This window comes from Erwinia sp. MMLR14_017, from assembly GCF_033657285.1.
GTDB lineage: Bacteria > Pseudomonadota > Gammaproteobacteria > Enterobacterales > Enterobacteriaceae > Erwinia.
This window is the reverse complement of the sequence record NZ_JAWVWP010000001.1, coordinates 288358-519043: the sequence shown is the minus strand read 5'-3', so window position 1 is coordinate 519043 and position 230686 is coordinate 288358. Positions and strand designations below refer to the sequence as shown.

General features: G+C 53.3%; 206 protein-coding genes, 5 tRNA genes, 4 pseudogenes, 1 riboswitch and 1 other annotated feature (2 of these 217 running past the window's edge). Of the genes and pseudogenes, 95 read left to right on the top strand and 120 right to left on the bottom strand.

Going from position 1 to position 230686, the window contains the following annotated elements; all coding sequences use genetic code 11:
- The 3 genes in view from ppdD to hofC are tightly spaced (each overlapping or abutting the next) and all read left to right on the top strand, a layout consistent with a single transcriptional unit that may run on beyond the window.
- A protein-coding gene (gene ppdD, locus SD961_RS02440) for a prepilin peptidase-dependent pilin (protein ID WP_318788810.1) crosses the window boundary here: on the top strand, positions 1 to 229 show its 3' portion. 221 nt of this gene lie to the left of the window's left edge; only the last 229 of its 450 coding nucleotides appear in the window; its start codon lies off the left edge, out of view; its stop codon occupies positions 227 to 229.
- Positions 229 to 1623 (top strand): type II secretion system protein GspE, encoded by a 1395-nt coding sequence (gene gspE, locus SD961_RS02435; RefSeq protein ID WP_318788930.1) that lies wholly within the window; start codon positions 229 to 231, stop codon positions 1621 to 1623. Before ppdD ends, gspE begins: the two co-directional genes overlap by 1 nt.
- Positions 1620 to 2828, top strand: a complete 1209-nt coding sequence (gene hofC, locus SD961_RS02430; RefSeq protein ID WP_318788809.1) for a protein transport protein HofC — start codon at positions 1620 to 1622, stop codon at positions 2826 to 2828. Before gspE ends, hofC begins: the two co-directional genes overlap by 4 nt.
- A 170-nt stretch (positions 2829 to 2998) precedes the next feature.
- Here the strand turns inward: hofC and SD961_RS02425 are convergent, their stop codons facing one another.
- A complete protein-coding gene (locus tag SD961_RS02425; RefSeq protein WP_318788808.1) occupies positions 2999 to 4039 on the bottom strand; it encodes a GMP reductase in 1041 nt (346 codons plus the stop codon).
- Between the two features lie 230 nt (positions 4040 to 4269).
- On the opposite strand from SD961_RS02425, the gene coaE reads away from it, so the two are divergent.
- The 3 genes from coaE to yacG are packed head-to-tail and all read left to right on the top strand — an operon-like array spanning position 4270 to position 5847.
- Complete coding sequence (gene coaE / locus SD961_RS02420; protein ID WP_318788807.1) at positions 4270 to 4878, top strand: dephospho-CoA kinase; 609 nt, start codon at positions 4270 to 4272, stop codon at positions 4876 to 4878.
- Between the two features lie 4 nt (positions 4879 to 4882).
- A complete protein-coding gene (gene zapD, locus SD961_RS02415) occupies positions 4883 to 5626 on the top strand; it encodes a cell division protein ZapD (protein WP_318788806.1) in 744 nt (247 codons plus the stop codon).
- Between the two features lie 11 nt (positions 5627 to 5637).
- Complete coding sequence (gene yacG, locus SD961_RS02410) at positions 5638 to 5847, top strand: DNA gyrase inhibitor YacG (protein WP_318788805.1); 210 nt, start codon at positions 5638 to 5640, stop codon at positions 5845 to 5847.
- 31 nt (positions 5848 to 5878) lie between these two features.
- Here yacG and mutT read toward each other — a convergent pair whose 3' ends face one another.
- The 3 genes from mutT to secM all read right to left on the bottom strand — a co-directional run bounded on the left by mutT (position 5879) and on the right by secM (position 9667).
- Positions 5879 to 6274 (bottom strand): 8-oxo-dGTP diphosphatase MutT, encoded by a 396-nt coding sequence (mutT, locus tag SD961_RS02405; RefSeq protein WP_318788804.1) that lies wholly within the window; start codon positions 6272 to 6274, stop codon positions 5879 to 5881.
- A 110-nt stretch (positions 6275 to 6384) separates the two neighbouring features.
- The gene (secA, locus tag SD961_RS02400) at positions 6385 to 9090 is read right to left on the bottom strand and encodes a preprotein translocase subunit SecA (RefSeq protein WP_318788803.1); all 2706 of its coding nucleotides are present in this window, start codon (positions 9088 to 9090) and stop codon (positions 6385 to 6387) included.
- Positions 9091 to 9166: 76 nt separating this feature from the next.
- The gene (gene secM / locus SD961_RS02395) at positions 9167 to 9667 is read right to left on the bottom strand and encodes a secA translation cis-regulator SecM (RefSeq protein WP_318788802.1); all 501 of its coding nucleotides are present in this window, start codon (positions 9665 to 9667) and stop codon (positions 9167 to 9169) included.
- Positions 9668 to 9687: 20 nt separating this feature from the next.
- On the opposite strand from secM, the gene SD961_RS02390 reads away from it, so the two are divergent.
- A complete protein-coding gene (locus SD961_RS02390; RefSeq protein WP_318788801.1) occupies positions 9688 to 10203 on the top strand; it encodes a DUF721 domain-containing protein in 516 nt (171 codons plus the stop codon).
- Between the two features lie 7 nt (positions 10204 to 10210).
- On the opposite strand, the gene lpxC is transcribed toward SD961_RS02390, so the two are convergent.
- From lpxC to ilvI, 19 genes are all read right to left on the bottom strand, one after another.
- Entirely contained in the window at positions 10211 to 11128 is a 918-nt protein-coding gene (gene lpxC, locus SD961_RS02385) for a UDP-3-O-acyl-N-acetylglucosamine deacetylase (protein ID WP_318788800.1), read from the bottom strand.
- Between the two features lie 101 nt (positions 11129 to 11229).
- The gene (gene ftsZ, locus SD961_RS02380) at positions 11230 to 12387 is read right to left on the bottom strand and encodes a cell division protein FtsZ (RefSeq protein ID WP_318788799.1); all 1158 of its coding nucleotides are present in this window, start codon (positions 12385 to 12387) and stop codon (positions 11230 to 11232) included.
- Positions 12388 to 12458: 71 nt separating this feature from the next.
- A complete protein-coding gene (gene ftsA, locus SD961_RS02375; protein WP_013200760.1) occupies positions 12459 to 13715 on the bottom strand; it encodes a cell division protein FtsA in 1257 nt (418 codons plus the stop codon).
- On the bottom strand, positions 13715 to 14551 hold the full coding sequence (ftsQ, locus tag SD961_RS02370; RefSeq protein ID WP_318788798.1) for a cell division protein FtsQ: 837 nt from the start codon (positions 14549 to 14551) through the stop codon (positions 13715 to 13717). Before ftsQ ends, ftsA begins: the two co-directional genes overlap by 1 nt.
- A gap of 1 nt (position 14552) precedes the next feature.
- Positions 14553 to 15473, bottom strand: a complete 921-nt coding sequence (locus tag SD961_RS02365; RefSeq protein WP_318788797.1) for a D-alanine--D-alanine ligase — start codon at positions 15471 to 15473, stop codon at positions 14553 to 14555.
- Complete coding sequence (murC, locus tag SD961_RS02360; RefSeq protein WP_318788795.1) at positions 15466 to 16941, bottom strand: UDP-N-acetylmuramate--L-alanine ligase; 1476 nt, start codon at positions 16939 to 16941, stop codon at positions 15466 to 15468. The genes SD961_RS02365 and murC overlap by 8 nt, the downstream gene beginning before the upstream one ends.
- A gap of 69 nt (positions 16942 to 17010) precedes the next feature.
- Complete coding sequence (murG, locus tag SD961_RS02355) at positions 17011 to 18069, bottom strand: undecaprenyldiphospho-muramoylpentapeptide beta-N-acetylglucosaminyltransferase (RefSeq protein ID WP_318788794.1); 1059 nt, start codon at positions 18067 to 18069, stop codon at positions 17011 to 17013.
- Positions 18066 to 19280 (bottom strand): cell division protein FtsW, encoded by a 1215-nt coding sequence (gene ftsW / locus SD961_RS02350; protein ID WP_318788793.1) that lies wholly within the window; start codon positions 19278 to 19280, stop codon positions 18066 to 18068. The genes murG and ftsW overlap by 4 nt, the downstream gene beginning before the upstream one ends.
- Positions 19280 to 20596: a UDP-N-acetylmuramoyl-L-alanine--D-glutamate ligase gene (gene murD, locus SD961_RS02345; RefSeq protein WP_318788792.1), complete on the bottom strand. Its 1317-nt coding sequence runs from the start codon at positions 20594 to 20596 to the stop codon at positions 19280 to 19282. Before murD ends, ftsW begins: the two co-directional genes overlap by 1 nt.
- A gap of 2 nt (positions 20597 to 20598) precedes the next feature.
- Positions 20599 to 21681, bottom strand: a complete 1083-nt coding sequence (gene mraY, locus SD961_RS02340; RefSeq protein WP_318788791.1) for a phospho-N-acetylmuramoyl-pentapeptide-transferase — start codon at positions 21679 to 21681, stop codon at positions 20599 to 20601.
- Entirely contained in the window at positions 21675 to 23036 is a 1362-nt protein-coding gene (gene murF, locus SD961_RS02335; RefSeq protein ID WP_318788790.1) for a UDP-N-acetylmuramoyl-tripeptide--D-alanyl-D-alanine ligase, read from the bottom strand. The genes mraY and murF overlap by 7 nt, the downstream gene beginning before the upstream one ends.
- The gene (murE, locus tag SD961_RS02330; protein WP_318788789.1) at positions 23033 to 24520 is read right to left on the bottom strand and encodes a UDP-N-acetylmuramoyl-L-alanyl-D-glutamate--2,6-diaminopimelate ligase; all 1488 of its coding nucleotides are present in this window, start codon (positions 24518 to 24520) and stop codon (positions 23033 to 23035) included. The genes murF and murE overlap by 4 nt, the downstream gene beginning before the upstream one ends.
- Positions 24507 to 26273, bottom strand: a complete 1767-nt coding sequence (locus tag SD961_RS02325; RefSeq protein WP_318788788.1) for a peptidoglycan glycosyltransferase FtsI — start codon at positions 26271 to 26273, stop codon at positions 24507 to 24509. The genes murE and SD961_RS02325 overlap by 14 nt, the downstream gene beginning before the upstream one ends.
- An 8-nt stretch (positions 26274 to 26281) precedes the next feature.
- Positions 26282 to 26602, bottom strand: coding sequence for a cell division protein FtsL (gene ftsL, locus SD961_RS02320; protein WP_318788787.1), 321 nt, complete (start codon positions 26600 to 26602; stop codon positions 26282 to 26284).
- Positions 26599 to 27540 (bottom strand): 16S rRNA (cytosine(1402)-N(4))-methyltransferase RsmH, encoded by a 942-nt coding sequence (gene rsmH / locus SD961_RS02315; protein ID WP_318788786.1) that lies wholly within the window; start codon positions 27538 to 27540, stop codon positions 26599 to 26601. Before rsmH ends, ftsL begins: the two co-directional genes overlap by 4 nt.
- 2 nt (positions 27541 to 27542) lie before the next feature.
- The gene (mraZ, locus tag SD961_RS02310; protein ID WP_306208006.1) at positions 27543 to 28001 is read right to left on the bottom strand and encodes a division/cell wall cluster transcriptional repressor MraZ; all 459 of its coding nucleotides are present in this window, start codon (positions 27999 to 28001) and stop codon (positions 27543 to 27545) included.
- Positions 28002 to 28547: 546 nt separating this feature from the next.
- A complete protein-coding gene (gene cra, locus SD961_RS02305) occupies positions 28548 to 29558 on the bottom strand; it encodes a catabolite repressor/activator (RefSeq protein WP_318788785.1) in 1011 nt (336 codons plus the stop codon).
- 192 nt (positions 29559 to 29750) lie between these two features.
- Positions 29751 to 30242: an acetolactate synthase small subunit gene (ilvN, locus tag SD961_RS02300; protein WP_318788784.1), complete on the bottom strand. Its 492-nt coding sequence runs from the start codon at positions 30240 to 30242 to the stop codon at positions 29751 to 29753.
- A gap of 2 nt (positions 30243 to 30244) precedes the next feature.
- Positions 30245 to 31969: an acetolactate synthase 3 large subunit gene (gene ilvI / locus SD961_RS02295; RefSeq protein WP_318788783.1), complete on the bottom strand. Its 1725-nt coding sequence runs from the start codon at positions 31967 to 31969 to the stop codon at positions 30245 to 30247.
- Between the two features lie 711 nt (positions 31970 to 32680).
- Between ilvI and leuL the strand changes: the two genes are divergently transcribed.
- From leuL to leuD, 5 genes are all read left to right on the top strand, one after another.
- A complete protein-coding gene (leuL, locus tag SD961_RS21670) occupies positions 32681 to 32782 on the top strand; it encodes a leu operon leader peptide (protein WP_412916638.1) in 102 nt (33 codons plus the stop codon).
- A gap of 91 nt (positions 32783 to 32873) precedes the next feature.
- Positions 32874 to 34442: a 2-isopropylmalate synthase gene (gene leuA / locus SD961_RS02290; RefSeq protein ID WP_318788782.1), complete on the top strand. Its 1569-nt coding sequence runs from the start codon at positions 32874 to 32876 to the stop codon at positions 34440 to 34442.
- Positions 34443 to 34444: 2 nt separating this feature from the next.
- Positions 34445 to 35533, top strand: coding sequence for a 3-isopropylmalate dehydrogenase (gene leuB, locus SD961_RS02285; RefSeq protein WP_318788781.1), 1089 nt, complete (start codon positions 34445 to 34447; stop codon positions 35531 to 35533).
- A gap of 2 nt (positions 35534 to 35535) precedes the next feature.
- Positions 35536 to 36933 (top strand): 3-isopropylmalate dehydratase large subunit, encoded by a 1398-nt coding sequence (leuC, locus tag SD961_RS02280; protein WP_318788780.1) that lies wholly within the window; start codon positions 35536 to 35538, stop codon positions 36931 to 36933.
- A gap of 9 nt (positions 36934 to 36942) precedes the next feature.
- Positions 36943 to 37548, top strand: a complete 606-nt coding sequence (gene leuD, locus SD961_RS02275; protein WP_318788779.1) for a 3-isopropylmalate dehydratase small subunit — start codon at positions 36943 to 36945, stop codon at positions 37546 to 37548.
- 45 nt (positions 37549 to 37593) lie between these two features.
- On the opposite strand, the gene SD961_RS02270 is transcribed toward leuD, so the two are convergent.
- Positions 37594 to 38772, bottom strand: coding sequence for an MFS transporter (locus tag SD961_RS02270; RefSeq protein WP_318788778.1), 1179 nt, complete (start codon positions 38770 to 38772; stop codon positions 37594 to 37596).
- Positions 38773 to 39024: 252 nt separating this feature from the next.
- Here SD961_RS02270 and sgrR point away from each other — a divergent pair, with 252 nt between their 5' ends.
- The 4 genes from sgrR to thiQ all read left to right on the top strand — a co-directional run bounded on the left by sgrR (position 39025) and on the right by thiQ (position 44124).
- Positions 39025 to 40686, top strand: a complete 1662-nt coding sequence (sgrR, locus tag SD961_RS02265) for an HTH-type transcriptional regulator SgrR (protein WP_318788777.1) — start codon at positions 39025 to 39027, stop codon at positions 40684 to 40686.
- Positions 40687 to 40721: 35 nt separating this feature from the next.
- Positions 40722 to 40828, top strand: a riboswitch (TPP riboswitch).
- A gap of 41 nt (positions 40829 to 40869) precedes the next feature.
- On the top strand, positions 40870 to 41853 hold the full coding sequence (thiB, locus tag SD961_RS02260) for a thiamine ABC transporter substrate binding subunit (RefSeq protein ID WP_318788776.1): 984 nt from the start codon (positions 40870 to 40872) through the stop codon (positions 41851 to 41853).
- Positions 41829 to 43439 carry a thiamine/thiamine pyrophosphate ABC transporter permease ThiP gene (gene thiP / locus SD961_RS02255; RefSeq protein WP_318788775.1) on the top strand — a complete coding sequence of 537 codons (1611 nt, stop codon included), beginning with the start codon at positions 41829 to 41831 and terminating at the stop codon, positions 43437 to 43439. Before thiB ends, thiP begins: the two co-directional genes overlap by 25 nt.
- Positions 43423 to 44124, top strand: coding sequence for a thiamine ABC transporter ATP-binding protein ThiQ (gene thiQ / locus SD961_RS02250; RefSeq protein ID WP_318788774.1), 702 nt, complete (start codon positions 43423 to 43425; stop codon positions 44122 to 44124). The genes thiP and thiQ overlap by 17 nt, the downstream gene beginning before the upstream one ends.
- Before the next feature lie 88 nt (positions 44125 to 44212).
- On the opposite strand, the gene SD961_RS02245 is transcribed toward thiQ, so the two are convergent.
- Positions 44213 to 44980 (bottom strand): DedA family protein, encoded by a 768-nt coding sequence (locus SD961_RS02245; RefSeq protein WP_318788929.1) that lies wholly within the window; start codon positions 44978 to 44980, stop codon positions 44213 to 44215.
- A gap of 163 nt (positions 44981 to 45143) precedes the next feature.
- On the opposite strand from SD961_RS02245, the gene polB reads away from it, so the two are divergent.
- From polB to rluA, 3 genes are all read left to right on the top strand, one after another.
- Positions 45144 to 47504: a DNA polymerase II gene (gene polB, locus SD961_RS02240; protein ID WP_318788773.1), complete on the top strand. Its 2361-nt coding sequence runs from the start codon at positions 45144 to 45146 to the stop codon at positions 47502 to 47504.
- A gap of 133 nt (positions 47505 to 47637) precedes the next feature.
- A complete protein-coding gene (rapA, locus tag SD961_RS02235) occupies positions 47638 to 50544 on the top strand; it encodes an RNA polymerase-associated protein RapA (protein ID WP_318788772.1) in 2907 nt (968 codons plus the stop codon).
- Positions 50545 to 50587: 43 nt separating this feature from the next.
- Complete coding sequence (gene rluA, locus SD961_RS02230; protein WP_318788928.1) at positions 50588 to 51241, top strand: bifunctional tRNA pseudouridine(32) synthase/23S rRNA pseudouridine(746) synthase RluA; 654 nt, start codon at positions 50588 to 50590, stop codon at positions 51239 to 51241.
- A 15-nt stretch (positions 51242 to 51256) separates the two neighbouring features.
- On the opposite strand, the gene djlA is transcribed toward rluA, so the two are convergent.
- Positions 51257 to 52084, bottom strand: coding sequence for a co-chaperone DjlA (djlA, locus tag SD961_RS02225; RefSeq protein ID WP_318788771.1), 828 nt, complete (start codon positions 52082 to 52084; stop codon positions 51257 to 51259).
- A 146-nt stretch (positions 52085 to 52230) separates the two neighbouring features.
- On the opposite strand from djlA, the gene lptD reads away from it, so the two are divergent.
- The 6 genes from lptD to apaH all read left to right on the top strand — a co-directional run bounded on the left by lptD (position 52231) and on the right by apaH (position 59060).
- A complete protein-coding gene (gene lptD / locus SD961_RS02220) occupies positions 52231 to 54630 on the top strand; it encodes an LPS assembly protein LptD (RefSeq protein ID WP_318788770.1) in 2400 nt (799 codons plus the stop codon).
- Between the two features lie 54 nt (positions 54631 to 54684).
- Entirely contained in the window at positions 54685 to 55980 is a 1296-nt protein-coding gene (surA, locus tag SD961_RS02215; RefSeq protein ID WP_318788769.1) for a peptidylprolyl isomerase SurA, read from the top strand.
- Entirely contained in the window at positions 55970 to 56962 is a 993-nt protein-coding gene (gene pdxA, locus SD961_RS02210; protein WP_318788768.1) for a 4-hydroxythreonine-4-phosphate dehydrogenase PdxA, read from the top strand. The genes surA and pdxA overlap by 11 nt, the downstream gene beginning before the upstream one ends.
- The gene (rsmA, locus tag SD961_RS02205; RefSeq protein WP_318788767.1) at positions 56955 to 57776 is read left to right on the top strand and encodes a 16S rRNA (adenine(1518)-N(6)/adenine(1519)-N(6))-dimethyltransferase RsmA; all 822 of its coding nucleotides are present in this window, start codon (positions 56955 to 56957) and stop codon (positions 57774 to 57776) included. Before pdxA ends, rsmA begins: the two co-directional genes overlap by 8 nt.
- A gap of 4 nt (positions 57777 to 57780) precedes the next feature.
- Positions 57781 to 58158, top strand: coding sequence for a Co2+/Mg2+ efflux protein ApaG (gene apaG, locus SD961_RS02200; protein WP_318788766.1), 378 nt, complete (start codon positions 57781 to 57783; stop codon positions 58156 to 58158).
- Between the two features lie 71 nt (positions 58159 to 58229).
- Entirely contained in the window at positions 58230 to 59060 is an 831-nt protein-coding gene (gene apaH / locus SD961_RS02195; RefSeq protein ID WP_318788765.1) for a bis(5'-nucleosyl)-tetraphosphatase (symmetrical) ApaH, read from the top strand.
- 60 nt (positions 59061 to 59120) lie between these two features.
- On the opposite strand, the gene folA is transcribed toward apaH, so the two are convergent.
- A complete protein-coding gene (gene folA, locus SD961_RS02190; protein WP_318788764.1) occupies positions 59121 to 59600 on the bottom strand; it encodes a type 3 dihydrofolate reductase in 480 nt (159 codons plus the stop codon).
- 190 nt (positions 59601 to 59790) lie between these two features.
- On the opposite strand from folA, the gene SD961_RS02185 reads away from it, so the two are divergent.
- Positions 59791 to 60405: a LysE family translocator gene (locus SD961_RS02185; protein WP_318788763.1), complete on the top strand. Its 615-nt coding sequence runs from the start codon at positions 59791 to 59793 to the stop codon at positions 60403 to 60405.
- 72 nt (positions 60406 to 60477) lie between these two features.
- On the opposite strand, the gene SD961_RS02180 is transcribed toward SD961_RS02185, so the two are convergent.
- The 9 genes from SD961_RS02180 to ribF form a co-directional block, all read right to left on the bottom strand.
- A complete protein-coding gene (locus tag SD961_RS02180) occupies positions 60478 to 61221 on the bottom strand; it encodes a phosphatase PAP2 family protein (protein ID WP_318788762.1) in 744 nt (247 codons plus the stop codon).
- A 223-nt stretch (positions 61222 to 61444) separates the two neighbouring features.
- Positions 61445 to 64669 (bottom strand): carbamoyl-phosphate synthase large subunit, encoded by a 3225-nt coding sequence (carB, locus tag SD961_RS02175; RefSeq protein WP_318788761.1) that lies wholly within the window; start codon positions 64667 to 64669, stop codon positions 61445 to 61447.
- Positions 64670 to 64683: 14 nt separating this feature from the next.
- Positions 64684 to 65829, bottom strand: coding sequence for a glutamine-hydrolyzing carbamoyl-phosphate synthase small subunit (carA, locus tag SD961_RS02170; RefSeq protein ID WP_318788760.1), 1146 nt, complete (start codon positions 65827 to 65829; stop codon positions 64684 to 64686).
- A 467-nt stretch (positions 65830 to 66296) separates the two neighbouring features.
- Complete coding sequence (dapB, locus tag SD961_RS02165) at positions 66297 to 67118, bottom strand: 4-hydroxy-tetrahydrodipicolinate reductase (protein WP_318788759.1); 822 nt, start codon at positions 67116 to 67118, stop codon at positions 66297 to 66299.
- A gap of 610 nt (positions 67119 to 67728) precedes the next feature.
- The gene (ispH, locus tag SD961_RS02160; RefSeq protein ID WP_318788758.1) at positions 67729 to 68682 is read right to left on the bottom strand and encodes a 4-hydroxy-3-methylbut-2-enyl diphosphate reductase; all 954 of its coding nucleotides are present in this window, start codon (positions 68680 to 68682) and stop codon (positions 67729 to 67731) included.
- A complete protein-coding gene (fkpB, locus tag SD961_RS02155; RefSeq protein ID WP_318788757.1) occupies positions 68663 to 69133 on the bottom strand; it encodes an FKBP-type peptidyl-prolyl cis-trans isomerase in 471 nt (156 codons plus the stop codon). Before fkpB ends, ispH begins: the two co-directional genes overlap by 20 nt.
- 9 nt (positions 69134 to 69142) lie before the next feature.
- Positions 69143 to 69643: a signal peptidase II gene (gene lspA, locus SD961_RS02150; RefSeq protein ID WP_306208068.1), complete on the bottom strand. Its 501-nt coding sequence runs from the start codon at positions 69641 to 69643 to the stop codon at positions 69143 to 69145.
- Complete coding sequence (ileS, locus tag SD961_RS02145) at positions 69643 to 72459, bottom strand: isoleucine--tRNA ligase (RefSeq protein WP_318788756.1); 2817 nt, start codon at positions 72457 to 72459, stop codon at positions 69643 to 69645. Before ileS ends, lspA begins: the two co-directional genes overlap by 1 nt.
- A gap of 30 nt (positions 72460 to 72489) precedes the next feature.
- Positions 72490 to 73428 (bottom strand): bifunctional riboflavin kinase/FAD synthetase, encoded by a 939-nt coding sequence (ribF, locus tag SD961_RS02140; RefSeq protein ID WP_318788755.1) that lies wholly within the window; start codon positions 73426 to 73428, stop codon positions 72490 to 72492.
- Between the two features lie 315 nt (positions 73429 to 73743).
- On the opposite strand from ribF, the gene rpsT reads away from it, so the two are divergent.
- Complete coding sequence (gene rpsT, locus SD961_RS02135; RefSeq protein ID WP_025901190.1) at positions 73744 to 74007, top strand: 30S ribosomal protein S20; 264 nt, start codon at positions 73744 to 73746, stop codon at positions 74005 to 74007.
- Positions 74008 to 74071: 64 nt separating this feature from the next.
- Here the strand turns inward: rpsT and nhaR are convergent, their stop codons facing one another.
- The 5 genes from nhaR to SD961_RS02110 all read right to left on the bottom strand — a co-directional run bounded on the left by nhaR (position 74072) and on the right by SD961_RS02110 (position 79820).
- Entirely contained in the window at positions 74072 to 74959 is an 888-nt protein-coding gene (gene nhaR / locus SD961_RS02130; protein ID WP_318788754.1) for a transcriptional activator NhaR, read from the bottom strand.
- Between the two features lie 57 nt (positions 74960 to 75016).
- Positions 75017 to 76177: a Na+/H+ antiporter NhaA gene (gene nhaA, locus SD961_RS02125; protein WP_318788753.1), complete on the bottom strand. Its 1161-nt coding sequence runs from the start codon at positions 76175 to 76177 to the stop codon at positions 75017 to 75019.
- 207 nt (positions 76178 to 76384) lie between these two features.
- Positions 76385 to 77524 (bottom strand): molecular chaperone DnaJ, encoded by a 1140-nt coding sequence (dnaJ, locus tag SD961_RS02120; RefSeq protein WP_318788752.1) that lies wholly within the window; start codon positions 77522 to 77524, stop codon positions 76385 to 76387.
- 108 nt (positions 77525 to 77632) lie between these two features.
- Positions 77633 to 79549, bottom strand: a complete 1917-nt coding sequence (dnaK, locus tag SD961_RS02115; protein ID WP_318788751.1) for a molecular chaperone DnaK — start codon at positions 79547 to 79549, stop codon at positions 77633 to 77635.
- Positions 79550 to 79574: 25 nt separating this feature from the next.
- On the bottom strand, positions 79575 to 79820 hold the full coding sequence (locus SD961_RS02110; protein WP_318788750.1) for a hypothetical protein: 246 nt from the start codon (positions 79818 to 79820) through the stop codon (positions 79575 to 79577).
- A 45-nt stretch (positions 79821 to 79865) separates the two neighbouring features.
- Here SD961_RS02110 and satP point away from each other — a divergent pair, with 45 nt between their 5' ends.
- Positions 79866 to 80438: an acetate uptake transporter gene (gene satP, locus SD961_RS02105; protein WP_318788749.1), complete on the top strand. Its 573-nt coding sequence runs from the start codon at positions 79866 to 79868 to the stop codon at positions 80436 to 80438.
- Between the two features lie 120 nt (positions 80439 to 80558).
- On the opposite strand, the gene SD961_RS02100 is transcribed toward satP, so the two are convergent.
- The 3 genes from SD961_RS02100 to tal form a co-directional block, all read right to left on the bottom strand.
- Positions 80559 to 81863 (bottom strand): MFS transporter, encoded by a 1305-nt coding sequence (locus SD961_RS02100; protein WP_318788748.1) that lies wholly within the window; start codon positions 81861 to 81863, stop codon positions 80559 to 80561.
- Between the two features lie 127 nt (positions 81864 to 81990).
- Positions 81991 to 82578, bottom strand: a complete 588-nt coding sequence (mog, locus tag SD961_RS02095; RefSeq protein ID WP_318788747.1) for a molybdopterin adenylyltransferase — start codon at positions 82576 to 82578, stop codon at positions 81991 to 81993.
- A 140-nt stretch (positions 82579 to 82718) separates the two neighbouring features.
- Positions 82719 to 83672, bottom strand: coding sequence for a transaldolase (gene tal / locus SD961_RS02090; RefSeq protein ID WP_318788746.1), 954 nt, complete (start codon positions 83670 to 83672; stop codon positions 82719 to 82721).
- A gap of 234 nt (positions 83673 to 83906) precedes the next feature.
- Here tal and yaaA point away from each other — a divergent pair, with 234 nt between their 5' ends.
- The 3 genes from yaaA to SD961_RS02075 all read left to right on the top strand — a co-directional run bounded on the left by yaaA (position 83907) and on the right by SD961_RS02075 (position 87611).
- Positions 83907 to 84683, top strand: a complete 777-nt coding sequence (gene yaaA, locus SD961_RS02085) for a peroxide stress protein YaaA (protein ID WP_318788745.1) — start codon at positions 83907 to 83909, stop codon at positions 84681 to 84683.
- Positions 84684 to 84838: 155 nt separating this feature from the next.
- Positions 84839 to 85843 carry a type III secretion system chaperone gene (locus tag SD961_RS02080; RefSeq protein WP_318788744.1) on the top strand — a complete coding sequence of 335 codons (1005 nt, stop codon included), beginning with the start codon at positions 84839 to 84841 and terminating at the stop codon, positions 85841 to 85843.
- 16 nt (positions 85844 to 85859) lie between these two features.
- Positions 85860 to 87611 carry a hypothetical protein gene (locus SD961_RS02075; RefSeq protein ID WP_318788743.1) on the top strand — a complete coding sequence of 584 codons (1752 nt, stop codon included), beginning with the start codon at positions 85860 to 85862 and terminating at the stop codon, positions 87609 to 87611.
- Between the two features lie 57 nt (positions 87612 to 87668).
- On the opposite strand, the gene thrC is transcribed toward SD961_RS02075, so the two are convergent.
- The 5 genes from thrC to SD961_RS02055 form a co-directional block, all read right to left on the bottom strand.
- The gene (gene thrC, locus SD961_RS02070; protein WP_318788742.1) at positions 87669 to 88955 is read right to left on the bottom strand and encodes a threonine synthase; all 1287 of its coding nucleotides are present in this window, start codon (positions 88953 to 88955) and stop codon (positions 87669 to 87671) included.
- A 3-nt stretch (positions 88956 to 88958) separates the two neighbouring features.
- Positions 88959 to 89888, bottom strand: coding sequence for a homoserine kinase (thrB, locus tag SD961_RS02065; protein ID WP_318788741.1), 930 nt, complete (start codon positions 89886 to 89888; stop codon positions 88959 to 88961).
- A gap of 2 nt (positions 89889 to 89890) precedes the next feature.
- Positions 89891 to 92353, bottom strand: coding sequence for a bifunctional aspartate kinase/homoserine dehydrogenase I (thrA, locus tag SD961_RS02060; RefSeq protein ID WP_318788740.1), 2463 nt, complete (start codon positions 92351 to 92353; stop codon positions 89891 to 89893).
- A gap of 25 nt (positions 92354 to 92378) precedes the next feature.
- Positions 92379 to 92500, bottom strand: a sequence feature (Thr leader region).
- Positions 92436 to 92507 carry a thr operon leader peptide gene (thrL, locus tag SD961_RS21665; RefSeq protein WP_412916644.1) on the bottom strand — a complete coding sequence of 24 codons (72 nt, stop codon included), beginning with the start codon at positions 92505 to 92507 and terminating at the stop codon, positions 92436 to 92438. (Overlaps the previous feature by 65 nt.)
- A gap of 193 nt (positions 92508 to 92700) precedes the next feature.
- A complete protein-coding gene (locus SD961_RS02055) occupies positions 92701 to 93399 on the bottom strand; it encodes a tRNA/rRNA methyltransferase (RefSeq protein WP_318788739.1) in 699 nt (232 codons plus the stop codon).
- A gap of 601 nt (positions 93400 to 94000) precedes the next feature.
- On the opposite strand from SD961_RS02055, the gene arcA reads away from it, so the two are divergent.
- The gene (gene arcA, locus SD961_RS02050; protein ID WP_306208106.1) at positions 94001 to 94717 is read left to right on the top strand and encodes a two-component system response regulator ArcA; all 717 of its coding nucleotides are present in this window, start codon (positions 94001 to 94003) and stop codon (positions 94715 to 94717) included.
- A gap of 57 nt (positions 94718 to 94774) precedes the next feature.
- Here the strand turns inward: arcA and creA are convergent, their stop codons facing one another.
- The gene (creA, locus tag SD961_RS02045) at positions 94775 to 95245 is read right to left on the bottom strand and encodes a protein CreA (RefSeq protein ID WP_318788738.1); all 471 of its coding nucleotides are present in this window, start codon (positions 95243 to 95245) and stop codon (positions 94775 to 94777) included.
- 189 nt (positions 95246 to 95434) lie between these two features.
- Here creA and robA point away from each other — a divergent pair, with 189 nt between their 5' ends.
- Positions 95435 to 96325 carry an MDR efflux pump AcrAB transcriptional activator RobA gene (gene robA, locus SD961_RS02040; RefSeq protein WP_318788737.1) on the top strand — a complete coding sequence of 297 codons (891 nt, stop codon included), beginning with the start codon at positions 95435 to 95437 and terminating at the stop codon, positions 96323 to 96325.
- A 99-nt stretch (positions 96326 to 96424) separates the two neighbouring features.
- Here robA and gpmB read toward each other — a convergent pair whose 3' ends face one another.
- A complete protein-coding gene (gpmB, locus tag SD961_RS02035; protein ID WP_318788736.1) occupies positions 96425 to 97072 on the bottom strand; it encodes a 2,3-diphosphoglycerate-dependent phosphoglycerate mutase GpmB in 648 nt (215 codons plus the stop codon).
- A gap of 50 nt (positions 97073 to 97122) precedes the next feature.
- Between gpmB and yjjX the strand changes: the two genes are divergently transcribed.
- Positions 97123 to 97668, top strand: a complete 546-nt coding sequence (yjjX, locus tag SD961_RS02030) for an inosine/xanthosine triphosphatase (protein ID WP_318788735.1) — start codon at positions 97123 to 97125, stop codon at positions 97666 to 97668.
- Here the strand turns inward: yjjX and trpR are convergent.
- Entirely contained in the window at positions 97654 to 97983 is a 330-nt protein-coding gene (gene trpR, locus SD961_RS02025; RefSeq protein ID WP_306208116.1) for a trp operon repressor, read from the bottom strand. The genes yjjX and trpR overlap by 15 nt on opposite strands.
- Positions 97984 to 98036: 53 nt before the next feature.
- Complete coding sequence (gene sltY, locus SD961_RS02020; RefSeq protein ID WP_318788734.1) at positions 98037 to 99959, bottom strand: murein transglycosylase; 1923 nt, start codon at positions 99957 to 99959, stop codon at positions 98037 to 98039.
- 495 nt (positions 99960 to 100454) lie between these two features.
- On the opposite strand from sltY, the gene atzF reads away from it, so the two are divergent.
- The 8 genes from atzF (at position 100455) to urtE (ending at position 112151) form a co-directional block, all read left to right on the top strand.
- The gene (atzF, locus tag SD961_RS02015) at positions 100455 to 102257 is read left to right on the top strand and encodes an allophanate hydrolase (RefSeq protein WP_318788733.1); all 1803 of its coding nucleotides are present in this window, start codon (positions 100455 to 100457) and stop codon (positions 102255 to 102257) included.
- Positions 102250 to 105867: an urea carboxylase gene (gene uca / locus SD961_RS02010; protein WP_318788732.1), complete on the top strand. Its 3618-nt coding sequence runs from the start codon at positions 102250 to 102252 to the stop codon at positions 105865 to 105867. The genes atzF and uca overlap by 8 nt, the downstream gene beginning before the upstream one ends.
- A 10-nt stretch (positions 105868 to 105877) precedes the next feature.
- A complete protein-coding gene (locus SD961_RS02005; RefSeq protein ID WP_318788731.1) occupies positions 105878 to 106588 on the top strand; it encodes a GntR family transcriptional regulator in 711 nt (236 codons plus the stop codon).
- A 25-nt stretch (positions 106589 to 106613) separates the two neighbouring features.
- Entirely contained in the window at positions 106614 to 107882 is a 1269-nt protein-coding gene (gene urtA / locus SD961_RS02000; RefSeq protein ID WP_318788730.1) for an urea ABC transporter substrate-binding protein, read from the top strand.
- Between the two features lie 134 nt (positions 107883 to 108016).
- The gene (gene urtB, locus SD961_RS01995; protein ID WP_318788729.1) at positions 108017 to 109591 is read left to right on the top strand and encodes an urea ABC transporter permease subunit UrtB; all 1575 of its coding nucleotides are present in this window, start codon (positions 108017 to 108019) and stop codon (positions 109589 to 109591) included.
- Positions 109591 to 110667 (top strand): urea ABC transporter permease subunit UrtC, encoded by a 1077-nt coding sequence (urtC, locus tag SD961_RS01990; RefSeq protein WP_318788728.1) that lies wholly within the window; start codon positions 109591 to 109593, stop codon positions 110665 to 110667. Before urtB ends, urtC begins: the two co-directional genes overlap by 1 nt.
- Positions 110660 to 111451 (top strand): urea ABC transporter ATP-binding protein UrtD, encoded by a 792-nt coding sequence (gene urtD / locus SD961_RS01985; RefSeq protein ID WP_318788727.1) that lies wholly within the window; start codon positions 110660 to 110662, stop codon positions 111449 to 111451. The genes urtC and urtD overlap by 8 nt, the downstream gene beginning before the upstream one ends.
- A 1-nt stretch (position 111452) precedes the next feature.
- A complete protein-coding gene (urtE, locus tag SD961_RS01980) occupies positions 111453 to 112151 on the top strand; it encodes an urea ABC transporter ATP-binding subunit UrtE (protein ID WP_318788726.1) in 699 nt (232 codons plus the stop codon).
- 421 nt (positions 112152 to 112572) lie between these two features.
- Here urtE and SD961_RS01975 read toward each other — a convergent pair whose 3' ends face one another.
- From SD961_RS01975 to SD961_RS01965, 3 genes are all read right to left on the bottom strand, one after another.
- Positions 112573 to 113148 carry a PIN domain-containing protein gene (locus SD961_RS01975; protein WP_318788725.1) on the bottom strand — a complete coding sequence of 192 codons (576 nt, stop codon included), beginning with the start codon at positions 113146 to 113148 and terminating at the stop codon, positions 112573 to 112575.
- On the bottom strand, positions 113148 to 113609 hold the full coding sequence (locus SD961_RS01970; protein ID WP_318788724.1) for a helix-turn-helix domain-containing protein: 462 nt from the start codon (positions 113607 to 113609) through the stop codon (positions 113148 to 113150). The genes SD961_RS01975 and SD961_RS01970 overlap by 1 nt, the downstream gene beginning before the upstream one ends.
- A 494-nt stretch (positions 113610 to 114103) precedes the next feature.
- Complete coding sequence (locus tag SD961_RS01965) at positions 114104 to 116053, bottom strand: sigma-54-dependent Fis family transcriptional regulator (RefSeq protein ID WP_318788723.1); 1950 nt, start codon at positions 116051 to 116053, stop codon at positions 114104 to 114106.
- Positions 116054 to 116245: 192 nt separating this feature from the next.
- On the opposite strand from SD961_RS01965, the gene SD961_RS01960 reads away from it, so the two are divergent.
- Both SD961_RS01960 and SD961_RS01955 read left to right on the top strand, forming a co-directional pair.
- Complete coding sequence (locus SD961_RS01960) at positions 116246 to 117025, top strand: TIM barrel protein (RefSeq protein WP_318788722.1); 780 nt, start codon at positions 116246 to 116248, stop codon at positions 117023 to 117025.
- 55 nt (positions 117026 to 117080) lie between these two features.
- Entirely contained in the window at positions 117081 to 118004 is a 924-nt protein-coding gene (locus SD961_RS01955; protein WP_318788721.1) for a sugar ABC transporter substrate-binding protein, read from the top strand.
- 56 nt (positions 118005 to 118060) lie between these two features.
- On the opposite strand, the gene SD961_RS01950 is transcribed toward SD961_RS01955, so the two are convergent.
- The 3 genes from SD961_RS01950 to rbsK are packed head-to-tail and all read right to left on the bottom strand — an operon-like array spanning position 118061 to position 121333.
- Positions 118061 to 119080, bottom strand: a complete 1020-nt coding sequence (locus SD961_RS01950) for an aldose 1-epimerase family protein (RefSeq protein ID WP_318788720.1) — start codon at positions 119078 to 119080, stop codon at positions 118061 to 118063.
- Positions 119077 to 120405 carry an L-fucose:H+ symporter permease gene (gene fucP / locus SD961_RS01945; protein WP_318788719.1) on the bottom strand — a complete coding sequence of 443 codons (1329 nt, stop codon included), beginning with the start codon at positions 120403 to 120405 and terminating at the stop codon, positions 119077 to 119079. Before fucP ends, SD961_RS01950 begins: the two co-directional genes overlap by 4 nt.
- A 13-nt stretch (positions 120406 to 120418) precedes the next feature.
- Positions 120419 to 121333 carry a ribokinase gene (gene rbsK / locus SD961_RS01940; protein ID WP_318788718.1) on the bottom strand — a complete coding sequence of 305 codons (915 nt, stop codon included), beginning with the start codon at positions 121331 to 121333 and terminating at the stop codon, positions 120419 to 120421.
- 188 nt (positions 121334 to 121521) lie between these two features.
- Between rbsK and deoC (SD961_RS01935) the strand changes: the two genes are divergently transcribed.
- A complete protein-coding gene (deoC, locus tag SD961_RS01935; RefSeq protein ID WP_318788717.1) occupies positions 121522 to 122196 on the top strand; it encodes a deoxyribose-phosphate aldolase in 675 nt (224 codons plus the stop codon).
- Positions 122197 to 122220: 24 nt separating this feature from the next.
- Positions 122221 to 122991: a DNA-binding transcriptional repressor DeoR gene (deoR, locus tag SD961_RS01930; protein ID WP_318788716.1), complete on the top strand. Its 771-nt coding sequence runs from the start codon at positions 122221 to 122223 to the stop codon at positions 122989 to 122991.
- Between the two features lie 199 nt (positions 122992 to 123190).
- Here deoR and SD961_RS01925 read toward each other — a convergent pair whose 3' ends face one another.
- On the bottom strand, positions 123191 to 124138 hold the full coding sequence (locus tag SD961_RS01925; RefSeq protein WP_318788715.1) for a 2-hydroxyacid dehydrogenase: 948 nt from the start codon (positions 124136 to 124138) through the stop codon (positions 123191 to 123193).
- 324 nt (positions 124139 to 124462) lie between these two features.
- Here SD961_RS01925 and ettA point away from each other — a divergent pair, with 324 nt between their 5' ends.
- Positions 124463 to 126130 (top strand): energy-dependent translational throttle protein EttA, encoded by a 1668-nt coding sequence (gene ettA / locus SD961_RS01920; RefSeq protein WP_318788714.1) that lies wholly within the window; start codon positions 124463 to 124465, stop codon positions 126128 to 126130.
- A gap of 79 nt (positions 126131 to 126209) precedes the next feature.
- Here the strand turns inward: ettA and SD961_RS01915 are convergent, their stop codons facing one another.
- Entirely contained in the window at positions 126210 to 127106 is an 897-nt protein-coding gene (locus tag SD961_RS01915) for a LysR family transcriptional regulator (RefSeq protein ID WP_318788927.1), read from the bottom strand.
- 97 nt (positions 127107 to 127203) lie between these two features.
- Between SD961_RS01915 and SD961_RS01910 the strand changes: the two genes are divergently transcribed.
- Entirely contained in the window at positions 127204 to 128205 is a 1002-nt protein-coding gene (locus SD961_RS01910) for a zinc-binding alcohol dehydrogenase family protein (protein ID WP_318788713.1), read from the top strand.
- A 626-nt stretch (positions 128206 to 128831) separates the two neighbouring features.
- Here the strand turns inward: SD961_RS01910 and nadR are convergent.
- The 3 genes from nadR to serB form a co-directional block, all read right to left on the bottom strand.
- Positions 128832 to 130058 carry a multifunctional transcriptional regulator/nicotinamide-nucleotide adenylyltransferase/ribosylnicotinamide kinase NadR gene (gene nadR, locus SD961_RS01905; RefSeq protein ID WP_318788712.1) on the bottom strand — a complete coding sequence of 409 codons (1227 nt, stop codon included), beginning with the start codon at positions 130056 to 130058 and terminating at the stop codon, positions 128832 to 128834.
- A 111-nt stretch (positions 130059 to 130169) separates the two neighbouring features.
- A complete protein-coding gene (gene radA / locus SD961_RS01900) occupies positions 130170 to 131552 on the bottom strand; it encodes a DNA repair protein RadA (protein WP_318788711.1) in 1383 nt (460 codons plus the stop codon).
- Between the two features lie 9 nt (positions 131553 to 131561).
- The gene (serB, locus tag SD961_RS01895; protein WP_318788710.1) at positions 131562 to 132539 is read right to left on the bottom strand and encodes a phosphoserine phosphatase; all 978 of its coding nucleotides are present in this window, start codon (positions 132537 to 132539) and stop codon (positions 131562 to 131564) included.
- A gap of 110 nt (positions 132540 to 132649) precedes the next feature.
- Here serB and SD961_RS01890 point away from each other — a divergent pair, with 110 nt between their 5' ends.
- Positions 132650 to 133318 carry a YtjB family periplasmic protein gene (locus SD961_RS01890; protein WP_318788709.1) on the top strand — a complete coding sequence of 223 codons (669 nt, stop codon included), beginning with the start codon at positions 132650 to 132652 and terminating at the stop codon, positions 133316 to 133318.
- Between the two features lie 144 nt (positions 133319 to 133462).
- On the opposite strand, the gene deoD is transcribed toward SD961_RS01890, so the two are convergent.
- The 10 genes from deoD to SD961_RS01840 form a co-directional block, all read right to left on the bottom strand.
- Positions 133463 to 134182 (bottom strand): purine-nucleoside phosphorylase, encoded by a 720-nt coding sequence (gene deoD / locus SD961_RS01885; RefSeq protein ID WP_318788926.1) that lies wholly within the window; start codon positions 134180 to 134182, stop codon positions 133463 to 133465.
- 59 nt (positions 134183 to 134241) lie between these two features.
- The gene (gene deoB, locus SD961_RS01880) at positions 134242 to 135465 is read right to left on the bottom strand and encodes a phosphopentomutase (RefSeq protein ID WP_318788708.1); all 1224 of its coding nucleotides are present in this window, start codon (positions 135463 to 135465) and stop codon (positions 134242 to 134244) included.
- A gap of 62 nt (positions 135466 to 135527) precedes the next feature.
- Positions 135528 to 136850, bottom strand: a complete 1323-nt coding sequence (gene deoA / locus SD961_RS01875; RefSeq protein WP_318788707.1) for a thymidine phosphorylase — start codon at positions 136848 to 136850, stop codon at positions 135528 to 135530.
- An 85-nt stretch (positions 136851 to 136935) separates the two neighbouring features.
- Positions 136936 to 137715: a deoxyribose-phosphate aldolase gene (deoC, locus tag SD961_RS01870; RefSeq protein ID WP_318788706.1), complete on the bottom strand. Its 780-nt coding sequence runs from the start codon at positions 137713 to 137715 to the stop codon at positions 136936 to 136938.
- A 367-nt stretch (positions 137716 to 138082) separates the two neighbouring features.
- The gene (locus SD961_RS01865) at positions 138083 to 138859 is read right to left on the bottom strand and encodes a TatD family hydrolase (RefSeq protein WP_318788705.1); all 777 of its coding nucleotides are present in this window, start codon (positions 138857 to 138859) and stop codon (positions 138083 to 138085) included.
- Positions 138856 to 139908 (bottom strand): patatin family protein, encoded by a 1053-nt coding sequence (locus SD961_RS01860; RefSeq protein WP_318788704.1) that lies wholly within the window; start codon positions 139906 to 139908, stop codon positions 138856 to 138858. The genes SD961_RS01865 and SD961_RS01860 overlap by 4 nt, the downstream gene beginning before the upstream one ends.
- A gap of 150 nt (positions 139909 to 140058) precedes the next feature.
- Positions 140059 to 140220, bottom strand: coding sequence for a DUF1328 domain-containing protein (locus SD961_RS01855; RefSeq protein ID WP_013200641.1), 162 nt, complete (start codon positions 140218 to 140220; stop codon positions 140059 to 140061).
- A gap of 126 nt (positions 140221 to 140346) precedes the next feature.
- Positions 140347 to 140961, bottom strand: a complete 615-nt coding sequence (gene osmY / locus SD961_RS01850; RefSeq protein ID WP_318788703.1) for a molecular chaperone OsmY — start codon at positions 140959 to 140961, stop codon at positions 140347 to 140349.
- A gap of 304 nt (positions 140962 to 141265) precedes the next feature.
- A complete protein-coding gene (prfC, locus tag SD961_RS01845) occupies positions 141266 to 142855 on the bottom strand; it encodes a peptide chain release factor 3 (RefSeq protein ID WP_318788702.1) in 1590 nt (529 codons plus the stop codon).
- A gap of 262 nt (positions 142856 to 143117) precedes the next feature.
- The gene (locus SD961_RS01840; protein WP_318788701.1) at positions 143118 to 143765 is read right to left on the bottom strand and encodes a DNA-3-methyladenine glycosylase I; all 648 of its coding nucleotides are present in this window, start codon (positions 143763 to 143765) and stop codon (positions 143118 to 143120) included.
- Positions 143766 to 143965: 200 nt separating this feature from the next.
- Here SD961_RS01840 and yghU point away from each other — a divergent pair, with 200 nt between their 5' ends.
- Positions 143966 to 144832, top strand: a complete 867-nt coding sequence (gene yghU, locus SD961_RS01835) for a glutathione-dependent disulfide-bond oxidoreductase (RefSeq protein ID WP_318788700.1) — start codon at positions 143966 to 143968, stop codon at positions 144830 to 144832.
- A 90-nt stretch (positions 144833 to 144922) separates the two neighbouring features.
- Here yghU and yjjG read toward each other — a convergent pair whose 3' ends face one another.
- Genes yjjG through SD961_RS01820 form a run of 3 tightly spaced genes read right to left on the bottom strand, consistent with a single transcriptional unit; the run spans position 144923 to position 146440 of the window.
- On the bottom strand, positions 144923 to 145603 hold the full coding sequence (yjjG, locus tag SD961_RS01830) for a pyrimidine 5'-nucleotidase (protein WP_318788699.1): 681 nt from the start codon (positions 145601 to 145603) through the stop codon (positions 144923 to 144925).
- Positions 145604 to 145617: 14 nt separating this feature from the next.
- A complete protein-coding gene (rimI, locus tag SD961_RS01825) occupies positions 145618 to 146058 on the bottom strand; it encodes a ribosomal protein S18-alanine N-acetyltransferase (protein WP_318788698.1) in 441 nt (146 codons plus the stop codon).
- Positions 146021 to 146440 (bottom strand): DNA polymerase III subunit psi, encoded by a 420-nt coding sequence (locus tag SD961_RS01820; protein WP_318788697.1) that lies wholly within the window; start codon positions 146438 to 146440, stop codon positions 146021 to 146023. Before SD961_RS01820 ends, rimI begins: the two co-directional genes overlap by 38 nt.
- 180 nt (positions 146441 to 146620) lie before the next feature.
- On the opposite strand from SD961_RS01820, the gene rsmC reads away from it, so the two are divergent.
- The 4 genes from rsmC to SD961_RS01800 all read left to right on the top strand — a co-directional run bounded on the left by rsmC (position 146621) and on the right by SD961_RS01800 (position 148169).
- Complete coding sequence (gene rsmC, locus SD961_RS01815) at positions 146621 to 147655, top strand: 16S rRNA (guanine(1207)-N(2))-methyltransferase RsmC (protein ID WP_318788696.1); 1035 nt, start codon at positions 146621 to 146623, stop codon at positions 147653 to 147655.
- 185 nt (positions 147656 to 147840) lie between these two features.
- Positions 147841 to 147927 (top strand) — tRNA-Leu (locus SD961_RS01810).
- 33 nt (positions 147928 to 147960) lie between these two features.
- Positions 147961 to 148047: transfer RNA gene (locus tag SD961_RS01805), tRNA-Leu, on the top strand.
- Between the two features lie 35 nt (positions 148048 to 148082).
- A tRNA-Leu gene (locus SD961_RS01800) sits at positions 148083 to 148169 on the top strand.
- A gap of 130 nt (positions 148170 to 148299) precedes the next feature.
- Here the strand turns inward: SD961_RS01800 and SD961_RS01795 are convergent.
- Positions 148300 to 148584, bottom strand: coding sequence for a DUF1435 domain-containing protein (locus SD961_RS01795; protein ID WP_318788695.1), 285 nt, complete (start codon positions 148582 to 148584; stop codon positions 148300 to 148302).
- Positions 148585 to 148842: 258 nt separating this feature from the next.
- Between SD961_RS01795 and SD961_RS01790 the strand changes: the two genes are divergently transcribed.
- The 3 genes from SD961_RS01790 to SD961_RS01780 all read left to right on the top strand — a co-directional run bounded on the left by SD961_RS01790 (position 148843) and on the right by SD961_RS01780 (position 151719).
- On the top strand, positions 148843 to 149943 hold the full coding sequence (locus SD961_RS01790) for a GGDEF domain-containing protein (protein WP_318788694.1): 1101 nt from the start codon (positions 148843 to 148845) through the stop codon (positions 149941 to 149943).
- Positions 149944 to 150385: 442 nt separating this feature from the next.
- Positions 150386 to 151180 carry a siderophore-iron reductase FhuF gene (fhuF, locus tag SD961_RS01785; RefSeq protein WP_318788693.1) on the top strand — a complete coding sequence of 265 codons (795 nt, stop codon included), beginning with the start codon at positions 150386 to 150388 and terminating at the stop codon, positions 151178 to 151180.
- 71 nt (positions 151181 to 151251) lie between these two features.
- Positions 151252 to 151719 carry a YbaK/EbsC family protein gene (locus tag SD961_RS01780; RefSeq protein WP_318788692.1) on the top strand — a complete coding sequence of 156 codons (468 nt, stop codon included), beginning with the start codon at positions 151252 to 151254 and terminating at the stop codon, positions 151717 to 151719.
- 57 nt (positions 151720 to 151776) lie between these two features.
- On the opposite strand, the gene SD961_RS01775 is transcribed toward SD961_RS01780, so the two are convergent.
- Genes SD961_RS01775 through SD961_RS01760 form a run of 4 tightly spaced genes read right to left on the bottom strand, consistent with a single transcriptional unit; the run spans position 151777 to position 154636 of the window.
- Positions 151777 to 152526, bottom strand: a complete 750-nt coding sequence (locus tag SD961_RS01775) for an anti-sigma factor (RefSeq protein ID WP_318788691.1) — start codon at positions 152524 to 152526, stop codon at positions 151777 to 151779.
- The gene (locus SD961_RS01770) at positions 152523 to 153032 is read right to left on the bottom strand and encodes an RNA polymerase sigma factor (RefSeq protein ID WP_318788690.1); all 510 of its coding nucleotides are present in this window, start codon (positions 153030 to 153032) and stop codon (positions 152523 to 152525) included. Before SD961_RS01770 ends, SD961_RS01775 begins: the two co-directional genes overlap by 4 nt.
- Positions 153033 to 153038: 6 nt before the next feature.
- Positions 153039 to 153581 carry a cytochrome b gene (locus SD961_RS01765; protein WP_318788689.1) on the bottom strand — a complete coding sequence of 181 codons (543 nt, stop codon included), beginning with the start codon at positions 153579 to 153581 and terminating at the stop codon, positions 153039 to 153041.
- On the bottom strand, positions 153578 to 154636 hold the full coding sequence (locus SD961_RS01760; protein WP_318788688.1) for a catalase family peroxidase: 1059 nt from the start codon (positions 154634 to 154636) through the stop codon (positions 153578 to 153580). The genes SD961_RS01765 and SD961_RS01760 overlap by 4 nt, the downstream gene beginning before the upstream one ends.
- 126 nt (positions 154637 to 154762) lie before the next feature.
- Between SD961_RS01760 and SD961_RS01755 the strand changes: the two genes are divergently transcribed.
- Entirely contained in the window at positions 154763 to 155311 is a 549-nt protein-coding gene (locus SD961_RS01755) for a DUF2946 domain-containing protein (RefSeq protein ID WP_318788687.1), read from the top strand.
- 81 nt (positions 155312 to 155392) lie between these two features.
- Complete coding sequence (locus SD961_RS01750; RefSeq protein ID WP_318788686.1) at positions 155393 to 156940, top strand: PepSY domain-containing protein; 1548 nt, start codon at positions 155393 to 155395, stop codon at positions 156938 to 156940.
- 187 nt (positions 156941 to 157127) lie between these two features.
- On the opposite strand, the gene SD961_RS01745 is transcribed toward SD961_RS01750, so the two are convergent.
- From SD961_RS01745 to SD961_RS01735, 3 genes are read right to left on the bottom strand one after another with little or no spacing between them, the layout of a single operon-like run.
- On the bottom strand, positions 157128 to 158102 hold the full coding sequence (locus tag SD961_RS01745; protein WP_318788685.1) for a nucleoside hydrolase: 975 nt from the start codon (positions 158100 to 158102) through the stop codon (positions 157128 to 157130).
- A 7-nt stretch (positions 158103 to 158109) separates the two neighbouring features.
- Positions 158110 to 159147, bottom strand: a complete 1038-nt coding sequence (locus SD961_RS01740) for a LacI family DNA-binding transcriptional regulator (RefSeq protein ID WP_318788684.1) — start codon at positions 159145 to 159147, stop codon at positions 158110 to 158112.
- A 47-nt stretch (positions 159148 to 159194) separates the two neighbouring features.
- Complete coding sequence (locus tag SD961_RS01735; protein WP_318788683.1) at positions 159195 to 160583, bottom strand: MFS transporter; 1389 nt, start codon at positions 160581 to 160583, stop codon at positions 159195 to 159197.
- 585 nt (positions 160584 to 161168) lie between these two features.
- On the opposite strand from SD961_RS01735, the gene SD961_RS01730 reads away from it, so the two are divergent.
- Positions 161169 to 161738, top strand: coding sequence for a histidine phosphatase family protein (locus tag SD961_RS01730; protein ID WP_318788682.1), 570 nt, complete (start codon positions 161169 to 161171; stop codon positions 161736 to 161738).
- Here the strand turns inward: SD961_RS01730 and SD961_RS01725 are convergent.
- The gene (locus tag SD961_RS01725) at positions 161698 to 162630 is read right to left on the bottom strand and encodes a LysR family transcriptional regulator (protein WP_318788681.1); all 933 of its coding nucleotides are present in this window, start codon (positions 162628 to 162630) and stop codon (positions 161698 to 161700) included. The two genes, SD961_RS01730 and SD961_RS01725, sit on opposite strands and share 41 nt — an antisense overlap.
- 92 nt (positions 162631 to 162722) lie before the next feature.
- On the opposite strand from SD961_RS01725, the gene SD961_RS01720 reads away from it, so the two are divergent.
- Positions 162723 to 163535, top strand: a complete 813-nt coding sequence (locus SD961_RS01720) for an SDR family oxidoreductase (protein ID WP_318788680.1) — start codon at positions 162723 to 162725, stop codon at positions 163533 to 163535.
- A 144-nt stretch (positions 163536 to 163679) separates the two neighbouring features.
- Complete coding sequence (locus tag SD961_RS01715; RefSeq protein WP_318788679.1) at positions 163680 to 164414, top strand: SDR family oxidoreductase; 735 nt, start codon at positions 163680 to 163682, stop codon at positions 164412 to 164414.
- A gap of 34 nt (positions 164415 to 164448) precedes the next feature.
- On the opposite strand, the gene SD961_RS01710 is transcribed toward SD961_RS01715, so the two are convergent.
- Together SD961_RS01710 and SD961_RS01705 are read right to left on the bottom strand one after the other, a co-directional pair.
- A complete protein-coding gene (locus SD961_RS01710; protein ID WP_318788678.1) occupies positions 164449 to 165375 on the bottom strand; it encodes an AraC family transcriptional regulator in 927 nt (308 codons plus the stop codon).
- Positions 165376 to 165523: 148 nt separating this feature from the next.
- Positions 165524 to 166123: a TetR/AcrR family transcriptional regulator gene (locus SD961_RS01705; RefSeq protein WP_318788677.1), complete on the bottom strand. Its 600-nt coding sequence runs from the start codon at positions 166121 to 166123 to the stop codon at positions 165524 to 165526.
- A gap of 431 nt (positions 166124 to 166554) precedes the next feature.
- Between SD961_RS01705 and SD961_RS01700 the strand changes: the two genes are divergently transcribed.
- The 7 genes and pseudogenes from SD961_RS01700 to SD961_RS01670 all read left to right on the top strand — a co-directional run bounded on the left by SD961_RS01700 (position 166555) and on the right by SD961_RS01670 (position 172149).
- Positions 166555 to 167358, top strand: coding sequence for an SDR family oxidoreductase (locus tag SD961_RS01700; protein ID WP_318788676.1), 804 nt, complete (start codon positions 166555 to 166557; stop codon positions 167356 to 167358).
- A gap of 287 nt (positions 167359 to 167645) precedes the next feature.
- Positions 167646 to 167722, top strand: a tRNA-Ile gene (locus SD961_RS01695).
- 120 nt (positions 167723 to 167842) lie between these two features.
- Entirely contained in the window at positions 167843 to 168631 is a 789-nt protein-coding gene (locus SD961_RS01690) for a hypothetical protein (protein ID WP_318788675.1), read from the top strand.
- A gap of 119 nt (positions 168632 to 168750) precedes the next feature.
- On the top strand, positions 168751 to 168954 hold the full coding sequence (locus SD961_RS01685) for a helix-turn-helix transcriptional regulator (RefSeq protein WP_318788674.1): 204 nt from the start codon (positions 168751 to 168753) through the stop codon (positions 168952 to 168954).
- A gap of 218 nt (positions 168955 to 169172) precedes the next feature.
- Entirely contained in the window at positions 169173 to 170381 is a 1209-nt protein-coding gene (locus SD961_RS01680) for an inovirus-type Gp2 protein (protein WP_318788673.1), read from the top strand.
- Between the two features lie 463 nt (positions 170382 to 170844).
- A pseudogene (locus tag SD961_RS01675) lies at positions 170845 to 171174 on the top strand (IS3 family transposase); the annotation flags it as partial.
- Between the two features lie 645 nt (positions 171175 to 171819).
- Positions 171820 to 172149, top strand: a complete 330-nt coding sequence (locus SD961_RS01670; protein WP_318788672.1) for a hypothetical protein — start codon at positions 171820 to 171822, stop codon at positions 172147 to 172149.
- A gap of 811 nt (positions 172150 to 172960) precedes the next feature.
- Here SD961_RS01670 and SD961_RS01665 read toward each other — a convergent pair.
- The 6 genes from SD961_RS01665 to gfa form a co-directional block, all read right to left on the bottom strand.
- Positions 172961 to 173410: a hypothetical protein gene (locus SD961_RS01665; protein WP_318788671.1), complete on the bottom strand. Its 450-nt coding sequence runs from the start codon at positions 173408 to 173410 to the stop codon at positions 172961 to 172963.
- 277 nt (positions 173411 to 173687) lie between these two features.
- Positions 173688 to 174299, bottom strand: coding sequence for an alpha/beta hydrolase (locus SD961_RS01660; RefSeq protein WP_412916643.1), 612 nt, complete (start codon positions 174297 to 174299; stop codon positions 173688 to 173690).
- The gene (locus tag SD961_RS01655) at positions 174299 to 175267 is read right to left on the bottom strand and encodes a glutathione S-transferase family protein (protein WP_318788669.1); all 969 of its coding nucleotides are present in this window, start codon (positions 175265 to 175267) and stop codon (positions 174299 to 174301) included. Before SD961_RS01655 ends, SD961_RS01660 begins: the two co-directional genes overlap by 1 nt.
- 10 nt (positions 175268 to 175277) lie before the next feature.
- Entirely contained in the window at positions 175278 to 175685 is a 408-nt protein-coding gene (locus SD961_RS01650) for a DoxX family protein (protein ID WP_318788668.1), read from the bottom strand.
- A 97-nt stretch (positions 175686 to 175782) separates the two neighbouring features.
- Positions 175783 to 176697 carry a LysR family transcriptional regulator gene (locus SD961_RS01645; RefSeq protein WP_318788667.1) on the bottom strand — a complete coding sequence of 305 codons (915 nt, stop codon included), beginning with the start codon at positions 176695 to 176697 and terminating at the stop codon, positions 175783 to 175785.
- Between the two features lie 483 nt (positions 176698 to 177180).
- On the bottom strand, positions 177181 to 177756 hold the full coding sequence (gfa, locus tag SD961_RS01640; protein WP_318788666.1) for an S-(hydroxymethyl)glutathione synthase: 576 nt from the start codon (positions 177754 to 177756) through the stop codon (positions 177181 to 177183).
- Between the two features lie 122 nt (positions 177757 to 177878).
- On the opposite strand from gfa, the gene SD961_RS01635 reads away from it, so the two are divergent.
- From SD961_RS01635 to SD961_RS01625, 3 genes are read left to right on the top strand one after another with little or no spacing between them, the layout of a single operon-like run.
- Positions 177879 to 178814 (top strand): TIGR03571 family LLM class oxidoreductase, encoded by a 936-nt coding sequence (locus SD961_RS01635; RefSeq protein WP_412916642.1) that lies wholly within the window; start codon positions 177879 to 177881, stop codon positions 178812 to 178814.
- Positions 178814 to 179614, top strand: a complete 801-nt coding sequence (locus tag SD961_RS01630; protein WP_318788664.1) for a sugar phosphate isomerase/epimerase family protein — start codon at positions 178814 to 178816, stop codon at positions 179612 to 179614. Before SD961_RS01635 ends, SD961_RS01630 begins: the two co-directional genes overlap by 1 nt.
- A 16-nt stretch (positions 179615 to 179630) precedes the next feature.
- On the top strand, positions 179631 to 180437 hold the full coding sequence (locus SD961_RS01625; protein WP_318788663.1) for a sugar phosphate isomerase/epimerase family protein: 807 nt from the start codon (positions 179631 to 179633) through the stop codon (positions 180435 to 180437).
- A 57-nt stretch (positions 180438 to 180494) separates the two neighbouring features.
- On the opposite strand, the gene SD961_RS01620 is transcribed toward SD961_RS01625, so the two are convergent.
- Positions 180495 to 180899: a cupin domain-containing protein gene (locus SD961_RS01620; protein ID WP_318788662.1), complete on the bottom strand. Its 405-nt coding sequence runs from the start codon at positions 180897 to 180899 to the stop codon at positions 180495 to 180497.
- 107 nt (positions 180900 to 181006) lie between these two features.
- Positions 181007 to 182377, bottom strand: coding sequence for an MFS transporter (locus tag SD961_RS01615; RefSeq protein ID WP_318788661.1), 1371 nt, complete (start codon positions 182375 to 182377; stop codon positions 181007 to 181009).
- 102 nt (positions 182378 to 182479) lie between these two features.
- On the opposite strand from SD961_RS01615, the gene SD961_RS01610 reads away from it, so the two are divergent.
- A complete protein-coding gene (locus SD961_RS01610; protein ID WP_318788660.1) occupies positions 182480 to 183337 on the top strand; it encodes a LysR family transcriptional regulator in 858 nt (285 codons plus the stop codon).
- Between the two features lie 303 nt (positions 183338 to 183640).
- On the opposite strand, the gene SD961_RS01605 is transcribed toward SD961_RS01610, so the two are convergent.
- The gene (locus SD961_RS01605; protein ID WP_318788659.1) at positions 183641 to 184222 is read right to left on the bottom strand and encodes a TetR/AcrR family transcriptional regulator; all 582 of its coding nucleotides are present in this window, start codon (positions 184220 to 184222) and stop codon (positions 183641 to 183643) included.
- A gap of 178 nt (positions 184223 to 184400) precedes the next feature.
- Here SD961_RS01605 and SD961_RS01600 point away from each other — a divergent pair, with 178 nt between their 5' ends.
- The 3 genes and pseudogenes from SD961_RS01600 (at position 184401) to SD961_RS01590 (ending at position 186574) form a co-directional block, all read left to right on the top strand.
- Positions 184401 to 185147: an SDR family oxidoreductase gene (locus SD961_RS01600; protein ID WP_318788658.1), complete on the top strand. Its 747-nt coding sequence runs from the start codon at positions 184401 to 184403 to the stop codon at positions 185145 to 185147.
- Positions 185148 to 185354: 207 nt separating this feature from the next.
- On the top strand, positions 185355 to 185846 hold the full coding sequence (locus SD961_RS01595) for a nuclear transport factor 2 family protein (RefSeq protein ID WP_318788657.1): 492 nt from the start codon (positions 185355 to 185357) through the stop codon (positions 185844 to 185846).
- A gap of 5 nt (positions 185847 to 185851) precedes the next feature.
- Positions 185852 to 186574: pseudogene (locus tag SD961_RS01590) on the top strand (SDR family oxidoreductase).
- Positions 186575 to 186672: 98 nt separating this feature from the next.
- Here the strand turns inward: SD961_RS01590 and rarD are convergent.
- The 4 genes from rarD to SD961_RS01570 form a co-directional block, all read right to left on the bottom strand.
- Positions 186673 to 187572, bottom strand: a complete 900-nt coding sequence (rarD, locus tag SD961_RS01585) for an EamA family transporter RarD (protein WP_318788656.1) — start codon at positions 187570 to 187572, stop codon at positions 186673 to 186675.
- A gap of 91 nt (positions 187573 to 187663) precedes the next feature.
- Positions 187664 to 188647 carry a saccharopine dehydrogenase family protein gene (locus tag SD961_RS01580; protein WP_318788655.1) on the bottom strand — a complete coding sequence of 328 codons (984 nt, stop codon included), beginning with the start codon at positions 188645 to 188647 and terminating at the stop codon, positions 187664 to 187666.
- Positions 188644 to 189048 carry a VOC family protein gene (locus SD961_RS01575; protein WP_318788654.1) on the bottom strand — a complete coding sequence of 135 codons (405 nt, stop codon included), beginning with the start codon at positions 189046 to 189048 and terminating at the stop codon, positions 188644 to 188646. The genes SD961_RS01580 and SD961_RS01575 overlap by 4 nt, the downstream gene beginning before the upstream one ends.
- 17 nt (positions 189049 to 189065) lie before the next feature.
- Positions 189066 to 189809 (bottom strand): SDR family NAD(P)-dependent oxidoreductase, encoded by a 744-nt coding sequence (locus SD961_RS01570; RefSeq protein WP_318788653.1) that lies wholly within the window; start codon positions 189807 to 189809, stop codon positions 189066 to 189068.
- A gap of 96 nt (positions 189810 to 189905) precedes the next feature.
- On the opposite strand from SD961_RS01570, the gene SD961_RS01565 reads away from it, so the two are divergent.
- The gene (locus tag SD961_RS01565; RefSeq protein ID WP_318788925.1) at positions 189906 to 190856 is read left to right on the top strand and encodes an AraC family transcriptional regulator; all 951 of its coding nucleotides are present in this window, start codon (positions 189906 to 189908) and stop codon (positions 190854 to 190856) included.
- A 140-nt stretch (positions 190857 to 190996) separates the two neighbouring features.
- On the opposite strand, the gene SD961_RS01560 is transcribed toward SD961_RS01565, so the two are convergent.
- Both SD961_RS01560 and SD961_RS01555 read right to left on the bottom strand, forming a co-directional pair.
- Positions 190997 to 191389, bottom strand: a complete 393-nt coding sequence (locus SD961_RS01560) for a VOC family protein (RefSeq protein ID WP_318788652.1) — start codon at positions 191387 to 191389, stop codon at positions 190997 to 190999.
- A 25-nt stretch (positions 191390 to 191414) separates the two neighbouring features.
- A complete protein-coding gene (locus SD961_RS01555) occupies positions 191415 to 192005 on the bottom strand; it encodes a TetR/AcrR family transcriptional regulator (protein WP_318788651.1) in 591 nt (196 codons plus the stop codon).
- A gap of 138 nt (positions 192006 to 192143) precedes the next feature.
- Here SD961_RS01555 and SD961_RS01550 point away from each other — a divergent pair, with 138 nt between their 5' ends.
- Complete coding sequence (locus SD961_RS01550; protein WP_318788650.1) at positions 192144 to 192890, top strand: SDR family oxidoreductase; 747 nt, start codon at positions 192144 to 192146, stop codon at positions 192888 to 192890.
- 121 nt (positions 192891 to 193011) lie between these two features.
- Here SD961_RS01550 and SD961_RS01545 read toward each other — a convergent pair whose 3' ends face one another.
- Together SD961_RS01545 and vapB are read right to left on the bottom strand one after the other, a co-directional pair.
- On the bottom strand, positions 193012 to 193428 hold the full coding sequence (locus tag SD961_RS01545; RefSeq protein ID WP_318788649.1) for a PIN domain-containing protein: 417 nt from the start codon (positions 193426 to 193428) through the stop codon (positions 193012 to 193014).
- Positions 193425 to 193655: a type II toxin-antitoxin system VapB family antitoxin gene (vapB, locus tag SD961_RS01540; protein ID WP_318788648.1), complete on the bottom strand. Its 231-nt coding sequence runs from the start codon at positions 193653 to 193655 to the stop codon at positions 193425 to 193427. The genes SD961_RS01545 and vapB overlap by 4 nt, the downstream gene beginning before the upstream one ends.
- A gap of 841 nt (positions 193656 to 194496) precedes the next feature.
- Between vapB and SD961_RS01535 the strand changes: the two genes are divergently transcribed.
- Positions 194497 to 194955, top strand: coding sequence for a hypothetical protein (locus tag SD961_RS01535; protein ID WP_318788647.1), 459 nt, complete (start codon positions 194497 to 194499; stop codon positions 194953 to 194955).
- A gap of 61 nt (positions 194956 to 195016) precedes the next feature.
- Here SD961_RS01535 and SD961_RS01530 read toward each other — a convergent pair whose 3' ends face one another.
- The 4 genes from SD961_RS01530 to hhe all read right to left on the bottom strand — a co-directional run bounded on the left by SD961_RS01530 (position 195017) and on the right by hhe (position 203551).
- Positions 195017 to 195220, bottom strand: a complete 204-nt coding sequence (locus tag SD961_RS01530) for a hypothetical protein (protein WP_318788646.1) — start codon at positions 195218 to 195220, stop codon at positions 195017 to 195019.
- Positions 195221 to 195484: 264 nt separating this feature from the next.
- Positions 195485 to 196606: a hypothetical protein gene (locus SD961_RS01525; RefSeq protein WP_318788645.1), complete on the bottom strand. Its 1122-nt coding sequence runs from the start codon at positions 196604 to 196606 to the stop codon at positions 195485 to 195487.
- 66 nt (positions 196607 to 196672) lie between these two features.
- Positions 196673 to 197335: a hypothetical protein gene (locus tag SD961_RS01520; protein ID WP_318788644.1), complete on the bottom strand. Its 663-nt coding sequence runs from the start codon at positions 197333 to 197335 to the stop codon at positions 196673 to 196675.
- Positions 197336 to 197860: 525 nt separating this feature from the next.
- The gene (hhe, locus tag SD961_RS01515) at positions 197861 to 203551 is read right to left on the bottom strand and encodes a DUF4011 domain-containing anti-phage protein Hhe (RefSeq protein ID WP_318788643.1); all 5691 of its coding nucleotides are present in this window, start codon (positions 203549 to 203551) and stop codon (positions 197861 to 197863) included.
- Positions 203552 to 203872: 321 nt separating this feature from the next.
- Between hhe and hsdR the strand changes: the two genes are divergently transcribed.
- The 5 genes from hsdR to SD961_RS01490 all read left to right on the top strand — a co-directional run bounded on the left by hsdR (position 203873) and on the right by SD961_RS01490 (position 211356).
- Positions 203873 to 206302, top strand: coding sequence for an EcoAI/FtnUII family type I restriction enzme subunit R (gene hsdR, locus SD961_RS01510; protein ID WP_318788642.1), 2430 nt, complete (start codon positions 203873 to 203875; stop codon positions 206300 to 206302).
- A 73-nt stretch (positions 206303 to 206375) separates the two neighbouring features.
- A complete protein-coding gene (locus SD961_RS01505; protein ID WP_318788641.1) occupies positions 206376 to 207845 on the top strand; it encodes an N-6 DNA methylase in 1470 nt (489 codons plus the stop codon).
- Complete coding sequence (locus tag SD961_RS01500; protein ID WP_318788640.1) at positions 207845 to 209602, top strand: restriction endonuclease subunit S; 1758 nt, start codon at positions 207845 to 207847, stop codon at positions 209600 to 209602. The genes SD961_RS01505 and SD961_RS01500 overlap by 1 nt, the downstream gene beginning before the upstream one ends.
- 10 nt (positions 209603 to 209612) lie before the next feature.
- Entirely contained in the window at positions 209613 to 210716 is a 1104-nt protein-coding gene (locus SD961_RS01495) for a nuclease (RefSeq protein WP_318788924.1), read from the top strand.
- Between the two features lie 481 nt (positions 210717 to 211197).
- Positions 211198 to 211356, top strand: coding sequence for a hypothetical protein (locus SD961_RS01490; protein WP_318788639.1), 159 nt, complete (start codon positions 211198 to 211200; stop codon positions 211354 to 211356).
- Here SD961_RS01490 and SD961_RS01485 read toward each other — a convergent pair.
- Positions 211353 to 211967: pseudogene (locus SD961_RS01485) on the bottom strand (Fic/DOC family protein). The gene SD961_RS01490 and the pseudogene SD961_RS01485 sit on opposite strands and share 4 nt — an antisense overlap.
- Before the next feature lie 5 nt (positions 211968 to 211972).
- Complete coding sequence (locus tag SD961_RS01480) at positions 211973 to 213277, bottom strand: tyrosine-type recombinase/integrase (protein ID WP_318788638.1); 1305 nt, start codon at positions 213275 to 213277, stop codon at positions 211973 to 211975.
- Between the two features lie 147 nt (positions 213278 to 213424).
- Here SD961_RS01480 and SD961_RS01475 point away from each other — a divergent pair.
- Positions 213425 to 213509, top strand: a tRNA-Met gene (locus SD961_RS01475).
- 188 nt (positions 213510 to 213697) lie between these two features.
- Here the strand turns inward: SD961_RS01475 and SD961_RS01470 are convergent.
- Together SD961_RS01470 and SD961_RS01465 are read right to left on the bottom strand one after the other, a co-directional pair.
- A complete protein-coding gene (locus SD961_RS01470) occupies positions 213698 to 214807 on the bottom strand; it encodes an AI-2E family transporter (protein ID WP_318788637.1) in 1110 nt (369 codons plus the stop codon).
- 151 nt (positions 214808 to 214958) lie between these two features.
- Positions 214959 to 215536, bottom strand: a pseudogene (locus tag SD961_RS01465) (transposase); the annotation flags it as partial.
- A 198-nt stretch (positions 215537 to 215734) separates the two neighbouring features.
- On the opposite strand from SD961_RS01465, the gene SD961_RS01460 reads away from it, so the two are divergent.
- The 4 genes from SD961_RS01460 (at position 215735) to SD961_RS01445 (ending at position 219538) form a co-directional block, all read left to right on the top strand.
- A complete protein-coding gene (locus SD961_RS01460) occupies positions 215735 to 216361 on the top strand; it encodes a hypothetical protein (protein WP_318788636.1) in 627 nt (208 codons plus the stop codon).
- An 829-nt stretch (positions 216362 to 217190) separates the two neighbouring features.
- Entirely contained in the window at positions 217191 to 217823 is a 633-nt protein-coding gene (locus SD961_RS01455; RefSeq protein WP_318788635.1) for a hypothetical protein, read from the top strand.
- A gap of 72 nt (positions 217824 to 217895) precedes the next feature.
- Positions 217896 to 218768: a cytochrome b/b6 domain-containing protein gene (locus SD961_RS01450; protein WP_318788634.1), complete on the top strand. Its 873-nt coding sequence runs from the start codon at positions 217896 to 217898 to the stop codon at positions 218766 to 218768.
- Between the two features lie 98 nt (positions 218769 to 218866).
- Positions 218867 to 219538, top strand: a complete 672-nt coding sequence (locus tag SD961_RS01445) for a molybdopterin-dependent oxidoreductase (protein WP_318788633.1) — start codon at positions 218867 to 218869, stop codon at positions 219536 to 219538.
- A gap of 390 nt (positions 219539 to 219928) precedes the next feature.
- On the opposite strand, the gene SD961_RS01440 is transcribed toward SD961_RS01445, so the two are convergent.
- The gene (locus tag SD961_RS01440; protein ID WP_318788632.1) at positions 219929 to 220798 is read right to left on the bottom strand and encodes a LysR family transcriptional regulator; all 870 of its coding nucleotides are present in this window, start codon (positions 220796 to 220798) and stop codon (positions 219929 to 219931) included.
- 129 nt (positions 220799 to 220927) lie between these two features.
- Here SD961_RS01440 and SD961_RS01435 point away from each other — a divergent pair, with 129 nt between their 5' ends.
- From SD961_RS01435 to SD961_RS01425, 3 genes are all read left to right on the top strand, one after another.
- The gene (locus SD961_RS01435) at positions 220928 to 221674 is read left to right on the top strand and encodes a glucose 1-dehydrogenase (protein WP_318788631.1); all 747 of its coding nucleotides are present in this window, start codon (positions 220928 to 220930) and stop codon (positions 221672 to 221674) included.
- Between the two features lie 165 nt (positions 221675 to 221839).
- Positions 221840 to 222685: an NAD(P)-dependent oxidoreductase gene (locus tag SD961_RS01430; protein WP_318788630.1), complete on the top strand. Its 846-nt coding sequence runs from the start codon at positions 221840 to 221842 to the stop codon at positions 222683 to 222685.
- Positions 222686 to 222974: 289 nt separating this feature from the next.
- Entirely contained in the window at positions 222975 to 223277 is a 303-nt protein-coding gene (locus SD961_RS01425) for an EthD family reductase (protein WP_318788629.1), read from the top strand.
- 94 nt (positions 223278 to 223371) lie between these two features.
- On the opposite strand, the gene SD961_RS01420 is transcribed toward SD961_RS01425, so the two are convergent.
- Positions 223372 to 223665 (bottom strand): chorismate mutase, encoded by a 294-nt coding sequence (locus SD961_RS01420; RefSeq protein WP_318788628.1) that lies wholly within the window; start codon positions 223663 to 223665, stop codon positions 223372 to 223374.
- 365 nt (positions 223666 to 224030) lie between these two features.
- Between SD961_RS01420 and SD961_RS01415 the strand changes: the two genes are divergently transcribed.
- A complete protein-coding gene (locus tag SD961_RS01415) occupies positions 224031 to 224612 on the top strand; it encodes a TetR/AcrR family transcriptional regulator (protein ID WP_318788627.1) in 582 nt (193 codons plus the stop codon).
- A 15-nt stretch (positions 224613 to 224627) separates the two neighbouring features.
- Positions 224628 to 225320: an aspartate/glutamate racemase family protein gene (locus tag SD961_RS01410; RefSeq protein ID WP_318788626.1), complete on the top strand. Its 693-nt coding sequence runs from the start codon at positions 224628 to 224630 to the stop codon at positions 225318 to 225320.
- A gap of 195 nt (positions 225321 to 225515) precedes the next feature.
- Here SD961_RS01410 and SD961_RS01405 read toward each other — a convergent pair whose 3' ends face one another.
- The 3 genes from SD961_RS01405 to SD961_RS01395 all read right to left on the bottom strand — a co-directional run bounded on the left by SD961_RS01405 (position 225516) and on the right by SD961_RS01395 (position 228297).
- A complete protein-coding gene (locus SD961_RS01405; protein WP_318788625.1) occupies positions 225516 to 225812 on the bottom strand; it encodes a hypothetical protein in 297 nt (98 codons plus the stop codon).
- 330 nt (positions 225813 to 226142) lie between these two features.
- Positions 226143 to 226727, bottom strand: a complete 585-nt coding sequence (locus SD961_RS01400) for a DUF308 domain-containing protein (protein ID WP_318788624.1) — start codon at positions 226725 to 226727, stop codon at positions 226143 to 226145.
- A 370-nt stretch (positions 226728 to 227097) separates the two neighbouring features.
- Positions 227098 to 228297: an MFS transporter gene (locus SD961_RS01395; RefSeq protein ID WP_318788623.1), complete on the bottom strand. Its 1200-nt coding sequence runs from the start codon at positions 228295 to 228297 to the stop codon at positions 227098 to 227100.
- A gap of 152 nt (positions 228298 to 228449) precedes the next feature.
- Here SD961_RS01395 and SD961_RS01390 point away from each other — a divergent pair, with 152 nt between their 5' ends.
- Positions 228450 to 229061, top strand: a complete 612-nt coding sequence (locus SD961_RS01390) for a TetR/AcrR family transcriptional regulator (protein ID WP_318788622.1) — start codon at positions 228450 to 228452, stop codon at positions 229059 to 229061.
- Positions 229062 to 229178: 117 nt separating this feature from the next.
- Here SD961_RS01390 and SD961_RS01385 read toward each other — a convergent pair whose 3' ends face one another.
- Together SD961_RS01385 and SD961_RS01380 are read right to left on the bottom strand one after the other, a co-directional pair.
- Positions 229179 to 230069, bottom strand: coding sequence for an alpha/beta hydrolase (locus SD961_RS01385; RefSeq protein ID WP_318788621.1), 891 nt, complete (start codon positions 230067 to 230069; stop codon positions 229179 to 229181).
- Positions 230070 to 230562: 493 nt separating this feature from the next.
- Positions 230563 to 230686, bottom strand: the 3' end of a protein-coding gene (locus tag SD961_RS01380; protein WP_318788620.1) for an MFS transporter. Its footprint extends 1325 nt past the window's final position; only the last 124 of its 1449 coding nucleotides appear in the window; its start codon lies beyond the right edge, outside the window; it ends in the stop codon at positions 230563 to 230565.

The window sequence follows — 230686 nt, the reverse complement described above, 5'->3', positions numbered from 1 at the left end:
TGCGGGCAAAGGGTCACGCTATGTCAGCGCCATTAACGTCTCCGCAGGTGTGATTACCCTTACCGGCCAGGAGAGCCTGAACGGGCTAAGCGTAGCGATGAACCCAACCTGGGATGCTGCGCAGGGGCAAATCAGCTGGCAGCGAAGCTGCACCAGCGAGCAGGCCAGCCTGAAAGAAGCCTGCCAGAGCGTCTTTCGCTTTGAAGATGATACGGAGGTGGCAGAGTGATCCCGCAATCCACTCAGCGGGCGGTAGAGGCCCTCTGTTTACGTCATCAGGCGGTGATTCTGGCATTTACGCCTGAAAAGCTCCACCTCGCAATGGCAGAGACGCCGGATGATGCGCTGATTGAAGCGCTACGCTTTGCCACGCAGAGCACGCTGGAGGTTGAATGCTGGCCGCAGGCGCAGCTGGAACAGTTTCGCCAGGTTGAGGAACCTGCTAATAAATTCACGCCGGAAAATGAATCGGGGGAAACCGCACCGGAGAAGATCCAGGCTCTGCTGCAACTTGCCATCCAGCGGCGCGCTTCCGATATCCATATTGAACCACAGCGGGATGCGCTGCGCGTACGGTTTCGTATTGATGGCGTACTGCAAAGCGTTGCCGGTAGTGAACATCATAATGTTGCGGCACTGCTCGCCCGCCTGAAAATTCTGGCCAACCTGGATATTACCGAGCGCCGCATACCGCAGGATGGACAATTTACCACTGAGATTGAGGGTAAATCCGCCTCTTTCCGCCTCTCCACCCTGCCGACACAGTACGGCGAGAAAGCGGTAATACGCCTGCTGCAAAGCGAACCTCATGCCGTTGCGCTGGAAAAGCTGGGCATGCCTCCTGCCGCGCTGAAGCTCTATCGTCAGGCGCTGGCCCGTCCGCAGGGTCTGATCCTGGTAACCGGCCCAACTGGCAGTGGCAAGACGTTTACGCTCTATAGCGGATTAAGCTCGCTGAACTCCCCGGCGCGCAATCTGTGCAGTGTTGAAGATCCCATAGAAATCCCGCTGGCGGGGATCAATCAAACCCAGATCCACACCAAAGCTGGCCTGGATTTCAACCGGGTTCTGCGCGCCCTGCTTCGTCAGGATCCGGATGTCATCATGCTGGGTGAAATCCGCGATCGGGAAACGGCAGAAACAGCCATCAAGGCTGCGCAGACCGGGCATCTGGTCTTATCGACGCTGCACACCAACTCCACGACGGAAACGCTGACGCGTATGGGGCAAATCGGCATTCCGGGCTATTTGCTGGCTTCCGCGCTGGTATTGATTATCGCTCAGCGGCTGGTCAGGCGACTTTGCCCGCATTGTCGTAAGCCGGGTGAGGCGGTTGCCCATTTTCCGTCAGCAATCTGGCCCGGCACGGTGCAGAACTGGCAGGCTGTGGGGTGTGAACGCTGCTATTCAGGCTTTTATGGCAGGCTGGCGCTGTTTGAAATGCTGCCAGTCACTGCCCGCCTGCAAAACGCCATTGCTGCTGAGAGCAGTGCTGAACATCTGACAGAAATCGCCCGTCAGCAGGGACGCAACTCACTTTTTGTAGAAGGACTTCACTTTGTAAACCGGGGCGATACCACCCTGGAAGAGCTTAACCGCATCGTGGGAGGAGATAATGCATGATTTCAGAGAGCGAGCGCTTTTTGTTTCGCTGGCAGGCGTTAACCAGCAAGGGAGAGCTGCATCGGGGCGCCTGTTTTTGTCAGGATCAACAGGAGGTGATGGAAAACTTGCTGGCCAGGGCGTTGACGCCGCTGACGCTTTCTTCCGGCAGGCGGGTCCGGGCCAGTGCGTGGCAACTACAGCATAAAATTTCGCTGTTTCGCCAGTTAGCGACTTTGCTTAAAGCCGGAATGACGCTCTCTGCCAGCCTGAGCCTGATTGCAGAGGATCATGCAATTGTATACTGGCAGGCTTTACTGGGGCAGCTTAAAGGCGACGTTGCTGAAGGCGTCCCGTTTTCAGAGGCGCTGGCCCGCTGGCCCGGAGTATTCCCTCCGCTCTATCCCGCTCTGATGTCTGTAGGGGAGATGACCGGACGCATTGATGAGTGCTGCCTTCAGCTGGCTGGTCAGCAGGAGCGTCAGCATCTGCTGCAGAAAAAGGTCAACAAGGCGCTGCGTTATCCGCTGTTTATTCTGGCCCTTGCGCTGGTGGTCAGTACCGGCATGCTGATCTTTGTCCTGCCTGAGTTTATGGCGGTCTATAGCGCTTTTGACGCGCCGCTTCCGACTTTTACAGCTGCCGTTGTTGCCCTCTCGCATTTGCTGCAGCGATACGGGCTGGCGTTACTGATGGTAGTTGCAGTATCCGGGATGGCTTTACGATGGCAAACCAGACGGTCGCCGCACTGGCAGAAGCGCCTACAACGTTGGCTGTTAGCGCTGCCTTTAATCGGCAGATTGTATCAGGGCGGGATGCTCAGCCAGATCTTTATGACCCTGGCGTTAACGCAGCATGCCGGGCTGACGCTGTTGCAAAGCCTGCAGGCTGTTGAGAGAACGCTGGCCGATCGGCTGTGGCGGGAAGCCGTCCAGCGGCTTCAGCATCATATTGCTGGCGGCCATCCTCTGCACCAGGCACTGAAACAGCACACCCTTTTTACGGCTCTGTGTTATCAGTTGCTGAAAGTGGGGGAAGAGTCTGGTTCGCTGGACAGCATGTTAACCCGGCTGGGAAACCTGCATGAGGAGACGACACAGGAGCTGGCGGATAATCTGGCAGCCGCGCTGGAACCGCTAATGATGGTGGTTACCGGCTTACTGGTGGGAGCGCTGGTGATCGCCATGTATCTGCCAATTTTCAATCTGGGTGATACGCTGGGATGATGTTTAATCCGGATGATGCGTCGGAGTTTTCCATGCAGATGATGCATCGATGAATTTTAATCCGGGTGATGCCGAGGAGGATTTTAATGGCTCTGAGGCATGGGTGATATGTTACAAGCGCGCATGCCCGACCCATCTTTAGGATATCGATCAGCCGGGCATGTAAGGGGTTAGCGATTAAACACGCGGTTTTCCTGCTCCGCCACACGGATAAACGTGGTGCGCTTGGTCAGCTCTTTTAAGCGCTCTGCACCTACATAGGTGCAGGCCGAGCGTAAGCCACCCAGAATATCTTTTGCGGTGAACTCCACCGGCCCCCGAACAGGAAGCTTAACCGTCTTACCCTCAGCGGCCCGGTAATCCGCCACGCCGCCGACGTGCCGCTTCATCGCAGACTCCGAACTCATGCCATAGAACAGCATAAACTGTTCACCCTGCTCCTCCACTACGGTGCCTTCACACTCATCGTGTGCAGCCAGCATGCCGCCCAGCATCACAAAGTCCGCTCCGCCGCCAAACGCCTTAGCCACATCGCCAGGGACAGAACAGCCGCCGTCGCTGACGATCTGTCCACCTAAACCGTGAGCCGCATCTGCGCACTCAATCACCGCAGAAAGCTGAGGATAACCCACGCCCGTTTTTACGCGCGTAGTGCAGACCGAACCTGGTCCAATCCCTACTTTAACGATGTCAGCGCCGGAGAGAATAAGCTCCTCGACCATTTCGCCTGTGACCACATTTCCGGCACAGATGGTTTTGCCAGGACAGGCTTCACGCGCCCGTTTCAGAAAATCAACAAAATGCTCGGAGTAGCCGTTCGCCACATCGATACAGATAAAGTTCAGCGCAGGCGAGAGCGCCAGAATTTGCTTCATTTTGATGAAGTCGGCCTCTGAGGTGCCGGTGGAAACCATCACATGCTGCAGCACATTTTCCGGCACGCGGGAGACAAACTGCTGCCATTGCTCAACGCTGTAATGTTTGTGCACGGCGGTGAGCACGTCAAATGATGCCAGCGCCTCTGCCATGGTGAAAGTGCCCACGGTATCCATATTGGCGGCGATGATCGGCACGCCAGACCAGGCAACACCGGAGTGTTTAAAGGTGAAATGGCGGGTGAGTTCAACCTGAGAACGGCTTTTCAGCGTGGAACGCTTTGGCCGAATGAGGACGTCTTTAAAGCCTAACTTAATATCTTCTTCAATACGCATGATAGATTTCCTGGTTGAAGGCGCAATAGTCAGCAGTAGCCAGCTCCAGTGACGCTATCATACGCACTAAATTCGCGCCGACAAGGGTGCGAATTCAGGTTTTTTTACGCTACACTCTGCTGACTGTATCTGCTATTCGCTCTTGTGAACTGTGCCTCATTTTTACACCCGTTGCTGCTAATCGTTTGCTACCAACCGCACTGACATCAGAGCCACGAGAAAAGAGGCTTATGCGCTATACTGTTGCGCTGACCGGTGGTATCGGCAGCGGAAAAACCACCATCGCCAACGCTTTTGCTGACCGGGGGATAGACCTGGTCGATGCTGACGTGATTGCCCGCCAGGTCGTTGAGCCAGGCCAACCTGCATTAGCGGCTATTGAATCCAGGTTTGGCCGGGAGGTCATCGTTGATGGCAGCCTCGATCGTAAAGCGTTGCGTCAACGTATTTTTACCTCGGCGGAAGACAAAGCCTGGCTCAATGCGCTGCTGCATCCGCTTATTCAGGCAGAAACACGCCGCCAGCTTGCACAAACCCACTCCGTCTGGTGCTTATGGGTAGTGCCGCTGTTGGTGGAAAATAATCTTCAGCATCTGGCAAACCGGGTGCTGGTCGTCGATGTGGATCGCGAGACCCAGATAAGACGCACCGCTGCCAGGGATGGTATCAGCCGCGAACAGGCAGAACATATTCTGGCCGCTCAGGCAACGCGCGAGCAGCGCCTTGCCGTGGCGGACGACATTATTGATAACGGCGGGTCACCCGATTCGGTGGCCGCGCGCGTTGCCCAGCTTGACCAGTATTACCGCCAGCTGGCAGGGGCAACTCACCAGGATTAACAGTATGAGCACAACCGTATTATTTGAATATCCGCTGAATGAAAAGATGCGGACATGGCTACGAATTGAATTTTTAACCAATCAGTTAGAGAGCAGCAAAACGATTACCGACCATCTTGGTGCGTTAACGTTCTTCCGCAACGCAGCGGAACTGCTGGATGTCTTTGAACGCGGTGAGCTGCGCACCGAAATTGTAAAAGAGCTGGAAAAACAGCAGCAGAAACTTCGCGCCTGGGCGGAAATTCCTGGGGTAGATATGGAGTTGATCGCTGCGTTGCGTGACAAACTCAAAGCCTGCTCCACCACCCTGATGGCTGCGCCAAGAATGGGCCAGCTGATGCGTGAAGAGCGCTTGATTGGGCTGGTGCGTCAGCGCCTGAGCATTCCCGGCGGCTGTTGCAGTTTCGACCTGCCTACGCTGCATATCTGGCTGCATATTGAGCAGTCACTGCGTGATGCGCAGGTCGCCGTCTGGATGGATTCGCTGATGCCGATCAAAGAAGCGCTCACCCTGCTGCTGGATTTGATCCGTCAGTCCGGGGAGTTCCGTATGCAAACCAGCCTGAACGGTTTCTTCCAGGATAACGCTGAAGGCGCTGAACTGCTGCGTCTGCAGCTGTCGCTGGAGGACTCGCTCTATCCGCAGGTTTCCGGTCACAAGAGCCGCTATGCGATTCGCTTTCTGCCGTTAGACAGCGAACGCGGCGAAGTACCGGCACGCCTGGATTTTGAACTTGCCTGCTGTTAAGGGTCTGCGCTATGAATAAAGATGATGTGATGGTTGTTAACTGCCCCACCTGCTCGAAAGAGGTGATTTGGGATGAACTGAGCCCGTGGCGCCCGTTTTGCAGTAAGCGCTGCCAGCTGATCGATTTAGGTGAATGGGCGGCGGAAGAGAAACGTATCGCCAGCAGCGGCGATCTTTCAGAGAGCGATGAGTGGAGCGAGCAGGAGCCACACCGCGATTAAAGCGCTCCCGCCCGGTCGGGCGGGAGAAGTGTTACTGGACTTCTGCTAACAGTTTCAGGACGATGCTGGCGTTGGCAGGAGGAAATTCCTCCGCCACCAGTTCCCGTTGCGCCACCCAGCGCTGGGGCTGTCCTTCACGGCCCCATGGCTCGCCCTGCCAGCGATCGACAATAAAGAAGTGCAGCGTAACGCGAAAATTACTGTCTGCATGCTCTCCCTGGCCATAAGCCATCGCATGTTCAACCTCAATACCGGTTTCTTCCTGTAATTCGCGTTTCAACGCCTCTTCCGGCGTTTCACCCGGCTCTATTTTGCCGCCGGGGAACTCCCACATATTCGCCATATGCGAACTGGCCGAACGCCGTGCCAGAAATATATTGTGTTGCCGATCGCGGATAATGCCGACCGCCACTTGCAGATGCTTCATTGCCTTTCACTCTGAGAAACTTAACACTCCGCCACTATTCCAGCGTTATGCCGGAATGGCAATAAAAAAGGGCTGGAGAGAAGCTCCAGCCCTTGTTGACTCACCTGCCGTTAAGCGAGGCGGCCATGGCACTGCTTGAATTTCTTACCTGAGCCACAAGGGCAGGGATCGTTACGGCCCACTTTACGTTCGCCCGTGGCTTCGGCGAGATCTATTGCCGCTTCGGTGTCCGTGTCCACATGGCTCAGCTGTTGCTGCTGTGCAAGGCGCTCAGCCTCTTCACGGCGCTGCTCTTCCATCGCTTCCACTTCTTCCGGCATACGTACCTGGACTTTGCACAGGGTGCTGATCACTTCGTACTTCAGGGATTCCAGCATGGCGGCAAACATGGCGAAGGATTCACGCTTGTATTCCTGCTTAGGATCTTTCTGCGCGTAACCACGCAGATGTATACCCTGACGCAGGTAATCCATCGCTGCCAGATGCTCTTTCCACAGTGAGTCCAGCGTTTGCAGCATTACCCCTTTTTCGAAGTTGCGCATCATCTCAACGCCGACCACTTCCTCTTTGCGATGATACTGCTCTTTCGCCTGCTCCATAATGCGTTCACGCAGCGTCTCTTCATGCAGCTCTGGCTCTTTGTCCAGCCACTCTTTCACCGGCATATCGAGATCGAAATCGTTTTTCAGGCGCTCTTCCAGACCAGCCACATCCCACATCTCTTCCAGTGACTGCGGTGGAATATAGGTATCGATAGTGGTTTTGAAGACATCGTCACGGATGCTGTTGATAGTTTCAGAAACGTCAGAAACATCCAGCAGTTCGTTACGCTGGCTGTAGATAGCACGGCGCTGGTCGTTAGCGACGTCATCATACTCCAGCAGTTGCTTACGAATATCGAAGTTACGGCTCTCTACTTTACGCTGTGCGTTAGCAATCGCTTTGGTTACCCACGGATGCTCAATCGCTTCGCCAGGCTTCATACCCAGTTTACGCATCATGTTAGAGACGCGATCCGAGGCAAAGATACGCATCAGCGCATCTTCCATCGACAAGTAGAAGCGGGAAGAACCGTTATCGCCCTGACGACCTGAACGACCACGCAACTGGTTATCGATACGGCGCGATTCATGACGCTCGGTACCGATAATGTGCAGGCCACCGGATGCCAGCACGGCATCGTGACGGATTTTCCAGGCGCTTTTGATAGCTTCAATCTGTTCAGCGGTTGGCGCTTCCAGCGCGGCGATTTCTGCCTGCCAGCTGCCGCCCAGCACGATATCCGTACCACGACCCGCCATGTTGGTGGCGATGGTGACCGCACCTGGCTGCCCCGCCTGCGCAACAATATCTGCCTCGCGGGCGTGGAACTTGGCGTTCAACACTTCATGCTTGATGCCCGCACGCGTCAGCTCCTCAGAAACCACTTCTGATTTCTCAATGGAGATAGTCCCCACCAGCACCGGCTGGCCGTTGGCGGTACGCTCACGAATATCTTCGATGATCGCATCGATCTTCTCTTTCTCGGTCATGTAAACCAGATCCGCCAGATCTTTACGCACCATCGGACGGTTGGTAGGCACCACAATAGTTTCCAGCTTGTAGATAGAGCTGAATTCAAAGGCCTCGGTATCTGCCGTACCGGTCATCCCGGCCAGTTTGTCGTAGAGACGGAAGTAGTTCTGGAAGGTAATGGATGCCAGCGTCTGGTTCTCATTCTGGATTTCCACGCCCTCTTTGGCTTCAATCGCCTGGTGCAGGCCATCGGACCAGCGACGACCCGACATGGTACGCCCGGTGTGTTCATCCACGATAACCACTTCACCATCTTTCACGATGTAGTCCACGTCGCGGGTAAACAGGACGTGAGCACGCAGCGCGGCGGTGACGTGGTGCATCATCATGATGTTACCAGGCGAATAGAGAGACTCGCCCTCTTCCATGATGCCTTCGCTAACCATCAGCTCTTCAATGGCGACCAGACCACGCTCGGTCAGGTGAACCTGGCGGGCTTTTTCATCCACAGAGAAGTGACCTTCGCCCTGGAAGGAATCTGAATCTTCTTTTTCCTGACGGATCAGGTTTGGAATGATTTTATTCACCCGAATATAGAGTTCGGAGCTGTCTTCAGCCGGACCGGAAATAATCAGCGGCGTGCGGGCCTCATCGATCAGGATGGAGTCAACCTCATCCACCAGCGCATAGTTCAGCTTACGCTGTACGCGGTCTTCCGGGCTGAACGCCATGTTGTCGCGCAGGTAGTCAAAACCGTATTCGTTGTTGGTACCGTAGGTGATATCGGCAGCATAGGCTTCGCGCTTGGCGGGAGCTGGCATGCCGGGCAGGTTGATGCCGATGCTCAGGCCGAGGAATTCGAATAATGCACGGTTGTTTTCAGCATCACGCTGCGCCAGATAGTCATTCACCGTTACCACGTGAACGCCTTTGCCACTCAGCGCATTCAGATAGGCTGGCAGCGTTGCCGTCAGGGTTTTACCCTCACCGGTACGCATTTCTGCGATACAGCGGTTATTCAGCACCATACCGCCCAGCAGCTGCACGTCAAAGTGACGCATACCAAACACGCGCTTACTGGCTTCACGCACGGTCGCAAACGCTTCCGGGATCAGGTTTTCCAGCTCTTCGCCTTTTTCCAGACGTGCGCGGAACTCACCTGTTTTCGCTTTCAGCTCATCATCAGAAAGCTTTTCAAAATCGGGTTCCATCTTGTTGATCTGATCAACGGTTTTGCGCATGCGGCGCAGGGTACGGTCGTTACTGCTACCAAAAACTTTGGTTAATAATTTGATTAACATAGTAAATAAATTCTCTCGGCCACCACCTGATGGGGTGAAGCACTCTGTTTTTCGAAGGGGTTAACTGAACGTAACGTTATGCGAGAGCGCCCGGCCCGGCACGAATGCCCTGAACCTGAGCCAGCCAGAGGCCTGTCTGGTGCTGCGTTTTTACTGCAACCTGACGCCCGGTAGTCTGACGAATGATCGTCGGTGGCCTGGCTTCATGGGTCAACAGCGCGTTCAGCGTGTCCAGCAGCGCCAGCTTTTGCACTTCGAGCGGGATAACCCGTTCGGCCGTGGGCTGTCTTGCTGGTGTCAGCGTGAAGGAGAGATGACGGATAACGGTGCGGATGGCGTGCTGATGCCAGTAATCCACGTTGAAATTAGGACGCCGGACGCTTTCATGCAGCAGCGCCAGGCTGTCGAAGCGCGCCACGCTGCTGATATTCAGACTTCTGGAGGCGGTTTCTGGTAAAGTTGTTCTCTCGCTGGCAGCGTGAGGCAGGCCAAGCCCGGCCGCGACCATCCCCAACAGGAGATGCGGCCAGAAATAACGTCTGCCAAATTGTCGCCAACGATTTAGAATACCGATCACTGTTTCCGCCGGAGCCTGCTATGCGTGATAGTCGCCCGCAATCAATTGAAAATTTATTCGAAACTACCGAAGGCCAGGGCGTGCTGCAAACTATTCAGCAGCGCGCGATTGCGCTCAATAAGCTTAACCGCGCCGTGCAGGGCATACTCCCTGCTCAGATGCATCCCTGGTGCCGTGTGGCGAATTTCCGCCAGGGCATTCTGGTGCTCGAAACCGCTAATGCCAGTTGGATGATGCGCTTACGCTACGAACAATCCAGCCTGCTGTCAGCTTTACGAGCGCAAATATTACCATCATTGACGGCGATCGACATCACCATAAATCCTTCACTGGCAGCAAAAGCGCAGGAAAGCGTGCAAAAAAGCGGCAGTCAGTCGGCAGCGGAAGAAAATGTGCCAGGGCGTCAGTTAAGCGAACAGAGTGCGGAAATATTGCGGAGTGTGGCGAGCCGAAGCCCTGAAAAACTCAAGAGGATAATAGAACGACTGGCCTCACTGGCCGGAGAGAGTACCAGCTCAACCAGTCGTAATAAGTAGTTCTGACTTATGCCAGAACCAGATTAGGCGCCCTGAAGGTCACCGGCAGCTCGGCTTCGTCTTCAAACGTTGCCCATTCCCAGGCTTCCTGCTTGGCCAACACCGCCTGCAGCAGCTTGTTGTTTAACGCATGGCCAGACTTGAATGCAGTGAATGCACCAATGATGTTATGACCACACATAAACAGGTCGCCAATGGCGTCCAGCATTTTGTGACGGACGAATTCGTCTTCAAAACGTAAACCATCTTCGTTAAGAACGCGGTAATCATCTACCACGATGGCACAATCAAAGCTGCCGCCCAGGCAGAGGCCACGGGACTGCAGTGCTTCGATATCACGCATAAAGCCGAAAGTACGGGCACGGCTGATCTGACGGGCGAAGGCTTCAGCAGAGAAATCCATGCTGTAGCGCTGTGAGCTGGCGTCGATTGCAGGATGGTTAAAGTCGATAGTGAAATCTAACGTAAAACCATTATGCGGACGGAATTCTGCCCATTTGTCGCCATCTTCAACCCGGACTGGTTGATTGATGCGGACAAATTTTTTCGCCGAATTCAGTTCTTCAATACCCGCGTCCATCAGCAGATAAACAAAGGGGGCGGCGCTGCCATCCATGATAGGAATTTCAGGCGCGTTCACTTCCACCACAATGTTATCAATGCCCAGACCCGCTAAAGCGGCGTTCAGGTGTTCGACTGTCGAAATACGCACGTCATGCTCATTAACCAGGCAAGTACAGAGCATGGTATCACGCACGGATTTGGCATCAGCCGGGAAATCAACCGGTGGATTCAAGTCAGTGCGACGATAGATGACCCCGGTATTAGCCGCAGCAGGGCGCAACGTAAGCGTGACTTTTTTGCCGGTATGCAAACCGACGCCAGTCGCCTGAACAATACGTTTTAATGTCCGTTGTTTGATCATCGTATTATCTCGCAAAATTACTCATCCGACCGCCAGTATAACTTACTGACGGGCGAAGACTTTAGCACAAAGAGCGGAGAATCCCAATTCTCAGGAAATTCTTAATCCGCCTGCTTACGCAGGAAGGCCGGAATATCCAGATAATCAGGCTCTTTGTTAGTTTGCGCGCCCGGATCGTTGACCACTTTTGCCGCAGGTTTTTGTTCCTGTGGCAGCGGCGCCATACCGTGCTGCTGATAACGATGATCCATCACTGGCTGAGTCTGCTGCTGCTTGTTGGTCACCAGGGTAATCTCTGGACGTTTGTCCATGCCAATACCGGTAGCAACCACGGTCACGCGCAGTTCGTCATTCATTTCTGGGTCGAGCGAGGTACCGATAACCACGGTCGCATTGTCAGAAGCGAATGCACGGATGGTGTTACCTACCGTTTCGAACTCATCCAGACGCAGGTCGAAACCAGCGGTGATGTTAACCAGCACACCACGCGCGCCAGAAAGGTCGATATCTTCCAGCAGTGGGCTGGAGATAGCCATTTCCGCCGCTTCTTCTGCACGGTCTTCACCGCAAGCCACGCCTGAACCCATCATCGCGTAGCCCATTTCGGACATCACAGTGCGCACGTCAGCAAAGTCGACGTTCATCAGGCCAGGACGGGTAATCAGCTCGGCAATACCCTGAACCGCGCCTTTCAGCACGTCGTTAGCCGCGCCAAACGCGTCAAGCAGAGAGATGCCACGGCCGAGCACTTTCAGTAGCTTGTCGTTGGGAATAGTAATCAGAGAATCGACATGCTTGGAAAGCTCAGCAATACCCTGCTCGGCAAACGCCATGCGCTTTTTGCCTTCAAAATTGAAAGGCTTGGTCACCACAGCAACCGTCAGGATACCCAATTCTTTGGCCACTTCTGCTACCACTGGCGCAGCACCGGTTCCGGTACCACCGCCCATACCGGCAGCGATAAACACCATGTCTGCACCTTCCAGTGCCTGACGCAGTGCTTCACGATCTTCTTCTGCAGAGTTACGGCCCACTTCCGGGTTCGCACCCGCACCCAGACCTTTGGTGATACCGTTACCGATCTGGATAGTCTGACCCACAGCCGTTTTACGCAACGCCTGAGCGTCGGTATTTACCGCGAAAAACTCTACGCCTTCGATGCGTTCGCGCACCATATGCTCTACGGCGTTACCGCCGCCGCCGCCGACGCCGATGACTTTAATCACCGCGTCATTGGTTAATTCCATTGGTTCAAACATAATTTCTCTCCGTTATGTGCCTGTCGCCTGGAGATCATAAATAACTCTAGCATGATCCCCTTTTCTCTAAATTAAAACTCTTTTCTCAGCCAGCTGTTGATTCGTTTGAACCAGTTGCCCACTGAGGCTCTTTTTTCTACATCCGCCTCACCGTTAAGATGAGACTCTTTTCCGTAGTGCAGTAAGCCTACCGCCGTTGAGTAGTAAGGCTCCTGCGCGTAATCCGTTAGTCCTGTGATGTTCAGCGGCTGTCCGATACGCACCTGGGTGTGGAACACACGCTGGGCGCAAGCCGCCAGGCCTTCAATCTGTGCCGCACCGCCGGTCAGAACAATGCCTGCCGCAAGATGGTGCTTAACGCCCTGCTGGCGAAGCTGCTCCTGCAACTGCAGAATCTCGTCGTTGACCAGATTCAACAGCTCGGTGTAACGAGGCTCAATCACCTCTGCCAGGGTCTGCCGCTGCAGGCTGCGTGGTGGACGCCCACCCACGCTTGGCACTTCCACGTTTTCGTCTTTGCCCACGATAGAACCCAACGCGCAGCCGTGACGGACTTTAATCGCTTCAGCATCGGTCGGCGGCGTACCAAATGCGTACGCAATATCGCTGGTGACCACGTTCCCTGCATAGGGGATCACTTTGGTGTGACGCAGCGCGCCACCGGTATAGACCGCGATATCCATCGTACCGCCGCCCACGTCCACCACGCAGACGCCCAACTCACGTTCATCTTCGGTCAGCACCGCAAAACTGGAGGCCAGACCGGCGAAAATCAGTTGGTCAACTTTCAGGCCACATCGTTCAACAGCTTTTACGATGTTTTTCGCCATATCATTGTGACAGGTGATCAAATGCACTTTTGCCTGCATCCGCACGCCGGACAAGCCGACCGGGTTTTTGATCCCTTCCTGATAGTCGATCGCATATTCTTGCGGAATAACATGGAGGATCCGGTGCTCATCACGAACACGAACGGATTTGGCGGTATGAACCACATTCTCCACATCTTCCTGCGTCACTTCCTCTTCGGAAATAGGAACCATCCCTATTTCGTTCTGGCAACTGATGTGTTTGCCCGATAATGCAAGGTAAACCGAGGAAATCTGGCAGTCCGCCATCAGCTCTGCCTGGTCGATGGCGCGCTGAACGCACTTCACCACCGACTCCAGATCGTTCACGCCGCCTTTATCCATTCCGCGGGACGGACAGCTGCCTACACCAATGATATTGACCATGCCATCGGGCAGAATTTCACCTACCAATGCGGCGACCTTTGCGGTGCCAATCTCGAGTCCAACTACCAGTTTTCTGTCCGTCGACTTGATCATTATTGTTTAACCTGTGCCTGATTCTGTTGCTGATTACTGTCGGGGGTCTTGATTTCTGCCGGTGCCCATCCAACTGCCGCGCCAGAGTCATACCGCAGATCCACGTAACTGATACGCTTGTTTTCTGCCTGTGCCTGTTGCTGCAGCGTAGGATAGAGCTGAATGAAACGTTTTAGCCGTTTCATATCTTCGTTGCGTCCCAGCTCCAGCCGGACATCATCGCTCAACACCAGTTGCCAGGACCGCCGTGCGGTCATCGACGCCACCTTCAATTTAAATTTACTCGCCGCCAGCAGATCGCTCATCTGGTGATAACCGGTCAGCACTTCTGTCTCGCTGCCCTCAGGCCCATAGAGCATCGGCATCTCTTCCTTGCCGATGTGGCTGGCTGGCACCGTGAACGATTTACCCTCGGCATCAACCATATGCAGATCATTCCAGCGCGCCACGGGCACATACTCAACCAGATGGATCTTTAACTCGTCTGGCCACTGCTTACGGACGCTTACCTGCTGGATCCACGGCAGACGTTCAATCTGCTGTTGTATAATGTCCACATCCTGCGACATAAACGTACCTGGCGCGCCGAGCGATAAAATCGCCTGACGAATATCATCATTAGTGGTGTAGTGCGTCTGCCCGGTCACCACCAGCCGGGAGAGCGGCAGACGGGAAGCATCATCCATCCACTTAACCACCACAAAGCCACCGGCGAGCATGACGCCCAGTACCATCGTCAAAAAGAGGATACCCGCCAGCCGTGTACCATTACTGCGCCCGGATCGCGCCTTTTCCTGCGCTTCACGGTTTCGGACATTCAGAGCGGCCTGGGACATATCAGTCGGCCAGCTCCAGAATGCGCGCCACCAGCTGAGAGAAGCTCATGCCAGCTTGCTTTCCAGCCATCGGAACCAGACTGTGACCGGTCATCCCTGGCGAGGTGTTCACCTCCAGCAGATAAAACTGGCCATCTCCGCCCATCATGACGTCTACACGACCCCAGCCGCTGCAGCCTAATGCGCGCCAGGCTTTAATGACGATTCTGCTGAGTTCTGCTTCCTGTTCAGCAGATAATCCGCTTGGGCAGAAGTATTCAGTATCGTCAGAAAAATATTTTGCTTCATAGTCATAGAACTCAGAAACCGCATTTATTCGTATTGAAGGCAATATTTCGTCGCCAATCACCGCTACGGTATATTCAGGCCCGCTTAAAAAGGCTTCCACCAGCACTTCATCGTCGTGGCGGAAGGCTTCAGTCAGCGCAGCCTGAAGCGAGTCAGCCTGGTTAACGCGGCTGATGCCTACGCTGGAACCTTCGCTGCTCGGTTTAACGAAGAGCGGTAATCCAAGTGCAGCGATTTTCGCTTCGGTTTCCGCACTGAGTCCGGCATCCATCTCCTGGCGGCCAATAGCCACATAAGGGGCGATGGGCAGCCCACACCCCTGCCAGAGCAGTTTGGTGCGCAGTTTGTCCATAGTGATGGCAGAGGCCATAACGCCACTGCCGGTGTAAGGGATATTCAGGAACTCTAAGACGCCCTGTAGCGTACCGTCTTCGCCGCCACGGCCATGCAGCGCGATAAAGGCCTTTTCAAAGCCCTCTTCTTTCAGGCGCATGACCGGGAAATCACGGATATCAACAGCATGTGCGTCAATACCGGCTTCAATCAGCCCCGCCAGCACCGCTTTTCCCGACATCAGCGACACTTCGCGCTCCGCAGAGGTGCCACCCAGCAATACCGCTACTTTCTCAGCCATGATGTTCCCCTTCTTTCGTCTGCGGTTGTAACTTAAGTTCTGACAGCGTACGGGCAATGCGTCCGACGTTGCCGGCCCCCTGGACCAGGATTAAATCGTTGCCGGAGAGCTTAGGCGCCAGCATATCCAGCACGGTCTCATGGTCGGAGACCAGAATAGGATCTACCTTGCCACGTCCCCGAATTGTGCGGCAAAGCGAGCGGCTGTCCGCGCCCGGAATCGGCGTCTCTCCGGCGGAATAAACATCCAGCATCAGCAGGACATCTACCTGAGACAGCACATTGGCAAAATCGTCATATAAATCACGGGTACGGGTATAGCGATGCGGCTGGAAAATCATCACCAGCTGCTTGTCCGGCCAGCCCGCTCGTGCGGCCTGGATAGTCACATCGACCTCTGTAGGATGGTGACCGTAATCATCCACCAGCATTGCGGTGCCTGGCTTACCGTTCACATCCTGAATCGGGTATTCGCCGAGGAAATCAAAGCGGCGTCCCGTTCCCTGGAAGCTTTCCAGCGCGCTGAGGATCTCCTCATCCTCAATGCCTTCTTCCGTGGCCACCGCCACCGCAGCAGCCGCGTTCAGCGCGTTATGACGGCCTGGCGCATTCAGGGTGACGCGCATCAGCGGCTTGTCATGGCGGGCCAGGGTGAAATGTCCCTGAGCGCCATACTGCTCATAGCTTGCAATGCGCACGTCCGCATCTTCACTGAAGCCATAGGTGGTTATCTGCCGTCCGACGCGCGGGATCAAATCCCGGATAACCGCATCATCAACACAGAGCACCGCACGGCCATAAAACGGCAGGTTATGCAGGAAGTTGATGAACGTCTGCTTCAGGTTCTCAAAGTCGCCCTGATAGGTGTCCATATGGTCAGCTTCAATATTGGTGACAATCGCCACCATCGGCTGAAGGTGCAGGAAAGAGGCGTCGCTCTCATCCGCTTCAGCGATCAGATAGCGGCTGCTGCCCAGACGCGCGTGCGTGCCCGCCGCCTTGACCAGGCCACCGTTGACAAAAGTCGGATCCAGCCCACCTTCGGCATAAATACTGGAGACCATCGCCGTGGTGGTTGTTTTGCCGTGCGTACCAGCAACGGCGATGCCGTGGCGGAAACGCATCAGCTCAGCCAGCATCTCTGCACGGCGAATAACCGGAATGCGTGCTTCACGCGCGGCAATGATCTCCGGGTTATCCTGAGAAACAGCGGTAGAAACCACCACCACGCTGGCATTGCTGACGTTTTCAGCGCGATGATTAAAATAGATGGTTGCGCCAAGCTTGCTCAGATGCTGGGTCACTGCGTTAGGGGCCAGATCTGAACCGCTGATTTCATACCCTTCGTTAGCCAACACTTCGGCAATACCGCCCATGCCGGCACCACCGATGCCAACAAAGTGAATGTGCCGGACGCGACGCATCTCGGGCACGATAGAACGCAGTTTTGCCAGTTGTTGTGTATTCATCTCTTCTGCCTGTCAGCACCTGTGGGTGCCGGGTTGCGGGCCGAACTTTGTCGTCCCGTAAATTCTCAGTTAAAGCGCAGCCTTGCTGACTTCCAGGGCGACCCTTTCGGTCGCATCAGGGATCGCTACGGCACGGGCTTTGGCTGCCATCTGCAGCAAAGTCGGACGATCCCAGTGAGCCAGCGTCTCTGCCACTACCTCCGCAGTAAACTGCGGCTGTTCATAAATTTTGGCGGCGCCCGCCTGCTCCAGCGGCAACGCATTCCAGTACTGCTGGCGATCTTTATGCTGGAACGGCACAAAGATTGCCGGAAGGCCTGCGGCGGCCACTTCGCTTACGGTCAGCGCGCCGGATCGGCACACCACCACGTCAGCCCAGGCATAAGCCGCAGCCATGTCATCGATAAATTCGGTGACCTTATGCTGCGTCTGGTTAACCTGCTGATACGCCTGATTAACCTCAGCCAGTGCGCCCTTCCCTACCTGATGCCAGAGGGAGACCGCATTACCCAATTTCGCTGCAACCTGCGGCATCGTCTGATTAAGAATACGCGCGCCCTGGCTGCCGCCAATAATCAGCACGCGAACCGGGCCGCTGCGGTCAGCCAGGCGCGCTTCAGGAAGAGGCAGCGCCAGCACATCGGTGCGAACCGGGTTCCCCACTACTTCCGCATCGGGGAAGGCACCCGGAAACGCCTGCATCACTTTTTTAGCAATTTTTGCCAGCCACTTATTGGTTAAACCAGCAATGCCATTCTGTTCATGCAGCACCACCGGGACGCCGCAGCTCCAGGCTGCCAACCCGCCGGGGCCGGAAACGTAACCGCCCATACCTAATACCACATCCGGCTTATACGCTTTCATAATCGCTCTGGCCTGGCGCACCGCATTAAAAATGCGCAGCGGCGCGCTAAGCTGGGCTTTCAGCCCTTTGCCGCGCAGTCCGCTGATACGAATGAAATCGATTTCAATGCCATGCTTTGGCACCAGGTCAGCTTCCATCCGGTCTGCGGTACCGAGCCAGCGAACCTGCCAGCCCTGCGCCATCAGATGGTGCGCAACCGCCAGTCCGGGGAAAACGTGTCCACCGGTCCCGCCAGCCATCACCATCAGTCGCTTCCCTGTCATCGACTACCTCGCGTAAAGGCCTGTGCTTTCGCCAGGCGCGTTTCATAATCAATTCGTAACAAAAACACGATAGCCGTCGACATAATGATCAGGCTGGAACCGCCGTAACTAATCAGCGGCAGCGTCAGCCCTTTGGTGGGCAGCATACCCGCAGCCGCGCCGACGTTTACCAGCGCCTGGAAGCTGAACCAGACGCCGATAGAGCAGCCCAGAAAGCCGGCAAAACGCTGGTCGAGCTCAAGCGCACGACGGCCAATGGACATCGCGCGAAAAGCGACGAAGAATACCATTAACAGGGCTAAAACCACACCGATATAACCCAGTTCCTCCCCGATAATGGAGAAGATAAAATCGGTGTGCGCTTCCGGTAAATACTCCAGTTTCTGCACGGAATTGCCGAGGCCCTGGCCCCAGAATTCACCTCGTCCAAAGGCCATCAGCGACTGGGTCAGCTGATAACCGCTGCCGAAGGGATCTTCCCACGGATTCCAGAACGACGTTACGCGGCGCATACGATAGGGTTCAGCGACAATCAGCAGGCAGACAGCGAAGATCCCGGAGCCGATAATGGCCAGGAACTGCCAAAGCTTGGCACCCGCCAGGAACAGCATCGCCAGCGTGGTCACAAACAGCACTACCACGGTGCCGAGATCCGGCTGAGCCAGCAGCAGTACGGCCAGCACTACCATCACGCCCATCGGCTTACAGAAGCCCCAGAAGTTGTTACGCACCTCTTCTACCTTGCGCACCAGATAGCTGGCGAGGTAGCAGAACAGCGACAGCTTTGACAGTTCTGCTGGCTGAATACGCAAAGGCCCTAAAGCAATCCAGCGCGAGGCACCGTTTACCGAGCTGCCCACCACCAGCACCACCAGCAGCATCAGTATCGTCACCATCAGCATGATATTGCTGTAGCGCTGCCAGAACGCCATCGGGATCCGCAGAGTCACCAGCGCCATACCCAGCGCCAGCACAATATAGAAGGCGTCACGCTTGGCGAAATAGAAGGGATCGTCCGACAGACGCTGCCCTACCGGCATTGACGCGGAGGTCACCATAACAAATCCCAACACCGCCAGACCGATGGTCAGCCAAAGCAGCGTGCGATCATAAAGAACCATGGAGCTGGCGTCGCTCTCTCGTGGGCCCATGACCCACTCTTTCAGACGATTCGTGATGCCGCCGGCCAGGCTTAAACCAGGAACACGCATTAGCCAAGCTCCTTAGCCAGTTGAGTAAACGCTTCGCCGCGCTGCTCGAAGCTTTTAAATTGATCCAGACTGGCGCAGGCTGGCGACAGAAGCACCATATCGCCCGGTTTCACCTGGCGGGCGATCTGCGTCATCGCCTCAGCCAGCGTTGCGGTCTGAACAGCAATCTCGGGACGCAGCGCAGCTAACGCTTCCGCATCGCGTCCAAAGCAGTAAGTCCGTACGTTGTCGCCCTGCAGGTAACGGGCCAGCGGACTGAAGTCAGCAGACTTGCCGTCGCCCCCCAGCAACAGCCATAAGGTGCCCTGCACCTGTAATCCATTCAGGGCGGCTTCGGTACTGCCCACGTTGGTGGCCTTGGAGTCGTTGATCCAGCGCACGCCGTTACGATCCAGTGCGATCTGGAAGCGGTGAGCCAGGCCGTTGAACGAAGTCAAAGCCTGCAGGCAGGATGCGCGCGGCAGGCCAACGGCCTCAGCCAGTGCCAGCGCCGCCAGGGCATTGGTATGGTTATGCTGACCGACCAGCGTCATTTCGCGGGTGTTCAGCAGTTGTTCACCTTTAAACGCCAGCCAGCTCTCACCAGAGCGCATGCTGAGATGGTAATCCCCCTCTTGCACGCCAAAGCTGACGCAGCGGCTATCCTGGCCACGCACCGGCAGGGTTAGTGCATCATCAGCATTCATCACGCAAACCGCGGCTTGCTCATATACACGCAGCTTGGCGGCGCGGTACTGCTGCATGCCAAAGGGGTAGCGATCCATATGATCTTCGGTAACGTTAAGCACAGTGGCGGCTGCCGCTTTCAGGCTGTGCGTGGTTTCCAGCTGGAAGCTGGAGAGTTCAAGCACGTAGAGCTGTGCAGGCCGTTCGAGCAATTGCAGTGCAGGCAGCCCGATATTGCCCCCGACACCCACCTGCCATCCCGCCGCTTTCGCCATTTCACCTACCAGAGTAGTCACGGTGCTCTTGCCGTTTGAACCGGTGATGGCCACAACGGGTGCCCGCGCTTCCCGACAGAAGAGTTCAATATCGCCAACGATTTCCACGCCAGCTGCGGCGGCGTCCATAAGCGAGGGGTGCGCCAGCGCCATACCCGGACTGGCAATAATCAGATCGGCTGCCAGCAGCCAGGCATCATTCAGGGAACCGGTCCAGCGCTCAACGTTCTCTGGCAGCTTCTCCAGGCCTGGCGGGGAGACACGGGTATCCATCACGCGTGGCGTCACGCCGCGCGCTAAAAAGAACTCAACACAGGAAAGCCCGGTCAGGCCCAACCCGATGATGACCACTTTTTTACCCTGATAGTCAGCCATTCTTACCGCACCTTCAGCGTTGCCAGGCCAATCAGCACCAGCATCAGAGAAATAATCCAGAAGCGCACGATAACGCGCGGCTCCGGCCAGCCTTTCAGTTCGTAGTGGTGATGGATCGGCGCCATGCGGAAAATGCGCTGGCCGCGTAATTTAAACGAGCCGACCTGCAGGATCACCGACAGCGTTTCCACCACAAATACGCCGCCCATGATCACCAGCAGGAACTCCTGACGAAGCAGCACCGCGATGGTACCCAGCGCGCCGCCCAGAGCCAGAGAACCGACGTCGCCCATAAAGACCTGAGCCGGATAGGTGTTGAACCACAGGAAGCCGAGGCCAGCACCCACAATGGCAGTACAGACAATCACCAGCTCGCCCGCATGACGTAAATAAGGAATGTGCAGATATTCAGCAAATTTAACGTTACCTGTTGCCCAGGCCACCAGAGCGAAACCAGCCGCAACAAATACAGTAGGCATAATGGCCAGACCATCCAGACCATCCGTCAGGTTAACGGCGTTGCCCGTGCCCACAATCACGAAATAAGCCAGCACCACGTAGAACAGGCCCAGCTGCGGCATAACGTCTTTGAAGAAGGGGACCACCAGTTGCGTGGCCGGTGTCCCTTTACCGGCAGCGTATAACGCAAAGGCAACACCCAGAGAGATCACCGACATCCAGAAATATTTCCAGCGGGCGATCAATCCTTTGGTATCTTTGCGCACCACTTTGCGGTAATCATCCACGAAGCCAATGATGCCAAAACCTACCAGCACCACCAGCACGCACCAGACATAAGGGTTAGAAGGGTAAGCCCACATCAGCACGGAAACGGTGATGGAGAACAGGATCATAATCCCGCCCATGGTTGGCGTGCCGCGTTTACTGAAATGTGATTCCGGGCCGTCGTTACGTACCACCTGGCCAAAGGACATCTCCTGCAGGCGGGCAATCATCCGCGGCCCCATCCATAAGGAGATAAACAGAGCGGTCAGCAGGCTGACAATGGCGCGAAACGTCAGATAGGAAAAGACGTTAAAGCCAGAATAAAAAGTGACCAGATGCTCGGCCAGCCAGACTAACATGTTCCATTCTCCTGTAAGCTCTGTACTACCTGCTCCATGGCGGCACTACGTGAACCTTTAACTAAAATAGTGATAACGGGATGCTCAGCGAGCAGCGCCTGAAGGCGCGCCGTGATGGCCGCTTTATCCTGAAGATGTTCGCCCTTTCCGCTGGCCTCGCTGATGATATGGCTCAACTTTCCGGTGCTTAACACTTTATCGATGCCTGCCAGGCGAGCCGCTTCGCCCACCTCACGGTGACACTCTTCAGCTTCATTACCCAGTTCCGCCATGTCCCCTACCACCATTACCCGGTAGCCAGGCATCTCGGCAAGCACCTGAGCTGCCGCAGTCATCGACCCTACGTTGGCGTTATAGCTGTCATCCAGCAGCAGCTTATTTTCCGCTAACAGCACCGGGAACAGACGGCCGGGTACCGCTTTGAGATGGGTTAAACCTTTCTGAATGGCGCTTAACGGCGCATCGACCGAGAGGGCCAGCGCCGCTGCCGCCAGTGCATTGGCGATGTTATGGCGGCCCGGCAGCGGCAGTTGGATGGCAACGCTGCCCGCTGGGGTAATCATCATGAAATGCGTGCCGGTGCTGGTGACCTGGACATCCGTCGCGGTGAAATCGCTGTCGGCCTGCGGCTCGGATGAGAAACGCCACACGGTTTTACTGTGCAGGGTATGCTGCCAGTGCGGCCAGTCGTTGCTGTCCGCATTTAAAATAGCCGTGCCGTTAACCGGCAAGCCCTGAAAAATCTCCCCTTTGGCTTTCGCCACGCCCGCCAGCGAACCAAATCCCTCCAGATGCGCCGCCGCCAGGTTATTCACCAGCGCGGACTCAGGCCGGGTAATATTGGTGGTGTAAGCGATCTCGCCCTGATGGTTAGCCCCTAACTCAATCACCGCATAGAGGTGCTGTTGGTTAAGACGCAGCAGGGTAAGCGGAACGCCGAGATCGTTATTAAGATTTCCAGCGGTATAGAGGGTTTCACCACATTCCCGCAGAATAGCGGCGGTCATCTCTTTGACTGAGGTTTTACCGGAAGAGCCGGTCAGCGCCACAATACGTGCCTGGGATTGCTGGCGAACCCAGCCAGCCAGCTGGCCGAGCGCGAGACGCGTATCCGCCACCACCACCTGCGGCACAGCAACGGGTAAGTGCTTACTAACCAACAGAGCTGCCGAACCGGCGGCCATGGCATCGCCTGCGAAGTCGTGCGCATCAAAACGCTCCCCCTTGAGGGCGACAAACAGGCAACCAGCGGTAACTTTGCGCGTATCGGTTGTGACTTCAGCAATGGAAAGATCGCCGCCGTACAACGTTCCTCCCGTCAGCTCTGCCAGCTTTTGCAAAGTGAGTGCGATCATGCCATCACCCCCAGTAAACGGGCGACCGTGCTGCGGTCTGAGTAATCCAGCCGACGCGTGCCGACAATCTGGTAATCTTCATGGCCTTTTCCGGCAACCAGAACAATGTCGCCTTCCTGCGCCTGCATAACTGTGTTAGTGACAGCTTCTGCACGACCGGCCACCACGCGGGCACGGCCTGCATCAAGCAGCCCGGAGAGAATATCGGCCACGATAGCGGCAGGATCTTCGCTGCGTGGGTTGTCGTCGGTAATGACCACCACGTCAGAAAATTGCTCGGCAATGGCCCCCATTAACGGGCGCTTGCCTTTGTCACGATCGCCGCCGCAGCCAAAGACGCACCACAGTTTACCGGTGCAGTGCAGACGGGCAGCCTCCAGCGCTTTTTCTAACGCATCAGGCGTATGCGCGTAGTCGACCACTACGGTCGGCTTACCTGGCGCACTGAACACCTCCATACGTCCGGTCACCGGCTGAAGATGACTCCCCGTGGCGACTAACGATGCCAGCGGATAGCCCAGCGCCAGCAGCGTGCCCAGCGCGACCAGCAGGTTGCTGACGTTGAATGCGCCCATCAGGCGGCTCTCAATTTCCCCCTCGCCCCAGCTGGAGTCGAAGCGGAGGGTGGCGCCGTTGTCGTGGTACTTTACGTTAGTGGCTTTCAGCCAGCGTCCATGACAGCCGGGCTGCAGATTATCTTCCAGAGTTACGGCTACGGCGTCCGGCAGCAGCTGCAACCAGCGGCGGCCCACTTCGTCATCGGCGTTAATAATCGCCTGCCCTACCTGATGCTCGGAGAACAGCAGCCACTTCGCGGCTTCATAGCGCGTCATGTCACCGTGATAATCGAGATGGTCGCGGCTCAGGTTGGTAAAGGCAGCCGCAGCAAAAGGCAGCGCCGCCACACGGTGCTGAACCAGGCCATGCGAGGATATTTCCATTGCGGCCAGCGTCGCACCCTGCTCAACCAGTGAATGCAGCGTATGCTGGATATCCACTGCCGACCCGGTGGTATTTTCCGCTGGCACAAGATGACCATAGAGTCCGTTGCCAACGGTTCCCATCACCGCACCCGTTTCCCCCAGAAGCTGGCCCCACTGAGCCAACAGCTGAGTGGTAGTGGTTTTTCCGTTGGTGCCGGTCACGCCAATCAGGCGAAGCTTTTCGCCAGGCTGCTGATAAAAGCGGCCTGCCAGCGCAGAAAGACGCTGTGAAAGTTGTGAGAGATAAATAACCGGAACGCCATGTTTTTCAGTGATATGACCATCTTCGGCCTCACCTTCCGCTTCGGCAATCACGGCAGCTACGCCCTGAGCGATAGCCTGTGAAATAAAGCGGCGCCCATCTGCCGCATGGCCTTTAATAGCGACAAACAGATCGCCGGACGCCGCCAGACGGCTGTCGAGGATCATTTCATGCAGCGCCCGCTCAGGGGCCGCTGGCACCCACGGGGCAAGTAGGTCGCGCAGGCTACGATCGGTCACTGGATCCCTCTCTTCTGTTCTCTGCCATCTCGTTTTTATCCGTTGGGGCTGGCGGCAGCGCATCAGGTTCGATGTTCATGGTGCGCAACACGCCGCCCATGATGGCGCCAAACACCGGTGCAGAAACTGCACCACCGTAATATTTGCCAGCCTGGGGATCGTTGATCACCACCACCAGCGCAAAACGAGGACGGCTTGCAGGCGCAACGCCTGCGGTATAAGCGATATATTTATTGACGTAACGCCCATCCGGCCCAACTTTCTTCGCCGTACCGGTCTTGATGGCGATGCGATAACCTTTGATAGCCGCCTTCACACCACCGCCACCGGGGAGCGCTACGCTCTCCATCATGTGCATTACGGTGCGAACCAGCTCTTCAGGAAACACGCGCTGACCCGAAACAGGCGGGTCAACTTTGGTAATCGACAGCGGACGAAAGACGCCATAGCTGCCGATCGTGGCGTAGACTCGCGCTAACTGTAACGGCGTTACCATTAGCCCATAGCCGAAAGAGAAGGTGGCCCTCTCTATGTCAGACCACCGTTGTTTTTGAGGATATAAGCCACTGCTTTCTCCGACCAACCCCAAATTGGTCGCCTTTCCCAATCCAAAGCGCGCGTAAGTATCTACTAACGCTGAGGATGGCATCGCTAACGCCAGCTTTGACACACCGACGTTACTCGATTTCTGCAGAACCCCGGTTAAGGTCAGTTCGTTATAGCGCGCCACGTCTTTGATTTCATGACCGTTAACGCGATATGGAACGGTATTCAGTACGCTGTTTTCTTTTACCACACCGTGTTGCAGGGCGGTCATCACCACCATCGGCTTGACGGTTGAACCCGGCTCGAAGATGTCGGTAATGGCGCGGTTACGCATCACATCTTTGGTCGTACCGGTGAGGTTGTTCGGGTTATAGGCCGGGCTGTTAGCCATCGCCAGCACTTCACCGGTATTAACATCCACCAGTACCGCCGTGCCAGATTCCGCTTTGTTAAAAGCCACAGCATTGTTAAGTTCGCGGTAGACCAGCGCCTGCAAACGTTCATCAATGCTCAGAGCGAGATTGTGTGCAGCCCGGCTATCCACGGAGGAGATATCTTCAATAACGCGTCCAAACCGGTCTTTACGCACCGTGCGCTCGCCAGGCTGGCCGGTCAGCCACTTATCAAAGCTTTTTTCAACGCCCTCAATGCCCTGACCATCAATATTGGTAAAGCCGATCAGATGCGAAGTTACCTGCCCTGCCGGATAGTAGCGGCGGGACTCTTCACGCAGGAAGATGCCGGGCAGCTTGAGCTTTTTGATGTAATCGCCAATCGCCGGGTTCACCTGGCGGGCCAGATAGACAAATCGTCCTTTAGGATTGGCGTTGACGCGGGCAGCGAGTTGGTCGAGCGGGATAGAGAGCGCGTCTGACAGAGCTTTCCAGCGGCTGTCGAGCGTAATACCGCCCTTATCGTGAAGTTCTTTCGGGTCGGCCCAGATAGCATTAACCGGGACGCTAACCGCCAGGGGGCGACCCGCGCGGTCAGTAATCATGCCGCGAGCAGTGGGAACGGCCTGGACGCGCAGCGAACGCATGTCACCTTCCCGCACCAGCTTATCGGGATTAATAACCTGCAGATAAGCGACGCGGGAAAGCAGCCCACCCAGAGCCAGTAAAATGCAGCCGCACAGCAACGCAAAACGCCAGCTGACAAAGCTGGCCTGATCTTCATTGCGCTTTAACTTCTTAGCTGCGGATTTCATTCCATCCCTTATGGTTGTACCACAATGTTTTCCTGCGAGGGATCGACGTGCTGCATTTGCAGTTTTTCCGTTGCCGTCCTCTCCACACGGCTGTGATCGCCGAGGGCATTCTCTTCCAGAATCAGGTTGCGCCACTCAATATCGAGCGCATCCCTTTCCAGCACTAACTGTTCGCGCTGAGCGGTCAGCAGGCGCGTTTTATGCGCCGTGGTTACCACCAGAACCGCGGAAACCAGCACGGCTACGGCCAGGATAATGGGGATTTTACCGTGACGAAGAATATCGCCGCCGATAACGCCCGGCAGGCTGTGCCGCTCGTTACCAATCATGACGCCGTCCGTTCAGCGATACGCAGAACCGAGCTGCGGGCTCTCGGGTTTTCCGCCACTTCCCTTTCACCAGGCATCATTTTGCCCAGCGCCTTGAGATGACGGCCGCCCAGCTTGCTCAGTTGCGCTTCTGTCATCGGGATCCCGGCGGGGATCTGCGGACCGCGGCTCTGCTCACGCATAAAGCGCTTTACGATACGATCTTCCAGCGAATGGAAGCTGATCACCGACAGGCGCCCCGCGGGTGCCAGCGCGGCAAGCGATCCTTTCAGCGCTTTTTCAATCTCTTCCAGCTCGCTGTTCACCCAGATACGGATCGCCTGAAAACTGCGCGTAGCTGGATGCTTGAACTTGTCTTTCACCGGTGTTGCGACGTAAATCACATCGGCAAGCTCTTTTGTCCGGGTCATTGGCTGTTCGCGATTGCGCTCAACGATGGCGCGGGCGATACGTTTGGCAAAGCGTTCTTCACCGAACGTCTTCAATACAAAGGCAATATCGCTCTCTTCCGCCTGCAGAAGCCACTGTGCGGCAGAGAGGCCTTTGGTCGGGTCCATGCGCATATCCAGCGGGCCGTCGCGCATAAAGGAAAAGCCACGCTCGGCATCGTCAAGCTGTGGCGAAGAGACACCAAGATCCAGCAAAATACCGTCGATCTTGCCGGTCAATCCCCGCTCCTCAGCATACTCTGCCAGCGCAGAAAACGGGCCATGAATAATAGTAAAGCGTGGATCTGAAATCTCTGCGGCGGCGGCAATAGCCTGTGGGTCACGGTCAATAGCATAAAGACGGCCCTGCTCTCCCAGTTGTGAGAGGATCAGGCGCGAATGTCCACCCCGGCCAAAGGTGCCATCGAGATAGATGCCGTCAGACTTGATGTTGAGGCCGTTGACCGCCTCATCTAACAGCACCGTGGTATGTTTGAAATTTTCCTGCATAGCTATAATGACAAATCCTGCAAGCGCTCAGAAAGCGGGTCCTGAGTCGACTGCTCTGCGTCAATATCCTCCCTGACTTGTTGATACCAGGTCTGTTCATCCCACAGCTCAAATTTATTGAACTGCCCAACCAGCATCACTTCTTTGGTCAGGTTCGCATGCTGGCGTAGCGTGGTGGCTACCAGCAGGCGCCCTGCATTATCCATCTGACATTCGCTGGCATGTCCCAGTAACAGGCGCTGAACACGGCGCTCTGCGGGATTCATGCTCGATAAGCGAGCCAGTTTACGTTCAATAATTTCCCATTCGGGCAGGGTATAAAGCAGCAGGCATGGCTGGTGAAGGTCAATGGTACAGACCATTTGCCCCTGTGATTCCCCGATCAGCGTTTCGCGATAACGCGTTGGAACGGCGAGCCGTCCCTTACTGTCGAGATTGACTAACGTTGCCCCACGGAACATGCCAGTCTCACCCTCCGATTTCCCCTGTTCACCACTTTACACCACAAATTCCCACCGAGGGAGTTTACGGAGCGGAGGAAATCATTGTCAAGCCGCCAGCTACTGCAAAGAGAATTATTTCTTTAGCCGTTAAAATGAGGAAGGAGTTAAAAAGAATGGGATTTTGTAAAGAATTCAAAAATAAACTAATGAATAGTGGCAGGAATTTTTGCGCAAAAATGAGTTTGTTCAAAAATATACCACCGCTGCAATTTTAAGCCTGAGCCTGTAATGCTGCGACGTGAGGGGCATTTTAGGGTATTTCCTAAGGTAATCCTACCCTCTTCACGCCGCGCCTGCGCTTGAGCCGCACTGATTGTCCTGAATTTTTAATAATTGAACAAATTTAGATAAAGACAATCCGGCAGCCTTGTTGCCTTTACTTTTATTTACGTGAAAAAGTGAGAATGAAAAGTACAAAAACTTTCAAAGGAAAAATTTCATCGCTGGCGGGAAGTTAATTGAAAATGAAAAAAAGGCAGCGGGCTGCCTTTTTATGTCGAAATGTTAACTAACCTTACGGCTCAACCGCCCACGGCGATAAAGATTACGGCGAATTCTCGTTAATCCGGGTTTGGGTTTACGCGGTTCATCCAGGCTTGCCAGCACCAATTCCAGCACCCGTTCAGCTACGTCCCGGTGACGCTGGCCTACCGCAAGAACAGGACAGTCGAGGAAATCCAGCAGCTCGTGATCGCCAAAGGTGGCGATGGCTAAATCGCTGGGCAGACGCCCTTCACGCTTAAGCGTGACGTCCATTACGCCCTGGAGCAGACCAAAAGAGGTGGTAAAGAGCGCATCGGGCATCTCATGGGTTTCCAGCCATTTTTCAAACAGCGCAGCGGCGGCTGTCCGTTCAAAGCTATTAGCGTAGATATAGTCGATGGTTCGCTCATCCCCTTTCCACGCATCCCGAAAGCCCATCTCGCGCAGAAAACTGACAGAAAGCTCCGGTAATGCGCCCATAAACAGAACGGAATTTACCGGCTGCTTACGCAATTCAGCAGCCAGCATCTCGGCATCATCCTGATCGGCGCCAACCACACTGGTAAAGTGTTCACGATCCAGCGCACGGTCCAGCGCGACAATCGGTAAGGGATCGTTAACCCAGCGCTGATAGAAAGGGTGTTCAGGCGGTAAAGAGGTCGAGACAATAATGGCATCCACCTGCCGCTGAAGCAGATGCTCTACGCAGCGCATTTCGTTGTCAGGCTGATCTTCAGAGCAGGCAATCAGCAACTGATAACCACGCTGGCGAGCCTGGCGTTCCAGATAGTTCGCGATACGCGTATAGCTGGTATTCTCCAAATCGGGAATAACCAGTCCTATTGAACGGGTCCGTCCTGCACGAAGGCCTGCCGCCACCGCATTGGGATGGTAATTATGCTCTCGCACCACCGCCATAACTTTCTCGACAGTTTTGTCGCTGACACGATACTGCTTGGCTTTGCCATTGATAACATAGCTGGCCGTCGTGCGCGACACACCGGCCAGGCGCGCAATTTCATCCAGTTTCACAATATCCTCACGCTTACGCCAGAATGGCGCAGAAAATAGCCGCGTCGCGGCTATGGATAAGACATTTGTTACATCTAACAGCAGAATAGTTTAGTGAGCAACCGCTTTTACTTCTGCGACAGCTTTCAGACAAAAATAAAAAACCCAGCATTACGCTGGGTTAGCAGAAAAAAAGCGTTGCCGTGGCCGCTCTTACCGCATGATACGGTCGCCGCGGGAAACGCCAACGATGCCGGAACGGGCAACTTCGACAATTTCCGCCACCTCACGCACGGTGTTAAGAAACGCATCCAGCTTGTCGCTGGTACCGGCAAGCTGAACCGTATAAAGCGAAGGGGTGACATCAACGATTTGCCCGCGGAAGATTTCGGCGCTGCGTTTCACCTCTTCACGGCCATAACCCGTAGCCTGGATCTTCACCAGCATGACTTCGCGCTCCACAAAAGCGCCCTGGCCAAGTTCGGTAACGCGCAGCACGTCCACCAGCTTGTGCAGCTGCTTTTCGATCTGCTCCAGCACTTTCGCATCGCCTACAGTCTGGATAGTCATGCGCGAGAGCGTGGGATCGTCAGTGGGGGCCACGGTCAGGCTCTCAATGTTGTAGCCACGCTGAGAGAATAGCCCCACTACACGGGACAATGCGCCGGATTCGTTTTCCAGCAGTACTGATAAAACACGACGCATAATTAAGTCCTCTCCGTTTTGCTAAGCCACATTTCGTCCATTCCGCCGCCACGGATCTGCATCGGGTAAACATGTTCAGTCCCGTCGACATTGACGTCCACAAAGACCAGTCGCCCTTTGCCCAACTCTTCCAGCGCCTGCGTCAGTTTCGCCTCTAGCTCTTCGGGATGAGAGATGCCAATCCCAACATGGCCGTAGGCTTCCGCAAGCTTCACAAAATCGGGCAGCGACTCCATATAAGACTGAGAGTGACGGCCTGAATAGATCATATCCTGCCACTGTTTCACCATGCCCAGGAAGCGGTTGTTAAGGCTCAGCACCAGAACCGGCAGGCCGTACTGCAGCGCCGTAGACAGCTCCTGAATGTTCATCTGGATACTGCCGTCACCGGTCACACAGACCACGGTCTCTTCAGGCAGCGCCAGCTTCACGCCCAGCGCAGCAGGCAGGCCAAAGCCCATCGTGCCCAGGCCGCCTGAGTTGATCCACCGACGTGGCTTATCAAACGGATAATAGAGCGCGGCGAACATCTGATGCTGGCCCACATCCGACGTCACGTACGCCTCGCCTTTGGTCAGCCGCCAGATAGTTTCAATGACTGCCTGAGGCTTGATTTTCCCGCTCTCGCGATCGAACTCCAGGCAGTGACGCGAACGCCACTGGTCGATGCTTTGCCACCAGTCACGCAGGCTGTCGAAATCCTGCTCTTTATCGCTCTGCCCTAACAGCTCAATCATCTGCGTCAGAACCTGTTTCGCATCCCCGACGATCGGCACATCTGCCGCCACCGTTTTGGAGATAGAAGTAGGGTCGATATCGATATGCAGCACGGTAGCGTTGGGGCAATATTTGGCTAAATTATTGGTGGTACGATCGTCAAAACGCACGCCCACGGCAAAAATCACGTCGGCGTTATGCATGGTCATGTTGGCTTCATAGGTTCCATGCATTCCCAGCATGCCCACGCACTGGCGATGGGTACCCGGGAAAGCGCCAAGCCCCATCAGTGAACAGGCCACGGGCAGATTCAATGTTTCCGCTATCTGACGCAGTTCGCCGTGACACTCCGCATTCACCACGCCGCCACCGGCGTAGATAACCGGTTTCTTTGCAGCCAGAAGCGTTTGTAAAGCGCGCTTGATCTGGCCTTTATGCCCCTGAGTGGTGGGGTTATATGAGCGCATGCTTACTTCATCTGGCCAGGCGTAAGGGAGTTTATTCGCCGGACTCATCATATCTTTCGGCAGATCGATAACGACCGGCCCCGGGCGTCCGCTGGCGGCCAGCCAGAACGCTTTCTTTATAATGGTTGGGATCTCTTCCACCTGCTTCACCATAAAACTGTGCTTCACCACCGGCCGGGAGATGCCGACCATATCGCACTCCTGGAAGGCGTCATAACCAATTAATGAAGAGGGAACCTGCCCGGAGAGCACCACCAGCGGGATAGAGTCCATGTAAGCGGTAGCGATACCGGTAATGGCATTGGTCGCTCCCGGACCGGAGGTGACCAGCACCACCCCAACGTCGCCGGTAGAACGGGCATAGCCGTCCGCCATATGCACTGCGCCCTGCTCGTGACGGACCAGCACATGATCAATTCCGCCTACGGTTTGCAGCGCATCATAGATATCAAGTACTGCCCCGCCGGGGTAGCCGAATACATGCTTAACGCCCTGATCGATCAACGATCGGACGACCATCTCGGCTCCTGACAACATCTCCATTTTTGCCTCCAGGCTTTAAGGTGGTGATTTATCCGCTCAGCCCCGGAAAATTGAGAACGAGGGCGAATAAGGTCAAAACCTGTGTTTATGCAAAGACGCTGGAAATCATTTCCAGCGCCCAGGTACAGGGTGAATCCCTGGCTATTTTTATGCGTTGATGAAATACCATAACCGTAGAAAAGTTAGCAGGCAAACGCCTGACCTCCGCTTTTACTGAATATCTTCATCGCAAGGCACTACTGCTTAGCGGGAGTTGTCGACAATTACACTGAACAAAGGGCGAAAGAAAAGGGGTTTCTTCTGGTAACGAATTCTTTTGCAGTGCGATCGTTTTGTTATTACAGCGGCCAGCGCGCTAATTCAAGTTTACCTGTTCAAACATCGCCGCTTATTTAGTTTTATCTGCTGGCATGAATAATTTTTAAAAAACAATTATCTGAACGCACGGTGATTATCCCCTGGGTTTAACTATAAGCTTTTCCTGTGCAACCCATTGATTAAAAGGTTATTCTTATGGATTCGACTCCCTTCCCCACCTCTTCAAAGCGCTGCCGATAAAAGCGCTGCCTGTCTCCCTTCCTTTTTGTTCTGCCTTTAGCCGCAGCGCCAGAATAATTTTCCCGCCCCCTTACAAGCTGAACGATTTTAACCTTACTGCTCAGGTTGACATCACCCCCGCAAATCAAGTATCAATAAGGGAACAGCAAATTAATGAGGTCTGATTCAATGATTCGTACCGTTCGCCTACTCGGTCTACTACTAAACGCATCTTCATTGCGCGGTAGACTTGTGGGCGAAGAAATGAATCACTGATTCAGGCTTGCAAAACTAAAGAACCCGCGCCAATGCGCGGGTTTTTTTATGCTCGTTTTACGGCGAGGCAAACACGACAAGGAATATGCATATGAGCCAACAAGTTATTATTTTCGATACCACGCTGCGTGATGGCGAACAGGCCTTACAGGCCAGCCTGAGTGTGAAAGAGAAACTGCAAATAGCGCTGGCGCTGGAACGTATGGGCGTTGACGTAATGGAAGTGGGCTTCCCGATCTCTTCGCCTGGCGATTTTGAATCGGTGCAGACCATTGCCCGTCAGGTAAAAAACAGTCGTGTTTGTGCCCTGGCCCGCTGCGTAGAGAAAGACATTGATGCGGCCTATGAAGCTCTGCGCGTTGCCGAGGCTTACCGCATCCACACTTTCCTGGCGACCTCGCCGATGCATATCGCAACCAAGCTGCGCAGCACCCTGCCGGAAGTGATTGAGCGCGCCGTGACCATGGTGAAACGCGCCCGCAACTATACCAACGACGTAGAGTTCTCCTGCGAAGATGGCGGCCGTACGCCGATTGATGACCTGTGCCGCGTAGTGGAAGCCGCTATTAATGCCGGCGCTACCACCATCAACATCCCTGATACTGTGGGTTACACCCTGCCGGAAGAGTACAGCAACATCTTCACCCAGTTGCGCAACCGTGTACCTAACATCGATAAAGCTATTCTGTCCGTGCATACCCATGACGATTTAGGTATGGCAACCGGCAATGCCGTCGCAGCCATTCAGGCTGGCGCGCGTCAGGTGGAAGGCACGATCAACGGACTGGGCGAGCGGGCCGGTAACTGTGCGCTGGAAGAGGTGATCATGGCGATTAAAACCCGCAGCCAGTTGATGAACCTGCAAACCCGCATCAATCACCATGAGATCTATCGCACCAGCCAGCTGATCAGCCAGATTTGTAATATGCCTGTTCCGGCCAATAAAGCTGTAGTCGGCACCGGCGCTTTCGCCCACTCCTCGGGTATCCACCAGGATGGTGTACTGAAAAACCGCGAAAACTACGAAATCATGACGCCGGAATCGATCGGCCTGAACAAAATCCAGCTGAATCTGACTTCACGCTCTGGACGCGCCGCAGTGAAACACCGCATGGATGAGATGGGCTACCAGGAGAATGATTACAACCTGGACAACCTGTATGACGCGTTCCTGAAGCTGGCTGACAAAAAAGGCCAGGTCTTTGACTACGACCTGGAAGCGCTGGCGTTTATCAACAAGCAGAACGAAGAACCGGAATATTTCCGCCTGGATTACTTCAGCGTGCAGTCTGGCTCAAGCGTGATGGCTACGGCCTCGGTAAAACTGGCCTGCGGTGATGAGGTGAAGTCGGAAGCGGCTACCGGCAACGGCCCGGTCGATGCGGTTTACCAGGCGGTGAATCGTATTACGGAATTTGACGCGGAACTGGTTTCCTACCAGCTCACGGCTAAAGGCCAGGGCAAAGATGCGCTGGGTCAGGTTGATATTGTAGTGAAATACAATGGCCGCAAATTCCACGGTGTTGGTTTAGCTACGGATATCGTGGAATCCTCCGCCAAAGCGATGATTAATGCCCTGAATAACATCTGGCGTGCTCGCCAGGTCGAGCAGGAGCTGCAGCGCAAAGCACAAACCAACGATCAAAAGGAAGCGGTGTAATCATGTCAGGGACTTACCATATTGCAGTGCTGCCGGGCGACGGTATCGGCCCGGAAGTGATGGCTCAGGCCAGCAAAGTGCTGGATGCGGTACGTGAGCGCTTCAACATGCGCATCACCACCAGCGAATATGATGTGGGCGGCATCGCGATTGACCGCCACGGCGAGCCGCTGCCGCCCGCAACGGTGGCTGGCTGTGAACAGGCCGATGCGATCCTGTTTGGCTCTGTAGGCGGCCCGAAGTGGGAACACCTGCCGCCTGCTGAGCAGCCTGAACGAGGCGCCCTGCTGCCGCTGCGTAAGCATTTCAAGCTGTTCAGCAATCTGCGTCCGGCCAGCCTGCATCAGGGTCTGGAAGCTTACTGCCCGCTGCGTGCGGATATCGCGGCTAAAGGGTTTGATATCCTGGTGGTGCGTGAACTTACCGGCGGTATCTATTTCGGCCAGCCGAAAGGCCGTGAAGGCAGCGGTCCGCACGAACGCGCCTTTGATACCGAGGTCTATCACCGTTTTGAGATTGAGCGCATTGCCCGTATCGCTTTTGAATCCGCGCGTAAACGCCGCAACAAAGTAACCTCAATCGACAAAGCTAACGTGCTGCAGTCTTCAATTCTGTGGCGTCAGATTGTGAATGAAGTGGCGAAGGATTATCCGGACGTTGAGCTGAGCCACATGTACATTGATAACGCCACCATGCAGCTGATCAAAGAGCCTTCACAGTTTGACGTGATGCTCTGTTCTAACCTGTTTGGCGACATCCTTTCCGATGAGTGTGCGATGATCACCGGTTCAATGGGCATGCTGCCTTCTGCCAGCCTGAACGAGCAGGGCTTTGGCCTGTTTGAGCCTGCAGGCGGCTCAGCCCCGGACATCGCCGGGAAAGATATCGCCAACCCGATTGCCCAGATCCTGTCGCTGGCGCTGCTGCTGCGCTTCAGCCTGAATGCCGCTGAGGCCGCCGATGCCATTGAACACGCCATCAGCCGTGCGCTGGCGGAAGGCCACCGCACCGGAGATTTAGCCGGTGGCGGCGCCTCGGTCAGCACCGGGGAAATGGGTTCGATTATCGCCCGATTTATTCGCGAAGCCTGACTATGAAAACATTATACGAGAAGCTGTTTGATGCCCATGCGGTGGCAGAGGCGCCCGGTGAGACGCCGCTGCTCTATATCGACAGGCACCTGGTGCATGAAGTGACCTCGGCGCAGGCTTTTGACGGCCTGCGTGCACATAATCGCCCGGTGCGTCAGCCCGGCAAAACTTTTGCGACAATGGATCACAACGTCTCCACGCAGACGCGGGATATCAATGCCAGCGGCGAGATGGCGCGCATTCAGATGTCGATGCTGATCAAAAACTGTGAAGAGTTTGGCGTGCGGCTCTATGACCTCAAGCACCCTTTCCAGGGCATTGTGCACGTCATTGGCCCAGAACAGGGCCTGTCACTGCCGGGTATGACCATCGTTTGTGGCGATTCCCATACTTCCACGCATGGCGCTTTCGGTGCGCTGGCCTTTGGGATCGGCACTTCGGAAGTCGAGCACGTGCTGGCGACGCAGACGCTGAAGCAGTCCCGCGCGAAGACCATGAAAATAGAAGTGGTTGGGCAAACGGCGCCGGGCATCACGGCCAAAGATATTGCGCTGGCCATTATCGGCAAAACCGGCAGCGGCGGCGGCAACGGGCACGTAGTGGAGTTCTGCGGCCCGGCGGTGGAGGCGCTTAGCATGGAAGGCCGCATGACGTTGTGCAATATGGCGATTGAGCTGGGCGCAAAAGCGGGACTGGTTGCGCCCGATGAAACCACCTTCAACTATGTGAAAGGTCGCCAGTTTGCGCCAACAGGCGCGGAGTGGGATGAAGCCGTGGCCTACTGGCGCACGCTGAAAACCGACAGCGACGCGCGCTTTGATAAAGTGGTGACGCTGGATGCCGCCGATATCGCCCCGCAGGTGACCTGGGGAACCAACCCGGGTCAGGTTATCGCCGTCGATGAGCTTATCCCCGACCCCGCTTCTTTCCAGGATCCGGTTGAGCGTGCTTCTGCTGAAAAAGCGCTGGCCTATATGGATCTCAAGCCGGGCATCAAAATGACCGACGTCAGGATCGATAAAGTCTTTATAGGGTCCTGTACCAATTCACGCATTGAGGATCTGCGCGCCGCCGCGCTGGTAGTGAAAGGCCACAAAGTTGCGGCAGGCGTTCAGGCTTATGTTGTACCCGGCTCAGGGCCGGTGAAAGCGCAGGCGGAAGCTGAGGGTCTGGATAAAATCTTCCTCGACGCGGGATTTGAATGGCGCCTGCCCGGCTGCTCAATGTGTCTGGCGATGAATAACGACCGGCTGAACCCGGGAGAGCGCTGCGCCTCTACCAGCAACCGTAACTTCGAGGGTCGCCAGGGCCGTGGTGGACGGACGCATTTACTGAGCCCGGCAATGGCTGCCGCTGCTGCGGTCGCCGGCCACTTCGCTGATATTCGCGAGTTACGCTAAGGAAGCCCTATGGCAAAGAAATTTACCCGACATACCGGCATTGCGGTGCCGATGGATGCGGCAAACGTCGATACCGATGCGATTATCCCGAAGCAATTTTTGCAGATGGTGACCCGTACCGGTTTTGGCCGCAATCTGTTTTACGACTGGCGCTACAGCGATGCCGAAGGCCAGATCCCTAATCCCGATTTCGTCCTGAACAAACCAGCCTTTCAGGGCGCCAGCATCATGCTGACCCGTGAAAACTTCGGCTGCGGCTCCTCCCGTGAGCATGCGCCCTGGGCGCTGACGGATTATGGTATTCAGGCGATTATCGGCAGCGATTTTGCCGATATCTTCGCCAATAATTCGTTTAACAATCAGCTGTTGCTGGTGACATTAAGCGAAGAAGAGGTTGAAGAGCTGTTTCAGCTGGTCGCCCGTCAGCCCGGCGTTAGGATTACCGTTGATCTTGAACAGCAGGAGGTGATTGCAGGTGAAAAGCATTATCCCTTCACCACAGATCCCTTCCGCCGCCACTGCCTGATCAACGGGCTGGATAACATCGGCCTGACGCTACAGCATGATGCTGATATTACGGCGTACGAGCAGACACAACCCGCTTTTTTACGCTAAATCGGGGCGCGAATGAGGGGTGACTGAGAAAGAATCAGCCACTCCTTAAACATCCTTAACCTTCGCCGACATCGCCAGCGCCCCCAGTGCAAGCAACAGCGCCGCCCAGTAGACCGAATAGTGCCCAAACGTCTCCGCCAGCGCGCCCTGCAACAGACCGGCGAGGATCACGCCAGTTGAAATGCTGTTGGTAAACAGCGTGGTTGCTGCTCCTGGCCTGCCCGGCATCAAATCCTGAAAATAGAGCATGCCGATCCCGGCCACAATGCCAATAAAGATTGCGTTGAAAATCTGCAAAGCCATCAGCGCAGCACGCGACTGGAACAGCACGAGGCCCAGATAAAATAGCGCGCCAGCCGCCACGGCAAACAGCATCATATTTCGTTTGCCAAAGCGTTTTACATAGTGACCAGCCAGCAGCATGGCGGGAATTTCCAGCCCCGCCGCTACGCCCATCAGCAAGCCCGCCAGCCGATCAGGCATGCCCAGCACGCTGCTGATATAGAGAGGCATATCGATGATATACATGGTGTTGCAGGTCCACATCAGCAGCGAGGCCAGAAACAACAGCCGCACATCTCTGTTCTTCCACGCGCTGATTTGCGTTATCACCACTTCCGGCGGCTGTTCCACGCGAGGCACCGAAGGCAGCGCAAACCAGATTAGCGCGATACAGACCACAAACAGGCCTGCGGCGATCACAAACATGGTGGTAAAGCCGTAATTGAGCGCCAGCGCAAAGGAGAGCGGCGGGCCAATAACCCAGGCCAGCGACAGCTGCGCACGCATCACCGAGCTGAACATCACCACTTCCCTTGCGGAGCTGTCGGCATACTCACGCGCCAGCGCAAAAATTTGTGGCATCGACACGCTGGCCAGCGCAGAGAGCAGCACGCCGAAAGTGATCAGCGTCAGATAATCCCGGCTGAAGGCAAACAGCAGCGCATTGCCTATCGCCATCACGCAGCAAAACAGGATCAGCATACGGCGATCGCCACGGTTGTCTGACCGCTTCGCCAGCAGAATGCTCACCGCAATTCCCGCTATCGCATTCACGGTGTAGAACAGCCCGACCCAGAACGGCCGCACCGCAACCTCACGGGTGAGGAACAGGCTCAGGGTGGGTGCCTGCAGCGCACCCGCCACCCCGACCATAAACGAGACGGCCATAAAAGCCAGATACACAGGATTAATACGACGGCGACGCGTAAGCAGCAATTTCATGCCTGGTCCTTCAAGAAGATTAAGTCGCCCCAGCTGAGCGACAAACAGCAAGCATAGAAGAAAACATGAACCCATGAAAAAAGCCAGCCGGGGTAACCACGGCTGGCAGGTGAAACTGCACCTTACTCAGAATAATAAGTCAATGTCAGAGCGCCATTCCGGGGAATGCCTCCCGCTCTTTCATCTTCAGCCAGTATGATCTTAATATAGGGCAAGAAAAACAGACTGAATTTTGCCAAAGGTTCCCCTTTTATGTCTTCTGCCCGTCTGCAACAACAGTTTATCCGGCTCTGGCAATGCTGCGAGGGTGAGTCTCAGGAGACAACGCTCAACGATCTCGCTCTCCGGATGAGCTGTTCGCGGCGGCATATGCGTAACCTTCTCAACGCCATGCAGGCGGAAGGCTGGCTGACGTGGCACGCCGTAGCGGGCCGTGGCAAGCGTTCAACGCTCCACTTTCTCTGGACCGGCCTGGCTCTGCAGCAGCAGCGGGCTGAGGTGCTGCTGGAAAACGATCTTATCGACCAGCTGGTACCGCTGGTTGGCGATAAAAAAGCGGTCAGAAGCATGCTGCTCTCACATCTTGGCCGCAGTTTTCGTCAGGGAAAGCATATCCTCCGCGTGCTCTATTATCGGTCGCTGCTGAATCTGGCACCCGGTACGCCGTTACGGCGCTCGGAAACGCACCTGGCCCGGCAGATTTTCAGCAGCCTGACGCGAATAAACGAGGAAAATGGGGAAATCGAACCCGATATCGCCCACCACTGGCAGCAGATCACACCGCTGCACTGGCGCTTTTACCTGCGCCCCGCTATCCATTTTCATCATGGCCGTGAACTGGAAACGGACGATATCATCGCCACGCTTGAGCGTTTAAAACCCCAGCCGCTGTTTTCTCATTTCGATACCATCACCTCTTCAGCGCCCTGGACGCTGGATATCACCCTGCATCAGCCCGACAACTGGCTGCCCTGGCTGCTGGGTAGCGTCAGCGCTATGATCCTGCCGCGAGAGTGGCAATCCCTGCCAGATTTCGCCCGGCAGCCGATCGGAACAGGTCCCTATGCCGTGGTACGCAATCAGCCTTCCCAGCTCAGGATCCAGGCTTTTGATGACTATTTCGGCTTCCGCGCGCTAATCGATGAGGTCAATATCTGGGTCTTACCGGAAATCAGTGAAGAGCTGGTCTATTCCGGCGTGAAGCTGGAAGGCAGCAGCCTGGAGGAGAAATCGGAAGAGAGCCGCCTGGAGGAAGGGTGCTATTTTTTGCTGTTTGACCAGCGCTCTTCCCTGGGCCGGGATGAAGAGGTGCGACGCTGGGTCAGCATGCTCTTCAACCCTATTGCCCTGCTGAACCAGGCGGGGCCGGGCTACCAGCGCTACTGGTTTCCTGCCTGGGGACTGCTGCCGCGCTGGCATCATCGTCGGGAGGTGAATACTCCTGCTAAACCCGCCGGACTGACCACGCTGACCCTGACCTGGTATAACGACCACGTTGAGCATCAGGGCATCGCCAATGCGCTGCGTCCCCTGCTGGCGGAACAGGGCGTGGAGCTGATAGCCCGGCAGGTAGATTATGATCGCTGGCACCGTGGCGAAGCGGAAAGCGATATCTGGCTTGGCAGCGCCAACTTCACGCTGCCGCTGGAGTTTTCCCTGTTTGCGCTGCTGTATGAAATTCCGCTGGTTCATCACTGCGTGACGCTGGACTGGCAGCAGGATGCCAGGCGCTGGCGGGAGCACAAACTGCCGCTGGCGGAGTGGAGTCAGCAGCTTATCAACACCTGGACCCTGCATCCGCTGTTCCACCACTGGCTGCTGCTGGAAGGCCAGCGCAGCATGCGCGGCGTCAGGATGAATACCCTCGGCTGGTTTGACTTTAAATCTGCCTGGTTTGCGCCGCCGGAATCATGAGGCTTTCGCTAAAGCCGGGAAATCACTAGAATGAACCGTTCTCAACGGGGTGCGTTTGCGGTGTTTCATCGCCAATGCTGAGACAGACCCGTCGAACCTGATCCGGATAATGCCGGCGTAGGGATTTGAGAGTGTGTTACCCACTCAGATCCTTTGCGACCTCTCACCTTTAAGGAACGCAAAGTGTTAAAAAAAGTACTGCCTCTGCTGCTGCTCAGCGCCCCAGTTTTCGCGGCGAAACCCGTTTTAACCGTCTATACCTACGACTCCTTCTCTGCCGACTGGGGTCCTGGCCCCGCCATTAAAAAAGCCTTTGAAGCCAACTGCGGCTGCGAACTGAAATATGTTGCGCTGGAAGATGGCGTTTCGCTGCTGAACCGTCTGCGGATGGAAGGAAAGAAGAGTAAAGCGGATGTGGTGCTGGGTCTGGATAATAATCTGCTGGATGCCGCAGAGAAAACCGGCCTGTTTACGCAAAGCCAGGTGGATACCAGCCAGACAACCCTGCCTGGCGGCTGGCATGATAAAACCTTCGTGCCTTACGACTATGGCTGGTTCGCCTTCGTCTATGACAAAACTAAACTGCAAAACCCGCCCAAAAGCCTGAAGGAGCTGATCGAAACCGATCGCCCGATCAAGGTGATTTATGAAGATCCCCGCACCAGTACGCCTGGCCTGGGGCTGCTGCTGTGGATGCAGAAAGTATTTGGCGACCAGACGCCGGAAGCCTGGCAGAAGCTGGCGAAGAAAACGGTCACCGTGACCAAAGGGTGGAGCGAGGCTTACGGCCTGTTCCTCAAAGGGGAAGGTGATATGGTGCTGAGCTACACCACTTCTCCGGCTTATCATCTGATTGAAGAGAAAAAAGCGCAGTATGCGGCCGCTGACTTCAGTGAAGGGCACTACCTGCAGGTAGAAGTAGCCGGACAGCTCAAGGCCAGCAGACAGCCTGAACTGGCGCAGAAGTTTATGAAATTTATGCTGGAAAAGCCGTTCCAGCAGAGCATTCCAACCGGCAACTGGATGTATCCTGTGGTCAAAAGTACGCTGCCTGCCGGGTTTGATACGTTAACTGTGCCCGCCATTTCGCTACAGTACACGCCGCAAGAAGTCGCCAGCCAGCGCAGCCAATGGATTAATGCATGGCAACGCGCCGTCAGCCGCTGATCGCCGACTGGCTGGTGCCCGGCACGCTGGCAGCCTCGCTGCTGGTTGCTGTGGCCCTGCTGGCCTTTGCTGCGCTCTGGGGTAGCGCGCCGGAAATCGATCCGGGTGCACTCTGGCAGGATGACTATCTCTGGCACGTGCTGCGTTTCTCTTTCTGGCAGGCTTTGCTTTCCGCCATGCTGGCGGTTGGGCCTGCCATCCCTCTTGCCCGCGCGCTTTATCGTCGACGCTTTCCCGGCAGAGAGACGCTGCTGCGGCTTTGCGCAATGACGCTGGTGCTGCCGGTGCTGGTGGCCGTCTTTGGTCTTCTCAGCGTCTACGGACGTACCGGCTGGCTGGCGGATCTCTGCTCACTACTGGGCATCCCGTACACTTTTACCCCTTACGGCCTGCAGGGCATTCTGCTGGCGCATATCTTCTTTAATCTGCCTCTGGCTACCCGTCTGCTTTTGCAGGCGCTGGAGCAGATCCCTGCCGGGCAGCGTCAGCTGGCTGCGCAGTTAGGCCTGCGGGGCTGGAACCATTTCAGCGTGGTGGAGTGGCCCTGGCTGCGGCGGCAGATCCTGCCTGCGAGCGTGCTGGTCTTTATGCTTTGCTTTGCCAGTTTTGCTACCGTGCTGTCGCTGGGCGGCGGCCCCCAGGCCACCACCATTGAGCTGGCTATCTTCCAGGCGCTGAATTTTGATTACGATCCTGGTCGGGCCGCGCTGCTGGCGCTGATCCAGATGATTTGCTGTCTGGGCCTGGTGATGCTGAGCCAGTGGCTGAGTAAAGCGCTGCCTTCGGGCGCCGCCAGCCTTAGCGGCTGGCGAAATCCTGAAGACAGCTTGCCTGCAAAAATCTGGGATGCTCTGATTATTGCCTGTGCGCTGATTTTACTGCTTCCTCCCCTGCTCGCGGTGATTGCTGACGGCGTGAATCAGGGAGTCGCCACGGTGTTAACGCAGCCCGCGCTCTGGCAGGCGACTTTTACCTCTTTACGCATTGCGCTGGGGGCTGGCCTGCTCTGCGTGATCCTCACGATGATGCTGCTGTGGAGCAGTCGCGAGCTAAGGCTTCGTCAGCGCCTCGTGCCTGCCCACGCCCTTGAGCTTAGCGGTATGCTGATCCTGGCGATGCCGGGTATCGTGCTGGCTACCGGCTTCTTTCTGCTGCTCAATAGCACTGTGGGTCTGCCGGACTCGGCTGACGGCATCGTGATCTTTACCAATGCGCTGATGGCCATTCCCTACGCCATGAAGGTACTGGATAATCCGCTGCGCGATCTTGCCGAACGCTATAACCGCCTCTGCCTTTCGCTGGATATTCGCGGCTGGAACCGTCTCAGGCTGATTGAAGCCAGAGCGCTGAAGCGCCCGCTCGCTCAGGCGTTGGCGTTTGCCTGCGTGCTGTCGATTGGGGATTTTGGCGTGGTTGCGCTGTTCGGCAATGAGGGGTTCCGCACGCTGCCGTTTTACCTTTATCAGCAGATGGGTTCCTATCGCACCCAGGATGGCGCAGTCACCGCACTGCTTTTGCTGCTGCTCTGTTTCCTTCTCTTTACCCTGATTGAAAAACTGCCGGGACGCCATGCTGACGCTGACTAATCTCACTTATCTCTACAATCATCTGCCGATGCGTTTTTCCCTGAGGATGCAGGCTGGAGAAAGAGTGGCGATCCTGGGGCCTAGCGGTGCCGGGAAAAGTACGCTGCTCAGCCTGATAGCGGGTTTTCTGCCGATCAACAGCGGCGAACTGCGGTTGCATGGCGAAGATCACAGCCGTACGCCGCCCGCCCGTCGTCCGGTCTCTATGCTGTTCCAGGAGAACAACCTGTTTCCCCATCTGACGGTGGCGCAGAATATTGGCCTGGGCTTACACCCCGGCCTGAAGCTGAGTCAGGCACATAAGCAAACTTTGCAGGACATTGCTCAGCGCGTTGGGCTGGAAACCTGTCTGCAGCGCCTGCCGGATCAGCTTTCTGGCGGTCAGCGGCAGCGCGCTGCGTTGGCTCGCTGCCTGGTGCGTCAGCAGCCGATACTGCTGCTGGACGAGCCTTTTTCCGCCCTGGACCCAGCCCTGCGCAAGGAGATGCTGCATCTGGTTGATGAAGTGTGCCGGGAGCGGCAAATCACGCTGTTGATGGTATCGCACAGTATTGAAGATGCTGCGCGCATTGCGCCACGCAGCGTGCTGATTGTTGACGGACGGGTTTACTGGGACGGCAGCACCGAAGCGCTGCAGAAAGGCGAAGTTGCCGAAGCGGAAGTGTTGGGCATCAGCCTGCGCTGAAAAGGTGCGTTGCCCGGCAGCATAGAGCGAAACACCAAAGGGCTGGACCGTTTCATACATGGCGAAAACAGCAGTCCCGCAGCCGCCATTAACGCCCGATAAATACCTGCCACAACAGCTGGCGGAAAATCGGCATCATCGGATGAAATTGCAGGGCGACCAGGCTGGCAAGGGCTGTCACTATCATCACCGGAGCCAGCCAGCGCAGACGGCTTGCCGGCAGATAGCTCGTAGCCCAGTCACGCTGTTTTTTGGCCCGCAGCCAGCGCCAGCCAAGCCAGCCGCCCAGCCACACCAGCAGCGCTACCGCCAGCAGCATCCATTTAAACAGGCTGCTGCTGGCCCCTTTCGGCACATCAATCGCCACGCCAGCCAGAATGCCCGGCAACAGATAGAGCGGCGGCCACAGGATGCAGCCAATAATATTTGGCGGAATAAACTTCTTCACCGGCAGCTCCAGCATCCCCGCTACCAGCGGGATCAGCGGGCGCGTTGGCCCCACAAAGCGACCGACAATAATGGTAAACATGCTGTGCTGATGCAGCGCGTGTTCGGTTTTATCCATCAGCCCCTGATGCTTTTTGATAAAGGACCAGCGGTGCAGCGGCCCCTTAAACTGCCAGCCAATCAGATAGGAGACCCAGTCCCCCACCAGACAGCCGACCGTACCTGCCAGCCAGGCGGGATAAAGGCCAATCTGCCCGCTACCGATCAGGGCGCCAAAAGAGGCCATCAGTACGGTGCCGGGCAGCAGCAGGCCCACCAGCGCCAGCGATTCAAAAAAGGTGATCAGCCCAACGGCCAGCAGCGACCAGGCCAGCGATTGCGTGATTAAGTGTTCCAGCCAGGCTTCCATACTTTCCATCTTCTCTTTTTGTTTGAGGTCGGATTGTCCTGAGCCCCTTCCGATCCGTCAAGGTCTGATTTGTATGGAATACTGACAGAGCAGCCCCCGTTCATGAGCACTGTATAAATAAACATGCTATTATTGCTTATTGATTCAGCAAACGGGCATTCAGGTGAACGACGCACGCGCAGGCTTTCTGCTTACCCGCCACTGGCGGGATACGCCTTCCGGTACTGAGGTAGTGCTGTGGCTGGCAACGGACCAGGGCCCGCAGAGAGTGGTGCTGCCGCCGCAGGAATCCGTGGCGTTTATTCCGCAGATCTATCAGCAACAGGCTGAAGTCCTGCTACAACAGGAGCGCCAGATTCGTTTTGCGCCGCTGAACCTGAAAGACTTCCGTCAGCGTCCCGTCGTGGGGCTGTACTGTCGTCAGTACCGGCAGTTGCTTAAGCTGGAAAAGGTGCTGCGTGAAAACGGCATCATGGTCTACGAAGCTGACATCCGCCCGCCGGATCGCTTTTTAATGGAGCGGTTTATCACCGCGCCTGTCTGGTTCAGCGGCCAGACGGCGGGTAACAGCCTGATTAATACCCGCCTCAAGCCTAATCCTGACTATCGCCCGCCGCTGAAGTGGGTTTCGCTGGATATTGAAACTACCCGCCACGGCGAGCTTTACTGTATCGGGCTTGAGGGCTGCGGTCAGCGAGTCGTCTATATGCTGGGGCCTGAAAACGGCGATGCCAGCAGCCTGGACTTTACGCTGGAATATGTCTCCAGCCGCCCGCAACTGCTGGAAAAACTCAACGCCTGGTTTGCCCGGCACGATCCCGACGTACTGATTGGCTGGAACGTGGTGCAGTTTGACCTGCGCGTGCTGCAAAAGCATGCCGACCGTTACAATGTCCCCTTAAAATTAGGCCGTAATAATGAAGCGCTGGAGTGGCGGGAGCACGGTTTTAAGCCCGGCGTATTCTTTGCCCAGGCTACCGGCAGGCTGATCGTTGACGGCATCGAGGCGCTAAAATCTGCTTTCTGGAACTTTGACTCTTTCAGCCTGGAGGCCGTCTCGCGCGAGCTGCTGGGCGAAGGCAAAGCGATCAATAATCCCTGGGACAGAATGCAGGAGATCGATCAGCGCTTCGCCGAAGACAAACCTGCGCTGGCTCATTACAACCTGAAAGATTGTGAGCTTGTCACCCGCATCTTTGAGAAAACGCAGATCATGCCTTTCCTGCTGGAACGCGCCACGGTGAACGGGCTGGCGGTAGATCGTCACGGCGGCTCGGTCGCGGCCTTCAGCCATCTTTACCTTCCCCGAATGCACCGCGCAGGCTTTGTGGCACCGGGCATGGGAGAAGTTGCGCCGGAGGCCAGTCCTGGCGGCTACGTGATGGATTCACGGCCTGGCCTGTATGATTCGGTGCTGGTGCTGGATTATAAAAGCCTTTATCCCGCAATTATTCGTACCTTTCTGATCGATCCCGTAGGCCTGGTGGAAGGCGTGGCGCATCCCGATGAGAAAGACTCTGTTGCCGGCTTCCGCGAAGCGCGCTTTTCCCGTACCACTCACTGCCTGCCGGAGATAGTCAACCAGATCTGGCAAGGGCGTGAAGCGGCTAAAAAACAGGGTAATCAGCCTCTTTCGCAGGCGCTGAAAATCATTATGAACGCGTTCTACGGCGTGCTGGGCACCAGCGCCTGCCGCTTTTTCGATCCCCGCCTGGCTTCCTCCATTACTCTGCGCGGGCATGAGATCATGCGGCAAACGAAAGAGCTGGTAGAAGCGGAAGGCTTTGATGTGATTTATGGCGATACGGACTCCACCTTCGTCTGGTTGAAATCTCCCCACGACCAGCAGGCGGCAGCAGCAATTGGTCAGCGGTTAGTGACTAAGGTCAATGCCTTTTGGCGTGACCATCTGCAGCAGACGCTTGGGTTGAAAAGCGCTCTGGAGCTGGAGTATGAAACCCATTTCAGCCGCTTCCTGATGCCTACCATTCGCGGGGCAGAACAGGGCAGCAAAAAGCGCTACGCCGGAATGATCCGGGAAGGCGAAACGGAACGAATGGTGTTTAAGGGGCTGGAAACGGTGCGTACGGACTGGACGCCGCTGGCCCAGCATTTTCAGCAGGAGCTTTACCGCCGTATATTTAAGAAACTGCCCTATCAGGATTACATTCGGGAAACCGTACGGCAGCTGCTGGACGGCGAGCTGGATGACCAGCTGATCTACCGTAAGAGGTTGCGTCGCCCGCTGGATGACTACCAGCGCAACGTGCCGCCCCACGTGCGGGCGGCCAGAATCGCCGACGAGCAAAATCAGAAGCTGGGACGCCCTTTGCAGTATCAAAAAGGGGGAAAAATTCGCTACGTGATGGCGACATCTGGTCCGGAGCCGCTGGAGGCAAGGATCACCCCGCCAGACTATGATCACTACCTCACAAAGCAGCTTCAGCCGGTAGCCGAGGGGATACTTCCTTTCCTTGAAGATGACTTTGCTACACTGGTAACAGGTCAGTTGGGGCTTTTTTGACAGGTGACGAACGCGCCACCTTCCAGTACCATAGCGCCCTTCCTGACCCTCTGAATATTTCTGCCGGGCACTGAATGCCGGGCGGTCGTGCTATTGCCTGCAATAACCTCTAATAGAATCGAGCCGAATATCTATGCCTTTTACACTTGGTCAACGCTGGATCAGCGATACGGAAAGCGAATTGGGATTGGGCACTATCGTCGCGGTTGATACGCGTATGGTGACCATACTGTTTCCTGCCACCGGCGAAAACCGTCTTTATGCCAGAAATGATTCTCCTGTCACCCGCGTGATGTTTAATCCGGGCGATACCATCACCAGCTATGAAGGCTGGCAGCTTGAAGTTGAAGAAGTCACCACGGAAAATGGTCTGATGACCTACATCGGCACGCGTCTGGATACCCAGGAAACTGGCGTGGTGATGCGTGAAGTGATGCTCGACAGCAAGCTGGTGTTCAGCAAACCCCAGGATCGTCTGTTCGCCGGTCAGCTCGACCGTATGGATCGCTTTGCCCTGCGCTACCGTGCGCGTAAATATCAGAGCGAGCAATATCGCCTGGCGGTCAGCGGCCTGCGCGGCATGCGTACCAGCCTGATCCCGCACCAGTTGCACATCGCCCATGACGTAGGCCGTCGCCACGCGCCACGCGTTTTGCTGGCGGACGAGGTAGGTCTGGGGAAAACCATTGAAGCCGGGATGATCATCCATCAGCAGCTGCTGGCGGGCCGGGCCGATCGCGTGCTGATTGTGGTGCCGGAAACGTTGCAGCATCAGTGGCTGGTTGAGATGTTGCGCCGCTTTAACCTGCGCTTTGCGCTGTTTGACGACGAACGTTATGCTCAGGCGCAGCTCGACAGCGACAACGCGTTTGAAACCGAACAGCTGGTCATCTGCTCTCTTGATTTCGTGCGCCGCAACAAGCAGCGGCTGGAGATGCTGGCCGATGCCTCCTGGGATCTGCTGATCGTCGACGAAGCGCACCACCTGGCGTGGGAAGAGGGCAAGCCGAGCCGTGAATATCAGGTAATTGAACAGCTGGCTGAGCAAATCCCTGGCGTACTGCTGCTGACCGCAACGCCCGAGCAGCTGGGGATGGAAAGCCATTTTGCCCGTCTGCGCCTGCTGGACCCCAATCGTTTCCACGATTTCGCTGCCTTTGTGGAAGAGCAGCAGCACTTCCGCCCCATCGCCGATGCGGTAACCGGCCTGCTGGCGGATAAAGCGCTGACCCAGGATGAGCTGAATATGCTCAACGATCTGGTGGGCGAACAGGATATCGAACCGCTACTACAAACAGCTAACAGCGACCGCGAAGGGAAACTGGAAGCCCGTCAGGAGCTAATCAGCATGCTGATGGATCGTCACGGTACCAGCCGCGTGCTGTTCCGTAACACCCGTAACGGCGTGAAAGGCTTCCCGAAACGCGAACTGCATCAGATTCGCCTGCCGCTGCCTTCGCAATATCAGACCGCGATTAAAGTTTCCGGCATTATGAGCGCGCGGAAAACTGTCGACGAGCGCGCCCGCGACATGCTCTATCCGGAGCAGATTTATCAGGAATTTGAAGGCGACAGCGGCACCTGGTGGAATTTCGATCCTCGCGTCGAGTGGCTGATGGGCTTCCTGACCAGCCACCGCGAGCACAAGGTGCTGGTGATCTGCGCCAAAGCCGCCACCGCATTGCAGTTAGAGCAGGTCCTGCGTGAGCGCGAAGGTATCCGTGCCGCCGTGTTCCACGAAGGTCTCTCCATCATTGAACGTGACCGCGCGGCAGCCTGGTTTGCTTCTGAAGAAGAAGGTGCACAGGTTCTGCTCTGTTCGGAAATCGGATCTGAAGGCCGTAACTTCCAGTTCGCTAACCAGATGGTGATGTTCGATCTGCCGTTTAACCCCGACCTGCTGGAGCAGCGTATCGGCCGTCTTGACCGTATCGGCCAGGCGCACGATATTCAGATCCACGTGCCCTATCTGGAAAAGACCGCGCAGTCCGTGCTGGTGCAGTGGTACCACGAAGGGCTGGACGCGTTTGAGCACACCTGCCCTACGGGCCGTGCCATCTACGACAACGTCTACGCGAAGCTGGTGGACTATCTGGCCTCGCCGGAAAACACCGAAGGCCTGGATGAGTTTATTGCCGACTGCCGTAAGCAGCATAACGCGCTGAAAAGCCAGCTTGAGCAGGGACGCGATCGTCTGCTGGAGCTGAACTCTAACGGCGGCGAGAAAGCCCAGGCGCTGGCTGAAAAAATCGGCGAGCAGGATAATGACACTGAGCTGGTCAACTTTGCGCTCAACCTCTTCGACATCGTGGGGATCAATCAGGAAGATCGCAGCGATAACATGATTGTGCTGACGCCTGGCGATCATATGCTGGTGCCGGACTTCCCTGGTTTGCCGGAAGATGGCTGTACCATCACCTTTGACCGTGGTCAGGCTTTGTCACGCGAAGATGCGCAGTACGTCACCTGGGAACACCCAATAGTGCGTAACGGTCTGGATCTGATCCTCTCCGGCGATACCGGCAGCTGCGCCCTCTCCCTGCTGAAGAACAAGGCACTGCCGGTCGGCACGCTGCTGGTAGAGCTGATTTATGTGGTTGAGGCGCAGGCGCCGAAACATCTGCAGCTCACCCGCTTCCTGCCGCCTACGCCAGTCAGAATGCTGGTAGACCGTAAAGGCACTAACCTGGCCGGCAAGGTGGAGTTTGAAAGCTTCAACCGCCAGCTTAATGCGGTAAACCGCCACACCGGCAGCAAACTGGTCAACGCTGTGCAGCAGGATGTTCATGAAATCCTGCAGCTGGCTGAAGAAGAGGCCGCAGCCCTGGCTCGTCAGCTGATTGACGTGGCCCGTCAGGAAGCGGACGAAAAGCTGAGCGCGGAACTCTCTCGTCTGGATGCCCTTAGCGCCGTTAACCCGAACATCCGTCAGGATGAAATCGAGGCGCTGGAGAGTAACCGCGAGCAGGTTCTGTCGGCGCTGAACGAAGCGGGCTGGCGTCTTGACGCGCTGCGCCTGATTGTCGTGACGCATCAGTAACCCACAAGGGGGCGGTTTACGCCGCCCCGGATAAATCAAGATGATGGAACCCTACAACCCTCCGCAGGAACCCTGGCTGCATATCCTCTATCAGGATCAGCATATTATGGTGGTGAACAAGCCCAGCGGCCTGCTCTCCGTGCCAGGCCGTCTTGCCGAATATAAAGACAGCGTAATGACGCGAATTCAGCGCGATTTTCCCGCTGCAGAGTGCGTGCATCGTCTGGATATGGCCACCAGCGGCGTGATGGTGGTGGCGATGACCAAAGCGGCGGAGCGTGAACTTAAGCGCCAGTTCCGTGAGCGTGAACCGCAGAAAACCTATGTCGCAAGAGTATTCGGGCATCCCGGGCAGGAAAGAGGGCTGGTCGATCTGCCGCTGATTTGTGACTGGCCGAACAGGCCTAAACAGAAAGTCTGCTTTGAAACGGGGAAAGCGGCGCAAACGGAGTATGAGGTGCTGGAGTATGCGGCAGATAACAGCGCTCGCGTACGGTTAAAACCGATTACCGGGCGCTCTCATCAGCTGCGGGTACATATGCTGGCGCTGGGGCATCCTATCCTTGGAGATAACTTTTATGCTCATGATGAAGCCAGAGCGATGGCGTCTCGTCTGCAGCTGCATGCGGAAAGGTTATCCCTCACCCATCCGCAGTACAAGACGCCCATTACTTTTCATCAGCCAGCCGATTTTTGATCTCATCGTGCGGGATTATTTGAACCCTTTCTCGCGCTTGATCAAATCATAAGCGGCCTGGATCTCCTGCGCTTTCTGCTTCGCCATCTCCATCATTTGCGGCGGCAAGCCCTTTGCCACCAGCTTATCCGGGTGATGTTCGCTCATCAGCTTGCGGTAGGCGCGTTTGATGGTGGTGCCATCATCGCTGCTTTTCACTCCCAGCACGCTACAGGCATCTTCCAGCGTCGGCCCACGCCGCGCCTGGCCAAAACCGCCCTGCGAGCCTGCTCCGCCCTGATAGTGACCGCCGCCGCCAAACTGCTGGCCGCCTTCCATCATGCGCAGGAACTGATCGAACTGCGTCTGCGAAATGCCCAACTCTTCGGCAATCACAAACAGCACTTTTCTCTCATTAGGATGCAGTGAACCATCCGCAAACGCCGCCTGGATTTGAATCTCCAGAAACATCCTGATCAGATCAAAGCGGCCAAAGCAGGCGCTGCGCAGCTCTCGCAATTTGCTGCGAAGGGGATAGTCACCCTCTTTTCCTTCACGAAATGCGCGCTGTGCCGAATTCCTGGCCTCGCCGTGCAGCTGCATACGATCCATTAACAGGGACGCCATCTGAATATCCGCATCGGTCACGCGCCCTTTTGACTTGGTCAAATGGCCCATTACCTGAAACGTGGTGCGGAAAAACAGCGTCTGTCGGGTTTGCTGATTCGCAAAATAGCCCTGTCCCTGAACCGCTCGCGCTTTATCAATCAGGTGGCCGATCAACAGGCCAAACGCTAACCCCCAAAACCCGGTGCCGCTCAATAATCCAAGCACAAGGCCAATTACTTTACCCCAATAGCGCATATACTCCTCAATTCGCCATGCTGAAGGCCAGAAATTGCATTATCATACCTGTCATTCATCCCAGAGCCTAACGCCCAGCTACCAAACACAGGGATTAACACTAGCGCAACGCAGTTGAGTACGTTAGTCTCTGACCGTTTGTCGGCATGATGCCAGTTATCACGGAATTTTCGATACCGCGTATGAAAAAACGACTACCTACTTTGCTGGCCACGCTTATCGGTTCAGCGCTTTACAGCCAGCAAGGTCTGGCCGACGACCTCGCATCACAATGTATGCTGGGTGTGCCAAGCTATACACGTCCTCTGGTTCAGGGAAAAAATACCAATGACCTGCCGGTAACGATTAATGCCGATAAAGCCAAAGGTAACTACCCGGATAACGCCGTTTTTTCAGGCAATGTCGATATCCAGCAGGGTAACAGCCGCATGCTTGCTGACGAGGTACAGCTGCATCAGAAAGAGCAGCCCGGTCAGCCAACGCCGGTGCGCACCGTCGATGCCTTGGGTAATGTGCACTATGACGACAATCAGGTCATCCTGAAAGGTCCGAAAGCCTGGTCAAACCTGAATACCAAAGATACCAACGTCTGGAATGGCGAGTATCAGATGGTTGGCCGTCAGGGCCGGGGCAGCGGCGATCAGATGAAGCTGCGCGGTCAGAACCGCTATACCATTCTGGAAAACGGCACCTTTACCTCCTGTCTGCCGGGCAACAACAGCTGGAGCGTGGCGGGGACAGAAGTGATCGAAGACCGCGAGGAGCAGGTGGCGGAAATCTGGAATGCCCGCTTTAAAATTGGCTCCGTTCCGGTGCTTTACAGCCCCTATCTTCAGTTGCCTATCGGTGACCGCCGCCGCTCAGGCTTCCTGATCCCGAACGCCAAATATGGTAGTTCCAACGGCTTTGAATTCATTCTGCCCTATTACTGGAACATTGCGCCGCAGGCTGATGCCACCATTACGCCGCACTATATGAGCAAGCGCGGGACGCAGTTGCAGAATGAGTTCCGTTACCTGACCCAGGCTGGGGCGGGCCTGATGGAACTGGATTATCTGCCGAGTGACGATCAGTACGAGAAAGATGCCACTTCGCGCAATATCAAAGATGGTGATGACTCCAAGCGCTGGTTGTTCTACTGGAAACACGCCGGTGTCTACGACAAAAACTGGCGCTTCAACGTCGACTATACCAAAGTCAGCGATCCCTACTACTTCACGGATCTCGACTCCACTTACGGTAACTCCACTGACGGCTACGTGACGCAAAAATTTAGCGTCGGCTACGCCGAGAAAAACTGGGACGCCACGCTCTCCACCAAACAGTTCCAGATCTTCTCTACCAACGCCAGCCGCGATGTTTACCGTGCTGAGCCGCAGTTTGACTTTAACTATTACCAGAATGACGTTGGCCCGTTTGATACGCACCTCTATGCACAGGCGGTGAAGTTCACTAACGTTAATGAAGAGCTGCCGGATGCAACCCGTTTGCATCTGGAGCCTACGATCAACCTGCCAATGTCCAACGGCTGGGGAAGCCTTAATACCGAAGCTAAACTGCTGGCTACGCACTATCAGCAGGATGATATCGAGTATTACAATAGCCTCAGTGCCAATCAGGACAACCAGTTGAAAAGCAGCGTGAACCGCGTTATGCCGCAGTTCAAGGTTGATGGCAAGATGGTCTTTGACCGCGACATGGACTGGTCCGAAGGCTACACGCAGACGCTGGAACCGCGTATGCAGTACCTTTATCTCCCTTACCGGGACCAGAGCGATATCCGCGCCTACGACTCCACGCTGCTGCAAAGTGACTATACCGGCCTGTTCCGCGACCGTACCTACAGCGGCCTGGATCGCATCGCTTCCGCTAACCAGCTGACCAGCGGCGTAACCACACGAATTTTTGATAACACTCTGGTTGAACGTTTTAACGCTTCCGTAGGTCAAATCTACTCGTTTACTCCGTCCCGTACCGGTCTGGACAGTGCAGACAGTGACGATCGGGGTAGCCTGGTGTGGGCCGGTGATACCTATTACCGTATCAGCGACCGTTGGAGCACCCGCGGTGGCATTCAGTATGACACCCGCCTTGATAACATTTCGCAAGGCAATGCCGTACTGGAATATCGCCGTGACGCCGACCGTATGGTGCAGTTGAACTACCGCTACACCAGCCCGGAATATATTGAGCAGACGTTGACCCGTATCAGAAATCCGGGTTATCAGGATGGTATTTCTCAGGTGGGCGCAACGGCAAGCTGGCCGATTGCTGATGCCTGGTCAGTGGTGGGCGCCTGGTATTACGATACCAAAGCAAAACAGGCTGCCGATCAGCTGCTTGGCGTGCAGTACAGTTCCTGCTGCTACGCAATCCGGTTGGGGTACGAGCGTAAAATTACCAGTTGGGACACCGACAACCTTAACAGTAAGTATGACAACAAAATCTCATTCAACATTGAGCTACGTGGCCTGAGTCCGTCTTATAGCCTCGGCACCGGTCAAATGCTGCGTCAGGGCATACTGCCTTATCAGCGCTCTTTCTGATGTTGTGATTATTAGTATGCAAACCCGCAGTGCGGATAGAAGAATGGAAAAAGTATGAAGAACTGGAGAATGCTGATCCTCGGTGCAGCGCTGACAGCCAGCACCGCGTTTGCAGCCCCGCAAGTTGTTGATAAAGTTGCCGCTGTAGTCAATAACGGCGTGGTTTTAGAGAGTGATGTAGACAGTATGATGCGCTCGGTGAAAAGCCAGGCACAGCAGGCTGGTCAACAGCTCCCCGATGACAAAACGCTGCGCCATCAGATTGTTGAACGTCTGGTTATGGATAATATTCTGCTGCAGATGGGGAAACAGGCCGGGATCCAGATTTCGGATGCGCAGGTCGATCAGGCGATTCAGAACATCGCTGCGCAAAACAAGATGTCCATCGATCAGCTGCGTAGCCGCCTGGCTTATGATGGCATGAATTACGGCTCCTACCGTGAGCAGATCCGCAAAGAGATGACGCTGTCAGAAGTGCGTAACAATGAAGTGCGTCGTCGCGTGACTATCCTGCCTCAGGAAGTGGATTCTCTCTCCAAACAGGTTGCGTCGCAGAACAACGCCAGCACCGAGTTAAACCTCAGCCACATTCTTCTGCCGCTGCCGGAAAACCCGACTCAGCAGCAGGTTGATGACCAGGAAACGCTGGCGAAGCAGTTAGTCAGCGAAAGCAAAAACGGCGCGGACTTTGGTAAACTGGCGATCACTTATTCAGCCGATCCTCAGGCGCTGAAAGGCGGCAACATGGGCTGGGGCCGTATCCAGGAGCTGCCGTCACTGTTTGCTCAGGCGCTGGTCACCGCGAAAAAAGGCGATATCATCGGCCCGATCCGTTCCGGCGTTGGCTTCCACATCCTGAAGGTGAACGATGTCCGTGGCGACAGCCAGAACATCTCCGTTACCGAGGTACATGCCCGTCATATTCTGCTGAAGCCCTCTCCGGTGATGACTGACGAGCAGGCTCGTCAGAAGCTGGAGCAGGTATCCGCAGAGATTAACAGTGGCAAAACCACCTTTGCCGAAGCGGCTAAACAGCTCTCGCAGGACCCTGGCTCTGCCAATCAGGGCGGCGACTTAGGCTGGAGCTCACCTGAGATGTACGACCCGGCGTTCCGCGATGCGCTAATGAAGCTGAAAAAAGGCCAGATGAGCACGCCGGTGCACTCTTCCTTTGGCTGGCATCTGATTCAGCTGCTGGATACCCGTCAGGTGGATAAAACCGATGCGGCCCAGAAAGAGCGCGCTTACCGCCTGCTGTTCAACCGTAAGTTTGCCGAAGAAGCCCAGACCTGGATGCAGGAGCAGCGTGCTGCTGCATATGTGAAGATTCTGGATGCCAATGCTCAGTAACGTACGCGTTGCGATCACCCCCGGCGAACCCGCCGGGATTGGTCCTGATGTGACCCTTCAACTGGCCCAGCGTGACTGGCCAGTTGAACTGGTCGTGTGTGCCGATCCAGCTTTGTTGCGCGAGCGTGCAGCAAAGCTGGGTTTACCCCTGACGTTAAAAGAGTACCAGCCCGGTCTTGCTGCCCAGCCGCAAAAAGCGGGAACGCTGACCGTGCTCCCTCTCTCCACGCCTCAACCGGTAAAAGCGGGTGAGCTATGCGTGGCCAACAGCCACTATGTGCTGGAAACCTTGACCCGCGCCTGCGATGGCTGCCTGAACGGCGAATTCGCCGCGTTGATTACCGGCCCGGTGCACAAAGGCGTGATTAACGATGCAGGCATCCCTTTCAGTGGCCACACGGAGTTCTTTGCCGATCGCTCGCAGTGCGAACGCGTGGTGATGATGCTGGCAACGGAAGAGCTGCGCGTTGCGCTGGCCACCACGCATTTACCGCTGAAAGCCGTTTCAGACGCAATTACCCGTGAAAGCCTGCATGAAGTTATCGCTATCCTGCATGCCGACTTGCAAAGCAAGTTCGGCCTGGCTTCCCCGCATATTTTTGTCTGCGGCCTGAACCCGCACGCGGGTGAAGGCGGCCATATGGGGCGGGAAGAGATCGATGTGATTATCCCCGCACTGAACGAGCTGCGTCAGCAGGGTATGCAGCTCACCGGCCCGCTGCCGGCAGATACGCTGTTCCAGCCAAAATATTTGCAGCATGCCGATGCCGTCCTGGCGATGTATCATGACCAGGGGCTTCCGGTGCTAAAATACCAGGGATTCGGGCGCGCGGTGAATATCACCCTCGGCCTGCCCTTTATCCGCACGTCCGTTGACCATGGCACCGCCCTTGAGCTGGCAGGCCAGGGCAACGCCGATGCGGGCAGCTTTATTACGGCGCTTAACCTCGCCATCACCATGATCAAGAGCAGTAATGAATAATCGCGTCCATCAGGGCCATTTCGCCCGCAAACGTTTCGGCCAGAACTTCCTTAACGACCAGTACATTATCGACAGCATCGTCTCCGCTATTCACCCGCAAAAAGGCGAGGCGATCGTTGAAATCGGTCCCGGTCTGGGCGCGTTAACCGAACCGGTTGGCGAGCGTCTGGATGCCATGACGGTTATCGAACTTGACCGTGACTTAGCGGCGCGTCTGCAAACCCATCCGTTTTTAGGTCCCAAGCTGACGATTTTTCAGCAGGATGCCATGGCCTTCGACTTCGCGGAGTATGCTCGCGAAAAAGGCCAGTCATTGCGCGTATTTGGCAATCTGCCTTACAACATCTCCACGCCCTTGATGTTCCACCTTTTCAGCTATACTAATGCGATCAAAGATATGCATTTTATGCTGCAAAAAGAGGTGGTAAACCGGCTGGTAGCAGGTCCGGGCAGCAAAGCCTATGGCCGCCTGACCGTGATGGCGCAGTACTACTGCCAGGTTATTCCGGTGCTTGAAGTGCCGCCGGAATCCTTTACGCCAGCGCCTAAAGTTGAGTCAGCCGTGGTGCGCTTAATGCCCCATACGAAGATTGCTAACCCGGTGCAGGATATGCGCTTGCTGAGCAGGATTACCACCGAGGCCTTTGGCAAACGTCGTAAAACGCTGCGTAACAGCCTGGGCCATCTTTTCTCTGCCGAAGCGCTGGCGGAGATGAATATTGACGCTACGCTGCGTGCGGAAAATATCTCTGTGGCGCAATATTGTCAGCTCGCTAACTGGTTGTCTGCGCATCCTCAGCCGCAGGAGAATTAAAACAATGAATGATACGCCCCGAGTTTGTGTGCACGTACAGAGTGCTTATATTGCCTCGCAATCTGTACCTGATGAAGAACGTTATGTGTTTGCTTATACCGTTACCATACGCAATCTGGGGCGTACCGCTGTGCAGTTGCTGGGCCGTTACTGGCTGATTACAAACGGTAACGGGCGCGAGACAGAGGTGCAGGGTGAAGGTGTCATCGGGGAGCAGCCCCACATCGAACCCGGCAGCGAGTTTCAGTACACCAGCGGCGCCGTTCTCGAAACGCCCATGGGCACCATGCAGGGACACTACGAGATGGTTGACAGTGAAGGGGAAACTTTTCAGGTCGACATCCCGGTGTTCCGGCTGGCCATTCCCAGCCATATTCATTAATTCACTTGATTGTACTGGCGCGCCCGGCTTTACGGCCCCGGCGCGTCCGTCGCCATTTCCGGAAAGGTTTAATGAGCACATATCTGATCGGCGACGTTCACGGTTGCTATGATGAACTTCACTCTCTGCTGGATCAGGTCGCGTTTGATCCGCAGCAGGATACGCTGTGGCTGACCGGCGATCTGGTTGCCCGCGGCCCTGGCTCGCTGGATGTCCTTCGCTATGTTCGCTCGCTGGGCGACTGCGTGCGGTTAGTGCTTGGCAACCACGACCTGCATCTTCTGGCGGTTTTTGCCGGCATCAGCCGCAATAAACCGAAAGATCGTCTTAATCCCTTGCTGGACGCGGAAGATGCTGATGAGCTGATTAACTGGCTTCGCCGCCAGCCGCTGCTGCAGGTGGATGAAGAGAAAAAGCTGGTGATGGCGCACGCCGGGATCACGCCGCAGTGGGATATTGAAACAGCGCAAATGTGTGCCCGCGAAGTGGAAGCCGTGCTTTCCAGCGATACCTATCCGCTGTTTCTGGATGCAATGTACGGTGATATGCCGAACAACTGGGCACCGGAGCTTACCGGTCTTGCCCGTCTGCGCTTCAGTACCAATGCGCTGACAAGGATGCGCTACTGCTTCCCTAACGGTCAGTTAGATATGATCTGTAAAGAGGCGCCGGGATCGGCTCCGTCCCCGCTAAAGCCGTGGTTTAACATTCCGGGGCCGGTCGCCCGTGATTACACCATTGTCTTTGGACACTGGGCTTCACTGGAAGGCAAAGGGACGCCGGAAGGCATTATCGGGCTGGATACTGGCTGCTGCTGGGGTGGACCGCTGACGATGCTGCGTTGGGAAGATAAAACCTGGTTCGCTCAGCCTTCCAACCGCGAACGGGCCGTGGAAGAGTAGTGGCAGGCTTCGCATCCTGCCAGCGAGACCGCAGGCAGGATGCGCTTCACTACGATAAAACTAGCGACGCTCCAGAATTTCGAAACAGTAGCTGTGACTGTTCTTTTCATCCGCATCGTGGAATTCGCTGAACGTTGACTGCCACTCTTCCGGCTCAAAGTCCGGGAAGGTGGTGTCGCCCACCACTTCAGCATCAATATGCGTCAGATAAAGCTTATCGGCCTGCGCCAGAAACTGCTCATAGATACGCCCACCGCCTATCACCATCACCTCTTCAGCCTCACCAGCTGCCTGCAAAGCTTCTTCGACTGAAGCGACCCAGATTACGCCCTCCGCTGTCGATGGCTGGCTGCTGATGACGATGTTCAGACGGTCCGGCAGCGGACGTCCGATGGACTCCCAGGTACGTCGCCCCATGATCACAGGTTTATTCAGGGTGTGGCGTTTGAACCAGGCTAAATCCGCTGGCAGGTGCCACGGCATGGCGTTGTCCATCCCTATCACACGGTCGGCCGCCATAGCGGCAATCAGGCTTATCATCTTGGAAACTCGGTAAGGTGTAAAATTGGCGCCATCATACGGAAAGGCGAAACTTTCGTCGATACCTCTGCAACGGGATTTGCGTAAAGCTTCTGCAGGGTAACGTTTGCGTGGTATTTGCGCTGGCCGATAGCTGAAAAATGGTGCAAACGTGCTAAAATCCGCCCCTTAATTGCTACAGGATACCACCATGTTAGAGACCAGCTTGATTATCGCCACAATTGCGGCCCTGGGCATGCTTTCCCCCGGCCCCGATTTCTTTCTGATTATCAAGAATGCCGCCCGTTATCCCCGCACGGCCGCTATGTTTACCGCGCTGGGAGTCACCTGCGCCGTGGCCACGCATATGGCTTATTGCGTGGCCGGTCTTGCCGTGGTGATCACCACCACGCCGTGGCTGTTTATGCTGCTGAAATATGTCGGCGCGGCTTATCTGATCTTTATTGGTATTCAGGCGTTGCTCTCACGCGGCAACAGCAAAATGGATCTCAGCAACGTAGCGCCGGAAACCACCTCGCTGAAGAAAGCGTTTCTGCAGGGCTACCTCTGTAATCTGCTGAACCCTAAAGCCACGCTGTTTTTCCTGTCGATGTTTACTCAGGTGCTGAATGTGCATACCGGCCTGGGTGAGAAGATGTGGTACGCGGGGATCATTATTGCTCTTTGTGCTCTCTGGTGGCCCTTGCTGATCGTTATTATTCAGAGCGCCCCGGTGCGCCGTGGGCTGGCGAAGGCGCAGAAGCTGATCGATAAGCTGCTGGGCGGCGTGCTGATAGCGCTGGGCATCAAGGTCGCACTTTCCTGATCTTCCCTTTCCCGCGTTATGAAGAGCGAAAGCATCTCAGCCAGCACAGCTGGCTGAGGTGAGGAGACCAAATCAGGCTCCTGATTTAGTCAGACCGGCAAACTCTGCTTTCGCTTTCTGTAACTGCTCTGCAAACGCCGGTTCAGCATGCAGCCTTGCAACCACAGCAGAGGCGACAAGGCGGGCGGCAGTGACGTCACTCTGCCAGTGATAGCCGCAAATTACCCGGCTTTGCCCCATTTCATACCCTCGCTTGAGGATCTCCCCTTGCCTGCTGATATTCACTTCCGCCAGTACCAGCGCCGTTGCCCAGCCAATGGTGGTGTGTCCTGAAGGATAAGAGCCATTTTTTGAGAGGGTGCTCTCTTCATCCGAGCGGCAGGTCGGTTCGTTATAAAAGGCAAAAGGCCGGATGCGCATATAGTGATCCTTGGCGGAACGGGTAGCCAGATCGCCAGCATCTTCGCGCATTTTCATCACCAGCCGGTAAATTTCAGGCGTTTTCTGTTTGTCGATGGTCATACCAAAGGCTTCTGATAACGCTTCCGCTACGCCGTCACCCGCCACATGGGCATCTTTCCAGGCCTGCTTACCTCTTGGCGTATTCCTCAACATTTTGCCCACGTCATATTGGGCTTTGTCATTGAGAAAATCCAGGCTGTCCATCGCGGGCGGCGGTGGCAGTAGCGCCAGGCTGTCTGGAGCCTGCCCCTCTTGCAGATAAAATCTGTCCGGCTGAGTGGTGACATCTTTAGCGGCCAGAGCCGACTGCCCTGCAGCCAGGCAGACCACTACCGTTAACAGTAATTTCTTCATTTTTTATTATCCCAGAGTAATGTTATGCCGCTTCAGTGCGGGATTATGTAACCCATTGAAAATATTGTGCCTGAGCAATAATAGCTAAGGGAGGACGTGGAAAACCGTAGCGGGATCACAGGCAAAAAAAATCCCTGCCTGAGCAGGGATTTATTCTGAGATCTGGCTTGCTGGCACCGGTTAACGCATTCCGCTCCCGGCAAAAGCCGGAGCCTGCGCTTACTTAGCCTTTGATCTGTGCATGCATTTCCTGCACGGAGATAACCTGCTCCGTTGGATCTGCACTCAGCGAGTTCGCCGTGGCGAAACCGCCGTTCAGCGTGGTGTCGTAATGCACCTTGTACTGCAGAGCGCTGCGGCGGATAAGTTTAGAATCCGCAATCGCCTGGCGTCCTGCCGTGGTGTTCACGATATAAGCGTACTCGCCATTCTTCAGACGATCCTGAATATGCGGACGCCCTTCATGCACCTTGTTTACCAGGCGTGGATTGATCCCCGCTTCACCCAGTACCACGGCGGTGCCGTGGGTAGCATCCAGCTCAAAGCCCAGCTTCTGCAGTCTGGCGGCCAGGTCAACGATGCGCTTTTTGTCGCCATCACGTACGGAGAGCAGCGCACGACCCGACTTCTTCATGTTGCTTTGCGCGCCAAGCATCGCTTTAGAGAACGCTTCTGCGAAGGTGCGGCCAACGCCCATCACTTCACCGGTTGAGCGCATTTCCGGGCCAAGGATAGGGTCAACGCCCTGGAACTTGTTGAACGGCAGCACCACTTCTTTTACAGAGTAGTAAGGAGGGATGATCTCCTCCGTCACGCCCTGCTCTGCCAGCGTCTTACCAGCCATAACGCGCGCGGCCACTTTCGCCAGCGGCATACCGGTTGCTTTGGAGACAAAAGGCACGGTACGCGCAGCACGTGGGTTCACCTCAATCAGGTAAACTTCGTTATCTTTCACCGCGAACTGGACATTCATCAGACCGCGCACGCAGAGCTCGAAGGCCAGCTTCTCAACCTGCTGACGCATCACATCCTGGATCTCTTTGCTCAGCGTGTAGGCTGGCAATGAACAGGCGGAGTCACCAGAGTGCACGCCAGCCTGCTCGATGTGTTCCATGATGCCGCCAATCAGCACGCGTTCGCCGTCGCAGATGGCATCCACATCCACTTCCACCGCGTCGTCCAGGAAGCGATCCAGCAGTACCGGGGCATCGTTAGAGACAGAGACAGCGGTGTGGAAGTAACGCTTCAGGTCGATTTCGTCATAGACAATTTCCATCGCACGTCCGCCCAGAACATAGGAAGGACGAACAACCAGCGGGTAACCAATGCCTGCCGCTTTCTCCACGGCCATTTCAATGGCTGTCACGGTGGCGTTGGCGGGCTGCTTCAGGCCCAGACGTTCAACGGCCTGCTGGAAGCGCTCACGGTCTTCTGCACGGTCAATGGCATCCGGACTGGTGCCGATAATCGGTACGCCAGCGGCTTCCAGTTCACGGGCCAGCTTCAGTGGTGTCTGTCCGCCATACTGTACGATAACCCCTTTAGGCTTCTCAATACGCACAATTTCCAGCACATCTTCCAGCGTCACCGGCTCGAAGTAGAGGCGGTCTGACGTGTCGTAATCTGTAGAAACAGTTTCCGGGTTACAGTTGACCATGATGGTTTCGTAACCATCTTCACGCAGTGCCAGTGAGGCATGCACGCAGCAGTAGTCAAACTCAATGCCCTGGCCGATACGGTTTGGTCCGCCGCCCAGCACCATGATTTTTTCACGGTCGCTGTTTGGATTGGATTCACACTCTTCCTCATACGTTGAGTACATATAGGCAGTGTCTGTAGAGAATTCTGCCGCACAGGTATCGACGCGCTTGTAAACCGGATGCAGGTTGTACTGCTCGCGCAGCTTACGGACTTCTGATTCAGAGACGCCAGCCAGCGCCGAGAGACGCGCATCCGCAAAGCCTTTACGCTTCAGCGTGCGCAGGAAGTCCGCGGTCAGGCCGTTAACGCCTTCATGGGCAACCTGCTCTTCCAACTGCACCAGCTCCTCAATCTGTACCAGGAACCAGCGGTCGATGTTGGTCAGGCTGAACACCTCTTCCACGTTCATACCGGCGCGGAAGGCGTCGGCAATGTACCAGATACGATCGGAACCGGCGTCTTTCAGCTCACGACGGATAAGCGTCATCGCTTCCGGATCGTTGCGGTCCACTTTCGGGTCGAAGCCGTGAGCGCCCACTTCCAGACCGCGCAGCGCTTTCTGCATCGATTCCTGCAAGGTGCGGCCAATCGCCATCACTTCGCCTACCGATTTCATCTGTGTAGTCAGACGGTCGTTAGCGCCCGCAAACTTCTCGAAGTTAAAGCGAGGAATTTTGGTAACAACGTAGTCGATAGAGGGTTCGAACGAAGCTGGCGTACGGCCGCCAGTAATATCGTTCATCAGCTCATCAAGCGTATAGCCCACGGCCAGCTTGGCGGCGATTTTTGCAATCGGGAAGCCAGTGGCTTTGGAAGCCAGCGCCGAAGAACGGGAAACACGCGGGTTCATTTCAATAATGATCAAACGGCCATTTTCCGGGTTTACCGAAAACTGCACGTTAGAGCCGCCGGTTTCCACACCGATTTCACGCAGTACCGCCATCGAGGCGTTACGCATGATCTGATACTCTTTGTCAGTCAGCGTCTGAGCAGGCGCCACGGTGATGGAGTCACCGGTGTGAATACCCATCGCATCGAAGTTTTCGATTGAGCAGACGATGATGCAGTTATCGTTTTTATCGCGCACTACCTCCATCTCGTACTCTTTCCAGCCAATCAGCGACTCATCAATCAGCAGCTCATTGGTTGGCGACAGGTCGAGACCGCGCTCGCAAATCTCTTCAAACTCTTCGCGGTTGTAGGCGATCCCGCCGCCCGATCCCCCCATGGTAAAGGAAGGACGAATAATGCAGGGGAAACCTACATCAGCGGCCACCGCCAGCGCTTCTTCCATGGTATGCGCGATACCGGAACGCGCGGTTTCCAGACCAATTTTTTTCATCGCCACATCAAAACGGCGACGATCTTCCGCTTTATCAATCGCATCGGCGGTGGCGCCGATCATGGTCACGCCAAACTCTTCCAGCACGCCCTGACGCTCCAGCTCCAGCGCGCAGTTCAGCGCCGTCTGGCCGCCCATGGTTGGCAGCACGGCATCAGGACGCTCTTTTTCGATAATTTTGCGCACGACTTCCCAGTGGATAGGCTCGATATAGGTTGCATCAGCCATGTCCGGGTCGGTCATGATGGTCGCCGGGTTAGAGTTCACCAGCACCACGCGGTAGCCTTCTTCACGCAGGGCTTTACAGGCCTGTGCGCCAGAATAGTCAAATTCGCAAGCCTGGCCGATAACGATCGGGCCAGCGCCGAGGATCAGGATACTTTTTATGTCGGTACGTTTTGGCATGTTGTCGCTCCTGATTATTTAGCGGTAGAACGGTAAGCTTCGATCAGTTCGATAAAGTGATCGAACAACGGCGCGGCATCGGCCGGGCCAGGACTGGCTTCAGGGTGGCCCTGGAAGCTGAATGCCGGCTTATCGGTGCGGTGGATACCCTGTACCGTATTGTCAAACAGCGAGGTGTGTGTCACGCGCAGATTGGCTGGCAAATTGTTGTCATCTACCGCAAAACCGTGGTTCTGTGCGGTGATCATAACGGTATCTCTCTCCAGGTCTTTTACCGGATGGTTGCCGCCGTGGTGGCCCAGCTTCATCTTCACGGTTTTCGCCCCGCTGGCCAGCGCCAGCAGCTGGTGGCCCAGACAGATACCGAATACCGGAACGTCGGTTTCCAGGAACGCTTTAATCGCCTCGATAGCGTAATCGCAAGGTTCCGGATCTCCCGGACCATTCGAGAGGAAAATACCGTCCGGATTCATCTTCAGCACCTCTTCCGCTGGAGTCTGTGCCGGAACCACGGTCAGGCGGCAGCCGCGATCCACCAGCATCCGCAGGATATTGCGCTTTACGCCATAGTCGTAAGCGACAACGTGGAAAGGCAGCTCAGCTTCCTGTTTCGCTTCCGGCAAACCATCCAGCGTCCAGCTGCCCTGCAGCCAGCTGTAGCTTTCACCGATGGTCACTTCTTTTGCCAGGTCCATTCCCTTCAGGCCGGGGAACGCCTTCGCCTGCTGCAGCGCAAATTCCGCATCTGGCGCATCACCGGCAATGATACAGCCGTTCTGCGCCCCTTTTTCGCGCAGCAAGCGGGTCAGCTTACGCGTATCGATATCGGCAATCCCCACAATGTTCAGGCGCTTCAGGTAGTCTGACAGCCCCTCTTCATTGCGGAAGTTGCTGGCAATCAGCGGCAGGTCGCGAATAACCAGCCCCTGAGCATGGACCTGAGAAGATTCTTCGTCAGCGGAGTTGGTGCCGACATTGCCGATATGAGGATAAGTAAGAGTAACGATCTGGCGGGAATAGGAAGGATCAGTGAGGATTTCTTGATAACCGGTCATTGAAGTGTTGAAAACAACTTCTCCCACTGCCGAACCTGTTGCCCCGATGGCCCGACCGTGGAATTGGGTTCCGTCTTCCAGAACCAATAGCGCTGACTTAATCAAAACATCCTCCTGAGAATAAACAGTCACATTATTTGCATATTAATTCATGATGAACCCATAAATCAATGCAAAAACCGCCTGAGTTCTCGATTTTTGGCAAATTGCGCGCATTCTAATGATCGCCCACCCCATTGTCTACCCTGGAGGTGAGTTTTTCATAGGTTTTTACTCAACTGGTGAGTAAATCGGAAGATTTACTGCAAAAGGAGCACTCATTGCGGGCATAAAACCGGTTGCGTTAACAATTGCGCATAAGAAAGGGCGTGAACAGAGGAAAAAGTGGACCAAATGGTCAAAATTAACCTTACCCTAAGGTAAAAAGTGAAGATAACTTATTTTAAAAGCAGCCATACTGCAAAATCATATCCAAACAACTATTATCACAAAATAAAAAGGGCAATAAAATTATTGCCCATCCAATCAGAAACTTATGATTGAAATAACCACATCACGATGGTGCACAACACTTATAAATCATCAAGATCAAGCACATTCCTCATATCATAAAGACCATGATTATAACCACTTAACCACTCAGCGGCACGAACAGCCCCTTTTGCAAAGGTCATCCGACTTGAAGCCTTATGGGTTATCTCTACACGCTCGCCAATATCAGCAAAAATCGCTGTATGCTCACCGACAATGTCACCAGCACGCACGGTTGCAAAACCGATGGTCTGAGCTTTGCGCTCACCGGTATGGCCTTCCCGGGCATAGACGGCATGGTCATTAAGATCCCACTCCATAGCATCAGCAATCGCTTCGCCCATGGCCAGCGCGGTACCTGAAGGCGCATCTACTTTATAGCGATGGTGCGCTTCCACAATTTCGATATCAGCATAATCACCCATCACTTTGGCGGCTTTCTCCAGCAGTTTAAGCACCAGGTTAACGCCCACGCTGAAGTTAGCAGCAAATACCACAGCAATATCCTGTGATGCTTCTTTGATAGCAGCTTTACCTGCCTCATCAAAACCGGTGGTGCCGATCACCATCGCTTTCTGGTGCTGGCGGCAGAACGCCAGGTAAGTCAGCGTGCCTTCAGGACGGGTGAAGTCGATCAGCACGTCAAAATCTTTTACTACCGCTTCCAGGCTGTCGCTGATTTTCACGTTCAGCGCTCCTGTCCCGGCCAGCTCACCGGCATCAACGCCCACCAGCGAAGAGCCTTCACGCACCAGCGCTGCACCTAAGCACACCCCTTCCGCCTCCTGTGCTGCCTGAATTAACTGACGCCCCATGCGTCCTGAGGCGCCCACAATAGCGAGGCGGATTTGTGCATTGTTCATTTTGAATCCCTGTATAAAGTCTGTGCATGCAAAGCGAAGACAGGTTAACCATGCGCTAACCCGCGCGCCACCTTAAAAACAGCATAATAAGAATTTTATGCCAGCCGCGATGGATTATCAGTAAAACAAATTTTAGAGGGGTTTGATCGGAGGGAGTGAGGGTAAGGTTAAAGGCAGCTGCGGTGGCACGGCGTCGGCACAGGGCGCGTTATCCGAGACGCCGTGAATCCTTCCATGGAGGCTTGGATGCCGCATCCCTGCGGCATACACTCGGCTAACGCGCCCTGTGCCACCACCCAATGACTTCAGTGCAGTTGGTAAGCCGGGTAAATACACAGTTCAAAATCGGGTTGGAAGAAAGGTATTGTTCCTCCAATTCGGTGCTGTATGTAAGCATGGCATTCATACAGGTCAGATTCGGGCTTTGAAACAGGCAACACTGAAGCCTTGTGGCAAGGAAGAGCGGGCTGATAAGCACAGGCTAAGCGGCATGGGAAGGGTTGACGACGTCTTTGTGTTCAGCCCGATCTTCCTGACCAGGCCACCATCAACACAGACGACATGCTTTTATTCAAAGGTAATACTAACGGGCTGATAGCTGTCCTGGCTATTACTCGACCTGACGCACTTCCACACGCAGCTCTTTAGGCACCTCGAAGACGATATTCTCTTCGCGGCCAATCAGCTCAATGGCTGCCTCACCACCCAGCTCACGCAGACGCTGGATCACTTCCTGAACCAGAATGTCCGGCGCAGAAGCACCCGCCGTCACGCCCACACAGCTCACGCCCTTGATCCACTCTTCCTGAATATCTTCCGCAGAGTCGATCAGCCGCGCCAGCTTCCCGGCACGCTGGGCCAGCTCCGCCAGACGGTTAGAGTTTGACGAATTACGCGAACCCACAACCAGCACCACGTCGGCATCTTTTGCCAGCGTGCGAACCGCTTCCTGCCGGTTGGTGGTGGCGTAGCAGATATCATCTTTACGTGGACCGATGATTTTCGGGAAACGGGCACGCAGCGCATCGATAACGTCGTAGGTATCATCGACGGAAAGCGTGGTCTGCGTCATAAAGCTGAGGTTGTTCTCATCCTTTACCTGCAGCTTGTAAACGTCTTCTGGCGCTTCAACGAGGTACATACCCCCTTTCGGGTTGCTGTACTGCCCCATGGTTCCTTCCACTTCCGGGTGCCCTGCGTGACCAATCAGGATCGCTTCCGTGCCCTTGCGGCTGGCGCGCGCCACTTCCATATGCACTTTGGTCACCAGTGGACAGGTCGCATCGAACAGCATTGTCAGATCGCGCGATTTGGCTTCTGCCCGCACCGCCTGAGATACGCCGTGCGCAGAGAAAATCAGGATCGAGCCATCCGGCACTTCCCCGATATCCTCGATAAAAATTGCGCCACGCTCGCGCAGACTGTTTACCACATAGCGATTATGCACCACTTCATGCCGCACGTAGATCGGTGCGCCGTACATCTCCAGCGCACGCTCCACAATGCTGATGGCGCGGTCAACGCCGGCACAAAAGCCGCGAGGATTAGCCAGCAGGATTTGCATTTTTCGCCTCCAGTACCGGATCGATTTCCAGTACTTCAACTTCGAAGTGAATAGTCTGCCCGGCCAGCGGATGATTGAAATCCACGGTGATCGAATCGCCGGAAATTTCGCGGATCACGCCCGGCATTTCGTTACCATCCATGCCGCTGAACAGCATGATGGCGCCGATTTCAGGCTCGCCCGCCTGGGTAAAATCGCGGCGGGAGAAGTATTGAATCAGGTCCGGGCTGCTCTGACCAAAGGCATCGTCTGCATCCAGCGAGAAGGCTGTTTTCTCACCGACTTTCAGCCCCAGCAGGTGCGACTCCAGCCCTTCAGAGAGGCTACCGTCTCCCAGACTGAACAGGGCTGGCTTGCCATTGTTACGAGTGGATTCCGCCGTAGAGCCATCTTCCAGCTTTAAGGTGAAATGCACCAGCACCGCGCTTTCGCGCTGCACAGAATCAGTCATACCCTGCCCTTAGTTTTTAGCCTGTTTGCCGGACGGGCTGAAAAAACCTTCCAGCACGATCAGTGCGGCACCAATACAGATGCCGCAGTCAGCGATATTAAAAGTGGCGAAATGCCAGTCGCCCACGTAGAAGTCGATAAAATCGACCACAAAGCCATGATACGCCCGGTCAAACAGGTTGCCCAACGCGCCGCCAGCAATCAGCGCGTAAGCAATATTGTTCAACTTATTGCTGGCTGCGGTGCGGTACATCATCACCAGCAGCGCCACGACTATCGCTACGGCAATGCCGGCAAAGAACCAGCGCTGCCAGCCGCCTTTATCTGCGAGGAAGCTGAAAGCCGCCCCGTAGTTATGCGCGTAGAAGAAGTTGAAAAATGGCATCACTGACATCGACTCATGCAGCATCAGCGTGTTCATAATCCACTGCTTGCTGGCGAAGTCGATGGCAATGACCACCACTATCAGCCAGACCCAGCGTAAACCGGTCGAGAAAATAGGCTTACTCATCAGGCAAACTTACGCTGTTCGCCAGCGCCAGCAATGTTAGTGGCACAACGGGCGCACACGTCCGGATGCTCAGCATTCTGACCAATATCCGTAGTGTAATGCCAGCAGCGTGGGCATTTCTCGCCTTCCGCTTTGTGCAGCGCGATTTTCAGACCTTTCACCAGTTCGCTCTGCTGCGCTTCTTCGTTAGCCAGCGCGTAGTCAGCGACCTGTGCGCCTGAAGTCAGCAGCACGAAACGCAGCTCATCACCCAGGCTGGTCAGCTTCTGCGCCAGATCGGCATCGGCATAGAGCGTCACGCCAGCTTCCAGCGATCCGCCCACGCGCTTGTCAGCACGCGCCTGCTCAATCACCTTGTTGACTTCACCGCGCACTTTCAGCAGCTCAGCCCAGTAACTGTCGTTCATCGGCTCGTTATCCGCCAGGCCAAACAGCCCGTCGAACCACTCTTCGGTGAAGACATACTTCGCGCGCTTGCCTGGCAGTTCACCCCAGATCTCATCGGCGGTAAACGACATGATCGGTGCCATCCAGCGCACCAGCGCCTCGGCGATGTAGTAGAGCGCGGTCTGGCAGCTACGGCGCGCCAGGCCATCCGCTTTCGCGGTGTACTGACGGTCTTTAATGATATCAAGATAGAACGAGCCCATCTCAATTGAGCAGAACTGCATCAAACGCTGTACCACTTCATGGAAGTCGTAGCTCTCGTAAGAGGCGAGGATCTCTTCCTGCGCCGCTTTCGCCCGTCCTACAGCCCAACGGTCCAGCACCACCATCTCTTCTGGCTTCACCAGGTCGGTTTCAGGATTGAAGCCGTTCAGGTTCGCCAGCAGGAAGCGCGCGGTATTACGAATACGGCGATAGGAGTCGGCAGAACGCTTAAGGATCTCGTCAGAAACAGCCATCTCACCCGAATAGTCGGTAGAGGCGACCCACAGACGCAGGATATCGCCACCCAGCTTGTTCATCACATCCTGTGGAGAGACGGTGTTGCCGATCGATTTCGACATCTTGCGACCCTGACCATCAACGGTGAAGCCGTGGGTCAGTACCTGACGATAAGGCGCTTTGCCTTTCATCGCCGTAGAGATCATCAGAGAAGACATAAACCAGCCGCGATGCTGATCTGAACCTTCCAGATACATATCCGGAGTATGGCCGCCAAATTCCGGACGGGCATCCACCACCGAGTAGCTGGTTGATCCTGAGTCAAACCACACGTCCAGGGTATCCGGGACTTTAACGTAGTTTTCTGCATCTTCGCCCATCAGCTCTTTGCTATCCAAATCCCACCAGGCCTGTATGCCATCCTGCTCAACACGCTGCGCTACTTTTTCCATCAGCTCCAGCGTATCGGGGTGCAGCTGCTCACTCTCTTTATGAACGAACAGCGCCATCGGCACGCCCCAGGTACGCTGGCGGGAGATGCACCAGTCCGGACGGTTAGCCACCATCGACTCAATACGCGCCTGGCCCCAGTCCGGGATCCACTGCACGCCTTTGATCTCTTTCAACGACTGCGCCCGCAGACCTTTCTGATCCATGCTGATAAACCACTGCGGGGTAGCACGGAAGATGATTGGCGTTTTGTGGCGCCAGCAGTGTGGATAGCTGTGCAGCAGCTTCTCAACGTGCAGCAGCGCGCCCTTTTCGCGCAGCAGCTCAACGATCATATCATTGGCTTTAAAGACGTTTACGCCGTCCAGCGTCGGATAAGTACCCGGCAGGAATCTGCCGTCCGGTCCGACCGGATTAGCGGTTTCGATACCATATTTCTGACCAATCACGTAGTCATCAGGACCGTGGCCGGGCGCAGTATGCACCGCACCGGTACCCGCTTCCAGCGTAACGTGTTCGCCCAGTACAACAGGTGAGATGTGATCCAGGAAAGGGTGCTGGAAAGGCTGCAGCTCAAGCTCTGCGCCTCGTGTTTCGCCAAGTACCCGCCATTGCGTAATACCGGCACGCTTCATCACGCTTTCAACCAGATCTTTCGCCAGGATCAGCGCTCGGCCTTCGATCTGCACCAGCTGATAGTCGAACTCCGGATGCAGTGAGATAGCGCGGTTAGCGGGCATGGTCCACGGCGTGGTGGTCCAGATAACCAGTGAAACCGGCCCTTCAACCTGGGTCACGCCAAATTTGGCCTGTACCACATCTTTATCAACCGCATTGAACATCACATCGATAGAGGGAGAGGTTTTGTCGTAATACTCAACCTCGGCCTCAGCCAGCGCAGAACGACAGTCCATGCACCAGTGCACCGGCTTGGCGCCTTTATGCAGATGGCCGTTACCGATGATCTTACTCAGCGCACGAATGATATTGGCTTCGGTTTTGAAGTTCATGGTCAGGTAAGGACGATCCCAGTCGCCCAGCACGCCCAGACGGATGAAATCTTTTTTCTGACCTTCAACCTGTTCGGCTGCGTATTCACGGCAGGCAGCACGGAACTCAGCCGCGGTGACTTTCTCACCCGGCTTGCCGATCATCTGCTCAACTTTGTGTTCAATAGGCAGACCGTGGCAGTCCCAACCCGGCACGTAAGGCGAGTCAAAGCCCGCCAGCCCTTTGGACTTGACGATAATGTCTTTCAGAATCTTGTTAACTGAGTGACCAATATGAATGCTGCCGTTCGCGTAGGGAGGGCCATCATGCAGGATAAAGGTTTTTTTCCCTTTCTTGGCTTCGCGGATGATGCCGTAAAGATTGTCATCATACCAACGTTGCAGCATTCCCGGTTCGCGTTTGGCCAGATCGCCACGCATCGGGAACCCCGTTTCCGGCAAATTCAGGGTAGATTTATAGTCACTCATCAGATTCTCGATTCCGTATTTCGGTTCGGTTTAAACCGGTGTTTTCAGCCCAAAAAACGTTCGGGCGCTCACCACATCTTTAGCAATTTGCTCTTTGAGCGCGTCCAGCGAGGCAAAACGCTGCTCATTACGAATTTTTTTAGCGATCGCCACCTCTATATGGCGACCATACAGATCCATTGCAACGTCCAGCAGATGAACTTCCAGCTGCTGACGCAGGCCGGCGACCGTCGGACGCGTACCAATATTGGCAACGCCTGGCAGCGGCTTATCGCCCAGGCCATACACTTCAACGGCATAGACCCCTTTCACCGGCGAAAGATAGCGTCTTAGCGGCAGGTTGGCGGTAGGAAAGCCTAACGTGCGGCCCAGTGCATCACCATGGACTACCCGACCAGAAATCGTGTAGGGATGACCAAGAAGCGCGGCCGCCAGCGGCAGGTCATCTTCCGCCAGCGCCTGACGAACGGCCGTACTGCTGATGCGTATGCCGCCGTCACAAAAGGTCTGGGTACTGATGACATCAAAGCCATAGTTTACGCCAGCCGTCTGTAATAGCAGGAAATCTCCCTGACGACCAGCACCAAAACGGAAGTCATCACCCACAGCGAGAAACTTCACGTCAAGCTTCTCCACCAACAAATCGGCGACAAAACTCTCCGCTGTCTGCGCGGCGAAACGACGATCGAAACGCACACAGAGCACCGCATCCACGCCCGCCTCGCTAAGGTAACGGACTTTGTCCCGCAGGCGGGTAAGCCTGACGGGCGCTTTGTCGGCCGCAAACAGCTCAAGCGGCTGCGGCTCAAAGATCATTACCACCACCGGCAAATTACGCTGGCGGCCCTCTTCACACAGTCGGGAAAGCAGCGCCTGATGGCCACGGTGAACGCCATCGAAGTTGCCGATGGTCAGTACGCAGCCGCGATGCTGCTCCCTAAGGTTATGTATGCCGCGGATAAACTTCATGGCTGGCTCAAATTTGTGGAAATCGGCGGATTATACCAACTACAGCCAGGAAGGTTAACCCGCGAATGCGGCTTTAGCCCGTTTATCCCGCCATTTTCTCCGGCAAACCCTGCCCGCGTGAGCCATTCACATTTATCTTGTGAATAAGCTGTATTCATTGGCATGAAGCTGGTAGAATCTTGCGCCATCGAAACGTAACCAAGTGTCGTTTTTTTAGCGACGCTTATTTGCACAAATCCATTGACAACCATGGGCGAAAGAGGCATATTCCTCGGCCTTTGAATTGTCCTCATAGAACTATTTGGGAGTTGGACCTTGGCTAATATCAAATCAGCTAAGAAACGCGCAGTAACGTCTGAGAAGCGTCGTAAGCACAACGCTAGCCGTCGTTCAATGTTGCGTACTTTTATCAAGAAAGTCTACGCGGCTATCGCTACTGGCGATAAAGCGGCTGCGCAGAATGCATTTAATGAAATGCAACCAATCGTGGACCGTCAGGCAGCTAAAGGCCTGATCCACAAAAACAAAGCTGCACGTCATAAAGCAAACCTGACTGCACAGATCAACAAACTGGCTTAATCGCCACGCTGTTAATCGGCTTTGATAAAGAAACCGGCGCTGCCGGTTTTTTTATGTCCGCTGTTCAAGAAAACAGCGCGGTGAAATCCTTGTTACAAATACGCTGCACGGCGGGATGCTGGATCATTCGCTCGGCAAAAATCACGTGATACTCCTCTACCACGCTCTCAATCCTTCCCAGTTCAACAATTTCTTTTTCAGCATAAATGTCATCACCGTAACGGGATGGCGCAACAAAAATCGCATTATGGCTCGCACCAAAGGCTGTCATCAGCGCGGCATCATCAAACTCGCCCAGAATATCCACCTCCAGCCCCTGCGTCTGAAACCAGTTCAGTAACTGGCGTCCCAGCATGTAACGCCGTCCAGGGATCAGCAATTTACACTGCTCCAGGCAGGCAGGGAAAGGCAAATCGGGAACCGGTGCCTGACACCAGAAGCTGACGCCACACTCGCCCAACTTGACGGAAAACAGCCCGGCCTGCTGCGTGGAGTCTATCGGGCAGTCGGAGAGGATCATATCCAGCTTGTGCTGGCTGAGCTGCTCCAGCAGCATCTCATGGGTGGACTCAAAACAGCGAAGATGGATGTTTTCATCCTCCACTACCGCCGTTTTCAGTACCTGGCTTACCAGCCGCTTGGAGAGAACATCCGCTACGCCAACATCAAACAGCAGGCTCGCCTCTTTGCGGTAGTTAACGATATCCAACATTTCCTGACTGAGCTGGAACATCCGGTCCGCATAGCGAAAAACTAACTGCCCCAGCTCAGAGGGCACCAGCCCTCTTCCCTGCCGTTTAAACAGTTTGCCCTGTAGCCGCTCTTCCAGCGCTTTGATCTGGCCGGTAATGGTCTGAGGCGTCAGATTCAGGGCATCTGCCGCCCCTACCACCGACCCGGCTTTACAAACCTGCCAGAAATAGTAGAGATGATTGAAATTGATGTGTGACATACGCGCCTCCCTGATGGCGATATCAAGCGCGGCCAGCAGAAGCTGGCCGCTATCTCATTACCTGAGTTTGACCCGCAACAGCGAATAGCCCACGACTGCTGACACAATCGAACCGGTAAGGATACCCAGCTTGGCCAGCGTCACCATCTCTTCATGTGCGGCATCAAAGGCCAGCGAAGCGATAAAGATCGACATGGTGAAACCAATACCGCACAGCAGGCCCACGGCAGCGATATCCTGCATTCGGGTTCCTTCCGGCAGTGCGGCAACCCGCACCTTGACCGCCAGCCAGCAGATCAGCGTGATCCCCAATGGCTTACCGATAAACAGACCAAGAATGATCCCCAACGGAACATCAGAGAACAGCCCGTTAAGAGAGACGCCAGCCAGCGAAACGCCCGCATTGGCGAAAGCAAACAGCGGTAAAATCAGCCAGCTCACCCAGGGAGCCAGACCATGCGCCAGATGCATGGCTGGTGAATGGCCATTCTCTTTTTTCAAGGGTACGCAGAAGCCAATGATAACGCCTGCGACCGTGGCATGAATGCCCGATTTCAGCACAGCCACCCACAGCACCATGCCTACCAGCATGTAGAGCGAAATGCTGCGCACGCCCAATTTGTTCAACAGGATCAGCACTGCCGTTGCGGCACCGGCCACGGCCAGCGAGGTCAGAGAAAGATCCTGGGTGTAGAAGAAAGCGATGATCAGAATGGCGCCGAGATCGTCAATGACCGCCAGCGCCATCAGGAACATTTTCAGGGCGGGCGGCACGCGGCTGCCTAACAGAGCAAGGATACCCAGCGCAAAGGCAATATCGGTTGCGGTAGGGATTGCCCAGCCGTTGCTGGCAAGCGGATCGCTATGATTCAGCGCCGCGAAGATCAATCCCGGTGCCAGCATACCGCCTAAGGCAGCAATCAGGGGAAACATTGCCCGCTCGCGAGTGGCGAGCGATCCTGATACCAGCTCATGTTTTACTTCGAGGCCAATCATCAGGAAAAAGATCGCCATCAGTGCATCGTTGATCCACAACAGCAGGTTTTTACTGATATCCAGGCTGCCGAAGCGAAACTCAACCGGCACGTTCAGGATTGACTGGTAAATCTGCTGCGTCCCGGCATTATTCGCCAGGAACATCGCAATTGCCGCGGCGATAATCAGAACCACCCCGCCGGTGGCTTCATTTTTCAGTAATCTTTTTAAAGCTGAATTCATCAGAGCATTCCGTTAACAAAGTGATGAAAGAAAGTACCGCCAGCATACTCGTTTTAACCGATCGTAAAAAACAGTTTATACCCGCTTAACACTTCACTATTTCCGAAGTATAGCGGCGAGCTGACCAACAGGCGGTTCTCCAGCGGCGACAAAACATAAAAAAAAACGGACAGCCTGAGCTGTCCGTTTTCTCTGTCTGACCTGAAGTTAGCGGGTCAGATCGTCGAAGAATTTCTTCACGCCGTCAAAGAAGCTTTTCGAGCGTGGACTGTTCTTCTCGCCGCTTGGGCCGCCGAAGCTCTCTTCCAGCTCGCGCAGCAGCGCTTTCTGCTTGTCGCTGAGGCTGACCGGCGTTTCTACCACTACGCGGCAAAGCAGGTCACCCTGCGCACCGCCACGGACAGACTTAACGCCTTTCCCGCGCATGCGGAACAGCTTACCGGTCTGCGTTTCTGCCGGTACTTTCAGCTTCACACGGCCATCCAGAGTCGGCACTTCAATTTCACCGCCCAGCGCTGCCATTGCAAAGTTGATTGGCACTTCGCAGTAGAGGTTATTCTCTTCACGCTCGAAGATTGGGTGCTTGCGCACCTGTACCTGAACGTAGAGATCGCCTGCTGGTGCACCGTGCTCTCCCGCCTCACCTTCACCGGTGAGACGAATACGGTCGCCGGTGTCCACGCCTGCCGGAATTTTCACCGACAGTGTTTTAGACTTCTCAACGCGGCCGTGACCGTGGCAGGCGTTACAAGGATCTTTGATAACCGATCCACGACCGTGACAGGTCGGACACGCCTGCTGCACGGTAAAGAAGCCCTGACGCATCTGCACCTGGCCCTGACCGTGACAGGTTGAACAGGTCTGCGGTTTAGTGCCTGGTTTTGCGCCGCTGCCGTCGCAAACTTCACATTCTTCCAGCGTAGGAATGCGGATCTCTTTGGACACGCCGCGGACAGCTTCTTCAAGCGTCAGCTCCATGTTATAGCGTAAATCGGCACCGCGCGCAGCACGCTGCTGACGGCGTCCTCCGCCGAAGATATCGCCGAACACGTCGCCAAAGATATCACTGAAATCTGCTCCGCCGCCGCCGCCAAAGCCGCCGCCGCCACCCATGCCACCCTGTTCAAAGGCTGCATGACCGTACTGATCGTAGGCCGCACGTTTCTGGCCGTCGGTCAGGATCTCGTAAGCTTCCTTCACTTCCTTGAATTTGGCTTCCGATTCTTTGTCCCCTGGATTACGGTCAGGGTGCAATTTCATCGCCAGACGTTTATAGGCCTTTTTGATTTCACGCTCATCCGCTGAATTGGAAACGCCTAAAATCTCGTAATAGTCTCTCTTCGCCATTCTGGTGGTCCTGCCCTTAATATGCATGAACGGGCGTGGAGAAAACTCCTACGCCCGTCAGGTTTCATCAGTGGCCTTTTTCAGGCCACCGTGCCCGCTCAAGGGCGATTATTTTTTGTTGTCTTTCACTTCTTCGAATTCGGCGTCAACAACGTCGTCATCTTTCTTAGCGGAAGCATCACCGGCATCGGCTGCGCCGCCTGCGGCCTGCTGCTGCTGAGCGAACTCCATCAGTTTGCTGGAGACTTCCATCAGCGCCTGCATTTTCGCTTCGATTTCAGCTTTGTCTTCGCCTTTCAACGCCGTGTTCAGCTCGGCCAGAGCCGCTTCGATCGGTGCTTTGTCGTCTGCTGGCAGTTGCTCACCAGCTTCGTCCAGCTGCTTACGGGTGCTGTGCGACAGATGATCGGCCTGGTTACGGGTCTGCACCAGCTCTTCAAATTTGCGGTCAGACTCAGCGTTAGCTTCGGCGTCACGCACCATTTTTTCGATCTCTTCGTCGTTCAGACCGGAAGAAGCTTTGATGGTGATCTTCTGCTCTTTTCCGCTATTTTTATCTTTCGCGGAAACGTGCAGGATACCATCGGCATCGATATCGAAGGTGACTTCGATCTGCGGCATGCCGCGTGGCGCTGCCTGAATGCCGTCCAGGTTGAACTGGCCCAGCGATTTGTTATCAGCAGCACGTTTACGCTCACCCTGCACCACGTGAATGGTCACGGCAGACTGGTTGTCTTCAGCAGTAGAGAACACCTGGCTGTGCTTGGTCGGGATAGTGGTGTTCTTGTTGATCAACGCAGTCATCACGCCACCCATGGTTTCGATACCCAGGGAGAGAGGCGTTACGTCCAGCAGCAGCACGTCTTTCACTTCGCCCGCCAGAACACCACCCTGAACCGCAGCACCTACTGCTACTGCTTCATCCGGGTTCACGTCTTTACGTGGCTCTTTGCCGAAGAACTCAGCCACTTTCGCCTGCACCATTGGCATACGAGTCTGACCACCGACCAGGATAACGTCGTTGATATCAGACACAGAAAGGCCTGCATCCTGCAGCGCAACTTTCAGAGGCGCAATAGAGCGGCTGACCAGATCTTCTACCAGTGATTCCAGCTTCGCACGAGTCACTTTGATGTTCAGGTGCTTAGGACCGGTTGCATCAGCAGTGATGTACGGCAGATTCACGTCGGTCTGCTGAGCGGAGGAAAGCTCAATTTTGGCTTTTTCTGCCGCTTCTTTCAGACGCTGCATCGCCAGCGGATCGTTGTGCAGATCGATGCCTGAATCTTTCTTAAATTCAGCGACCAGGTAGTTGATCATACGGCTGTCGAAGTCTTCGCCACCCAGGTGGGTATCACCATTGGTAGCCAGTACTTCGAAGGTTTTTTCGCCATCTACTTCATCGATTTCGATGATAGAGATATCGAAGGTACCACCACCCAGGTCATAGACCGCGATAGTGCGGTTGCCCTGACCTTTATCCATACCGTAAGCCAGCGCGGCTGCGGTTGGTTCGTTGATGATACGCTTAACGTCCAGACCTGCGATACGGCCGGCATCTTTCGTTGCCTGACGCTGCGCATCGTTGAAGTAGGCTGGTACGGTGATAACCGCTTCAGTTACTGGCTCGCCCAGATAATCTTCCGCCGTTTTCTTCATTTTTTTCAGCACTTCCGCAGAAATCTGCGGCGGTGCCATTTTCTGGCCCTTCACATCGATCCAGGCGTCACCGTTGTCGGAACCGGCAATTTTGTAAGGCATGATTTTGATATCACGCTGCACTTCTTCGTCCTGGAAGCGACGGCCAATCAGGCGCTTGATCGCAAACAGGGTATTCTGTGGGTTGGTCACAGCCTGACGCTTAGCCGGTGAACCGACCAGAATCTCGCCGTCCTGGGTGTAAGCAATAATAGAAGGGGTGGTGCGATCGCCTTCTGCATTCTCCAGCACGCGCGCTTTACCGCCATCCATAATAGCGACACAAGAGTTAGTCGTACCCAGGTCAATACCAATAATTTTACCCATTACACTTCTCCCACTTAAATTCATGTCAAATCAGTTTATGAACACTTAATGCGGGCTTTTTTTGCCGTTTCAACTGCTGGCGCCGCGCTTTTTTTCCAGGTCCATACCCTTGGATGCCAACTAAGATGGGGCCATCCACCACGGCATCAAGGGGCAGCGGAAAAAAAAAGTCTTTTTTACCGCTCTTCAGATCAATGTTTCCCCTTCCGCGGATCTTTATGATGCCGCGCGACCTGAGAACACCGGAAAAAATATTTCGATAAATCAGCAAGATTCACCCAACAAATTCACTTTTTATCTTTATTACGGGAAACATATGCATAACAACAGGCTGGCCAACCCGGGACCACTGGGATTAATGGGATTCGGGTTGACCACGGTTTTACTCAATCTTCACAACGCGGGCTTTATTCCGCTGACTTCCGCCATCATCAGCACGGGCATTTTTTTCGGCGGGCTGGCGCAAATTCTTGCGGGCCTGCTGGAGTACAAAAAGGGCAATACCTTTGGCCTCACCGCTTTCACCTCCTATGGCTGCTTCTGGCTGAGCCTGGCAGGCATTTTGCTGCTGCCTGCGATGGGGCTGGCGGAACCCACTGATGCCACCGTGCTCGGTATCTGGCTGGCGTTGTGGGGCGTGTTTACGCTGTTTATGTTCTTTGGCACGCTCTCTGCCAGCTATGGGTTACAGAGCGTTTTTGCCAGCCTGACGCTGCTGTTCACGCTGCTTGCCTGGGGCAATATCGCCGGGAATAAAACGGTGCTGATGCTGGCGGGATATGAAGGCCTGCTCTGCGGCGCCAGCGCAATCTATCTGGCGATGGCTGAAGTGATCAACGAACAATTGGGTCGAACCGTGCTGCCGCTGGGCGGCGCTAAGCAGATTTAACATTAAGCTGGAAGTAAAAAAAGCCCTGAAGGGCCTTTTTTAACGGACATTATTTAATGAGCGTTGCGCTTAATCTTTTATTCCCCTGCGGTAATCGCTTGTCGTTAACGCTACTTTTCATCAACCTCTGCTCTGGTTAACTACAAGAGGGTGACGGACGAAGTCGCGCTTAAGGCAGAGGCCAACCAGTAAGCCGATGGCGGAGAGTGCCAGCACGTAATAAGCGGGGGCCAGCGGCGTCACCTTCATAATCAGCGTCACGAATATCGGCGTCAGCCCACCAAAAATGGCATAAGCCACGTTATAGGAGAAGGCGATGCCGGTGAAACGCACTTCGGCAGGAAATGCCCGAACCATCACGTAAGGTACGGCACCCACCACCCCAACGCTAAAGCCCACCAGCGCATAACAGGGGAAAAGCATCTCAGGGTGTCCGCCAACAGTGCGGTAAAACAGCCAGCTGCAACCGGCCAGAAGCAGGCTGCCAACGATCAGCGTTTTGCTGGCACCAAATCTGTCAGCAGCCAGCCCGGAGCAGATACAACCAACCAGTAACATCACCGTAGCAAGGCTGTTAGCCTGAAGCGCCGACGCTGCCGCAATGCCAAACTGTTTTTGTAACAGGGTGGGCGTCATCAGGATCACTACCACAATTCCTGCCGACAGCAGCCAGGTCAGCAGCATGCTTATCGCGACCTCTTTTTTGCAATTCAGAATGACCGTTTTGAGGGGAAGCTCAGCAGCCAGCGCTTTACGTGACTGCAATTCGACAAAGATCGGCGTTTCATGCAGCCAGCGGCGCAAATAGAGGGCAATAAAACCAAATACGCCGCCCAGCAGGAACGGGATGCGCCAGCCACCTTCAGCAATTCCCTTAGCACCCAGAGTGGTGTTAACAAGGGTCGCCACAACTGAGCCAAGCAGGATGCCTGCAGTGAGTCCCGCAGTCAGCGTACCGCAGGCGAAGCCGATGCGTTTTTCCGGAACATGTTCAGCCACAAATACCCAGGCACCCGGCACTTCTCCGCCAATCGCCGCGCCCTGCAGAACGCGCAGCAGCAACAGCAGGATCGGTGCGGCAATGCCAAGTGTGGCATACGTAGGCAACAGCCCCATCGCCAGCGTAGGCAGGGCCATCAGCAGAATACTGAGACTGAACATTTTCTTACGGCCCTGGCTGTCACCAAAATGGGCCATGATCAGGCCGCCTAACGGGCGCGCCAGATAGCCTGCGGCGAAAATGGCAAAAGTCTGGAGCTGGCGCAGCCAGTCAGGGATATCTGCCGGGAAAAAGAGGTCGCCAATTACGGCGGCAAAAAAGACAAAAATAATGAAGTCGTAGAACTCCAGCGCGCCGCCCAGCGCCGCCAGAGAGAGGGTTTTATAATCCTGTCGGTTTAACCGACGCGCGTTATCGGGAGGCATAATTATTCAGGCATATCCAGAAGTAGAAGAAAAAAGTATAGTTCGCTAATGTAAAGCTATGCGTACTATACCGTTCATTCTCTGCCACACCAGCGCCGCTGGATCTTATGCCTGAATTACGCCATTTTTAGCCGTTTGTTTCGCGCCTGGCACTTTTGGGACGAAAAGCTGCTACTACAGTCTCATGGGTTTCTATATAAGGGCCTTCCAGCAGCTGAATACAGTAAGGCACGCTGGCAAAAATGCCGTGAACTTTGGTTTTGCCCTCCGCATCCTTAAGCCCTTCCAGCGTCTCCTGAATCGATTTTGGCTGGCCCGGAAGGTTAATAATCAGTGACTGTTTGCGGATCACCCCTACCTGTCGGGAGAGGATCGCTGTAGGCACGAAGTTAAGGCTAATCTGGCGCATTTGTTCGCCAAAACCCGGCATCTCGCGGTCAGCAATGGCCAGCGTCGCATCGGGCGTCACGTCACGACGAGCCGGGCCGGTTCCGCCCGTCGTCAGCACCAGAGGGCAGAATAATTCATCTACCAGTTCGCAGATGGCCTGCTCAATCATCGGCTGTTCATCCGGCACCAGTCGCTTTTCAATGGTAAACGGCGTAGCCAGCGCCTGCGAAAGCCAGGCCTCAAGCGCAGGCAAGCCCTGATCCTGATAGATGCCGTTGGCGGCGCGATCGGAAACCGAAATCAATCCTATACGTAGTGTATTCATCGTGTCGTCACTGTAGTTACGGCCACGCTTTAAGGGCGGACGCGGGTGTCGGGGGAGATAAGAGGGAAGGATAAACTATTGCAAAGCGGGATGTACAGCGAGTGAAAAGAGTGGCCGGTGTGCCAGCCACCCTCAGAGGTTTACAGCAGCTCGGCAATCATCTTGTCGAGTTTGCCCTGGTCGAGCGCAAAGTTACGAATGCCCTGAGCCAGTTTATCCACTGCCATCGGGTCCTGGTTGTGCTGCCACAGGAACTCAGATTCGGTCATCTTCGCCGGGCGCGCTTTCACTTCGCCAGCCCAGGAGAGTTTAGGCTCCAGCGTGCCTTCAGTTTCCGCCAGCTCTTTCAGCAGAGCCGGGGAGATGGTCAGACGGTCGCAGCCAGCCAGCTCAATGATTTCGCCTACGTTACGGAAGCTGGCACCCATCACCACAGTTTCATAGCCGTGCTGCTTGTAGTATTCATAGATTTCAGACACGGAAACCACGCCCGGATCTTCATGCGGCGCGTACTCTTTTTTGTCGGTATTCGCTTTGTACCAGTCCAGAATACGGCCAACGAAAGGTGAAATCAGGTAGACGCCAGCTTCCGCACAGGCACGAGCCTGAGCGAAGGAGAACAGCAGCGTCAGGTTACAGTTGATCCCTTCTTTCTCCAGCTGCTCAGCGGCACGGATGCCCTGCCAGGTGGATGCCAGTTTGATCAGGATACGGTCGTTGCTGATGCCCGCGTCGTTATAGAGTTTGATCAGGGAACGGGCTTTTTCGATGCTGCCTTCAGTATCGTAAGAGAGGCGCGCATCAACTTCAGTTGAAATGCGGCCCGGCACCAGCTTCAGGATTTCCAGACCGATATTGACGGCCAGTTTATCCGCGGCAAAGTTGATCTGCTCTTCTTTTTTGCTGCTCTGATCGCGCGCCCAGCTCACCGCATCATCAATCAGTTTGCGGTATTCAGGGATCTGCGCGGCGCTCAGGATCAGGGAAGGGTTAGTGGTCGCATCTTGCGGCTTATAGAGCTTCATCGCTGCAATGTCACCGGTGTCGGCAACAACGGTAGTGAGTTGACGCAGGGAAGTCAGTTTGTCCGTCATGGTTGTCATTCTCATCAGAGTGTAGAGTTATCGGGTTCTTGAAAATCTCTGCCACGGATAATATCACGCGAAACCCGCCATGCAAGGTAAGGTTTCCCGCAGGCCACGCAGTGCTAAATCGTCGATAAATGCGCAGAGAAATCAGCTGGAGCAATGGCAGCGATTACTGCTTTCACCGCGCGTTTTTTGCTAAAGTAGCGCGCTACTTCGGCTTATTCATACAAGGACTCAGGCATGTTGATGGTTATCTCCCCAGCCAAAACGCTGGATTTTGACAGCCCGCTGGCGACCAGACGCTTCACCCAACCGGCGCTGCTGGACGATTCCCAGAAACTGATTGAGATTGCGCGGCAGCTCACGCCTGCCCAGATCGGCTCGCTGATGAGCATCAGCGATAAGCTGGCGGAACTGAATGCCAACCGCTTCAATGACTGGCATCCCCCTTTTACGCCAGAAAATGCCCGCCAGGCCATTCTGGCGTTTAAAGGCGATGTCTATACCGGCCTGCAGGCAGAAACCTTTAGTGAGAAAGAGTTCGATTTTGCCCAGCAGCATCTGCGTATGCTTTCCGGTCTGTATGGCCTGTTACGGCCGCTGGATTTAATGCAGCCTTACCGGCTGGAAATGGGCATCAGGCTGGATAACCCAGCCGGGAAAGATCTCTACGCTTTTTGGGGCGACAGGCTGACCGAAGCGCTGAACGCCGCGCTGGCCGAACAGGGTGATGATGTACTGATCAACCTGGCCTCCGACGAATACTTCAGAGCGCTGAAGCCGAAACAGCTCAATGGCCGCATTATCAAACCGGTATTTCTTGATGAGAAAAATGGCAAATTTAAAGTCATCAGCTTCTACGCTAAAAAAGCGCGTGGCCTGATGAGTCGCTATGTCATCCAACAGGGTCTGACGAAACCCGACCAGCTGAAAAACTTTGCTGTTGCTGGCTACGCCTATTCGGCTGAAGAGAGTAATGAAACCGATCTGGTCTTTAAACGCCGCGAACAGCCATAACTTCTGCCAATAGATCGAGCGGCGTAGCGCCCTTTTGCGCCGCAAATCCTCCCCTTTTCCCCTCCAGCCATAGCCTTTTTTTATAAGCCCTTTTGTGACAGAACCATTACAACCTGCGGGTCACTCAAGGCGTAATCAGCTATGAGGGGAAGAGTATGGATCAGCAGGGGTTAGAGAGAACCATTCGCGATCGGATGTGGCAGGCCAGCCATCAACAGGATAGGAACGTCCGGACAGACGGCTGGCAAAATCCTCTGCCAGATTCGGCCAAAGAGTGGCTGATAGCCGCGGCGGCGCAGTTTGGTGTGGATGAGGCGCAGCAGCAGCATTTTGCCTCCACCGGTTTGATCCGGCTGGATGCCCTGCATTTTATCCTGATTTGCCAGAGCGAAAAACCGGTGCCAATGTGGCTGGCGGTCGGCATTCTGCCTGCGCCAGACGCGCTTCATCCTGAGGTCTGGCAGGAAGCGCTGCTCAGAACCAACGATGTGGCGATGGCGATGAACGGTATCAGCCTTTCTCTCGATCGGCAGGGTTCAGCCCTGCTGACCAGGCCGCTGGCATTTGATCTGCCGGGTCAGCCGGAGGCGCTGGCGAACGTGATGAATGATTTCAATTCACTCGCTTCCAGCCTTATTGATCTGCTGTTTTCGTTGGGTCAGCCAGGAGCCACAGTTGCGCCAGAAGAAGCGCCCCCGCTTCCCGGCTGGATTGCTGGCTGGCAGCAGCAGTTGACGGAGCGTATGGATGCGCTGGCCCGGGAGGCCGTCACCACCGACTGGCATTATCCCCTTCTGCAACAAACTTTCGCCCTGTTGGGCCTGGCGCGGGAAAGCTATCTGCTGGATGGCTGCTTCTGCAAATTATCCTTTCCGGAACGTTCCATCTCTGTGCTTGCCGACGGCGATCGCCGCCACCTGTTGATCTCTGCGCCGCTGGATCTGGAGATATCTCCAGGCGATGAGCAACGACACTATCTGATTGCCAACCAGCAGCTTCGGCTGTTCACGCACTGCTCGCTGGCACTGTGCGGCGAGAGGATCTGCCTGGTCAGCCGCTGGGATTCGCTGGGGCTGGAGGCCGCCGATCTCGCCGGCTGGCTGGCCGACTTTATGACGCTTACCGTGGCGTTTGATCGCCGTCACCAGAGTGCTGCCTGAACTGAGGAGAGACGCCATGAGTAATTCAATTCAACAGGTTCCCGGTCAGTTTCAAATGACCAGGCCCGGTTCACGCGGCGATGAGGAGAGCGGACCCCGGCCCGACCACGGCTCCGGGCGCGCCGCCAGGGCCGCCGCCAGCGCAGGAAAGTTTTTCTCCGGACTGGCGGAAGGGAGCAGTGCGCTTGTGGGCCAGGGATCGACTGCCGCGTGGAACGGCATAAAATATGGAGGAAATGCTGCCTGGGGAAGCACGAAAACGGTGGGAAGTGCCACCTGGAGTGGCGTCAAAACTGGCGGCAACCTGGCTTTAACCGGTGCCAAAGTAGCGGGTAACGCCGGTCTGAAAGGAGCGAAATCAGCCGGAACAACAGGCTGGAACGACACCAAATCGTCGGCTGTTGCCCTGGGTAAATTCACCCTGGCTCCGCTGCAAAATAAGGCATGGGGGGCGCTGGGCGGTCATGCTTTGCAGCAGATGATTACCTGCGGGTTGCCCACCATGATGCGCGAAGAGGCTTTTATCGAAGCCTACAATATGCTGTTGCCCCATCTGGCAGAAAAACATCCTGCGGCTGCCGTCGGCCTGCAGGCTGCCGTCTCGCTTGCCAATATCGCGGCTCACATCCATGTCCGTGAACCCCGTCTGGCAAGAGACCCGCAGCACAATCAGGTGGCGGTGCGCGGGCAGTTTGGCCTCAGCCCCGATCGGGCAGAGGTGATGCGCCGCGATAAGCCTGCGGAATGGAATCGTCTCAGCGCACAAACGCAAACCGACTCAAAACGCGTTACCGGGCAGCAGATTGCCGCTGAACTGCTGAATGTCGGCATGTCGCTGGCGGGTGCGCTGACCGGCAATCCCGGCCTGACGGCGCGGGTGCTCAGTACGCAGCTGCGTAATGTTATCTACGCCGGTACGCGGGAATCTCTGCAGGCCACGGGCAGCATGGTCGCTTCCCGTGACGGCAAAGCCAGCTACGGCGTCAGCGATGACAATATGAGCACCAATGGCGCCTGGTACACGCTGAATACTCTGGCGATGGGCATGCTACAGGATGGTCTGATTCAGAAGGCGCTGCCGAAAGGTTATACCGTCTCCGGCCCGGAGATCCGCGATGCGGCGGGCAAGCCGTTGAGCGGTAAAGCGCTGCATGAGATGGGCGCAATCGTCTCCGCGCTTCGCGCCGCCTGTAATACGGTGATTGAAACCGGCGATGCTTTTTTAGGTAAGCATTACGACGCTAAACAGGTTGGCGATGGGCAAAAGCTCTCCCCTTCCCTGCCGATGAAAGATTATGGTCGCCTGCTGGACCACTCCATTGCCCGTCTTAGCTGGAACAATTTTGCCAACGGCAGCACGCTGGCCTCCCAGCAGATTATGGCTGCCATAACCAAAGGGAAGATGTCGCCGCTGCTTTCCAGCCTGTTCAACAATGCCGGAACCGCCGCCGCGTTTGGGCTGACCTATAAGGTGGTAAACCAGATTTATCAGGCACACAGCAAGGTTCGCGGCGCCGTTGCCGCAGAGAGTCAGGCCAGCGCCACTACCAGCAGCCAGGCTCCGCTCACTGCATCCGCTGCTGCAACCAACACGGGCAATCAGAACGCGGCTACGCTTACCGCCGCCCCGGGAGATCAGCCCACGCCCACGGGCGCGCTGGCCTCATCGGGGCAAAATCCCACAGGTAATTCATCAGCCGTGGCAACAGGCGGTGGCGGCTCATCAGCTACAGCACAGCAGAGGATTACTGGGGGATCGGACAGCTGAAAAAACGGCCCGTGCAGGGCCGTTGAAGATCGTTGACGCGGTGTGGTGCGGTTAAGGTTACTTGTGCAGCAGGAAATCACGCAGCGCGGCAAAATCCGCTGCCATCTTGTGCGACAGCAGCGGCAGGTTAGCACGATCCGCCAGCTCCTGAGGAACAGGCAGCTTGCGGTCGAGGATCTCTTCCACGCTTTCGATAAACTTAGCCGGATGCGCGGTGCCCAGAAACAGGCCAAACTCCCCTTCCTGCAGCTGATCGCGCAGCATACGGTAAGCGATGGCCGCGTGAGGTTCAGAGATATAACCCAGGTCGGCCAGTTCGCGCATGGTCGCTTTGGTGGTTTCATCATCCACCGCGCCATAGCCCAGCTCGGTCAGTTTCCAGGCCTTACGGCGGAAAATCTCTTCCACACGCGGCCAGTTGTTTGGCTGGCTGACGTCCATGGCGTTTGACAGAGTGGAGACGGTGGCGTTAGGCAGCCATTCGCTGTTCACCAAAAAGCGCGGCACGGTGTCGTTGGCGTTGGTCGCCGCGATAAAGCGCTTCACCGGCAGGCCAAGAGACTTCGCCAGCAGCCCCGCAGTCAGGTCGCCAAAGTTACCGCTCGGAACGGAGATTACCAGCTGGTTGCGCTTCTCCTGCGGCAGTTGGGCAACCGCTTCAAAGTAATAGCAAATCTGCGCCAGCAGACGGCTGATGTTGATGGAGTTAGCGGAGTTCAGGCCAATGGTTTTTTTCAGCGGCTCGTCATCAAACGCCTGCTTCACCAGAGACTGACAGGCGTCAAAGTCCCCCTCAATGGCGATAGTCTGGATGTTGCCGCCCAGGGTACAGAACAGTTTTTCCTGCAACGGGCTGATTTTGCCCTGAGGATAGAGGATCACTACCCGTACGTTATCCATACCGTAGAAAGCATGGGCAACCGCTGCGCCGGTATCCCCGGAGGTGGCGGTAAGGATAGTAATCTTCTCATCGGCTCCGCTGACATAGGAGAGCATCTGCGCCATAAAGCGGCCACCGAAGTCCTTAAAGGCCAGCGTTGGCCCATGGAACAGCTCCAGTGCGGAGATATCATCAGTGACTTTTTCCACCGGTGCCGGGAAGCTGAAGGCCGTTTTCAGGCGATCGTGCAGCTGATGCGGCGCAATTTCATCACCAATATAAGCAGAGAGAATTTTGCTGCTGCGGGTAACGAAATCCATTTCCAGCATCTCATCGATGTCGGTGAGTTCAAACTCCGGCAGCTCCAGCGGAAAGAACAGCCCCTGCTGGCTACCCAGACCCTGTTTAACGGCCTGCGAGAAGCTGACCTGCTCGTTGTGATCCTTCAGATTGTACAGTTTCATGCGTTATCCCAGTTTACGTGCGCCTGCCGTATCGATACGGCAGATGTGAACGAAGCCTTCATCATTTTGCAGATAGTGCTGGCTGAGCCAGTCAGCCATGCGCTGTGCGGTGTCCGGTTGGTCACAAACCGCGAACAGCGTAGGGCCGGAACCCGATATGCCACAGGCCAGCGCGCCAATATCCTGTGCAGCCTGGCGAGCCTCTGCAAATCCCGGTAACAGTTTGGTGCGGTAAGGCTCGGCGATCACATCACGCATCAGCTTTGCCGCCAGCGCTGGCTGCTGCGTGTGGCAGGCATGAATAAACCCACCCAGGTAGCGACCATGCTTAATAATCTCTTCTTTACGGTACTGTGCGGGCAGAATAGCGCGCGCTTCCGCCGTAGAAACCTTGATGCCGGGGTAAGCCATCACCCACAGCCACTGATCAAAGCCTGGCACCTGCTGACTGATAATCCCATTTTCCTCCAGCATCAGCTGAATGCCGCCGAGGAAGCATGGGGCGACGTTATCATAATGCACGCTGCCGGAAATACGCCCTTCCAGCTCGCCCATCAGCGACAGCAGTTCTGTGTCGCTCAGCGGCTTGCCGCAGTGTTCGTTCATCGCCATCAAACCCGCCACTACGGAGCAGGCGCTGGAACCCAGGCCCGATCCGATCGGCATATTTTTTTCCAGTGTCATCGCCACCGGCACGCGCTTGCCAATCGCTTCACAGAAGCGATCCCAGCATTGCCAGACAATGTTCTCTTCTGCTTTATCAGGCAGCTTGCTGACAAAGCGCCCCTCGTTGCGCAGGCTGAATTCGCTGGCTGCCTCCACCGTGACGCAATCCCCCAACAGGGAGCCGTCCACCGGTGATACTGCCGCACCCAGTACATCAAAGCCCACGCTGACGTTGCCAATTGAGGCAGGGGCATAAATCTTGACCATTCTTAAACTCCCAACTTCCATGACAAGGTGCGTAACAGGTCGGCAAATACGCCTGCTGCGGTCACATCGTTACCCGCGCCATAGCCCCTGAGTACCAGCGGGATTGGCTGATAGTAGCGGCTGTAGAACGCCAGGGCGTTCTCGCCATTTTTCACTTTATACAGGGGATCGTTGCCGTCCACGGCATCAATTTTCACCCGGCAGCGCCCGCCTTCTTCAATGGCACCGACAAAGCGCAGCACTTTGCCCTCTTCACGCGCTTGTGACACGCGGGAAGCAAACGCCTCATCCAGCTCCGGCAGGCGCGCCATAAAGGCTTCCACATCCGTTATTGCGGTTAATTCTTCCGGCAGCACGGCCTCAATATCAATGTCGCTCAGCTCCAGTTGATAACCTGCTTCGCGGGCTAAAATCAGCAGCTTACGCGCCACATCCATGCCGGAGAGGTCGTCACGCGGGTCCGGTTCAGTGAAACTCAGTTCCCGCGCCGTTTTGGTGGCTTCAGAAAGCGACACGCCCTCATCCAGCTTGCCAAAAATATAGGAGAGCGAACCGGATAAAATACCGGAGAAGCGCAGCAGTTCGTCACCCGCATTCAGCAGATTTTGCAGGTTTTCGATAACCGGCAAACCCGCACCTACGTTGGTGTCGTAAAGGAACTTACGGCGCGACTTCGCGGCGGCGGCACGCATCTGCTGATAGTAATTGTAGGAAGAGGTATTGGCCTTTTTGTTCGGCGTGACCACATGGAAGCCTTCAGCGAGGAAGTCAGCATACTGATCGGCCACTGCCTGGCTGGAGGTACAATCCACAATCACCGGGTTGAGCAAATGGTACTCTTTCACCAGCCGGATCAGCCGTCCCAGATTGAACGGTTCATTGGCTTTCGCCAGCGACTCCTTCCAGTTCTCCAGCGGAATACCATGCACATTGGTCAGCAGTGCTTTTGAATTAGCAATGCCGCAGACGCGAAGATCGATATGCTTATTCTTCAGCCAGGTCTGCTGGCGGTGGAGCTGGTCGATTAACGCTGCACCCACGCCGCCGACGCCAATAACGAAGACTTCAATAACCTGATCGGTAGCGAACAGCATCTGGTGCACCACACGCACGCCGGTAGTGGCCTGATCATTATCGACCACCACAGAAATAGAGCGTTCGGAAGAGCCCTGAGCGATAGCAACGATATTGATATTGGCTCTCGCCAGCGCCGAGAAGAATTTGGCGGAGATGCCGCGCAGGGTACGCATGCCGTCACCCACCACGGAGATAACCGCCAGATGCTCCATCACGTCCAGCGGCTCAAGCAGGCCATCCTTCAGCTCCAGGTAGAACTCCTCTTCCAGCACCCGACGGGCACGGGCCTGATCGCTTTGCGGCACGCAGAAGCTGATGCTGTATTCGGAAGAGGATTGGGTAATTAACACCACGGAGATGCCGCTGCGTGACATCGCGGCAAAGACTCTGGCAGCCATACCCACCATCCCTTTCATCCCAGGGCCGGAGACGTTAAACATCGCCATGTTATTCAGGTTGGTGATGCCTTTAACCGGGTTGTCTTCATCCGAACTGTCACCACCGATAAGGGTGCCGGGGGCCTGAGGATTGGCGGTGTTTTTGATCAGGCAAGGGATCTGGAACTGGGCAATAGGAGTAATGGTGCGCGGATGCAGAACCTTAGCGCCAAAATAGGAGAGCTCCATCGCTTCCTGATAGGACATCGACTTCAGCAGCCGGGCGTCAGGCACCTGCCGGGGATCGCAGGTGTAGACGCCATCGACGTCAGTCCAGATTTCACAGCAGTCCGCCCGCAGGCAGGCGGCCAGCACGGCGGCGGAGTAGTCTGAACCATTGCGCCCCAGCACCACCAGCTCACCCTTATCATTACCGGCGGTGAAACCAGCCATCAGGATCATATTCTCTGCGGGGATCTGGCTGGCGACGATGCGGCGGGTGGATTCAGGAATATCCACGGTGGATTCGAGATAGTGGCCCACAGCCAGCAATTTTTCTACCGGGTCGATAACGGTAACGCCATGTCCACGAGCCCGCAGCAGCGCTTCCATTATCACAATCGACAGCTTTTCGCCGCGACAGATGATCGCCGCATTGACGCTGTCCGGACATTGCCCCAGCAGGCCGATACCGTGCAGGATCTGCTTAAGCTGTGCGAATTCCTGATCGACAACCGTTTTCAGCTTGTCGTAGTGAAAACCAGGCTGCGCTTCTGCGAGGCCTTTCAGCAGTGAGGAGAAAATGTTTTCCGCGTCGCTGATATTAGGCAAGGCATCCTGACCGCTGATGGTTTTCTCAATCATCGCCACCAGATGGTTAGTGATTTTCGCTGGCGCGGACAATACGGTAGCAACCTGTCCCTGCTTAGCATTACTTTCCAGAATGTCAGCCACGCGCAAGAATCGTTCCGCATTGGCTACTGAGGTTCCACCGAATTTCAGCACTCGCATTATCAACATCTCCTGAATTTTTGCCGAAAAAAAAGCCCGCACTGTTCAGGTGCGGGCTTTTTTTTGATTTTTCCTTTACGCGTCAGCCCGCACCGTTACCTGGGGTAATGGTGGTGGTAATAATGATTGTTGTCATCAGGCTCTGTTTACGCATTTTAGATTTATCGTCTGTCTGTCTTTGAATTCTGTCGGCTTTCAGAAGTAAAGCAAACCGCCAGCCAAGTCAATTTTTTTATCTCCTGGCGGCGGTCGCTAATCCCATCAACTCGCAGGGGATTTAAAACAAAAACAGATCCATTCTGTTAGTGGTCGAAATAAACCCAGTAAGACTCACTACTGTGGCGCTATTATTCAGCTTTTTTATCTATAAGTTTTTTTTCTACATCGTGCAGCAGGCGGTGCAGCATCGCGCTGTCGCGCTGTTCCAACAGGCCCAGACGCTGGGAGAGCCACTCTGCCAGCTTGCGGTCATTACTGACTTCAAGGCGTGCAAGCAGCCGATCGAGCCTCTGGCGCAAGGCTGTTAATTGCAGGACGTCAGCCGGGGCCTCTTTAGAGGCGCTCACCTGTCTGATGGCAGAAAGTTGATAACAGTAGACCATTACCGCCTGCCCCAGATTCAGCGAGGGATAGTCTGCCGCCATCGGAATTCCGGTTAACAGATCCACCAGCTCAAGCTCTTCATTGGTCAGGCCCGTATCTTCGCGGCCAAACACCAGCGCCACGCTGCTGACCCACTGCTGCTTCTCTTCTATTATCGTTTCTACCTGTTGAGGCGTAGCGTAATAGCGGAACTTTGCCCGGCTGCGGGCGGTGGTGGCGATGCTGAAATCGATATCTGCGAGGGCATCGGCCAGCGTCTCCCAGTGCGTGATACCGTCCAGAATCTCCCCTGCGCCATGGGCTACCCAGCGTGCCGCAGGTTCAAGATAAGCCTGGCTGTTGACGATCCGCAGTTCGTTAAACCCCATGGTTTTCATGGCGCGGGCGGCCGCGCCAATATTTTCTGGTCGATGCGGAGAAACAAGAATCAAAGGAAAGCGCATAACGTCCTTAATCAGATGGCCTGCAACGTGGCCTCACGCCGCAGGATGTAAAAATAAGCTGGTTGATAGCAACAAATACATAACATTTCAGGAGCATAGTGTAACCGGGCATAATCAAATTATATGACGGCTTTGCACTGAATACCTCAATAAAAACAATTATCAAGATATAAACCCATATGCTTCAAGTAATTATCAAATGTTAAATTTGCTGCCGGTATCTTTTCGGGCGCTGGCTTTGTTAGCGCTAAAAAGAGCATATTTGTGAGCTAAGCTGGCATTCTGGTAAGAGTTTTTCACAAAACGGTTAACGTGCTACAATTGGTTTGATATAAGTCAAGTTAGCGTTGTTTATTACATTTTGGCCAGGTCTTGTACTGTTATATTGCTGTTAATGCGGTTAAGATATACCCCCATTTTTAAGCGTGCCGGGACAGGGTGCAACCAGGATTTACAGGATGCGCAGCCTGGTCTTTAATGACTCAAGAACATATTCTGTACAGCTGTTGTTTCTATACCCGATAACTTCCCTGCTTTATCTGGTTTCTTTACAGCTGTATGCCCTGTTTCGATTTTGTTGGCAATTTTAGGTAGCGAACACATGCAGACCCCGCACATACTTATCGTTGAAGATGAATTAGTGACTCGCAATACTCTCAAAAGTATTTTTGAGGCCGAAGGCTACATGGTTCATGAAGCTACGGACGGTGCTGAGATGCACCATATATTGACCGAGAATGACATCAACCTGGTGATTATGGATATCAACCTGCCCGGGAAAAACGGTCTGCTGCTGGCTCGTGAACTTCGCGAACAGGCGAACGTTGCCCTGATGTTCCTGACCGGTCGTGATAACGAAGTGGATAAAATTCTGGGCCTGGAAATCGGCGCTGATGACTACATCACCAAGCCGTTTAACCCGCGTGAGCTGACTATCCGCGCGCGCAACCTGCTTTCCCGGACCATGAATCTGGCGCCGCACAGCGAAGAGCGCAAGCTGGTTGAGAGTTATCGCTTTAATGGCTGGGAGCTGGACATTAACAGCCGCTCGCTGGTCAGCCCACAGGGAGAGCAGTATAAACTGCCCCGCAGCGAGTTCCGCGCGATGCTGCACTTCTGTGAGAACCCTGGCAAAATCCAGACCCGTGCTGATTTACTGAAAAAAATGACTGGCCGTGAGTTAAAGCCGCATGACCGCACGGTTGATGTGACCATTCGTCGCATCCGTAAGCATTTTGAATCCACGCCGGATACGCCAGAGATCATCGCCACCATTCATGGCGAAGGCTACCGCTTCTGTGGCGATCTGCAGGATTAAACCTACTCAGCCTGTGCTATAAAGGGCCGGAATTCCGGCCCTTTTCTATGCAGCGCGTTATTTCCACGGCATAATAGGTACTGCGCTCAGGGCGTTTTTAGGCGAACCATCCACCACTTTATCGGAATAGCTCAGATAGATCAGTGCATTACGTTTTTGATCGTAAAACCGCACCACCTGCAGCTTTTTAAAGACCAGTGAAGTCCGCTTACGGAAGACTACCTCGCCTTCAGCTTTACCTTTGGCAATTTTATCGCTCAGTTCAACCGGCCCGATCTGCTGACAGGAAATGGCAGCGTCAGAGGTGTCTTCAGCTAAACCAAGACCCCCTTTAATGCCGCCGGTTTTGGCCCGGCTGATATAGCAGGTTACATTTTTTACGTCCGGATCATCAAAGGCTTCCACCACAATCTTATGATCGGGGCCGAAGACTTTGAACACGGTATCCACGGAACCAACCTGCTCAGCCCGTGCTGCCAGTGACGTTAAAATTACCGACGTGACTATTAACAATTTTTTCATTGTCATAACGTTACCATTGCTTAGAAAATAGATGACATTGTAAGGTAACCTCTTCAGGTACTTGCCGCATGGTAACACCTCCCCGCGGTTTGATGTGTACTGGCAGAGGCTATTTATCAGTTCAACAGGCAGTACGTTATATGAGTCAGTAGTGGAATTTTTCCCTGCACCACTTTTATCAGGTAAGGATGATTTATGGATCAAGCCGGTATCATTCGCGATTTGCTTGTCTGGCTTGAAAGCCACCTCGATCAGCCGTTGTCTCTCGACAACGTGGCGACCAAGGCTGGCTATTCAAAATGGCATCTGCAAAGAATGTTTAAGGAAGTCACCGGTCATGCGATTGGCGCCTATATCCGTGCACGGCGCCTCTCTAAGGCTGCGGTGGCGCTTCGCCTGACCAGCCGTCCGATTCTGGACATTGCCCTGCAGTATCGTTTCGATTCTCAGCAGACGTTTACCCGGGCATTCAAAAAACAGTTTAATCAGACGCCCGCCTGGTATCGCCGCTCTTCTGACTGGAACTCCTTTGGCCTGCGTCCCCCGATCCGTCTGGATGATTATCGCCTTCCGGAAGCGGCCTATATTACGCTGCCTGAGACCGTGCTGGTTGGTCAGACGCAGAGCTATACCTGCACGCTGGAGCAGATCTCCAGCGCACGCGACGAGATGCGGTTGCATTTCTGGCGGCAGTTCCTGACGGAAACCGATATGATCCCGCCCGTGCTCTATGGCCTGCATCAGTCGCGCCCAAGCATGGAGAAGGATGATGAGCAGGAAATTCTCTACACCACGGCGGTGCCAATGGACCAGCTTTCACAAGCGATGCAGTCCACGCAAACGGTGCTGCTGGAGGGAGGAGAATATGTGCAGTTTTTCTACGAAGGGCCTCGCGCCAGTCTGCAGGAGTTCATTCTGCTGATCTACGGCACCTGTATGCCCATGCTGCAGCTGACCCGACGTCATGGGCAGGATATTGAACGCTTCCTGACGCACGGCGGCAAGAAACGCCCGGAGCCGCCAGTGGATATCCGTTGCGAATACCTGATCCCAATTCGCAGCACTACGGAAACGGTCACGGCATAATATAATGGGCAGAACTTCTTTCTGCCCGCTGCCACAATCGTAAGCGCTTATGCTGCACTCAGAGGCGGCCTCGCTCGCTCCGCCCTGTTTACAGCACTCTTAACGCTGTAGTTCGTCCAGCGCAGGCTGGTCGAGATGCGAAATATCTCCCGCCGTCTCCACTACCCAGCCTTCCGCCAGCCAGGCGCTTTGCTGGTGATCCACACGGGAGATGGAGCAGTTACGCAGACGCAGTCGGCGTTCCGCATAGGCCGGCAGGCCCAGCAGCGTACTCACCAGCACGCCCAGCGCCATGCCGTGACTGACGATCAGCGGGCGGCTGCCCTCAGGCAGTTCCAGACAGGCATTCAACGCCTGCTGCATGCGCTCAGCTAACTCAGTCATCGACTCGCCCTGAGGAATACGACCGTTTTCGGTACCGTCGACCAGCGTTTTGCGCCAGCTCTCCTCCTCCTCACTCAGCTCGTCCAGCGGACGCTGCTCCAGCACACCCATATTCAGCTCACGCAGCCGTGGGTCGAGCTTTACGCCGCAACCACAGGCATCAGCAATGATTTCCGCGGTGTGTCTGGTTCGCCCCAAATCACTGGAAATAACGTGGGTGATGCCGAGGTGTTTCATCCGCTCCCCCACCTGATGTGCCTGCTGCACTCCTTTCTCTGTCAGCGCGCTGTCCGACTGTCCCTGAATGCGTCGCGCTGCATTCCAAAGCGTTTCTCCGTGGCGAACAAGGTAGACCTGTAACATGCGATTTTCCGTTATACTGCGACAAATTTGCCTGAAGGGTTCAAACAATTATGTACCATGTTGTCGCTGCCACCATCAATCCAGCCAAAATTAAGGCAATTTCTCAGGCATTCAGCGATGTATTCGGGGAGGGATCCTGCCATATAGAGGGTGTCGAGGTCGACAGCGGCGTGGCCGCGCAGCCGGTTACAAACGTTGAAACGAGAACTGGCGCACGTCACCGCGTGATGAATGCCCGTCAGGTTCGGCCTGAGGCGGACTTTTGGGTCGCCATTGAAGCGGGGATTGAAGAAGAGAGCGCCTTTGCCTGGATGGTGATCGAAAACCACAAGCTGCGCGGTGAGTCGCGTTCTGCCAGCTTCACTCTGCCCGCTATCGTGCTGAAAGGCATTCATGAAGGCCGTGAACTGGGTGAAGAGATGGCCAGGCTCACCGGCATTGAGAATATCAAGCACAAAGGCGGCGCTATCGGCGCTTTTACGGCCGGGCTGTTAACGCGCACCAGCGTCTATCATCAGGCGCTAATCCTGGCGCTCTGCCCGTTTCATAATGATATCTACCAGATGAAGCCTGGGGCAGGATCAGACTTTATCTGACCCTGTCAGCAGCTGCGCTTCCAGCCATGCCTTCAACGCTGGCGGCGCGCTTTTCAGGCTGTTAGAGCCGCGCGTGATGGTAGCGATACCCACGCCCAGATCGTTTTTCAGCTCGCGCTGGCTCAGTTCACCCCGCATCAGCTCTTCAATGATCCGCAGCCGGGTGCCCAGCGCCTCGCGTTCGTCTGGCGTCATCATCAATTGCAGCAGCGGCAGATGTAATCCATTGCCAAAGGCACGTTGCAGCAGCGTCACAAAACGCTGCCACTCTTCATTGTGCGGTTCCATGGTAACAGGAACGGAAGATTCGCTCATAGGTGGCCCATACTATTTAACTAGTACAGTAGCATAGCATAGCCCCGAGGGGATCAGTAGCGCCGTTCCCATTCGCTATCCGCCAGGATCTTATCCGACTTGCCCATGAAATGGCGGTAATAGGCGTCGTAAGCCAGCACATTTTTCACGTAGCCGCGCGTCTCAGAGAACGGGATAGTTTCGATAAAGGCTACCGAATCGATCCGGCCTGCACTGTTGCCCAGCCAGGTTTTCACCCTGGAAGGCCCTGCGTTATAGGCGGCGGACGAGAAAATACGGTTCTGACCAAACTGCTGATAAACCGACTCCAGATACTGCGTACCAATCTGAATATTGGTTTCCGGGTCCAGCAGCTGGCTGCTGTTACTGTAGCCCGGCAGGCTGTACACCTTCACCGTATGCTGTGCGGTAGCAGGCATCACCTGCATCAGGCCCGAAGCGCCCACCGGCGAACGGGCTTTAGGATTCCAGGCGCTCTCCTGCCGCGCTATCGCCATCGCATAGCTCACAGGAATAGCCTTACCGTCAGCATAACGCTCAAACTGTTCCTGATAGGCCAGCGGGAAACGCTCTTTAAGGTTATCCCACAATTTGCCGGTAATGGTGGCCTGCACGCTCAGCACCCACCAGTTTTGTTCCCAGGCGAAACGGGCAAGCTGCTGCTGCTGAAGGCTTGGTTTACTGGCTACCAGATAACTCCACTCGGTCCGCGCCAGGTTATCCATCCCCCAGTACATCAGCTCCCGCACGCGGGCGATTTCCGCACCCTGCGTCAGGCTGCTCTCTGGCTCAGGCGCTTTATTTACCTGCATCTGGTAATCCTCACCCAGACGCTGCGCGGCTACCATGGGGTAAAATCCGCGCTCCTGCATCAGCGTATGAAGGATTTGCTGCGCTTCCTCTTTACGTCCCTGCTCCATCAGCAGGTCAGCCTGCCAGTATTGCCACTCATCCTTCTGTTTCGCTTCAACCGGCAGGCGGGCGATCCAGGTATTAAGTCCCCGACGATCGTTGATCCCAAGCGACATTCTTACCCGCCGTTCAATCAGAGAAGTAGAGCCGCTGCGCATCACCACATTGTCGCGCCAGCGCGCCTGTTCCGACGTCACATCATTTCCCATCAGACGCCAGGCAACGGCTTCATTGAGATCCTGCTCCTCCTGCTCGCTCATCTTTTGCGCACTGACCAGCGAGGGGATCATCGCCCGCGCATTTTCTGCATCCTCACGCGCTACTTTGGCGAAGGCGAGAGAGGTAGCCTGACGGGTAAAATTGGTTGGCCCCACGGCGCGGGCAAACGTCACCACGTTCTGCGGATTGTTTTGCAAATCCATCACCGCATTCGCCATCGTCTGGTAATCTTCCGGCAGCTGTTTAGCGAGGAAATTCACCAGGCTGGTATTCCCCTCTTTCATCGCCAGGCGGATCCGCTCCAGCGTGGTAATAGGCGTTTGCTGACCGGCAGCCTGCCAGACGTTGAACAGCTTGTCGCAGGTGGCGGGCAGCGAGGTTCCGCGCAGCCAGATGCTTTTCGCCCCTTCCCAGGCAACCTGCTGTTGGCCGGTGGCCCATTTAGCATAATACCAGTTACAGCGCGCCGAAACGGGCTTAGGCTCCTCCGGGCTGAATACCAGCAATCCCCGCCAGTCTTCACGGCGGGCCAGTTCATTAACGAAGCGGGTTGAAAGAGAGCGAACCGGCGGCAGCGTAGGATAGCGTTTGATAAAGGCGTTTACCGCCAGACCGGTTTCCTGATCGAGATGCTGTGCAAACTCGCGGTATTCAAGATAGGGATAGAGAGGATAGTCACGCAGCGTGGGCATCAGCTGCGCCACGGTCTCCATTTGATTGCTGTCCCAGGCCTGTTTGATTTCAAGATAACGACTGCGCTGGGCATCCAGGGAGTCCGCCTGTGCCATTCCTGTTACGGCCGTTAAACAGGCCCCTGCTATCCACAACTGCCACTTGTCGGCCATGACTTTCCCCACGTTACCGCCTCTCTTTATCCTGAACTTACGAAAAACCTCCTTCATGCTAACCAGGCTTACGCACTCCTGCACGGTTCTGCACAAAAATTTACTTAACTCCGGCCCTGTAACTTATAAAAAGAGGCGGATAAAGCGTTTACGCTCATCATTCCGTTAAATTCAATCCTTCAGAGAGAGCCTTTCCACGCATTTGAACTCGCCTCTATTTTTGGTTACCCGCAAGATATTGGCGGCAGTAGTATCTCCGGCCAGAGCCGTATCATTGGGTGCCGTGAGGGTTCCGGCAGCAGCTAAGCATAGCCCTGGCTGTGTAAGGTTTACCGTTGTGCAGCTGTTCGCCCCTTTTTTGTTCATTCATTGCCCACTGAACGTGCATCCCTTTCGTGCTGGTGATTATAAATTCTTTAAATACATGAAGTTATAATAATGGCACAGCTTTTGCTGTAGTGAATTCAATCTTGTATACCAGATGGAATTCAACTCATGGCCCTGACCACCGGATTCACCCTTAGCGACTGGCAGCAGCATTACCGGCAGCAGCCGGAAGCCGTTCTTACCACGCTGGAAAGCGTGCTGGACACGCTCACTACGGAGGATAACGCCTGGATCTACCTCGCCACACCGGCGCAGATCCGCGCCCAGGTGGAACCGTTGCTGGCCGCCTGGCATCAGGACCCGTCGTCGCTGCCACTGTTTGGCGTGCCCTTTGCCGTGAAAGACAATATCGACGTTGCGGGCTGGCCCACTACCGCCGCCTGTCCTGCCTTCTCTTATCAAGCCGCCGCTGACGCCACCGCCGTTGCCAACCTCAAGGCCGCCGGTGCCGTGGTAATAGGTAAAACTAACCTTGACCAGTACGCCACCGGGCTGGTCGGCACGCGATCTCCGTTTGGCGCGGTGAAAAACACCTTCAATGCTGACTATGTCAGCGGCGGTTCCAGTTCCGGTTCCGCCTCTGTTACCGCGCGCGGGTTAGTCTGCTTTGCGTTGGGGACGGATACCGCCGGATCGGGACGCGTTCCGGCTGGTTTTAACAACATCGTGGGCCTGAAGCCGACCAAAGGGTGGTTATCCGCCACGGGCGTGGTGCCCGCCTGTCGCCTTAACGATACGATCTCTCTGTTTGCCCTGACCGTTGAAGATGCATTTCTCGCCGCCAGCTGCGCGGGGGGCTACGACGCCAGCGATGCTTATTCACGCCGTAATCCGGGCCTGGCCCCCGCGGCTTTACCCGCCGCCCCTCGTCTGGCCGTACCCGCCACGCTGGAGTTCTATGGCGATGCCCAGGCTCAGGCAGCCTGGGAAAAAGCTGTCGCCGCGCTGCAGGCTACTGGCGCCACGCTCCATCCCATCGACTTCTCTGCCTTCCATCAGCTGGCCGAACAGCTCTATTACGGCCCCTGGGTGGCCGAGCGCACCGTTGCGGTGGGCAACATGTTGGATCGCCCGGAAGAGATGGACCCGGTGGTATATGGCATTGTCGCCAGCGGCAATAACTACAGCGCGGTTGATGCCTACAAAGCGGAATACCTGCGTGCGGAACTGACCCGCCAAATCCAACAGACGCTCAGCCAGTTTGATGCGCTGGTGGTGCCCACCTCACCCACTATTCATACGCTGGAAGAGATGAAGCAGGAACCGGTGCGCTTTAACTCTCAGTTTGGCACTTATACCAATTTCACCAACCTGGCGGATTTGTCCGCTTTGGCGCTGCCTGGCCCGTTCCGTGAAGATGGCTTACCGGCGGGGATCACCCTGATTGCTCCCGCCTGGTATGACCGCGCACTGGTCACTTTCGGTCAACGCTGGCAGGCCAGTCAGGCGCTCAGCCTGGGCGCTACGGGCAGGAAGAATACCGCCGTACATGTAACCCTGCTCCCTTCTTCCCTGCACGTGCGCGTGGCGGTAGTTGGCGCTCATCTCACCGGCATGCCGCTGAACCACCAGCTCACCAGTCGTGATGCGGTACTGGTTGAAGAGACAACCACCGCAGCCTGCTACCGCCTCTATGCCCTGGCTAACACCAAACCACCGAAGCCTGGTCTGGCGAAAGGCAGCGACGGCGCGGCAATCACCGTTGAGCTGTGGGATATCCCGCTGGCGCGCTTTGGCGAATTTGTTGCGGAGATCCCGGCACCGCTGGGTATCGGCACTCTGGCGCTGGCCGATGGCCGTCAGGTGAAAGGCTTTATCTGTGAACCCGCCGTGCTAACTGAGGCGACTGACATCACTGAATTTGGCGGCTGGCGTAACTGGCTGGCACGCAAGGAGACCCCGAATGTTTAATACAGTTCTGATCGCCAACCGTGGCGAAATCGCCTGCCGGGCCATTCGTACTCTGAAACGTCTGGGTATTACCAGCGTGGCGGTCTACTCCGCAGCCGACAAAAATGCACAGCATGTGAAAGATGCCGACATTGCCATCGCGGTGGGCGGCGAAAAAGCCAGCGACAGCTATCTTCGCATCGATAAAATTCTGGCTGCGGCCAGGGAGACAGGCGCACAGGCGATCTGGCCCGGTTATGGCTTCCTGTCAGAAAGCCTGCCGTTCGCCGCCGCCTGTGAAGAAGCGGGCATCGCTTTCGTGGGGCCAACTGCCCAGCAGATTGGTGAGTTTGGCCTTAAGCACCGCGCCCGTGAACTGGCCGCGGTGGCAGGCGTACCGATGACGCCAGGAACGCCACTGCTGGCTTCTCTCGAAGAGGCGCTTAGCGCGGCCGACACCATCGGCTATCCGGTGATGCTGAAAAGTACTGCGGGCGGCGGCGGTATTGGCCTGACACGCTGTGCGGATGCGCAAGCGCTGAGCAACGCATGGGAAAGCGTGCGCCGCCTTGGCGAACAGTTCTTCAGCGATGCTGGCGTGTTCCTGGAGCGCTGTATCGATCGCGCCCGCCACGTGGAAGTGCAGATTTTCGGCGATGGCAAAGGCAAGGTCGTGGCCCTGGGCGAGCGCGACTGCTCACTGCAACGCCGTAACCAGAAAGTGGTGGAGGAAACCCCAGCGCCACAGCTGCCGGAGGCGACCCGCGCGGCGCTGCTGGCGTCTGCCGTAAAGCTGGGCGAGCTGGTCAGCTACCGCAGCGCGGGCACCGTAGAATATATCTATGATGCTGAACGTAATGAATTCTACTTCCTGGAAGTGAACACCCGACTGCAGGTTGAACACCCGGTAACGGAGTGCGTGACCGGGCTGGATCTGGTGGAGTGCATGCTGCGGGTTGCCGCAGATGAAGAGACAGACTGGGCGCGGCTGACGCAGGCTCCCCAGGGCGCTTCAATTGAAGTGCGTATCTATGCGGAAGATCCGCTGAAGAACTTCCAGCCAAGTCCGGGCGTGCTGACCGAAGTCTGTTTTCCTGACAACGTGCGCGTCGATGGCTGGATCGATACCGGTACAGAAGTTTCCGCCTACTACGATCCGATGATCGCCAAACTGATCGTACATGCGGAAAATCGCGAGGCCGCGCTGATCAAAATGCAGCAGGCGCTGAGCGAAACGCGCCTGCACGGTATCGCCACCAACCTGGATTATCTGCGTCAGATTGTGGCGACCGAAGCTTTCCGCACGGGTCAGGTCTGGACGCGTATGCTGGACAGCTTTACGCCGCTGTCGCCAGTAGTTGAAGTCGTACAGCCTGGCACCTGGAGCAGCATTCAGGATTACCCCGGCCGCCTGGGCTACTGGGATATTGGCGTGCCTCCTTCCGGCCCGATGGATGATTTTGCTTTCCGTCTGGCAAACCGCATTGTGGGCAACGCCGAAGAGGCCGCCGGGCTGGAATTTACGCTGCAGGGGCCAACGCTGCGTTTCCACAGCGACACGCTGATAGCTCTGACCGGGGCGGAATGCCCTGCCACGCTGGATGGCGAGAGCGTGGCTTACTGGCAGCCGGTTGCCGTACAGGCGGGTCAGACTCTGACGCTGGGTCGTGCCCGGATGGGCTGCCGCACCTACCTGGCGGTGCGTAACGGGTTTGACGTGCCGGAATATCTGGGCAGCCGTTCGACATTTGCGCTGGGGCAGTTTGGCGGCCACGCCGGACGCACCCTGCGCGTTGCTGACATGCTGGCAATCTCTCAGCCAGCGCTGCCGGCCTGCACCACGCCCGCGCCGGTCAGTGAACCGCAGGCCGTTGATGCTTCGCTGGTGCCACGCTACGGCGACGAGTGGAAAATCGGCGTGCTGTACGGGCCACACGGCGCGCCGGACTTCTTTACCCAGCAATCTGTCGACGAATTCTTTGCTGCTGAATGGCAGGTCCACTACAACTCCAACCGACTGGGCGTTCGCCTTGTGGGGCCGAAACCAGGCTGGGCGCGCGCCAACGGCGGCGAAGCCGGGCTGCACCCTTCTAACGTCCATGACTGTGAATATGCCATCGGCGCGGTAAATTTTACCGGCGATTTCCCGGTGATCCTTACCCGCGACGGACCAAGCCTGGGCGGCTTCGTCTGCCCGGTGACCATTGCCAAAGCGGAATTGTGGAAAGTCGGTCAGGTTAAACCTGGTGACCGCATTCGTTTCCACCCGATCAGTTTTGAACAGGCGCACGCGCTGGAACAGGCGCAGGCGAAAAACGTGGAGACGCTGCACGCCACCACGCTGCCCGCTTACGAGGTGCCATCGCTGGCGGAAACCGAACAGGGTTCAGCTACCGTATTGGCGGCCATTAAAGCAACTGCCCTCACTCCCACCGCCGTTTACCGCCAGGCGGGCGATAACTACATCCTGATGGAATATGGCGACAACGTGCTGGATCTGGCCCTGCGCCTGCGCGTTCACCTGCTGATGACGGCGCTGCGTGAAACCGGCCAGCCGGGAATAGAGGAGCTGTCGCCGGGCGTGCGTTCGCTGCAGATTCGCTACGACAGCCGCATTCTCAGTCAGAAACAGCTGCTGACCCTGCTGCTCACTCTGGAGAAAGAGCTGGGTGACGTCAGCCAGATGAAAGTGCCTTCGCGCATTGTGCATATGCCGATGGCGTTTGAAGACAGCGCCACGCTGGGTGCGGTAGAGCGTTATCAGCAAACGGTGCGGGCAAACGCGCCGTGGTTGCCGAATAACGTTGATTTTATTCAACGAATCAATGGGCTGAGCAGCCGTGAAGAGGTTCGCCAGACGATTTTTGACGCCAGCTATCTGATCCTGGGCCTGGGCGACGTCTATCTGGGCGCGCCGTGCGCGGTGCCTGTCGATCCCCGCCATCGGCTGCTGAGTTCGAAATACAACCCGGCACGAACCTTTACCGCAGAGGGAACGGTTGGCATTGGCGGCATGTATATGTGCATCTATGGCATGGACTCACCTGGCGGCTATCAGCTGGTTGGGCGCACGCTGCCAATCTGGAACAAATTCCTGAAAAATGAGCAATTTGCCGCCAGTGAACCCTGGCTGCTGCACTTCTTCGACCAGGTACGCTTCTACCCGGTCAGCGAAGCGGAGCTGGATGTGCTGCGCGAAGATTTCCGCGAAGGCCGCGCCACTATCACTATCGAAGAGACGGTGTTCGACTTTGCCGAACATACGCGCTTCCTTAGCGAAAATGCCGAGTCTGTTGCTGAATTCCGCGCCAGCCAGGCCAAAGCCTTCGAGGCTGAAGTGGCGCTGTGGGCGCAGGAAGAGGAAGGCGCACCGCTGACCAGCGAAGAGACATTAGAGCCGGAAGCGGCAGAAGATGACGCGCTACAGGTCAGTGCAGACCTGAATGGCAACATCTGGAAAGTACTGGTGAAACCGGGCGATGTGGTGGCTGCCGGAGAGCCGCTGATTATCGTGGAAGCGATGAAAATGGAGCTGGTTGTCCACGCCCCTCAGGCCGGACGCGTGAAGCGGATCGCCTGCCAGCCTGGCCGCGCCGTCAGCCCGGGTGATGCCCTGCTGTGGCTGGAATAAAGGAGGCAGTATGCAGGAACTCCACTCCAGACGCGGCAAGGCCAGACCGGAAGCGCTGGCCGGAAAGGTCTACCAGACGATCAAGAACGACATTTTCGACTTTCGCCTGATGCCGGGCGACCGCTTCAGCGAAAGCGAAATGGCCGCACGTATGGATGTCAGCCGCACGCCGGTGCGGCAGGCCCTCTTCTGGCTGGAGCGGGAGGGTTATGTCGAAGTCTGCTTTCGCAGCGGCTGGCAGGTTCGCCAGTTCGACTTCGAATACTTTGAAGAGCTTTACGATTTAAGAATTGTGCTGGAATGCGAAGCGGTACGCCGCCTCTGCAGCATGCCGCCGGGGCGCGCCAGCGAGTTGCTGAACGACCTGCAGCTTTTCTGGGTAGCCGCGCCGCGCCTGGAGGAGGGAAAGGCCGTTTCACTACAGGACGAAGCCTTCCATATGGCGCTGGTTGCCGCCGCAGGCAACAGCGAAATGGCACGCATTCACGCCGATCTGACGGAAAAAATTCGCATCATCCGCCGCCTCGACTTCACCCGCGAGGAGAGGATTGACGCGACCTATAGCGAGCACGCCCGGATTTTGCTGGCGGTTTTGCATCAACACACTGAGGAGGCCCAGCGCATTCTGACCGACCACATCTCTGTGAGTAAAGCCGAGGTCAGAAAGATCACATTACACATGCTGCAGCAGGCAAGACTTCAACCGGATTCACCAACATAAACAATAAAACTCAGGGGTTCGCCAGATGAAAAGACGTTCATTGCTCAAGGTGTTTGCACTCTCCGCCACGGTTGTCAGTATGGGTTTAGCCTGGGGTGCGCAGGCGGCGGAGACCATTAAAGTCGGGATACTCTCCTCGCTCTCCGGCACGATGGCGATTTCTGAAACGCCGCTGAAAGATGTGGCGCTGATGACCATTGATGAAATTAATGCCAAAGGGGGCGTGCTGGGCAAAAAACTGGAACCGGTGGTAGTTGATCCCGCCTCCAACTGGCCGCTGTTTGCGGAAAAAGCCCGCCAGCTGCTGACGCAGGACAAAGCCGCCGTGGTGTTTGGCTGCTGGACGTCAGTTTCCCGTAAATCGGTGCTGCCGGTATTTGAAGAGCTGAACGGCCTGCTGTTCTATCCGGTGCAGTATGAAGGGGAAGAGATGTCGCCAAACGTGTTTTACACCGGCGCGGCACCCAACCAGCAGGCTATTCCAGCGGTGGAATACCTGATGAGCGAAGATGGCGGCAGCGCCAAACGCTTCTTCCTGCTGGGCACCGACTACGTCTATCCGCGTACCACCAACAAAATCCTGCGTGCTTTCCTGCACTCAAAAGGCGTGAAGGAGAGCGATATTGAAGAGGTGTACACGCCGTTTGGTTACAGCGATTACCAGACTATCGTGTCGAACATCAAGAAATTCTCGGCTGGCGGCAAAACGGCGGTGATCTCCACTATCAACGGGGACTCCAACGTTCCCTTCTACAAAGAGCTGGCGAACCAGGGCATCAAAGCCACGGATGTGCCGGTGGTGGCCTTCTCCGTGGGTGAAGAAGAACTGCGCGGCATTGATACCAAGCCCCTGGTAGGTAACCTGGCGGCGTGGAACTACTTCCAGTCGGTTGAGAATCCGGTGAACAAGCAGTTCGTTGCCGATTACCGCGCTTACGCTAAGTCGCACAACCTGCCGAACGCCGCCACTGCTGTGACCAACGACCCGATGGAAGCGACCTACGTCGGCATCCATATGTGGGCGCAGGCGGTAGAGAAAGCGGGCACCACCGACGTGGATAAAGTGCGTGCGGCAATGGCGGGACAAACCTTCAAAGCGCCGGATGGCTTCACCCTGACCATGGATAGCACGAACCACCACCTGCATAAGCCAGTAATGATTGGTGAAATCGAAGACAACGGTCAGTTCAACGTAGTCTGGCAGACCGACAAACCAGTTCGCGCTCAGCCGTGGAGCCCGTACATTGCCGGTAATGACAAAAAACCCGATCATCCGGTGAAATCCACGCAGTAATCCCGGTAACGGGCGGCGTCTTTACCGCCCGTTCAGATACGCGCCGGGCGAAAGTATCCGCCCGTGTGGGTTAACTCTGTGGGGGCCGGTGTACCGGCCCGTTTCCTGCACCCCTGACATGGAGGGGCATTGCGATGACGATTCGCCCTTTTCTTACCCTGCTGTTTGCGCTGTGCCTGCTGGCACCGCTGGCAGCGTCTGCCGGCCCGGCAGCGGATTTCGCCGCAGCCAGCCGGACAGGCCAGATTAAATTATTGCAGGCCTGGGCGGCAACACCGGACCCCGCTCGCCTGCCCTTTCTTCAGGCGCTGCGTAAAGAGAATGTGGTGCTGGATGAGAACAAACAGCCTTTCAGGGAGACCGCAGGCAAGCTCACGCCGCTGGATAGCGCGGCACAGCCTGCTGGCGGCACCAAAAAGCTGTTTATGAATAACCGCCTGCGGGTCATGGTGGCCACCACGCTGGCTGCCCATCAGCTGGTGAGCGACGACGTGGCGACTCGTCTGGGCGCGGCACGTGCTTTGCAAAACGACGCGCAGGCAGACCAGCTGCCGCTGCTGACCCAGCGTCTGGCGGCAGAGAAGGATGCTGACGTGCACAGCGTGCTGGCGCAGGCTGTTGCGGGGCTGCAAATTGCTGATGCCAACCCTCAAATCCGCCTGCAGGCGGTAAAGCTGCTGGGTGAAACCAGCGATCCGCAAACTCAGGCAGCGCTTGAGCGCTTAACGCAGCCGCAGAACGAGCCGGATGCTGACGTTCGCGCCGCCGCCGCCGGGAGCCTGAAGCAGATCAAACAGCGCCTGATACTGGGCGACCTGCTCGGCCAGGCCTTTACCGGCCTGTCGCTTGGTTCGGTGCTGCTATTGGCGGCTCTGGGTCTTGCCATTACCTACGGCCTGCTGGGCGTCATCAATATGGCCCATGGCGAAATGCTGATGCTGGGCGCCTATGCCACCTGGATGGTACAGACGCTGTTCCAGCGGTTTGCTCCTGACTGGCTGGCCTTCTATCCACTGCTCGCGCTGCCGGTGGCCTTTTTCGTTACCGCAGCCACAGGGATGGCGCTGGAGCGCACCATCATTCGCCATCTGTATGGCCGCCCGCTGGAAACCCTTCTCGCTACCTGGGGCATCAGTCTGATGCTGATCCAACTGGTGCGTGTGCTGTTCGGGGCGCAGAACCTGGAAGTTGCCAACCCGCCCTGGCTCTCTGGTGGCGTGCAGGTGCTGCCAAACCTGGTGCTGCCTTATAACCGCCTTGCGGTGATCCTGTTTGTCTTTGGCGTGCTGTTCCTGACCTGGCTACTGCTGAATAAAACCCGGCTGGGCATGAACGTGCGTGCCGTGACGCAGAACCGCGCCATGGCTGCCTGCTGCGGCGTGCCAACGGGCCGCGTGGATATGCTGGCGTTTGGGCTGGGGTCCGGCATTGCCGGTCTGGGCGGCGTTGCGCTGTCGCAGCTGGGCAACGTCGGGCCGGAGCTGGGCCAGGGCTACATCATCGACTCCTTCCTGGTGGTGGTAACCGGCGGCGTGGGTCAGCTGGCCGGTACCGTGGTCGCCGCTTTTGGGCTGGGGATCCTTAATAAAGTGCTGGAGCCGCAAATTGGCGCGGTGCTCGGCAAAATCCTGATTCTGGTGCTGATCGTGCTGTTTATTCAGAAACGGCCGCAGGGGCTGTTCGCCTTTAAAGGAAGGGTGATCGACTGATGACGCAACCCATAACGCTTACCCTGGTGCAGAAAGCGCCACGCCTCAGCCTGGTCGTTGGCCTGCTGGCGCTGGCAGCGCTGCTGGTGCTGCCTTTTCTGGCGCTGCTGCCGGGAGATAATCCGCTGGCGCTCTCCACCTACACGCTGACGCTGATCGGCAAGATCCTCTGCTACGCCGTCGTGGCCGTCGCGCTGGATCTGGTCTGGGGCTATGCCGGTCTGCTCTCCCTCGGTCATGGTCTGTTCTTTGCGCTGGGCGGCTACGCGATGGGCATGTATCTGATGCGGCAGGCTTCCGGCGACGGGCTGCCAGCCTTTATGTCCTTTCTCTCCTGGAACGAGCTGCCGTGGTTCTGGGTCGGCACCCAGCACTTTGCCTGGGCGCTCTGCCTGATCGTGCTGGTACCGGGTGTGCTGGCGCTGATCTTTGGCTGGTTCGCCTTTCGCTCAAAGATCAAAGGCGTTTACTTCTCGATCATGACCCAGGCGCTGACTTACGCCGGTATGCTGCTGTTCTTCCGTAATGAAACCGGCTTTGGCGGCAACAACGGTTTTACCGGCTTTACCACGCTGCTGGGCTTTCAGGTCACCGCCACCAGCACGCGGATCGGCCTGTTTGTCGCTACCGTGCTGCTGCTGATTGCCAGTTTGGTGATTGGCTTTGCGCTTGCCCGCAGCAAATTTGGTCGCGTGCTGACGGCAGTACGCGATGCGGAGAACCGCCTGATGTTTTGCGGTTACGATCCCAAAGGCTTCAAGCTGTTTGTCTGGACGCTTTCCGCCGTGCTGTGTGGCCTGGCGGGCGCGCTCTATGTGCCGCAGGTGGGCATTATTAACCCCAGCGAGATGTCGCCGACCAACTCCATCGAAGCCGCTATCTGGGTTGCGCTGGGCGGAAGAGGCACGTTAATTGGCCCGCTGCTGGGCGCAGGGATCGTGAACGGGGCCAAAAGCTGGTTTACCGTCGCCTTCCCCGAATACTGGCTGTTCTTCCTCGGGCTGATGTTTATTCTTGTGACTCTGTTCCTGCCTCGTGGCGTTATTGGGTTACTGCGCAGGAGGCGTCATGACTGATCAACTTTTCACCCAGCCGCACCCCGCAGATCGCCACAGGGAACAAACCGATCCGGTACTGCTGCTGGAGAATATCAACGTCTCCTTTGACGGTTTCAGGGCGCTGACCAATCTGTCGCTGGAAATTGGCGTTGGGGAATTACGCTGCGTTATCGGCCCCAACGGCGCAGGAAAAACCACCCTGATGGATGTGATCACCGGCAAAACGCGGCCCGATAATGGACGGGTGCTGTACGACCAGAATACCGACCTCACTACCCTCTCTCCGCCAGAAATTGCCCGCATCGGTATTGGCCGTAAATTTCAGAAGCCGACGGTCTTTGAAGCGTTGACGGTCTTTGAGAACCTGGAGATCGCGCTGAAAACCAACAAGTCCGTCTGGGCATGCCTGCGCAGCCGCCTCAACAGCGAACAGCAGGATCGCATTGACGAGGTGCTGAAGCTGCTGAGGCTTGGCGCGGAGCGTTATCGTCCGGCGGGCTTGCTCTCTCACGGGCAGAAGCAGTTTCTGGAGATCGGCATGCTGCTGGTACAGGATCCCCATCTGCTGCTGCTGGATGAGCCGGCGGCGGGTATGACCGATGCTGAAACGGCGTACACGGCAGAGCTGTTTCGCAGCCTGGCCGGACAGCATTCGCTGATGGTGGTGGAGCACGATATGGGCTTTGTGGAAACCATTGCCGACCATGTGACCGTGCTGCATCAGGGGCAGGTTCTTGCCGAAGGCTCGCTGCGCGACGTACAGGCGAACGAGCAGGTTATCGAAGTTTATCTGGGGCGCTAAGATGTTACAGGTATCGCAACTCAACCAATATTATGGCGGCAGCCATATCCTGCGCGGCCTCTCTTTCGAGGCCAAACCGGGCGAAGTCACCTGCCTGCTGGGACGAAACGGCGTCGGCAAAACCACGCTGCTGAAATGTCTGATGGGGCTGATCCCGGCGAAGTCCGGCACCATCAGCTGGCAGGATAAACCGATCAACAACCGCAAACCGCACCAGCGCGTACAGGCGGGGATCGCCTATGTGCCGCAAGGGCGCGAAATCTTCCCCCGGCTGACTGTGGAAGAGAATCTGCTGATGGGGCTGGCGCGCTTTTCCGGTGCCGACGCCAAACAGGTACCGGCAGAGATCTATCAGCTCTTTCCGGTGCTGAAAGAGATGAAGCAGCGTCGTGGCGGCGATCTCTCCGGCGGTCAGCAGCAGCAGCTGGCGATTGGCCGCGCCTTAGCCTGTAAGCCACAACTGCTGATTCTGGATGAACCTACCGAAGGCATTCAGCCTTCGGTGATCAAAGAGATTGGTGCCGTGATCCGCCAGCTCGCCCAGCGGGGTGATATGGCGATTCTGCTGGTTGAACAGTTCTACGACTTTGCGGCCGAGCTGGCCGACAGTTATCTGGTGATGTCGCGAGGCGAAATCGTCCAGCGTGGCCTGGGCGAGAATATGGCAGCAGAGGGCGTTCGGGGTTTAGTGGCTATCTGACGGGCTTCGCAGCCCGGCCTGAGTAACAAAACGGGAGCCGCTGAATGAGCGCTCCCGTACAGCCTCCTTAATCCACTATGATCAAGCGCTTCGCTGACGCCATCAAACAGCGGGCTGCGGTAAGGGAGGTGAAACTAATAGTCACAGTCTGAAACCGTTACCATGGGGCAATTGCCAACCAACATTACATCCAATATGTAATGTTGGTTTAGGGGCTGGTAGTATTGGAAAACGAAAGTTTTTTCAAGTTGATGGGTCTAACCAGTGAAATTAATTCAGAAATGCGGCTTTGATGCCTCATCGTAAAGATTTCGACATGGTTAGACCAATTGCAGTCATGATACCAGGGATATGCCAGAACGAAATTTAAGCGATCCTCTGTCAGAATGCGTTCAACAGGACACAGCCCGCCTGTGGCGGGCTAAATCATAAAGCGATAACCTTCCAAAGCTCTCACCGTCATAGGTAATCCGAGCTTTAACAGTGACGCCAAATATTCATCTGCCTCCATTGGCGGATTTTTAAGGCTTGTTCGCTGAGTTCGCGCAGACTGCAAAACCAGCGCCAGATTCAAATCAATTAAATCTAATATGAATTCATCCGGGTGCATCGCTTCTATGTCCAGTGCATCCAAACTCTCAGGCGGGAAGTCCTTTAAGTTGAACGTCACGATAACTTCAGCATTGCACTTTATGGCAGCAGCCACTACATGCCTGTCATCTGCATCAGGTAACGATAATCCTGCAATCATTGGCTCAAAGCCAGTAACAAGGGCATCAGGAAGCGCTCTGTTCATCAGCACCTCCACATGCTTAACCTTTTCCAGATTTACTCCTGGCATATTCTTAACTAAGTTTCTTTGCCATTCATCATGGATAATAGCGGTCCATTTTGGCTGGTATAAACCACTTAATCCAAGCCGCATAAGCAGGTCACGCAGCATGTTTGGATAGATGACACAGGCATCCAGTACAACCGGATAAGGCGAATGAGTCATTAGTAAAAACCGAGTTCCTGGCTTAGATCAGCCAACTCCTGCATAGCATCATTACTTTCACTTTCGCGCTGAGCTTTATAGCGCATCAGATCTGCAAACAGTATGCGGCGATGGCGGCCAGTTTTATGATAAGGAAGCTTGCCCTCTTCCAGCAGTTTCACCATATGAGGCCGTGAAACATTTAGAATGTTGGCAGCTTCCTGTGTGGTTAATTCAGCATGAACCGGCACTACCTGAACCGCATTTCCTACAGCCAACTCTCCCAGAACCTTCATCAACAACGTCAGAGCTGAGGTTGGTAACTCGATTTGGTGCGTTTCGTCGTTTGCATCCTGAATTGATATTTTTTGTGTTTCAAGCTTGGTGGAGAGAAACGTCGCCAGTTCTCTTTGTCCACGTAAAGCGACCTCAATTTCCTTCTGAGCCGGAAGGCTTACACTGTCCAGAATTGAGCTAGTCATGTCGTTTTCCAATTTCTAAGTTCAAAAGTTTCAGAGTTTTCAGAGTTTTCAGAGTTCAAGTTTCAAAATTTTTCGAGATTCAAGTTTCAGCATTTTTCAGATTTTCAATTTATCGATTCTACTGCCCACCCACTAAATCAGTGTCAGCCGATATATAGTAATCGAAATAAACGAAACCCACAACATTCGAAACAAACGAAAAGGATGGATTGTGCAGATATGAAGAAACGCTATTTTTATAAATTGGATTTGGTTCACGTGCCAATAATTCACCGCAGCCACTTAAAATCAGGCAACGCTACGCGATTTCTTGCGATCTGATACCCCCGCTGGCGGATAGAATTGACGCAACACGTCTCATTTTTTAGTTAAACGCTGTCAAAGGCGCACCAGTACATGGCTAACGCTGTTTCTGCTGATGATATGATTCAAGGATGAAGGCCGCAAAATTGTCATCGACAGTGTAGAGGTAAGATTCAGGTACATCGAGGCTTTCATCCCCGGAATTCATCCACGCTGATACCATGCTTTTTGAGCTTGTTGTAAAGCCCGGCGCGGGAGACGCCAATCGTCTGGGCCGTGCGGCGCAGGTTGCCTTTTAACGATGAGAGAACAGAGATGATATGCGCACGCTCGCTGCTCTCCAGCCGCTGCGGATCGCACTGCTCCGGACTGCTGCCGATCTCCTCCGGCAAATCTTCGGCGTGGATCAGCTGTTTGTCGCTGAGGTTGATCGCCCGTTCGACAATATTCTCCAGCTCCCGCACATTGCCAGGCCAGGGATAACAGCTTAATGCGGCCATCGCCCCGGAGGTAAACTGCACGCTGGCTTTCTTCAGCCGGGTGCACATCTTTTCGCTGAACCACTCCACCAGCTGAGGCACATCCCCAGTACGTTCGCGCAGCGCGGGGATGCGCAGAGAGAGGACGTTCAGGCGGTAGAAAAGATCGCGCCGAAACGCCCCTGTCTCCATCGCCCGCAGCAGATCGCAGTTAGTGGCCGCAATGATCCTGACGTCGACTTTTACCGGGCGCTGCGCGCCAATGCGCATCACTTCCGCTTCCTGCAACACCCGCAGCAGGCTGGTCTGCGCCTCCAGCGGCATATCGCCGATCTCATCCAGGAACAGCGTGCCGCCCTCAGCCAGCTCGAACTTTCCTGCCGCGCCGCCGCGCCGGGAGCCGGTAAAGGCACCGTCCACGTAGCCAAACAGCTCGCTCTGGACTAAATCACGCGGCAGCGCAGCGCAGTTCACCGCGATAAACGGCCCGCCCTGACGATCGCTGCCGTTATGGATCGCCTGCGCAAACAGCTCTTTTCCGGTGCCGCTTTCACCGGTCAGCAGCACGGTGCTGTCGCTTCTGCTGCTGGTTCTTGCCTTCTCCAGCGCTTCGGTTAGCGCCGGTGAACGACCACAAATCATCTCAAAGGTATAGCTGGCGCCGATGCCCATCACCTGACGGGTAATGGCGCGAATACGCTGATTATCGCGCAGTGAAACGATGCGTCCGCCATCCGGAGCGGGCATTACCGAGACCAGACAGGCCACGCGAGGCCGGTCCGGCGGCTGAAATATCACCTCTCTGTCGTTACAGAACGTAATATCGGTCAGCCTCAGCCCCTCCGGGAGCAATGCCTTATCCAGATCCCTGCCGGTCAGCTGCAGGCCGCGAAAAATCTGCCGGGCATAGCGGTTGATGGTTTTGATGGTGCCGCTGGCATCGGTCACGATCACCCCTTCATTCAGGGTTTCCAGAATGGAGCGCTGCTCGGCCAGCAGACTGCGCAGCACCAGCTGGCGACCAATGGCTTCCGCCGCCGCCTGCACCGTGCCCAGCGTGTGATAGTGGAAATTGTCCTGACTGGCGGTCAGCGTCAGTACGCCGATCATCCTGCCTTCGGCATTACGCACCGGCGCGGCGGCACACTGCCGGTGCCGCTGGCGCAGCTCCTGTTTCCAGTTTTCGCCGCTCAGCAAATAGACCAGCCGCTGTTCATTCAGGCAGCGCCCGGTGCAGTTGGTCCCCATGACTGACTCGCGCAGAATACTGCCTACTGGCGTCATATCCAGCCCGCAGTAGCAAAGGGTTACGCCATCGGCATCGGTCAGATTGATGTGCCCGTCCGGATTGTAAGCCAGCAGGCTCTGCATGATGCTTCCTGCCACCTCAATCAGCTCAGCCTGTTTTTGCAGGATCGCCTTCAACTCTGCTTCAGCAGGAAAAACATAATTGACTGCGCCAGGATCGATCGCCGCCTCACGACTCGCCTGCCATGAGCGCCGGATCGCCGGGCGGACAGAGTCGGGTTCCAGTCCGGCATTGAAATCCTGCCAGCCCTGTTCCAGCTGCGCGTCACGAAGGCTCGCCTCTGCCCCTTCCGGCAGGCTAACCAGGCCCTCGCACTCTTCGCCCATCACACTGAGCAAATCAGGTATATGCATTTTATTTCCCTCCATTATGGAATGTCCATTTTATCTGCATGTTGAGTTTACATGTCTATTTTGTGTGCACTTTGTGATCGAAAGCCCGCAGATAAGCCGCTGAGCGTGGGCTTTTGTGGCTGGCATAACATTTGCTACTCTCCCTGTGGCCGCGTGGCCTTGTGATTTTGCTGTTAACTGCGGAGGCAGAAGATGACCCTTTTTACTCTTTCCGTATGCGCTGAAATGGTTTTTCTGGAATTGCCGTTTATTGAACGGGTGAAGCGCATCCACCAGCTCGGTTTTGGCGTGGAGATCTGGAACTGGCAGAACAAAGACATTCCGGCGTTAAAAGCCACGGGGGCAAAATTTACCTCTATGACGGGGTATCTTTCCGGCAACTTAACCGATGAAGAGGAGATAACAGCGCTGCTGGCGAGCGCCGAAGTGTCGCTACAGGTGGCAGAGCAGCTGGGTTGCCCTTCGCTTAATCTGCACGGCACCGGGCTGAATGAGCGCGGTCTGCCGGTGAAGCCGGTGGAGCATGTGAGCGGCGCAATGTGGCTGAAAGCGGCAGAAACGCTGGGCAAGCTGGCGGCCCTGGCGGAACGTGCCGGGAAAGTCTTTACCCTGGAGAACCTGAATACCGCCGTTGACCATCCCGGCACGCCGTTTGCCAAAGCCAGCGAGGTGCTGGCGTTGGTTGAAGCGGTCAACAGCCCGCATCTGCGTATTAATCTGGACCTCTATCACGCCCAAATCGGAGAGGGAAATTTAATCGAGCTGGTAAGACGTGCCGGCAACGCGATTGGTGAAATCCAGGTAGCGGATGTGCCAGGCCGCCAGGAACCTGGCACCGGAGAGATCAACTACCGGGCCATCGCCAGTGCGCTGAGAGCAATGAACTATCGCGGCGTGGTGGCGATGGAAGGCTGGGCCTCAGGTGATAGCGAGAGCGCCCTGATGCGTTTTAAAGAGCAGTTTTTATCCTGACCTCATAAATAAAATTTCCCTCAATGAAGGGATGTACCCTACAGGAAATAACACCATGAAAATGACTAAACCTTTACTGCTGATCTGCACCATGCTGCTGACGCCTCTCAGCCAGGCCAAAGAGCAGACCGTTGGCGTGGCGCTGGCGAACTTTGACCTCAATTTTGTCTCTATCCTGCGCACGCAGATGATGAAAGAGCTGGCGCGGGAGAAGATGGCCGGTCAGTTTGAAGATGCCAAAGGGGATGTGGCGATCCAGGTGCAGCAGGTGGAGAACTTTATCAATCAGGGAGTGGATGCCATCATCCTGAATCCGGTAGATACCCAGGCGGTGAAGCCGATGATGGAAGCCGCCAGACGGGCAAAAATCCCGCTGATCTTCGTTAACCGCAAGCCAGAAATCCCGCTGGGTGAGAATATGGCCTACGTCGGCTCAGACTCGGCACTGGGCGGCAAAATGGAGATGGAAGCGCTGGCGAAAAAAATGAATTACAAAGGCAACGTCGCTATTCTGATGGGAGCGCTCTCTGCTGAGGAAGCCCGCCAGCGTACCAAAGCCACCGAAGAGGTGATTGCCAAATATAAAGATATGAAGGTTGTTGAGAAGCAGTCTGCACAATGGATGCGTAACGAAGCGGTGGATGTTACCTCCGGCTGGCTGCTCAACGGTGACAAAATTGATGCTATCGCCGCCAACAACGATGAGATGGCGATCGGCGCTATCATGGCATTGCAACAGGCAGGCAATAAAGAGGTGTTGGTGGCGGGCATTGATGGTACACCCGATGCGCTACAGTTCGTGAAGACTGGCAAACTTGCGCTGACCATTTTCCAGGACGCGGCAGGCCAGGGCATTGGGGCGGTACAGACGGCGAAGAAGTTGCTGTCTGGCGAGAAAGTCGAAGGGACGATCTGGATCCCTTACCAGACCGTCACGCCGGAAAACTACACCAGCTTTATGACGAAAAACGTGAAGTAGACTGCCGCGCTGTGAAGTTCTGAAAAAGGCTGCCGGTTTCCCTCACCGGCGGCCTTTTACGCTTCAGTCAGCCCGGTTTCTATCCTGAAGCTCCGCTGTTCGCCAGGCTCAAGGGTAATCAGGGTGCCCGCCTTTTTAGCTGCACTGGCGCCTTCCGGGCGGCAGGTCGCCGGTAACACAAAGGCTGCAACCTGCTGATCGTTATTATGCAGGATCCAGCGGGTGGCAAAATTGAACTGTGCCGTATCGAAGCTGGTGCTGAAGCCGTAGCCATCGGGAGAATGCAGCGAAAATGTGGCCTGCCTGCCGTACTGCGCCAGATTATCCGCAAAGAAGACGATTTCCGGGTCGTACATTTCCGGACGCGTCAATCCACCGAATGCCTGCGGATCTTCCTGGAGTTGACGGGTATATTCCAGCCAACCCGGCGTGGGGTGGACGTGACCCGGAATGGATCTGCGGAGCTGGAAGGCGCTCTCCGGAATAGTCTGGCTGAAGGTGCCATTTTCTACATACGCATAATTCATATGGCACATGTACTGCAACGGCATGGCAGCGCCGGAAAGATTGGTCACCGCCATTTCAATGATGACTCTTGGTCTTTCCGCCAGCAGCGTAACGCCCGGCAAAGCGCGATAATGGTGCCCGAAGCCTTTGATATATTCCGCTTCTCCCCGCAGTGCAACACTCTCTTCCTCCAGCACCAGCCAGGCGCTGTCCATGCGCGCGCAGGCCATTTCACCGTGTAGCGGATGCTCGTCCTCTGCACCAGGACAGCCGTTAGCCAGCAGGCCGGAGTGAAACGCAAAGCAGCCATAAGTATCGATAATATCCTTACCGGGCAACGGCTGTTTAAAACCGCTGCCCATGCTCAGCCTCTGGCCGTCAAACACCGCGTCCCAGACCATCTGACCGTAAAAAGGCAGCACTATGATAAAGCCCCGACTGTTTACCATCCGCACCGCTTCAATCCCTGAAGGATAACGGAACAGCTCAACCTTAAAATGGGCGTTATCCAGCAGCGTGCGCGGCGTGTCGCCAAACAGCGCCGGGCTTAATGGCAGCGTAGTTTTCATCGAGCCTCCTCAGCCAGGCGACCCCGGGTGGCAACCGGCTGTTTTTTGTGGCGCAGTTCGCCCCAGAAATAGAATCCTACCCAGGCAAAACAGAGTAACGAGACGCCGAACGCCATCTGCATTGAACCCAGACGGTCAGAGACCAGCCCCTGCAACGCCGGAACGAAGGCGGCACCCACAATCGCCATCACGATAAAGGCACCCGCGACCTCAGTATATTTGTTGTCCACGGTGGAAAGCGTTCCTGCGTAGATGGTTGCCCAGCAAGGCCCGAACAATACGCTGACAAAAACGGCGGCATACACAGCGGTGAAATTTGGTACCAGCATCACATAGGCCAGCGTAATCACCCCGACCACCGAATAGGCAATCAACACCTTTTCAGCGCGGAAACGGGTCATCAGGAAGTTGGCGACAAACTTACCGATAAAGAAGCAGATAAAGCTGTAAATCATAAAGTTAGAAGCGTGGCGCTCGTTAGCTGCCCCCAGGTTCAGCGCCAGACGGATGGTGAACGACCAGACGGCAACCTGCATACCCACATAGAGGAACTGAGCAATGATCCCACGCCTGAAGTGGCGGTTCTTAGCCAGGTAGCTAAAAGTTTCTCCCAGGCTCGGCAACTTTTTCCCGACGCTCTGCGGCTTGCAATGTGGGTAACGTGTCACCAGGAACAGCACCATCACTACCACTAAGACCATCACCAGATATTTATAAGGCTCCAGCGTGTGCTCCAGCATGCTCAGCCGGAACTGGTGCAACTGCTCCGGATTCATGCCCGCCATCTGGCTGTGCAGGCTGTCGCCATCCTGAAACACCAGATATTTGCCCAGCACAATGCCCATCAGCGCCCCTACAGGATAGAAGGTCTGACTGACGTTAAGGCGCAGCGTGGCGTGATCCCGATGCCCAATCATTGAGCTGTAGGTATTTGCCGCCGTTTCAAGGAAGCTCAGGCCAATGGCGATGGCGAAGATGGCCGCCAGAAACATGGTGTAAGTTGCCATGTGAGAAGCGGGATAGAAGAGCACGCACCCGACAATATAGAGCGCCAGGCCCAGCAGAATAGCGACCTTATAGCTGCTGCTGCGGATCACCAGCGAGGCCGGGATCGCAATCAGGAAATAGCCACCGTAGAAGGCGCTCTGCACCAGCGCGCTGGCAAAATCGCTGAGCGCAAACACGCTTTTGAACTGGGTAATCAAAATGTCATTCAGGCTGGCTGCGCATCCCCACAAAGGGAAGAGGCAGGAGAGCAGAATAAACTGCAACAGCGGGGTCTTAGTTAAATAGCCATCAGGCTGCTGAACGATGTTCGGGTGCATAGCGGATCCTCAGTTAACGGGTGAGAAAACGGTGAAAGGTATCGGCATCGGGATAGGAAAGCTGGGTTCCCCGTCCGGTGACGCTGCAGGCGGCATAGGCGGAGGCAGACGTCATCGCCTTAGCCACATCGCCATGCTGGATCAGGAAGTGGGCAAAGCAGCCGATAAAGGCATCTCCCGCTCCGCTGGTATCCACAGCCCTGACCGGCGTTGGGTCAACGCGGTGGACTTCATCGCCATGCATCCAGACCGATCCCCGGCTTCCCAGGGTAATGATCAGGTTTTTCAGGCCGCGTCCCAGCAACATTTGCCCTGCCCTGATCACTTCCTCATCCGTACTGACGGGCAGGCCGGTGAGGATCTCCAGTTCGGTTTCGTTGGGCATGAAATAGTCGCACTGACAGGCATACTGAATATCCAGCTCCGCTACTGCCGGAGCAGGATTAAGGATCACCTGAATACCGTGCTGACGCGCAAAGTCGATGGCGTAATAGACCGTCGGCAGCGGAATTTCCAGCTGCAACACTATCAGCCGACAATGCTTCAGCGCTTCAGAGGCGGCATCGATATCCGCTGGCGCAAGGTGTGCATTCGCCCCTTTGATAATCAGAATGCGGTTTTGCGACCGATCGTCGACAAAGATTGGTGCCACCCCGCTTGAAGTGCCTGCGGCAACGGTCACGTTGTCAGCGTTCACGCCAAACTGCCGTAAATTTTTAACCGTGTTCTCCGCAAAAAGATCTTCGCCAACCTTGCTGACCATCATCACCGCAGCGCCAAGCTTCGCTGCCGCAACGGCCTGATTTGCCCCTTTGCCACCGCAGCCCAAAGCAAAATCGGGCGCTTCTAAGGTCTCACCGGCTTTTGGCATCGTGTTGGTATAGGTGATCAGGTCGACCATATTTGAGCCAATGACGGCAACATCCATAACATTTTCCCCGTGTAAATTTTCTTCATTAAATGTTGCAGAAATAACAATAACAATCATCTTGTGTTATTTTTGTGACACCCGTCTCAGCCTGAAAATCGCGTCATCAGAGTAATGATTGGAGATTGACGGTCAGCGTAAAATGTTATTATTTTAACAAAACACCCTATCTGCTGAGGAACTCCCCCGTGCAAAACCTTGACTATGCCCGCTACATTGACCACACGCTGCTGGCGGCTAATGCCACCGTGCAGCAAATTACCGCCCTGTGTGAAGAGGCGATTGCCCATCGCTTCTACGCCGTTTGCGTCAACTCGGGTTATGTGCCGCTGGTAGCAAAAACGCTGGAAAACAGCGGCGTGAAAGTCTGTTCCGTAATCGGTTTTCCGCTGGGCGCGGGACTGACCAGCGCTAAAGCGTTCGAAGCTAAAGCGGCTATTGAGGCAGGAGCGGAAGAGATCGATATGGTGATTAACGTCGGCTGGCTACAGAGTGGCGAGATTGCCGCTGTGCAGGCCGATATTCAGGCGGTGCGCGAGGTTTGCGGCCCGATCCCATTGAAGGTAATATTAGAGACCTGCCTGCTCAGCGATGCACAAATCGTTCAAATCTGTGAAATTTGTCGCGCACTCAGCGTAGCCTTCGTGAAGACCTCCACTGGTTTCAGCACCGGCGGCGCACGCGAAGAACATGTTCGTCTGATGCAGCAAACAGCTGGTCCGGACGTGGCGGTGAAAGCGTCAGGCGCGGTTCGCGATCGTCAGACAGCCGATATCATGATCAACGCGGGCGCCACCCGCATCGGCACCAGTTCTGGCATCGCCATCGTCAACGGCAGTCATCCCGCCGGCGAGGGATATTAACCGTTCTTTAAGGAGTGACTGACCATGGAAACCCGGCGCGATGAGCGCGTAAACAAGCTGTCGTCTGCGCTGAAGCGAACCGACAAAATCCACCTGCGGGAAGCCGCGCGCCTGCTGGGTGTCTCTGAAATGACCATCCGGCGGGATCTCAACGAACAGCCTTCGGCGGTGGTGTTACTCGGGGGCTACATTGTCAGTGACCCTAAAAACAGTCAGGGACACTATTTTGTCACTGACCAGCAGGCGCACAACGTCGAGAAAAAGCGGCGGCTGGGGCAGCTGGCGGCTTCGCTGATAGAAGCTGGCGACACGGTATTTTTCGACTGCGGCACCACCATGCCGTGGATTGTCGATGCCATTGATAACGAGTTAGCTTTTACCGCTATCTGTTGTGCCATGAATACCTTTCTGGCGCTGAAAGAGAAGCCAGCTTGTCAGGTTATCCTTAACGGCGGCGAGTTCCATGCCGACAATGCCATCTTTACCCCACTGGGGCACGGCTCGGTAATGGACAGCCTCTGTCCCGGTAAGGCGTTTATCTCTGCCGCAGGGATTGATGCCATTCAGGGTGCAACCTGCTACAACCTTAACGAGCTGCCGATGAAGCATCAGGCGATGCAGCGCGCCCACCAAAAAATTCTGGTGGCAGACAGTAGCAAGTTTGGCAAAGTGCTGCCCGCCCGTATTGACGAGCTAAGCGCCTTCGGCACGCTGGTCAGTGATGAGATGCCGCCAAAGGAGCTGACGAACAAACTGAAAAGTCTGGGAATTGAGCTGATCACGGCGCAGAAGTGAAGGATTCAGGCTGGATAAAAGCTGCTTCCAGCCGCGCTGCAAAGTGAATGAAAAACAGAGATGTAACCAGCCGCGCAGAATGCTGAACGGAATATGTATCTACTCAGCAACTGAATAAAACTTATATAAAATCAGAAGCGCAGCATGCTTAATGCCATGCTGCGCCGACAAAATATTATACAGGTTGCACCAACCCGCTTCAGGCCCAACGGTTAAGGATCTCCTTTCCATCACGCAGGCGGCGAAGATTTTCACAGACGCCCGCGACGTTGCCACTCAAAGAGTTATCCGTGACGCCGCCAATATGTGGTGTGGCGATCACATTGTAGTGAAACAGCGGGTCCTGTGGGTCCGGCGGCTCCTGCCAGAAGACATCCAACCCGGCGCCCGCCAGGTGCCCTACTTCCAGTGCGGCCAGCAGCGCCTGTTTTTCAATCAGCCCACCGCGTCCCAGATTAATCAGGAAACTGCCCTGCTTCATCTGGGCCAGCGCCGTTTCATCGATGATATTCCGCGTCGCGTCGTTATCCGGCAGGCTGAGGATCACAAAATCCGCCTCGCTCAGCAGCGCGGGCAGATGCATCATGTTGCCCAGCCAGTCCAGCTGATGCGCTTTGGCAAAACTCTGGTCGGCGGTTCTTTTCACGCCAATCAGGCGAACGCCAAAGGGCACCAGCCGCTTCGCCAGCGCCTTACCGATGCCGCCCAGCCCCACCAGACCGACGGTTTTTCCCGTCAGCCCCATGCCTACCGGCAGGCCGAGCTGACGGGTGGCGATCATCTCCGGCAGTTCGCTGGCCTTGCGCGCCAGCCCAATCATCATCCAAATACCGAGTTCTGCAACGGAGTCGGCATTGCCGGAGCTGTCGGAGGGGACATTCGCCACCTGCACGCCCTGGGCCTTTGCGCTGGCAATATCCACACCCTCCAGCCCGGCACCGGCCTGCTGAATAAGCCTGAGCCTGTCGGCGGTTTTCAGCAGCTCCGGCGTCACCTTCGCCATCCCAGGGATTAGCACATCATAGCCTGCCAGGCTTTCTGCGGCGTGGCCTGCAGAAGCGGTGAACTCGACGTCGGGCAGCATCTGACGACACTGCTGAATCATCCCGCCCCAGGCACTCTCTTCGGCCGCTATCAGAACTTTCATCGATATGCTCCTGCTTTATAAGGCAAAAAATCAGCATAATCTGCTCAGCTCGAAAATCAAACAGTTATCTGATAAATCCTTTTTATCACCAAAATGATCCGCGCGGCAGAAAGAGAGCCAGCAGGCAACCTCCCGAAAGTTTACTTAAGTCAGCGGCAGAATGGTGCGCATGCAGGCAACGGATTTGCGGCGGGAAGTATGACGGATATCGGCATAATCCGCGGTGGATGGCTGTGATTACCTGCCGAAACCAGTTAAACTTCGCTATCTGAGTGGGCACCCGCTGCCCCAATTAACACACAGACACCAAGAGGCTCATCCTACGTGGCTCAATTCGTCTATAGCATGCATCGCGTCGGCAAAGTCGTCCCGCCGAAGCGTCATATCCTGAAAAACATCTCCCTGAGCTTTTTCCCGGGCGCCAAAATCGGCGTGCTGGGTCTGAATGGCGCAGGTAAATCCACCCTGCTGCGCATCATGGCGGGCATCGATAAAGATATCGAAGGGGAAGCGCGTCCGCAGCCTGGCCTGAAAATCGGTTACCTGCCGCAGGAGCCACAGCTGAACCTGGAGCACACCGTCCGTGAATCCGTTGAGGAAGCGCTGGCGGAAGTGGTTGGCGCGCTGAAGCGTCTGGATGAAGTGTACGCACTCTACGCTGAAGAGGATGCGGACTTCGACAAGCTGGCCGCAGAACAGGGTCGGCTGGAAGAGATTATCCAGGCCCATGATGGCCACAATCTGAACACCCAACTGGAACGCGCAGCCGATGCGCTGCGTCTGCCAGACTGGGATGCAAAAGTGGCTAACCTCTCCGGTGGTGAACGCCGCCGCGTTGCGCTCTGCCGCCTGCTGCTGGAAAAACCGGACATGCTGCTGCTGGACGAACCGACCAACCACCTGGATGCAGAATCCGTGGCCTGGCTGGAGCGCTTCCTGCACGACTTCGAAGGCACCGTGGTGGCGATTACCCACGACCGTTACTTCCTTGATAACGTGGCGGGCTGGATCCTGGAGCTGGACCGTGGTGAGGGCATTCCGTGGGAAGGCAACTACTCTTCCTGGCTGGAGCAGAAAGATGCTCGTCTGGCGCAGGAAGCGTCAAGCGAAGCCGCCCGCCGCAAATCCATTGAGAAAGAGCTGGAGTGGGTGCGTCAGGGTGCGAAAGGCCGTCAGTCTAAGGGCAAAGCCCGTCTGGCACGCTTTGAAGAGCTGAACAACACCGATTACCAGAAGCGTAACGAAACCAACGAACTGTTTATTCCACCAGGCGCACGTCTGGGCGATAAAGTGGTGGAAGTCAGCAATCTGCGTAAGTCTTACGGCGACCGCTTACTGATTGACGATCTGACCTTCTCGGTGCCGAAAGGGGCCATCGTCGGGATTATCGGTCCGAACGGCGCCGGTAAATCCACGCTGTTCCGCATGATGTCTGGTCAGGAAGAGCCTGATTCCGGCAGCATCGTACTGGGCGATACTGTAAAGCTCGCCTCTGTCGATCAGTTCCGCGACAGCATGGATAACAGCAAAACAGTATGGGAAGAGGTTTCGGGCGGCCAGGATATTATGCGTATCGGCAATACCGAGATGCCAAGCCGCGCCTACGTGGGCCGCTTCAACTTTAAAGGCGTGGATCAGGGCAAGCGCGTTGGCGAGCTTTCTGGTGGCGAGCGTGGCCGTCTGCATCTGGCTAAGCTGCTGCAGGTTGGCGGCAACATGCTGCTGCTGGATGAACCTACCAACGACCTGGATATCGAAACCCTGCGAGCGCTGGAAAACGCCCTGCTGGAGTTCCCCGGCTGTGCGATGGTTATCTCGCATGACCGTTGGTTCCTTGACCGTATCGCTACCCATATCCTCGACTATCAGGATGAAGGCAAGATCGAGTTCTTCGAGGGTAACTTTACCGAATATGAAGAGTACAAGAAGCGTACGCTGGGCGCCGAAGCGCTGGAGCCAAAACGCATCAAGTACAAGCGCATGACCAAGTAATGAAAAGGGCGAAGCGAGTCGCCCTTAACGTTTCTGGCAGGGCGCTCTCTTCGCCCTGCTCTGTTTCCCGCTTCCCTGCCTATTGATAAAATTCCCGGAAAATGGGTGACTGCAAGGCGAAATCGATAAAGCGTGCCAGCGCGGGCGAGTTCAGCTTGCGGCTTGGGTAGACCAGCCACAGCTCGTTGCCTTCTACCTGCCATTCCGGCAATACCTGCACCAATCTCCCGTCCGCTACAATATCGTCGGTAAGAAATCTCGGCAGCAGGGTGATACCTGCATCGCCCAACGCGCACTCGCGTGCATAAACCAGGTTATCGGTCATATGGATGGGCGGCAGCAGCCAGCGGTAATACTCCTCTTCCCGCTTCAGTAACCACTCGCTCCATGCCCGATGGGCAATGCAACGATGCGTTGAAAGCTGCTGCGGATGGGTTAACGCTTCATGTTTATCCAGATAACCTTTTGAGGCCACCAGCAGCCTTTCGCAGTAGCCGATGCGCCGTCCAATCAGCGATGAGTCCTGCGGCTGCCCGGTACGCAGCGCCACATCGTAGCCCTCCTGCACCAGATCCCGCACCTCATCAGAGACGGAAACTTCAAGCGTGACGTCCGGATATTCCTGCTGAAAAGCCGCATTGAAGCGCGCCAGCAGCGTGGCACCAATCCCCGCCGGAGAGGTAATGCGCAGACGTCCGCTGGGGTTATCCCGCAGACGTTGTATTGCCATGTTGGCGCGCTCGCTGGCCTGCATCATCTCCTGGCAGTGCACCAGGTAGCGTTCGCCGGCAAAGGTCAGATTAAGCTGCCGTGTAGTCCGGTTGATCAGGCGAATGCCGAGAGCCTGCTCAAGCTGACTGATGCGCTGGCTGACACTGGACTTGGGTAATCCGGCGCGCTTTGCTGCCCCGGTAAAGCTGCCACATTCGGCCACCAACGCAAACAGGGCCATATCCTGCAGCTGTTTAAACATAATTGTTCACCTGAAACGAACACTTCGTTAGTTATTGTACGGCTTATCATTAGTCCGCTTAGCTTCTACACTGAATATCACACCTTAAAGGAGATGCGCCATGAGTATTAAAGCGATTGCTATCAATCCAGAAAAACCGCAGCAATTTATTGAAATTCAGCCGGAAAAACCGACACCGGGCGAATACGATCTGCTGGTCGAAGTCAAAGCCGCTTCGGTCAATCCAGTCGATACCAAAGTCCACAAAGGCGCGCAAAAGAGTGGCCTGCAGCAGCCCCGCATCCTCGGCTGGGATGCCAGCGGCGTGGTGCTGGAAGTGGGCAGCAAAGTCAGCGGCTTTAAGGCTGGGGACGAAGTCTATTACGCAGGGGATATTACCCGTCCGGGCAGCAATACCACGCATCAGCTGATCGATGCCCGCATTACCGGCCACAAACCTGCCTCGCTGAGCTGGGCGGAAGCGGCGGCAATCCCGCTGACGGCTCTGACCGCCTGGGAAGGCCTGTTTGACCGCCTGCAGCTTGATAAGGTGGAAGAAGGGAAAACCTTACTGATTGTTGGCGGCGCAGGCGGCGTAGGCTCGCTGGCTATCCCGTTTGCTAAACTGCACAGCAAAGTAAAGGTCATTGCCACCGCTTCCCGTCCGGACTCCGTACAGTGGTGTAAGGATCGCGGCGCGGACCTGGTGATCGATTACAAAGATATGGCCGGGGAGCTGGAGAAGCACGGTCTGAAGCAGGTCGATTACATTTTCTGCCTGAATGACACCGATGGTCACTGGGAAACGATGGCAAAACTGATTGCGCCTCAGGGGCATATCTGCACCATCGTAGAGAATGAAAAGCCGCTGGAGATGAATGAGCTGAAGCTGAAAAGTGCTGCGCTGCATTTCGAGTTTATGTATACCCGCAGCATGTATAACACGCCGGATATCGCCCGTCAGGGAGAGATTCTGGATGCCACGGCGAAGCTGCTGGATGCAGGGAAAATCACTACCACGCTGAACAAAACGTTACAGGGGCTGAGCGTGGAAACCCTGACTGAAGCCCATCAGCTGGTGCTGGAAGGCCATATGCGTGGGAAAGTGGTGATGGTTTACTAGAGTGTCAGGGATACATGGCCTGGTTATGGGCCAGCAAAGTTAAAACCAGGTCTGGTGCAGGGCGTCACCATGTCATTTAATTCAGTGTTCACACAGTTCAAAACCGGCTGCGGTGGAAGGCGTCACCATAGAGCACGTTATCCGAGACGTCGTGGTGCAAGATGTTAACCTTGCTATTCAGTGCAGTATTAGCGCCAACCTGGATGCCGCATCCCTGCGGCATATACTCGGCTAATGCGCTCTATGGGGCCACCCCGAATATTCAGAGTTGCCATTAAGTTTTTTGCTCACATGGGTCAAAATAAAATTCGACGCTGCCATTGGCATTGACAATAATTTTTTGGATTTGGATTTGGATTTGGATTTGGATTTAGAAGTTGGTTTTCTTTAACAGGCAACACCATGGCTATGGGGAAGGGAGAGTGGGCTGATAAGCAAAGGCTAAGCGGCATGGACGCCGCTTCGCAGCCCCCACGGATGGGTTCACGGCGTCTTTGTGTTCAGCCCACTCTTCCTGACCTTAACACCCGAACACAGAGACAACTTGCTATGTCCCAGAAATCTCTTCTGCCTGATACAAGCGGCAGAACAAAAAACAAAGCGCCTTGCCGCCAGGCCTCAGATCCTTAAGCGCCCAGCATCTCCTTTACCAGCTCGACGCAGCGCAGGAAGCGCTCATCGTAGCTATCCTGCTCAACGTGCACATAGCTGATGTTGTTCTCTTCCAGCATCGACACCAGCAGCGTCTGAAACTCTTTGCGGTCCACCGAGCTGCCCAGGCTGCGCAGGCCATCCGCTACCCACGGCACGTTGTTCTCCACCAAAATCACCAGATCAAAGCGATACTCATCAATCAGTGCCTGCACAAACGGGTGCTCACGCCCCTCATATTTCTTGCAGAACGCCTGGGTAGTGACGAAATCGGTATCGATAAAGGCAACTTTATTGGCGTACTTCACCGCAAAATCGATGTACTGCGCCTGGCCCAGCGCGATCTTATCGTAGTCGGAATATTGCAGTGCCATCTCATCGCCGCCAAGATGCGAGAAGACATAATCACGGCCAAATTCCCATGCGCTGGTTGTATTGAAGATATTCGCTAACTTATTGACCAGCGTTGATTTTCCGCTCGACTCGCCGCCCAGAATTGCCACCGTACGCACAAAGAACGGCTTGACCTCGGTGGGAATATATTCCCAGTAGCGGAACGGGTCCTGACGAATTTGCGCGCCGCTGATGCTCATAAAAGATCGTTTGGGATCGATAACCACCGCCTCGATCCCCAGATGTTGCTGATATTGCGGCGCATCAAGCTCTTCGCTGGTATAAACCCGGTTCGGCACGATACCGTGATTTTCCATAAAATCGTTGATGCCCCGGCTCCAGACATCCCAGCCGTGCGGATAAGGCTCCATGCCCTCTTCGTTAAACGAATGGATACGAATGTTCTTCTGGTATTTGAACGTCTGTAGCAGCCAGCGCAAGCGGTCGCTGATGGTGGGCTGTTGCGACATGGCGCTGGCTTCAAACAGCTGGCGGTCACGCGCCTCATCATAGCCCATGATGATATGCAGCTCGTCAACCTGGCTACAGGCGCGCTGGATCAGATAGATATGGCCGGTATGCAGCGGATAGAATTTCCCGAACACCACACCGATGGTTTTTTCGCGGCGGGGAAACTCCAGCCCCAGAAAACGGTGCAGGGCTTCCAGCTTCTGTGCGCTGGGACTTTTGATTTTGGCGTTAAGGAGCTGGCTGAGATAGCCTTTGGTCATGCCGCTGGCATCCGCAACCTGCTGCAGCGTACACCCCTGCTGGCGGATAGCGGTCTTGAGATAATCGAACGTCGACATCAAATGCCTCCTGCATAACGGGCGGAACCGCGTCCGCCACTATGATGAAAATGCGCTTCAATAAGATAATGTTAAGCCGGGTCAGGCTCCGGCCAACACAGGCCGTAACCCTTAAAGATCTTCCAGGATTGCCAGCGCATCGGCCAGTTTTTTCACGCCATAGACCTTCATATTCTCCGGCGGTTTTTTCGGCACGTTAGCAGCCGGTACGATGGCACGACGGAAGCCGTGCTTCGCCGCTTCAGAGATTCGCTCCTGCCCGCTCGGCACCGGGCGGATCTCGCCTGCCAGCCCCACCTCGCCAAATACCACCAGATCCTGAGGTAAAGGGCGATCGCGCAGGCTGGAGACCATCGACAGCATCAGCGCCAGATCGGCACTGGTCTCCGTGACCTTGACGCCGCCGACCACGTTCACAAACACATCCTGATCGGCCATTTGCAGGCCGCCGTGACGGTGCAGCACCGCCAGCAGGATCGCCAGGCGGTTCTGCTCAAGCCCCACCGCTACGCGTCTGGGATTGCCCATCATAGAATGATCTACCAGCGCCTGGATCTCCACCAGCAGCGGGCGCGTTCCCTCCCACAGCACCATCACCGAGCTGCCGGAAGTCACCTCCTCGCCACGGCTGAGGAAAATAGCTGAAGGATTGCTGACTTCCCGCAGCCCCTGCTCCGTCATGGCGAATACACCCAGCTCATTCACCGCACCAAAGCGGTTTTTATGGCTGCGCAGCGTACGGAAGCGGGAATCCGCATCGCCATCCAGCAGCACGGAGCAGTCGATGCAGTGCTCAAGCACCTTCGGCCCGGCCAGCGAGCCATCTTTCGTGACGTGACCCACCATCACGATCGCCACGCCACGGGTTTTTGCAAAGCGGGTCAGATACGCAGCCGTTTCGCGCACCTGCGCCACGCTGCCTGGCGACGACTGGATATCGGCCATATGCATCACCTGAATGGAGTCGATCACCATCAGCCTCGGCTCTTCCTGCTCGGCGATCTGACAGATCTGCTCGATGCTGGTTTCCGAAAGCATATTAAGGTTTGCCGTCGGCAGGCCCAGACGGTGCGCGCGCATCGCCACCTGCTGAAGCGACTCTTCGCCGGTGACGTAGAGCGTTTTCATGCCCTCGGCGAGTTTGCACAGGGTTTGCAGCAGCAGGGTACTTTTTCCTGCACCGGGACTTCCCCCGATCAGAATTGCACTGCCCGGCACCACGCCGCCGCCCAGCACGCGGTCAAACTCTTTAAAGCCGGTAGAAAAGCGCGGAAGTGCTTCAAGGCTGATTTCAGAAAGCTTCTGCACACGGCTGGGGCCTGCGCTGCCCGCATAGCCGGAGAGGCGCTCGTTACGCGCCACAACAGGAGAAGCTGCTAAACGCACTTCCGTAATGGTGTTCCAGGCTTGACAGGCGCTGCATTGCCCCTGCCAGCGTGGATAATCGGCGCCGCATTCGTTACAAACAAAGGCGCGTTTTGCCGCTTTGGCCAAATCGGTTCCTTAACGTTCTTCGTGGATCAGGCTGCCGCTGAGAATGCAGAACACGCCCATTAAATCCGCATGGCGGATGATCACTTCGGTTTGTTCATTAACTTTCGGCTTGGCGTGATAGGCAATGCCCAGACTGGAAGCCTTAATCATCAGTAAATCGTTGGCGCCATCACCAATGGCGACGGTTTGATCGGCTGCAATTTCAAAGCGTTTTGCCAGCTTATGCAGCGTATCCGCTTTATATTTTGCATCAACGATATCGCCCAATACTTCGCCGGTCAGCTTACCGTCGCGAATTTCCAGCACGTTGGCGGCAATCGCAGAGAGGTGCAGCTTATCCCGTAGGTACTCGGCAAAGAAAGTAAAGCCACCGGAAGCAATCGCCACATGCCAGCCCAGCGCCTGCAACTTGTGCACCAGCTCGGTCAGGCCAGGCATCAGCGGCAGCGCATCACGCACTGTACTAAGGATAGTGGCATCTGCATCTTTCAGCGTGGCGACCCGCTGGCGCAGGCTGGCGGCGAAATCCAGCTCTCCGCGCATTGCCCGCTCCGTCACCTCTGCCACCTGCTCACCGCAGCCAGCGAGTTTGGCTATTTCATCAATGCATTCAACTTCAATTGCCGTGGAGTCCATATCCATCACCAGCAGGCCCGGCGTTTTCAGATGCGGGATCTTGCCCAGCGGCGCCACATCTAACCCAGCCTCGTGAGCCAGTTGCATAGCCCGTGGCGTGAGAGAACCGGCCAGGCGCACCACGTGATACTCTTCAACGCGCCAGGCGCTGACAATCACCATCGCCGCACCTAACTGATGCTGAAGCTTTGTCAGGCTCTCTTTCGTGAGTTCGCGCCCGTACAGAAGCCAGCCGGTGCGGCCAGCGCGGTAGTCCAGCGGCATCACTTCATCGCCACTGAGAGAGAGAGGTAAACCCGGCCAGAGAGAGATATCGGAGGGCAGATCGCACCAGGTCAGACTATTTGGCATTACAGCTCCTGTAGGGACATATTAACCACGCAAGAGGCTACCTTGTCAGCCCCGCTTCTGGCAACATAAAGCTAAGAGCCAGGGTAGTTAGTTAAGCGTGAAGGGTAAAGATGGCAAAGGCCAAACTAAAATTTCGTCTGCATCGTACGGTAATAGTACTGGTCTGCCTAACCTTACTGGTGGTATTGATGCAGGGTGCCTCCTGGTTCAGCCTCAGCCATCAGATGGCACGTTCTGAGCAGGTGGATGAGCTGGCCCGCACCCTTGCGCGGCAGGTGGCCTTCAGCCTGACGCCGCTGATGGAAAATAGCGATGACAATCATCAGCAGATCAGCGATATCATCAGTCAGCTGACCCGTGACAGCCGTATTCTGGATGCCTCGGTTTATGACGATGACGGCACGCTTTTAGCCCACAGTGGCGAAACCATTAACGTGCGCGACCGGCTGGCGCTGGATGGACAGCGTGCAGGCAGCTACTTCAACCATCAGCTGGTGCAGTCGCTGGACAGCGCAGAAGGCCCGCGCGGTTTCCTGCGTGTAACGCTGGATACGCATGTGCTGGTAACGGAATCCAAGCAGGTAGATAACACCACCAACATCCTGCGGCTGATGATGCTGCTGGCGCTGGCTATCGGTATTATCCTGAGCCGAACCCTGCTGCGCGACCGCCGCACCCGCTGGCAGCAGTCGCCCTTCCTGCTGACGGCCAATAATCCGGTTAAAGAAGATGATGATGAGACGAGCGAAGAGGCCACTTCGCCAGCGAACAAACCCTGACTGGGCGCGGTGAACAGATCCTTATAACTTAACCCATTGAAATAAAGCAAAGATAAGCGGCGACGCGCTGAGATATCAACAGATAAGCGGGCAGGTCTGAGAGGCCAATTCTGGCCGGATTGCCCGGCCAGTTTTACAGCTTAATCAGGCTTTGTCGCCCAGCAGCACGGACTCCAGCGCAATCTCAATCATTTCGCTGAAGGTGGTCTGCCGTTCAGCGGCGGTAGTCTGCTCACCGCTGCGGATATGGTCAGAAACGGTACAGATAGCCAGCGCTTTCGCACCAAATTCTGCGGCCACGCCGTAGATGCCAGCCGCTTCCATTTCCACACCCAGAATGCCGTATTTCTCCATAACATCAAACATCTGCGGATCTGGCGTGTAGAACAGATCGGCAGAAAAGATGTTACCCACACGGGCGCTCACGCCCAGCGCTTTGGCTGCATCCACCGCGTTACGCACCATCTCAAAATCAGCAATGGCGGCAAAGTCATGATCCTTGAAGCGCATGCGGTTCACTTTGGAGTCGGTTGATGCGCCCATGCCAATCACCACATCACGCAGTTTGACATCAGCACGTACCGCGCCACAGGAGCCTACGCGAATGATTTTTTTCACGCCAAAATCGGTGATCAGCTCTTTCGCGTAGATGGAGCAGGATGGGATACCCATACCGTGGCCCATTACGGAGATTTTGCGGCCTTTATAGGTGCCGGTGTAGCCCAGCATGCCACGCACGTTGTTCACTTCTACCGCGTCCTGCAGGAAGGTTTCTGCAATGTGTTTAGCACGCAGCGGATCGCCCGGCATCAGAACCACATCAGCGAAGTCACCCATTTCTGCATTAATATGAGGCGTAGCCATCATTCATCCTTTTTAAGTCTTGCCAGCGTCGGTGCGCTGGCCGGTTACGTTTTCGCTGATTACAGCATGCTTTTGCCATATTCCATATCGGAAAGGCCAAAATAGTGGGCAATGGTTTGGCCAATATCGGCGAAGGTCTCGCGATAACCCAGCGAGCCTGGCTTCACGCCTGGTCCATACATCAGCACCGGAATATGCTCGCGTGTATGTTCGGTCCCTTCCCAGGTTGGGTCACAGCCGTGGTCAGCGGTGAGGATCAGAAGATCGCCCTCTTTCACCAAAGCCATCAGCTCCGGCAAACGGCGGTCGAACAGCTCCAGCCCACCCGCGTAACCCGGCACGTCGCGACGGTGGCCCCAGGTGGAGTCGAAATCCACAAAGTTAGTGAAAACTATGCTGTTGTCCGGTGCGATTTTCATCTCTTCAATCGTGGCGTCAAACAGCGCATCCAGCCCGGTCGCCTTCACTTTTTTGGTGATGCCGACGTGTGCATAGATATCCGCAATTTTCCCCACCGAAATGACCTGACCGTTCTGCTCCTCTACCAGCTTTTTCAAAATGGTCGGCGAAGGCGGCTCAACGGCGAGATCGTGACGATTCCCGGTACGTTCGAAGTTTCCGGCTTTATCACCCACAAACGGACGGGCAATCACGCGGCCAATGTTATAGCCGCCTTCGGTCAGGGCCTCACGGGCGATTTCACACAACTTATAGAGGCGTTCCAGTCCGAAAGTCTCTTCGTGGCAGGCAATCTGGAACACTGAGTCGGCAGAGGTATAGAAAATCGGCTTGCCGGTTTTCATATGCTCTTCACCCAGTTGGTCAAGGATCACCGTGCCGGAGGAGTGGCAGTTTCCCAGATAGCCCGGCAAATCCGCTTTCTCTACCAGCAGATCTAACAGCTCCTGCGGGAAGCTGTTCTCTTTGTCACTGAAGTAGCCCCAGTCAAACAGCACAGGAACACCGGCAATTTCCCAGTGGCCCGACGGCGTGTCTTTGCCGGAAGAGAGTTCGCTGGCGTAGGCGTAAGCCCCGATAATCTCGGCGTTCTCGTCCAGTCCGGCGGGGAATTTACCCGTAGACTCTTCTGCGGCTTTGCCCAGGCCTAATGCGGTGAGATTCGGCACATGCAGCGGCCCTTTTCGGCCTTTGTCAGCTTCACCCTTGAAGCACGCCTCGGCAATGTGTCCGAGAGTATCCGAACCATGATCACCAAATTTGTCGGCGTCTTTGCTGGAGCCGATCCCGAAGGAATCAAGCACCATAATAAATGCACGTTTCATTCTGATCTCCTGCGTCTGTTACGCGATGAGCTTAAATTTTATCGATCGGAACAGTATGACGCTTATCCGGTAATTCTGCGATAGATAACGGGCGTCTCCTGCGGTGCCGTTTCACTAAGTGTGATGGCGCGTGTGACGGCCAGCGCCGCTTCCTGCCAGTCTGCTTCTGTTGCAGCATGGATTACGGCCAGCGGACGCTGGCTGTCGGCCACGTCGCCCAGCTGCGCCATCTCGCTTAAGCCAACGCTGTAGTCAATCTGGTCACTGGCCTGACGGCGACCGCCGCCCATCGACACTACTGCCATCCCTAATGCCCTGGTATCCATACCACTGATAATGCCCGGTTTTTCGGCATAGAGCGCTTTGCTGAGCATCGGCGCAGGCAGGTAGCGATCCATGTTGTCAATAAAGTCAGCCGGACCTTTCTGCGCTGCCACCATCTTCGCGAAACATTCTGCGGCTTTGCCGTTGTCCAGCACTGCCTGGAGTTTGCGGGTGGCTTCCGCCGTGTCGGTTGCCAGCCCGCCGGAAACCAGCATCTCTGCACTCAGAGCCAGCGTGACCTCCAGCAGACGTGGGTTGCGGTATTTCCCGGTCAGGAAGTTAACCGCTTCACGCACTTCCAGCGCGTTACCGGCCGTGGAGGCCAGCACCTGATTCATATCGGTCAGCAGGGCAGTAGTTTTGCAGCCCGCGCCGTTTGCCACGCCCACAATGGAGCGAGCCAGCAGCTCAGACTGCTCAAAGGTCGGCATAAAGGCGCCCGAGCCTACTTTGACATCCATCACCAGCGCATCCAGCCCTTCCGCCAGCTTTTTCGCCAGGATAGAAGCGGTAATAAGCGGGATGGAATCAACCGTTGCGGTGATATCACGGGTAGCGTAAAAACGCTTATCGGCAGGGGCCAGCGAGTTAGTCTGACCAATAATCGCTACGCCCACCTCTTTGATGATCTGTCGGAAGGTTGCATCATCAGGAAAAATATCAAATCCGGGGATCGCTTCCAGCTTATCCAGCGTGCCGCCGGTATGGCCCAGCCCCCGGCCTGAAATCATCGGCACGTAGCCGCCACAAGCGGCCACCATCGGCCCCAGCATCAGCGAGGTCACATCGCCCACGCCACCGGTGGAGTGTTTGTCCACCACCGGACCATTGAGGTTAAGCGCCTGCCAGTTGAGTACCGACCCGGAATCACGCATGGCCATGGTCAGCGCCACCCGCTCCTGCAATGACATATCGTGGAAATAGATGGTCATCGCCAGCGCAGCGATTTGCCCTTCGGAAACGGTATTATCACGTACACCGTTGATGAAGAAACGGATCTCTTCTTCGCTCAGCGCCAGGCCGTCTCTTTTTTTACGAATGATTTCTTGTGGCAGGAACACGTTGCCCCCTGGGGTTTATCTTTGATGAGGACGGCAGATCTGCCGCCCTGATGCCAGTTACAAGGGCGAAAAGCTCGCCCTGCACTCAGTAAGCTGAATCACTTTTTGCGCCGCTATGGCCGGCAGCCGTCAGCAGGCTGGCTAACAGGCTGGAAGCACCAAAACGGAAATGACGCGCATCAGCCCAGTCACTACCCAGAATGTCATCGGCCAGCTTCAGGTAAATAGCCGCATCTTCGGCCGTGCGTACGCCACCAGCAGGTTTAAAGCCAACCTGATGCTTGACGCCCATTTCAGCAATGACGTTCAGCATGATCTCAGCGACTTCCGGTGTGGCGTTAACCGGCACTTTCCCCGTTGAGGTCTTGATAAAATCGGCACCCGCTTTGATAGCGATTTCGGACGCTTTGCGGATCAGTTCAGGATCTTTTAACTCGCCGGTTTCAATAATCACTTTCAGCAGAACGTCTGAATCTTCGCAGGCCTCTTTGCAGGCGCTGACGATGTCATAACCAATATCTTCATTACCGGCCATTAAGGCACGATAAGGGAACACCACATCCACCTCATCAGCGCCATAAGCGATGGCGGCATGGGTTTCTGCCAGCGCAATTTCTTTATCGTCGTTACCGTGCGGGAAGTTGGTCACAGTGGCGATGCGGATATCTGGCGTCCCCTGCTCACGCAGCGTTTTGCGCGCAATCGGGATAAAGCGTGGATAGATGCAAATTGCAGCGGTATTACCCGCCGGGGATTTAGCCTGATGGCACAGAGCGATCACTTTCTCGTCGGTGTCATCGTCATTCAGAGTAGTTAAATCCATGAGTTTGAGCGCGCGTACGGCAGCTGCGGTGACGTCGGTCATAGTGTTCTCCAGGCATTGTTCAGGCGGCTTGCCCGTTTCGCGCAAGCGAAAACCGGGATCCTTGCCGCCAGCGCCCGTTTACCGGGCGGGAATGTTAAAATAATAACGGAAAAGGCAGTCCCCTTCCGTGATGAAATTCACGATCTACAGAAATAACACTGCAAGAACAACCCTTTTAATGTGACTAATATCACATAAAATCCGCTCTCTTTACCTGTCCGGCACCCTGAACCGTCTGAAAAACGGGCTGAAACGGGGCTTCATCAAGGAATGTTATAATAATAACATTTTTAGCACAGTGTGGCAGAGGCAAATGTTACCTCGCGCAGCGCGCTTGTCAGCCAGTCTGATTGAAGAGTTTAGCTACTCAGAGATTAAAAAGGGTGCGGGTGTTCTCACGGAGGGTTTCGGCAATCTCCTGCGGAGATTCTTCCCGCAGTTCACAGAGGCTTTGCCAGACGTTTTTCACGCGCTCAGGGCGGTTCGCCTGCCCCTGAAAGCCCTGTAGCGGCATATCGGGCGAATCCGTTTCCAGCAGTAAGGAAGAGAGGGGAAGCCGGGAAATTGTGTTGCGGGTTTTACTGGCGCGTTCGTAGGTAATAGTGCCGCCCACGCCGATGGCGTATCCCGCACGGATAAACGCCAGCGCCTGCTGTTCGCTGCCGGCAAAACCATGTACTACGCCGCGACGCGGCAGCGCCAGACGCTTGAGATGCTGCGCTAATTTGTCATGAGTACGGCGGGAATGAAGGATCACCGGCAGGTCATAGCGTTTTGCCAGCCGTAGCTGGGCATCCAACAGCTGCTCCTGCCTGTCGAACTGAGGATCTTCAATAAAGAGATCCAGGCCAATTTCACCGATCGCCACCAGCTTTTCCGGCTTCTGCTTTAACCAACTTTCAAGCTGCTCAAGGTGCGATTCATGATGTTGAGCGATCGCCATGGGATGCGTGCCCAGCGCGGCGTAGAGAGGCGGCCAGCGTTCCGCCAGCGCCATCACGCCGGCAAACCGGTCTGCTGAGACGCCAACCACAATGATTTTCTCCACGCCAGCGGCGGAAGCGAGCTTCAGGCTCTCCTCCTCGCATCCGCGAAATGGATCGAAATCAAAATGACAGTGCGTATCAACAAATCCCGGAGTCATGCCAGCGAACCCTCATCATAATCAGCATCGTTTCCCGCCAGCGGATCCAGAATAACGCCATCACGCACCGGCTCATTCGCCACCGGTGCAGGCGGGATCACCGGCTTCTGGCTGGTCAGCGTATTGTTCTCATTCAGCCATTGACCCAGTGTAGCCAGGAAATAACGCCCGCAGCGACGACCCAGATGATAATCCTGGTTCAGCGACGCTACGCGGCTGCCCAGCGCCATGCTGGCGAGCGCATGCGGCGGGAAGATCTCAATGATATTCAGCTTACCCGGCGGGTTATCAATAAACGCCTGCGTGGCCCGATAGCTCTCTTCATGCAGATGCATGATATTCACCAGCGGCTGCAGCGCGCTATCCGTAAGCCAGCGCTCAATTCGCTTCAACCACTGCGGCGTGTAGGTCATCTGTGACGGTACGGTACGAATAACCACGATAGTTTCGGCCCCCCGGCGCGCCGCTTCCCGTACCGGAATGGCATCGCTGATGCCGCCATCCAGATAGCTGATCCCTTCCAGATCCACGCCGGGACGGTAAAACCCAGGGATGGCGCTGGAAGCCTTGATGATGTTCAGCCAGTTCGCCGCTGTCGGGGCAAAATAGCCTGGCGAATAGTCATCGCTGCGGCAGGCGCACATATAAAATTCCCGGCCGGAAGCGAACATCTTCTCCGCCGCTTCCATCGCCAACGGAAACTCCTGCGCGGTGACATCTACCAGCCAGTCAAGATCGATCAAATGGCCACCACGCACAAAACGCAGCGGATCGAAAAAGAGTTTACTGGTTGTATAGCGCGTAATGACCCGGCGGGCATAACCCGGCTGACCGCAGATATACGCTGATAAATTTTGTGCGCCCGCAGAGGTGCCCAGCATCAGGTCGAAGGGATTGAAGTTAGCCCGCTGGAACTCATCCAGCACGCCAGCGGTGAATATACCGCGCTGCCCACCGCCTTCGCACACCAGGGCGAGTTTACCCGGACGAAAAGGCGTTAACGCCAGCGGCTCGATGTTGCCGAGGGTAACAGGGATGCGTCTGCCCAAAGTCGGTATCCTGATGAGGGGGAATAAGGTGAGGATACAGGGGAAAGAGAGGAAGCGTTTGGCGTAATTTGCGATTAAACAATTTTTGCCTTAAAACGCCGGAGGCCAGTCAGTGACTGGCCTCCGTTGTAGCTGCTTTTATTCTCGGGTCTATAACTTCTTGCGGCCGGTGAACAGGCTGATCAGGAAGATAATGATACCGACAACAAAGACGATTTTAGCTGCCCATGCGGCTGTACCAGCAAGACCACCAAAACCTAACGCTGCTGCAATGAGCGCGATAATCAGAAAAATAATGCCCCAACGAAACATAAGCTTCTCCTTACCCTATTGTAGAAATCTTGCTGTCTGATTTATTAAATCCGCCTTGTCCGGCGTGACTCGATTATTGTCTTCAACACTATCGATTCAGGCCGCCCAGGGCGGCCCGTCTCAATTTTATGACTTCACAGTCAGATCGTTTTTAACGCTTTTCACGCCATCAATGGCTTTGGCAATCCCTTCGGCACGTTCAGACTGTGCCTGACTTTTCACCGTTCCGGAGAGCTGAACCACACCGTTGGTGGTTTCCACTTTCACATTACGTGACGGGACAATGTCGTCTGCTAATAGTTTAGCTTTAATTTCGCTGGTCGTTGCTGCATCTCCAGCATAACCGCTTACGCTCGATTTTGTGCTGTCTTTAGCATGCAGTTTATCGCTTACAGACTTAACGCCTTCAACTTTTTTCGCCGCCGCTACAGCCTTTTCGGCCTGATCCTGCGAAGGGACAAAACCACTCAGCGTCACCACGCCAGAATGGGTCTCTACGGAAATATCTGTGCTTTTGATTGCGTCGTCATCTACCAGAGCGGCTTTCACTTTAGCAGTCACGCCGCTGTCATCCATGAACCCACCGACTTTTTTCATAGAGCTATCGATTTTTGAACCCGCGCTGTCGGTAGTGGACTGCACTTTAGGGGTCGTAGTGTCTTCTGCCATTGCAGCACCACTTACCAGGGCAGAACCAACCAGTACAGCCATCAGAGTTTTAGTCATCTTAGTCGTATTCATCGATCATTCCTTCTTCATGTAATTGCACTCACAACTGTGAGCTTTCAGCCACAAACGGCGTGACTGTAGTAGGTAAGACGTTGCAGCAACCGCGCCGCATATTTTGCGTCCGTTAGAAATCAATATAGACGCTAATCAGGATTTCACCGCTGCTTGTGGTTGATATGATGGATAAATGCGCAATAAGAAGGTTTTTTAAGAGCAGTCTGTATAATCAGGACCAGACAGAACCAGACAGAGGGGGCGAAAAAAAAGCGATGCGCAGGGCACCGCTTTCTCAGTACAAACGAGGAACTCCCTGCTGTTAGTGTTCGCGCGTTTTGCGGAACACCACTTCAGGGTAACGCTCCTGGGTGATATTAAGGTTAACCATGGTCGGCGCTATGTAAGTGAGATTATCCCCGCCATCCAGCGCCAGGTTCACTTCGTTTTTACGCTGGAACTCATCAAACTTCTTCACATCACTGCACTCCACCCAGCGCGCGGTAGAGACGTTGACGGACTCGTAGATAGCTTCCACGTTGTATTCACTCTTCAGGCGCGCCACAACCACATCAAACTGCAGCACGCCCACGGCGCCTACAATCAGGTCATTGTTATGCACCGGACGGAATACCTGCACCGCGCCCTCTTCCGACAGCTGAACCAGCCCTTTCAGCAGTTGCTTCTGCTTGAGCGGATCGCGCAGGCGGATACGACGGAACAGCTCCGGCGCGAAGTTCGGGATACCGGTGAACTTCATGTTTTCGCCCTGAGTGAAGGTATCACCGATCTGGATGGTGCCGTGGTTATGCAGGCCGATGATATCGCCAGGATAGGCTTCTTCAACGTGCGAACGGTCGCCTGCCATAAAGGTGAGCGCATCGGCAATCACCACATCTTTGCCCAGACGAACCTGACGCAGCTTCATGCCTTTTTCATATTTGCCGGAAACCACGCGCATAAACGCCACGCGGTCGCGGTGTTTCGGATCCATGTTTGCCTGGATCTTAAACACGAAGCCGGTGAACTTCTCATCCGCAGCAGTAACGGTACGCAGATCGGTCTGGCGCGGCATGGGTGGCGGTGCCCAGTCAACCAGGCCATCCAGCATATGGTCCACGCCAAAGTTACCCAGCGCGGTGCCGAAGAATACCGGCGTCAGCTTGCCCGCCAGGAAGGCTTCTTTATCGAACTCATGGGACGCGCCCTGCACCAGCTCCAGCTCTTCACGCAGCTGGCTGGCAAGCTCTTCACCGATAGCTTTATCGAGATCCGGGTTATCCAGACCTTTTACAATACGCACTTCCTGAATGGTGTGCCCTTTACCGGTCTGATAAAGGTAGGTTTCGTTTTTGTAGAGATGATAGACGCCCTTAAAGAGCTTGCCGCAGCCAATAGGCCAGGTAATGGGCGCACAGGCAATTTTCAGCTCGCTCTCCACTTCATCCATCACTTCCATCGGATCACGAATATCGCGGTCCAGCTTGTTCATAAAGGTCAGGATTGGCGTATCGCGCAGACGGGTCACTTCCATCAGTTTGCGGGTACGATCTTCAACGCCTTTCGCGGCATCAATCACCATCAGGCAGCAGTCCACCGCCGTCAGGGTACGATAGGTATCTTCAGAGAAGTCTTCGTGCCCCGGCGTATCCAGCAGGTTTACCAGACTTTCGCGGTAGGGAAACTGCATCACCGAGGTCGTGATCGAGATCCCACGCTGCTTTTCCATTTCCATCCAGTCCGATTTGGCATGCTGGTTAGAGCCACGCCCTTTTACCGTACCGGCAGTCTGAATAGCCTGTCCGAACAGCAGCACTTTTTCCGTGATAGTGGTTTTACCGGCATCCGGGTGAGAAATAATGGCAAAAGTGCGGCGACGGGCCACCTCTTGCATAAAGGGTGCATTTGACATGAAAAAACTCAGTTAGGTGCTGTGCCGCCGCTGCGCAGACGGCGCGGGGCGTATCACAGACGATTAATCATTAATGGCCGGCATTTTCGCCGATCCGGCGGTTATAAACAATGCAGAACGCCGCGTAATCCCCATAAATGCGCGCACTGCTGAAGGCACGGGGCCTCAGCTGCGGTTTTTTTCACCCATTTTGCGGCGGGGATTCGGGATCTACACTGGCACGGCCTCTTAATGACTGGACGGAGAGGTTAGCATAAGGGATTCAGCCAGGACGGTTAAGCGTTTCCCTGTCCTGTTCAAACTTTTCCCGACACTGGCAGCCTGCAATATGGTCGTTGATCAAGCCTGTCGCCTGCATCAGGGAATAGGTGGTGACCGGCCCAACCCACGTCCAGCCTCGCTTTTTCAACGCTTTCGACATGCGGATTGATTCGGGCGAGGTTTTCGCGCTCTGCCACCAGGCCAGGTCCACGACCGGCGGTCGATCTTTAGCTGCCGGCTCAAACTGCCAGAACCAGGCTGCCAGCGAACCCGCTTCCTTGATCAGCTCCTGAGCGCGCTGCGCATTATTGATGGTGGAGAGAATTTTCGCACGATTGCGCACAATACTTTTATCTTCCATCAGCCTGGCTACATCTTCATCGGTAAACTGCGCCACCGCGTGGAAATCAAAATCCTTAAAGGCACGGCGGAAGTTCTCCCGTTTGTTATAGATTAACTGCCACGACATGCCGGAGTGAAAACCTTCCAGACAAACCTTTTCGAACAGGCGGCGGTCATCCACCACCGGCTTACCCCATTCGTTATCGTGATAATCGGGCATAGAGGGCTGCCAGTAACAGCAGACGCGGCCATCTTCGGTCAGGGTCAGACCCGCTTCTTTCAGGTCTGCCAGATAGTGTTCATCCATTCTGTGTTCCTGTTAAGGCTGCTAAGAGTGCTCTGTAAAGATAAACGGCGGTCACAGCCCGATGCTATACCTGACATCCGGTGTAACAACCGCATTTGGTTTTTTGCTGAGACAGCAGCTATTTTTAGACCATCAACGGCGAGACGTCTGTGGACTTTGCTCCAGGATGCGCCATTTTATCAGAAAGAGGACTTTCGGTTATGAGCAACACGGATTATCAGCCAGCAAAAGTATGGTCAGAAAACAAAGAAGCGGGCGGAACCTGGGGAAGCATCAACCGACCCACCGCCGGTGCGCGTCAAGAAGCAACCTTGCCTGTAGGCAAGCACCCGCTACAGCTCTATTCCATGGGAACGCCAAATGGCCAGAAAGTAACTATCCTGCTGGAAGAGCTGCTGGCGCTGAACGTGAACGATGCAGAGTATGACGCGCATCTGATCCGCATCAGCGAGGGCGATCAGTTCTCCTCTGGCTTTGTGGAAGTGAACCCTAACTCCAAAATTCCTGCGCTGCTGGACCGCTCAACCACGCCGCCAACCCGCGTGTTTGAGTCTGGCGCTATCCTGCTTTACCTGGCAGAAAAATATGGTCATTTCCTGCCGAAAGATCCCGCTGGCCGCACGGAAACGCTGAACTGGCTGTTCTGGCTACAGGGTTCTGCTCCTTACCTTGGCGGCGGCTTTGGTCACTTCTATAACTATGCGCCGGTAAAAATCGAGTATGCGATTGACCGCTTCACCATGGAGGCCAAACGTCAGCTCGACGTGCTGGACCGGCAGCTGGCGGAACATCGTTATATCGCCGGTGAAGATTACACCATTGCCGATATCGCTATCTGGCCGTGGTACGGCGCGCTGGTGAAGGGAATGGTGTATAACGCCGCAGAATTCCTGGACGCAGGTTCCTATAAAAACCTGGTGCGTTGGGCGGATGAAGTGGCACAGCGTCCTGCCGTTCAGCGTGGCCGCATCGTTAACCGCACATTTGGCGAGCCTTCCGAACAGCTGCACGAGCGCCACGATGCGTCAGATTTTGATCTGCGCACTGAGGATAAGCTGGCTAAGTAGCGACGAGCTTGCGGCAAAAGCTGCTGTTATCCCGCAAAGGTTACAGCAGCTTTTTTATCAGCCAGACTCAGCTCTGACTACCAGCCCGAATCAGGCTTTAAGGATCGCTTCCAGCTCCTGAAGCGTTTTAACCTGCCATGTCGGCTGAAGGCCTTCCGGTCGCGGACGGTTATCCGCATTCAGCCAGCAGGTTGCCAGACCGGCGTTAATGCCGCCAAGAATGTCTGAGTCCGGATTATCCCCTACCATCATCACGCGGTTGCGCGGCGGGTTGCCCATCTGATTGAGGGCGTAGTCGAAGATTGCGGGATGCGGCTTGGCATGCCCGACCTGTTCAGAGATCACCAGCAGATCAAAATAGTCCAGGAAACCTGTACGCTTTAGTCTTGCCTGCTGAAGGGCGGTGAAACCATTGGTGATAATGCCCATTTTCACCTTCCCTTTCAGGGTATTGAGCAGATTCACCGCACCGGCAAGCGGAACGCACAACTCAGCCATAGCGGCAAGAAACCCGTCATTGAGATCCAGCGGCGTGACCTTTAGCTTCTCTGCCCAGCTCTGAAAACGCTGGTGTTGCAGTTGTAGCGCGCTGATGGCGCCATTCTGATAATCCACCCACAACGGTTTATTGATCGCCTGATAATCGTCGTAATCGTCAGGACTGAAGACCACGTCATACTGCTGAAACAGACGCTGCAAACCCGCAAAGGCGTCGAAATGAAACAGCGTATCGTCAGCGTCAAACAAGATCCAATCCCACTCTTTAAGCATCTCTCACTCAATCCTTATAGGGTCAGTGCCATGATAATGGCATCTTCTTTGCCGTCCGCCGTCGGGTAGTAATTACGGCGTACCGACACTTCGTTGAAATCCAGCTGTTCATAGAGCGCAATAGCGGGACGGTTTGACGCTCTGACTTCCAGCCACAGGGTCTGGATGCCACGGCTTTCAAGTTCCGCAATCACATAGTCGAGGAGTTCACGCCCGATGCCGCGACGCTGAAAGGCGGGATCCACAGCCAGATTAAACAGCGTGGCCTCGTCCAGCACCACCTGGGTGATAGCAAAACCAGCCATCTGTGCGTCTACCCGAAGCTGATAGTTCAGATAACGTTCACCCTGGTTGCTGGCAAAGGTTTTTTCACTCCAGGGAAAAGCGTGGCTGCGCTGCTCAATGGCAAACGCTGGCTCAAGATCTTGCGGGGTCAGTAAAGAAATCTGATTCATGTTGAGAAATCTGCTGCCACAGGGCGCGTTTGGCACCGGCATTATGATAAAGCTCCGCAAGAACAGGCGAAGCGATCTGCGATCCGTTCAGTGCAGCCGGGGGCGCAATGCCCAAATACCAGCTTGCACAACGGGTCTCTGGCAACATCGCCAGTTGGTCAGGGGTCAGAACGGCGACCTCATCTTCACGCATCAGCATGGCCTGCAGCACATCGCGAATCAAAGGATCGGTCAACAGCGGCGGGACTTCCGCCACAATCAGCAGGCGCGTGTGCCCGGGTAAAGAAACCGCAACTTCCCCCTGCAAGGCGCGCGGACGCCGCAGCGTATACTGCGTGATGCCCATTTGCTCTAATAACCAGTCACGTCTGGAAGACATCATTATTCCTGTCTGGTCGCCCGATTGCGACGCTATGCTAGCAAACCCATCGCCTCTGCGCCAACGTTGCCATGCCCTGTGAGAGCAACTCTGAATAAAAAGGAATGCAGGTTCTCCGCAGGCTTTGCTGCAACTCCGGCTAATTTGGGTATAATCGCCGCTCTGATTCGTAAGGAGCCACCGATGTCTGCATTTAGCCCGGCCAGTGAAGTGATACTGCGCCACAGTGATGAATTTACTCAACGCCGCGTACTGTTTGCTGGCGATCTGCAGGATGACCTGCCCGCCCAACTGGACACCGCATTGAGTCGGGTACATACCCAGCAATATCATCACTGGCAGATCCTGAGCCGCACGATGAATGAGCAGGCTCAGTATGGGCTGGTGGCGACAGCGGAAACCGTGGCCGGGTGCGATACGCTGGTCTACTTCTGGCCGAAGAACAAACCCGAGGCGCTTTTTCAGCTGGAAAACCTGCTTTCCCTGCTGCCGGTGGGAAGCGATATCTTTGTGGTGGGGGAAAACCGCAGCGGCGTGCGCAGCGCAGAACAGATGCTTGAATCCTGGGCAACCCTGAACAAAATTGACAGCGCCCGCCGCTGTGGTCTCTATCACGGCACTCTCGACAAACAGCCAACGTTTGATGCTGAAGCTTACTGGGATGAGTATCCGCTGGCGCATCTGACCATTAAAACGTTGCCCGGCGTATTCAGCCGTGACGGTCTTGACGCTGGCAGCAACCTGCTGCTTTCCACGCTGCGCCCGCATATGAAAGGCAAAGTGCTGGATATCGGCTGTGGCGCTGGCGTGCTCTCTGCCATGCTGGCCAGCTTCTCACCCAAGGTCCGTCTCTATATGACCGACGTTAATGCCGCCGCTGTGGAGGCGAGTAAAGCTACGCTGGCGGCTAACGGCCTGGAAGGCGAAGTGTTTGCCAGTGACGTCTACTCTGAGGTGAATGGCCGTTACGATATGATTATCTCTAACCCGCCGTTCCACGATGGGATGCAGACCAGCCTGGACGCAGCACAGACGTTGATCCGTGGCGCGGCGAAGCACCTGAACATGGGCGGCGAACTGCGCATTGTAGCCAACGCCTTCCTGCCCTATCCGCAGGTGCTGGATGAAACCTTTGGCAGCCATGAAGTGCTGGTGCAGAACGGCCGCTTCAAAGTGTATCGTGCTGTCCTGCAACGCGCAGCGAAAGCGAAGCGCTAAAGAGAGAGCGGCGAAAAAATCGCCGCTGTTTTACTCAGCAAGTTCCTGATTCCCCACCTCAAGCCGCAGAATGTGACTTTTTACAGCGATTCTGGCAACAGCGCTAAATAACTGTTGACGTCCCCCGGAAAATCTCTAGAATGCGCCTCCGTGGTTGCAATACAGTTTATCTGTATTGAAGGTATGCGAAGGTGGCGGAATTGGTAGACGCGCTAGCTTCAGGTGTTAGTGTCCTAACGGACGTGAGGGTTCAAGTCCCTCTCTTCGCACCAACAATCACGTTGTTCATATTACGCAGCATTAGAGCGATGGTGGCGGAATTGGTAGACGCGCTAGCTTCAGGTGTTAGTGTTCTTACGGACGTGAGGGTTCAAGTCCCTCCCTTCGCACCAATGCGGTGATATGAATAAACAAAGTTCAACAGGATGCGAAGGTGGCGGAATTGGTAGACGCGCTAGCTTCAGGTGTTAGTGTCTTAACGGACGTGAGGGTTCAAGTCCCTCTCTTCGCACCAAGTTGACTCTCCTTGTTTTTCCCTCTTTACTGCCTCTTATACCTTCCGTAACAGCTTCTTTTTCTTAAGCTTTGCCAGTCCCTTTCTCTATCCCTGCTCATTCTCGTATTTCAGTGCCCTTTCTCCCTATTTATAGCGATCCATAGTTCAGGGTAATGGCTGCCACGCCTCCGGCCAGCGCCAGACAGGAAGGTAACAGCAGATAGTGACGCAGACGTTGGTGAAAAAGCATCACTAACGTGGCTAAAAGAGCAATCACCATGACCACTCTCCAACTGGAGAACGAGAGATTCATCAGAGGGATAAGAGGCATCACTGCACAGGGCAGCAACACTCCCCAGCCGCTATCAAGCCGTTTACCTGACATCCAGCTTATTCCCCAAAGTCCGCATGCGGTGATCATTGCTATCAACATCGCCGTACCCACACCTTTTCAAATGATAATGATTCCCAATAGCATATAAGAATATTTATCAGTATGCAGCACTTTTGTTGTCACGCTGCTGAAACTTTGCGCTCGCAGATGACACTCCTGATGTTAAGTGATAGATTGAAACTGATTACTATTAAGAAAATACTAATAATAACAGACAGAAACTATTCCAGGCACGAAATAGTCCACCCTACAGGTTAGCGGTGCGGCTTGTTTCAATGCAGTCACGAGTAGAAAATAATGAAATTACAAAGTTATGATGAATTGCTTAACAGCAAGCATCGGCTGTCGCTGATGCTCTTTCTTTTTTTAAACTCAGCAACGTCCTTATTTTGTTTATGCGGTATCAATGGAAAAATGGCTACTTTCCAGTATTCACCGCCCACGGCAATTATTGCGCTATTCTGCGCCTTAATTGTGGCGTGGATGCTTTTAAAGCCTTCAGGCAAATTTCCGATATTAAATATCGTGGCGATCATTACCGGTTTACTCTGGACATGGCAAATATACCTTAAGTATGAATCGGTGTTTTATTTCGACGGCAGCTTTTTGGTGATCAGTCTGGTAAGCGTCTTTTTTATCAGCGCGATTGCGTTAGGCGATCACCTGCTTGCTTTCTGCCTGCATACGGCACCGCCCTCGGTGGCGGTACTGCTGCTGGATCGTGGCCAAAACACGATACTTATTCTGTTCACCATCGCCCTGCCGCTGATAGGCTTTACGCTGCACCATCTGATGCAGCGTCGCCGCGACAGGTTTACCCGCCGTCTGATGCGCCAGCTTTATGAAGAGAAAGAGACCTACAGCGATCTCAGTATGCTGGACCCGCTGACCGGCCTTTATAACCGCCGGGGTTTAAAAAACCGGCTGGAAAATATTCTTGAAAATCATGCAGGAAGCCACTTTGTCCTGCTGCTGGATATCGACCATTTTAAAGCCTATAACGACAACTATGGCCATGCGATGGGCGATCAGGCGCTGGCTCGCGTCTCTGTCGCCATTCGCGATGCCGTGCGTTCCAGGGACATCGTGGCGCGCTATGGCGGAGAAGAATTTCTGGTGCTGTTAACTAACGTCAATGAGTCGATTGCCCGCAGGCTTTCAGAGCGTATCCGGCAGTATGTCCTTAACCTTGAGATCCCCCACCGCTTCAACGATCGGGTGGCGACTCATGTCACGGTCAGCGCCGGATTTGCACCCTTGTATGAAGAAGATTTTGACAGTGCGCTGGCTAATGCCGATCGCGCGTTATATCTGGCTAAGAATCGTGGGCGTAATACTATTCTTTCCTATGAAGATATTGCCAAGGGCAGCCTGGCTCAGCCAGCGGATGCCATGTAGTTTCTTGTTATGGCCCAGGGACGGGCCAATACTTTTATTAATCTGATCATTAATTTTAATGCAAATGCCATAAAGAAAGGCGCAGTTTGGGTTAATGAAGCCCGGACGCAGAAAAATACATTATTAACCTGAATCAAAAATAACGCTCTGTTGGATACTTGTTATTGAAAATGTATCCCATTTAATGATGCCCGTAAAAATATTACTCTTCATTATTCCTTAAACATGGAATTAATGCTGAGATCCCTTTTATTTCCCTCCCCTCATTTTTGCCAGCATTGTTATAGAAGAAATAAAAATAACCTTTTCTCTGCATTTTGCCTGTCGCTTAACCACCCCCACCCGATCGCTCCTGACACAAAATGAGGCTTGTTTGTGCAATTCGCCTCAGATAGAATCAAGAACGATTATCGTTTGCACTTCGATTCACTCTGGAAACCTCATGGCTACTCTCATCCGTCAGGCAGTTGAGTATGGTTCACATCCGCTGATCTTTTTACAGAGCAGCCGTCCGCTGGCGCATTCCCTGCGGGCACTGTTCAGTGAAAACCGTGCATGGTTTCTGGAAAACGTGAAGCTGGGAGAGGAAGCGCCCGCCAGCACGATGACGCTGGATCGCTGGTCTGCTGCTGAGAGTTTTGCCCGGCTGAATGCACAATACGGTGATTTTATCTATCGTGAGCAGAACGATCTGCCGCGCGAGCATAAGCCGTTGCAGTCGCTCTGGGCACAGTGGTACTTCGGCCTTGTGCTGCCGCCGATGATGATGGCGCTGCTGCTTGAGGAGCGCGCGCTGGATTGCTCACCTGAGCACTGCCACGTTGAATTTCATGAAACCGGCAGACCGGCGACCTTCTGGTTTGACGTCCGCGAAGATGAAGAGGCGCGTTATCTCTCTCCTCGCCGCCGGATGGATCGCCTGATCCAGCAGCATCTGATCCCGGTAGTACGCGGCATTGAGCAGCATGGCGAGATCAACGGCAAACTCATCTGGAGTAACACCGGCTTCTCCGTCTGGTGGTTCCTGGGCGAGATAGCTCCCCTGCTGGGCGAGCCGCTGCGGGTCGAACTGGAACACGCCTTCTTCTTCTCTAAAACCCTGCTCGACGGATCAGAAAATCCCTTCTACCGTACTATGCTGCCGCGTGAGGGTGAAATGCAGCGGCGCACCTGCTGCCAGCGCTATCGCCTGCCTGATGTCCAGCGCTGCGGTAACTGCACGCTAAAACCCGTCTGATTTCACCCTTCCCGTTTACAGTTAGTCTGCTCTGTGGCAACTTTATGCGCTTCGTTATGTGGGAGAAAAGCATGAGCCTGGAGTCTGTACGGCAGTTCTTTGCCGAGCGCGCCCCTGAAATTGGCATTATTGAACTGAGCGAGAGCACCGCTACGGTTGCGCTGGCAGCCCGCGCCCACCATGTGGAACCCGGCCAGATTGCCAAAACGCTGTCGTTAAAAGTGAAAGATCGGGTGATCCTGATTGTGACTCGCGGCGATGCCCGACTGGATAATCGCAAGCTGAAGGCGACCTTGGGTGCCAAAGCACGCATGCTGAGCACGGATGAAGTGGTGAACTGGACAGGTCATCCGGTGGGTGGAGTTTGTCCCTTCGGTCTGGAAACGCCGTTGCAGGTATTTTGCGATGTGTCGTTAAGGCATTATAAAGAAGTGTTGCCTGCCGCAGGCTCCATCAACAGCGCGGTACGCATCGATCCGGAAACGCTGGCTAAGCTGACCGACGCCACCTGGGTTGACGTCTGCGAAATCCCTGCCTGACTGGCCGGGCAGGCTTCAGAATGTAAACAGCCTTACCCTCTTATATCAGATGCATCATTAGCTGGTTGACTGCCGGATAGCTTCCCGCATGCCATCAAGCTGCGTGTCCTCCGAAGGCGTAACCAGCGCATAGTTGTAGTGGTTGTCACTCCAGTATTGCGCCATCAGGTCGCTGGCCCGGCGTTCGCCATGAGGCAGCTTAACGGGTTCGATCGGGCGGATATACCAGGCGACACGGGTACCTTCCGGGCTTTGATACATCACCAGCGCCGCCGGACCGTTATCGGTCGCCATCAGTCTTGCACCCAGCAACCGGTAGCCAAACTGTTCAAGATTGGGCGGCAGCGTGCCGTTGATAAAATAGCGCTGCACCCAGGAGGCCAGTTCACCTTCCCCTGCCGAGACCACATCCAGATTAGCCGCCGTAGCGCTGCCGAAAAGCTTGTAGGCCTGCATTGCATCTTCCATCGGTAAACGGGTTTGCGCCATCTGCACATTCTTCAACTGCCAGCCAGACCAGCCGCCCACGCCAAGCGTCATGACCAACGCAAACGCTGCGGCAGCTTTCCACTGCCGTTGCTGACGAACACGTTGACGAAGCTGCGAAGGCTGCGGCGTTTCCATAGGTACTGGCTGCTGATGAAGTGCAAGGCGTAGCTGCCTGGCATCCTGCCGCCAGCCTTCCACTTTCGCCGCTTCTGCAGGATGCTCCGCCAGCCAGCGTTCCACACATCGTGCGGTTTCTGCATCAAGCTGGCCATCCAGCCAGGCGTGCAGTTGCTCTTCATCAGGTTGCTGGCCCCTCATTTTATCCTCCTGAATGCGACGGCAGACGTTTGCCCGTCAAGATGCTGATGCAGTTGTTTACGTGCCCGTGACAGGCGTGACATCACTGTTCCCACCGGAATAGCCAGGGCGGTTGCCGCTTCCTGATAACTCATCCCCTCCACGCTTATCAGCAGCAGCAGCGCCCTGGCGTCCGCAGAAAGCCGGGCAAACTGTTGCAGGGTCTCATCGGCTATCGCCAGCGTTTCCGCAGAGTCACCAGAGAGTTCCTCACCCGTGAAAAAGCCCAGCAGCCGCTGATAACGTTTGCGCCGCCGCTCACCGTCAATAAACTGCCGGTAAAGAATGGCAAACAGCCAGGCCCGCAGACTCTCCTCTCCCCGGTAGCCTGACCAGCGGCTGAGCGCTCTGGTCAGGCAGCCCTGCACCAGATCTTCGGCGCTGTGAGGATTGCGGGTCAGCCACAGCGCAAAGCGCTGCAGATGGGGCAGGACATCCCGGATCTGTTGGTCTGTAAGCGGCGGCATAGCGACTTATCCCCGGCGTTTCGAACCCGTCATACTGCTGAACACGCCGTCCCGCAGGATCAACCCATGGAGCAACGCAGCGGCCAGATGCATCATCACCGTAATAAACAGGATCAATGCAACCCAAGTGTGTAGCGGACGCAGCAGTGCGTAAAGATCGTTACTGATCGGTGCGATCGGCGGCAGTACAAACCTACTCCCCAGAGTAACAGGATATCCTGCCGCCGACAGCATTGCCCAGCCAATCAGCGGTTGCGCCAGGATCAGCGCATAAAGTACCCAGTGAGAGAGATGCGCCACAGCTTTTTGCAGGCCGGGGATGCTGTCAGGTAAAGGCGGTTTCGCCGTAGTGAAGCGTACCACCAGCCGCACCACTACCAGCAGCAGGATCGCCACACCCAGAGGCTTATGAATAGCCACCAGCAGGCCATGCAGGGAGGAAACGGTAGAGACCATCCCCACGCCAATAAACAGCATTGCCAGAATAGCCAGCGCCATCAGCCAGTGCAGCATGCGGAGTGCCGGATGAAAATAGGTGACCTGTTTCATAAGGTTGCTCCCGATGTGCCGTGGGCTTCTTCCTGCGTACGGCGATTGTATGATTTGGCATAAGCGGCAGATCGCGCGTTCAGCAATGGATCGTCAGAGGCTGCAATGCCATCCGGCAGGATCAGCGGATCGTAATTAATGTTATTGCAGGGACCGCCTTCCTGCGGCACGGTGCGGTTCAGGACCAGAGTACCGGCCGTAAGCGTCTGGCGGTCAGCTGGCCAGACTTTACTGGCATCGTTGCTGGCATCACCCTGAGCGGCCACTGTGAACACCAGATCCCACTTCAGTGGCCCCTGTGCCAGGCGTTTTTCCAGATCCTGCTGAAGAAAATCTTTGTTCTGTTTGTCCTGAGGGGAGAGCGATTGCCAGGCTTGCTGCGGCACCATGCTCCAGCGCACCAGATGACTTTGACCGCTTTTGTCGATCAGACGGAAGGCGTTGAGGCTGTTGTAACGATCCACCGCCCAGCTTGCGGAAGGGACATATTGTTTCACCCAGGCGCCAAATGCTTTCGCTTCAGGATGCGCGGCGGCAAATGTCTGCATCTTTTGCGGATCGGGCTTGCCCGTTGCGGGGTCCGGCTTTGAGGCAACAAGCTGATCGTAAAAACCCTGCGGCGTGGCAACCGGGAAAAAGGGCATTGCATTCATCCCGGTGCGCCACTGCTGGCCGGAGGCGGTAGTGAAAGCCAGCGCCATACTGCGAATGGGAACAGCGTAATCCGGCGCGCCGGCATTACCGCCAGCAATGGCAAAGCGCCCGGTCACCGGCGTAGTGGTAGCGGCGGCGAACAGAGCGGCACGAGAAAGCGAGCTGAGGTTGCCGTTAGCCTCAAATTCTCCAGTCACGCACAGACCTTTAGCATGATTGCGCCTGAAACCCGGTTTTTCTCCCGGCCCGTGTTGCAGAGTGTTCACCAGTTTATCGGCGGAAAGACGCTGGGGCGCAAGCCATCCGCCCGCCCATAAAAACAGCAGCGCCAGCAAAAGGGGGATCCCTCCTACCAGCGCCAGGCGCAGGATACGTGGAAGGGTTGTCGTGGATTGGGTCATATTGAGTGCTCACAAGTTTAGCCAATGAGCAGATAAAACGAACCAGTAACGGCTTTATTCCCTCGGGGAAAAAATATTTTTTTGCTACACTCCACGGCGTTGAGAGCTAATCAGGATGTTTATGGTTTGTCGCTGATTCAGATGCACCGCTCACCCAACCGCTTCGCGGCCTGGCTGGCAGTGTGCGCCATTTTGCTGTTATTTGTTGCCCCGGTGATTTCCAAATCCCTGGTCACTGAGGCTGGACGTCATTCCATGATGATGTCGGGCATGGCGATGGCCGACGACGATGAAATGAGCATGACAGCCCCCCGGGCCATGACTCACCATCATGCGATAAACCTGCCTGCTGAAGGTGTCATGGCTGCCAGCGGTGAGAGGGGCATATCATCGGATAGTGCCCTTTCCCATCAGGAGATAAGTCCGGCCGCTATGGCAGCAATGTCGCCGCTTGAGCATGCGCGGATAATGCAGCATCACCCCATGTCGATGATGGATGACAGCGCCTGTGGCTACTGTGTTCTGCTGGCGCATTTACCGCTCGACCTGACCAACTTACCGGCTCTCTGGTCGGCCCTTCAGGCCGCCAAACAGCCCGACCTGCCGCTGTTCCGCCCCGTGGTGGCGCGGTTTATACCCCGTTTTTTCCATCCCCGCGCCCCACCCGTTTACTGAGCCCGTGTCGCTTTAACCACACTGCTGCCGTCATTACGGCAGACACCTGCTCATGCCTGATCACCGGCGGATGGAATAATTATGTCAGATAAAATCCTGGCGCACTCTGCACGCGCCGAACAATCCCGGAGCGCACTTCTGCCGTTGCTGCGCCGCCTGCACTTTTATATTGGCTTGTTTATCGGCCCGTTCATATTTGTCGCTGCGCTGACCGGCGCCCTGTACGTTATGACGCCGCAGCTTGAAGCGGCATTGTATTCCCATCAGCTCTATACCAGCAGTCAGGGCCCGGAAAAAACGCTGGCCGAACAGGTTCGCGTGGCGGAGGAATATATTGGCCCGGATGCGACCATCACCGCCCTTCGCCCTGCCCCTACAGCGGGTGAAACGACTCGCGTCATGTTCACTGTGCCGACAAAAGGCTCTGCGACCACGGCGGTATTTGTCGATCCGCACACGCTGGAAATCCGCGGGATGCTCAATGTCTATGGCACCAGCGGCGTGCTGCCGTTACGTACCACGCTGGATTATCTGCATCAGAGTCTGTTGCTGGGCGAGTTTGGCAGGAACTACAGTGAACTGGCCGCCAGCTGGTTATGGGTAGCTTCACTGGGAGGTTTGCTGTTATGGGCCACCAGCCGGGCACCGGAGAAAATCAAAAAGGGCCACCGCTCACGCGGCCAGAGCCTGCTGCGGCATCGTTACTGGCACAGCACCCTGGGAGTCGCTCTGCTACTGGGATTACTGTTTTTCTCGGCAACCGGCCTCACCTGGTCACGCTGGGCTGGCGAGAATATCTCCTCAATGCGCAGCCATTTTGGCTGGCTGACCCCTTCAGTTAACACCCTGTTGAGTCCCTCTTCTGAAGAACACCACACGCCATCGGCCTTATCAGCTCATAGTGAGACCGGAGAGCACGCTGGTCATGCTGTGCCGATGAGCGGTGATGAAACAGGAGAACATGCGGGCCACTCTGTGCCTGCGAGCCGCAACATTCCGCAACAGCCAGCAGATGAGCATGCGGAACACAAGATGCAGGCCATGTCGATGGCTGAAGAGTCCGTCGCCAAAGTCGCTATTTTGCCTGAGCAGTTTGATGCGGTGGTAAAAACGGCGCGTGATGCCGGGATTTCGGCAGGGAAAATTGAAGTGCGCCCCTCAACCCGCGCCGACAAGGCCTGGACCGTCAGTGAAATCGATCGTCGCTGGCCTACGCAGGTCGACAGCGTGGCGGTCGATCCGCGCAATTATGCCCTACTTGATAAAGTGGAGTTCGCGCAGTTTGGCCTGCTGGCCAAGCTTACGCGCTGGGGAGTGGATGCCCATATGGGCGTGCTGTTTGGCCTGCCGAATCAGCTGATTCTGGCGGTATTTGCGCTGGGGCTTTGTGTGATGATCGTCATGGGGTACCGCCTCTGGTGGCTGCGCCGACCGGCCGCAGGCCAGGGACCGCACCCGGCAGAAACGCTGCTGTATCACTGGCGAAAGCTGTCAGTCAGCGCCCGGTTTCTCCTGCTGGTGGGAGTAGTGGCACTGGCTCTGAGCCTGCCCTTAATGGGGATCACTTTGCTGATAATGATGGTGATTGATCTGCTCCGCTGGCAGCGGGCAAACAGGGTTGCGGCTTAGAGAATTGCCCGGCGGCCTTTGTCCGGGCAGCAACCTCTGCCCAGACAGTCATTGCCGGGACGGAGAAAATAGCCTGACTCAGAGCTGACCGTATAAGAGCAGCGGCCTGAATGATATTGTCAGTCTGATTAATAGTAGTGACTCTGTCTCAGCATCAACTCCTGAACCGGAGTTGACGCTGAAATCTTCACGCCAGCGCTTTCTCAAGCATGGCGATCAGCAACCGGTTATCCACCGTTTGCAGCACGTGGATCAGCTCGCCGCCCGGCGCGCCAATCCCGACGTCTACCCACAGCGGTTGACGATAACGCCATGACTTTCCGCGCGTCTGACCGGGACGCAGTTCAACCTCTACATAGTAATCTGCTGCCGTGGCAACCTGCTGATTTAACAGCCAGGCGATAACCAGCGCATCATGGATCCTACAGCCGGGAAGTTTGCGCGTCTGAATGGAATAATCTATCCAGGGTCGCACCGTTTCGGTGACAAAGTTCGAAAGCGCAGTGTTCAGCTTAGCAATCCGGTTGAGGTCATTATGGGTCATCAGCGTCTGGGTGGTGACATCCATCGGCACCAGCGTAATGCTGGCCCCGCTGGTTAATACTTTCTGCGCCGCCTCCGGGTCCAGCCCAAAGTTGGTATCCTTGATGTAGTCATCCAGGGCAAAAACCCCGCCCATGATGGCGATCTCCTGCACAGCATCAATCATCTCGGGATAGCGCTCCATCGCCAGTGCCACATTGGTTAGCGGGCCAATCGCTACCAGAGTTATCTGTCCCGGATTTGCGCAAATCAACTTTGCGATAGCCTCTGCCGCTTCCTCTTGCGGAGGCGAAAACAGCCCTGGCTGGCGGACACCTTGCCAGAGATGCGCGAGGTTGCTGTTGTGAACACGATTATCCAGCGCTTCCCGCCACGGCTCCGGCGGCTCCACAAGGGCGCGATCGGCTCCTTTTACCACAGGCACGGCGAGGCCTAATCGCTCCACCAAATCCTTTGCCACATTGAAACCCTGTTCGCAGGGTGTATTGCCTGCCACAGTGGTGATCAATTCAAGTGAAACATTGGCCGACCCAAGCGCGAGCGCAAGAGCCAGGCCGTCATCTACATTGGCACCGGTAATGCCGTTTCCTGGATCACAATCAATAATCAGTCGTTTCATTTTTTTATCATATTTTACGGCGTTGCCCGCGATCGCTAAAGACGCAGCCGCAGGATTCACCAATTTCCAGCTGATGAGCAAACTCACTCAGCTGTGCCTCGCCTTCCGGGGCGGACAACATTGCAATGGCCCTTTTTGCCATTTCCTCAACCGGCTGACGCACGGTGGTCAATGACGGGACATGAAACGCTGACTGTTCCGTTCCATTAAAACAGACCAGAGCAACCTGCTCTGGTACTGAGATATTGTGCTCTGCCAGCGCGCGAATGCAGCCGATCGCCTGCGTTTCGTTAGTGGCAAACAGGGCGCGGGGCAAAGAGCCATTTTTCAGCATTCTTTGTGCTGCTTCATAGCCGCCCTCACGCGAATAGCTGGTGGGGAAGATCCATTCCGGGCGTTCGGTGACGCCAAAATCTGCCAGCGCCTGACGCCATCCGGCCAGGCGATCCTGAGTGTTGAGCCGCTCAAGCGGGCCGCAAATAATTCCCACCGCTTTGTAGCCATGACTCAGCAGATGCGAGGTGACCTGATGCGCCGCTGCATGCTCATCCACGCGCAAAATATTCACCTTCAGCGCCGGATCGACGCGGTCCAGCATGACCAGCGGCGTGCCGGTGGCCCGAATAATATCGATATAGGGATGACGGTCGACGCTGTTATAAAACAGTCCGTCAACCTGCTGGCTCAAGAGCGTATTAATCAGCTCCAGCTCGCGCTTGCGGCAGTCGCCTGCATCGCCCAGCAGCATAACCATACCGTTGCTCAACGCCTCCTGCTGCAAAGCATGGGCAAAAGAAGCGATAAAGGTATTGGAAATATTGGGTACGACCAGACCGTAGGTTTTACTGGTTCCAGAGGCGAGCGCTCTGGCAACGCTATTAGGGCGATACCCCGTTTTTTTGATCGCCTCAAGGATGCGAAGCCGCGTTGCTTCCGCAACCGGCCTAGGACCATTATTGATAACGTAACTCACCACCGCTACGGAAGTGCCGGCCTCCCTGGCCACATCTTTACGGGTCGCGCGGTTAAGCGGGTTTTTTGCCAATGTTTCGCCTTGTGGGGTGGCGAGCCGCGCGGCCCGCCTTGTTCCCGTCAGATTGCATCTTCAGGGGCATTAAGATCGCGCCCACGGGTTTCCGGGGCTATAAATGTGGTCAGGAAACCGATACCGGCCATCACCGCAAAATAGGTGGCAATCGGCCACCAGTGACCGGTCCAGGACAACAGCGCAGCGGCAACCAGCGGCGCCGTCCCGCCAGAGAGAATAGAACCCAGCTCTTTCGCCGTCGCCATTTTAGTATAGCGATGATTCACGCCAAATAACTCCACGCCCCAGGCCGCCTGCACGCCGAAAATACCGAGCGAGGCCAGTCCCATTCCTGTCACAATAGTGGCAATCACAATCACAGGCTCACGGGAGTCAAGCAGCATAAAGGCCGGGAAAGCGTAGAGGATCAGCAGCAGACAGAAGCAGCGGTAGGTAATGCGGCGGCCAAATCGGTCGGAAAGCCAGCCGGCAAATGGGATGATCAGGAAGCCGAGCAGCGAGGCAAGAAATACTGCCGTGGTGGCGACGGATTTATCTACCGCCAGAACCTTTACCACGTAACCAATAATAAATCCCTGCGCCAGATAGGAAGGGCCATTTTCACCAATACGCAGGCCAACCATTACCAAAAACGAACGGCTGCGCTGCCAGAAGCTGCGGTTATCCGCAGGCTGTAGGGGAAGCGCGCTTTCGCGCTGAGCCACTATTTCCGCTTTCTTGCGTTCGAATACCGGCGTTTCTTTCAGATGACGGCGGATCCAGAGCGCCACCAGCGCAATCAGCGAACTGCAAAGAAACGGAATACGCCAGCCCCACTCCTGCAACTGCTGTTGATCCATCTGTACCACCGCCAGCCAGACCAGCGATGCCACCAGCGTGCCGCTGTTTGATCCCAAAGCGATAATGGAAGATACCAGGCCCCGTTTTTCTGCCGGAGCGTATTCACCCAGCATCACCGTGCCCCCGGACAACTCCGCCCCTGCGCCAAAGCCCTGGCTGAAACGCAGCACGACCAGGCAGGCAGGAGCCCACAATCCGATAGAGGCGTAGCTGGGAATAACACCAATTAATGTAGTGGAGGCCCCCATCAGGATAATGGTGGAGACCATCACTACTTTGCGGCCTTTACGATCGCCCAGCCAGCCAAAGAAGAGTGCGCCAATGGGCCGGGCGATAAAGCCTACGGACCAGGTAGCAAAGCTGGAGAGAAGCGCCATCGCGGGGGTGGCTTCAGGAAAGAAAACATCGCCGAAGATGATGCCGGCAGCCAGGCCATAGAGTGCGAAATCCGCATACTCCATCGCTGTGCCAAGCCAGCATGAGAGGGTTGCGCGCCAGAAATCCTTGCGCCCTTCTGGTGTGGTCAGGCTCTCATCTGCCGCAGAAGAGGCGGAAAACGAAGCTGTTGGGTTTATTCCTTGAGGAGTAGACATAAAAATTCCCTGATGTGCTGCTGTCTGAATTGCCCTCCCTGGCTTGCCCGAAAAAACGGGGAATCCGCCAGTTAGGGCGCTCTTTTTCTGAGCCAAAGGTCAGTAACAGGTACCCTGGTGTTGGGATGTATTATTCGCTTCCCGTTTGTTGGTTTTCGTAACCAATCGCATAAGTAACGTGAAACAAAGTGACCTTCACTAAGCAGTTGAGCAACATACACCGTGAATTTTTACCAGGGGGTCATTGTATCTACGCGCGTAGATAAAGCAATAAGTTTCCATAAATAAATTAGCATACCTTCACATTGATGCTCGCTGGCTATATTACAAGATCATGTAACTCAATAGCTTAAAATTACCAACAAACGCCACTGCTTAAACATCAGTCGATGATACAACGAATAAACTTTACTAACGATCAAAAACCACACAGCTTTAGCTTACTCACTTCGGGCCAGTGTAAACAGCATTATGTTTCAACAGCATGACGCAAAAAGAATGGAGGACATTCTTAAAAAGAGGAGGGTGATTTGTCTTAGTGAACGAGGCGGCATATTCTTGATAAAAGTTACCGGAGGGAAAGGCATGAGCATAATTCTGATGCGTCACGGGAAACCTGACCACCGGGTCGGCGGGCGCCTGCCGGCGCTGGCCATGGCGCAATGGTGCGAAGCCTATGACCTTTCTGACGTCCAGGATTTTCCGCCCGAGAAGAGCCAGTGGGTTGCGGCTATGGCAGATTATGTTGTTGCCAGCCCGCTGCCCCGCGCCCGTTCATCGCTTAAAAAGCTGGGGCTTGAACCCGCCTGTGTTGATGGCGTATTCAGCGAAGTCTCTCTTCCGACCGTATCGCTGACCTATCCTCACCTGCCACCCTCGCTCTGGCTTTCCCTTCTCCGCCTGATGTGGTTTTGCGGATATGCCGGGTCGGTTGAGTCCTTCCAGCAGGCTGAACAGCGGGCCAGCCAGGCCGCAGCGAGGCTGATTACCTTTTCCAGCCATGGCAACGTGCTGCTGCTGGGGCATGGCATTATGAATAAAATGATTGCCCGTCATCTGCGTAAAGCGGGCTGGCTGGCCGAGAAACATGCGAGCAGCCGTCACTGGAGCACGGCTATTTACCATCCTCCAGTGATCCCGCCTGGTCAGCATTAACGGCGAATGACTTCACCACATCAATAAAAGCCCGCAAGGCTGCCGGAACATGCCGGTGGCCAGGATAGTAAAGGGCCAGTCCGGATGAAGGCGGACTCCACTCTTCAAGCAGCACCAACAGGCTGCCCTTTTCCAGCCAGGGTCTCGCCACGCTATCGGGTAACCAGGCAATCGCCTGACCAGCCGCCGCCGTTTCCGCCATCAGTTCGAGATGATCCAGCATCAGCATGCCCTGTACGTCGATATGGCGCTCAATGCCGTGACGGGAGAACTCCCAGCGATACCGTTTACCGCTGGGCAGACGAAAACGGATACACTGATGGCGCAGCAGATCGTCTGGCGTGGTGGGTGTACCGCAGCGCTGAAGATAGTCTGGCGACGCCACGGCGATAAACCGCAACTCCCCGCCAAACGGCACGGCCACCATATCCTGCGGCACATCGTCCAGCAGACGTACGCCAGCATCAAACTTTTCGCTGACGATATCGATCAACCTGCCTTCCGTAACCAGATCAAGCGAGATAGCCGGATACCGGCGCAAAAACTCAGGCACCACCCGCTGCAACAGCTGACGTACGGCGCTCTCACTGGCATTAATGCGCAGAGTGCCGGCTGGCTGCTGACGGTACTGCTCGACGGAACTCAGTGCATTTTCCAGCCCCTGCAGCACTGGCCGTAGCTGGCCTAACAGCTGTGCGCCCGCTTCGGTAGGGGATACGCTGCGGGTGGTGCGATGCAAAAGCCGTACGGCCATTTTTTCTTCCAGCGTACGCAGCATATGGCTGAGGGTTGAAGGCGACACGCCCAGTTCATCGGCAGCCTGCCGGAAACTGCCTCTGGTCGCTACCAGCACAAAAGCGTTCAGCGCAGCCAAATCGGGTTTCTGATTCATGGGTAATTTTCACCAACGCATGCAGGATTAGACGGATAGTAGCACTAATCCTGACGGCGTAAGGTTAACGCTTACCCAAGAGGAGAAGCTCTATGTCTAAAACATGGTTTATTACCGGCACTTCATCTGGCTTCGGCCTGGAAATGACCGAACGTCTGCTGGCGCGCGGCGACCGCGTTGCCGCCACGCTGCGCAACCCCGCTCAGCTGAGCTTACTGAAAGAACGCTATCCTTCCCGGCTCTGGCTGGCGCAACTGGATGTCACCCGTACGGATAATGTGCGAAAGGTAGTGGATGATGCATTTGCCGAACTGGGGCAGATTGATGTGGTGGTCAGCAATGCCGGTTATGGCCTTGCAGGAGCCGCTGAAGAGCTTACCGACGCGCAGATCTCCCGACTGTTAAACACCAATGTTCTGGGTTCCATTCAGGTTATTCGTGCCGCGCTGCCGCATCTTCGCCAACAGGGCGGCGGGCGTATATTGCAGCTTTCTTCCATGGGCGGCCAGGTGACTTTCCCGGGGTTAAGCTTGTACCACACCAGCAAATTCGCTATGGAAGGTTTTGTGGAGGCGATTGCGCAGGAAGTGGCTGAATTCAATATTGAATTTACGCTGGTCGAGCCAGGCACCGCGCAAACCTCCTTTACCAGAGGCATGGAGATGGCCGAACCGCTGGCGGCTTATGATAACACCGGCATCCGTCAGTTACTGGCAAACTGGCCGAACGTGGGCGATGCGAAAAAAATGGTGCGTGAAATGATTGCCTCAGCCGATCGATCCCCTGCTCCACGCAGGCTTACTCTTGGCAGTGATGCCTGGACGCTGGTTCATGCTGCCCTGACGGCGCGCCTGGCAGAACTTGAAGCACAGCGGGAAATAGCCTTCTCTACCGACAGTGATTAACTTACTTTAACTTTCTGGCTAACTCATTTTCAGAGGAACAGGCAAGCATCGCAGAGTCCCGGATATTCGCAAGCAGACGGGAACATTTTAAGCTTGTTTCAGCTGTCGGAGAGGCCGTCAGCAAAGCCTCTGAAGGAGAGTACTGTGTCTGAACTGAATAAAAAAGTTGTGGCTATTACCGGAGCCAGCAGCGGCATTGGGGAAGCCACCGCCCGCCTGCTGGCCGCCAGAGGCGCCCGCGTTCTGCTGGGCGCTCGCCGTACTGAGCGGCTGGCGAAAGTGGTTGATGAGATCCGTGCTGCGGGAGGAGATGCCCACTTCATGTCGCTGGATGTCACCAGCCTGACGGAGATGGAATCCTTTGTCGAAAAAGCAAAAAGCCATTTTGGTGGGCTGGACGTTTTTATCAATAATGCCGGAATAATGCCGCTTTCTCCGCTCTCCTCCCGCAAGGTTGAAGAGTGGGACCGCATGATTGACGTCAACATCCGTGGCGTGCTGTACGGTATTGCTGCTGCACAGCCACTGATGGAGCAACAGCAGCATGGTCATATCATCAATATCTCTTCCATCGGAGGGTTGGCAGTTTCGCCTACCGCCGCGGTCTATTGCGCCACCAAATTTGCCGTGCGGGCGCTCTCTGACGGTCTTCGCCAGGAGAGTGACATACTCCGCGTAACGGTAATCTCGCCGGGTGTGGTGACATCTGAGCTGGCCGACACCATCACTGATGATTCCGCACGTGAGGCGATGAAAGCGTTTCGCCGCGTTGCGCTTGAGCCGGAAGCTATCGCCCGCGCCGTTGCTTACGCCATTGAACAGCCGACGGATGTGGATGTCAGTGAAATTGTTGTCCGTCCAACGGCCAGCCCCTGGTAACCCTGCCTCTGCCCGCCACCTGCGCGGGCTTTTTTTATCCTGCCGCGCTGACCGCCGGTTCAAGCCGCAAAATATTCTGCATGTACATCGCCTCCTGCACCGGGCTGCGGCCAAAAAAGCGTTTAAATTCACGGCTGAACTGTGAAGGGCTTTCGTAACCTACTTTAGCTGACACCGTCGCGGCGGAGATGCCGCCGCGCACCATTAATAATCTGGCATGATGCAGACGGGTCGATTTTAAATACTGGATAGGCGAACTTTGCGTAACCTTTTTAAAATGCGCATGGAAAGTGGCGACGCTCATTCCTACTTCGCTGGCCAAATCGGCCACCTCAAAATGCTCCTGAAAGCGGTTTTGCAAAATATTCAGCGCACGGGCGATCTGCGCAAAAGAGCCCTTCTGCGCCAGCGCAGCACGCAGCGTTGCGCCCTGCTCACCGACCAGCACCCGATAGTAGATTTCCCGCAGCAGCCCGGCGCTGAGTACCTGAGTCTCTTGCCGTGACTGCAACGCTTGCAACAGGCGTACCACGCTTTCCCCCAGCCCGGCATCCAGCGGCGAAGAGAGCATGCTGACCGGTTCGCTGCCGCGGGGAACGGGGAGCGCTAAAGTAAGCATCAGTTCAGCCAGTAGCTGAAAATTGAGCCGGAAAGCGACCGCCAGCATCGGTTCTTCCCTGGTGGCTTCGGTCTGGCTGATAAACGGCAGCGGCACGGCGACAACCAGACAGTGCTGAGCATCATAAACGTAAGCTTCCTCCCCCAGAAAGCCGCGTTTGCGCCCCTGGCAGACAATGACGATAGAGGGTTCATACAAAACCGGCGTGCGGTCAAGCGCGATGTCCGAACGCAGAAAACGCACATCCTCCAGCGCCGATTGGGTATAACCGTTGGTTGGTGCCAGCGCGGTTATCAGCTCAGCCATCTTTATCCGGCGCTTTTCATTCTGATCGATCGTCATGTTGAGCTTCCATTGCAGGATCAATGTGATTATCAGCGACGTAAGTTTTCCTGAGCCGCGCCGCTTGCAACAAGGATGGTCATTTCGGGCTGGGTTCAGGGCAGTTAACCGTGTCGGCTTATCAGGTCCATGCGGCTTATTGTGATCTTCAGCCGCGCCGATCCTCTTCAATGCCCAGCCGCCGTTTTAGCTGACTCCTTGAGGCTGCCAGCTTCTTTTCAGCAAGCTCATCATCCTGAATTGCCCGAGCCAGCGCCATTGCGCCAATAAGTTCAGCCTGCACAGAGGAAGCCAGCGCATCTGGCTCTGCATGCCCCATCGCCTTTAGTGAACGGGCAACCAGCCCATGCATCTCCTCTATCCCCAGAGTAAAGCGATCCCGCGCTTCCTGCGGCAAACGGCTGGCTTCACCCGCCAGCGACGGCATGGGGCAGTTCTGCTCCGGGATTTTACGGGCTTCTGCTGAAAGATAACTGTCGATCAGACAGGAGAGCCGATCTGCACCTTCCGGTAAAGAGGATAATCCCTTAAGCCTCTGCTTTGTTTCGATAAACATCCGATCGACAACATTCGCGACCAGATCGTCACGGGAAGTAAAGTGAGCATAAAAACCACCGTGGGTCAGCCCTACCCGCTTCATCAGCGCCGCCACGCCAATACCCTCTGTCCCCACCACCCGCATAATCGCGGCGGCTTCGTCCAGAATACGCTGGCGGGTACGTTCTTTGTGGGTGATAACTTCGGACACGACTCCTCCTTCAGAAACGTTTTAAACATTAACAGGCTGATAAATAAGTATGTGGCTTCGGGGCTTGGGTGAAAAGAGGACAACTATTTATTTGCGAAGCGGATTCCGCTAAAAACTACCGGCCTTAGCTGCCTTAGCTGCCTTAGCTGCCTTAGCTGCCTTAGCTGCCTTAGCTGCCTTAGCTGCCTTAGCAGAGTGAGTATACTCATCAGATCGATAGAATATGACAATCATAATAATTATTATTGTCATCATATTCAATACCGCTGTCCTTTTTAAAAAAATAAATCCTTGAAATAAATCTACTTTTTAGGTTAACCCTTGCTTCAGTTTTGCATTTTGTAAGGTAACAGGCCGCTTGACAGAAAATATTATGATCATCATATTAAGCCTCACCACCACATGATGACCATCATATTCAGGAGTAGAACATGTCCATTTCATCAGGCAAGAAAGGTACGGCAATGGTTACTGGCGCATCCGCAGGCATTGGCGCGGTTTACGCTCAGCGACTGGCAGAACGGGGTTATGATCTGCTGCTGGTAGCAAGGGATAAAGCCAAACTTGAAGCTCTGGCGGCACGGTTTTCGTCAGAGTACGGCGTACACAGCGAAGTGCTCGCGGCTGACCTGATTAATCAGCAGGACCTGGTTCAGGTTGAGCAGCGCCTTGCCAGTGATAATGCCATCACCCTGTTAGTGAATAATGCGGGGATGAGCGTAGCGGGCGAGTTTTTGGATAATGACATCGAGAGCGTGCAAAAGATGATTATGCTGAACGTGCTGGCACCTACCCGCCTCGCACATGCGGCCGCTAACGCTTTCAAAACCCGCAAGCAGGGAACCCTGATCAATGTTGCCTCTGTGCTTTCACTGGTGCATGAGATGGCGAACGGCGCTTACAACGGTACTAAATCTTTCGTCCTGACCCTCACTCGTTCGCTGGAGGCCTCGCTGCAACCGCATGGTGTCCGAGTACAGGCGGTATTGCCAGGACTGACCCGCACTGAAATTTTTGAACGTTCTGGCAGCTCGGTTGATGAACTGCCGCCACATATGGTGATGGAGGTCGACACCATGGTGGACGCCGCGCTAGCCGGGCTGGATTTGGGAGAAAGCGTCACCATTCCTTCGCTGGAGAAAATTGAGAACTGGCACACTTATGACACAGCCCGCGCCGCACTGCTCCCGGACCTGTCGTTAAGCCAGTCTGCTTCACGTTATCGTCAGGGTTGAGGCCGTACAAGAAAAGAGGGGGAATATTGTCATCCCCTCACCTCTTCAGGGAAAGAAGTCAGAGAGTTCATGACCTCTTGTTCAGGGTAACGACGTTCTATTCCTGAAATATTACCCATAAGGGTAAGCGTGCTATTTACTGAAGTGAAGCTGAGGGCCAAATGATATTTTGCGGAAGAGTAGGTTAATCAAACAGTTCGGCTGAGAGCCTGAGTGCCTGGAAAACAGCCAACCGGATGATAACTGCTGGATTGCATTCCCAAGTTACATTATAATCCTGCGCCGCAGGCCCCTTAGCTCAGTTGGTTAGAGCACGCGACTCATAATCGCTTGGTCACTGGTTCAAGTCCAGTAGGGGCCACCAAATTTATCAAGGACTTAGACAGGAAACTGGCTGAGTCCTTTTTGTTTTCTGGCATTACAGGTGACGTAGTGGGTGATGTAATCCACATGCTGCATCATCTGCTATCAAGACACAGAGCATATGAACCTGTTTGACAGACTCGACAAGAAAATGAGTGAGCGGCGTGACAAAGAAGCCGGCTTCGTCAGCCTTAAACAAATTTGCTTATATATGAAATCTGTCAGGCCATCAGCTTCATGGCAAGATCTTGCCGATAGTTTTGTAACTACGCTCCTTGCTCTAAAGGAACCTCCTAAGCTGTATCGATTGGAAAACGGGTTAATGCTCGATGTTTCCATCGTTAATGCTTCCCTGGAAAGAGAAAGGGACAGTAAGCCTCGCTCATTTGAAGAGATGGGGCGCTTTATTGGAACTTCGGCTCAAACATTGATGAGAAAACTGAATGAAGAAAGCATCAATGACCTGAAGCTAGCTCTTTATGGATATCAGAAAGCCGACTTAAAAAACGCCTTCGGTACAGATTTTACCGATACCGCAGACATTGCAACTTCATTAACGGATCATGAAGCTACTTTAATAGCCGAGATAGAACTATTACGGTCAGAAAACGCGCGTCTGCAAAAAGCACTAAGTGATCCACATCCCAATGCGGAGCGATTTGCTATTAATCGCGAGCAGATTCTTCTTGCTGCCCTGTACGTGCTTTATAACGAGCCAGAGTTGTGGAAGCAAAAAACAAAAGAGGCTCTGAAAAGGATTGTCCCAACGCCAACAAGGCTCTCAAAAGAGCTAGAAAATCTCGGCCATCATCTTTGGAGTAATGGCTCTCCCCCACTGTCAATGGATCAAACAGTGAGATTATTGTCCAGAGCTATTAAAAACCCGCCTAAAAATAGCGATCCGCTGTAATCATTAAAATTCAAAGGGATACAGAGTAGTCACCGATGACTACTCCAGTTACTCAACGAACAACCCTTTCCCATTTTGTTTCAATCTCGCTCACACTAAAGCAAGTTAATGAGGTTGAGTTGAAAACTAACAACATCCACGAAGTACATTTTCGTCCTCAGCCCATCATTCGTATCAGCAAAATGATGGAGTTACTGGATTGCAGCCGGACCACTCTGTATCGCTGGGTTAAACAGGGTGTCTTCCCTCAACCAATCATGCGTGAAGGTCGTACGATTGGCTGGAAGCTTTCCGATTACGAAGGGTGGCAGCAAAGCAGCTAACATCAAAACCTTTGATATCCCGTGATACTAAGCAGAGCCCCGCTCTGCTTTTTTTATAGCATCCTGCTTTTGGAACAGGATGAAACAAAATCTACACGGGCAACTATCAATAAATAATGGTGATAACTTCTGAAGCAGCACCGGGGCAACGGGGTTTAAAGAACCTAATAGCGCTTACGAACTTCAGGATATTTATAATATTTACCCGCAGGCTGGCCATGCTCACAGATTCAAGTAAATACAGTTTCATCTACAAAGATATTCTTTGGAATGTAATCCCTCATGAGACGGATCAGCATACAGGCATCCTGAATAGCCTGTTTTCTTTGACAGAAAATTCTTTACAGCTATCAAGTCGCTTGTTTGCCATTCGTATGGATTTCAGGCTCAGCGCTTTCACACCTGATAATTCACCAATGACCCGCTTCCAGCAAGCGTTCATCCCTGCGCTCCGTAAAAAGTATCCGAAAACGTTCATCAACTATGCATGGGTCCGTGAACAAGATAAGTCTGATGCACAGCATTATCACTATGTTCTGATATTGAATGGACACCATGTTTGTTATGCGCAACCGCTGGTGGATTTAATGGCTGAGCTCTGGGAAACAACAACTGGAGGGATACACTGGTTACCCAAAAACCCCTGGTACAAAGTCAACCGTGGCGATATTGATTCACAAGCGTCTTTTATTAAGCGCATTAGTTACTTTGGGAAAAAACGCAGTAAAGCGCGTAATCCTGCCGGAGTTAAAAGCTATGAAACCGGCATACGTAAATCTGAGCGTTATAGCCCTTCTACCACAATCGGCAAAAAGCCATCATCACAGCCTGAGCAAAAAACAACTATGCCTGATAATTACCCCCATGCGCATGAGCTTCAGCAAAAACGTTTCGCTGGTTGGAAAGATGAGGAGCTAAACTGGTTTAATACATATTCATTGAACACAATCAGTCTGACTACCGGTAAAAACGAGCCAGATATTTTTAAACACCGCCAGAATTACCTGCAAATGATAGTAAATTACAACATTTCACCAGCAAAATATGCAGATGAGTATGATTTACCGCGCTGGTGGGTATACAAAAACCTGAGGGACTCAGGAGCAGAAATCCAACGCCTGGTTTACTGGGAATTACATCGTTCTACCTGGCACCTGCAGTGTAAAGAAAGCGGTAAAACGGCAGAAGAATACGTGAAGGAAAATAACTTACCAGAAAAAACCGCTATCCGTCGGCTTAAGCAACGCAAGATGAACGCTTATTGGCGCGAACATTTTGACCTTTATTACACTATTTTTTGGCCATTGGGGACATCTGTGGCCTTCTACTGCGAGCTTCATAGTCTGAAGCCCAGTACTGCACGTCGTTATCTGATCAACTTACCACAAGGGATTATCACGCCGTTTGTGATACGGCACCTGATTTAAAGTGTCCTAAGTACGATGTAACAACATTAACCATACAAGTCTTATGTCAAAAATGAGTTGTTAAAACAGCGCAATTAAATATGCTTATTTTTCAAATAATTATAAAATACAGGGTGATCAAGAAAGTGATCGCACCTGCAAGAAAAAATAAAAAATCACAATAAATTCATATGATTATATAAAATACCGATGATCACTTACGTTTAGCGTGATCACTGTAATTTATGATCACGTGATCGTATCCACGATCTATGGACGCATGGTTTAGAAAATTGGAGACCCCCGCGCGTAAATGAATCTGCGCGCGGATGAAGCTTGGCTTTACCTGCTATAGCAACTGATTTTTAGCCGCAGGCCCTGATTGGCAGGACAAGGTCATTGCAAATAACAGCATGGTTGAGATGCACTGTAGATGGCACTGTTATGGCGTAATCCTCAAAAAAGGTGCTGGTTCACTCAGCCGTATACAAGCCATGAGTGGCAGTTGTTCCTGAAATCACACGGTCTGTAAGGCAGCATGGGTCGTCGCGGTAACTGCCACGACGATGCGGTTGCAGAAAGCTTTTTCCAGCGACTGGAACGCGAACGGATAAAGAAAAAGCTCTACTGGACGCGGTAAGAAGCCCGCAGAGATATTTTTGATTACATCGAAATGTTTTATAACTTTAAGCGTCGACATGGTTCGAGCGATCAGATGCTACCGGTTCAATATGAAAACCAATATTATCAACGGCTCGAAGGTGTCCAGATTATCCGTGGCGATTCACTTAGCCTTACCGGCATGACCTATTAAGTGGTCATTTTCTTCGTTAACTTACCCTACTTTGTTGAGCTGCGATCATTAGAATCATCGTGATCACGATCAAGCTCATGATCACAGGAGCGATCATGAACATGTTTAACTATGAAAATTAAAATTAATAAAATCAATTAATTATCTGAACATCATCACATTGCAATTGATGCAGCACTCTACAGTGGGCTTTAAAAGCGAAGCTGTGCAAAATTGTTTTGATCGCAAATTATGATCACATCTTGGCAAAGTTAGTGATGGGAAAGGAGATAAAATTTTCCCTTCGAATGTTGTAACACCGCTTTTCTTGAATCAATCAGGTTTTATGCCAAAATGACCCGCCTTTGAGCAATAAGCATGCTTTATAGTATTCCTACCTTATTCATTTGGTACTTTGTACACAGCATACTGCGGCTACGCCCCTCAAAGCCTTGTATACATTAACGAATCAACGTTTGTTTGATCATGTACTTCTCTGTACAGTTATGCTCATATTAATCGACAAGATGAGCATGCTACCTTCACGAAGGTATTATTCTCGCCAGCTTTCGAACACATTTCTTATAGTGAAGCGGACGCTGTGTCGCAAATTAACCAGAACCGATAAATATAGCTAGTTTCTAACGTACATAAGTGAGCGCATTTGTGATTAAGATACAACTAGCTAAGGACGACCAGAACGGCACTGTGATTTTTGCAGGCGATGAAGTTGCCTTGCCCTGTAAAATGTCTGTGACGGGTGACTTCACTTTAGAGGACATTCAGGCCATGTTCTGGCATATAACGTTGATGGGAGGAGGCTATGCGCAAGGAATTTATGAGCTCACTGGCAATATCTGCGCGCCCTACGAGCTGTTGCATGTTATGAAAATCTTTTCAATTACCGTGAACGGTGTGTCACAAGACTGGCTCGATGAAATGGAGTCAATGGCGCAAGCGATAAAGCGGGAAGTTGCACACGGTTATCAGCCATAGCAAGGGTTTAAATCTTATGTCTGTCAATTTAGCCCGCTTGTTGCACCAGCAATAGAAGCTGGATAGGTGATCTCCTCGGTGGGTCACCGCTTTGCTGCCCCGGGTTTTCGATGCCATTGCGGAAAAACCGAAATGCGGAGCTTATTTTGTGACACGTCCGGCGTGTCGATAAAATGCCTGTTCATGGCTATCTTAAAGCGCGTGAATTCTTCACTATTTAACCTGTCGGCATTGGCCTCGATTTTATTATCGAAGCGGGCCACTTCTGTCTCATCTTCTTCCTGATTATCCCACTCCTCTCCTGTTTCTTCCCAGCACTCTCTCCGCATCCGGGTAGTAAGTTAATGGACTTTCCCAGACTTATTTTTTTTGTAGCTGGAAGGTTTCGGAAGCACTGAGTGGTGAGTGCTTCGTAGTTTCAGGGGGGTCTTACAAAATTCGGCTGCCATTTAGATGATGACAATGACAGGCATGACACTTAGATAATGACATATGGTGTTATTAACCCGGATTCAGTCTGTGACAAATGGGTATACCTTGATGTCACAGGAGGTTTGATCCGCCCCCCCATTGACTAGTACATACCCTGATGTCAAATATGCAGCAAAATTCACGCAGTGCGATCGAGTGTTAAGTGCTTTCACCGGCTGCTATGCATCGGGGACGGACATCAGTTGTGATTTGCAAAGGTACGGAATTGTCTAAATTGGTAGGGGTATTTCAGTAGGCTTCATCCAGCATTAAAAAGTGCCGTACAATGGAGCCAGTATGATCTGCTAATCGCAGCTTTTTTGATTTAAAAGGGGATCACTCAGCATTTCCCCCTCTTCATGCTTATAGCCTGAATGCTCAGATGATGAGCCATTTCCCGAATGAAAACTAAGTAAGCTACCTGTGTCATTTCTTCTGGCGTACAAGCGCGGGCTGTATACGAAACACTGTCAGCAAGTCGGTTGAATATCGATTCAATCTCCGTATCAGTAATAAGATTAGCGCCGTTAAAATACCGGTTACTGAGCGTACACAACAGATCGTCCTGACTGGTAGCATTGCCATTGACCGGTATGATCCTTTTATCAGCTTCAATAATTTCTTCGGTCAGATATATCATCATTTCAAGCGCATAGGAACTCAGCTGCCCGCTCGTGACTATTTTTTTTAAAACATCGTCGTAACCTGCCGCAGTCGTAATTGATACACCGGCGGATGCCCATAAAAACTGGGTCTGATGCGCTGAAACAGAAAATTCGAATTCATTCATAATGTGCGTCCAAAAATCGAATCGGTAGATCGTTTTAGGTGGGCAAAACGGAGTATAGCCAGGAAAATAACCGAACCGGGTATTCATTGCGCCAGGGGATTCTGGTGAAAGAAGCTGAGCAATGAATCACCACGCACCGGTGCTGTTTATAGCCGTGCAGCGTCAACGGCGTTTCATCGCGCGCCGGCAACGATATTGAATTACTTAAGTTGGGCCTGCATGGGCAGGAGACAGAGAAAGCATCCGGCGCGGCCTTCAGTGCCATGCCGGATATTTATCAGGCATCCGGGGTGAACAGTTTATTAATGAAATTGGTTGCCGTTCTGATGCCTGCAACGGTAATGGTATGCGACACGTTTTCTTCAAGGCAGAGTTCAACCTTAACCCCTGCTGCACATAGTGCCTCAGCCGCTTTTAGACTTTCAGTCCAGCCGATCACCGGATCGGATTTACCATGAATCAGTAATGCCGTAGAACCTGTGATGGGCTGCAATGGCTGCGGGGATGCAAGTCGGCCCGAGAAAGCCACAACGCCCGCAAGCGGATAGTCTCCCCGAACTAACGCATCCATAGCCATTATCGCCCCCTGGGAAAAGCCTGCCAGCACAACGCGATCCTTAACAGGATTTATGCCCCGCTCCCTGAAAAGGTCAGTTAACGTTGCATCAAACGCTTCACGGGCCGCTGCTATACGCACCGGACGGCTCTCTTCAGTAATACCACTCACACTGAACCACTGAAAGCCTGGGCCCATATCAAAGGCCGACGGGCCATCCGGTAAAGCGATGAAGGCATGGGGCGTCGCCTGCTGCCAGTGTTCCGCCACCGCTTGCAAATCACTGCCCCGGCTGCCCACACCGTGTAACAGGACAATCAGATCCCTGTTCATCATTTTTCCTCTAAAGCGTAAGCACGCATATCTGGCCCTTCGGGCACGATACCGGCAGGGTTCAGGGTGCGGATTGAATAGTACCCCTGTTTGATATGGTCAATATTCACCGTGCTGCTGATACTGGGTATCGTCAGGACCCGACGGGTGTAACGGTCAAGATGAGCGTATTCCCTAAGCTGGCGAAGATTGCACTTGAACAGGCCATAATAAGCCGCGTCAAAACGGATCAGCGTGACAAACAGGCGAATATCAGCTTCGGTAAACGCATCACCACATAAAAAATCTCGTCCGTCAGCAAACCGGAGTTCCAGCTTATCCAGCATACCGAACACATCCTTTACGGCTTCAGCGTAGCTGACCTGCGTGGTGGCAAAACCCGCACGGTAGACGCCGTTATTCAGTAAGGGATAGATTTCGGCGTTCAGACTTTCAATTTCGCTCTGAAGTGACGGTGGACATAGGTCAATGTCAGTTCGGGCGAGTTTGCCAAACCCGCTGTTGAACATACGCACGATATCGGCAGACTCATTGTTGACGATCGTGTGAGTTTTCTTGTCCCATAACACAGGAACCGTTGCCCGCCCGGTAAATGTGTCATCTGCCAGGGTGTAAAGCTGATGTATCCATTCAGCATTATTCAGCGTATCCCGGTCAGCGCCCGGATAGTCACCAAAATGCCAGCCTTCATCCAGCAGCCAGGGTTCGACAACCGATACGCTGACCACGTCTTCCAGACCCTTCAGCTTGCGGGCAATAAGCGTACGGGAAGCCCAGGGACAAATCAGTGCCACGTAAAGATGGTAACGTCCCGGTTCTGCGATGAAGCCCGCGTTACCGGTGACCCCTGCAGCGCCGTCTGGCGTTATCCAGTGGCGAAAACTTGAGGTCTGACGCACAAAGCCGCCTTTTTCATCGGTAGCCTGCACCGGATGCCATTCTGCCGTCCATTTTCCGTTAACCAGCATGGTGCTTTCCTCAACCTTTGAATGAAGTGGGTTTTAACGCGTATTTACCGTCACCGGTTAAAGCGAGCACAATCAGGCCCACGATCCAGAACGCCGGAAATTCCCAGCCGCCGTTCGGGTTAGTGAAGAAAAAGCCCGCCGGGCCATGTACCGTGGCGATAGCACCCAGTAGAACAGGGATCAGCACTACGGCAACCACGCGGGTATAAACGCCAAGGATCAGGGCAATGGCACCGACAAGCTCAACGGTCATCGTCAGGTAGGCAAGACCGCCGGGCAGCCCCAGGGAAGCAAAAAATTTCGAGGTGCCCGCTGGCGTAAAGACAAAAAACTTCAGGCCGAAATGTGCCAGAAACAGAATGCCTAAAGCCAGGCGCATGATGAGTGCTGCATAAGGTGTGGTGCGTTGATCGAACATAGTATATTCCTCTCGTTAGTTAATGAGAGAAAGGTACTACTTTTCTGATGTGGTGATTATCCTGACAGAAAGAGCATATTTATTTCCAAAATGGAAATTATAGCCAGTTCTCTTCCCACTTTGGCTGCCCAGAAAATGACTCAGCCAGAAAATCGATGAATGCCCGGGAACGCTGCGCAAGATATTTCGCCGGCGGGTAAATAGCATAGAGGCCGAGCGGCGGGGCCTCATAACGGGAAAGCACCGGTACAACCGACCCGTTCTGCAGTGCTTCGCCAGCCACAAAAGCAGGCAGTCGCGCGATGCCCAATCCTTCAAGTGCTGCACGCAGGCACACTTCCGCGTTGGAGAACTTCATTCGCCCCCAGACTGGCTGTACATGCAGCGCCCGTTTTTCGTCGAGGAATGGCCAGACAAAGGGATCCCTGAAGTTGGTGTCCACAATGCAATCATGTTGAGAAAGCTGGTCCCAGTGTGACGGGCTGCCTTTCTGCTGCAGGTAAGCTTTTGACGCGACCATCACGATGCGTATATTGCAGAGCTTACGTGCTATCAGGTTGCTGTCAGTGAGATTGCCGATACGCAGCGTCAAGTCGAAACCCTCGTTAACTACATTAACCAGGCGGTCAGCAAAGCTAACATCCAGCTCAATATCAGGATAACGGCGGGCAAAAGCAATCAGATGGCCGGTGAGCTGGGTCGAACCGAAGGTGACCGGGGCCGAGATCCTTAATAAGCCAGAGGGGGTTTTAGAGGCGTTAAGAACGTCATCATTCAGCGCATCATATTCTGCCAGCAAGGGGCGAATACGTTCGTAATAGGCCAGACCAACTTCAGTGGGTTTTAAGGACCGGGTGCTGCGGCTGAACAGGCTGACGGCCAGTTCATTCTCAAGTCGGGTGATCAGTTTGGATGCCTGGCCGTGGCTGGTCGACAGCCTTTGTGCGGCGGCGGTAAAACTGCCTGTTTCCATCACGGCAATAAACATGCGATCGCAGTCAAGTCTTTCCATCTTCCTATCCGCTGGGCGTCAAAATTCTGTCAGCTACCATAACAAATTAACAGGCAGGTCCTACAAAAAAGAGCTTAACAAATACAGTGTTTATAAAACCTGGCCAGTGCGCCTGTTTATCTCGTTACTTACTTAAGTAATTTAAGGTAGTTATATAAAGTAACCTGCATTTAATGTTATCTGACAGGCATTATGCATGGCTGGCAACTTACCACAGCGTACCCCCGAAGAACGCCTGCAAGCCCGGGTCGCTGAATGCCTTTTATCCGGTACATGCCGCGGTGCGGGGGGATTAAACGGGCCCGTAATTGAACGCGGCAAAAGACACACTACGGCGCATATTTCATGCAGGCGTGCGTATATTCAGGGACATTCGTAATGCTGAAGCGCCTACCGGCGAGCAACGTTTCTCCTGCCCGGTTAAAGTAATCATACCCGTCTCTATTTTAATTCTACTTTTCACCTGTTTTTTATACAAAATTTTCAGGCGTGATATGTGCCTTTCTGTTTAGCGGTGTGCGCTGCCAGCACGTCCATTAATGCAGGAGACAGACAGTCATAGGTTTCCAGGCCAAGCTTGTTCAGGCTGCTTCTCACCTCATCCATCTGTGATACCGGAGCACCACTTTCAATAATTGAAGAAACAAAGGCCGCGAATGCAGGAGCCGCCCAGCCTGACTGTTCAGAAAGCTCAGTATGTACGAAATCCAGACCGTGGAAAGCATGGTCTTTATTTTCGATACGACTATACATGTGCACACCACATTCTTTACAGGCGTGACGCTGAATAGTAGCGCTTTCATCAACAATCTTGAGTTTTTCCGGATTGGCAATAACACTCACTTTTTCGCGCGGAACTACCGCGATTATCGCGAAAGTCGCACCTGCAGGTTTCCAACATTTGCTGCATCCACAGGCATGATTGTGCATCGTTTGGGCCTGAACGATAACTTCAACTGGATGACGGACGCAATGACACTTCAATGTCCCGCCAGAAAAGTTTTCGTCCGCTAGTTTGAAACCATTATTAATTGCAGGGTGCAGGTTGATATGAGCCATGGCAGTTTCCTTATTGATAATATAAAAACGTGCTGCTGAATATAAGCCAGCACGCTTCAGCTCTGGGATAAAAGCGATTAGTAATGAATGACGGTACGGATTGATTTGCCCTCATGCATCAGATCAAAGGCGTCGTTAATCTTTTCCAGCTCCACTTCGGTTTTATTGCACCTCTTGAAAGTTACCCGAACAGCGTAGGTCCCACTTTGGCTGACCACGCGAAGATGGCGCGCAAAGTCGATGAGGCCGGTTTTTCTGCCATTTGGCTTCGCGATGTGCCTTTCTACGATCCTAATTTTGGGGATGTCGGTCAGGTACTGGACCCTCTCACCTATGCAGGTTATCTGGCGGCAATCACTCGCGATATCGCCATAGGTACAGCAGGTATTGTCCTGCCACTGCGCGATCCGCTGATTGTGGCGAAACAGGCTTCGACCGTTGATCAGCTTCTGGGTGGCAGACTCTTATTGGGGCTGGCGACCGGTGACAGGCCTGTGGAATATCCGGCATTTGGCCTGGAGTTTGAAAATCGTGGCGAACGTTTCCGGGATGCGCACGCCATTATTCGTGCCGTAACAGAAAAGAGCTGGCCGGTTCATCAATCCCGTTTCTACGGAAATCTGCAAGGCAATATCGATTTGATACCCAAACCTGCGGGTAAAAGATTGCCGATGCTGGTGATAGGTCACGCGGGACAAACAACTGAATGGACCGCGCAAAATACCGACGGAATTTTATCTTATATCGCAGATCCCCAGCGCATTCCGGCCATCATTGACAGGTGGAGAAGCGCCTCCCGCACCGACATTTTTAAACCCTACGGCTATGGCACAATGTTTGATCTTGACCGTGACCCTGACATGCCGCTGCAGCCGGGACGCGTATTACGTGCGGGGCGAAATGCACTGCGGGAACTTTGGTTACGCCAGCAAGAGCAGGGCGTCTCGCACGTCGCGCTTCACTTCAAAACCCAGCGTCGTCCTGCCTCAGAAGTGATCGACGAACTCGGCGAACACCTGTTGCCTCACTTCCCGAGCCATATTTCAGGAGGTCAATAATGGAACATCCACTGCACCACATGGACTTTATTTTCCAGACCAAACTGGGCACTTATCCCCTTGATGTCCAGTGCGAGATGCTGGCAGAAACGGGCTATCAGGGGCTGACGGTATCGGCATGGAGTAAGGAGCTGTCGGCCTTATCGAGGGTAAAACCGCAATGGGGTCTCGACATTGGCGCTATTTATATGATTTATCGCCCGAGCCTTGAGTCTTTTGTGACCAATATCGTTCAGTCGGATGAGGGCACACAACGCATTGAGTTGGCACTGCATTCCGGTGAGAGCGTTAAAGATGCCGACAAAAGAATGCTCGAACGGCTTTTACCGATTTGTGAGCAACGGGGCATTGATATCGCGTTGTATCCCCATGTGCGCTATGGCATGCAGACTACGTCGGAGGCCATCTCTTTATGTGAAGAGTTTGATCATCCTAATCTGGGCATTGTTTTTAACGGTTACCACTGGTATGCGAACCAGGAGAGGGACTTAGAACAACGACTTGATGCGGTCATGCCCTGGCTTCGACAAGTTAATCTTGCCGGAACACGACTTTCTCCACTGGGTTGGGGCGGTGTTGCAACCATTGAACCCTTAAACGAAGGCGAAATGGATAACTTTGTATTACTGGGCGCGCTCGAACAACGTGAGTATCACGGATGCTATGGCGTAATGGGCTGGGAGAGCATGGGGGGCGACGTATATGGCAATTTACAGCGCTCACAAGCGGCATTCCGTTCAATGGAAAAGCGTCTTGCAGCTCATCCCGACTGGTCAGTGATGACGCCATCCTCTTATTAATTGCCCTGGAGTTTATATGATCCATCCTGTTCATGCGCTGGACTCATTTTTTTACTCATCAATGGGCGTGTATGAATTTCATTCCCAATGTGAAATGCTGGCCGAATTGGGTTATGACGGGATTACCGTATCGGCATGGGGAGGTACGCCGTATACCGATTTGGCCTTATTACCCAGGGTTAAAGCGCAACATGGTTTAGAGATTGCAGGTCTGTATCTGGTGCTTCATGAGGGGCGTAATGATACGGTGCTGCGGCGCATCATTGAGACGGTGGAAGGGGTTGAACTGATAGAGCTTGCTGTTCAAACGACACTCAACGGCATGGGCGCGATCAAGAACTTTATCCAGTCCATTTTGCCTATTGCCGAGCGACGCGGCTTGCGAATTGCGTTGTACCCGCATTTAAGGCATGTCACACAGACCACGTCACAGGTTATTGAACTTTGCGAGGACTTTAACCATCCCCGTTTGGGCGCGTCTTTTAATGGCTATCACTGGTTTGCCAGCGAAGAAGGTCAGCTTGAACAGCGGCTTGATGCCATCAAACCCTGGTTGATGCAGGTCGTGCTTTCCGGGAGTGCAATGTCTCCGTTGGGTTGGGGTGGAGTAGCGACGATGGAGCCCCCGGACCGCGGTGAACTGGATAATTCTGCCATAATCGCTGCACTCAATCGCATGGGTTATGCTGGCAGCATCGGGGTGCTGGGATGGGACTACGGAGGGGATATTTACCGTAAGCTGGAGCGAAGTTTACGGGCAATTCATGAGATTGACCATCGTCTGGCAAAGCATCCATCATGGGCCAGATCCCTTATTGGTTAGAAACTCAATGCGATCAAAAAAGCATGCAATGAGGGCATGCTTTGTATGAATCCTGGATTAAGATTTATAGGGTTCTGAGAGCGCCTGCCCTTCAACGCCGGCATAAGTAATGATCACTTCGACCGGTTCGTCAGTGGTAAAACCGCGGTGTACATCATCAACAGATTCGTTAAACGCTTCACCCGCGGTAAATTTTCGGCTTTCGCCCGTCTCTTTGTCTTCAATCGTTAGCGACCCAGAAATAATATAGGCAACATTAGGCATCGGGTGAGTGTGCCAGGGCAAAGTAGTATTTGCCTCAAAGTGCATTTTCATGACGGTTAAATGTGGCTTGCCTTCCGGATACTTTTCGTAAGCTTTACCGTTCCATGCCCTACCACTACTTACCAGCTCTTCCGATTTTACACCTTCGGATTCAAACTCAGACGTTTGATCAGTTTGTTCTTTAGAATGAGTAGACATAAATTTCTCCCTATTTGTGATGAACTTGATTACATTTTACAAAAAACTGTTTCCCGGCATGCAATCCGAATGATTAAAAATAATGGATACGTTGCATAATCAGCCTGTCAGGCCTTTAGCTGTACTTTTTCCCGACGTAATACCAAGGCGTTAATACCTACGCACATCAGTAAAGAAAACGCAGATAACCACATACCGTAGGCCATACCGGTTGAAAATGAACGCGGGTCACTGTGGGCAATCATGGCACCAAACAGGCCCACACCAATGACGCCACCAATTTGTCTTGCAGATGCAATCAGACCAGAAGCCATTCCCGCGTCGTCCTGAGATACAGAAGAGAGCATAGAATTGGTAATTGAAGGCACAGACATTGCGCTGCCAATACCGACCATCATGAGAGTACCGTTCAGGAACCACAGAGAGCTGGACTCTGTTAACTGGGAAAGCAAAATAAATCCGACTATCTGAACACTAAAGCCGGTAGTGATGATCCGGATATCGCTGACTTTTTTTGCTACTCGCGTGGACACCATTGTAGAAATTGTCAGCACAGCCGTTAAAGGAATAAAAGACAGTCCCGTTTTGATTGCATCGTAATGAAGAATGCTCTGGAAATAGATGCTCAGGTCAAAGACCGTGCCATAAAAGGTCAGATTGATTATCGCGCCGCAGAGCGCGGTGGTGGCTAAAATTTTATTTTTAGCCAGGCGCGGGGGCAACATAGGGGACGCAACGCGCCTTTGAATCAGGATAAATAGCACTAAAAATATCGCCGCAACGGCCATCATGGCTACAGGCCCCCGGGTCCATCCCTCAGAGCTTGACTGAGTTAATCCATAGGTTAATGCCGCAATGCATACCGCAATCGTTCCCTGGCCCAATCCATCGACTTTTTTATCTACCCGTGGCGATGGCGGAGCTGAACGCAAAATAAGGAAAATCGCGAGTAAGCCCAGTGGCACATTAATGAGGAAAACGCTGCGCCATCCGAAATACTGAATTAAAATGCCGCCCAGAACTGGCCCCGCAGCTAAGGCTATCCCCCCACAGGCCCCCCAGGTGGCTACTGCGGTCCTTCTCATGGACGGGTCGGTAAATGACAGTCTGATCAGTGTCAGCGAAGTCGGCACAAGCAGGGCTGCCCCCATTCCCTGGACTCCTCTCAGAGCAATGAGCACAGACAGGCTATTGGCAAGGCCACACCCGATGGAACCCACCGTAAATAGGGCGAATCCCCAGGTAAAAATGTTTCTCGCCCCGAACTTATCTCCAAAAGATCCTCCAATAATCAGCAACGCTGCAAACACCAATGCGTAGCTGTTAATCACCCACTGAAGACCAGTAAGGTTGGTATTGAAGGCATTTTTAAGGGAGCCCAGGCCAACATTGACTACGCTCACATCGAGTTGAACCACGAGGAAACCCATGCAGGTGGCGAGCTGTATGGCTATCAATGAAGGGGTGTACTTTGACATTATGTCTATCCAGCAATTAAAAAACTAACGTCATGATAGGTCTTGCCAGAACATGTATAAATACTAAAATACGCACACTATCCATGCAAAAGTGCATACATAATGAATTGGGAAAATATTCGTTTTTTTGTTGCCATAGCCAGATCCGGTACGCTATCAGGGGCCGCAAAGGCCCTGGATGTTGACCAGGCAACGGTAAGCCGCCGTCTGATGTCACTTGAGGCTGAACTTGGATCGAAGCTTATCGAGCGACTCCCGCGTGAGGCAAGGTTGACGGCACAAGGGCAGATTATTCTTGCAGAAGCCGTTGAGATAGAAGCCTGTACGTTTAAAATAGAGCGTCTGTCAGTTGCAAATAAACAAAAAAGAGAAAAGGTGACTATTTCCGCACCACCTGTTCTTGCCAGACATTTCTTTGCTACTAACATGTTAAAATTATCTCAGGAATTGCCCCAAGTCCTTATATCGATACTGAGTGATGTCCATTTTGTTTCTCTGTCCAGACTCGAGGCAGATCTTGCCGTCAGATTATCTCCAGGAATTAAAGACACGGATATAATCAAAAAAATTGGAAAAATGGATTTTGCTCTATATGCCGCAAGTAATTACTACCATCTTAAATCACCTGAATTATGGGAGTTCATAGCCTATCCTGAACGCGTTACCAACTTTGAACATAAGCAATGGCTGGATAAAATAATTGGTGATAAACGTGTTTTATGTGAGATGACCGATCTCAGTCATCAGTATGAAACTGTTTGCTCCGGCGTGGGTGTTGCAGGTTTGCCATGTTTCCTTGCAGATAAAGATAAGCGTCTGGTTAAGCTCGAGGTTGACGAGTCAATGCTTAGTCTTGATATTTGGATAGCCAAGCACCCGGATCGTCGTAATGATCCCTTAGTTGTGCATGCTTCAAATGCTATAGCTATCATATTGAAAGAAGTTGGCTTAGGATTATAGTGATATCACGTTCTTTCCTCACATATAACCTGCGTTCCGCTTAAATGTGCCAGGGGTTTAAAGTTCAACAGTACGAAAACATGCCTTTTCGTACTGTCGGAAATCAAACTTCTGGTATTGGCGTACACCCATTACTAAAGCTACAGCAGCTCAGAAAATAGGCCTGCTGTACAATGTTGAACCTTCCCCAAACGCCCCCTCTACTCCGTCAGCTCATTTTATCAGACAATGAAATTCAGACTTTTTTATTAAAATAAAAAATTTCATTCCATTGCAGCAATGAGTAGTTTGACTGAATTCTCATCAGGGATTGATATGTGTAGCTACAACCTGCGCAGCTATTTTTGCCGTTTCTACCAGTCTGCATTGTGGCATGCCCTGATACGCAGCAGCAGATAATCCTTTCAGCGTTACCACGATAAAGTCTGTAAGACAGTCTGCTGACTCCGGGCACACGGCCATTAGCCAGTCATTTATAGCTGTAATTCCCGGTCTGGCCAGTCTGCACGCCACTTCACGCGCATCTTTGTCATCTGCCCGCATCCCTTCGGTAACAAGGCATCCTCGCTGATGTTTATGACGTCCATATTGTCTGGCTGCTGCTACCAGCAAACCTTCCACGCCTTCCGCAACAGTTTTATCGGTTGATAATAATTTGTTCAGGGGAAGCGCACTCTCCCGCACATAACGCTCCAGGCTCCGTTCATACAGTCCAACCTTACTGCCATATGCAGCATAAAAACTTGGCGGCTTGATATTCAGCGCCTGAGTCAGGTCAGCAATACTGACAGCGTCATAGCCATATTCATGAAAGAGTGCCTGTGCAATTGCTACTCCCGCTTCGCGATCAAATGCAGGTCGTCGCAGTCTGTCTTCTTGTTTCATCTTACTTTCTGAATCCATTTATATAGTAATCGCTAAAAGAACTAGCATCAAATGTTAAACCTATATCATTGATATTAAATGATTTAATAAATAATTGCTAATTTTACTCTTGTTAAGGTTTACTATTACATGTAGTGATTACTATATAAATAACCCACAACAAGCAGGAGAATACACAATGACTCACTCTTTTCAGAACAAAATCGCAGTTGTGACCGGCGCATCTTCCGGCATTGGTCTTGGGATTGCACAGGAATTAGCAGCACTCGGTGCAACTGTGATTATTACCGGTCGGGACAGGAATAAACTTGAATCTGCACTCAGTACCCTTGGACCGGATGCGGGTCAGTTTCAGGTGGATGTATCCAGTCTCTCCGACCTGGATGATTTTTATGCGCAAATATTGTCCCGGTTTGGTCGCATCGACATTCTGATAGCAAATGCCGGCATGGGCGAATTTGAGCCCCTCGGGCAGATTACTCCGGAGAAGTTTGACCGTCAGTTCACAACGAACGTAAGGGGTATCACGTTTACCGTTCAGAAAGCATTACCACTTATGAAACCAGGCAGCAGCATTGTTATTACAGGCTCAACAGCCTCCATTAATCCAGGCCAGGGCCTCAGTGTTTATGGTGGCACCAAGGCCGCTTTACGCGCAATGGTACGCAGCTGGATTCTGGATATAAAAGGTGCCGGCGTTCGCATTAATATTCTCAGCCCCGGACCGGTTGACACTCAATCCTTACGCGATTTCCTTCCCGAACCCGTTGACGCCATCCTGCAGTCTTTGCGCGACCGCAGTCCGATTGGTCGCATCGGGCAGACTGACGAAATAGCAAAAGCTGTTGTCTTCCTCGCCAGTGATGATGCCAGTTATATCAACGGTACGGAAATCTTTGCCGATGGCGGCGCATCTCAGATCTGAACATTGTTACTGAAGAACGAAGATTTTGGGCAACATGGCAGTTCTCCCTTCCAGGGGAACTGGCCCTACTGGCACGATGTGGTCCGGCACAGATGCTTCCTGCCGGCAGTGGAGCTGTTGCGCTGAGTTTCAGCGGCAATATTTAACGTGGTTCGCCTGGTTTGTACATGTCGGATCCATTTCAACCCTGACCTGAAGAGCTCAATTATGATCAATTCCGTTCACGCAGAAAATAAACAACATTATTTCGATGAACTAAAAATTCAGCGGTTACTTGCTGCCTATGCCCACAACCTGGATGACGGGAAATTTGCTGAGAATGCCGAGTTGTTTAAACATGCTGAATTTATTGTTCTCAGTGATACGGCACATGGTAGTGAAGAGGTCGAGCAGTTTTTTAACCGTGGCGTTCAGCGCTATAAGGATGGAACTCCCCGGACGTGGCATAACGTTTCTAATATGCTGATAGATGTATCACCTTCCGGTAATTCAGCCACCTGCGTCAGCTATTTCACTGTACATCAGGAGCTGGAAGGGTTTCCTTTGCAGCCTATATGTACAGGGCGGTATTACGACAGTTTTGAAAAACATGACGGTCAGTGGCGTTTTACGTCGCGTAATGTTGTTCCCCGGCTGATGGGCGAACTTCAGTTTCACGTAGGCACGCCCATCGACAGTTCACAGACTGGGGGAGCGTAGTAGAGATGAAAAAGACCGCGCTTGTTACCGGGGGCAATAAAGGGATTGGCTTTGCTATCGTCAGGGGCCTCGCAAGAACGGGTATGTCAGTCTGGATGGGTGCGCGCGGTCGCAGTCGTGGTGAAGAAGCAGTTGCCATTCTGCGGCAGAAAGGTCTTGACGTCAGGCTACTGGAACTGGATGTTGCAGATGAAGCGAGCGTGCAGAACGCTGCTGCAGAACTTGCGCATGAACTGGGTTCTCTCGACGTTCTTGTTAATAATGCGGGCATTCTCAGCGACGTCATCACACCTCCGAGCCAGGTCAGTATTAAAGACATGAAAGCGGTTTAAGAAGTCAATCTCTTCGGCCCGGTACGCGTGACGCAGGCCTTTCTGTCCCTGCTTAAAGCCTCCGGAGAGGCCCGGATCGTAATGATGAGCAGCGGCGTGGGTTCTCTGACGCTGATTACCGATCCAACTTCGATATATTCAGGCGTTAATCTCCTTGATTATACCTCTTCGAAGGTCGCCCTGAATGCCGTTACGGTTTCATTCGCAAAGGAACTTGAGTCCTTTGGGGTTAAAGTGAACGCTGTTGAACCCGGCCATGTACGAACCGATTTAAATGCCAATACCGGCTTTCTGACGCCGGATGAAGGGGCTGCAACCGCAATAAAAATGGCGTTAACGGGACCGGACGGACCTACCGGTGGTTTTTTTGGCAGTCACGGACGCCAGCCCTGGTAACAGGGTATGTCCCGTTAGCCTGATACAATAACCGGAATGTCGGGAAAACAGACAAGCCACTCACTCAGCCGACAGACTGTCTGCCCGACGTCCCATCATTATCCACTGCGGTACGCAGCGGACTTCACTTTTTTATATCCGTCAGCCATCAGTGCCAGTACGGCGAGCCATATCGGGGCATACGTTAACAGCGATGACTGAGTCAGTTTTTCTCCTGGCAGAAAAAGTGATACCAGAAATAACAATAAGGGTTCGACATAAGACAGCATGCCAAACAGCGTAAACGACAGACTACTGCTGGCAAGCAGAAAGCAGAGTAAGGCAGAACTGCTCAGTAATCCCAGTCCTGTGATAGTGCCCCATCCGCCGGCCGGTCCGGCCGGTAACCATTCATTTCCGCTTCCCTGATAAACCAGAACAGCAATTGCTGGTACCACAAGCAATAAATTTTCTGCAATAACGCTAAAGAGCGCATCATTTTTAAGCTGACGTTTGATAATAAAATAAGGCGGATATCCCAGCATAACCACGAGGGCCACAAAAGGAAGTGAACGGACCATCATCACTTCAGCCGTTACGCCAAAGGCTGCAAGCAGGACGGCACTTTTCTGCCACCCTGACATCGTTTCGCCGTACAGGACTCTGCCGGTTATTACCATGATCAGAGGAAGCAGAAAGTAGCCGAGTGCCAGTGACCGGCTTTGCCCGTTAACGGGAGCCCAGCAGAAAATGATTATCTGCAGGCCAAGCAGCGCGGCGCAGACACACGTTGCAGCGAGCAGGCGCATACTTTTTACCACTGACAGTAAATAGTGCCAGAAAGGCCTGAGCTTTTTTCGAAAAACCAGCGCCAGCATCAGCAACAATGCGGTAGTTACTGCACGCCATCCGGCTATCTGCCATCCGTTCAGCGGATACAAAAAAACACTGTAATAACAAAGTACCGAAAACAGTACTGACGACAGTAATGACAGCGTGATGCCCTTGCGTGCAGACATATTCCCCCCGGCCGTGTATCAAAATCAAAGCAGTGACGTAATGCGTGGCACCGGCCAGCTCATTGCTGAACGGTGCAGCTTATTAACAGAGTCAGGAGAGCTGGAGCCACGTACCCCGAATACTCAGCGCAAACTCACTACCAAAAACGATCGATGGCGTCTGAAAACCGGGGAAACTGTCACCGTTCAGGACACGCCTTGCAGCCTCTGTGGCCGCAAGTGGCGTATAGGAATATCCGTTAACCGTCCCGATCACAGCCCGGTGGATCTTCCCGTCAGCCCCGGTAACTTCAGCAACAGCGCGAGCGCGATTTGCATCGCGTTCATCCTGCCCGGGCCCTTCAGGAAGCAGGGACAAATCACCCTGCGGAAAGGCATCCCCTGTTACATGCACAAACATCTCAATATCCGGAATACCGGTTGAATGCCATGCCGTCACCAGATCGCCAAAGGAAAGCGGCGCACAGGCAACAGGGCCTTCACCAAAATCAAACCAGCCGGGCTGCGCATCCTCTTTCGTCATCAGAATACCGTTAACACGTTCCAGCAGGCCGGCTGCGATTATTTCGCCTGCGCTGACGGCGGAACCCCGGGACATCGTTCCGGCCACCTGTAATGCTATACGCAACCGCCGTGGTTCCGGTACATGCCGTGCAAGGCGAACGGCCAGGCAGTCGGTTGGCACCACGTCCCAGCCCACGCCCGGCAGTAGCATACTCCCGGCCCGCGCCGCTCTTTCTCCCAGTGACTCAGCCAACCGGTAAACGTTAATTTCCGCTGTGATATCAAGGTAATGAATACCCTGGTCTATACAGGCTTTCATCAGCGGTTCTGCCGTAGCGGCAAACGGCCCGGCGCAGTTCAGCACAACGCCGACGCCTGCCAGCTGAAGCGCGGTTTCAGCAGCGTCCTCCAGTCCGAATATCCGCATACTGACGTCAAGTTCACCGGCAAGTGCGGCCAGCCGCTGCCTGTTTCTGCCGGCAATAATAATATTCAGTCCGGCACTTTTAGCCTGCGCGGCGGTCATGCGTCCCGTGTAACCGGTGGCGCCATAAATCAGTAATGTTTTCATGGTTGAGGGTGCTGCCATTCTTTATAAACAAATTCCAGGCTATAGCCATCGGGGTCGAGCACGTCGGCGGCGTAGTAGCGGGGATCGTAGTGAAGCCGGGCACCGGGTGCGCCATTGTCAGTCGCGCCGGCACGCATGGCTGAAGCATAGGCTTTATTCACCATTGTCTGATTTCGCGCGACAAACCCGACATGTACAGCAGCCGGCGCAACAGTTCCTTCGCGTAGCCAGAAAAAGATCCGGCCCTGAACACCGAACCCTTTCAAATCCGGATGGCCGGGCGGCCCCTCTTTTCCGTCATAATCATGACGAACCGTGATGCCGAGAGGGGCAAGCGCTTCCGTATAGAAACGGACAGAACGGTCTGTATCGCTGACGGTTAAAAACAGATGATCAAGCATAAAACCTCCGGAAGGATTCAGATTTGGTAGCCGCCGGCAACCTCGATGGATTGTGCGTTAATCCAGACGCTGTCATCAGAGACCAGACCTGCGATAACCCGGCCGACATCATCTGGCTCCCCCACGCGTTCCAACGCGGTCTGTGAGGCGAGCAGGGCCTCAAATTCATCATTCAGCCCTCCGCCAAGTGACGTCCGGATTGCACCCGGAGAGACTGCGTTTGCCCGGATGCGCCGCGGCCCGAATTCTTTGGCCATATAGCGAGTCAGCACTTCAAGGCCGCCTTTAAAGGCAGCGTAGGGCGCAACACCTGCCGTAGCCACGCGCGTGGTGGCGCTGGTAACGTTGATGATGTGTCCTCCATCACAAATCAGAGGCAGCAGCTTTTGGGTCAGGAAAAACGGCCCCTTCAGGTGTACGGCAAAAAGGCTGTCGAACTCACTCTCCGTCACTGTTTCAATCGGGTTGAAGAGCCCAAACCCGGCGTTGTTGACCAGCACATCAATCTGTTCACGCCCCCAGGTGACACTGACTGTGTCCAGTAAGGCGTCGCGGAAAGCACCGAAGGTTTCGGTGCGAGCCACATCCAGATGCAGCGCAACGGCACGGCCGCCTGATGCTTCTATATCCTTCACCACTTTCAGGGCAGATACAGGATGGCTGTTGTAAGTCACAATCACCCCCATCCCTCTGGCCGCGCACTGCTGCGCCACGCTGGCGCCGATCCCGCCACTGCCGCCGGTAACCAGTACAATTTTCATGATTTCATCCTATCTGTCTGCGATATGAAAAAGGATAAAGTAATCCGTAGCGGTCAGCCTCTGCGTTCCTGCTCGATTCTTGCCTTTTTCTGCTTTATGCTCGTTTTCATCATCATACTGAGGAGGCCGACTTTGACACTGGAACCCCTGCTTGACGAGCTGCGCCTTCTGGCCGCTCATGCCCGAAACTGGCGAACTGAAACCGGTATCCCCCGCGTGGCAATGGTGCAGGGTAACGTTCCCGCACATGCGCTGGCTGCGGTCTATGAGCCGATGGTTAATCTCATACTGCGTGGAAGTAAATCCATGACGGTAGGTGACCGGGTATTCAACTACAATCCTGCTTCTTACTTTGTCATGTCAGTAGATTTGCCAGCCGTAGGCGAAGTCCATCCTGATACCACCGGCGCTCCTTATCTCGCGGTCAGCCTGACCCTGACGCCGGAACGGATTGCGACGCTGCTGGCTGATTTACCTCCCGTGAAGGCTGATCCACAGTCGGGTGCTTTTTCCGTTGCTGCCGTCACGCCCGAACTGCTGGATGCCTGGGTGAGAATGCTTCGCCTGATGAAAAATCCTGAAGATATCGCCGCCCTTGCACCGGTGTATGAACGTGAAATCCTTTATCATGTTTTGAAAGGTCCTCACGGCTGGATGCTGAGAGACATTGCTTCACCGGGAACTATGCTGGCGCGGATTGGTAATGCTATTCGCTGGATAAGACATAATTTTGCTGATGAGTTTTTGGTTGAATCGCTGGCCGGACAGGAAGCTATGAGCGTATCGGCCTTTCATCGTCATTTTAAGTCCGTGACAAACATGAGTCCGGTCCAGTATCAGAAGCGCGTCCGTCTTCTTCATGCCAGAACCAAATTACTGGCGCGTCAGCAGAGCGTCACGTCTGTTGCCATGGAGGTGGGTTATCGCAGCGTGCCCCAGTTTAATCGTGAGTACGCCCGATTCTTTGGCCGCTCTCCTTTGAAAGACGCTGCAAGTCTCCGGAACGACGCTGATGATGCAGAAAGCTCTCTGAATCACCACGTTTAATGCGGCAGTAAATTTTGCTGCCGCAACGAAGCAATAACTCACCTCACGATATTTCACTCCGTGGGTAGCAGCCAGGCAAACCCAACAGGCAGTAACTCAGACGTGGTCCAATTTCGCAAAGTGCCGGCCGGCACTCTTACTCATCCTTTCTGGCAGACGACTTCGATGTTATTACCGTCAGGATCTAAAATATAAGCGGCGTAGTAGTGAGAGTGGTAATGATTGCGAATTCCCGGCGCGCCATTGTCTCTACCGCCCGCCTGTAGAGCGGCACGCCAGAATTCGTCGACTGTGCCCCGTTCACTGGCAGCAAAAGCCAGATGTGTCGAAGCGCCTGTTAGGTCTTTATCATGAAGCCAGAGCCGCGGGTATCCCTCCGGGCCCAACCCGTACCGGGCACCACCTGTTAAAGTACGCTCCAGAGGCACAGAGATAATCAGGCTGAACCCCAGCGGAGCGAGGGCTGCTTCATAGAATTTGAGCGATGCCTGAGCATTTTTCACAGCAATTTCAACATGGTCGATAACAGACATAACTTTTACCTCCTGGTTAAACATTTTATGGCGTCAGGAGAGCGCTGAATGTCTGTCCGGCCAACTGAGCCACGGCAGTTAACCTGGCTTTTGACAGTCCCGTTACTGCGGCTGCAGAAAAGCCCCGCAGCGTTGTCACGACATAATCAGAAAGCTCGCGGTCCCGTGCAGGTTCATACTGCCGGATATAACTTCTGATGAACTGAATTCCGGCCTCACCATAGCGACTTGCCAGCTCCCGGGCCTGCGGATCATCGGCACGCATACCTTCAGCCACAAGACAGCCTCGCTGGACTGGGGATCGGGCGTATAAACGTGCAGCAGTCATAAAAAGATCTGCAACCGCCTCATTCAGCGGCCTGCCCGGAGTCAGAATTTTGTCAGCCGGCAGGTTTCCTTCTGCAACATAGAGATCCAGGCAGCGTTCAAACAACCCTGCTTTACTACCGTAAGCGGCGTAAAGGCTGGGAGGATTTATATTCAGCGTCTTTGTCAGTTCCGTGATACCTACAGCATCATAACCACGCTGATGAAACAGCGCTTTAGCCGTCTGCACACCGGACTCTCTGTCAAATACCCGCCTGGGTGCTTTTATTGTTTTTTCGGTATCGCTCATAGGTTTTTTTCCGTTGCATCAGAAGTGTTTCTGACTGCCATCTTAAAACTTTTTTGTAGTGATCGCTACAATAAGTTAGTGACAGCCTGTTCAGGGTTGCATATAGTGACCACTACAAAAAAAACACATGGTGCAATTATGAATCAGTTATTTAAGAGAAAGGTCGCCGTTATCACTGGTGGCGGAAGCGGCATTGGTCTGGCTATAGCGAAAAGTATGAGCGATGAAGGCGCAGATGTCATTATCACTGGCCGGAATGCAGAAACCCTTCAGGAGGCGGTAAAGGCTCTGGGGAAAAATGTAAAAGGTATTGTTGCTGACGTCAGCAGCAAGGTTAGTCTTGATGCGCTTTATGAACAGGTTAAAGCGGAATTCGGCCACATTGATATTCTTGTCGCCAATGCCGGCGGTGGGGTCCATGCTCCGCTTGGTGAAATCACTGAAAAACAGATCCACGACCAGTTTGCCACAAATGTTAAAGGTGTTGTGTTGACTGTTCAGCAGGCTTTGCCCCTGCTTGGGAAGGGTTCAAGCGTGGTTATCATTGGTTCGACGGCGTCAACAGACCCGGGACCCACCATGAGTATTTATGGTGCGACCAAAGCCGCAGTCAGAAACATGGTGAAAAGCTGGATTACAGAGCTGCACGGGTCGGGTATACGCATAAACATTGTCAGCCCGGGTCCTGTGAATACAGCGTCGCTCAGAGCCGCATTTGGCGATAATGCCGAAGAGGGGATCGCCTTCCTCACCGCTAAAAGTCCGTTGGGACGTATCGGAGAGCCGGAAGAAATAGCCTCTGTTGTTTCATTCCTGGCCAGTGATGCCTCAAGTTATGTAAATGGTATAGAGCTGTTCGCTGACGGGGGCGCCTCTCAGACCTGACAGATGGTGAATGCATTCATTTTACACAAAAGTACTTTGGCTCACCGTTTGTGTTAGCCCCGAGTGCAGATGTCCGCTTCTGGCACAAAGCGGACCTTTTAACCTTGATATCTGTCTGCCGTTAATTAACCCAGTCTTCCAGCGTCAAATCCGGCACTCGTGCAAACTCTCTTACATTATTCGTCACCAGGATGGCGCCGGCGGCAATGGCGTGTCCCGCAATGGCCGTGTCGTTGGGGCCAATCGGCGTGCCGGCCGCGGTCAGGGCAGTCTTAACTTCCGTGGTGGCGTCCACCGCCGCCCGGTCCCAGGCCAGCACGGCATCAAGGCGGGCGCAGAACGCGTCGACCAGCTGGCCGTGGCGGGGCGAGGCCTTCTTGCCGATGGCGCCGAAACGCATCTCGGCATAGGTGATGGCCGACACCACGATGCGGTGGTTGCGCAGCACCGCCTGCTCTAGGCGTCCGATCACGGCTTCCGGCTGCTCGCGCATAATGAACGAGCAAATGTTGGTGTCCAGCATATAGGTTTTGTTCACAGCTCAAACCGTCCCTCGTCGCTGACCACGTCCCCGCGCTCGGCCATAAAGTCCGCGTCGGCTTTTTCCAGCTGGACGAACGAGCCCCAGGTCGGGCGGACGGGCCGCAGGACAATGCTGTCCCCTTCCCGGACGATCTCCAACTCGCTCACCCCCTCAAAATCCAGATCGCGGGGAAGACGGATGGCGCGGTTGTTGCCGTTTTTAAAAATGGATACGGTTCTCATGATGTTCTCCTGACGTGGGCCTTTGCACATATGTCCAGTATAGGCCACCATGTGCTGAATGTATAGGTGTGACATATGCAGATGCTGAGCATATGCGGAGAGGCTGCCTGAGCTTTTTCCTTCGGGTTCACCGCAGATCCGGAAAAAGGAAGAACCGGATCTGTACCAGCTAGGGGTGGTTTTCTTTGCATCCACTACATATAGTGTCTTGCTTAGCTACCTAAGATACAAGATACGGGATGCGTCATAGAGAGGTACGGACTGAGAAGGCACTTTGACCGGGCGGCACCGCGTGTTACGCTTCCGGAAACTGCCAGATAGGGAAGAAGTCGGATTCGGTCAGATGTGGCTTGGGGTAATTGCGAAGAGCGAATATATGCATGCTTACAGGTTGGTGGGTGACTAACAGGCTCCTGACTATTTGGCTAAGTGCATTTCATATGAGTGATTATTGCCTGCGTTAATATTAACAGGCTGAATAAGGTGAGTTTGCATGTGTGAGGATTGTCTTACGGTACAGAATCATTTTCAGTCCCTGTTTTGTATTTATCGGCATCTAGTGAACGTTAAAGGTTCCGGTGAGAATATGTGGCTGAAGAATTATTCATCCCGTTCGCGCGAGCTGCGAGATCTGGACGGTACTGTTCTGGCCATATTCAGCAGTAATGGCATATATGGCAACGGGGGTTGGCACCTACGTACTCCTTCAGACGACGTGACGGATGGAATACCTTCCGGCTACGAGACCGAAGACGTCAGCATTGAAGATTTTACGACGGTATTTTATTTGACCATCGGGGGCATTCAGTAACCAATCATCCCGGCCGGAAGGAGCAGACAAATGGGAAGTGCCAAAGAATATATGTGGGAGCTGCAGGAAGAGCGGTTTGAGGCGTGGGCCGCTGAACATTACGGAGAAGTTGAACCGGATACGGAAAAATGGGAGCAGATCCGCGAATTCTATTCCTGGGAGCAGGAGGCGCTGGCCGATCAGGCGCAGTGGGAGCGCGAGCTGGGCATGTTTGCGGCTTCACTGGATAACGTTCACCAGCGTTACCTGCACGCAAGTCAGGAGCTTAAGAAACTGCACTCTCTGCTTGAGATCCCGCAGCCCGAGCTGGTTTACTGGATGTCCTACGTGCATGCCGTGACAGTCATGGAGGCGTATCTGATGTACTGCGCCAGAGCACTGCTGGAGCACGAATGGCCGTTGCGGCGCTTTCTGGAGGCATACTACCTGCAGTCGGGGAGTATCAGTAAAAAGGAAGAGTATCCAGTGAACTCTGCTTCTGCACCCTAGCGAATCTCCACCGGCAGACTGGTTTCAGGGGTGAACTCTACTGCAAACCATTTTTCACTGGCTAAAGCGTTAATAAGCGAGGTTTACCACTGCCGAACATCCTTGCCAGCGGTAAGCGTACTTGAAAATCGGCAGCCAATTGGTTTATTTGTTGGAGCTGAGTGCCATTAAGAGCGTAATTGCTGTACCAGCGAATGATATGTGGAATCGCTTGATTGACATGGTGTTGGAGAGCCGTAATAGAATCGGTTTTTTCCCTGGTCATAGTTTCTCCTTAAGGATTGCCATAATAAAGTCAAAGGTATGTTGCGGCTGTAAGTTAATATGACCCTGCGACAGCATTTTTCGCAGCCTGTTGCTTATAAGATGAGGTATCAGTGTGATGATCGTTCATGCCTATCGCTATGTCCTTTGATATTTCTATTAAATCGAGCATATCCTGTAAAAATTCATGGGGGGATTCTCCCCATACATTAAATATCACTCGAAAATAACAAAAAAATGGCACAAAGGGTGCCATTTTAATCATTTAATCCAGGTGCTTTGCCCTTAATACTTTTCCATCGGCGACTTCGACCATCAAGCTGGGTGTTTTAGCTGCCTGCAACTGGCTATTTAACTGGATAATCTTTAGTATATTTTCGTTATATTGATCATCTGTTTTCTTGATCTTCCGTTCAACAAGAGCAGCATTTGCCTCAGAACTGGCAGTTCTTTCAAACAAAGGTTTCATCTTACTAAGATGAAGTGACACTGTGCGCTTTGTTTTCTCCCACTTATTAATACTTCCACCAGGAAGATTGAGTTCCTTCAAATAGACTTCATTAGTAATTAAAAACTCTTCACTGCCAGAGGTTTTTATAAATAAAATAAGATTAGCTATTAAAAGACATTGCATACCAAGTAGGTACTCACTTTGCAATCTGTCTATATTATCGATAGCTATCCTGAGCTTCTCCCTGAGGTCATTTGAACCAAATAAACTTGAGGAATCAAACTGCTCAATAGTAGTATGCGATAAATCAATTTCTTTTTTGAGATGAATCACATCTGCTCGCACTTCAAGAGCGCTCTTAGACAGATTTTGCAATGTACCGGCTGAAACCTCATGCTTGTTGACGATCATTCGGCCGATGATATCAATATGTTCATGTAACGCTAAAATTTTTGCCAGCCGCGATGTTTCTAAAAAACCTTTGATTTCATCAATTTTATGTTCAATTGTCCGTAAGCGCTCGTTGATATCCGCAAGATGCTTCTGTGCAACAATCTGAGATGCAAAATTGAATGCCATATTTAAATTAACCAGAGACTTTAAGTTACTGGCTTCATGAAAACGCCCCTGCGCTCCAATTTTATTCGTGCCATCTTTAAATACAGCACCTATCGCACCACTTCCATCTTTAGCTTGGATAAGTTGGTTATAGTTGAAGGTGCATGTCATTAGTTGTGATGAATTTCCGGCCATAGTCGACAAGCCAGTAGGTATGCTACTAATCCAATGATTTAAGAGAGATACATTTTCTGAGCTGATGTCATGGCCTGAGTTGGGAGCAGAAATATCATCCCACGCGCCTTCCTGACTGCTAAACTGGATTAACACTCGATTTTCTTCATCAATAATTTTAATTTCAGATGTATTGTTAGCCACCCTGCCACCTCATTAAGATAAAACACCAATATACTAAACACAACACCCACAATAATTTATTAAATGCTAAACCTTATTAGAGTATATCATTTTAAGCATCGCTACATGGGCTACAAAAGGAATAGTGATTCTATATGCCTCACCCACACTCTTGTTAACGATGCCCAGTGTGCTAACTAATGCGGTAGCTGGAAACATACGTAAAGCGACGAAAGCAGCTGCACTCGCGGCAGCAGATAGACCGATCAACATCCCTTTATCGTCGATTTGTAAGTTGTCCTGCATTTTAAAGAAACCGGCGACGACTTTATTTTCTGTACAACGTTCCCATCGGGAATAGTCATCTAAAGATTGCCATCCCTCCCCAAACAGGCTGAACACTATTTCTCGCTCTTTTTGCGAATCAATTTTGTTCTTGCTGTCTATCCCATTGAGCTTCTTATGTACATCGGTTAGCAACTCAGAGTAGCTTAAGGGTTCACTTCGAAACACGTTAACGAGAGAATGCCCTCCATATTCTTGTAATTCACGTAGTAAATGCCTTAATCCCAGGTCGCTGTATCTCTGCTCTGCTTTTTCCTCTAGTAATAAATCTTTAACCGAGGATGACAGCGCAAGTCGTCCATTACCGTTATCTGTTAGAACATCAATCAAATAGTTGACATGTTTGCCATCAACCTTTTTAAGTAGTTCCAAAATACTTAAATCACACTTCACGGGCTTTTGCATTTTCACCTTCTCACATGCCATAGGGTCATTTAGGTATAGGGTCTTGATTTGGCAAAAATCACCTACTCACAATAACGTCAGCTGAACTGACCTACGCCCGTCAATATACATTTGGAATGTTTTAGCTAAATCGCTATCAGTATCAAGAACATGTCTAACTAATGCTCCCCGACCTGAGCTCATCAGATGAGCTTCCTTACAATTTCATTCCATATTGAAATTTTTCTAACGAAAGTATTATCATCGGCACGAACCAGTCTAACTTTAGCTCCATTTGATCTGTCGTCCATATCAGATACAACCCTCAGTGAGTAATGTCGGGGCCTTTGACCTGCTTCCCGTTGATTAACACACCCCGATGTTAGTAATGTCATCATTATCAATATAAGGACATCTTCCATGAAGAAACGTTTTTCCGATGAACAGATCACCAGTAACATGATCGCTCAAGTCTAATGTAACGGTTAAGCCTAATGAAAATTTTATGGCTGTAGGCCAGAGTTTGCTCTGGCCCTTACAAAATTATTAAAAGTCCACCACCACATCATGCCCATCAATAATTTCGAGAACCGTATCAAGGAACATTCTGGCCTCTTGCGGTTCCGTGGCATCTCGCAAGTATTTAGGAATGCGTTCAACAAACTCGGATTTAGAAAGAGGCTGGTGCTCAACGAGAGCTTCAATCATTGATTGTCTCAACAAACGATGCTCCGAAGAGACCTCAGGAAACTCAGCAGCAATTATTTCCTGAGCAAACCTTTCTAAACGAGAATGCAGAGACTCAGAGACATCACTGTAATCGGTGATGTCCTCGGATTTAGTACTTTTATCATCGACCAATACATCAGAAAAATGTTCTTCAACAATGATTGGTGCTGCTGTAAATGGCGTTTTGAGTTGATTCAATTCTCGGATAATAGGCCCAAGAACTTCATCGGGATTACTGAACCAGTCTGTTGACCATATACGGGAAATTTTCCAACCTAAGCGTTCTAAAACCTCTTGTCGCAAACGGTCACGGTCACGAGCTGATTTGGCTGAATGATAGGTTGCGCCATCACACTCAATCCCCATCAAGTAACGACCCGGCTTACCCGGATCTCGAACGGCAATATCAATAAAGAAGCCTGCAACACCTACCTGCGGCTCACAGTCAAAACCGGCTGTTTTTAAGGCCTCAATGACAGAAATCTCAAAATCACTGTCCGGGGCTTTGCCTGTAGAAACACCCACGCCATCCATATTGCCTTTTTCAGCAAAATGCAGGAAACCACGTAAAGCTTTAACTCCTCGCTTAGTGTTCTCTGCAACCTGTATGTCATCAGCATGCATAGAGCTGAAAACGTGCATGCGCTTACGAGAACGTGTGAAAAGTACATTTAAGCGACGCCAGCCCACATCTGAGTTGATAGGTCCAAAGCGTTGGAATACGCGCCCACCAGCCTCTCCAGGCCCATAGGTAAAGGAGATGAAGATGATATCTCGCTCATCACCCTGAACGTTCTCCAGGTTCTTGATAAACAGAGGGTCGGTATGAGCCCTAAGCTTGCCGATTGCCACATCCATTTGTGGATTATCACGACATAGCTCATCAACCGCCCGCTCTATTTGATCACGTTGCCTGGAGTTCATTGCCACAACACCCAATGACTGCTGCGGGTATTCCACCGCATGTTGAGCAATGGCTAAAGCGATAACGCGGGCCTCTTCTATATTGTGCTGATTGACAAAACGACCATTTTTTACATAGGAAAATTTGATGCCATACTCTGCCGATTGCGCATTGGGAGAAGGGAAGACTACCAAGTCGCTGTCATAGAAATGACGGTTAGAATAAGCAATCAAGTTTTCATGTTGAGAACGGTAGTGCCAACGCAGACGGCGCATTGGGAACAGGGGCAATGAGGCATCGAGAATACTGTCAGTCAGGCTAACCGCCGCGGTATCTTCATCTTCGTTATCATCAGAATCTGCTCGATCGAAGAAACTGGTTGGCGGTAACTGTTTGGGGTCGCCCACCACCACGATTTGTTTACCACGTGCAATAACACCCAAAGCATCTTCTGGTTTGACCTGAGAAGCTTCATCCATTACTACCAAGTCGAACTCAATTTCTCCCGGCTGGAGATAATTAGCTGCCGACATCGGCCCCATCATAAAGCAGGGTTTAAGCTGAATTAATGCTCTCCCAGCTCGATTAATTAGCTGGCGGATGGGAATATGGCGCATCTTTTTGCCGAGTTCATTATTAATCAGCGCAAGCTCGGTATATTCGGACTTCTTCCCGCCTGAACTCCCCTGGGGCACCTGATTACGGGCAATAGTCGAGGCGATACGCTGGCGTTGTAATGACTTCAATTTCTTGTCGTACATTCGGAACGTCTGCTGAGAGACAGATCGCTGATTACCAGAAACACGTACTAGCCGTGGACGAGCGGCCACCACTTCGCGAGCCAACTGATCGTAAATCGTCATCATCAGGCCAGTTTCGACCTGCTCAATTGGCAACACACGATTAAATACTGCATTTTGAATGAGTTGCAGCCCCTGCTCGCGTATTTCTTTAGCAACACGGTTAAAGTTGAGCCAGCCATTGAGCCATCGGGGTTTAACTATCGCCTCATCATTGCGCGCAATCAGATCATTTAAGCCATCGTTACAGCGGAACTGCCACTGCTCAATATCGAGCTGAGTCTCAGCGACAAAGCGTTCCCTTTGGGTAAGGTGGCTTTGCCACAGTTTGTTAAAGCGGCTTAAGTCTTCATAGAGGCCATCCAATTGGCTTTTTTCCTCAAAGCGTTTGATAATGCCAATCAGCTCTTCAAATTTAACAGCCTGCTGTATCGCATCATCAAACGCCAAAGTGCCCAAGATTACTGATAGTGCATACTCATTTTTCTTTTCAAAACCAAAAAGCAGTTGCTCTTGCGTGCCAAATAGCTGTTCAGGCAAAGGTTTAGCTTTAAGATCGGTTTGCATCTGCTGCAATTTATACAGCAGAACCGCTTTCTCTTTGGCGTCCCGCAATGACATAGCATCATGCTTGAACCATTGCTGCAGCGGCGACAGTGCGTTAATAAGCTTCTCGCGGGTAACCTTTAATACACTGTTATCACCTACCAGAGCTATTTCGACATCTTTTAGGGCTTCAATATTAGGTAGAAGTAGATAAAGCTCGGATAATTTCCCAATGCTGGAATTGATATTATCGGCTATCCCGTGATGCTTGAGTTGATGGATACCTTTTATCAGTTGGCTATCAAGAGCCAACAAGGCACTTCCTAAAGCAACATTGGGACCAAAACCTACTCCCCATGTTGCTCTAACATTTTTGTACCACTTTCTTAGCTGCTGCAGATTATCGAGAGGTGTATCGATGCCTTGATAGTTATCACCTAACTCACGACTGAAATTTGCTTGTTCTAATGCCAGACTACCGGCCATATACTGACGTAATTGGGGTAAATGCTGGAAAAGCGTTTTCCACGGAACATTCACTCCCTGAGATAAATTCAATAATGATTGTTTAGCCTGTCGCCATGAGCCACTCAACCAACTGAACATACCCGAACGGGTAAGCTCTGACTCAATATTTTTTAGTTCTTCCTCATGAGGTAAGGAGTAGAGTTTAAAGTGAACCTTTAAAGCCTCGCGAGCACTGAGCAACGGGGTGATATGCCCTGCCAATTTATCCAAAACGCCGTCAATTTCATCATCATCAAAGCGCTCGTGACGATGCTTAAGCAGCTCTGGAGAAATTTGAACGGCCAGTTCGATAAGCTCAACAATGTGTTTAAACCCTTGGCGGTCAGATTTCATCTTTGACGACAGGGCAACGGGCAATGAATCCACTAAGTCTGACAGTTGCGTCCAATGCTGCTCGAAAGCAGAGTTCAATTGCTCAAGAGAAAGAATTAACCTGGCAATATCACCAAGTGAACTGTTTTCATTGACGCCAAACTCTTTATGAATATCAGCAAATTCAGGGATTACTGCAGAGATTTCCAGCGCTTTCAGCTTCTCTGCAATCAGGTGATTAGCCATTTCTTCGTAGGCTGATTGAACAACCTCAAAATCTTGTAACCACGCTTTTAACTGGTACTTATTTTCTTCATCCAGTCGTTTGAATGCGCTGAAATTAAGTAATTCTGACAACGCTGGAAGACGACCGGAGTCATCGACCAATTGCTGCTGCAAGGTGAGAGTCTTCAACCGTTCTATGGGTAATGCATATTTTTCGAGGAAATTACCCAGGCAGTGCTGCCACGCCGTTAAAGAGGCTTGCCACTGCTCCAAACCAGCAACAATTCTATTACTGTCAAACAGCTGAATTTCAAGATTATTTACCCCATACCATGGGTGATCTGAAAGCTGAGCGTGCTCCCCAACTTGAGCACGAAATTCATGGACCACCTTAACAAATGAATCGACCTGATCTTTAAGTCTCAATTGAGCAATATGGTCAAGTTTTTGCCCAGAGAGCCCTTCGATATGCAAGTCTTTCGGTTCGATATTGAGCATCCGACGATAACGAGCTGCCCCGGTCAAAATTTCATGAATAGTGATACCCGTGTTTTCCCAAGGCTGATTAACTTCGCGGGCATAATCATTTAATTCAATTTTTAGCTCTTCATAACGCGCAATCTCCGCCTCAATATGGACACGGGCAGTATTCAAGGAACGGTTATTGATACGCTTCTGAATTTCGTCTAACACTTTACGTTTATGGGACTTATGGCTATGCAGCTCTAGGCAAAAATCACCCAACCCCGCTTTGTCTAAACGTGTTTTAACGACTTCCAGTGCGGCAAGCTTTTCAGCGACAAACAGGACTTTTTTGCCGTTTAAAATAGCGGCTGCGATTAGGTTAGTTATAGTTTGTGACTTACCGGTACCCGGTGGCCCTTCAATCACCAAATTTTTACCCATGACCGCGTCAACTAACGCGCTGTGCTGGGAGCTATCAGCATCATCAATCAGTGGGAACTGCTGGTGGATTTGGTCAATCTCATCAATCATATATTCAGCTGAAACGCCTGAGGAACTCCCTTCTCCCGTCTGCGATGTGAAAAGACGTTTTATCACTTCATGATTGGCAATGTTTTTTTCGCCTGCGGGCCAGCGTGCAGGATCTAAGTCGATATACATCAGCATTTTACTAAAATTAAGTAAGCTCAATGCGCCATAGCGACGGACCGACCAACGAGGTTTATTTTTCCCAATCATGGCCTGAACCTGCTGGAAATAAGCTTCAGGGAGCGTATTTTCATCAAGTGCAGGCAAAGCAAGACCGAAATCACTCTGTAATTTTTCTCTGAGTGACAGATTGGGCAGAATATCCTCACCGGTGTGGCTCAGATGGTAGCGATAAAGCCCCGCCTCTGCGTCCAGTTTGCCTCTTTCGAGAGTCACCGGAATGGTAAATAGCGGCGCAAATCTTGCCTTGTTGGAGTCATCAGATTCATACCACTCCAGGAATCCCAGGGCCAGATAGAGGATACCTGCCCCCGTCTCCTCGATAGCGGTTTGCGCCTTACCATGAATTGAACGCAGTAAAGCTTCCAACTCCGCAGGGAAGTGTAGCGTTTGGATCTCATTATCAGTCAAAGAAGCCTGTACACTGGCCGATTTCAGCGGCTTTCCCGCCTTGGCTTCGCGTTCAAACTCACCAAGATCTTTATACCCAAGCTTATGAATCAACAAATCAAGCTTTTCTGCCGGTAAATCTGAATTTAACTTAGCCTGGCGAATACCAGAGAGTTGACCCTTGTTGTCTTTGAGATACTGCTCAATTGCCGCTCTGGCTTTCTTTACCAGCAGATACTCATCGTCAGAGACATTAGGCCGGGCCTCCGCAAACAGTTCAAAATCAGTATTTAAACCTAACTTACCTGCCCAAGCCTTAGCATCAGGTGCCGACTTAAGGCTAACTTCCGACTGTTTATCATCTTTACCCAGATAACCATATTCCTGAAGTTGAGCCTTTGTTGGATCAGGTACCGGCGCAAACTGCATCACCTTATCGTCTACCAAGGTTTGATAAAGCTGGTCTGGCAATTCGTTGATAATACGCAGCGAAGAATGCTTTTTATCGATAGGAAAATTAAGCAATCTGTTACGTGCGGTAAGATCTAATAGCTTTCGACGCATGTCCTCAAGTGATTTGAGAACATAGGCCTCTGAAGAATCCGCTGTGGTACGAAGAGGTGCAGTCATCAGGCTTCCTTAATAATTAATGATTTCTCTGCGTGATTAATTATGGTTTATCAGCCTTTATTAACGCAGACGAGCAGTCACATTCATAAAAATGATGAATTGAAATCATACCCTTCGTTTTATATATGGCAATATTGCCAAGATGTTTTGGTTTTTATGGCGACTTAAGTGGATTTTGGCATTATGAATGTGGTGTACCAATGCCTACTTCAAGCATAAATTTCTAAGCTTCAAGAAAAAACACTTCATAAACGTTAACGCAAACACGGATTTGTGTAAAAATCAGCTAAATCCCATTCCCTTTGGTGAGCACCGGACGCTATGGCCGATTTTAATAAAAGCAATCTGACCGAAACCGACATCATTACCAAGTTTATCCTTCCGGCTATCAAAGATTCGGGCTGGGATGTCATGACCCAGATCCGCCAGGAAGTAAAACTGCGAGATGGCAAAGTCGTAGTGCGTGGAAAGCTGGCAGCACGATTGTCCGTTAAATCTGCTGATATCGTGCTTTACCATAAGCCAGGGCTGCCGTTAGCAGTGATTGAAGCCAAAGCTAATAAGCATGAGGTAGGAAAAGGCATGCAGCAAGGGTTGGGTTACGCCTCACTGCTTGATGTTCCTTTTGTTTTTGCTTCTAACGGTGACGGTTTCATTTTTCATGACAAAACCAATCCAGCGCAGCTTGAGTCAGAAATTTCTCTGCATGACTTCCCTACTCCAGCTCAGCTATGGCTCAAATTCTGTACCTGGAAAGGTTATACCTCAGAGCAGCTCCCAGTCATTACTCAGGATTACTTCGATGATGGCACTGGTAAAGCACCGCGTTATTATCAGCTCCAGGCCGTAAATAAAACCATTGAAGCCGTGTCCGCAGGGGCGAAACGTGCATTGTTGGTGATGGCAACAGGGACAGGAAAAACCTACACCGCGTTTCAGATCATCTGGCGGCTGTGGAAGGCGAAAAACAAGAAACGTATTCTCTTTCTTGCTGACCGCAATATTCTCGTCGACCAGACCAAGAATAACGACTTTCAGCCCTTCGGTAGCGCAATGACCAAAGTGACGGGTCGCACCATTGATCCAGCTTTTGAAATCCACCTTGCACTATATCAGGCCATTACCGGACCGGAAGAATCACAGAAAGCCTATAAACAGGTTGCTCCTGACTTCTTCGACCTGATTGTAATCGATGAGTGCCATCGCGGCAGTGCTTCAGAAGACAGTTCATGGCGTGAAATTCTCGAATATTTTGGCAATGCCACGCAGGTGGGCCTCACCGCGACCCCTAAAGAGACGGATGAGATCTCCAGCACCGACTATTTTGGCGACGCGGTATACACCTATTCGCTTAAAGAAGGCATAGAGGATGGCTTCCTTGCCCCTTATAAAGTGGTACGCGTTGATATTGATGTCGATCTACAGGGCTGGCGGCCTACCAAGGGCCAGATAGATAAAAACGGCGAGCAAATTGAAGACCGGATCTACAATCAAAAAGACTTCGACCGAACTATGGTGATTGACGATCGCACCATGCTGGTAGCGCAAACCATTACCGACTATTTGAAGCGCACCAATCCAATGGATAAAACCATTGTCTTCTGTAACGACATCGATCATGCCGAGCGCATGCGCCGCGCCTTGGTTAATCTGAACCCCGAACAAGTCGCCAGGAATGAGAAATATGTGATGAAAATCACCGGCGATGATGATGAAGGCAAAGCTCAGCTGGATAACTTTATTAATCCGAAGAAAGCTTATCCGGTTATCGCCACCACCTCCGAGCTGATGAGCACGGGCGTTGATGCCAAAACGTGTAAGCTGGTGGTGCTGGATCAAAATATTCAATCAATGACCAAGTTTAAGCAGATTATTGGCCGCGGCACGCGCATTGATGAGAAGTATGGCAAGCTGTGGTTCACTATCCTCGACTTTAAAAAAGCCACTGAATTGTTTGCAGATGAGCGTTTTGATGGTGTCCCTGAAAAGGTTATCCGCACCACTCCCGAAGAAATCACCGATCCTGAATCAGATTTTGACGAGGTTCTGGCAGATGAAACGCCTCCAGAAGAACCAGGCAATGTTGCAACGGTGCTTGAAGAAGAAGCGGCAGAATACAGCGTAACGTCAGACGACGAGCCTACAGTATTTTTCGAAGACGATGAGCATAAAATTCGCAAATTCCACGTCAATGGTGTTTCGGTTAAGGTGCTGGCTAAGCGCGTGCAGTATTATGACGCCGACGGAAAGCTGGTCACCGAATCTTTCCAGGACTACACCCGTAAAACCCTGATAAAATCCTACGCCTCACTCGATGAGTTCACCACTAAGTGGCAAGGCAGCGCGCGCAAGCAGGCAATCATCGAGGAGCTTGAACAACAGGGCATTCTCTGGGAAGTTTTGGCTGAAGAAGTGGGCAAAGATCTCGACCCGTTCGATTTACTTTGCCATGTGGTTTACGGTCAGCCAGCGCTGACTCGCCAGGAGCGGGCAGCGAACGTGCGTAAACGCAACTATTTCACCAAATACGCAGAGCCTGCACAGCAGGTACTAAGCGTCCTGCTCGATAAGTATGCCGATGCAGGGGTAAAAGAGATTGAGGATATCCAGGTACTTAAACTGAAACCCTTCGATACCCTTGGGCGTCCACTTGAGATCATCAAAAGCAGCTTTGGTGACAAAAAAGCCTATGAAAATGCCGTAAACGAACTGGAAAACGAAATTTACCGGTTACCGCCGCGCTCCGCCTAATCGCTTAACAATTTAATGCCACCGATGAGTCTACGCTCGCGGTGGTATCCTTTTTTAAAATGGATAATCCACTATGTCTATCAGCTCCGTTATCAAATCCCTTCAGGACATCATGCGCAAAGATGCTGGTGTCGACGGCGATGCCCAGCGCCTTGGCCAGCTATCCTGGCTGCTATTTCTGAAAATCTTTGATACCCAGGAAGAAGAGTTAGAACTGGAGCAGGATAACTATCAATTGCCTATCCCGGAGCGCTACCTCTGGCGCACCTGGGCAGCCAACAGCGAAGGGATTACTGGTGACAACCTGCTGGAATTTATCAATGATGACCTGTTCCCAACCCTTAAGGACCTGACCGCCCCGGTTGATAAAAATCCGCGTGGGTATGTAGTGAAACAGGCGTTTAGCGATGCCTACAACTACATGAAAAACGGCACGCTGCTGCGTCAGGTCATTAACAAGCTGAACGAAATCGACTTTAGCAGCAGCACCGAGCGTCATCTGTTTGGTGATATCTATGAACAAATCTTGCGTGACCTGCAAAGCGCTGGTAACGCCGGTGAGTTTTATACCCCACGTGCCGTAACCCGTTTTATGGTGAACCGCATTGACCCGAAACTGGGTGAGTCGATTATGGACCCCGCCTGCGGCACCGGTGGCTTCCTGGCCTGTGCTTTTGACCACGTTAAAGATAACTACGTTAAAAGCACCGCGGATCATCAGAAACTTCAACAGCAGATATTCGGCGTTGAGAAGAAACAGCTGCCGCATCTGTTGTGTACCACCAATATGCTGCTGCATGGCATTGAGGTACCTGTGCAAATCCGTCACGGCAATACGCTAAACAAACCGCTGTCATCCTGGGATGAGCAGCTTGACGTGATTGTCACCAACCCGCCGTTTGGCGGCACGGAAGAAGACGGGATTGAGAAGAACTTCCCGGCAGAGATGCAGACGCGTGAAACCGCCGACCTGTTCTTACAGCTGATTATCGAAGTGCTGGCAAACAAAGGCCGCGCGGCCGTGGTCCTGCCTGACGGCACGTTATTTGGTGAAGGCGTTAAAACCAAAATCAAAAAGTTGCTTACTGAAGAGTGCAACCTGCACACCATTGTGCGTTTACCAAACGGCGTGTTTAGCCCATACACAGGCATTAAGACCAATATTCTGTTCTTCACCAAAGGTCAGCCCACCAAGGATATCTGGTTCTATGAGCACCCCTATCCAGAAGGCGTGAAAAACTACAGTAAAACCAGGCCGATGAAGTTTGAAGAGTTCCAGACTGAGATCGACTGGTGGGGTAACGAAGCTGACGGTTTTGCCAGCCGCGTGGAAAGCAATCAGGCATGGAAAGTAGGTATTGACGAGATTATTGCTCGCAACTTTAACCTCGATATTAAAAACCCGTATCAGGGTGAAGTCGTTAGTCACGACCCGGACGAACTGCTTGCTCAATACCAACAGCAGCAAATCGAGATTAGCCAGCTGCGCAACCAGCTACGCAATATCCTCGGTGCCGCGCTTGCAGGCAAAGAGGTCAACTGATGTCTGTAGAACAACTGATCACCCAACATATCGATACCTGGACTTCTGCCCTGAAAACCCGCTCAACTGCCGGGCGTGGCAGTAACGGTAAGATTGACCTTTATGGTATTAAGAAGCTGCGTGAGTTGATTCTGGAGCTGGCCGTGCGCGGTAAGCTGGTACCGCAGGACCCGAATGATGAACCGGCGTCTGAATTACTCAAACGCATAGCAGCTGAAAAAGCCGAGCTGGTGAAGCAGGGTAAAATCAAAAAGCAGAAGCTTTTGCCGGAAATTAGTGAGGATGAGAAGCCCTTCGAGTTGCCGGTGGGATGGGAATGGGTTCGAATTTCTGAAATAGGACATGATTGGGGACAAAAAACACCGGACCGTCAATTTACCTACATTGATGTTGGCTCAATCAATAAAAAACTAGGTATTATTAATGAACCTGAAATTGTTCAGGCGAACGATGCTCCATCCAGAGCAAGAAAAATAGTAAAAAAAGGTACAGTCGTCTACTCAACCGTAAGGCCATATTTATTAAATATTGCAATGATTGCAAAAGAATTTGACCCAGAGCCTGTTGCCAGCACTGCATTTGCCATTATTCACCCTTTCAGGGGGGTATTTTCAAAATACATTTATTATTATCTTCGTTCATCAACGTTCATTACATATGTAGAGGGCTGTCAAACGGGAATTGCTTATCCAGCCATTAATGATAAACAATTTTTCACAGGGCTCATTGCTATACCACCCTCTAATGAGCAAGATCTTATCGTAAATAAGGTTGGCGAACTCATGGCCTTGTGCGACCAACTGGAACAGCAATCCCTGACCAGTCTGGAAGCACATTCTCAGCTTGTAGAAACGCTGCTGGCAACGCTAACCAACAGCAAAAATGCAGACGAGTTAGCCGAAAACTGGGCGCGAATGAGCGAGCAGTTCGATACGTTTTTTACCACCGAAGCCAGTATCGACGCACTTAAGCAAACCATTCTGCAACTGGCGGTGATGGGAAAACTAGTGCCGCAGGACCCGAATGATGAGCCCGTATCCGAACTGCTTAAACGTATTGAGCAGGAAAAAGCGCAACTGGTGAAAGAAGGTAAAATTAAAAAACAAAAACCTTTGCCGCCAGTGAGTGACGAAGAAAAGCCTTTTGAGTTGCCGGAGGGGTGGGAGTGGTGTCGTTTTGAAGATATTGTTGATATCCAAAGTGGTATAACTAAAGGTAGGAACCTTGTAGGTAGAGAATTGATTTCAGTACCATATCTGCGTGTAGCAAATGTTCAACGGGGACATCTCGACTTATCGGAAATAAAAACAATAGATATTCCTGCTGATGAAAAAGACAAGTATCAAGTTAAAACAAATGATCTATTAATTACAGAAGGCGGTGACTGGGATACTGTTGGAAGAACTGCTGTCTGGACTGAATCTTCATTTTACATGGCTAATCAAAACCATGTTTTTAAAGCCAGACCGATTATGAATGAGTTGAATGTCAAATGGATTGAAATATTTATGAATTCGTCTGTTTCACGAAAGTATTTCGCGGGTGCTAGTAAGCAAACAACAAATTTGGCGTCAATAAATAAAACTCAGCTTCGCGGATGTTTTATTGCATTACCTCCAATTAGTGAGTCAAGTAGGATTTTAGCTCAATACATGTCACTTCTGAATGTTTGCGACGGCCTCAAATCCCAACTGCAATCTGCCCAGCAAACCCAGTTGCACCTGGCGGATGCACTCACTGACGCAGCGCTAAGCTAAGGAACAGATGATGCCGGTTCATCATGCTATCTGGCGGGTAGGTGATAACCCCCAGCCACTGACTATCATCAAACTGACCAGCGAGAATTTGCTGGAAAAGATGATCCTAAATGACCCAACCATTCTTTCTGATCAGTGGATGATAATCGGTCATCAGGAAAATACGCTCGATAAGGGGCGTATTGACCTGCTGGCGATTGCGCCCGATGCTTCGTTGATCCTGATCGAGATTAAACGCGATCGCACACCGCGTGAGGTCGTCGCTCAAGCGCTGGATTACGCTTCATGGGTGGATGATTTGACCGCCGATCGCTTGTCACAGATTTATGAAAAATTTTCCGGCGGCCGCAATCTGAAAGAAGCGTTTAGACAACGTTTCAATAGCGAGCTGGAAGAAGAGTCCATCAATCAGTCACACCAAATCATTATTGTGGCAGCTGAACTGGATCCCTCCACTGAACGCATCGTGGATTACCTGAGTAAAAATGGAATTTCCATTAACGTCCTGTTCTTCAAAGTATTCCAGCACGGCAATGAGCAATTCTTAAGTCGCGCCTGGCTTCTCGATCCGAGCGAGACGCAAACTAACGCTGCACAAGCCACCGCAGGAACGAGTGCTCAATCAAAAGAGCCCTGGAACGGAGAGTTCTATGTCTCGTTTGGTGACTCAAATAGTCGTAACTGGGAAGAGGCGCGCCGTTACGGGTTTATCAGTGCCGGTGGCGGAAGCTGGTACAGCCAGACCTTAAAACAGCTTCAGCCCGGTCAACGCGTCTGGGTCAACATCCCAAAAACAGGTTATGTAGGCGTCGGTATTGTGCAAAGCTCCGTTGAGCCAGTCAGCAGCTTTAAGATCAATACTGAAGCTGGTGAAAAACTCGCGATGGAAGTGCTTAAACATGCAGATCTTTATCGTGATAACTCAGGCGATCCCGATAAATCTGAGTATTTTGTCTCCGTGAAATGGCTTCAGACCCGTAGTGAACAGGATGCAGTAAATGAACTTGGATTCTTCGGTAATCAAAACACCGTTTGCAAGCCCACAACGCCAAAGTGGCGACACACTGTTGAAAGATTGAAAAATCACTTCAGAAACTGGAATACTAACGAGTAAAAAATCTCAGGCATTCAGGCGAATGAATTTTAATAAGGATCTTAACAATGCGTAAAATCCTGCACTCCGAACAGCCGTTCCGGCGGTCACACGAAGGTGTGGCTGCCCCGACGGTTTATTCGGGGATTACCCATGCAAACAAGAAATCGAGCGTTTCGACGCCATCATATGAAAAGGTTCAAAGCTAAGCGCGGTCGTTATAATAATGCGGCTTACAGCTGGCCTGAAGGCGCAACTATCGTCAATATCGGTAAGGCTTACCATACCCCATGCCTCTGTTCATGCTGGATGTGTGGACATCAGCGTTTTCATCACGGAATGAACATGCAGGAAATGAGAGCAAGAGCTAAGTACCAGGACTAAGCACCTGTACCCACCACAATGGTGGGTTATCTCCCGGCAAGCACCCTCTGATAAACCATCTTGTAAGCTCACCCCCCACCCACTACAATCCCGTTAAGCACAACAAGGACCACACACAATGCAAAGTCGAGCCACCAGCCCCAAAATCACCAAACAGCAAATCTACCGCTCCGTTGCTAGCTCAACGGCTATTGAAACGGGTGAAGCTGTGCAGAAAATTGAGCAAAATCTCAAGCAGTATCAAGCTCAGGCAAAAGCTATTGGTTTAGCTCGCTAATTTGGCAAAATATCGCCAACCAGCTGTATCATCGGCTTATAGTTACCCGAAACTCCGGCCTGAATAGCCTTGAAATAAAAAGCTTTATGCTCGTCCCAAAGGCTGTAATCCAGCAACCCAGTGCCTGCCTGAACAGACAACGCATCAAAAAGCAGACGCGATAACCTGCCGTTTCCCTCTCTGAATGGGTGGATCAGGATAAACTCCACATGGCATTCAGCCAGATAACCGTTGAGTTCCGGTCGGTTAAGGGAGTTAAGCTGTTCAAAGCGATGTAGATAACGCTTTTCAAAGCCAGTCATGAGATGGGGGATACGATCAGCTGCTGCAAATTTAAAGCCATCTTTGACGAGATTAGCATTACGCAATCGCCCTGTTCAGTCATATATATTTCCCAGCCAATGCCGATGCCATTTTTGGATATGCCCGAAATCTAACGCTGTTAGGGGAGCTGATTCTATAAAAATCTGGCCATACAACATCAGCAGCAATCCCGATTCCAGCGCTGCCATTTCAGCTTCATCGATAATGCCCAGCTTGTTCAACAATACGTTTTCTAAAGAACCCGGTTGGTAAAGCGTCTCTGAAGAGTTCAGATTATATTTAGCCAATCGTTTTATCCCCTCTGGAACAAACTCACCACGTTGCTGGTGGCTTGCTCAACCCTGTTGACCCGCCGTTCCCATAACTCCAGCGCCTTACGCTTCTCGCTGAGATAATCATAGCGGTCATAGTGCTTCGAGCTGACATCTTGCAATGCATGGTTTTGAATGCGGTCGCGCAGCTCTTTCGAAACACCGATTTCGCCCATCAACGTTTTGCAGGTCCGCCGTAAATCCCTCGCAACGAATACCGGATTGTCCGGAAAATGCTCGCGATAATAGATGATAGCCTGGGCAAAACTGTCAGTCCGAAGATGCTTACCGGTATCCACCCGTTGCGGGAAGATAAACGGACTGTCGTTAACATTTTCTGCCTTCAGCCTTTCCAGTATTTCGACGGCAGAATCTGTTAACGGTATCAGATGGTCTCGCTTGTTTTTTGATACATCAGCCACGATCAACAGCGTTTTTTCTTCCCAGTTCACAACCTCCCATCGGCTGGAAGCCAGTTCATGCGGGCGCTGACCACCAGCATAAACACATAGATTAAGCAGCAAACTCACCGAATTGCCTACACCGGACGTTTTGGGGAAATCGCCCATTAGCTGCTGCAGTTCATTCAACTTGAGCCAGTTAGTTCCCACTTTCTCTGCAGCAGACTGTTTAGGAATAACGCTTACTGGATTCATCTCAAGCCCAAACATCACGTTCTGCTGGTGGTTTGCGGGATCGTTATCCGCCTTAAGCCCATAGTTAAATGCCGCCATCAGATAAGAACGGACGCGGTTAGCTTCAACGCTCGCGCCACGCTGAATAATGGCTGACAGAATCTGTTTGATATGTAGCGGTGTGACTTCGTTAGCTTTCGTCTCTTTGGCGATAAAGGAATAGGTTTCCTTCTCAAGACGATAGAGCACCTGCTGCCAGGTTCGTTTACCATCTTCACGCATCTTATTGGTGTAACCCTGGATAAGCTGCTCGATACTGCCCTTTAACTGTTCGGCGCGCTTTTGCTTTTCCAGCGCGATTTCCTGTTCGGCCTTTTCAACCTTTGGATTCTTCCCTTCCTTCAGCGTGCCAGCATAACCTTTCGCAAGCTGTCGGGCCTGGGCTAACGACATTTCAGGATAACGGCCTAACTGAATAAAGTGGCGTTTTGCATCCCAGTAATAACGATAGTAGAAAACCCGCTGTCCGGATGGCTCAACCTTTACGCCCAGTCGCCCTGCTCCACGCTCACCACTTTTGTCCCAAACCTGATAAGCCGAGTCGCGAGCTTTAAGGCCGCGTACCATTGAGTCCGTTAGATTGTCTGCCAAGAGAAAGTCCTTACGAGAATTTTATTGCCATTTTCTGGGTGATGTAGCAGGTGATGTAAGAATGATACTGAAAGCAAATACCCGGAACAACATGAAACGAAGGAGAAACTATAAGCTACTGTTTTATAGTACTTAATAGGTAGATATGGTTTAAGGTGAAAAAGGATGGAACGAGCTATTCATATGACTCATAATCGCTTGGTCACTGGTTCAAGTCCAGTAGGGGCCACCAAATTTTACCTGTTAAATCAGGATATTAAGCCACCTTTTAGAAGGTGGCTTTTTTGTTTCTTTTTTCAGTGGCGATAAAATAGAAGCTGAAAATTGAAACCCCTGAATTTCAACACCACAAAGATCATAAATATAAAAAAAGCAGCCCCTAAGAGCTGCTTTGTCTGACTCAAGTTAAACCCACCTTAATCAAGCCTCAGGTGGTGTCTTCCCTTCTTCGATAAACTCTTCATCAATCTCATCGCTGTTATTACGATTGTCGCGGCCGGAAAGCAGGTTCCAGCAGGCGATAAACATGGCGGCAATCAGCGGGCCAATAACAAAACCGTTAATCCCATAAATCTCCATTCCGCCCAGCGTAGCGATCAGAATAAGGTAGTCAGGCATTTTGGTGTCTTTGCCCACCAACAATGGACGAAGAATGTTATCCACCAGGCCGATAACAACCACAAAGAAGCCGACGATAAACAACCCTTTCCACAGCACGCCAGAAGCAAAAAAGAAGATGGCTGCCGGTACCCATATAATGGCGGAACCAACGGCAGGGATCAGGGAGAGGAAGGCAATTAACGCTCCCCACAGCAAGATGCCTTCGATACCGGTAATCCAAAAAGCCAGCGCCCCTAACGCACCCTGCACAACGGCTACAACGACAGTTCCTTTCACCGTGGCACGAGAAACTGCAGCAAACTTCATGAAGAGATGATGCTTCACATATTTTGACAGCGGCAGCGCCGCGAGGATGACGTTCACCAGATAAGCACCGTCTTTCAACAAGAAAAACAGCAGGTAAAGCATGATGCCGAAGCCTACGGTAAAGCTGAACGTGCTTTTACCAATCAGGAAAGCACTGCCGGCAAGATACTGGCTCCCTTGCAGAGCGAACTGCGACAGCTTTTGTTGAATGTTCGTTGCTGTATCAAGTTGATGTTCTGAAAGCAAATGACGCGCCCAGTCAGGCAAATGCTGCATCACCTCTGCAAAGATCACCGGAAGCTGAGTATTGTTATTTTGCAGCTTGGTATAAACAACGTTGAATTCAATCGCCATTGATGACGCAATCACCACCAGTGGGGTGAAGACGATTACACAAATCACCAACAGCGTTAAAAACGAGGCCAGCCCGTTTCGTTCACCAATAAGCTGTCTGATTTTGGTTTTCATCGGATGGAAGATTACTGCCAGGATGGCAGCCCATAATACCGAAGAGTAATACGGCCCCAGTACATCAAGAAAAGCCACTGTTACAATAAACAGGATCAGAATAAAAAATCCCTTTGTCAGGCCGTTAAATCTCATTTTAGTCTCTCTACACTGCAATTTTGCTCACGAAGCATAGAGCGCATTATACCTTTTGCAATGAAAGAGTTCAGGGATGATTTTTAGCAACCTTGTTGAAGCCGGAAACAGGCAGAGTGAAGTGAACTGAAAGGTGAATGGAGCCGGTAAACTGCAGCTCCACGCCATACTCAAAGGCCCATTGACCCAGCGCGACAGGTAAATTCCGGACCCTGAGCGGTTCTTATCGTCACCAGATAGCTACGAAACAGTGCAATACTGTCCAGAGAATGCGCCGGTAACCAAAACGCCGGCATACGGGCGCCAGTTCAGTGATGCGCGCAGATAAATGCGCGTCAGCAACTGGACCCTTGAGGCTCATAGCGGCAAGTTGACAGCGGCAAACCAGCCAGCCTGCAAACACGACGTTGCGACAAACCCGCTGCCTCACACATGACTTCTATGGCTTCCCGCTCTGCTCTGTCGTCAAAACTTTCGGCTCAAAGCCACCTGAAAAGCCTCTTTATCCAGCATGGCCTCGTAAAGCAGCTTCCTGAGGCGCGCGTTCTCTTCTTCGGGTGACTTAAGACGATTCACTTATGGTACTTTCATGCCGCCAAAAACCTTACGCCAGTTGTAAAACATGGCGTCGGAAATGGCGAGCTTGCGGCAGAGTTCACGGGCAGAAACTTTAGCTTCAGCTCAGCAGAGGATACAGATGATCTGTTCGTCAGAAAAACGCTTCTTCATCGGGATGCCTTCATATTGCTTATGAAGACATGGCTAGCCTCGCGGTGTATTAATAAACGAGAAGCAGGTCAAGAGTGCTACATTGACAGCCAACCTATTAGTTGGTATACGTTGAGCAGTGCCTTTAAATCAGGCCTTGGTATAACCTGAAAAGATCATTTACGCGGTTAACCAGCATCTAATTACTGAGGATCTTTTATGACCAGCATTCGTGCTTTGCCGCCCACATATCCTGCATTTTATGCTCGTGCTGAAAATATGCGAACCACTCACTCCTCGCATCAGAGGATGATTTCAGACGATTTCCAGACCCTCATAAAGACGCAGAACAAACCCCTACCTCCATTACCAGATTCTGTAAAAACGTTGTCGCCGCAGAAATTGGAAGTAAGTGCTATAAACCAGAAAAATGTTGAAGCGATACTTTTACAACTGCTTGCCAGCCGAAAAATGCTGGGCAATACCGGATGTAAAACGGGTCGTTCGACATCAGCAACTCTGGCATGCAATGATGTATCTGACATTGATGATATCGCGTCTGAATGCAAAGACGAGCACATTAATTGTCATACAATTCGACATATCGATTTTTGTTATGATGGATTTGGTTATAGCATGCCTGTTGGATGTGCCATTAATATTTCTGCTACCCCTGTTATGCATTCTGCGTATACGGTTATCTGGACACCAATTGAAATTATTCGACGAGGGCCAGTGCAATATGTTCCAGGCCATTCCCGGAGCCGATATAAACCCCGTGCTCGTTTAAAATATTTCGCTGAACAGCAAAATGCGGATATGTATGGTGACAACCAGCAAGCTTAAACTACCTGCTAAATGTACTCTTTAAGTAAAAGTAGGGTGAATACCTTTTGATGTACCTATACAGATACCGGTAATTTAAAATTTCCTCGGATTCAAACAGCGCCCCAATCGATGGGTTATATCTCCTGCTGAAGGGTAACAACGCGCGCTGGCCAAAACACGAAGTAATACAGAATTAAACAACTCAGGCACTGTACTGTAAATAATATTGCAATTATTTTAATAAACGCATCCAGGCAGGATTTTGGCGATTTAATGAATTATTCGTTAGCTTGCAGAAAGATTGCCATCGTTTTTTATTGGATGCATTTGATTTCTGGCGAACACATTCAGATATATTAATAATAGCTACTCACTGTTTTACATATATACAATGATTACTTTTTAACACCTGTATTTTCTGCAGAGTTGACCGATAAGGTAAAGAAGCATTTTCAGGATATCTCTGCCCGATAAGATATTCTGAGGACAGGCGCAAACAAAGACGTGTTTCAACTTCATAACGCTCCCATAGTTGGAAAAGTCATTTTGATGACTGCTGTACACTGTGCAAAGCTGTCTGCAAGTGTCTTTGACAATGGAAATTTTTGCGAAAATTCCTTCGGCTATTAACGGAGCGGTAGGCCAGGTTTACTGAAATTTGTCATTTCAATAGTATATTGTTACAAATTAAACTACCTACTAGTAGATAGCTAATGGTATGGTTCAGGAAGGCAGCCTAACTTCATAGTTGGTTGACCTGTTATCTATAAGTTTTAGGGCGTCGCTTTCGACGACCTTAATGTTACGCCAAGACAGCGCCGCGATGACGGCTTTATCAGGAGCTTTTATGCACTTTTCCAAATTTTCATCTTTATCAGTACTGGCTTTAAGCAGCGCCTTATTAGCTTTAGGCACAACTACGGTCTTAGCTGCTGACTCTACAGCTGAGCATGTAAGAGTTCGCGGCACTGTCTCATCGCTTTCTGGCGACCAGCTTGTTATTAAATCTCGTGAAGGGAATACGGTAACTGTAATGTTAATGCAGCAGTGGAAAGCCGCCGCCGTTAAAAAAGCCACTCTCTCTGATATCAAAAAGGGTGACTTTGTAGGCATTGCATCACAGAAAGAGTCAGGAGGTGGGGATGATGCCCTTGAAGTGCTGATTTTGCCTGAAGCACTGAGAGGTACAGGCGAAGGTAGTTATAACTGGGATCTTAAGCCTAAAAGCTCTATGACTAACGCAACCGTAACCAATCCGGTGAAAAATGTTAACGGGGGTATAGTGACTGTTACCTATCACGGTCACGATAAGAAAATCAACATTTCTGGCAGCACTCCTGTTGTTACACTCGCACCCGCAACTCCTGATGAAGTGAAACCCGGCGTGGCTATTTTTGTACCTGCTGTAAAAGGCCCTGATGGCAAGCTTAAGACGGAAAATCTGATTATTGGTAAAGACGGCGTTGTTCCACCAATGTAATTTTTCAGGTTTAAAAATTATTGCTTTGTTATCGAAGTGGCAAAAGGCTTCTCTATTCTCGAGGTTATAGCTATGAGTGATGAAATCAGCCAGCCTTCCTCCGAAGTTCCATCACGTAAACAGTTTATCCGTCGCCATTCCTTAATAGTGAGGGTTACACACTGGATTAATGTTATGTGTGTCTCGGTTTTATTAATGACCGGCCTGCAAATCTTCAATGCTCACCCCCGTCTTTACTGGGGGGAGTACGGCACTTTTGGGGACCATGCTTTACTGGAGATAGGTTCAGAGCAGCAAGGTAATACTCTGAAAGGATTCCTGCGGATTGGTTCATTACGCATCATAACAACAAATGTGCTTGGTGTTTCGCAGGAAGAAAACAGTGCTACTGCCCGCGCTTTTCCTGCCTGGGCTACAATGCCTTCCTATCAGGATCTTGGCGCTGGCAGACAGTGGCACTTCTTTTTTGCCTGGCTATTCGTGATAAACGGGTTTGTCTATATTTTGCACGGCATCTGTCGTAGCCATTTTCGGAAAAATGTTTTTCCCGATAAAGACCAGCTTCGTCCTAAAAATTTATGGCATGAGATAAATGATCATGCGCGTTTGAAGTTTGCTAAAGGTGAAGAAGCCCGACGTTATAATGCTCTGCAAAAAATAACCTATTTACTGGTAATATTTATTCTTCTCCCACTGATGATCATAAGCGGCCTTACCATGTCGCCGGCTTTAGATGCCACTTTCCCTTTTCTTACGGATTTATTTGGTGGGCGCCCGTCAGCAAGGATGATGCATTTTATTACCGCAACTTTATTAGTGAGTTTTATTATTGTTCATGTCCTGATGGTTCTGTTTTCCGGGTTCTGGAACAATATTCGGTCAATGATTACCGGTAGCTACGCCATTGAAACTCAGACTAAAAAAAGCAAAGGAGAATCTTCTTGAAAGCCCCTCTTACACGCAGACAACTTCTCACAGGTCTGCTTTCAGGGATTAGTGTCTCGGCGTTAACGGGATGTGACAGGCTGGTTCAGGATGAACATATGATTAAAGCGCTGCGAAATACTGAAAACATGACGTTAGCCGCCCAGCGATTGCTGGGGCGAAACACACTGGCGCAGGAGTTCAGTGAGGCTGATATCTCGGATAACTTTTTTACTAACGGTACCACAATGCCTGACAGTGAGGAGTACGCAGTCTTGCTTCAAAATGGCTTCACAAACTGGCGATTAAAAGTAGATGGTTTGATTAATCACCCCCTGAGCCTGTCAATGGCAGATCTCCAACGTTTTCCAACACAAACTCAAATTACCCGGCATGATTGCGTCGAAGGATGGAGCTCAATTGGTAAATGGCATGGGGTTAAGCTGGGCCATATACTACAGACTGCAGGACTTAAACCCGGCGCACGCTATGTCGTTTTTCATTGTGCCGACGAACTGGAACAAACACTGGATGGTAGTGGGCGTTACTACGAGAGTATTGATTTGGTTGATGCATTTCATCCGCAAACAATTCTGGCTTGGGGAATGAATGGTAAGGCTTTACCGGTTGCTCATGGAGCGCCATTACGTCTACGGGTCGAAAGGCAGCTTGGCTATAAACAAGCGAAGTATTTGATGCATCTTGAAGTCATAAGTAGTTTCGACAGTTTGTGGGGAGGCAAAGGAGGATATTGGGAAGACCGTGGCTATGAATGGTATGGCGGGATTTAATCTTCGTCTGCATTAGCCGGATGGATTAGGAGCATGCCAACTCACTTGACCAATTTATGCCTGGTATCAGATAAAACAGGCTCTTCACATTAAAAATGCTGACTACATTGAGCAAACCGTGAAGCAGTACCTGCGCTCCTATCAAAATCAGCACGCCCAAAAAAGTAACGATATAAAAAATGCCTGACTAAAGCTTGCGTGAAATGTACGCAGCGACAGCATAAGTCTGCACAGTAACAGGCTGATTCCGTACTGCATTTGCAGTACGTTCACAGGAGCCTGACTCGTTTCCTTCTGAAAGGCATCAGGTGTCATGAAAAGCAGCGATGCGAGGGCAAAACAAATCCCGATAGAAATGTGAAGTTGCCTGTGCGGCCTCCTGGGGCCGATTTACTTGTCTGCGGACACGTAATCCGAAAGCAGCGTATCGGCGATATCGAGCATTGCCCGCAAACGATCCATATGGCGGAGGTCATGGTGGTAGCCTACCCATATATCTCTGGATGGGGGCTGCTCCGTTGTCTGGATGCGTTGTAATTCCGATATGGCATCGCCAAGTGGCCGTGGCAGCACTGCAATCCCCATACCTCGCAGGCACATTTGCGCCTGAACGGCTCGACTGGTGCTGGTGAAGACCCGCCGTGACAGGGGATATCTGTCGAGTAACCAGGCTACGTCAGGAAAGTGAGACTGTGCTGTATTCATGAGAATAAGCCCTACTGACGCTGGATCGTTTTGCATTGCATGTACAGTTTCAGGTGTCCCATAAATACCATATGAAATGCTCATCAGACGGCGTTGGACAATATCCGGTTCGGTAAAAGGAACGAGGCGAAAGGCCACGTCGGCATCACGACGCGAAAGATTGAGTAATCGATAGCTTGCGATTACCTCCGGTACTATGGCCGGATGGCGGCGCGTCAATTCAGTCAAAACGGGCGCCAGAACATATCCAGCAAACCACTCTGCTGAAGATATCCGCAGGATACCTTCGAGACGTTCGTGGTTGCCTGCCAGTCGCCTTTCCATGGCCAGCGCGGAATTTTCCATGGATTCCGCCATATTCAGCACGGCATCCCCGGTGTCCGTAAGTACCAGCCCATCTCTGGTTCTGCGAAAAAGGGCCTGTTGTGCCTCATCTTCAAGTGCTTTTATCCGGCGCCCCACCGTAGGATGACTCACCCCCAGACTTCGGGCAGCCTCCCCGAAAGATCCGTTGCGGATTACCGCCAGAAATATCCGGACGTCGCTCCATTCCATGCCCTAGCCCACCTTTCAAAAATGAACTTCAAATATACAGAAATGGCAGTTCACAAACAATTATGTAAGTAGCACCATAACCTCTTATAAACGTACTGGCCTGTCCGGCCTCATCTGGAATCTGAAAATATGAATAAGTTAAAAGACAAGGTTGCCATCGTAACAGGTGCATCTAAAGGCATCGGGGCGGGCATTGCCCGTCAGCTTGCGGCCGATGGCGCAAAGGTCATCGTCAACTACGTATCAAGCAAAAGCGGTGCAGATAAAGTAGTCGCCGATATTGAAGCAGCAGGTGGAAAGGCGCTTGCAGTAGCTGCAAATGTCACCAACAAAACCGAAGTCGAGGCGCTGGTCAAATCCGCTATCGAACATTTCGGGCGGTTAGACATTGTGGTGAACAACTCCGGAATCTATCAGTTCGCCAGGATTGAAGAGACCACTGAAGCGCTCTACCGTAAGCAGTTCGACCTCAATGTTCTGGGGCCGCTGCTGGTTGCTGCGGCAGCCACGCCGCATTTGGGAAAGGGCAGCAGCATCATCAATATCAGTTCATTTGTCACGCGCGTATTCATAGCAGAGAGTGCTATCTACAGCGGCACCAAAGGAGCGATTGACGCAATCACTGGCGTACTCGCGCGTGAGCTCGGCCCCCGGGGTATCCGCGTCAACGCGGTAAGCCCCGGGCTGATCGAAACCGAAGGCAGTCATTCTGCAGGGGCGATGGGCTCGGACTTCCAGATCTGGAACGAAGGCCAGACGCCGCTCGGGCGTATTGGCCAGGTGCAGGACGTCGCTCCGATCGTCTCCTATCTCGCATCAGACGATGCGGGATGGGTGACTGGCGAGGTTATGCTGGCTTCGGGTGGCATGCGCTAAAAAGTCAACTTACAGCAAGAGCTGCCCGGTCGAGTTGAATATTTGAGACAAGCGACAACGTGGTCGGACGTCATTATCAACAAGAACTAACACCCAAGTGTGCTGCTTACTAACAGCCACCGGTTGACCAGGCTCAGCATTAATCTTTTCTGAAAGAGAGTAACTATGGATGTAGGCATTATAGGATACGGAGCTATGGCCCGCGCAATTATACCCGTCCTTACCGGCGCTGGTCATCGCGTGCAAATCTGGAATCGGTCTGGCGTGGGCGATGATGCGATTAATACTGTTCAGACCGTAAAAGAATTGTTTAATAACGACATCATACTGACGCTTCTTGCCGATGATGCAGCCATCAGAAGCGTGCTACTTTCATCAGATATTCCTGACACCCCCCGGTCGGGGCTGATTCATGTGGTGATGTCCACCATTTCCACCGCGTTTGCACGGGAGCTTTCCAGTGCTCACAGACGGTTCGGTATAGCTTACCTTTCTGCGCCAGTGCTGGGCAGGCCAGACGTTGCAGCAAATGGACAACTCAACATTCTTGCTGCAGGCGAGGCCGGGGACTTATTCCGGGCTTCACCCGTGCTTGACGCCATAGCCAAAAAAATCTGGTATCTGGGAAGAGAACCGCCGGCGGCCAATGCAGCTAAAATAGCCGCAAATATGATGATTGCCATGGCAATTGAAGCTATGGCAGAAGCCACTGTTATTTGTGAAGCTAACGAGCTGTCCCGCGAAGATTTTTTCAACGTTGTGCTGAGTACGATTTTTGCAGGTCGCGCTTATGAAAGTTACAGCCAACAGATCTCCCGTCAGGCTTTCGAACCCGGATTCAAAGCATCGCTTGGACTTAAAGATCTCAGACTCGCCAGCGAGGCGGCGTGGGATGCCGGTCGTATTTTGCCTGCGCTGGAAAGCGTGCGTCAGCAGATGGAAAAGACCGTTTCCGCTAGCTTCGGCAATCGAGACTGGTCCGTTATGGCCGACATTACAATCAAGGGTTAATCGCAAGCATGAGCCCCAGAGGTTTTGCCGGTAACCAGCAAAATATGCACACCGCGCTTCGTTTGAAAAAAAGATTATTTCCATTAACAAGATACCGGCACCGCAGGCCGGTAGCTCGTTAATATATCTGCGGGACGCGGTCCCGGCATAGTGACCTCTGTTGCCATCCGGACTGACATCAGTGTTGGACCTTTCCCAGGGTCGCGCAGCCACTACGTTACAAAGGCTTTTATTTCATGGCAGAGAGAACTATCTGCCGGTCATGCTTCTGGAAAAAATGGAGAAACACATGCATCAGATGTTTGTCGTTTGCGCTGGTAATGAAAAGAACAGATTTGATCGTGATTATTATGCCGATACGCATCTGGCACTCGCCCTTAAGTGCTGGAAACCCTATGGTCTGATTTCGGCGGAGGCTTTTTTCCCAGCCACAAACCGCAGTGGCTGGCTGTCCATAGGCGTCTATACGTTTGAGAGTCAGCAGGATGTCATCCGAGCCCTTGAATCAAAAGAAACAGGAAGAGTAATGGCAGATGTACCGCATTTTACGGATGCGTCCACCGTTATCCGAAGCCATTTCATGCCGTTCTAAATGAATAGTTCACCCGTGAGACGCCAATTACTGACACCCACGGCAGATAAAGCGTCCAGTTATTAAAAAATGACGACTTTAGTCCAGCACGATACTATTTCGCTCTGATTTGGCTGTGTCTGTGAACGACTTCGTCAATGATAAAACGCATCAACCCCTCAATGAAATGGGGCTCGAGACTGGTGCCCTGCGCGAGTCTTTTCAGACGGGCTAATTGTAATTCCTCTCTGTTTTTATCTACCTCTGGCAGGTTATGTGTGGCTTTGAGCTCACCAATTTTATAGGTACTACGAAAGCGCTCTGCCAGGATATAAATGAGCGCAGCATCAAGATGATCAATTGTCTGCCGGTAGGCAGCGAGCTGTGCCTGATGATCATAACTCTCCATAAATTTACCTCTCAATAGGGATCTTACTAAGCATTAATCTGATCGAAAACCGGACAGCATTAAACCTACCTTCTGGATGGTATGGTGTCAAGCGTTGTTCTGAATTTGCAATAACGCTTATAGAGCAGCTCAGTGAAAATAATGGTCAGTGTAAAACCTTGCCATAATAACCCGATTTTCATATGCACTGAATGAACTTAGTTCACGCCTGGAGTCTCGGCCCGGTTACAGGAAACAGACTGGATTCATGGGTAAAGACGCATCAGCTTGACAACTAGGCTACCTATAGGTAGGTTGATCGATGTTTTGATTCACTCGCGACTGAAGGACTGCGTTCCTGCTTCGTGATTAACCGGAATAAATTTATGAATGATCTTTCTCAGAAAGCGCAGGAAATCGCAGCTCATACGCGTCGTCTGCTTACTACAGGCGGTTACAAGAGTTTTAGCTACGCCGATATTGCTGACGTCGTACAGATTCGCAAGGCCAGCATACATCACCATTTTCCCGGTAAAGCCGATCTCGTTCGCACGGTGGTTGCGCAATACCGTGAAGAAGCGCGAGCAGGAATGGCGGCACTTGATCACCAGCTCAATGACGCACTGGCTGAGATTAAAGCCTACGTTGATTACTGGTCACACTGTATTAAAGACGGAACTTCATCATTCTGTATATGCGTGATGCTTGCCGTGGAATTGCCCACCTTACCGGCTGAGGTGGCCATTGAAGTAACGGGACATTTCCAGGAGCTCGTAGAGTGGCTAACTTCTCTGCTGGAGAAGGGGCAAAACGAAGGCGTAATTGAACTTAAAGACACACCAGTCGTTGAAGCAAGAGCTTTAATGGCAACGGTACATGGAGCCATGCTTGCTGCCCGGGCTTTTGATAACGCTGATATTTTTCAGGAAATTATGCAGCCAGTCCTGAATCGTCTTCTTGGCAGCTGAACCTGAGGAAATAGAATGCAAACGATTGGAATTCTGGGGGGTATGTCTGCGGCCTCAACACAGATTTATTATCGAAAGTTGTGTGAGCTGGTTCGCCAGCGTTTGGGCGGTTTGCACTCGCCTGAACTGCTGATCCGTTCGCTTGATTTTGCCAACATCGAACACTTACAGGCCAGCGGAAAATGGGACGACGCCGCAACCATTTTAAATGCGGAGGCGAAGGCGCTGGCGCGCGGGGGGGCCGACTTTATTGTTCTGGCAACAAACACGATGCATAAACTGGCGGATCAGATGATGAGCGGTGTTACCATCCCGTTGCTGCACATTGCCGATGCGACAGCAGCCAGGATTCTGAAAGCGGGTCTCAAAGCACCCGGTCTGATGGCGACTGCCTTCACAATGGAACAATCTTTTTATCTTGATCGCCTCAGGGCGGCGCAACTTCAACCCGTCATCCCGGATGCTGCCGATCGGGCTGTCGTTCATCGCATTATTTATGAGGAACTATGCCAGGATATTATAAATCCAGACAGCCGCTCTGTTTATGAAGACGTTGCACAGCGTATAGCCGGTAAAGGCGCAGATTGTATGATACTCGGATGCACAGAGGTTGGCATGTTGCTTAACAAGGATAACGTCTCTGTGCCTGTTTTTGATACCACACTGATCCATTGCGAAGCTGCCATTGATAAAGCGTTAGGTGTGTAAGCATGCTTAAGGCTGATATCATTCTTAAGCATGACTGATAACCAGCAAGAAAGTCATTAATCTCTTCCTGCATGATATCTTCTACTTTCAATGGCCTGACCTGGCGTCAGGCTGTCAGGCCCCGAGGTTCATACCCATTATATTCGGTTTTTCCCTCTGCGCTCTCTGATTCAGGTGGATCACATGATACGGGGTTCAGCGAGGCAGCTTCTGAACCTGACGTGATTCATCAATCAACATCCTGACTACTTTATCTACCAGAAAGGGCGCTGCATGGTTAAGCTCCCGATCTTTTAGAAGTTGATCGGCTACCATTAATGCGAAATGGCGCACCGCTTCATTATCGCCCTTATGCTTCGAAAAAGGGCCGCTTTCTGCCGATGCAATTGCCTGTGAATGTGCATTATTTTTTTTACTAAAAACAGATACCGGACGGGAAATACCATCCGGCAACGCTAACCATTTCCTGTCTGGAAAGTGTATAACTGTCATGACTACTCCATTTAAAAGATTTGTACGCACAAAAGTCTTGTCACGCTCATTCCTTTAGCATGGTTGCTACGATTAGTCCTGTGCATGCCAGATGACTTTTCTGATACGTTTACCTGCTTATCTGCTGTAAAGTCTTCAGGTGCCAGCCAGCCGCCAGTCCAGAGAAAGAGTAACGTAATTATGCCGGGAATAAATCCTGTAAGCCCAATTTGAAGTCATTGCTTTCGGGTGAAAAAACTATTACATCTTTATAATTTCATTAAGTATGACCAGCTACTTTTACCGTTCTACACAGTTAATAACTTCGTGACCGAAAAATGCCTAATCACATTAACATACACTAACGCGGTTTTTCTTTCTCAGTATGATAAAGAGCGACACAGCAGACACCAGAAAATAGAAGGCCCCGAAAGCAGCATATCCCGCAATATTAATAATTGAAGGAGGGACAGGCATTTGGGCCTGAAAAATAAAAAAGGCACCGGCGATGGTAGACTGGCCGCCACTGAGGGCCATACTCCACTGTGCATTGCTATTTTTCCAGCGCTGTACTGCTGCCCCAAGTTGAAGTAATCCCGATAAGATTGCCCAGCAACCAAATACAGCGATGACTTGATTCATACTCTCTCTGACTGTAAATATAACAGATACGGTCGTGATTATGCTGACAATGATATTGAAGGCCTGCATCCGATTTTTACTAATTCCACCGCTTCTGGTCGAATCAATATAATTTGCTAATGCATCCCATGCAGGGTAAATAATCAGCAAAATGGCGGCAAGATAAGACGAATGCTGGCCTATCGAAAAAGCGGCTGCTACCCAGATCAGTGAAAACAGAGCACGAGAAAAATAATATTTCCTGAGCCAATATTGTGACGGTATTTTTTGCAATGGTCTGATATCACGAAGCATTTAAACCTCCAAAGAAAGAATGATATTAACTGACAATAACACGAGTACAACACGCCAACCATCCTACTAGTAGAATGGTTGGCGTGTCAATGCGGTTTTCCACGCTTTAATAGGTTACCTGAAAAGGATAAAAAGCAACCTGAAATCGAATTTGCTAATGGGCATCGAAAACATTTTTACTTCTAAAACATCAAGTTATTTCGTTATGTATGTTGCAGTCCATAAAGCTTTTTGAGGCTTATGCACAAAATTTATAATAATTGGGTTGAGTTCTTTCAGGCATTTTGTTGCAGGAGTCTGTGGCAATCCCAGGTCCAGCAAATTCACCGCCACTACCGTATTGTTTTTTAGCCAACCAGCGCATCAATTGTTAATTGGACACACCAGTCAGCGAGGCTGTATGCGGGAATCCGCGCTTAGCCCGCATAGCAATAGTGACGGCGATGAGTAGTAATGGCAGTAGAGCCCATGGAAAAGAGCCTGTGCCAAACTGCTTCAGCAGGAATCCCCCTGTCAGTCCGCCAAGCGCAATCGCACCGTTCCACGTCACTACATTCATAGACAGGGCCACATCAGCCTGCTCTCCTGCCGCGTTAGCGAGCGCGGTCTGCAGGAGTGTCGCAGCGCCGCCAAAAGTCAGCCCCCACAAAGCCACACCGCTATAAATTAAAACAGGGCCGAGGGGCACGAGTCCGAAAATGAGTGCAACCACTGCAAAGAGTGACAGAGACAGCAGCACGGCCTGGCGCAAATGGGTATCAATGATCCTGCCCGTGATAAATATTCCACACAGTGCTGCTATGCCAAAGATCAGCAGCACTACGTCAACACTACCGGCGAGGCCCGCAGAGGTAATAAATGGAGCTATATAGGTATAAAGAATGTTATGCGCCAGCATCCACGCCAGGACGACGCCTAGCACTGATGCTACTCCTTGGGTCCGAAGCACTGACCTTAGCTGCACCTTGATTGTGCCAGACTGGCCCGGATAATCCGGCACGGCCAAAAGTATCCAGCCCACCAGGATAACAGACAGCACCGACATGATGATGAAAGTGAGACGCCATCCCAGCAATGCTCCCATCCATGTACCGGCAGGAACGCCAAGAGACAACGCCAGAGGCGTGCCCACCATGGCAATCGCCAGGGCCCGCCCCTGCAGGGAAGAAATTACCATTCTTCGCGCATACCCTGCGAGCAGGCTCCACGCCAGACCTGCTGAGGCACCGGCCAGAAAGCGGGCAGCCAGCGTCATAATAATATGAGAAGAAAAAGCCGTAAGCGTATTAAAAAGCAGAAAGCCGCAGACTGTACTCAGAAGAACTGACCGTCTCGACCATGTACTTGTTAACATGGTCAGAGGAATTGCTGCCAACAACGATCCCGCCGCATATGCGGTTATGAGTTGTCCCGCCATGGAAGAGGTAACATTAAGGCCAGCGCTGATTTCGGGCAGAAGGCCTGCAGGAATTGTTTCAGTGAGGATGCAGATAAATCCGGTCATAGCCAGGGCCAGCAAAGCCAGCACAGGCAATTTCTGAGTATCCGTATTTTGATGTTTTTCTTTCATATTTCAGCCTGTTCATAATCTGAAAGCATGCTTTACCGCTACCGCGAAAACAATAGTAGCCACTTAAGTACTGATCGATACATATGTTGCAATGCTACTGCTCTGGTTGTCAACAAAATATGTATCGATTAGTATAAAACAAAGAGGAGGTGATGATGAGAACAGGCCGACCAAGACAGTTTGACCGAGACGAAGCAGTAACGAGAGCTATGCATCTTTTCTGGGAAAAGGGCTATGATTCGACTTCGCTTGCGCAGCTGAAAGCAGCGATTGGTGGAGGCATAACAGCTCCCAGCTTTTATGCAGCTTTTGGTTCTAAAGAAGCATTATTTAATGAAACGGTGGAGCGTTATCTGAAAACGCACGCCCGAGTAACCGAATCATTATGGGATACAAGCTTGCCCCCACGAGAGGCTCTGGAAACAGCACTGATGAATTCTGTACGAATGCAGTATGAGTCTGGCCATCCTCGGGGATGCATGGTGGCGCTCGGCGTTATGTTTACCAGCTCTGATGAAAACCGGCACATCCTGAAGCCGCTAGAATTATCCCGACAACGTACGCGTGAGGGAATAATTCACTGCATAACAAGGGGGATTGCCGCTGGCGAGTTGAGGGACAGTAAAAATACGCTTGCGCTTGCGGTCAGCTTTGACAGCTTTCTATTGGGCGTTTCTACTCTTGCCAGGGATAATATCCCTCTGACAGAAACAGAACAGGCCGTTGCTCAGATCATGGGGCTTTGGGATTCCGCGCGCCTTTAATAAAAGTCATTACCGGGCTTTTAACTACTTTATCATTACTAAAGCAATATCTTCAGGGTCATGCTGAAAGATTGCCAGAATGACCTCTGATCGATGCGGCGGAGATTCTTGCAGGATTTAGCAAAGAAACGCCTGCAAGGCGCGCAGCGTTTCCTGCGGGTTTTCTTCCGCATTAAAATGACCGCCAGCAACTTCTACTCCCTGTGCATAAGGAATAAAGGTATTTTGCCAGCTGGCCAGCGGAGATTCGGCAAGCCTGCCCAGGAACTTTTCGCCCCACAGCACCAAAGTGGGCGCGGTGATGGTTTTACCGGCCTCTAAATCCCGACGATCGTCTTCCACATCCTGACAGGCACCAGCGCGGTAATCTTCGCAGAAAGCGTGTACTCGTTCCGGTTCACGCCAGCTAAGGCGAAAATCATCCAGTACCTCATCAGCAAAACAATTTAAGGAACCATCAGCCGTATGCACGCGTAATATCTCTTCAAGGTGCGCCTGCGTCATGCGTTTTTCCGGGGCCCCTACCGGCAGGGCGAAAGTACGCCAGTGTGGCGTGGCGAGCGGATTCTCTTCCATTATATCCCACACTTTTGATACCGGCAGATTATCCAGCAACATCAGTTTTTCGATTTTATCCGGCCAGTTCAGGGCGATACGGTACGCAATTAACGCACCGCGATCATGCCCTGCGACGCTAAAGTGTTGATGTCCCAGAGTTGCCATCACATCCACTACTTCCTGCGCCATAGTGCGTTTGGCATATTCCTCATGCGCCGCATCGCCAGGTAATACGCAGGAGCGACCATAGCCTTTCAGATCGAGGCAGATCACGCGGTGAGTCTTCGCCAGCGCTGGTGCGATATAATGCCATGATGCATGCGTTTCAGGAAAACCATGTAACAGCACCAGAGCCGGGGCGGCTTCGACACCGCCTGTACGGGCATAAAAATGGCCTTTAGGATGCTCAATAAAACGCTCATCAAAGCCAGGAAATAATTTATTAGTCATGATGTTCACTCTTTTTGTTTTCTGTCCAGGTTGCAAACAGGCGCAGGGCCTGTTCAACGATATGCCGCTTTTGTGCTGGCGGGCTGCCATTCCGGGCCTGTACAGATAGCCCATTGAAGACCGCCATAAAAAATTCCGCCAGGGCTTCCGGGCAGGCTTCGGCTTTCAGCTCACCGCGTGCCGCCGCTTTTTGCAGGAAAACTTTCGCCGAGTGTGCATATTACGGCGTAGCACAATGAGTTTGTCTGACAGATGCTGATGTTCAGGACGACAATTAGTAGCCCCCAAAACCTTAAAACACTCTTACCCGGTATCCGGTTGGCTGAACAGCTCAATATAACCGTTCAGTAGATTGCCGAACGTTTCTTCCAATGGACCATTGCTTTACAGCCAGTGCTGAGACAGGTTGACTTCATGACTGAGATATCCTTCAACCGCACGCCGCGAAAGAACAAATAAAATTTAACCTGTTAAGTTGGCTCCATTAATTAATTTAAAATTTATCCAGAGCCGAACCTAAACCGAAAGGCTGCCGGATAAGCCTGATGCTTAAGCCCGATCCTATGGCCAGGCAAAATGCAATCGCAATAGTCGCAGTGACAAAAGCATGCGTAATA

What these genes read in the sequence shown, in the direction of transcription:
- hofC (WP_318788809.1), top strand. Translation starts at nt 1,620, where the DNA reads ATGATTTCAGAGAGCGAGCGCTTTTTGTTTCGCTGGCAGGCGTTAACC.
- SD961_RS02425 (WP_318788808.1), bottom strand. Translation starts at nt 4,039, where the DNA reads ATGCGTATTGAAGAAGATATTAAGTTAGGCTTTAAAGACGTCCTCATT.
- coaE (WP_318788807.1), top strand. Translation starts at nt 4,270, where the DNA reads ATGCGCTATACTGTTGCGCTGACCGGTGGTATCGGCAGCGGAAAAACC.
- zapD (WP_318788806.1), top strand. Translation starts at nt 4,883, where the DNA reads ATGAGCACAACCGTATTATTTGAATATCCGCTGAATGAAAAGATGCGG.
- yacG (WP_318788805.1), top strand. Translation starts at nt 5,638, where the DNA reads ATGAATAAAGATGATGTGATGGTTGTTAACTGCCCCACCTGCTCGAAA.
- mutT (WP_318788804.1), bottom strand. Translation starts at nt 6,274, where the DNA reads ATGAAGCATCTGCAAGTGGCGGTCGGCATTATCCGCGATCGGCAACAC.
- secA (WP_318788803.1), bottom strand. Translation starts at nt 9,090, where the DNA reads ATGTTAATCAAATTATTAACCAAAGTTTTTGGTAGCAGTAACGACCGT.
- SD961_RS02390 (WP_318788801.1), top strand. Translation starts at nt 9,688, where the DNA reads ATGCGTGATAGTCGCCCGCAATCAATTGAAAATTTATTCGAAACTACC.
- lpxC (WP_318788800.1), bottom strand. Translation starts at nt 11,128, where the DNA reads ATGATCAAACAACGGACATTAAAACGTATTGTTCAGGCGACTGGCGTC.
- ftsZ (WP_318788799.1), bottom strand. Translation starts at nt 12,387, where the DNA reads ATGTTTGAACCAATGGAATTAACCAATGACGCGGTGATTAAAGTCATC.
- ftsA (WP_013200760.1), bottom strand. Translation starts at nt 13,715, where the DNA reads ATGATCAAGTCGACGGACAGAAAACTGGTAGTTGGACTCGAGATTGGC.
- ftsQ (WP_318788798.1), bottom strand. Translation starts at nt 14,551, where the DNA reads ATGTCCCAGGCCGCTCTGAATGTCCGAAACCGTGAAGCGCAGGAAAAG.
- SD961_RS02365 (WP_318788797.1), bottom strand. Translation starts at nt 15,473, where the DNA reads ATGGCTGAGAAAGTAGCGGTATTGCTGGGTGGCACCTCTGCGGAGCGC.
- murC (WP_318788795.1), bottom strand. Translation starts at nt 16,941, where the DNA reads ATGAATACACAACAACTGGCAAAACTGCGTTCTATCGTGCCCGAGATG.
- murG (WP_318788794.1), bottom strand. Translation starts at nt 18,069, where the DNA reads ATGACAGGGAAGCGACTGATGGTGATGGCTGGCGGGACCGGTGGACAC.
- ftsW (WP_318788793.1), bottom strand. Translation starts at nt 19,280, where the DNA reads ATGCGTGTTCCTGGTTTAAGCCTGGCCGGCGGCATCACGAATCGTCTG.
- murD (WP_318788792.1), bottom strand. Translation starts at nt 20,596, where the DNA reads ATGGCTGACTATCAGGGTAAAAAAGTGGTCATCATCGGGTTGGGCCTG.
- mraY (WP_318788791.1), bottom strand. Translation starts at nt 21,681, where the DNA reads ATGTTAGTCTGGCTGGCCGAGCATCTGGTCACTTTTTATTCTGGCTTT.
- murF (WP_318788790.1), bottom strand. Translation starts at nt 23,036, where the DNA reads ATGATCGCACTCACTTTGCAAAAGCTGGCAGAGCTGACGGGAGGAACG.
- SD961_RS02325 (WP_318788788.1), bottom strand. Translation starts at nt 26,273, where the DNA reads ATGAAATCCGCAGCTAAGAAGTTAAAGCGCAATGAAGATCAGGCCAGC.
- ftsL (WP_318788787.1), bottom strand. Translation starts at nt 26,602, where the DNA reads ATGATTGGTAACGAGCGGCACAGCCTGCCGGGCGTTATCGGCGGCGAT.
- rsmH (WP_318788786.1), bottom strand. Translation starts at nt 27,540, where the DNA reads ATGCAGGAAAATTTCAAACATACCACGGTGCTGTTAGATGAGGCGGTC.
- mraZ (WP_306208006.1), bottom strand. Translation starts at nt 28,001, where the DNA reads ATGTTCCGTGGGGCAACGTTAGTCAATCTCGACAGTAAGGGACGGCTC.
- ilvN (WP_318788784.1), bottom strand. Translation starts at nt 30,242, where the DNA reads ATGCGTCGTGTTTTATCAGTACTGCTGGAAAACGAATCCGGCGCATTG.
- ilvI (WP_318788783.1), bottom strand. Translation starts at nt 31,969, where the DNA reads ATGGAGATGTTGTCAGGAGCCGAGATGGTCGTCCGATCGTTGATCGAT.
- leuL (WP_412916638.1), top strand. Translation starts at nt 32,681, where the DNA reads ATGAGGTCTGATTCAATGATTCGTACCGTTCGCCTACTCGGTCTACTA.
- leuA (WP_318788782.1), top strand. Translation starts at nt 32,874, where the DNA reads ATGAGCCAACAAGTTATTATTTTCGATACCACGCTGCGTGATGGCGAA.
- leuB (WP_318788781.1), top strand. Translation starts at nt 34,445, where the DNA reads ATGTCAGGGACTTACCATATTGCAGTGCTGCCGGGCGACGGTATCGGC.
- leuC (WP_318788780.1), top strand. Translation starts at nt 35,536, where the DNA reads ATGAAAACATTATACGAGAAGCTGTTTGATGCCCATGCGGTGGCAGAG.
- leuD (WP_318788779.1), top strand. Translation starts at nt 36,943, where the DNA reads ATGGCAAAGAAATTTACCCGACATACCGGCATTGCGGTGCCGATGGAT.
- SD961_RS02270 (WP_318788778.1), bottom strand. Translation starts at nt 38,772, where the DNA reads ATGAAATTGCTGCTTACGCGTCGCCGTCGTATTAATCCTGTGTATCTG.
- sgrR (WP_318788777.1), top strand. Translation starts at nt 39,025, where the DNA reads ATGTCTTCTGCCCGTCTGCAACAACAGTTTATCCGGCTCTGGCAATGC.
- thiP (WP_318788775.1), top strand. Translation starts at nt 41,829, where the DNA reads ATGGCAACGCGCCGTCAGCCGCTGATCGCCGACTGGCTGGTGCCCGGC.
- thiQ (WP_318788774.1), top strand. Translation starts at nt 43,423, where the DNA reads ATGCTGACGCTGACTAATCTCACTTATCTCTACAATCATCTGCCGATG.
- SD961_RS02245 (WP_318788929.1), bottom strand. Translation starts at nt 44,980, where the DNA reads ATGGAAGCCTGGCTGGAACACTTAATCACGCAATCGCTGGCCTGGTCG.
- rapA (WP_318788772.1), top strand. Translation starts at nt 47,638, where the DNA reads ATGCCTTTTACACTTGGTCAACGCTGGATCAGCGATACGGAAAGCGAA.
- rluA (WP_318788928.1), top strand. Translation starts at nt 50,588, where the DNA reads ATGGAACCCTACAACCCTCCGCAGGAACCCTGGCTGCATATCCTCTAT.
- djlA (WP_318788771.1), bottom strand. Translation starts at nt 52,084, where the DNA reads ATGCGCTATTGGGGTAAAGTAATTGGCCTTGTGCTTGGATTATTGAGC.
- lptD (WP_318788770.1), top strand. Translation starts at nt 52,231, where the DNA reads ATGATGCCAGTTATCACGGAATTTTCGATACCGCGTATGAAAAAACGA.
- surA (WP_318788769.1), top strand. Translation starts at nt 54,685, where the DNA reads ATGAAGAACTGGAGAATGCTGATCCTCGGTGCAGCGCTGACAGCCAGC.
- pdxA (WP_318788768.1), top strand. Translation starts at nt 55,970, where the DNA reads ATGCTCAGTAACGTACGCGTTGCGATCACCCCCGGCGAACCCGCCGGG.
- rsmA (WP_318788767.1), top strand. Translation starts at nt 56,955, where the DNA reads ATGAATAATCGCGTCCATCAGGGCCATTTCGCCCGCAAACGTTTCGGC.
- apaG (WP_318788766.1), top strand. Translation starts at nt 57,781, where the DNA reads ATGAATGATACGCCCCGAGTTTGTGTGCACGTACAGAGTGCTTATATT.
- apaH (WP_318788765.1), top strand. Translation starts at nt 58,230, where the DNA reads ATGAGCACATATCTGATCGGCGACGTTCACGGTTGCTATGATGAACTT.
- folA (WP_318788764.1), bottom strand. Translation starts at nt 59,600, where the DNA reads ATGATAAGCCTGATTGCCGCTATGGCGGCCGACCGTGTGATAGGGATG.
- SD961_RS02185 (WP_318788763.1), top strand. Translation starts at nt 59,791, where the DNA reads ATGTTAGAGACCAGCTTGATTATCGCCACAATTGCGGCCCTGGGCATG.
- SD961_RS02180 (WP_318788762.1), bottom strand. Translation starts at nt 61,221, where the DNA reads ATGAAGAAATTACTGTTAACGGTAGTGGTCTGCCTGGCTGCAGGGCAG.
- carB (WP_318788761.1), bottom strand. Translation starts at nt 64,669, where the DNA reads ATGCCAAAACGTACCGACATAAAAAGTATCCTGATCCTCGGCGCTGGC.
- dapB (WP_318788759.1), bottom strand. Translation starts at nt 67,118, where the DNA reads ATGAACAATGCACAAATCCGCCTCGCTATTGTGGGCGCCTCAGGACGC.
- ispH (WP_318788758.1), bottom strand. Translation starts at nt 68,682, where the DNA reads ATGCAAATCCTGCTGGCTAATCCTCGCGGCTTTTGTGCCGGCGTTGAC.
- fkpB (WP_318788757.1), bottom strand. Translation starts at nt 69,133, where the DNA reads ATGACTGATTCTGTGCAGCGCGAAAGCGCGGTGCTGGTGCATTTCACC.
- lspA (WP_306208068.1), bottom strand. Translation starts at nt 69,643, where the DNA reads ATGAGTAAGCCTATTTTCTCGACCGGTTTACGCTGGGTCTGGCTGATA.
- ileS (WP_318788756.1), bottom strand. Translation starts at nt 72,459, where the DNA reads ATGAGTGACTATAAATCTACCCTGAATTTGCCGGAAACGGGGTTCCCG.
- ribF (WP_318788755.1), bottom strand. Translation starts at nt 73,428, where the DNA reads ATGAAGTTTATCCGCGGCATACATAACCTTAGGGAGCAGCATCGCGGC.
- nhaR (WP_318788754.1), bottom strand. Translation starts at nt 74,959, where the DNA reads ATGTCACACATCAATTTCAATCATCTCTACTATTTCTGGCAGGTTTGT.
- nhaA (WP_318788753.1), bottom strand. Translation starts at nt 76,177, where the DNA reads ATGAATTCAGCTTTAAAAAGATTACTGAAAAATGAAGCCACCGGCGGG.
- dnaJ (WP_318788752.1), bottom strand. Translation starts at nt 77,524, where the DNA reads ATGGCGAAGAGAGACTATTACGAGATTTTAGGCGTTTCCAATTCAGCG.
- dnaK (WP_318788751.1), bottom strand. Translation starts at nt 79,549, where the DNA reads ATGGGTAAAATTATTGGTATTGACCTGGGTACGACTAACTCTTGTGTC.
- satP (WP_318788749.1), top strand. Translation starts at nt 79,866, where the DNA reads ATGCATAACAACAGGCTGGCCAACCCGGGACCACTGGGATTAATGGGA.
- SD961_RS02100 (WP_318788748.1), bottom strand. Translation starts at nt 81,863, where the DNA reads ATGCCTCCCGATAACGCGCGTCGGTTAAACCGACAGGATTATAAAACC.
- mog (WP_318788747.1), bottom strand. Translation starts at nt 82,578, where the DNA reads ATGAATACACTACGTATAGGATTGATTTCGGTTTCCGATCGCGCCGCC.
- tal (WP_318788746.1), bottom strand. Translation starts at nt 83,672, where the DNA reads ATGACGGACAAACTGACTTCCCTGCGTCAACTCACTACCGTTGTTGCC.
- yaaA (WP_318788745.1), top strand. Translation starts at nt 83,907, where the DNA reads ATGTTGATGGTTATCTCCCCAGCCAAAACGCTGGATTTTGACAGCCCG.
- SD961_RS02080 (WP_318788744.1), top strand. Translation starts at nt 84,839, where the DNA reads ATGGATCAGCAGGGGTTAGAGAGAACCATTCGCGATCGGATGTGGCAG.
- SD961_RS02075 (WP_318788743.1), top strand. Translation starts at nt 85,860, where the DNA reads ATGAGTAATTCAATTCAACAGGTTCCCGGTCAGTTTCAAATGACCAGG.
- thrC (WP_318788742.1), bottom strand. Translation starts at nt 88,955, where the DNA reads ATGAAACTGTACAATCTGAAGGATCACAACGAGCAGGTCAGCTTCTCG.
- thrB (WP_318788741.1), bottom strand. Translation starts at nt 89,888, where the DNA reads ATGGTCAAGATTTATGCCCCTGCCTCAATTGGCAACGTCAGCGTGGGC.
- thrA (WP_318788740.1), bottom strand. Translation starts at nt 92,353, where the DNA reads ATGCGAGTGCTGAAATTCGGTGGAACCTCAGTAGCCAATGCGGAACGA.
- SD961_RS02055 (WP_318788739.1), bottom strand. Translation starts at nt 93,399, where the DNA reads ATGCGCTTTCCTTTGATTCTTGTTTCTCCGCATCGACCAGAAAATATT.
- arcA (WP_306208106.1), top strand. Translation starts at nt 94,001, where the DNA reads ATGCAGACCCCGCACATACTTATCGTTGAAGATGAATTAGTGACTCGC.
- creA (WP_318788738.1), bottom strand. Translation starts at nt 95,245, where the DNA reads ATGACAATGAAAAAATTGTTAATAGTCACGTCGGTAATTTTAACGTCA.
- robA (WP_318788737.1), top strand. Translation starts at nt 95,435, where the DNA reads ATGGATCAAGCCGGTATCATTCGCGATTTGCTTGTCTGGCTTGAAAGC.
- gpmB (WP_318788736.1), bottom strand. Translation starts at nt 97,072, where the DNA reads ATGTTACAGGTCTACCTTGTTCGCCACGGAGAAACGCTTTGGAATGCA.
- yjjX (WP_318788735.1), top strand. Translation starts at nt 97,123, where the DNA reads ATGTACCATGTTGTCGCTGCCACCATCAATCCAGCCAAAATTAAGGCA.
- trpR (WP_306208116.1), bottom strand. Translation starts at nt 97,983, where the DNA reads ATGAGCGAATCTTCCGTTCCTGTTACCATGGAACCGCACAATGAAGAG.
- sltY (WP_318788734.1), bottom strand. Translation starts at nt 99,959, where the DNA reads ATGGCCGACAAGTGGCAGTTGTGGATAGCAGGGGCCTGTTTAACGGCC.
- atzF (WP_318788733.1), top strand. Translation starts at nt 100,455, where the DNA reads ATGGCCCTGACCACCGGATTCACCCTTAGCGACTGGCAGCAGCATTAC.
- uca (WP_318788732.1), top strand. Translation starts at nt 102,250, where the DNA reads ATGTTTAATACAGTTCTGATCGCCAACCGTGGCGAAATCGCCTGCCGG.
- SD961_RS02005 (WP_318788731.1), top strand. Translation starts at nt 105,878, where the DNA reads ATGCAGGAACTCCACTCCAGACGCGGCAAGGCCAGACCGGAAGCGCTG.
- urtA (WP_318788730.1), top strand. Translation starts at nt 106,614, where the DNA reads ATGAAAAGACGTTCATTGCTCAAGGTGTTTGCACTCTCCGCCACGGTT.
- urtB (WP_318788729.1), top strand. Translation starts at nt 108,017, where the DNA reads ATGACGATTCGCCCTTTTCTTACCCTGCTGTTTGCGCTGTGCCTGCTG.
- urtC (WP_318788728.1), top strand. Translation starts at nt 109,591, where the DNA reads ATGACGCAACCCATAACGCTTACCCTGGTGCAGAAAGCGCCACGCCTC.
- urtD (WP_318788727.1), top strand. Translation starts at nt 110,660, where the DNA reads ATGACTGATCAACTTTTCACCCAGCCGCACCCCGCAGATCGCCACAGG.
- urtE (WP_318788726.1), top strand. Translation starts at nt 111,453, where the DNA reads ATGTTACAGGTATCGCAACTCAACCAATATTATGGCGGCAGCCATATC.
- SD961_RS01975 (WP_318788725.1), bottom strand. Translation starts at nt 113,148, where the DNA reads ATGACTCATTCGCCTTATCCGGTTGTACTGGATGCCTGTGTCATCTAT.
- SD961_RS01970 (WP_318788724.1), bottom strand. Translation starts at nt 113,609, where the DNA reads ATGACTAGCTCAATTCTGGACAGTGTAAGCCTTCCGGCTCAGAAGGAA.
- SD961_RS01965 (WP_318788723.1), bottom strand. Translation starts at nt 116,053, where the DNA reads ATGCATATACCTGATTTGCTCAGTGTGATGGGCGAAGAGTGCGAGGGC.
- SD961_RS01960 (WP_318788722.1), top strand. Translation starts at nt 116,246, where the DNA reads ATGACCCTTTTTACTCTTTCCGTATGCGCTGAAATGGTTTTTCTGGAA.
- SD961_RS01955 (WP_318788721.1), top strand. Translation starts at nt 117,081, where the DNA reads ATGAAAATGACTAAACCTTTACTGCTGATCTGCACCATGCTGCTGACG.
- SD961_RS01950 (WP_318788720.1), bottom strand. Translation starts at nt 119,080, where the DNA reads ATGAAAACTACGCTGCCATTAAGCCCGGCGCTGTTTGGCGACACGCCG.
- fucP (WP_318788719.1), bottom strand. Translation starts at nt 120,405, where the DNA reads ATGCACCCGAACATCGTTCAGCAGCCTGATGGCTATTTAACTAAGACC.
- rbsK (WP_318788718.1), bottom strand. Translation starts at nt 121,333, where the DNA reads ATGGATGTTGCCGTCATTGGCTCAAATATGGTCGACCTGATCACCTAT.
- deoR (WP_318788716.1), top strand. Translation starts at nt 122,221, where the DNA reads ATGGAAACCCGGCGCGATGAGCGCGTAAACAAGCTGTCGTCTGCGCTG.
- SD961_RS01925 (WP_318788715.1), bottom strand. Translation starts at nt 124,138, where the DNA reads ATGAAAGTTCTGATAGCGGCCGAAGAGAGTGCCTGGGGCGGGATGATT.
- SD961_RS01910 (WP_318788713.1), top strand. Translation starts at nt 127,204, where the DNA reads ATGAGTATTAAAGCGATTGCTATCAATCCAGAAAAACCGCAGCAATTT.
- nadR (WP_318788712.1), bottom strand. Translation starts at nt 130,058, where the DNA reads ATGTCGACGTTCGATTATCTCAAGACCGCTATCCGCCAGCAGGGGTGT.
- serB (WP_318788710.1), bottom strand. Translation starts at nt 132,539, where the DNA reads ATGCCAAATAGTCTGACCTGGTGCGATCTGCCCTCCGATATCTCTCTC.
- SD961_RS01890 (WP_318788709.1), top strand. Translation starts at nt 132,650, where the DNA reads ATGGCAAAGGCCAAACTAAAATTTCGTCTGCATCGTACGGTAATAGTA.
- deoD (WP_318788926.1), bottom strand. Translation starts at nt 134,182, where the DNA reads ATGGCTACGCCTCATATTAATGCAGAAATGGGTGACTTCGCTGATGTG.
- deoB (WP_318788708.1), bottom strand. Translation starts at nt 135,465, where the DNA reads ATGAAACGTGCATTTATTATGGTGCTTGATTCCTTCGGGATCGGCTCC.
- deoC (WP_318788706.1), bottom strand. Translation starts at nt 137,715, where the DNA reads ATGACCGACGTCACCGCAGCTGCCGTACGCGCGCTCAAACTCATGGAT.
- SD961_RS01865 (WP_318788705.1), bottom strand. Translation starts at nt 138,859, where the DNA reads ATGACTCCGGGATTTGTTGATACGCACTGTCATTTTGATTTCGATCCA.
- SD961_RS01855 (WP_013200641.1), bottom strand. Translation starts at nt 140,220, where the DNA reads ATGTTTCGTTGGGGCATTATTTTTCTGATTATCGCGCTCATTGCAGCA.
- osmY (WP_318788703.1), bottom strand. Translation starts at nt 140,961, where the DNA reads ATGAATACGACTAAGATGACTAAAACTCTGATGGCTGTACTGGTTGGT.
- prfC (WP_318788702.1), bottom strand. Translation starts at nt 142,855, where the DNA reads ATGTCAAATGCACCCTTTATGCAAGAGGTGGCCCGTCGCCGCACTTTT.
- SD961_RS01840 (WP_318788701.1), bottom strand. Translation starts at nt 143,765, where the DNA reads ATGGATGAACACTATCTGGCAGACCTGAAAGAAGCGGGTCTGACCCTG.
- yghU (WP_318788700.1), top strand. Translation starts at nt 143,966, where the DNA reads ATGAGCAACACGGATTATCAGCCAGCAAAAGTATGGTCAGAAAACAAA.
- yjjG (WP_318788699.1), bottom strand. Translation starts at nt 145,603, where the DNA reads ATGCTTAAAGAGTGGGATTGGATCTTGTTTGACGCTGACGATACGCTG.
- rimI (WP_318788698.1), bottom strand. Translation starts at nt 146,058, where the DNA reads ATGAATCAGATTTCTTTACTGACCCCGCAAGATCTTGAGCCAGCGTTT.
- SD961_RS01820 (WP_318788697.1), bottom strand. Translation starts at nt 146,440, where the DNA reads ATGATGTCTTCCAGACGTGACTGGTTATTAGAGCAAATGGGCATCACG.
- rsmC (WP_318788696.1), top strand. Translation starts at nt 146,621, where the DNA reads ATGTCTGCATTTAGCCCGGCCAGTGAAGTGATACTGCGCCACAGTGAT.
- SD961_RS01795 (WP_318788695.1), bottom strand. Translation starts at nt 148,584, where the DNA reads ATGTTGATAGCAATGATCACCGCATGCGGACTTTGGGGAATAAGCTGG.
- SD961_RS01790 (WP_318788694.1), top strand. Translation starts at nt 148,843, where the DNA reads ATGAAATTACAAAGTTATGATGAATTGCTTAACAGCAAGCATCGGCTG.
- fhuF (WP_318788693.1), top strand. Translation starts at nt 150,386, where the DNA reads ATGGCTACTCTCATCCGTCAGGCAGTTGAGTATGGTTCACATCCGCTG.
- SD961_RS01780 (WP_318788692.1), top strand. Translation starts at nt 151,252, where the DNA reads ATGAGCCTGGAGTCTGTACGGCAGTTCTTTGCCGAGCGCGCCCCTGAA.
- SD961_RS01775 (WP_318788691.1), bottom strand. Translation starts at nt 152,526, where the DNA reads ATGAGGGGCCAGCAACCTGATGAAGAGCAACTGCACGCCTGGCTGGAT.
- SD961_RS01770 (WP_318788690.1), bottom strand. Translation starts at nt 153,032, where the DNA reads ATGCCGCCGCTTACAGACCAACAGATCCGGGATGTCCTGCCCCATCTG.
- SD961_RS01765 (WP_318788689.1), bottom strand. Translation starts at nt 153,581, where the DNA reads ATGAAACAGGTCACCTATTTTCATCCGGCACTCCGCATGCTGCACTGG.
- SD961_RS01760 (WP_318788688.1), bottom strand. Translation starts at nt 154,636, where the DNA reads ATGACCCAATCCACGACAACCCTTCCACGTATCCTGCGCCTGGCGCTG.
- SD961_RS01750 (WP_318788686.1), top strand. Translation starts at nt 155,393, where the DNA reads ATGTCAGATAAAATCCTGGCGCACTCTGCACGCGCCGAACAATCCCGG.
- SD961_RS01745 (WP_318788685.1), bottom strand. Translation starts at nt 158,102, where the DNA reads ATGAAACGACTGATTATTGATTGTGATCCAGGAAACGGCATTACCGGT.
- SD961_RS01735 (WP_318788683.1), bottom strand. Translation starts at nt 160,583, where the DNA reads ATGTCTACTCCTCAAGGAATAAACCCAACAGCTTCGTTTTCCGCCTCT.
- SD961_RS01730 (WP_318788682.1), top strand. Translation starts at nt 161,169, where the DNA reads ATGAGCATAATTCTGATGCGTCACGGGAAACCTGACCACCGGGTCGGC.
- SD961_RS01725 (WP_318788681.1), bottom strand. Translation starts at nt 162,630, where the DNA reads ATGAATCAGAAACCCGATTTGGCTGCGCTGAACGCTTTTGTGCTGGTA.
- SD961_RS01720 (WP_318788680.1), top strand. Translation starts at nt 162,723, where the DNA reads ATGTCTAAAACATGGTTTATTACCGGCACTTCATCTGGCTTCGGCCTG.
- SD961_RS01710 (WP_318788678.1), bottom strand. Translation starts at nt 165,375, where the DNA reads ATGACGATCGATCAGAATGAAAAGCGCCGGATAAAGATGGCTGAGCTG.
- SD961_RS01700 (WP_318788676.1), top strand. Translation starts at nt 166,555, where the DNA reads ATGTCCATTTCATCAGGCAAGAAAGGTACGGCAATGGTTACTGGCGCA.
- SD961_RS01690 (WP_318788675.1), top strand. Translation starts at nt 167,843, where the DNA reads ATGAACCTGTTTGACAGACTCGACAAGAAAATGAGTGAGCGGCGTGAC.
- SD961_RS01680 (WP_318788673.1), top strand. Translation starts at nt 169,173, where the DNA reads ATGCTCACAGATTCAAGTAAATACAGTTTCATCTACAAAGATATTCTT.
- SD961_RS01665 (WP_318788671.1), bottom strand. Translation starts at nt 173,410, where the DNA reads ATGAATGAATTCGAATTTTCTGTTTCAGCGCATCAGACCCAGTTTTTA.
- SD961_RS01660 (WP_412916643.1), bottom strand. Translation starts at nt 174,299, where the DNA reads ATGAACAGGGATCTGATTGTCCTGTTACACGGTGTGGGCAGCCGGGGC.
- SD961_RS01655 (WP_318788669.1), bottom strand. Translation starts at nt 175,267, where the DNA reads ATGCTGGTTAACGGAAAATGGACGGCAGAATGGCATCCGGTGCAGGCT.
- SD961_RS01650 (WP_318788668.1), bottom strand. Translation starts at nt 175,685, where the DNA reads ATGTTCGATCAACGCACCACACCTTATGCAGCACTCATCATGCGCCTG.
- SD961_RS01645 (WP_318788667.1), bottom strand. Translation starts at nt 176,697, where the DNA reads ATGGAAAGACTTGACTGCGATCGCATGTTTATTGCCGTGATGGAAACA.
- gfa (WP_318788666.1), bottom strand. Translation starts at nt 177,756, where the DNA reads ATGGCTCATATCAACCTGCACCCTGCAATTAATAATGGTTTCAAACTA.
- SD961_RS01630 (WP_318788664.1), top strand. Translation starts at nt 178,814, where the DNA reads ATGGAACATCCACTGCACCACATGGACTTTATTTTCCAGACCAAACTG.
- SD961_RS01625 (WP_318788663.1), top strand. Translation starts at nt 179,631, where the DNA reads ATGATCCATCCTGTTCATGCGCTGGACTCATTTTTTTACTCATCAATG.
- SD961_RS01620 (WP_318788662.1), bottom strand. Translation starts at nt 180,899, where the DNA reads ATGTCTACTCATTCTAAAGAACAAACTGATCAAACGTCTGAGTTTGAA.
- SD961_RS01615 (WP_318788661.1), bottom strand. Translation starts at nt 182,377, where the DNA reads ATGTCAAAGTACACCCCTTCATTGATAGCCATACAGCTCGCCACCTGC.
- SD961_RS01610 (WP_318788660.1), top strand. Translation starts at nt 182,480, where the DNA reads ATGAATTGGGAAAATATTCGTTTTTTTGTTGCCATAGCCAGATCCGGT.
- SD961_RS01605 (WP_318788659.1), bottom strand. Translation starts at nt 184,222, where the DNA reads ATGAAACAAGAAGACAGACTGCGACGACCTGCATTTGATCGCGAAGCG.
- SD961_RS01600 (WP_318788658.1), top strand. Translation starts at nt 184,401, where the DNA reads ATGACTCACTCTTTTCAGAACAAAATCGCAGTTGTGACCGGCGCATCT.
- SD961_RS01595 (WP_318788657.1), top strand. Translation starts at nt 185,355, where the DNA reads ATGATCAATTCCGTTCACGCAGAAAATAAACAACATTATTTCGATGAA.
- rarD (WP_318788656.1), bottom strand. Translation starts at nt 187,572, where the DNA reads ATGTCTGCACGCAAGGGCATCACGCTGTCATTACTGTCGTCAGTACTG.
- SD961_RS01580 (WP_318788655.1), bottom strand. Translation starts at nt 188,647, where the DNA reads ATGAAAACATTACTGATTTATGGCGCCACCGGTTACACGGGACGCATG.
- SD961_RS01575 (WP_318788654.1), bottom strand. Translation starts at nt 189,048, where the DNA reads ATGCTTGATCATCTGTTTTTAACCGTCAGCGATACAGACCGTTCTGTC.
- SD961_RS01570 (WP_318788653.1), bottom strand. Translation starts at nt 189,809, where the DNA reads ATGAAAATTGTACTGGTTACCGGCGGCAGTGGCGGGATCGGCGCCAGC.
- SD961_RS01565 (WP_318788925.1), top strand. Translation starts at nt 189,906, where the DNA reads ATGCTCGTTTTCATCATCATACTGAGGAGGCCGACTTTGACACTGGAA.
- SD961_RS01560 (WP_318788652.1), bottom strand. Translation starts at nt 191,389, where the DNA reads ATGTCTGTTATCGACCATGTTGAAATTGCTGTGAAAAATGCTCAGGCA.
- SD961_RS01555 (WP_318788651.1), bottom strand. Translation starts at nt 192,005, where the DNA reads ATGAGCGATACCGAAAAAACAATAAAAGCACCCAGGCGGGTATTTGAC.
- SD961_RS01550 (WP_318788650.1), top strand. Translation starts at nt 192,144, where the DNA reads ATGAATCAGTTATTTAAGAGAAAGGTCGCCGTTATCACTGGTGGCGGA.
- vapB (WP_318788648.1), bottom strand. Translation starts at nt 193,655, where the DNA reads ATGAGAACCGTATCCATTTTTAAAAACGGCAACAACCGCGCCATCCGT.
- SD961_RS01535 (WP_318788647.1), top strand. Translation starts at nt 194,497, where the DNA reads ATGGGAAGTGCCAAAGAATATATGTGGGAGCTGCAGGAAGAGCGGTTT.
- SD961_RS01530 (WP_318788646.1), bottom strand. Translation starts at nt 195,220, where the DNA reads ATGACCAGGGAAAAAACCGATTCTATTACGGCTCTCCAACACCATGTC.
- SD961_RS01520 (WP_318788644.1), bottom strand. Translation starts at nt 197,335, where the DNA reads ATGCAAAAGCCCGTGAAGTGTGATTTAAGTATTTTGGAACTACTTAAA.
- hhe (WP_318788643.1), bottom strand. Translation starts at nt 203,551, where the DNA reads ATGACTGCACCTCTTCGTACCACAGCGGATTCTTCAGAGGCCTATGTT.
- hsdR (WP_318788642.1), top strand. Translation starts at nt 203,873, where the DNA reads ATGGCCGATTTTAATAAAAGCAATCTGACCGAAACCGACATCATTACC.
- SD961_RS01505 (WP_318788641.1), top strand. Translation starts at nt 206,376, where the DNA reads ATGTCTATCAGCTCCGTTATCAAATCCCTTCAGGACATCATGCGCAAA.
- SD961_RS01500 (WP_318788640.1), top strand. Translation starts at nt 207,845, where the DNA reads ATGTCTGTAGAACAACTGATCACCCAACATATCGATACCTGGACTTCT.
- SD961_RS01495 (WP_318788924.1), top strand. Translation starts at nt 209,613, where the DNA reads ATGCCGGTTCATCATGCTATCTGGCGGGTAGGTGATAACCCCCAGCCA.
- SD961_RS01490 (WP_318788639.1), top strand. Translation starts at nt 211,198, where the DNA reads ATGCAAAGTCGAGCCACCAGCCCCAAAATCACCAAACAGCAAATCTAC.
- SD961_RS01470 (WP_318788637.1), bottom strand. Translation starts at nt 214,807, where the DNA reads ATGAGATTTAACGGCCTGACAAAGGGATTTTTTATTCTGATCCTGTTT.
- SD961_RS01460 (WP_318788636.1), top strand. Translation starts at nt 215,735, where the DNA reads ATGACCAGCATTCGTGCTTTGCCGCCCACATATCCTGCATTTTATGCT.
- SD961_RS01455 (WP_318788635.1), top strand. Translation starts at nt 217,191, where the DNA reads ATGCACTTTTCCAAATTTTCATCTTTATCAGTACTGGCTTTAAGCAGC.
- SD961_RS01450 (WP_318788634.1), top strand. Translation starts at nt 217,896, where the DNA reads ATGAGTGATGAAATCAGCCAGCCTTCCTCCGAAGTTCCATCACGTAAA.
- SD961_RS01445 (WP_318788633.1), top strand. Translation starts at nt 218,867, where the DNA reads ATGATTAAAGCGCTGCGAAATACTGAAAACATGACGTTAGCCGCCCAG.
- SD961_RS01440 (WP_318788632.1), bottom strand. Translation starts at nt 220,798, where the DNA reads ATGGAATGGAGCGACGTCCGGATATTTCTGGCGGTAATCCGCAACGGA.
- SD961_RS01435 (WP_318788631.1), top strand. Translation starts at nt 220,928, where the DNA reads ATGAATAAGTTAAAAGACAAGGTTGCCATCGTAACAGGTGCATCTAAA.
- SD961_RS01430 (WP_318788630.1), top strand. Translation starts at nt 221,840, where the DNA reads ATGGATGTAGGCATTATAGGATACGGAGCTATGGCCCGCGCAATTATA.
- SD961_RS01425 (WP_318788629.1), top strand. Translation starts at nt 222,975, where the DNA reads ATGCATCAGATGTTTGTCGTTTGCGCTGGTAATGAAAAGAACAGATTT.
- SD961_RS01420 (WP_318788628.1), bottom strand. Translation starts at nt 223,665, where the DNA reads ATGGAGAGTTATGATCATCAGGCACAGCTCGCTGCCTACCGGCAGACA.
- SD961_RS01415 (WP_318788627.1), top strand. Translation starts at nt 224,031, where the DNA reads ATGAATGATCTTTCTCAGAAAGCGCAGGAAATCGCAGCTCATACGCGT.
- SD961_RS01410 (WP_318788626.1), top strand. Translation starts at nt 224,628, where the DNA reads ATGCAAACGATTGGAATTCTGGGGGGTATGTCTGCGGCCTCAACACAG.
- SD961_RS01405 (WP_318788625.1), bottom strand. Translation starts at nt 225,812, where the DNA reads ATGACAGTTATACACTTTCCAGACAGGAAATGGTTAGCGTTGCCGGAT.
- SD961_RS01400 (WP_318788624.1), bottom strand. Translation starts at nt 226,727, where the DNA reads ATGCTTCGTGATATCAGACCATTGCAAAAAATACCGTCACAATATTGG.
- SD961_RS01395 (WP_318788623.1), bottom strand. Translation starts at nt 228,297, where the DNA reads ATGAAAGAAAAACATCAAAATACGGATACTCAGAAATTGCCTGTGCTG.
- SD961_RS01390 (WP_318788622.1), top strand. Translation starts at nt 228,450, where the DNA reads ATGATGAGAACAGGCCGACCAAGACAGTTTGACCGAGACGAAGCAGTA.
- SD961_RS01385 (WP_318788621.1), bottom strand. Translation starts at nt 230,069, where the DNA reads ATGACTAATAAATTATTTCCTGGCTTTGATGAGCGTTTTATTGAGCAT.